Genomic DNA, 213674 nt, shown 5'->3' on the forward strand with positions numbered 1-213674 from the left:
AAACATATACCATGAGCATCAATCAACAGAAATCAAAAACCAATCATTTTATTTCACAGATTCATTACAACATTGTAATGAATTGTTGTTGTTGTTGATCCTACTCTCCCTGCAGCCATCCCCACCAACCAGCTGCATCAAATAATATTTCATTTACTCCAACTTTAAATTATTATCGTCATGAAAACGATTAACCAACCCGTTTTCCATCTAAACGATGGAATCACTGCTACACATTTATACTGGTTTCAACAATATGGTGTAATTCAATTCAAAGGCTTCTTAAAGCACAATGAATTATCAACCATTATACGGGAAGTACAACAGGTACAGGATCATTTATTACAAAACAATATCCAGAAAGTAAATGGTATACCTCTAAAATTTGGAACAGATGTAGATGGCAGTCCGCTGATTCAGCGTATTGCCTTTGCTTCTCATTATAGCAATACTTTAAAAGACTTGTTGAAAGACCAGCGCCTGCAAAGCTTACTTTCATTATTAGGGCCTTATACCGGGAGGATCGGAGACAATGAAAAAGACGGCCTGGTTGTTAATCACTATGTCAACAGCTCCGATAGTCAGTTCAAACAATTGGGCTGGCATACAGACAGCCCACGGGATTTATTCCTTGGTTCACGCATCTTACCAATGCTTAATGTAGGTATCCATCTCGATAATTGCCCTAAAGAAAATGGGGGCTTACGAGTATTAGCCGGAACACATAAGCAAAGCCTTTTACAATTATTTTTTAGAAAGAAATATTTTATTGACAACGATCCCGACAAAAATGAAATAGGCTTTGATATCGAAGCAGGAGACCTCACAGTGCATGATGGCAGGTTATGGCACCGTGTTCAACAATCGCCATATGTAGGAGAACAAAGCCGTCGCAGGGTGATGTATATTCCAATCATCACCGGAGCCTATCAGCCCAAAACTGCAAACAGCCCAACTCCTTTCTATCACAAGCTTGCAAGTCTTAAACAATATTTATACGGAGGCAAACCTCAATGGACTAATGCTAAATCCGCAATCGTAAAATCTTAAATCAATTTTATTATGTCAGTTGCCTTAGTTACAGGTGCAGCCAAAGGAATAGGCAAAGCCATTGCCGCTGTTTTAGCAGAAAAAAAATATCAGTTATTGCTGATAGATATTGACAAAGATAATCTCGAAAAAACAGCGAACGAACTAGCTGCAAAACATCAGATCGAGGTAGCTATACTTCATCAGGATTTGTCTGCACCCGGAGCTTTATCAAAAATTCAGGCATGGACCAATCCGTACCACGACCAGTTGACAGTGGTCGTAAATAACGCAGGATATGGAATAAACGGAGCGTTCGAACATCTCACATTAGAAGAACAGTTTAATATAATTGATGTAAATGTAAAAGCCCAGGTTGGACTATCCTATATTTACATCCCCGTATTACGCAAATTTCCTAAAGCTTACCTGCTAAACCTTGCGAGTACAACAGCTTATCAAACAGTTCCATATCTGAATATTTATGCGTCTACAAAAGCTTTTGCACTCTCTTTTACCAGAGGGCTCAGATATGAGTTGAGAAACTCCAATATCTCTGTTAGTGCATTAAGTCCGGGTAGCACTGATACAGATTTTGTAAACAGGGCAAGAATGGGGCAACGCACCCGAAGAATTGCAGACAGATTTAACATGACTCCGGAAAAAGTAGCTCAGATAGCAATTGATGGATTGTTTAAAGGAAAAGCTGAAATAGTACCGGGGTTCACCAATAAGCTCAATGCATGGCTTCCAAAGTTCTTTCCTAAGCTATTTGTAGAAAAGATCGCCGCAGGCATATACGAGCCCAAACCTATTTCAGGAACAGCATTTGCGCTGCCTTCCTAAAAAAGATGCTAACTGGAATATATATCGGAACATCGGGGTGGAGTTATCCCCACTGGCGGAAAATCTTCTACCCCGATGACCTGAAACCTACTGAATATCTTTCCTGGTATGCAAAAACATTTAAGGTCACAGAAATCAATACCAGCTTCTATCATTTACCTGCCGCTAAAACAGTTAAAACCTGGACGGAGACAGTTCCTAATGGTTTCCGTTTCTGCCCCAAAATCAGCAGATATATTACGCATATGAAACGGTTGCTGGAACCGGAATCTACCCTCCCGAAATTCTTTGATGTATTTGATCAGATTCAGAAAAAATTAGGTCCTGTTCTGATCCAGTTACCCCCTAACATGCATTTCGATAAAGACAGGCTGGAAAATTTCCTGGCAACCCTAACAGGTACCTACAAAGGGTATAAGTTTGCACTAGAAGCCAGGCACGACAGCTGGATGAACGATGCAGCTACAAACATCCTGAAACGTTATAAAATAGCCTGGGTTATCTCTTATTCAGGCAATCGATGGCCTGGTGCTGAAATTGTAACTGCCAGGCATGTATATATCAGATATCATGGACCCGATGGGAGTTTTGGCACCGGGTATACAAGTCAGCAATTAAATAGCTTTGCCGAAAAAATTAAGAAATGGAAACAGCAAGGTCATCAGATCTGGGCATTCTTCAATAATGATGGACATGGTTATGCTGTAAAAAATGCCAGCAGCCTAATTTCATTACTCAAATAGCTGCTGTTCTGCAGTATAATATGTTGTTCGTCCTTTTTGTGAACTTGTTTCAATAGCAGCGCCTGTTGGACTTTCCTTCAGCTTCTTATTATGTACCAACATAAAATCGCGTACTTCTCCGTTGATTATATCGGGCTCACTTTTCAAAATATTTTTTTCTGCTTTTGTAAGCACATCATGAATCGATTTATAGAGCTTTTTTACAGCGGCCGCAGGAATTTTATTGCAGATCGAGAAGGGGCTGATGCGGGCATCCCATAATATATCATCTGCATAAGCATTGCCTATGCCCTGTACATTATCCTGATCCAGGAGAAACTGTTTTATAGTAACCCGTTTTTTAGAAAGTAAATCCTTTAGATAGATTTCTGAGAACGCTTTATCGAAAGCATCCGGAGCCGTCTTATTTTCTGGATCCAACATAATATGAGCGGCGCTTTGCCAGTCTGTTAATACCAGACCAGTACCACCATCAAACAATAAGGTAGCAATAGGATACTTTTCGGTATTGTGGTCTTTAAAGAAATATAGCTTTCCATGCAACATCAGGTGCATACCCAATACATGCCCATTGCCAAATTTGAATTGCAGTGTTTTCCCAACACGATCAATACTTTCCAAAGGCTGCCCAACCAGTGCTTTTTGCAATGTAGCGGCTGGAGTTGTGAGTTTTCGGGTATTTTCTACCGTAATTGATTGTAGCTTTTTGTGATGCAGCTTCTTCAATAGATTGGTCCGGTACGCTTCTAAATCTGGTAGCTCAGGCATAATATTTATGATTAGTTAAAAAACAAATAATTAACATCTTTTCTAACTATAATAGCAATGCCATAGTTTGATAAATTTACTACTATACTTGGTTACAGTGGCTATTACATTATTCCATAAATATATTCCTTTTATTAATATCCCAATTTGTGGAAAAATGTAGATATAATCTTTTTTCAGGTATGTGAACAAGTCGTTAAAACTAAGGCTGAAGCGGCCTCCAACAAGCATTTCAAAGCATGTTATAACATAAAACACGTTATATTTACAATCTGTGCCTTTTTTATTAAACCTAAAAATACGGTGTGTGAGTATGAGAGTGAAGAAAACGATTTTAAAACCGTTAGTATTAATTATTACAACTTGCCTTTTTGCATTTTTAGTTACATCCTTAACGTCAACAGAACAGTCAACCGCCGCAATTCGGCCAACTGGTGATGTTGTTAAAACAGATTCATCGGAAATTGAAGTAAGTTTATACGACAACATGCGCCTGGATTCAGCCGGATTGTCGAAGGAGGCTTTTGACCGGGCAATGGTTGGTTATAACCGCTTGAAGGAGCAGGGTAAACTTAAAAATCCGGATGTAGTATCCATTATCGATTTTTCATTGCCTAGTACAAAGAAGCGTTTATTTGTAATTGACTTAAAGAACAAGTTGTTATTGTTTAACACATTAGTTTCTCATGGAAGAAACAGTGGCAAAGAGATGGCGAATGCTTTCTCCAATGCTATGAACAGCTTTAAGAGCAGTTTAGGATTCTATACAACAGCCAATACCTATAATGGTGAACATGGCCTGTCTCTTCGCCTGATTGGTGAAGAAGCTGGTATCAATGATAATGCACTGGCAAGGGGTATAGTAATTCACAGTGCCAGTTATGTAAATGAAGCACTGGGCAAAATTCAGGGGTATATAGGTCGCAGCCTCGGCTGTCCTGCTATTCCGGAAAATATTCATCGTAAGGTGATTCAGAAAATCAGCAACGGTTCCTGTTTATTTTTATACAGCCCGGATAAAAATTATGCATCAAGCACTAAATTTTATTCAGAGCCGCAAAGAATTTAACTTATTGAAAGAGCGAAGATGATCTTCGCTCTTTTTTTATAGCTTACTCAGAAACCTGGTATCATGGTCGTATACATCATCTGCAAAATGTAGGGCCCCATCCTGCATCCATGCTGTATAGTAGGTAATAATTACCGGAACCGGATGTTTTACCGGTACAAAACGCTGCCTTCCGCTCTTCATGGCAGCATCTATTTTATCATCTGTCCATTCAGGCGCATCATCCAATACATATTTAGCCATATCTACCGGGTCTTTCAGCCTGATACACCCATGGCTATACGCCCGGTTATCGCGCTGAAACAGGCTTTTATCGGGCGTATCATGAAAATAGATATTATAGCTGTTAGGAAACAGGAATTTTACCCTACCTAAAGCATTGCGAGCACCGGGCCTTTGCCTGATTACCGGTAGTCCGCCTGCATGGCCAGTTATTTCCATATTTCTGGAAGCCAGATATCCATGATTTCGACTCATTGCAGGCAGTATTTCCTTCCTTACAATACTCCGTGGAATATTCCAGTAAGGACTAAAAACTACCTGGTTTAGGAAACCTGCAAACATAGTAGTGCTATGCCCTTCTTTTCCCACAACAATTGGCATATCGAACAGCTTTCTGGACCCCTCGCTGGCATGTAATGTAAACGCGGGGATATTCACCAGAATCATCCGGCCTTCCGGTGTTGGGGGCATCCATTTCATACGTTCCATATTCACTAATATCTGGGCCAGCCGCTTATCTGCAGGTACATTCATCTGTCGGATCACCGAATCGTTGATCACTCCATTCTGCGACATACCATGCGTTTCGCGGAAATTATTCACGGCATTCTCCAGTTCTTCATTGAATAAGGCAGTGCTGTCGTTTTGTTGTAATTCTCCTGTCATCTGTAATCTGTTTTTGATAGCAGGAATTTCGGGAGATGATTGCCCTTTGCGGAGTGATTTAACAGAAGAAACTGTTTTCCAGCCACCATTCTTAACGTACTGCATATACGCTCTTAATGGCTCCTTCATAGGAGCAACTGCCGGAAACTCTTCATTACTTACCAGCAACATAGAATCTGCCAGTACCATAACCGGATACTTTTGGGCAGGAATCATATGCTCCAACTGTTCAATACTTCCGTTGGTTACTTTAAAATGATTAATTAAGCGGAGAGTTAACTGTAATTCCGTATTCATCATAGCCTGGTTATTCTCTGTAACCTGCATGTCGTCATCATCTACCAGGGCATCTATTTGCCGGTCCAGGGTTTTGTTGCTGCTGCTGTCTTTACTATAGGTATACAGACTTCTAAAAGCAGCCACCTGTTCCACGGCTCCCAAACTATCGAGCCATGCATATTCATAGTTTCGGGCATTATAGAAGCTCCACATCCTGTCTGTGGTTTCAGGGTCTAAATGCTGCTCGCTTATGAATTTAGCAATCCTGGCACTGTCCAGGAATAAATTGTTATAGGCATTTTCCTTAGTGATACTGGTATTACGGGGGGTAATCTCTACCTTACGAACTTCAGTAACAACGGGATCTGCTGCAGGGCTTGGCGGGGCATCACAGGCCAACAATCCTGTGAGCGCAAACAATAGTAATCTCCTCATATTAAACTAACTATCAAATAAAAAGCCGACGGGGCAACCATATGTTTATAGGGCTATTTTAAGGTACAGACGTTGCTGTGAAGATACAATGCGGGCATATTACTCAACATCTTTATTGGCATAAAAAAAGCTATCTCTACATTGTAGAGACAGCCCTTGCATATTACCGTTGTGAATGATAACCTAATCTTTCAGGTTAAGTGCTTTTTTCACTTCATTATAGTCTTTCCAGTTAATAGCGCTACGAGCTGCTACTCCACCAGGAACGATTACATAACGATATTGGAAATAGATATCTGTCTGATTATTTCCAACATAATATGAACTGGCATCTACATTTGCAAAAATACCTATAACACCTTTAGCTGCTATGTTTCCAATATATACCGAATCTGCTACATATGGAAGGGGAGCAATTACCGGATTAGAAGCAGTACCGAAATTCATATATACATGAACGCTACCTGAGGTCAGAATGTCTGCTGTGAGTTTAGGTGCAGAAATATACCCTTCATATTCTCCAGACCAAACGGAATCTTTACCATTTTTTATAAAGGTAGAATCGAACAGTACGTTTTGCCATGTTGAATAAATAACATTGGCAGTACCCGGATCTCCTTTGGGGCCTGCTGCACCGGCAGAACCTGCTGGTCCCTGAGCTCCCGCTGGGCCTGCTGGCCCCTGAGCCCCATCTTTTGAACAGGCAGCCAAGGCAAAAACAAATGAAAAAACAAGGAGTGTAGGGAGGTGACGGCAGATAAATTTCATATTAAAGAAGATTTTGGTAGTTAAGTAATCTGATTTATTGAAAGTAATGATTAGATATTGGGCTCACTTCTGCAATAATTTCAATATACAAAATATGAAATATTAACAAAAATAAAAAAGCTATTGTTTTAATAACAATAGCTTTTTTTATATAAAATAACTAAGATTCCTAACTTCTTGCCATCAACGGATCGCTAACACTTTCTTTTCCAGTTTCAACTCTACCGGCAAAGCGCTGAGAAAATAATGCACTGCCGTTAACAGTTACAGCGAAATCGTACCAACCATGCCTGGCCGACCAATCCAATACCATTGTAGCTGTGGCATTAGGTGCAATAGTTTTGGTTAGTTCGGAATTCTTGTAACCCAGGTCTTTCACCTTAACCGTCACTTGTTTGGCAGATTGATTGGAAATCTTCAATTCAATACTTCCGGTAAGTTTATCACTCCGTGTTAAGGAAGGTTGATAACCGCACACGATTGCAACCTGAGGATCTTTTTCATCGCCTATAAACTCTCTGTAAAAACCATTCGGCCCATAAGCTCTGAGATGATAATGTCCATCGCCAAACTCCTGCAGCTGCCAGGAATCCTTCAATTTATCTCCTGCTTTTACAGCATAAGACCATGCACGTAAAGTTTCTGTTTGCCCGTTTTCCTGGCGATAGTTACCTGGTGCATATACGTTGAATGGTGATCCGGCTGCCTTCTTTCCAAATACCTTGTTTCCTGCACTAAACTGAATATCGAACGATTTTTTATCGGCACTCAGCTTTCCGTTTACATACAATTCGTATGGCAATGCATTGGCAACACGGGTGCCAGGCTCCTGCTTAGGCATCCATTCTGCATTTTCGGGATGTTGATTAATCTCTGCAATTTCGGCTGGTGAAAGAGATTTAAAGCCGTCCGGCAGCTTTTTGAACTTCGCATTGTAAATGCTTTCGATCACCTCATTTCTTCCCAAAAATGGTAAATCAATCTTCTCTCCATTAAAAGGACGGAAAACTGAAGACAGGTCACCACAGACAGTTCTGCGCCAGTTAGTGATATTTGTTTCTTTAATTGGTTTTCCTGTTTTATGCTGCAGGAAATGCTCCATGAATTGCAGGATAGAAGTATGGTCAAAAACCTGTGAGTTGACATATCCACCTCTGCTCCACGGAGAAGCAATTAATAACGGTACCCGGTATCCCAAACCGATAGAACTTTCACGGATATCTCTACTGCTTATATACTTTTTGGAAATTTCCTCTTCTTTCGTTTCATACTCCTCTTGTGTATTGATTCCTGCCGATACTTTACCTGTACCCGGGCGGTGAGGTATTACAAATGGAGGCACGTGATCGAAATATCCATCATTTTCATCATAGCAAAGGATAAATATTGTTTTCTTCCAGACTTCTTCTTTCCTGGTAAGAATATCCAATACTTCAGATACATACCAGGCGCCATACCAAGGCGAACCAGGGTGGTCGGAAAACTCGGCTGGTGCTACTAACCAGGAAACTGTTGGTAACTGGCCTTCATTAACATCTGTTCTGAATTGGTGGAAAATATCGCCCTTGGGTATCTGAATTGTACGGTCGGTATCTCCATCTTTATATGATAAAGTTTCCAGTTCGTGGTAATCCGGATCTTTTTCGTTGGTTGTAAAGGCTTTATTGTGCAGGTTTTGTGAGCGTTTGGAAAGCTTGGCAAAGTTAGCTGCAGTAAATTGTTCCAGGTCTCTTTTGCAGGTAACTAATTCATCTTTAGCAGATTGTAATTTCTTTTGAAGTTTGGTGGCTTCTTCACCGCTTACCGATTTCACCTGGGTTTCCAGGGCTGCAATTTCACCTGGCAGTTCCTTTATTTTTCGGTTGAGGAATAATTTATAGCCTTTAGAGAACTTTACATTGAAGGCCGAAAACCATTCAATAGGGTTATCTGTAAAATTGGCCAGCCAACCATCTTTGTCTCCTTCCAATTCGGTGATACTAAGCTCATTCTGATATATTTTCCAGGAGATGTTATTGTCTTCCAGTCGTTCCGGGAAGGTTGTCCAGCTAGCTTCCTTATCATAATCTACATCTGAGTTCCAGACATTTGCTTTCTTTTCATCACGAATGGTACCGGTCCACAGATATAACCTGTTGGGGGTAGTACCGGTAAGGGATGAACAGAAATTCTGGTCACAAACTGTAAATGCGTCGGCCATTGAATAATAGAAAGGAATATCCTGACGGTCGTAATATCCCAGGGTAAGGGGCATTGGAGCCCAATCCTTGTTTCCAGATTGTTTTACCAGTAACCATTGATCATATCTTCCATTATTGCGGGCATCTACCTGGTTGGTCCATGAATGCGGCAAGCTGCTCATCCAGGTAGCTTTTGTTTCTTTTATGTTTAAGCGGAATGGGGCAAACGTTTCGCCCCTGGCGTTACTTTGTAACCAAACCAGGTTTTTATTGGCTAATTGGATAGCCCGAGGATCGTTATATCCTCTGACACCCCGAAGGGTTCCATAGCAATGGTCGAACGACCGGTTTTCCTGCATCAGGACTACAATATGTTCTGCATCCAGGTACGTACTTCCAGGTTGGGGATCGATAGCCATTGCGCGTTGAATAGAAGCGGGCAATGCACTAAATACGCCGGCAGCACCAGATAATAAGGCTGCCTTTTTTAAAAACTCTCTTCTGTTATCCATTATTTTGATGTTGATTGTTCACGATCAGTTTAGAACTTTCTGTTGGCGAAAGCAATTCGATAGAATGAAAAATAATAAAAAACAATTGCTATACATAAATACTTGTGATGAATGGACCGTTATATTATTGTTATCAGCCATTTTTAGCTCAAGTAGTATAAACAAAAAAGCCTCCTGCATTTAGCAGAAGGCCCGTTGTATATATTGAGAAATGGTAAGGCTTATTGTGCAGACGGAATCAACACAATTTTAATTCTTACGGTAGTAGGAGGAGGCGCGGAGGCCACTCCGTTAATTCCTTTGATTTGTACAAAAACATTTGCATTGTCGTGCAATACATTGTAGGATTGATTTGCAAAAACCTGTGGTAGCATTTCAAATTCCTGCGGTGTTGCATTGGAGTTTGCCTGAAATCTTGCCATTGAAACGATCACTCCATCCAACTGATTTACATTATTCAGTTCAGGTACGCTAACAGCAAAATTGTAGGTCTGATCTATGCTACTGTACACCCAATCACTGGTTTTTGCATCAACAAGGATTGTTTGATTGGGGATCACAACTTCATTGTAAGTTTTCTTACACGACGGGGTTATAAACCCTACTAGTAAGAGTAGTGGAAGGTAAAGCCATGTTTTCATATTAAGACTCTTTTGTAAGCAATTACCAAATACAATGCCATTTAAATCTTTACGGCTACTCCACCACTAACTCCTACGTATAATGCACGGAAACGATCATGTTTATACGTTTCAGACCATAAATAGTGTTTGCGTAAATCTATCCCCAATCCGTTCTCGGTAAATAACCAATTGAAAGTTGGACCACCAAATATTTCAATTCTCTTACCTACATGCACAGACGGAAAAACATTCAGTGAAATCCGGTTGTAATAATCGCCCTTGAATGATGTCATCATAGTGCTTAATGCTTCTACCCTCAAACGTGCTACTGGTAAAGAAAATACATTGGCTCCAACCCCGGCTTGCAATGCATATAGGCTTTCGCTTTCCTTTACATTATATCCTGCTCCCAGTATTCCGTATAAGTAACGGCCACCCGATTTAAAGGCAGCAATCACTGTAGCTGTTTCATCAATGCTTACACTAATTTGTCGTTCTCCCCCCTTCACAATGTTGATTATTCCAATCGGGTAATCACTACTATCAGCAATATTGATGAATCCTGCCACCTGCACTCCTTTTACCTTATGTGCCTTGTTTATAAACCCTGCTACCTGTACACTTGCTTCATCAGCATTATTACAAAATCCTGCGATCTGTACATTTGCTTTAGAACCTGAATTCAGAAAACCAGCTGCCTGAACAGTACTATTTAGTTTTGCTACGTTCATGAAACCAGCAACCTGAGAACCATAAACTTCTTTCTTTACAAAGTTTGCAAAACCTGCAACCTGAATACCCCGGAAGCTAACGCTCGAATTCATAAATCCGGCCACCATAGCTCCATCGCCATGTGATTTAACCTGGTTCATAAACCCGGCTACCGTTGCGCTATGCCAGGTAGTGCCTATATGATTTGAAAAACCGGCCACCTGCACACCGGTGCCTACTTGTTTGATTACATTACTTACCCCTGCAATAGCTACTGCTGTAGTAGATTTGGAGACACCTGCAATAGCAAAAACAGATACTCTGTCTGTTTGATTCGCTGCATTTTTCCCATATACACTTAAGGGATAGACCAATCCTAAATTAATTGGATGCGCACTGGAATCCTGCGCCTGTAGTTTACTAACCGTTGTGAATAACAATAGTAATAAATAAGATACTCTCATGTCGTGTCGCTTTTTCTTATAGTATTACGACACCTATCTAATTCATTACCCCTACTAAGAATTTTAAAAGAGTGTTATTCCGGCTTGCCAGCCAAACCAGCTACTAACCTTATCGCCTAAACGAATATTAGGGTATCCCGATTTATATTGCCAATTGCTTTCATCAGCAGGCAAACTCAAAATAAAAGCCGGACCGGCAAACAAGCCCAGCTTTTTAGACCATTGCCAGCGAAAGGATGGTCGCAGAGATATAAGATGAGCAGGGGATTTGCTTCCTACCTGAAATAAGGTATTGTAAATAAGCTCCGTATTTAGTGTCCATTGATTTTTTAATAAAAGCTCATTTCCGATACCATAGCCGGCAGAAATTAAAGGCTGGCTTTTCGTATTAATACCACCAGTAAGAATGCTATAGGCAGTTCGATTACCACTCTTCCATGCAATATTGAAAGGAAGAATATCTGTACTAAATAAATCAACTTTCTTATACCCTTTTCTAACAATACTTAACAATCCCAAACTAATACCTTCAGAGGTATCAGCAATATTAAAAATCCCAATCTGAACACCTTTTAGCCGATGAGCAAAATTGTACAATCCGATCTGAGCGCCATTTACATTATTTTTCCCAATGTTTGCCAATCCACTGATTTGTGTTCCGGATACATTGCCATCAGCAATATTAACGGCCCCACTAACTTGTGCACCAAGTATATTGCCTTTTGCAAGGTTAAAGGCACCACTAACCTGGGCACCGGATACATCAACCGGCCCGGTGGTAAAAACGCCTGCTACCTGCATTCCATTTACCGAACCTTTTACAATACCGAAAGCGCCGCTTAACTGTACTCCGTTCGTATTTCCATAAATCGTACTTGCTACCCCGGTTACCTGAACCCCTTTCATACTTCCCCGAATGATATCACTAAATCCTGCTACCTGTACTCCTGTTAATGAATCTCCTACATTGTTATGAAAACCACCAACCTGTACTCCATTTACCTTACCTCCTACCACATTGATAAAGCCGGAAACCTGTACATCTTTCACATCATTCTTCACCATATTGAAGAGTGTACCTACTTCCACTCCATCAACTCCAGCGGCGTACCCTCCGATCATATTAAAGCTAAACTTATTCACTACCTGTCCGCTCATTTTACCATGGGTTCCTAACCCCGGAGTTAATGAAAGCTGATAAGGCTTATCTGTCAGGAAACCGCCTATGTTGAGGGTCGTAAGCTTCTGGCGGGAGGAAATAAAAACTTTTGCAAACCAGTTCTTTTCAAGATTATGCTTTCCTGTAACATCCACAACTTTAAGCTGATAGGTAACCGGGGCTATTGTTAATTCCAGTTCCTGATCCTTACCTGCAGGCAATAGCAGGGAGGTATCGGCATAGAGGTCTCTACTAACACTAATGGCTGCGGCAGGATATTTATCCTTTAGCCGCAGCCTGAAGTAGCCTTCGTTGTTTGTTATGGTAGAAATAAGTTGCTGTCGTTCGTACACACTTACATTCGCGAGCCGGGTTCCGGTACTTCGATCTTTCACAATCCCCGTTACCAGATAATAATTCTGACCAATCGACTTTCGGAGTATCACTATATAGTTCCCCGATTCCTTAAATACATAATCACTTCCCAATAGCTGCTCTAATATTTGTTTAACAGGTATATTCTTTGCTGTTATACCTACTACACTATCCTGTGGTAATATTGAACTTAGATATGAAAAGAAGAAATTGCCCTGTTTGGAAATAATATTTAATGCCTGTGATAATTTTTCCTGCTTTATTGTAACAGTAATAGGTTTATTCAATATGCTCTGCGCCCGTACGTTGATGGTTATAATACAGATACATAAACATATAAATAGCGGCTTAGGTAATAACATAATAATTATTTCAACAAAATTTGAGAGTTGGTTTTTGTTACTTCGATCTGATAAGTAAGTCCTATTACTCTCAATGTTTCATCAAGTGATTTGGTAGAAAATGTAGAATTGATTTCAATATCTCTTTTAGTTGAATCCGCAATAATGATATTCGTACCATAAACCTCATTCATTAACTCTACTAATTGCCAGAGTGGAGTATTATTACAAACGAAAGATTGAGTACGGTAGTAGTTATAAAGTTCATCTGTGCTCGATTGTTTCTGAATAGATTGTCTGGCATCGATGATGGCCCTTTCATTTTGTTTAAGCTGTAGCACTTCATTACCTCTGCTTACTTCTACAGCTCCTGATTCTACAATCACTGAAGTGGTGTTGTTATGATTTTTTACATTGAAAGATGTGCCCAATACCTTAATTGTGATATCATTTACTTTAATGATAAAAGGTTTATTCACATCTTTAGCCACATCAAAAAATGCTTCTCCCGTTAATGCAACTTCTCTTACATTTTTTGCACTTGCATAAGTTAGTTTTGAATCTTTGTTTAAAGTGATACTTGAACCATCGGGTAATGTACTGTTTACGGCGAGCTGTGAAGCAGAGATCACAGTTTTTTGATCGCGTAACAGCAACCAAAGGGTACCAGCACCAAGTAATACAACGATGATAGCTGCAATTCTCAGTAGAGGAGCAAAGCCATTTTGTTTTGCAGGGGTTATTGGAATAATCTTCGCAGTATTATCATCGGCACCCACTCTTTTTTGAAATCGTTTCCATGCTTCATTTTCATCCACAGTACTGGTAGCAGCCAGTTGCCGGCTTTCTTTCCAGATCAGTTGAAAATGCTCATAATAACGGCGATTTTCATCTTTTTCCCTGAGCCATGCTTCCACTTGTGTATTTTCTGCTGATGTGGTAGTATTCAATAAATACTTAACCAACAAATCGTCATTCATATATTCAGATTGTTTCACTTATTAGCTTATTACAGGTGAATCAAAATTAATAGTAGAGGTAAAAAATCAACCAATTGAAGTCGCAATAACTTCAAAGCCTTTCCCATCTGGTTTTCTACTGTTTTAACTGAGATATTAAGTTTATCGGCAATTTCCTGGTATCGTAGCTCTTCGAACCTGCTGAGCTGAAAAACTGTTCTGCATTTTTCGGGCAGGGCTTGCAGGGCGGCATCCAGTTTTTGCTGTAACTCACTCATAATCACTTTACCGGAAGCTTGCCCGGTTTGATAATGATGTGTCATAGCATGTTTAGTATGCTCCTGGTGTGCTTGTTTTACTTTTTGATGGCGCAAATAGTTGATGCACTCATGATAAACAGACCTGTAGAGATATCCTGAAATACTTTCTTTTATCTTGATTTTATCGGCCTTCTCCCATAGCTTACAGAATACCTGTTGCACCATTTCTTCGGCCATTATATCGTCTTTCAACAAGGTACAGGCATACGCGTGCATGCCTTTAAAGTGTGTCTTAAAGGTTTGTTCAAAGGTTTGCGTCGCGGTTTCCTGCACTGCTGTGGCGGTGGCATTCATAAATTCCATTCCTGGGGGTTGATATCTTATGTCAAATATAATAGCTTCTGCCAAGGGAAAATATTTCTTTTACGACACCTTAAGGAAAGTTTACCCCTACGTCGTGTAAAATATTTTTGAAAAAGCCGCGTTTTAACACTTTAACATTACATTATATAAGTCTTAAAAAATATTTCACATTTCGACCATTAATATTGTTTTATAAAACATACCAATGAAATATTTCTATTTGTTAGGCCTAAGTTCTGTACTCACCTTTTCCAGTGCTGTAGCACAAAGCAAAACTGGTTATATCAACTTTCAGGAACTTATCATGCAGATGCCTGAAACCAAAGTGGCGAATGATAGTTTAAACGTAATGGAATTAAGACTCAATAATGATTTGCAGGGATTAGTGAAGGAGTATACCAAAAAAATGCAGGAGTTAGACAGCTTGGGCAGCAAAATGCATAATGAGGTATTACTGGAAGTTAAAACAAAAGAAATACGAAGTGCGCAGGAAAACATTCAACATTATAGAGAGCAAGCCAGTCAAACCCTGGCAGATAGAGAGAAAGTATTATTAGCACCTATAATGGATAAAGCCAAAAAGACATTAAAAGCAGTAGCTAACGAGAAAGGCTACACGCTTGTGATTGATAACTCCAAAGAAGCGGTTTTAGTATCCGCAGAATCTGATGATTTGATGCCGGCAGTGAAATTGAAAATGGGTCTGAAGTAGAAAGGGCGTCGTTTTTACATTTGAACTATTTAGTTATTTAGTTATTTGTCGGCTCATTTTCACTTCTTCCGCCATTCTAATGATTTGATTATTGGTGCCGGCAAATAATTAAATAACTAAATATCAAATGTTTCAAACTATATATGCAGTCCGTGCGCCAGCAATGATTTCCATTGCGGATGATTTCGCACAAAGTCAGCAACTTTTTTGCTGGTTGGTACCATTCTGATGTTTTGTGCAGAAATTTCCTGCATCACTTTTTCCAGCATTGCCGGCAAAATACCTTGCTTTTCCAAAGCTGGCGACATTTCAGCCCCAGTCAGAAAAATACGGGTACCATTTCTTTCATAAATTACCTGAGCCAACTGTCCTGAAATCGTAGCTTCAAAACGTCTGGCTTCCTTGTTGTCAATAATTTCAAAATCCTTCATGATCGTTATTTTACACTGCTCTTTTTAAATTGTAGTGGCTGTCAGAGAAGTCATACTTCTACCTAAAAGGAGGGAGATAAGATAGCTCTAATTGGTATTAAAATACCCTAAAATAGCTTGACACAAGTGCAAATATACGAAAATAACAGCAGAAAACCAGATCTAGATTAGATTCAAAAATTATCAATATTTAAAGTAGCTGGCTAATAACCCTTTAACAGGAAGCTTAACCCTGAAAGTACTACCACTTAATGGATATTTTGCAATCAGTTCTTCATTCATATGCTCCCTTGCAGTAGTGATCAATAGCTCATCCAGATCATTGCCCCCAAATACACAATTAGAAACATGCGGTGCCGGTACTTCTACCTTTGCCAGTAACTGGCCGGTAACAGGATTCCAGCAATAAACTCCAAAACCACCCCAATGGGCAATCCATAGGTTTCCATCACTATCTGCTGTCATTCCATCAGGCCATCCATAACCTTCAGGTATCTCAACGGCAATCCGGGAGAAAGTTATATTTCCGGTTTCATTATCATATTCGAATTCCTGTACCTTACGGGTATCTGTGTCAATATAATACATCAATTTACCAATCCATACCAGTCCATTTGAAATAGTTACTCCCTGTAATTTATGCTCAGGAGCAGATTTCCCATCGATACAATAAAGATTGCCAGTTCCGGAATCGGCTGGCATCTGCATAGTACCAATCCATAACCGGCCGGCCGGATCGCATTTACCATCATTACACCTAACATTAATACGTGTATCCAATACCGTAACATCTTCTCCCAACCCATCTTCAGGAGAGAAGAAAGCCACTCCATGATGCGTACCAACAAGCAATTGCTTTCCACCCACTACTGGTACAAGCATGGTAACATACCTGTTTGCTTCATAACTGTATAATTGCCCTGCCAGGTCTTTACTATAAATTTTTTGGCCCAGAATATCCACCCACCACCAGCTTTTTCTTTCTTCCCACCAAAATGCACCTTCTCCTAATTCTGATGTCAACGTGGCTAATATAGTTGCTTGATAATGTTTCATATCCTGCAAAGATAATTTTGCTGGTTGAAATTGTATATTGCAGTGATCACTCATTACTGAATATGAATCAAATCCCATCCGAACACCAGGAACAAACTGAACTAAATAGTTCACAACTCCAAAACTTTAAATCATACGCCAGTCAACCCCTGTTTTCACTTCACTGGGAATTAAAGGTTATCTTATATCTGGGCGTTTTATTACTAAGTAGTGGCTTAGGAATCCTGATTTATGAGAACTTAGACAGTATCAGCCACCAGGCTATTCTGGCCGCTATGGCTCTTGTAACTGCAGGTTGCTTTGTTTATTGTTATAAACAGGCCTCCCCTTTCTCCTGGCAGCGGGTTGAATCACCGAGTCCGTTTTTCGATTATTTGTTGCTGCTGGGCTGCCTGACATTTATTTCGTTTATAGGCTACCTGCAATTTGCCTACAATGTATTCGGAACAAAATACGGGTTAGCTACAGCCATTCCACTGATCGTTCTGTTTTTTACAGCTTATTATTTCGATCATTTAGGTGTACTCTCACTGGCAATAACCAATCTTGCCGCCTGGATGGGGCTAACAGTTACTCCTTTAAAAATCCTCAGCTCCAACGATTTTAGCAGCGACAGAATTGTTTATACAGGGATGGTACTGGGAATATTGTTGCTGGCACTGGCAATAATTTCTGAAAGGAAACAACTAAAAGCACATTTTGCTTTTACCTATAGAAACTTTGGAGTAAATATCTTTTATATTGCCTGTCTGGCGGCCATTATAGAACGTTATAACAGCTCACTGCTATGGGCAGTAGTGATTACCCTGTTTTTCGTGTATTTATGGAAACTATCGCATAAAATACAGTCGCTTTACTTCCTTGTGATATCAATCATTTATGAGTATATAGCATTGGTTGCTTTATTCCTCATTTATGTAACTCAAGTAATCAAAGATTTTGCCTTTATAGTCTTCTGGTTATTTGCATCAGCCGTAGCCGTAATCATATTCCTAATTTACCTGAGCAAAAAGTTTAAAAATGATCGCTTACAATAAAGAATCCCTGGATCACCTGGCGGTTAGAGAAACTGCCGCCAATGCGTTGCATCAGGGGTATATAGACCAATCGACCTACGATAGCATTCTCACAGCCAACCCGGTTGATTTTTATACGCCAGGGTTATTTGCCCGTATTGGCATTTATGTTTTAACATGGATGGCACTATTATTTGGGGTGGGATTTATTTCCCTGATTTTATTCTCACATGATTTTAAAGAAGAAATATTATATCCATTTGCATTTTTAGTAGGAGCCGGTTGTATTTTTCTTTTAGAAATGCTGATAAGAGAGAAGAGGATATACAGAGCCGGGATTGATGATGCCTTATTACTTGCTGGTGCAGGCGCCATCATTCTGAGTATGTATTTTTTATATAAGCATGATGATATTTACCTGGCGATTGTTACCTGCTTAGTTACTATAGCTGCCACTATCAGATATGCCGACAAATTGATGGTCGCCGCTGCTTATACATCCTTCCTGGCAATTATCTTTTTATTGCTGGAATCCAGATTCCTGGCCATTCTGCCATTTATTATCATGGGCATTTCATTAGTAGCATATTTTATTTGTAAAAGAAATGCAGAAAAATTTTCGTTCAGGCATTATCGTGATTGTTTTCAGCTAACTACAATTCTGGCTTTAGCCAGTTTTTATGCGGCAGGAAATTATTATGTAATTCAAACCTTATCTCCATCCGGAGTTCCAATTCCATGGCTGTTCTGGGGTTTTACTGTAATAGTGCCAATACTCTTTATTTACTTAGGGATAAAGAAAAAGGATGTTATTTTATTGAGGAGCGGATTAATTTATATTGCCATTGCTATACTTACTATCAGGTATTTTTATTCGGTGATGCCGTTAGCTACAGCAATGATTATTTCAGGTGCTGTACTGATTGCATTGGCGTGGGCCCTTATACGTTATTTGCATAAACCCAAACATGGGTTTACTTATGAAGCAGTTGCACAACCTTCGTTGGCCGATAAACTAAATATCAGTGGATTAATTATTGCCCAAACATTTGGTGGAGGGGCAAATCAACAAGATAGTGGCGTACAGTTTGGAGGTGGTAGCGGAGGCGGAGGCGGAGCATCTGGAGAGTATTAATGATTTTGAGAGAGGATGTTCCAAAAGCATCCTCTTTTTTGTTCCTTTATCAGCACTATAAACGAAAAAAGGCAGCCTCTACACTGTAAAGACTGCCTCTTATTTATTTGAGCGGAAGACCGGGCTCGAACCGGCCACCCCGACCTTGGCAAGGTCGTGCTCTACCAAATGAGCTACTTCCGCAGGGAATTAAGAACTTTTAAAAAATGAGCGGAAGACCGGGCTCGAACCGGCCACCCCGACCTTGGCAAGGTCGTGCTCTACCAAATGAGCTACTTCCGCAGGGAATTAAGAACTTTTAAAAAATGAGCGGAAGACCGGGCTCGAACCGGCCACCCCGACCTTGGCAAGGTCGTGCTCTACCAAATGAGCTACTTCCGCAGGGAATTAAGAACTTTTAAAAAATGAGCGGAAGACCGGGCTCGAACCGGCCACCCCGACCTTGGCAAGGTCGTGCTCTACCAAATGAGCTACTTCCGCAGGGAATTAAGAACTTTTAAAAATGAGCGGAAGACCGGGCTCGAACCGGCCACCCCAACCTTGGCAAGGTTGTGCTCTACCAAATGAGCTACTTCCGCTTATAATATTTTGATTTTAAGAACTTCCCAACTTATTGACAATCTTTCGATTGTGTTGCCTACAGGCGTTTTTGTTGGGATTGCAAAGATAGGGAACGGACTGAAAACACAAAATTCTTTTTAAAACTTTTCAAAAATATTTTTCAGTCAATCTACCAAAACACAGTACTATTAAGGATTTCAAAGATAGGACTTTGTAATAATTTCTATTTATAAGCTACGTTAACCTCCTGTTTTGCTGGCTTTTTTGCCTTTTTCTTCTTGTTCCACCAAACATAAAAACCTGTAATTGGCAGAGAGGTACAGATTAAACTAACAATAAAAGCAATAATTTTTCCCGGTAATCCACCAATTGCACCCACATGAATATCGTAATTCATGTCTATCAGTTTCTCACCTCTGTTTTTATGGCTATCATTTCTTCTACCTAATAAAGCACCGTTATACCGATCGAATTGTAATTCATCTGTTCCATAATAGACTTCCTTGCCGTAATATCCCGTAATCCTGTTCACCCCTGTTGGCGCAGTAGTAGGATAAACGGCTATTCGTTGTGCATCTACCAGAATAGTTTTAGATTTTGCGTATGCGACATCCAGTGGATTTGCCTCATTATCAGTACTTTCAATAGGTTTGGATTCAGTAACAGGCACTACCGGGGCCTGAGTTGTACCAGAAGCAGCAACATAAACGGTTGCCTGAAACCATTTAAATGCCCAAACCATACCTGTTAGGGCAATTACCAGGGCAATAAGTAAGCTATAAAAGCCCAATACGTTATGCAGATCGTAATTTACCCGTTTGAAACTGGCTTTCCATTTAATCTTAAAACTTTGCTCCCGGGTGGTTTTATTCCACTTTTTAGGCCACCACATTATGAGTCCGGTTATCAGCAAGATCACAAAGATGAAAGTACTCCAGCCTACAATAGGCTGACCATAAGCAGTATTCAATAACAGGCTCCAGTGAAGATATTTTACGATTGAGAAGAAGTTATGCTTATAATCGATATACCCTGTTACAGCTCCGGTATAAGGGTTAATTAATACAGATTCGTAGTGTTCAACAGTTCCAAAATAGGTAAGGGCAGTATCATTTCCCTTATAGCTCATAAACTCCCAGGCTTTATCAGGAGCGGGATACGTAGTAATATAAAAAACAGGTTTTTCTGGGCCTAAAGCAGCTTGAGCAGCTTGTTGCAACTTACTCAGTGGCAAAACAGCCTTACTTTCCGGGGTAACATACAGGCTCTTACGGTAGTAAACATCATTTATTTCCTTTTGGAATACGAATAAACAACCCGTAAGACTTATTATAATTACAATAAGTCCTGATGCTAATCCTAACCAGAGGTGGGTTTTATCCACAATTAGCCGGAAGAGCGATTTACCTTTCTTTTTCTGAACAAGATCCTTTTTATTATACATGGCCCGAGCACTAAATAGCCATCAAATTTCTTATATAACAACAAAAAGGGGGAATCGGATCAGGAAAATCATTTACGCGATAGGGAAATAAAAAACCTCCTGCCGGTAAACCGGAGGAGGCTGGATAATTATGTTGAGTAAAAACTTACTTGTATTTAGGATTATACAGTGTGCTTTCTGGTACTTTTACGTCAGGTTTGCCTTGATATCTGTGTTTGTAAAGATTATAGCAACCACCTAACATGAAAGTTACGATACAAAACAATTGCACATAAAACATCCAGCGAGAGCGGGAAACCTTATCTAAGGTGATATCTTTAGTATTTTCTACTGTATTCTGTTCCATAATCAGTTTATTTCCGGTGCAAACCTACACAATATTTTGAAATTTTAGAATTTTTCATGCCTTGATTTCAATTGTTTAAGGATGAAAAATATTTATGTCGAAGGAAATAATAGCGCCAGATCATAATTCCATGGAATACTCCGGTCATTTTCATCAATTTCACTTCCGGCAAATGATCATTTCGTACATAGGTTTTACGCCAGCGGTAATAGTCTTTATACGCCCTGTAAATAGCTGCTGTATCTTTAGGTTTCCCGGCCACCAGGCTTTTAACTCCGGCTAAAATATCGAGAAAGAAACGCTGTACCAATACAATCCACCGGTCTTCGCTATGCAGATTTTTCCAGAGCATCATCAGGTTATTCCTGAAATTCAGGTAAAGTTTGCGGGGATTTCCTTGCGGCAAACTCCCTCCTCCAACGTGGTATACTACAGAATCCGGGCAGTAACAGATACGGTATCCGGCTCTTTTAAGGCGCCAGCAGAGGTCAACTTCCTCCATATGAGCAAAGAAGTTGCTATCGAATCCGCCTACTTCATGGAAACCGGAAGATTTAATAAATAAGGCAGCACCGGTAGCCCAGAAGATATCCTGTACATCATCATATTGCCCATGATCTTTTTCAACAGTGTACAATATTCTTCCCCGGCAGAAGGTATATCCTAAAATATCCATCCAGCCGCCGGCAGCACCAGCATATTCAAATTCATCCCGTTGTTTGTAAGCCCTGAGTTTAGGTTGACAAGCCACAATCTTTGGGTCTTGCTGCATTAGGCTTATTACAGGTTCTATCCATCCGGGTTCTACTTCCACGTCCTGATTGAGCAGCACATAAGTATCTGCCTCCACGTGTTGAAGGGCATCGTTATACCCACCTGCAAAACCATCGTTGGTTGGATTTCTGACAATCCTGATCTGGGGGTAATGTTGTTCTACAAAAGCTACGCTGTCGTCTGTTGAGGCATTGTCTGCCAATACTATCTGCAAGTTGGGATAGGTAGATCCGCATACAGAAGGCAGAAACTTTTCCAGGAAGGATTTTCCATTCCAATTTAAGATAACAACTGCTACTGATGGCAATACGGGCAACTGAAATTACGTTTATGCGTGAACAATTCAATTAGAGATGCAAATATGCAACAAAGGATGTTAATATTATGCAACTATTACAGAATCAGAAAAGCATAATATCGCTTATATTACATGTATGTTTAAACAGTATATCGGATGGAGATTTGTATTGGCAACGATTGCCGTACTAATCATTGGCACAACTATATGGTTTGTCAGTAATCTATCCAGGAAGATTCAGGAGGAAGAGAGGAAGAAGGTGGCCACCTGGGTGGAGGCAAACCGGGAGCTGTTACAAACAGATTCAGATGTCAACCTAAATCTGGCGGTGGATATTGTTACCAACAATACAACCATTCCACTTATTCTGACAGATGAAGCAGGCAAAATACTTGATAGCAGAAATCTGGATAGTACCCGTATAGCACGGGAACCTCATTATCTGGAAGAGCAGCTTAAGACCTTCAAAAAGCAGCATCCCCCCTTTATAATGGAGGTAGATGCCCGGCAAAATCTCTACAACTATATTTATTATGGTGATTCACTGATCCTGCGTCAGATCAGGTATTATCCTTACATCCAGTTAATAGTGGTAGCCCTGTTTATTGGGTTGGTATTATTTGCCTTGTCGAGCACCAACAGGGCTACTCAAAACCAGGTATGGGTAGGCTTGGCAAAAGAAACGGCACACCAGCTGGGAACTCCTTTATCGTCAATGGAGGCCTGGTTGGAGATACTGAAAGACAATGAGTCTAATGCAACAATAGTAAGTGAACTTTCCAAGGATGTAGACCGACTAAAGCTGATTACAGAACGTTTTTCAAAAATTGGTAGTGTACCTCAACTGGAAGAAGTGGATATAGTGGCCCAGGTCAATAATATGGTGGCTTATATACGTAAAAGAGCCCCTCAAAAGGTTACTATAACCTCTACTTGCAAGGAAGAAGAGCTTACAGCAATGATATCCCCACCGTTGTTCGACTGGGTGGTTGAAAATCTTCTCAAGAATGCGCTGGATGCAATGGAAGGGAAGGGAAAAATAGAGGTAAGTATCGAGAATCACCCTACTTATGTGACAATAGATATAGCGGATACCGGGAAAGGAATTCCGAAAATGAACTTCGAAAAAGTATTTAAACCAGGGTTCAGTACGAAAAAAAGAGGATGGGGATTAGGATTATCCCTGGCCCGGCGAATTATCGAAGAATATCATCGCGGGCGCTTATATGTAAAGTCGTCTGAGCTTAATAAAGGCACTGTTTTTCGGATTTTGTTAAGAAAATAGATAAATAAATTTGCTTATTTTAAAAAAGCGCTTATTTTTGCACCCCATTCTACCAGATGCGAAGATGGCGAAATTGGTAGACGCGCTACTTTGAGGTGGTAGTGCCTGAAAGGGCTTGGGAGTTCGAATCTCCTTCTTCGCACAACAGAAAGACTTGCAATACTGCAAGTCTTTTTTGTTTATATACAGGATAATTTTTTTTAGATATTTAAAATTTGATTTAGTTAATACTTCTACCTCTTTATATTCCCCCTTGCTCACAATATGTTTAAAGGATAACCGAGCAATTAATTTTCAATTTCATTAATAATTTCTGATCAAACTCTCCTAAATAGGAATGTGTTTTAATATACAGATCCGAATCGTTCTGTAATAACTATACCGTCGACAAAAAATTTTCATCGAAAAGTTAAACGACGATATTATTAAAGTACTGGAAAGTTAGAAAGACCGGCAATACAGGCCTTTCTTACATTTAGGTAAATGTTTTACTCTATAATTCTTCCTTTCAATTAAAGAATAAAATCTTTATTTATTGTTCAAATAAAAGACCTGCAAGAATACAGGTCTTGTTTAAATTGATCCAAATGTTTAACTCAAAAATTCTTCCTTTCAATTAAGAAAGAAAATATTTATTCATTGTCCAAATAAAAGACCTGCAGGAATACAGGTCTTGTTTGCATTCATCCAAATGTTTAACTCGAAAATTCTTCTCTTCAATTAAATAAGAAAATCTTTATTCATTGTTCTAATAAAAGACCTGCAGGAATACAGGTCTTGTTTAAATTCATCCAAATGTTTAACTCGAAAACTCTTCACTTCAATTAAGAAAGAAAATCTTTATTCATTGTTCTAATAAAAGACCTGCAGGAATACAGGTCTTGTTTAAATTCATCCAAATGTTTAACTCGAAAACTCTTCACTTCAATTAAGAAAGAAAATCTTTATTCATTGTTCTAATAAAAGACCTGCAGGAATACAGGTCTTGTTTAAATTCATCCAAATGTTTAACTCGAAAACTCTTCACTTCAATTAAGAAAGAAAATCTTTATTCATTGTTCTAATAAAAGACCTGCAGGAATACAGGTCTTGTTTAAATTCATCCAAATGTTTAACTCGAAAATTCTTCTTTTCAATTAAGAAAGAAAATCTTTATTCATTGTTCTAATAAAAGACCTGCAGGAATACAGGTCTTGTTTACATTCATCCAAATGTTTAACTCGAAAACTCTTCTTTTCAATTAAATAAGAAAATCTTTATTCATTGTTCTAATAAAAGACCTGCAGGAATACAGGTCTTGTTTAAATTCATCCATTGGCTCTTCTTAGTAACTAAGAAGAAAATCTTTATTCAAAGGAAAGTTCCCACAGGAATACAACTCTTATTTATATCCACCTATTGGTTCTTCCTATTAACTAAGAAGAAAATCTTTATTCATTATTCAAAGGAAAGGCCGCACAGGAATACAACTCTTGTTTATATCCTTTAAATAAAAAAATGGGGAATACTAGTCCTTAATTTTTATCTCAATGATTAATCTTTATAATCTTCCTATTAACTAAGAAGTAAGCCTTCATTTATTTTTCAAATGAAAGTCCTGCAAGAATACAGGTCTTGTTTAAATTTGTCCATTGGTTCTTCTTCCTAACCTGAAGAAGAAAGCCATTTTTCTTAAACTAAAATAGAAGACTTGTAAGAATACAGGTCTTAATGCTTAACCCTAAATTTCACTATATGAACATTAGAAAAAAATTACTCATTGGTATCTGTACTTTGAGACCTGAAGTTTTTCAGGAGTACTGATTTATTGCCTGGCTGCCTCCATATCCTGCCTCTAATCCATCTGCTCACAATAGCATAATGTGGAGATATCGACATCAGAACAATTGATTCTGATTTTCTCAAATCTCTCTCCATATCGTTCTTTAAAAAAAGCAATAAGGGTATGGAGGTACTCTAATGCTTTCTTTAAGTGACTACTATGAATACAATATGCAATTGAAGAAGTACTATTTGCATTTCGTTCATTTACAAGATATCTGCTTCTACGAGATAAGCGTTGTAACTTTTTGTAAGCAAATAAAACGTGACCAGGAATAGATGCTTCAACTTCAGGCTGGTTCAGGATTGTCATCACATCATAATGCGTTCTAATTTGTAATTCATGTAATGACAGATGTGCGTTAACTAAGTGTACAGCGACATAATAACAGGTTGTTACTTCCCAATCATAATACTGATTTGTACGGTTGTTTACAAACTCTAAAAACTTCAGGTTCTTCCTTGACTGATGTATATGATCACTGTATTCTGGCATAAACATCAATTTTGAATATTTGAACCGAATATGATAAAATCCTTGGGAAATCTGATATTGTCCCTCTCTTCAAAATACATCGACGAAAAATGGCAATCCAAGCCATAATACTTTTTAGCGGCTTGAGTTTCCAATCTGATCAACTGATCAACAACTTCATCAGCATCATCAATGGTTATTATCCAAACCTCAACATCTACATGCCTGGTACAAAAACCTAACTCAATGTCGAGCTTTTCATCAACCAATAAACAAATAAAATCAAATATCATTTTTTGAACAAAGTACTTATGGCTGTTTAAACAATCCATAAACGCCCGCTCCTCCTCCAACGCCGATTCTATCCGCTCATAATGATAAATCCGATCTCTTATCTCTTCTAATTTAGACCTGGTTAAACTTCGGATAGTGTTACCAGTAATAAATTCTTCAAACCAAAAATCAAGCAACATTTTGTTATCATTCTCAATTATCATATTCACAATTTTTGTGGGTTAACTAACGATTACAAAAATAATTCAACCGCTCTTTACTTCCTCATTCATTTTTTTCTTGAGAATGAACGAATCATTTAACAATTATCTAATCTTCTCTTAATGCTGCTCTAACAATTTACCTGCACCTTAGTATTGTCGCAGAACCCCCAAATACTATTGTTTGTATCCACCTATGAAGAGGAAGCCTGGTGCTTCCTTTTTTATTACCTCATCCAAAACCTTATCTTTACACCACATTAATATACATTATGGGTACATCAATTACCTGTCCGGGTTGCAGACACCAGTTTGTCATGGAGGATGCATTTGCCGCCGATATTGAAAAAGACATGCGCTCCAAAATGGAGGGTGAATGGAAAAAGAGACTAAAAACCTTACAGGAAGAAAAAGACACCTTACTTTCTGAAAAGAATCGTATACAACAGGAACGCCTCCAGTTAGATGCCCAACGTCTGCATCAGGAGGAAGAAGTAACAAAGCGCCTTCAATCTGAAAAGAAACAAATGCGCGAAACAATGGAAGAAGAACTCCGGAAATCCATTGCTGCCGATCTAAATAGCCAGATCGCCATTCTCCAGGAAACAAACCTGGAACAAGCCAATAAACTCAAAGACGCCAGACAACAGGAATTAGAGTTCCTCAGAAAAGAACAGGCCCTGAAAGATAAAGAACAGGAACTTGAAATTTCCGTTCAAAAACAAGTGCTGCAAGCAAGAGAAGAATTAAGCGAGAAAATCAGGCTGGAAGAAGGAGAACGCAACCGGATTAAAGACACTGAACATCAGTTGCGCCTGCGTGAACTGGAAAAACAACTCGAAGATCAGCGCAAGTTAGCTGAAGAAATGAAACGCAAAGCCGAACAAGGCTCCATGCAACTGCAAGGCGAAGCCCAGGAATTAATCCTCGAGGAAATACTCCGCAGCCACTTTCCTTTCGATGAAGTAATCCCCGTTGGTAAAGGCATTAAAGGTGCCGACTGTGTTCAACATATCAGAAATCAGTATGGCCAGGATTGTGGGAAAATCATCTACGAAAGTAAACGCACCAAGGAATTTACCAAAGACTGGGTAGAAAAACTAAAAGCTGATATGCGTGCACAGGGCATCGATGTAGCTATCCTCGTTACCCAAACCATGCCGAGGGATATGGAAAGATTTGGTGAGAAAGAAGGCGTGTGGATCTGCACCTTTGCTGAAGTAAAATCCCTAGCTTATGTATTGCGCGATGGAATCATTAAAATTTCAACCAAGCTACGCAGCCAGGAAAACAAAGGAGATAAAATGCATATGCTCTATGAATACCTGACCAGCGGCGAGTTTGCAGAGCAATGGAAAGCCATCAGAGAAGGTTTTATGGCAATGAAATTATCTATTCAACGCGAACGCGATGCTATGGAAAAACTTTGGAAAGCCCGCGAAAAACAACTGGAAAAAGTATTGCTCAATACCGCTCACATCAAAGGCTCTATTGAAGGGATTGCCGGCAACGATTCGGTAGATCTGCAACTATTGGAAGATGCCGCAGACGAACTCTTAGACTAGACTCATGCGTAGCCGGATTAGTCTGGCTACGCATGCATATTATTAGTCCATTTATGACCCGATTAACGTATGTTTTATAAAATTTGTTTGTTAATAACTGTAACTCCGTACGCTATACTACTTTAAGATTTCATTAACACTACTATGGTAAACTTAATGTAACAATCACCTATCTAATACGTTAAAGAAGTAATAAAAATTCACCAAAACATTTGTAAGGAACCCAATCTTTTTTGAGTTCATGATCACCAACCTTTGAGGTCGTAACTATAATTTTTAATTAATACGATAGGATATGAAAAGAACATTGTTTTTACTCAGTGCCGTTGCCGTTGTGGTAACGATGGTTTCGTTTAGCAGTTGCCGTAAGGACCCATTAGATAATATGAGCAATGAAGAGTCCAGGATTTACATAACGAACCACGATAAGGCTGCCAATTTTTCCTCTTATTCCACCTTTAGCATTGTAGATTCGGTTGTAGTACTTTCCAATAGAAGCGACAGTGCTGTAAAGGCGCTTACAGATTACGACAAGAAGCTGATTGCTTCCGTATCTGCTGCCATGCAGGGAAGAGGTTATACATTGGTTAATAAATCTGCCAAACCCGATCTGGCGATAAACCTTACACGTATAGATAATTCCTATTCTTCCGTTTCCTGGAACCCAGGTTGGTGGGGTGGCTGGGGCTATTGGGATCCTGGATACTGGGGATTTCCTGGCGGCGGATGGTACTGGCCTCCATACTATACCGTATACCGCGTGAATGAACGTCAGGTAGCCATAGACTTATTTGATCTGAAAAATGCCACCAGTAACAAACAGCAAATCACAGCCATCTGGAATTCACTCTGGCGTGGTACAGGCGTGTGGAATATCGATAATATCGATAGCATGGTTCAGGCCTCATTTGATCAATCGCCTTACCTCAAGAAATAATTTTTGTTCGAACTTTTAAATGACAGGAAGATGAAAAAGATTAGAATCTGGATGTTAATATTCGCAGGTTGTTTTGCCACCAAGGCGGTATCTGCACAGTTTCGACCACCATTATCCGTGGATGCAAACTACTCAATTACACAACCGCTCGGCTCCTTAAAAGACTATACGAATAAAACCAGTTTCCGTGGTTGGGGAGCAGGTATTCAATATATGCTAAATGATCAATGGGCAGTAGGTGTACGTTCCGGATACCAGGATTTTTATGAACGCATTCCCAGGGCCGTTTATCATGATCCCCAACAGGGTGATATATCAGCTGTACAAACACGTACCCTGCAGGTAGTTCCAATTCAGGCCACTGTTAGCTATTCGTTTCTTAAACAAGACAAACCCGTTATTCCATATGCCATGGTAGGCATCGGTACAGCTCAGATGAAATATGAAAAATACTGGGGAGAATTTGTTGAAGAAGATAATAGCTGGCGCTTTTTATTGAGCCCTGAAGTTGGGATCAACGTACCTTTTGGGAAAGCCTCTCCATTAATGTTTAATGCAAATGTCAGATACAATTATGCACCATACAATGTGGGAGATATTACCAGCTTTAATACGATACAGGGAAACATAGGATTAAAGCTTCACCTTAATTAATTTCTCCGTATTCTATAAAAAACAAAGGTCGGCATCCGCTTAATCGGTGCCGGCCTTTCTTATTCTTCCATATATTGTTTAAAGTTATTGCTAAAAGCTTCTTTAATCAATCCATCTCCATCCTTATAAATATACATTGCTGCCAACCCATATTCAGGATGTTGTTCTACAAACTGAATTCCTTTCTTCACCCCCATCAGGATTAAGGGATTATCAAATGCATCGGCTGTAAAACAATCTGCAGCGATTACTGTAACGCTGATAATATTGTTATGTAATGCTATACCAGTCTGAGGATTGATGGTATGAGCGAATCTGGTTTTGCCCTGGTCGAAAAACCTGCGGTAATTTCCACTGGTAGCAATACCCTTGTCTGGCAGCCTTACTAAACCCTGTATCGGCTCGTAGGTAGTATCGCCAGGTGAGGGCCTTTCAATTCCTATACTCCAGGTTTTGTGCTGTACATTATAACCCTTAGCACATAATTCTCCCCCTACATCAACCAAATAATTTTCTATTCCCAGTTGGCCAAGATAACGACCTAATACATCAACAGTATACCCCTGCGCAATGCCATTACAATCGATCCTCACATTCTTCTTAGTTGTAACCAGTTTATTGCCCGTTATTTTAAGATAACGGGAACCTGTATGCGCCAAAGCATAATTGATACTATCTTTTGGTGGTATTCCCTTAAACGTTGGCTTATGAACACCAAATCCCCATAAATACACTAACGGTTCTACTGTAATATCAAACAACCCTTTCGTTGCTCTGTTGGCAAATAAGGCTTTTTCTACTACTATTTTCATATGCTCATCCATTTCTATTTCACCGCTATTATTGAAGCGGTTAATAGCAGAACCCGGAAGGTAGAGCGATAAAGATTCGTCTATTACATTGAAAATTGAATCAATGGAATGTTGAATATTTGTAGTATCGGCAGATAAATATTTGATAATATAATAAGTGCCTTGTGCTTTCCCTTCATAAGCCATCAACTTACTTTTAGGTTGCTGTGCATAAGTTGTCAGGCTCAATAATAGTAAGCCACTTAAGAGTATTTTTTTCATTCACTAACGTCGTTAAACCAATTTATTTAAATGCATCCAATCCGGTTACATCCATACCCGTTATTAACAGATGTATTTCATGTGTACCTTCATAGGTCATCACACTTTCCAGATTCATCATGTGGCGCATAACCGGAAATTCACCTGTGATTCCCATACCTCCTAATATTGTTCTGGCATTTCTTGCAATATTAGCTGCTATTTCACAGGAATTTCTTTTGGCCATAGATATTTGAGCAGGAGTCGCTTTTCCTTCATTTTTCAGCACTCCAAGGCGCCAATTTAATAATTGTGCCTTAGTTATTTCAGTAATCATTTCAGCTAATTTCTTCTGGGTAAGCTGAAAACCACCAATCGGACGATCGAATTGTATTCTTTCCTTGGAATACCGCAATGCTGTATCGTAACAATCCATTGCCGCTCCAATCACTCCCCAGGCTATGCCATAGCGGGCAGAAGACAGGCAGCTCAACGGCCCCTTCAATCCTTTCGCAAGTGGTAATATATTTTCTTTAGGCACCTTAACGTTATCAAATACTAATTCTCCGGTTGCACTGGCCCGAAGGCTCCATTTACCTTTAGTTTCCGGTGTAGTGAAACCTTCCATTCCTCTTTCTACAATCAATCCTCTTATTATTCCTTCCTCATCCTTTGCCCAAACAACGGCAATATCTGCAAAAGGGGCATTAGAGATCCACATCTTGGCCCCGTTGAGAATTACATGATCACCTGCATCTTTAAAATGGGTGATCATCCCAGCCGGATTAGAACCATGATCGGGCTCAGTAAGTCCAAAGCACCCCATCATTTCTCCTGTTGCCAGCTTAGGCAAATATTTTTTCTTCTGTGCTTCACTACCAAACGAATAAATTGGAAACATTACCAATGATCCCTGAACGGAAGCGGTTGAACGAATTCCACTATCTCCCCTTTCCAATTCCTGCATCATTAATCCATAAGCAATATGATCCATTCCTCCACCGCCATACTCAGCCGGAATAGTAGGACCAAAACATCCCAGTTCGCCCAGCCCTTTCAAAATATGTGACGGGAATGCAGCACGTTGACAATAATCTTCAATAATTGGGGAGATTTCTTTTTTAACCCATTGACGTACGGAATTGCGTACCATCAGGTGTTCTTCGTTTAATAAATCATCTACAGCGAAATAATCAGGTGATTGAAACAGATCTTGTTGCATGGAATTTCGGGTTTAGTACTCAATATAAGAAATTAGCGAATATGCACCATAATTAACGAGATGATCAATTTGGATGATTAAACTTTTACGTAACTTCCCCCTACCAAAATTCGAGAGCAATGGCAAGTAAAATAATTCCTGCCTTGATGCTATTGGGATTTGTAATAATTGTTATGTTTACTTTTCACACTACCCCAATCAAATCAATAGCTTCAAGCATAGGCTCCGGCACTTTCAGTTCTATTTCTCCTACCCTCAGATTAAAACAATACTGGATGGTATTTTTCAAAAAAGGACCTGCATACCAAAACGGACGATCGGATAGTTTACAACAGGCGCATATCAGAAACATTGAACAACTGGTGAAAGTTGGCAAATTAGTAGTTGCCGGACCTTTCACGGATGATGGAGAATTAAGAGGGATTTTTATTATGGACTGTAAGGATAGTACAGAAGTTATTTCACTTGTAAGTAAGGATCCTGCTGTTATTATGGGTAAATTAACTTTTGAAATCAAACCCTGGTTAACCAATGGTATAGGGCAGTAGCTCGCGTTGCTCGCTTGTTTCTCGCAGAGAGGCATAAGAAGCAAAGAGGCATAAGGATTGAAGCGAATATTTTTAAGAATTGCTGATAAGTTCCAATCATTAACAGGAATTTATCAGTAGTCCTTAAAAATATTCGCTTCAATCCTTATGCCTCTTTGCTTCTTATGCCTCTCTGCGAGAAACAAGCGAGCTACGCGAGCTATACTACAGCCGTAGCCATCTTACGCAAATAGATAGCCATTTCCTGTTGATATGTTAATGCTACATTTCGTGCATCAATAGCAAAATCTTCTCCGTTGCCGGCATAGATTATAGCTCTGCTGGCATTCACCAGTAAGCCACAATCCTTATTCATAGCCTGTGTTGAAATATCTTCAAGGCTGCCACCCTGAGCACCTACTCCTGGAACCAGGAAGAAATGATCAGGTACAAGTTTACGTATATGCCCTAACTGTGAAGATTGTGTTGCACCAACAACAAACATCATATTTTCAGGAGTACCCCATTGTACACCGGCTTTCAATACCTTTTCGAAAAGAAATTCATTTCCGGTTTCAAGCAGTTGAAAGTCCTTACTTCCTTCGTTTGATGTCAGCCCTAACATAATTGCCCATTTTTCCGGGAATTGCAGAAAAGGCTCAACACTGTCTTTACCCATATAAGGTGCAACAGTTACAGAGTCGAATTTATACGTTTCAAAAAACGTTTTGGCATACTGTGTAGAAGTATTGCCAATATCTCCTCTCTTTGCGTCCGCAATTGTGAAAATACCGGAAGGGATATATTCAACTGTTCGTTGTAAACTTTCCCAGCCTCTTATTCCCATGCATTCATAAAATGCAGTATTGATCTTATATGCAACACAAAGATCTTTTGTGGCATCAATGATTGCTTTGTTAAAAGCAAATACCGGGTCGGCGTGTGAAAGCAGGTGCTTTGGAATCTTCTGTATATCTGTATCTAAACCTACACACAGATATGACTGTTTTTCCTTAATAAGATTCACCAGTTCCTGTCGATTCATAGTCGGTTAATTTGGGGCGCAAAGTTAAGCAAAACTTAAGCATTGACGCTACTTTAAACATATTATGATTACCTGTAATTAATATTCGATCTTTATATATCTAATGCCAGCTGCTATTTTCAGCAATTTTTGACTCTTTATTATGAGGATATAATTAAAGATATTTCATTTTATTATTGGGAGCATCAATCCTAAAAAATAATTTATTGTTGCTTGTCAGTTTTTCTTGCTTCCATTTCTGCCGCAACTTTTAATGCATTCTCATCTCCCGATTTCTTTAAGTGTGATATAACACTATTATAATCAGTGGTATTTTTATTCTGACTAAGTTTATACGTGGCATTTACTTCCTCTACTTCAATTTCAAAGCCTACTATCGCTTTTACATTATTCTGTAAAGTTTTATCATCTATATCTGTAATATGCACAGGCTTTTCTGATGCCGCTTCATATTTTTCCATCAGTGTCCTTAAACCATTAATTACTTCCTCATCTTCCAAAATTCTTATAGCTCCATGTATATGAACCGCCATATAATTCCAGGTAGGAATTTTAGATTTTTCGTACCAGGAGGAAGAAATATAAGAATGCGCACCCGAAAAAATCGCCAGTGCCTTTGCCCGGCTAAAATAATTCCATTGAGGATTCACTTTTGCAATATGCCCTTCCAATACAAATTTACCAGGTGTTTTTTCTTTCAATGTCATTGGTAAATGGGTAGCATGCGGTACTCCTGATTCATCGGTATTAATCAGGATACCAAATCCATTCTCCCTAATAAAATTGGAAATAACCTGCCAATCAGTTTCTTGTGCAAATTTTGGAATATACATAGGGATTTGGGTTAATTATGAAGTAAGTTGGTTACAGGAGAAATAGGAGGCCAACTCCTAAGCTGGCCTCCTATTGTATTAAACTATAATATCTACAATCTTGGTAGGTGCAACGTTAGCATTACGCATGGCAATGCTCCTTGCTGCCGCTCCGGCCATATCCAGGAATGCTTTGCGTGTAATTTTCTCTTCGCCCAACATAACTGGAACTCCGGAGTCTCCACCTTCCCGGATGCTTTGTACTAATGGAATCTGACCCAGGAATGGAATTTCCATTTCTTCTGCCAACTGTTTTCCACCATCTTTACCGAAGATATAATACTTATTCTCAGGTAATTCTGCTGGTGTAAAATAAGCCATATTCTCAACTAAGCCCAGAATTGGTACATTGATAGTTTGACCCATAAACATAGCAATACCCTTTTTAGTATCCGCTAATGCTACATCCTGAGGAGTTGTTACAATTACAGCACCCGTAACCGGCACCGTTTGTACCAATGTCAGGTGAATATCACCGGTTCCCGGAGGCATATCTATAACCAGGTAATCCAAATCGCCCCAATATACATCGGTCAGAAACTGACGCAATGCGCTGCTGGCCATTGGTCCACGCCACACTACAGCATCCCGCTCGTCGATCAGCAACCCGATAGACATTACCTTGATACCGTATTTCTCCATTGGCTGGATCATTCCTTTACCGTTTACATCAACCATTAACGGTCTTTCTCCTCTGAGGCCAAACATAATAGGAACAGACGGGCCATAAATATCAGCATCCATTAATCCCACTTTTGCACCATCCCGACCTAATGCCAGGGCAAGATTTGCTGCAACAGTAGATTTTCCGACTCCTCCCTTCCCGGAAGCTACTACAATGATATTTTTAACCTTCGATAACACTCCTTCGCTACCAGTACGTTTTGTATTAACATTTGCCGTCATGACAACTTCAACTTCCGCCTCTTTACTTACCAGCATGTGAATTGCATTAATACAGGCATTGCGGATCATATCTTTCAGCGGACAAGCCGGAGTGGTGAGTACAACTGTAAATTTCACCTTATTACCGTCGATCTCTATATCTTTCACCATGTTCAGCGTAACCAGATCTTTCCCCAAATCTGGCTCTTCTACGTTGCTCAGGGCCTTTAAAACCTGCTCTTTCGTGATCATAAATTGTTGTTAATTTTGAATCCAGGAAGCAAAGTTAACCCAATTGCCAGTTAATTTTAAATTTCTCTGTGAGGAGAGCCACAACATAGAACACCTTTAATTTTTTTTATATCTTAGGGCCAGCATGCAGCACAAACGATCCTTTATACTGTCACTTTTAATCGGATTCCTATTTCTACCTTTCCTACTGAAAGCGCAAATAGCGGAATTTCGTGATAGTGTTATTCAGATCCAGGGTATTACAATGACTGCGGACAGCCTGAGAGCTGTTCCGGGTGTAAGTATTATGGTAAAAGGCCAGGGCCGTGGAACTATTTCCAACAGATCCGGTATTTTCTCTATCGTAGTTTTAAAAGGAGATACGCTATCTTTTACGGCTATAGGTTTCAAACATAAGAACTATCGCGTACCTCTTGATCTGAAAGGGAATACATTTTCCATGATCCAGTTGATGGTAGAAGATACTACCTACCTCCCGGTTACGGTGATCAAACCTTATCCTTCCAAAGAAGAATTTGAACGGGCATTTGCCAATATGGAAATCCCGGATGATGCATACGAAGTAGCCAGAAAAAATACAAACAACGCTCATCTCAGAGCCCTTGCACGTTATCTGCCAATTGATGGCCGGGAAGGTGTAAATATGTTCCTAAATAAACAGGCCCAAAGCATATACTACGCCGGTCAGCCACCTCCACAAAACATCTTCAATCCTTTTGCCTGGGCACAATTCATACAGGCCTGGAAACGAGGCGACTTTAAGAAAAAAGACGACGCCACCTTCTAGTTTTATCCAATACCAGCCGTTTCATGCACTTAAATCAGTAGCTTTGATACCGGCTTAAAAATCATTACACCATGCAAAAAATTGCGGTAATTGGTGCTGGTACCATGGGAAATGGTATTGCACACGTATTTGCACAGCACGGATATGCTGTAAACCTTATTGATGTTTCCGCTGCCGCTCTCGAAAAGGCTTTACAAACTATCGGTAAAAACCTCGACAGACAAGTAAGCAAAGGCAGTATCACCGAAGCTGTTAAAACTGATACCCTAAAGAATATCACTACCCATACAGATCTTGATCTGGGTGTTAAAACTGTAGATCTGGTTGTAGAAGCTGCAACTGAAAACGTGAACCTGAAACTTAAAATATTCCAGGATCTCGATTTACATGCTCCTGCCAACGCAATTCTGGCTACTAATACTTCTTCAATTTCTATCACTAAAATTGCTGCCGCCACCAAACGCCCTTCACAGGTTATAGGTATGCACTTCATGAACCCTGTACCAGTAATGAAGTTGGTGGAAATCATCAATGGTTATGCTACAGATCAAAAAGTAACAGATGCCATTGTTGAGTTATCCAGGAAACTCGAAAAAGTTCCTTGTGTGGTGAACGATTATCCAGGCTTTATTGCCAATCGCATTCTCATGCCAATGATCAATGAAGCAATTATCTCTTTATTTGAGGGGGTTGCAGGCGTCGAGGAAATTGATACTGTAATGAAATTGGGTATGGCACATCCAATGGGGCCTTTACAATTAGCCGATTTCATTGGACTGGATGTTTGTCTTTCCATTCTTCAGGTATTGCACGAGGGATTTGGTAATCCTAAATATGCTCCATGTCCGTTACTTGTAAACATGGTAACCGCAGGCTATCTTGGAGTTAAGAGCGGTGAAGGATTTTATAAATATACCGCTGGCAGTAAGGATCTTGTTGTTAGCAGTAGGTTTGTTGCTCGCTAAGAAGCGTAAGTATTTTTTAAGTGGCAAAGGGATAGCAGCGAATATTATTAAGAATTATTGATGGTTTCTATTTATATTGAAGCCTATCGAAAGTTCTTAAAAAAATCGCTGCTATCCCTTTGCCACTTAAAAAATACTTAAGCCCCTTTGCGAGCAACCCCAATCTCCAATCCGTAAATATCTTTCAGCTTTATCATACATAGCTCCTCGCTGGCTTTAGGAATTCCTATAACCATTTCACAAAAAAGCTGTAGCTCCTGTGATACCACTGTACAATTAAACTGTTTTACTACCGTCATTACTTCGTTCATAATCGTATAATCAAAGCTTAAGCGATAGTTTGATTCTATGTTTTTTTGAATAACCGGCACCAGTTGCAATACCATAGAAGCACTGAGTTTATAGGCATTGATCAATCCCGGAACCCCTAGTAAGGTGCCACCAAAATATCTTACAACTACAATCAATACATCTGTTAACTGCTTACTATCTATTTGCCCCAATATTGGTTTGCCTGCCGAGCCCGAAGGTTCTCCATCGTCGTTGGCTCTGAATTGAAGTCCATCTGTTCCTAATCTGTAGGCATAACAATGGTGAGTGGCTTTGGGATGTTCTTTTTTTACTTCTCCCAAACAATTCTTTACTTCTTCAACATTTTTTACCGGGAATACAAAAGCAAGAAATTTGCTACCTCTGTCTTTAAACTCTGCTACTGCTGTTTTATCAATTGTAAAATAAACCTCCATCTAAAAAATTTAGGATCATCAGCTTATTGCTGATGATGATAAAAATCGATACGATCTGTATGTACCTGCATTGTGCTGTACAATTTTGCTCCGGTTAAAATCGGAGCAGCAAGGCCATGCGGCAGTGTAACCGTACCAGTTATAATTCGTGATTCATCCCACAATCCGGATGAAATAAACTGTTGCAAAATATAGCTGCCTCCCTCTACCAGTATACTTTGTATTTGACGCTCATAAAGTTTATGAAGCAATTGCGTGAGAAAAGGCTCCTGAAAATCAAGTTTCATTGTTTCTGTAAGCCCGCTGGTGTCCGCATCTTCAGCCGTAATAAAAATGGTAGGAACAGTACCATCCCAGAGGTGATAATGCTTGGGAATTTTCAATACCCTGTCGATCACCAGTCTGATTGGGTCTTTACCGGTCCATAACCTATTAGTTAACCTGGGATTATCCAGAATAGCAGTACGGGTGCCCACTAAAATACCCATTTCCTCACTTCTCCATTTATGCACCAATCTGTCGGTGTAACTATTTGATATTTTAACAGGAGCACCATCCTGGCCTGCAATGAGGCCATTGGTTGATTGCGCCCATTTCAGAATAATATAAGGGCGTTTTTTTTCATGAAATGTAAAGAAGCGGCGATTGATTTCCCTGCATTCTTTCTCCAGTATGCCTGTATGAACCTTAATTCCCGCTTTTTCAAGTTTCTCTATTCCTTTACCAGCAACGGCTGAGAAGGAATCCACACATCCTATCACTACTTCCTTGATACCCTGAGCAACGATAAGATCTGCACAAGGAGGTGTTTTACCATGATGTGCGCAGGGTTCCAGGCTAACATACATGGTAGCTAAGGGAATCAATGTTTTATCGTTTTCCGATACACTATGAACACAATTTACCTCAGCGTGGGCCTGGCCATATTGTTGGTGATAACCCTCGCCTATAATACGCCCCTGGTGTACCAGTACTGCACCGACCATAGGATTGGGAGCTACAGCTCCTGCTCCCATTGCGGCCAGCTCCAGACAACGGTGCATAAAAATTTCGTTGATAGTAGTATTCATAATCGGTTCCTAAATAATAACTTTGCAAAAGTATCGTTTTTAACACTGGAAAATGCGATTACCCCAATTCGCAATTTCCTGATTTACATTCCTTAAACTTAAAATATTGACAATACAAACCGCCTTTACCTATCTAACTGGCGCTATCAGTGATTTATACGAAGAGAGAGAAGCAGTTAATATAGCTCATATTGTCATGGAATCATTGACGGGAATGAGCAAATTGGATCGTATGGTAAATAAGACTCAAATATTGACCACAGATCAGAACCAGCGCCTAAAATCTGCCATAGAAGCCCTTTTACGTAAAGAACCAGTACAATACATTATAGGTAGTACCTGGTTTTATGGGATGGAATTTATTGTTAATAACCAGGTGCTGATACCACGACCCGAAACCGAAGAATTGGTTGAATGGATCGTACAGGATTCGGGAAGCCGGCATCAACTTAAGATACTGGATATAGGTACTGGTAGCGGGGCTATACCTCTGGCATTGAAAAAAATGCTGCCCGATGCAGTGGTTTCAGCGATTGATGTGAGTAAAGGTGCATTGGAAGTAGCCGTAAAGAACGCTGAAAAATTGAAATTAAATGTTCATTTTATGGAAATGGATGCTTTGAACCCTACTGCCATGGCCATGTTACCAAATCTCGACGTCATTGTAAGCAATCCTCCATATATCACGCAGAGTGAAAAAACAGGCATGCAGCAACAGGTACTTTCTTACGAACCTTCCCTGGCGCTTTTTGTTCCGGATACCGATCCATTGCTATTTTACAGGCACATTGCCCAGTTGGCCCAACAGAAACTGAATGCAAACGGTGCTTTGTATTTTGAGATAAATGAAGCCCTGGGTAAGGAAGTAGTGGCATTACTGGAGAGCCTTGATTTTCAGAACATTATACTAAAGCAGGATATGTTCGGAAAAGACAGGATGGTAAAAGGGGTTATTAGTTAAATAAAAAAGCAGCAGGAATACCTGCTGCCTATATTTAATTATAACGTTTGATATTACTTTCTGGCAGTGGCCAGTACTACTTTGGCCCCAATTTCTCTGGCAACTTCCATAACACTCACTACATCTTCTACCGGAACGCTTTTTTCGGCATTGATTACGATAGTAGGATCTACTTTTTCATTGGCAACAGAAGGAGCCAATGCCTGTTTGAGGTTATCGAAAGGTATTTTATTAGTGCCTACAAAAAACTCGCGCTTTTCGTTTATACTTACCACCACTGTTTGTTTAGCTTTAGTATTGCTCGTTGCTTTAGGGAGCATCAGCTTAATAACATTAGGATTGGCCAGCGTAGAAACAATCAGAAAGAACAACAGCAAAATGAAGAGGATATCATTCAGTGCTGAGTTATGCATTTCCACATTTTTCCTATTTCGACTTCGTAGATTCATAGCTGGATTGTTTAACGGGTTGGTTCCTGCAAAATATCAATAAACTCTGACGATGCTGTTTCCATCTTATTCACCACCTTATCTATCTGGGCATTCAGATAACTATAGCCAATAAACGCCACAATACCGATAATCAGACCAGTAGCTGAAGTGACCATTTTTACATAAATACCGCCAGCAATTGTACCCAGCGTAATATCTGAAGTGATGGAGATATTAAAAAAGGTTTGAATCATACCTGCGATGGTACCCAAAAACCCGAACATAGGGGCAATACCCGCAATGATAGAGAGGATAACAAGATTTTTCTCCATTCGGTAAACTTCCAGTTTACCAACATTCTCCATTGATTTTTCAATATTTTCAATAGGCTTGCCAATACGTTGAATACCTTTTTCAATCATTCGTGCAATGGGGCCATAAGTATTTTTGGCTAAAGAGCGGGCAGACTGGATATTACCAGAGGTAATCTGATCCCGGATCATTGCCATAAAGTTATCAGGTAACTTACCGGCTTTAGAGATGGTAATGGCTCTTTCTACAAATACGTATACTGCTATTAACGAAAGGACTCCCAGAGGAATCATTAACACCCCACCATTCTTGAGCATGTCTATCAGGTGAATTTGCTGAGGAGGTGAAGCTACTATTCCTTGCGCTACAGTGTCGGCCTTCGGAAGTAATAAAGAGTCTTGTATTTGAGTAATAAAACCTAACAACATGAACTATATTTTAACGGGTGCATAAGTAGAATACTAATAAAACGCTTAAAGTAGTAAAATATTTGTTGATTTTGGAATTTATGGATTGATGGAAAGGTAGGCTGATCAACGTTCTGTAATATTCAACAGCGGCATTGATCCACCCACTTTCCTTCTCTCTTTGTTGGTTCCTAACCTATATTTTGCTATTGTTGGCTCTTCTCCTCCCAAACTTGTGCCAAGTATACAATTGTTTGCACTGCTTTTTGCATATCCTGTATACTTACATACTCATGTTTGCCATGCAAGGCCATTTCACCGGTAAAAATATTCGGACATGGCAATCCCATAAATGATAGACGCGAACCATCTGTTCCCCCTCTAATGCTCATTTTTAATGGTTGCAAACCCGCTCTCTTTATAGCTTCTGCGGCGTATGCCGTAACTTCAGGATGATTTACCAGCACTTCTTTCATATTCCGATATTGAGAAGTGACCTTCAAGGTAGCACGGGCACCAGGATGTTGAGCCGTTACTTTATCCATAATATTTCGGAGGAAACTTTCGTGCGATTCGAGACTACTGGTTTCAAAATCACGGATAATAAAATCAATTTCCGCTTTCTCTACAGTACCCTGCATTCTGACAGGATGAATAAATCCTTCCCTGTCTTCAGTTGTTTCGGGCGACATGCTATCTTTTGGCAACGCATCTACGATGGCAGAAGCCACCTTTATTGCACTTACCAGCTTATCTTTAGCAGAACCCGGATGAGCGCTTACTCCGTAAACAGTGATTTTAGCTCCATCGGCCGAAAAGTTCTCATCTTCCAATGATCCGGCTTCTCCCCCATCCATTGTATATCCAAAGCTTGCTCCCAGTTTCTGAATATTTACTTTATCGACCCCTCTTCCGATTTCTTCATCCGGAGTAAACAGAATTCTGATTGCGCCATGCTTAATTTCAGGATGCTGCATCAGATAATTTGCTGCATCCATAATTTCAGCTACCCCGGCTTTATCATCTGCTCCCAGCAAGGTAGTACCGCTGGCAGTGATAATATCATCACCTTTTTTCTCTAATAAATATGGATGCTCTTTCGGGCTTATAATAATCGTTTCATCATCTGGCAACACAATATCTCCTCCGTCATAACTCCGATGAACAATAGGTTTAACACCTGTACCACTTGAATCTGAAGAAGTATCTACGTGAGAACAAAAACAAATAACAGGAACATTTTTGCTGGTATTCGAAGGAATAGTAGCATAAACATATCCGTGTTCGTCGAGCTCCGCATCTTCTATACCCATTTCCTTCAGTTCTTTTACCAGCAAACGGGAAAGGTCTTTCTGTTTCTCTGTGCTGGGAAATGTAGTACTGAGGGGATCAGACTGCGTGTCTATCTTAGCATAACGCATAAAGCGTTCATCAACTGTATAAGCGTATTTAGTAAACATATTGCAAACCTAAGGAAAAACACATTATGGCCTTTCCGTGAATTTTTCCGTTTCTGAGGAGATAAACAGGAGTTAAATAGAATAAATTCCTTTAATATTCATCAATTTAGAATAAAAAACCAAATTTATATCCATTAACATAACAAACAAATTAAAATTATAGGTTTGCTTCGAATAAACAACTTCATTAATCAGGTTTTGGAACGACTGAATGCAATGATTACTACCCATAGCAATTATAATGAGTGATTTTGGAGAGATGTGCGATACATAACTGCGCATCTGCTCCAAAATTCCTACATTTACGCATGCCATGTCATGAAACCATAACTTGTCCTCGCTGTCAAAGCCTGTTCGAATGTCGGGTAGGCACCATTCTACGGTGTCAGTGCCAGGAGGTTGTATTGTCGGAAGAAGAATTAGAGTACATCCGTCAGGAGTTTAGTGGTTGTTTATGTGCAGATTGTTTACGCGAGTTGAAGACTGCTTTTAAGAAGTCTGACTCCTCATCAAAATAAAGTTATGGCTTACGAACAACAGATTGCAGATTCAGTGACAAGGATCTTTAAAGCCGTATTTCCAAGTACGGTGAATCACTATGATACATTATTTGGCGGTACTGCCATGGCACTTATGGACGAAGTAGCCTTTATTACAGCTACCAGGTTTACCAGAATGAGAACAGTAACTGTATCATCAGACCGGATCGATTTTAAAATGCCAATTCCTCATGGCACAATTGTAGAATTAGTGGGAGAAGTGATTCATGTAGGTACAACAAGTTTAAAGGTAGAAGTAAATGTTTATGTTGAACAGATGTATGAAAAGCTTCGTGAAAAGGCAATCAGCGGAACATTTACCTTTGTTGCGATAGATGAACATAAGAAGCCGACAAAGATAGAAATTCAATAAAAATTAAAATGGGCTAACCGGATTGGTTAGCCCATTTTAATTTTTATACTAGTTAGATTTAGCCTTTAATTCCTGCACTTCCTTTCTCAATTCTTTATTCTGCTCATTTAACTCGATCATATAGAGTGTGAGTTCTTCTACTTTCTTAAGTAGCCTTGCATTCATTTCTCCAACATCAATTCCATGGTTATCGACTTCAGCTGCAGAAGGCATATCAGGGAGATGCTTATGATGTTGAATAAAACCAGATACAGATTCCAGGCTAGGCAGCTTATAATCTGAATTAAAGACATAATCTGGCCAGGACGCGTAGTTTTTTACAGTAACTCTCGAAAATATGGCATTTCCGTTAACTGCAAATTTGTAACCTTTAGTGTCTGTCGTGTTTATTCCTACATTACCCTCTTCTGTAATACGCATACGTTCAGATGGATTACCACTGGTGGTACCCGTTGTCATGAAACGAAGGGCAGATGGATGCGCCGCACCTTCTGTCCATGCTGCACTACTTACAGCTTCAATTTGGGCTCCGGTATAATAGTTAGTGGTACCTGGTGCGTTACCGCCGAAAACTACACCCCCAAGTCGAAGGTTGGCAGCTGAAGGAATTCCACTATTGTACAAACGAATAAATCCACCACTATTAACAGATAATGCAGAAGTACTCTGAACACCAATTCCGGAACCACCTACAGTAGTATAAATGTGAAATGGGAAATAAGGAGTAGCAGTACCTACCCCTACTAGCCCTCCATATGCATTTATTAAAGTATTGTTTCCAACCCGGTTAATATGGAGTGGCTTGCTGTTAAATGATTGTATGTAACTATAGTTGGGATCAGCGCCCATCGTGAGTGAAACGCCACTTTGATTAATATTTACCGCATAAGTCGCCGATGAGCTAGGGATTAAAGTAGTTGAATCAATAATGTGTAGAATGTTCGTTGGCACAGGTGCAGCATAACCAAGTCCAATCTTTTGAAACTTTTCGATCTGGGCATTAACAAATTGGGAAAACAAACAAGCTAAAGCTAGTACAGGAATAATTTTTTTCATATTTAGTTATTTAAGTGAATGAAAATAGCTAAATATCTTAAAACTTAAAATGGGCTAACCGGATTGGTTAGCCCATTTTAAGTTTTATTGAACAACAGGAATTAGTTGATTTCAACCAGTTCCAGATCAAAAATCAGATCTTCACCTGCCAAAGCATGGTTAGCATCCAAAGTAATAGTAGCGTCGTTAACACCAACTACTTTTACCTGGAATACCTGACCTTGCGGATTGCTCATCTGAAGCTCATCACCGATCTGTGGATTCAGATCCGGAGGCATGTTATCTTTAGGAAATTCGATGATCATTTCTTCGCTCTTTGGACCGTATGCCTGATCAACAGGGATATGAATGGTTTTCTTGTCACCAACTTTCATGTCAAGCACCCCATTCTCGAAACCTTTGATAACCATACCGGCGCCTACCTGAAATTCCAGCGGAGCTCTACCCTCAGAAGAATCGAAGGTAGTACCGTTTGTTAAACGGCCATGGTAATGCACCTTTACTGTATCCCCGTTTTTAACAGTTTGCATAAAATAAGTTGTTTAATGTTAATAATGAGCGCAAGATACAAAAAGCTGATATAATCGACTTTTTTTTGGTATATATTACTGTTATCTTAACGCCATGAACCGTATATTCCTATTTTGCCTCATCCTGGTTGGATGCTATTTAAATTCCTCCGCGCAATATGCGGACCATGTTTTACCTGGTGCCACACAAACAGTTCGATATCTGCCCTTATTAAAGAACAAAAGGGTTGCCCTTATGGTGAATCAAACCTCCACTATCGACAATACACATCTGGTAGATACCTTGTTGAAACTCAAGATAAAAATCTCGAAAATTTTTAGTCCTGAGCATGGCTTTCGCGGTAACGCCGGCCATGGCGAAACTGTAGCAAATAGTGTAGACTCTGCAACAGGAATCCCAATTGTTTCATTATATGGACAACATCGCAAAGCCACCACAGCTGATCTGAAGGATGTAGATATTATTATTTTCGACGTCCAGGACGTTGGCGCCAGATTCTATACTTACATTTCCTCACTGCAGGAACTCATGGAATCGGCCGCTGAGAACAAGAAAACACTCCTGATCCTCGACAGACCTAATCCAAATGGTGATTATATCGATGGTCCAATACTGGATACCGCTTACCGTTCCTTCATTGGCATGCAACCAATACCTGTTGTTCATGGTATGACTATCGGCGAATATGCCCGCATGCTAAACGGAGAAAAGTGGCTGGCTAAAGGCTTACGCTGCGATATTAAAGTAATTCCCTGCGAAAACTATAGCCACCAAACCTATTATAAGCTGCCCATAAAGCCATCGCCTAATTTACCTAATATGGCTGCAGTAAATCTTTACCCTTCATTATGCTTTTTTGAAGGAACCGCACTAAGCCTGGGCCGCGGAACCGATAAACCATTTCAAGTTTATGGGTCACCGTTATTCCCGAAACAAGACTTTTCCTTTACCCCTCGTGCCAGCACTCTAAACCCAACACCTGTACTAAAAGATCAGGTATGCTATGGTTTTGATTTAAGTCATGCTCCCGAAACTGTGCCTTACAAAGGACGAAAACTGGAACTGAAATGGCTGATCAGCGCATATCACCTATTCCCGAATAAAGACAAATTCTTTACTCCATTTTTCACCAAACTGGCGGGAAATAAAATCTTGCAACAACAAATAGAAAAAGGCTTGTCAGAAGCTGAAATCAGAAAAAGCTGGGAACCAGGACTAGCAAAATTTAAAGTAATCAGAGCGAAATACTTATTGTATTAATTAATTTGATACATCTATTAAAAAAACAGACCTGATCAGGTCTGTTTTTTTACATTATAAGTTACCCTACATTTTAAATAATCATTGCTTTAATACAACTAATGCTGATGTCTGTTATTCAGATCTCCTTATTTTTCAGCAATATTTATTGCCTGATCATAATAGTAAATCGCAGTACTATGTTTGCGTAGCTTTATATAAATAAAACCAATAAGGAAGTGAGTCAATTTCAGTGCGCCTACTGAAGTTTAAAAAGTACGCTGCTTAAATAAAACAGGATTCGGTTTTAGGAACATTGGCCGGCAATTCCTTACAGGAAATAAGTAAATTGCGGCCATGAATAAGAATCTTCGTATTGTTTTTATGGGAACTCCGGATTTTGCTGTGGCTTCCCTCGATATATTGGTACAAAATGGCTTTAATATCGTTGGCGTTATTACAGCACCTGATAAGCCTGCTGGCCGTGGCTTACAATTGCAGGAAAGTGCAGTAAAACGATATGCAGTAAGCAAAGGTTTAACAGTGCTTCAGCCAGAGAAACTGAAAAACCCCGAATTTCTGGAAACTCTCAGCGCATTAAAGGCAGATCTACAGGTGGTGGTTGCTTTTCGTATGTTGCCTGAAGTTGTTTGGAATATGCCTCCTGAAGGAACTATAAATGTGCATGCTTCTCTTCTGCCCAACTATCGTGGCGCCGCCCCTATTAACTGGGCCGTTATTAACGGTGAAAAAGAATCAGGGGTCACTACTTTCAAGCTACAGCATGAAATTGATACCGGAGACGTTTTGTTTAGCCAGACAGTAAAAATTAGTGATAATGAAACAGCAGGCGAACTCCATGATGCATTAATGCAAACCGGCGCTGAGCTATTACTCAAAACTGTAAACGCAATAGCTGCAGGCAATGCAAAAGGTACTCCACAGGCCGATATTCCGGCAGCTGATATCAAACATGCTCCAAAGATATTTAAAGAAACCTGCCAGATAAACTGGCAACAACCTTTGGATACTGTTTATAACCTTATCCGGGGCCTTAGTCCGTATCCTACTGCTTTTACTACATTTCAGGGCAAAAGCATGAAAATCTTCTCCGGACATAAAGAACAGGTAACACCAACGGTTGCACCCGGCGAGTTTCTGACAGATGAAAAAACGTATATCAAAATAGCTGCCTCTGATGGTTATTTATTTCTGGATGAAATTCAGCTCGAAGGAAAAAAGAAAATGGATATTGTTAGCTTCCTCAGAGGTTATAGATTTACAAACTAGTATTGGTTATAAAAGAAAAACGGATGTCTCAATATTGAGACATCCGTTTTTTTATGTTGATGATTTTTTTTAATTCTCGTAGCTCAACTCGCAATAGAATTTCGTTTCATTGCTACCCAATGCTTCCATTGCAGCATCGCTCAGTTTAATAATCAAACCTGCATTAGGTTTGATCTGAGGAATTACATCCAACACCTTTGCGTAAATAGATTTTCCATTCAGTGGGTTGGTCACTTTAATGATAGTACCTCTTGGAGCAGTATTATGAAGAGCATAATATTTATTTACAGCATTGCTCTTAAACCAGGTGCCAGGACCTTTCTCAGTAGCAGCTTTCTTACCATTACTGGTTTGCTCCATGTAGAGTTGTTCAAAGTCCTTATTGCTGGCAGCAGGAACTGGTGCCGGAGGTGCAACCACTACGGAAGATGCAGGTTCCGACTCTGTAGCCGGTTGTGGTTTAGATTCTGACTTACTGGGAACATCATCCAGATTTCCATCTCCGTACGGATCAGTGGTGATCCTTTCCTGCACTACTTTCTTTTCCTTTGGAGCATCTACCTTCGCCACCACAGGTTCTTCTTTATCAGGAGGTGCACCAGCAGCTTTCAGATAACCGATGATGATATAAGTATCTTTCTTCAGACCATCGCCCGACAAATTATTCCAGCTACGGATATTGTCGATCGCCACTTTATTGTAATTGACACTTACTCTGTACAATGTTTCTTTATCGGAAACTTTATGGTAAACTGGCTTACCGGCAGCACCATTTTTCTGTGAGAAATTAGCAGTGGTGAGAGGAATATTTACCTGCTTCCCTAACTGTAATCCCTGATCCATAGAGACATTATTTACAGTAGCAATTTCTTTTGGTGGTACTCCATAAGCCCTGCTCAAACTATAAAAATTCTCTCCTTTCTTTACAGTGTGTGTGATGTAAAGTGAAGGAGAAGTTCCCTGCACTTCCAGAACATCCTGTGCCTGCACTGCCACTGCACTGAAACCCAACAAGACGATTGATAGAATCGGTTTAATCATACAAACTTATTTATAATTGATATGCTGCATTCGGGCAACGAATATATGTGTTAAAATTGACAAATTTATCTATAAAAGCAAACGAAGAATCAGAGTTTTTGTTGTTTTAGCACTTGAAAAACAACTGTTCACAGATCGGCTGAAATATCGGATAGCGTTTTATTTCAGCTTCTTTCCGGGAACCAACTATATCCCTGTAATTTCTTTCAGAATGCGTAACTCCTTTGGGTAATAATTATTTATCCTGTTAGGCAAAAACTTAGCCCATCCCAGATTCATTCCTTCATAAGCAACCAATCCCCAACCCTTTACATCTGTAATAATTCCCGGATCTTCCTTCCGTAAATATTGTAATGCCGGCATTTTGGGCAAAGTCACTACTGGCACCTGCTCAGATATCAATAAACTCATCGCCAGCTGATGATCAGGAATCAATTCTTTTGCACCCAGCTGTCCGGCCTTTACTCCTGCTTTGCGGATATACAAGGCTTGTTGCAATACAGGCAAAATCTCCGCTACAACAGGCGACAGAACTAATACATCTTCCTGATGCAGGAAGTACTCATATGCCGCAGGTTTATTTATCCAGGGCGATAACAAACTAGTTTGTTTGGAAGACAACTGTAATTGTTTCTGCTTTTGTTTCGGTTCCTTGAATGCTTTTTCGGCACTTCTTTTCCGCAGACAAGCCAAAAACAGGCCTTCACCTTTGAGCCTGTCGGGATAAAATCTATATCCCTGAAAATTTCGTTTACTCGTTTCCGTTAGAACAATATTCCATTCCTCATGCCATGGTAGCTGCACATTCTCGAGTTCAAAATGATCAGCCAACCAATTCAGAATTACCTCATCTTCCGCCGCAGAAAAGGAACAGGTAGAGTAGATCAGTACACCATCTTCTTTTAATGCAGGTAATACATCCGCCAGAATTCTCTGCTGCCGCTGACTACAAAGTTCCACATTATCTAACGACCATTCAGGAATCAATTCAGGATCCCGGCGAAATAAGCCAGATCCTGAACAGGGTGCATCAACCACAATCAGATCAAAATATCCGGGTAATGCCGAAAAATCTCTCGGATCGTTGTTACTTACAATCGTATTGGCAGCGCCCCATTTCGTTAGGTTATCTGCCAATAGAGCAGCTCTGGATTTGATGACTTCATTAGATACCAAAACACTTTCTTCATTGAGCAAGGATTGCAACAAAGTAGATTTTCCTCCCGGTGCGGCACATAGGTCCAGTACCTTCAGGGAACTATTAAGATCAACCGAATGCCTTACAGCATATTCGAGAAACATGGAAGATGCTTCCTGCACGTAATAGGCGCCGGCGTGAAAATATGGATCGAAAGTAAAGGAAGGACGTTCGGGTAAATAATATCCCTGACTGCTCCAGGGCACTTTACTGGTACCTGTGGCTGATAAGGCAGTCAGCACTTTTTCTTCCTGCACAGTAGTTTTAATCTTATTGGGATTGAGCCGCAGGGAAGTAATTTTCCCGGCAGCAGCATGCACCTGCTCGAAGGTTTGACGGTTAAAACCAGGTAATCCTTCTAAAGAAGTTAATAAAGCAGTTGGTAAATGACTTGGCAAAATATTTTTTCTGCAAAAATAAGGAATCTAGACCTCCTTTATAGAGGCTGTAAGATCTTGAAGCACCTTTTTTGCATCTCCGAAAAGCATAGAGGTTTTAGGCTGAAAGAAAAGCTCGTTCTCGATTCCTGCATATCCCGGTTTCATGCTTCGCTTGTTAACGATTACGGCTTTAGCATTTTCTACCTCCAGAATGGGCATTCCGTAAATCGGGCTGGCCGGATTTGTTTTGGCGGCTGGATTTACCACATCGTTGGCGCCCAGTATCAGCACAGCATCGGCGGTAGCTAATTCATTATTGGCATCTTCCATTTCCAGGAGTTTTTCATAAGGCACATCTGCTTCTGCCAACAATACATTCATATGGCCAGGCATTCTTCCGGCAACTGGGTGAATGGCATATTTTACGGTTACTCCCCTGTCTTCCAACAACTTTTCCAATTCGTGTACCGCGTGTTGCGCCTGTGCTACTGCTAATCCATAACCCGGAACAATGATCACTTTATTGGCATAAGCCAGTACCACGGCGGTATCGGCCAGACTGATTTCCTTGTAATGTCCTTGTTCTCCGGTTGACCCGCCGGCGGTGGAAGAGCCTCCGAAAGAGCCAATCAATACATTTTTCAGGGAGCGGTTCATGGCTTTACACATCAGAATCGTAAGAATGGTACCGGCAGAACCTACCAGAATACCACCTGTGAGCATTACAGGGTTATTGTAAAGGAATCCGCCGCAAGCCGCCGCAACTCCCGTAAAGGAATTTAAAAGGGAAATCACCACTGGCATGTCGGCTCCGCCGATTGGCAGTACAAATAATACTCCGTATATAATAGAAAGCAGGCAAACAGAATAAAAAAGGATGGTTGGGGAAATTCCGGTAAATAGTAGAACAGATAAGATTACAATCAATCCTAGAACAAACAGATTAACGATATGCTGTCCGTTAAATGCGAAATCTTTTATTTTACCTGCAAGCTTGCCGTATGCAATGATACTACCGGCACAGGACACAGCTCCGATAATAAGGCTTAGAAGCATAATTACTACCATGCCATCCATTGCAGAATGATGCGAAAATTCGACTATTGAAATAAGGGCAGCACAGGCGCCTCCCATGCCGTTAAACAAGCTAACCATTTCGGGCATAGCTGTCATTTTCACTTTTTTAGCCGCCAGTACCCCTATTACAGTACCGATAACCAGGGCTGTGAAGATCCATCCATAGTTGTGAAGTGGCTGATCGTCGACCCTATAAAGAAAGATAGTTCCCAGGATTGCCGCCAACATTCCGCCGGCTGCAACTAAATTCCCGTTTCGTGCAGTGCCAGGGCGACTTAACATTTTCAGTCCTAATATAAACGTAACGGAGCCTATCAAATAAATGATTGATAAAACGCTGGAACCTATCATATGTAATACTTTATACTATTTCTTTTTGCCTTTGAACATTTCCAGCATACGGTCGGTAACTACAAAACCACCTACTACATTCACCGTTCCTAACATGACCGCCAGAAAGCCGATAAACAGCGCTAAATAATTTTCAGGATCGGCTTTGCCCATAACGATAATTGCCCCGATGATCACAACTCCGTGAATTGCGTTGGCGCCGCTCATCAGGGGAGTATGTAAGACAGAAGGCACACGTGAAATAACTTCTACACCGAGGAATACCGAAAGAATTACTATATATATTAATTCGATATGCTGATTAATAAATGCAAGGATGTATTCCATATCTTGAACATTTTACAAAGCTGAATTAAGCAGGTTGCAGCATACTTTTAATACGTTCATTTACTATTTGTCCGTCGTGGGTAATGCAGGCTCCTTTTACAATATCGTCTTCAAAATTCAGATGAAGGTTTCCTTCTTTATTTAAGATCAGTTTAAGAAAATTGAAGACGTTTTTAGCATATAACTTACTGGCATCTGCAGGCATGGAGGCTGGCAGATTTGAATCCCCGATAATTGTTACACCCTTGAAGGATACGGTTTCATTATTTCGGGTCAGGGAGGTGTTACCACCGGTTCCTGCAGCCAGATCGATGATGACTGATCCTGCCCTCATTTTTTCAATCATTTCAGTAGGAACCAGTATAGGAGCTGGTTTCCCTGGAATTTGGGCAGTAGTGATAACAATATCTGCTTTTATGATGCTTTCGGCTATGCGTTGTTGCTGTAATTGTTTGTAGTTTTCGCTTTGTTCTACGGCGTACCCACCTGCCTGGGAAGCATCGGCTGCTCCGGCAACTTCAACGAATTTTGCTCCGAGGCTCATTACCTCTTCCTTTACTGCAGGTCTGGTATCGAATACTTCTACTACTGCTCCTAACCTTCTGGCGGTGGCAATAGCCTGTAATCCGGCTACTCCGGCTCCTAATATCAGAATCTTGGCGGGAGCAATACTTCCGGCTGCCGTCATCAACATAGGGAAATAACGAGAATAGGTATACGCTGCCAGTAGTACCGCCTTATAGCCGGCAATACTGGCCTGGGAGCTAAGCACATCCATACTTTGCGCTCTGGTAGTACGTGGCACAGCATCCAGGCTGAATGTAGTCAGCTTGCTTGTAGCCCATTGTTCTACCTCGTTGATATGATATAATGGCTGGAAAACTCCTATGAGTATTTTACCTTTCAGTGCGGATAACTGGTCTGTTGCAGGGGGTTGTAAGGTAAAAATAATATCTGCACGGGAAAGAATTTCTGACTGGGAAGTAATTACTGCCCCAGCTTCTACATAGGCGTCATCGTTATAAAAGGCTTTTGCACCGGCATCCTGCTCCACCAACACGGTAACCGACATCTGCTGCAGTTGCTTTACTACTTCAGGAGTTAACGACACCCTGGTTTCGCCATTTTTTTCTTTCAAAATTCCTGCGATCATCTGGTGGATATTTAATCTGGAATTTAAAGAAAAAATGAAAGCAACGCGTCAATTTCAATTGCTATTTTTTTCTTAACTGCGCCGCAAATGTTTTTCCGTATTGCAATAAAGCAGGAATAGCAACACCTTGCAGGTAATTTCCACTAATAAAGATTCCCGGATATTTTTTCTCAAACTGATCAACTGCCGTCCTAACTTCTCCGAATCCTACATTTAATTGCGGAATTGCCTTATCCCAGCGGCGGAAATATTTCAGTGTAGGCGCCGCTGTTATTTTCAATAATTGTGAAACCTCTTCAATAATCTTATTCTGAAGGGCTTCTGCACCCATCTGGTCCAGCAATTGCTCCTGTCTTGCTCCTCCCGTAAAAATTGTAAACAAAACTTTTCCTTCGGGTGCCTTTTCAGGGAAGATGGCACTGTTGCAGATAGCTCCCAGAAAATGCAGGTTTTCTGCATTTGGAACCAGGAATCCAAATCCTTCCACTGGTTGTGGTATTGCGCTGGCTTCAAAACCCACATGCAGCACACCCATTTTAGGATAATGTATGGCGCTTAACTGCTTTGACAATTGTGCATCCAACGACTTAACAACATTAGCTGTTATATATGCTGGTGTTGTAAAAACAACCTGACTTGCTTTAATGGTAGTCGGATTTCCCTGCTCCAGTACCTGCACGTCATAACCTTCAGCACCTTTGCTGATAGCAGTTACCTCGGAATTCAACCGCACGGGAGTCGATAACCGGGATGCCATTCTATCTGTCAGGATTTGATTACCTCCTTTAAAGCTGATAATCTTACGGCCACCCATTGCCCCTTTATTTTTCATCAGGCCTTTAGTCACACTACCATAGGTTTCCTCCCATTTTGGCAAAGCTGGTAATACTTCTTTTATGCTCAATTTATCAGGATTGCCGGCATAAATCCCCGACAATACCGGATCAAATACATAATCTGCAATTTCTTTATTAAACCGGCGGCTTACAAATGTCGTAACTGTTTCTTCAGAGATTCCCGGCAGTGGCTTTCTGAACCGCTCTGTGAAAAGTCGCCATTTACTTTGTCGACTTAAATATGGAGAAGAAATAATTTTAAACGGATGAGGAGAAACAGCGTGCAATTGTCCATTTCTCACTAAAAATCTATTCTTACTTGCAGCTGAAGCCTGTAAAAGATATTCCGACAAACCCAATTCATCAAAGAATTGCAAGACTTCCGGTGAAGCTGCAATAGTATTGGCTCCTGCATCCATTTCAAATCCCTGATCATGGTAGGAGGTCATTACTCCTCCTGCCCGGGAAGATGCTTCCAGCAATAAATAGGGAATATTTTGCTGCTGTAGGTGATAAGCAATACTGAGTCCGGATATTCCGGCTCCTATAATCAAAATGGGTTGTTCGGACATGACGAAAAAAATTTGGCTATTGTTCTGCTATAATTTGCTGGCAATATTTCACTATGGCTTTTACCCAAAGCGGATGAATATTAAGGCAAGGGATCATGGTAAACGATTCACCACCATTGGAGATGAAAGTATGTTTTCCTTCAACAGCTATTTCTTCCAGTGTTTCCAGGCAATCGGAGACAAAAGCAGGACAAACTACCAGCAACTTTTTCTTTCCTTCGGAGGGTAAAGTCTCCAAAACGCCTGCTGTATAAGGTTTTATCCATTCTTCCCTGCCTAAGCGCGACTGAAATGAGATTCCCCATTTTTCGCGAGGCAATTTCAGTTGCTGAGCTACCAATTCTGCTGTAATTGTTACCTGATGGCGATAACAGAATTTGTGCGCTGGTGAAGCCACATGACAGCAGTCGTTAACTTTCAGACAATGAGCTCCGGTTGTATCTCCTTTGAAAATATGCCGCTCAGGTACGCCATGATAGCTAAACAGCACATAGTCATAGTCTTGCTGGAGATAAGGGCGCATACTTTCTGCTAAAGCGTTGATATACTCCGGTTCGTCGTAGAAAGGAGGAATGATAGAAAGTTTGAATTTATATTTTTTCTTTTTGTAGACTTCTTCGGCATATATAGCTGCCGTTTCGTAAGACGACATTGCATAATGCGGATATAATGGCAGAAGAACAACTTCTTTCAGGTTGGGATTTTCCTTGAGCAAATTGTTGTAAGCCTCTTCCGGGCTTGGATTTCCATAGCGCATAGCCACTTGCACAGGTATTTCCATATCATTTTGTACTGCCATTTGTAATTGTTTGGTCAGTACAATGAGTGGCGATCCTTCTTTCCACCAAATGGAGGAGTAAGCCTCTGCTGATTTAGCTGCACGGCGTGGAACAATTATGCCTTCGATAAGTATCTTACGAAAAAGCCAGGGATAATCAATTACCCGTTTATCCATCAGAAACTCTATCAGATAACGCTTTACATCAGGTACCGCTGTTGAATCGGGCGATCCTAAGTTCATTAAAACTATTCCTACGTCAGATTTAGCTGCCATTTTTTATAAATTGCAGCAAAAGTAAAGAATAAAAATTTAGGAGTAAACACCCAACAGTAGTGAATAAATGTCATCTTATTGTAAAGACAAAAACTGATAAAAATCATTTTTTTCTCTTATCAATTACCAGTTGCAGAAATGACACACTAATGACAGCCTAATACCGTTTGTTTGTAGCGTATAAAAGTACTTTTGCAACCGGAAGCTTATATAAGAACATGCAGGTCAGTCACTCAAAAGAAATAGCAAATTTTCATATTGTTGGAATCAACTATAAGAAAACCGACGCTGCTATCAGAGGGTTATTTGCGATCAATCCTACGCAATATCAACAACTTCTGGAAAGAGCAAAAACAGAAAGTCTGGATGATCTATTCGTTCTTTCTACTTGCAACAGAACAGAAGTTTATGGATTCGCACCAACCCCGGATCAGCTGATCGAATTGCTATCTAAAGAAACAATCGGCGAAAAAAGCCAACTAGAAGAAATAGCTTATATCAAATCCGGAGAGGAGGCTATTAAACATCTATACCAGGTGGGAACAGGCCTTGATTCTCAAATTCTCGGTGATTATGAAATCATCGGGCAGATTCGTAGTGCCAGCAAATTTGCAAAAACCCAGAATAGTTTAGGTGGTTTCCTGGAAAGGCTTGTAAATAGCGTATCTCAGGTTTCCAAACTAATCAAAACTGAAACTGGCCTTAGTAAAGGCACTGTTTCTGTTGCATTTGCCACCGTGCGAATGATTGAAAAAGTTTGTCCGGATATCAGGAATAAAAAAATAGTATTGGTTGGTGTAGGAAAAATAGGCCGCAATACTATCAAAAATATGATTGAATATCTTGGCGTCAAACAAATTACGCTGATCAATCGTACACTCCAGGTAGCCGCTGATTTTGCAGAGGAAAATGGCTTAAAATATGCTCCTTATGAGCAATTGAGCGAAGAACTGGCAACTGCTGATGTGATAATGGTAGCATCAAATGCTCCACACCCTACGGTATTGCCTTCTCATTTTACGACAGAAGCACCCAAAATGATCATCGACCTGTCTATTCCTTTCAATGTTGATCCTGCGGTTCGCGAATTACCAAATATTACCATGGTAAATGTTGATGAACTATCTAAAGTACAGGATGAAACCTTGCAAAACAGATTAGGCGAAGTTCCAAAAGCATTAGCCATTATTGAGGAACATATGGAAGAATTCCTCTACTGGTATAAAATGCGCAAACACGCTGTAGTACTGAAAGCCGTGAAAGATAAACTGCAGGAAATTCATACCCGCGAAATTCAGCAGCAAAGAATCGGCGAACATTATAAATTAGAAGATATTGAACTGGTATCTTCCCGCATCATTCAAAAAATGATCAACCTCATGGCTGGTAAAGTGAGAAAAGAAGCCGATAAGAGCGACCAATACATAGCCATGATCAACGATATTTTCGAGACAGGAGTTAATCAGGAATAATAAAAATGGATAAAGTTATCAGGATAGGTACTAGAGAAAGTCAACTTGCCCTGTGGCAGGCACATCAGGTCAATAACCTGCTGGTTGCTCAAGGCTATCGTACTGAATTAGTGCCCATCAAAAGCGAAGGTGATATAGATCTTGTTACCCCTCTTTATGAAATTGGAGTACAAGGTATTTTTACTAAAAGCCTGGATCTTGCATTATTAAATAACCGTATTGATATTGCCGTACACTCTTTTAAGGATGTACCCACCCAATTACCACTGCAGCTAAAACAGGCAGCAGTACTGGAAAGGGGCCCGGTAAAAGATTTACTGGTTTATAAAACCAATACCGATTTCCTGGAACAACCTGATTACATTGCTGCAATTGCAACAAGTAGTGTTCGCAGAAAAGCTCAATGGTTGCGCAAATATCCATCTCACCAGATCTTTAATCTGAGAGGAAATGTAAATACCCGTCTTCAGAAGTTAGCGGATGAAAACTGGGATGGTGCCATATTTGCAGCTGCCGGACTGGAAAGGATTCATGTGCGCCCGGCCACTTCCATAGAATTAGACTGGATGCTGCCCGCTCCTGCACAGGGTGCAGTTGTAGCTGTTTGCAGAGAAGATGATACTTTCTGCCTCGAAGCATGTGCGGCTTTTAACCATGCCCCAACTGCTCTGGCAACATATATAGAACGCGATTTTCTACGCACTTTAATGGGAGGTTGTACTACTCCTATCAGTGCCTATGCATATATAGAAAATAATATCGTTCATTTCGAAGGTGAACTTTGTAGCCTCGACGGAACAAAATTCTTTCAAGCTTCCCGCCAGGCTTCTGCAGACCAGGCAACGGATTTGGGCAGAGATGCCGCCCAGGAAATACTGGCAAAAGGTGGTGCGGAAGTCGTAGCACAAATTAGAAATGTCAAATCATAAATACCGCATATTATGTACCAGGCCACTTGCTGATCAACTCATTAAAGTTGCTGATGCAAAAGGTTTGATGATCGATGTAAAGCATTTTATTCAGATAAAACCGCTCATCAATCAACGTTTACTGGGTGCAGAAAATATGGCTACGGTATTTGCTCCGGGGGCCATACAGGTATTCACCAGCGCACATGCGGTAACTACACTGGAACACTGCTATCTCAATCAGGAAGATACTCACTATGTAATAGAGAATGCTCAAATTTGCTGCATTTCAGGAAATACCAGAAACCAGGCAGAAAGAGTATTCAAAAATGCAACAATTCTGGCCGATGCAGCTTACGGAAAAGATCTCGCTAAAGCTATTATTGCATTACCAGATATAAAAGCAGTAAATTTCTTTTGTGGAAATCAACGCAGAAACGAACTCCCGGATACTCTCACGCAGGCAGGTATCACTATCAATGAATTTGTGATTTACGAAAATATACCTACACCTGAAGTTTCCGATATTACTTATGATGGAATCTTATTCTTTAGCCCTAGTGCCGTAAAAAGCTTCTTTTCTGCTAACAGAATCCCATCTTCTACTGTTTGCTTCGCTATTGGTACAACAACCGCTGAAGCATTGCAAACATTTACTGATAACAAAATCATTTCCAGCACCGATACCAGTGAAGAAAGTATGGTGCACACAGCTATATTTTATTTTAACAACATTAACTGTTACGAATGAGCGCATTGAAGAACGACTTACTGCTTAAAGCCCTGAAAGGTGAAACTGTAGAACGCACTCCCGTGTGGATGATGCGTCAGGCTGGCCGTTATTTGCCCGATTATATTAAACTGCGTGACAAATACTCTTTCTTTGAGCGCTGCGAAAATCCGGAATTAGCAACCGAAATAACAGTAATGCCTGTTGATCAGGTTGGTGTGGATGCTGCTATTATCTTCTCTGATATTCTGGTAGTTCCTCAGGCTATGGGATTGGAAGTTCAACTCGTGGAAAAAGTAGGACCTCTTCTTCCTAATCCTATTAAAACAGCTGCTGATCTGCAACGTGTTTGCGTACCTGATGTTCAGGAACGTTTGCACTATGTATTTGATGCACTGAAATTAACCAAACAAACTTTAGCTGGCCGCGTACCACTTATTGGTTTCGCTGGTGCGCCATGGACTATCCTCTGCTATATGGTGCAAGGTAAAGGCTCTAAAACTTTTGATGAAGCAAAAGCCTTTTGCTACCAACAACCAGCAGTAGCACATCAGCTTCTGCAAATGATCACCGATACAACCATCGCTTATCTGAAAGCACAGGTTGCAGCAGGTGCCGATACCGTCCAAATCTTCGACTCCTGGGGCGGATTACTGAGTCCACAAGACTTCGAAGTCTTCTCCCTCCACTACATCAGACAGATCGTTGCAGTAATGAAAGACATTTGCCCTACCATCATATTTGCCAAAGGTGCCTGGTTTGCACTGGAGGATATGGCCGCAACCGGGGCTCATGGCCTGGGGATCGACTGGTGCATTAAACCGGATCTTGCCCGCCAGTTTGCCGGCGAAAATATTGCATTGCAAGGAAATTTCGATCCGGCTAAGTTGCTGGCTCCTATTCCTGAAATTGAGAAATCAGTAAAAGAAATGCTGAAAGGCTTTGGCCGTCAGCGTTATATTGCTAACCTGGGTCATGGTATTTTACCTAATGTACCGGTAGCTCATGCCAAAGCATTTGTAGAAACTGTAAAAGCACACGGTTAAGCATCATGATTATTAAAGATTCGTTCATATCATTTATTCACGGATTACAGGATGAAATCTGTGCAGCTTTTGAAAAGATTGATGGTAAAGCAACCTTTCGTGAAGACCTGTGGCAGCGCCCAGGCGGCGGTGGGGGTAAAACCCGTACCATCGGCGATGGGAATGTTTTTGAAAAAGGTGGCGTGAGTACTTCCGTAGTACACGGACTACTTCCTGAAGCAATGGCACAACAATTTGGAGTGACCAACAGCCAGTTTATGGCTTGTGGCATTTCATTGGTGATGCACCCGGTAAATCCTTTCGTGCCTACCGTACATGCCAACTTCCGTTATTTCGAACTGTATAACGAAGATGGTTCACTGAAAGATAGCTGGTTTGGTGGCGGAGCTGATCTGACCCCCTACTATCTCGAAGAGGCTGACGGACAACATTTTCATCAGATGTTTAAAGATGCCTGCGATCCTTTTGGTGCAGACCTTTATCCAAAATATAAACAACAATGCGATGAATATTTTGTAAACAGACATCGCAACAACGAAGCAAGAGGTATTGGTGGTATTTTTTATGACTACCTGCGCCCAAATGCTGATAAAGCTCCTGAAACACTGTTTGCATTCTCAAAAGCCAATGGAGATGCATTCCTCAAAGCATATCTTCCTATCGTAGAAAAAACCATGAACCTCCAATATAACGATCAACATCGCGACTGGCAGGCATACAGACGAGGCAGATACGTGGAGTTTAATCTGATTCACGACAGAGGAACTTTATTTGGGTTGAAAACCAATGGCCGTACAGAATCTATCTTAATGAGTTTACCTCCGGTAGCACGATGGGAATATGATTTCCACCCTGAACAAGGAAGCCCCGAAGCTAAGATGGTGGAGTTTTTAGTACCTCGTAACTGGATTAAATAAGCTGACAAATTCAATATAAAAGCAAAAATTTTTATACAGATGATCAGAAGAAACAGAATATTAAGAGTATCTCCCGCCATTCGTGCAATGGTTGCGGAAACAATATTAACGCCAAGTGATTTTATTGCACCGTTATTTGTAACCGAAGGAGAAAATGTGAAGGAAGAGATCAGCTCAATGCCAGGATATTTCAGATATTCATTAGATCTTACTATTAAAGAAGCAAAAGAGCTCTGGGGCCTGGGCATTAAAAGTGTATTGCTTTTTGTTAAAGCACCAGACAGTGTAAAGGATAATAAAGGCACTGAAGCCTATAACCCTGATGGCTTGATGCAAAGAGCTATCCGCGGTATCAAAAATGCCATTCCTGAAATGGTGGTAATGACCGATGTAGCTTTAGATCCTTACTCTTCATATGGCCATGATGGTATTGTGGAAGGTACTGAAATCGTTAATGACCCTACAGTTGAAGTACTGGCTAAAATGAGCTTAAGCCATGCACAAGCCGGTGCCGATTTTGTTGCACCTAGCGATATGATGGATGGCCGTATTCTGGCAATCAGAAATATATTGGAAGAAAATGGTTTCGATAAAACAGGCATTATGGCCTACAGCGCTAAATATGCTTCCTGCTTTTACGGACCATTCAGAGATGCATTGGATTCGGCTCCGGGATTTGGTGATAAGAAAACCTATCAGATGGATTATGCCAACTCACGTGAAGCTATCAAGGAAACATTGATGGATGTTGAAGAAGGAGCAGATATTGTAATGGTTAAACCAGCAATGGCTTACTTAGATATCATGCGTATTCTGAAAGACCGTGTAACCGTACCAGTTAGCGCATATCATGTAAGCGGAGAATATGCTATGATTAAAGCTGCAGCAGAAAGAGGATGGCTGGATGAAAATAAGGCAATTATCGAAAGCCTTACCAGCATCAAGCGTGCAGGTGCCGACCTGATCGCTACTTACTTTGCAAAAGATGCAGTAAAATTGCTAAATAAATAAAAGTTATCATTCTCAAAACAAACCAGGATGTACAGCAAAAGTGAAATGTTATTCGGGAAAGCTAAACAGGTAATTCCCGGCGGCGTAAACTCTCCCGTACGCGCGTTCAAAAGTGTTGGCGGTGTGCCCGTTTTCATGGAAAGGGCCAAAGGCGCTTATATGTACGATGTAGACGGAAACAAGTATATCGATTATATCAACTCCTGGGGACCAATGATTCTTGGTCATGCATACGAACCTGTTGTGAAAGCAATTCAGGAATATGCTACTTACTCTACTTCTTTCGGCGCTCCTACTGAACTGGAAATAAAAATTGCTGAGCTCATTGTTGGCATGGTGCCCAACATTGATATGATTCGTATGGTGAATTCCGGTACTGAAGCCTGCATGACAGCAATCAGACTAGCCAGAGGATACTCAGGACGCAATAAATTCATCAAATTTGAAGGTTGCTACCACGGACATGCTGATGCATTCCTGGTTAGTGCCGGTAGTGGTGTTGCCACGCTGGGAATTCAATCTGTTCCTGGTGTAACTGCCTCTGTTGCAGAAGATACTTTAACTGCTCCGTATAATAACTTACCAGCTGTGGAACAACTGATAGCCGAACATCCTGATGAAATCGCAGCTATCATCGTTGAACCTATTGCCGGTAACATGGGTTGTATTCTGCCTCAGCCAGGATTTCTGGAAGGACTCAGACAACTCTGTGATGCTAATAATATCCTGCTCATTTTTGATGAAGTGATGACCGGATTCAGATTAGCACGCGGAGGCGCTCAGGAATTATTAGGCATCAGAGCCGACCTGGTTACATTTGGTAAAATCATTGGCGCTGGAATGCCAGTAGGTGCAGTTGCAGGACCAAAAGCCATTATGGAACATCTTGCACCAGCAGGTAAAGTATATCAGGCTGGTACCTTAAGCGGTAATCCTATTGCAATGATTTCAGGCTACACATTACTGCAGACGCTCAATGATAATCCTGTTATTTATCAACAACTTCAGGAAAAATCTGAATACCTGGTAAACGGACTCAAAGAAGCGTTTGGTGCCGCAGGCGTTGTACACAGCATCAACCACATTGGTTCTATGCTGAGCGCACATTTTGCAGAATATCCTATCGTAGATTTTACATCTGCGTCAGGTGCTAACAACGAGTTATTTAAGCGCTTCTTCCATGCAATGCTGGAACGTGGTGTATATTTACCACCATCGGCCTTCGAAAGCTGGTTTATGAGCAATGCGCTTACTACCGAAGACCTCGATGCTACAATTGCTGCTGCTAAAGCTGCAATGCAGGCTATTAAATAGTTAACATTTCAATCCTTGTGCAGAGTGGAAAGGGCTAACCAGATTTATTTCCGGTTAGCCCTTTATTATTTTACTTAGCTCGCGTTGCTCGCTTGTTTCTCGCAAAGGAGCATAAGAAGCAAGAGGCATAAGGATCGAAGCGGATATTTTTTAGAATAGTTGTTTTGTTGAGTTATTGAATTGATGTTTGGTGGATTATAAATTGATAACCCCATTTTTTACTTCTTGGGTGTTACCATTTTCTTTTCTGAATTACCGTTCACAACAAAGCAATTTTGTACTTAACAAAAAATATTAATTTTGTTGACTGATGAATTTGAAGGTTTCAAATATTAGACGTCGAATAATGGTAACAATGCTATTGTTCCTCCAGTTAATGGCAGGGATGATACCTACTTTTGCCGCTCATCGTCAGTTAACCCTTCATCATAACCAGTTAAGAGTTCAGGCAACGGAAGACAGGCTGCAAAACCTGCTTAACAGCATTCCAATTCATCTCGAAGCAGACGATGATGGAATAGACACCTGGCACCTTACCAAAAACAGGCGCAAAACCCGTTATTACATCTCTGCTAATGCTCCACAGGTAAGTACACCTACCAGAATTGTATATCTGGATACTAACCTTTCGGCCAATAGCATCTATCATCCTGTTGATAAAACAGGAGAATATCAAAAACAAAAATCATTTCTCCCCGCATATTATTCCTTTCTCTTCAGGTTTAAACCCTTTTGATTCTGTTTAATATTTATTAATCCTATTTCTTTTAAAACAAAACTGATATTCTCTTCAAAAAAGGGAGTATTAAAGTATTTGTATTCACTATTTCCGTGAGTGCACGGATCAATAATGCAATAAATATGAATCAATATACCGGGATCATTGTATCGCTGGCTGCTCTATTCATGGCTGGTTGTGCCGCCAAAGGAGAAAATACAAACGAAGAAGATCTTAAAGTACTGCCAGTTACCACTTTAGTAACTACCGACACCTCCCTGGATCGTAGTTATGTTGCCGATATTCAGGCTATTCAGAATGTTGAAATACGTGCCAGAGTTAATGGCTTTTTAGATAAGATTTATGTAGATGAAGGACAGATTGTAACAAAAGGACAATTACTATTTGGTATCAGTGATGCCGAATATAAAGCGGAATTAACCAGAGCCAAGGCAGTACTTACAAGTTTGATTGCCGAAAGCAGATCAACAGCCCTGGAAGCTGAAAGAGTAAAACTGTTGGTTGATAAAAAAGTAATTGTCGCATCCGAACTGGAAGTTGTAAATGCCAAATTAGCCGCTGCTGAAGCAAAAATTGAAGAGGCCCGCTCTGCCGTTGCAAATGCAGAAATGCATCTTTCATTCACCAGTGTACGCGCCCCTTTCGATGGAATTATAGATAGAATTCCGCTGAAGAAAGGTAGTCTTATTTCTGAAGGATCTTTATTGACAAGCGTTTCAGACACACGTGAGATCTATGCATATTTTAATGTTTCTGAAACAGAATACCTTCAATACAATAAATCAGTTTCAAAATCACCTCAAAACCAGCAGGTAGCATTGGTATTGGCCGATGGCAGCGACTATGTACATTCAGGCCATATCGAAACAGTGGAGGCCGAGTTTGAAGAAAACACCGGTTCCATCGCTTTCAGAGCTAAATTTCCTAACCCATCGGGCTTACTGAAACATAATGCCAGCGGGAAAGTAAAACTAACCACAGACGTTGACAGCGCTGTTATCATTCCACAAAAAGCTGTATTTGAAATGCAGGACAAAAACTATGTTTTTGTAGTGGATGCCTCCAACAAAGTGAAGATGAAAAACTTTGTACCACAGGCCAGATTTGCACATTTCTATATCGTGCAATCAGGACTTCAGCCTGGAGAACGCATCGTTTGTGAAGGGGTCCGTAATATTCGTGACGGCCTGCAAATAACGCCACGAAAGGTACCTATGGATAGTTTACTTAGCTTATAAACCGAGGAAAAATGTTTGAAATATTTATAAAAAGGCCAGTGCTATCACTGGTCATATCCCTCATTATTACATTGGTAGGGTTACTGGCACTCGTGTCTTTACCCGTCACCCAATTTCCCGACATTGTACCTCCGTCTGTTACCGTAACAGCAAAATATACCGGAGCCAATGCCGAAGTATCTGCAAAAGCAGTATCCACTCCCCTCGAAAGAGCTATTAACGGAGTACCGGGAATGACCTATATGTCGTCCGTTTCCAGTAACGATGGTATCACCGTTATTCAAGTATTCTTTCAGGTAGGAACAGATCCCGACCAGGCAGCCGTAAACGTGCAAAACCGCGTTGCTACCATCATAGATGAATTGCCAGAAGAAGTTATTAAGGTGGGGGTTACAACAGAAAAGGAAGTTAACAGTATGCTGTTGTACCTGAATATCATGAGCGAAGACACTACGCTGAATGAACAATTCATTTACAACTTTGCAGACATCAATGTACTTCAGGAACTAAAACGTATAGATGGCGTTGGTCGTGCCGAAATCATGGGTGCAAAAGAATATGCTATGCGCGTTTGGTTAAAACCCGACCGTATGCTTGCCTATAACGTTTCTGCCGATGATGTAATTAACGCCATACGCAAACAAAACATTGAAGCAGCTCCGGGAAAAACAGGTGAGAGCTCCGACAAAGATCCCAGAATGCTGCAATATGTTCTCAGATATACCGGTAAATTCTTTGAACCCGAACAATATGAAAAAATTATTTTAAAAGCCTCCCAGGATGGAGCCGTACTACACTTAAAAGATGTTGCCACCGTTGAATTTGGCTCCCTAACCTATAGCATGGTATCAAAAACAGATGGTAAGCCTTCTGCCTCCATCATGCTAAAACAAAGGCCCGGATCAAATGCCCGTGAGGTGATCAGCAATGTAAAATCCAAGATGGAAGAAATGAAAAAAACTTCCTTCCCTCCAGGAATGACCTATAACTTCAATTATGATGTAAGTCGCTTCCTCGACGCATCTATTCATGAAGTGGTACGCACCCTGTTTGAAGCATTCCTTCTGGTATTTATTGTTGTATTTATTTTCCTGCAGGATTTCAGATCTACCCTCATTCCTGCTTTAGCCGTACCAGTAGCATTGATTGGAACATTAGCCTTTATGCAGATGATGGGCTTCTCCATTAACCTGCTAACCCTGTTTGCGCTGGTACTGGCAATTGGTATTGTGGTAGATAATGCTATCGTAGTGGTGGAGGCCGTCCATGTAAAAATGAGTGAAGAACACCTCTCTCCTATGGATGCAACACTTGCAGCCATGAAGGAGATTAGTGGCGCACTCGTAGCAATTACACTGGTTATGTCGGCCGTGTTTATTCCGGTGGCTTTCCTTTCGGGGCCTGTAGGAGTATTCTACAGGCAATTCTCTCTAACACTTGCTATTTCAATTGTAATATCTGGTATTAATGCAGTAACGTTAACGCCTGCACTTTGTGCTATTATGTTGAAGAATACACATGGTACAGAGAAGAAAGGATTATTGCAACGCTTCTTCAAAGGATTTAATAAAGGATATTCCAAAACTGAAAATAAATATGCACAATTCATTCGTGCTATCGCCGGAAGACGTGTAATTACACTTGCCTGCCTGGTATTTTTCTTTATGGCAACCTGGGGAGTGAATGCGATTCTTCCTTCAGGATTTATTCCAACAGAGGATCAGGGAATGATTTATGTAAACGTTACCACACCACCAGGTGCAACTGTTGAACGTACAGAAGCCATTTTAGATGAAGTTGAAAAAATCGCGTCGGCTCTGAAAGAAGTAGAATCTGTTTCCACACTCGCCGGCTATAGTCTTGTGAATGAAGTAGCTGGTGCATCATACGGTATGGGAATGATTAACCTGCAACCATGGGAAGATCGTAAGGCTACTGTTGCAGAAATGATCCGGATTCTTCAGAAAAAAACAGCTGATATTGCAGATGCCAGCATCGAATTTTTCCCACCACCTACCGTACCCGGATTCGGTAACTCCAGCGGTTTTGAACTACGGGTACTGGATAAAAGCGGAAGTGGGGATATTGAACAAACAGCTAAGATTACAGAGCAGTTTATTGAATCACTAAAAAAACGACCTGAAATCAGCAGTGCATTTACTTCATTCGATGCTTCCTTCCCGCAATATCTGATCCATGTAGATCAGGCTATGGCTGCCAAGAAGGGAGTGAGCATTGAAAATGCAATGAATAACCTGCAAACCCTGATGGGTAGCTTTTATGCCTCCAACTTTATTCGCTTTGGTCAGATGTATAAAGTAATGGTACAAGCCGACCCACACTACAGAGCTAAGCCGGAAGACTTACTTAAACTGCACGTGAAAAACGACAGAAATGAGATGGTTTCATATGCCGATTTTGTGAAGCTCGAACGCGTTTATGGTCCTGAACAGCTTACCCGATACAATATGTATACCGCCGCCATGATTAATGGTGATGCGAAAGCAGGATATAGTAGCAGTCAGGCTATTGCGGCAGTACAGGAAGTAGCGGAAAAAGAATTACCAAGAGGATTTAGTTATGAGTGGAGCGGTATGACACGTGAACAGATTTTATCAGGAAATCAGGCGGTCTGGATCTTCCTCATTGTATTGGTATTCGTGTATCTGTTACTGGCCGCGCAATACGAAAGCTTCCTGTTACCATTACCGGTATTACTTTCACTGCCAGCAGGTATTTTTGGCGCTTTCCTTTCTTTGAAACTATTAGGATTGGAGAATAACATTTATGCACAGGTAGCATTGGTTATGTTGATTGGGTTACTTGGTAAAAATGCGATTCTGATAGTTGAATTTGCGATTCTGAAAAACAAGCACGGAGCAAGTGTAATGGAAGCAGCTATCGAAGGTGCAGTATCCAGGCTACGCCCGATTCTTATGACTTCCTTTGCGTTTATTGCAGGTCTTATTCCACTATGTATTGCATCCGGTGCCGGTGCTATGGGTAACCGTTCTATTGGTACCGCAGCCGCCGGAGGAATGCTTATTGGAACATTATTCGGGGTGCTGGTGATACCAGGACTTTATGTACTATTTGCTTCCATGATTCGTAAAAAGCCTGTTACACTCAAAACATACACTAATGAATAAACATCTTAATAAATATATACTTATAGGCTGTATCTCCCTCATTGCAGGGGGATGCAGCATTCCCAAACATACAGTTATGCCCGAGCGTGTAGCTGTTCCTGTTAGTGCAGATACCATTTCACTGAATCATATTGCTGCAATTTTTCAGGATGAAAAACTTCGGGCACTTATTGATACAGCATTAAAAAATAACTATGACCTGTTGGCAGCATCACAACGTGTGAGTATTGCACAAGCCAATTTAATGCAGGCAAAAAATGCCTGGCTCCCTACATTGAATGTTGCACTAACAGCCGGAGTAGATAAATATGCCGATTATACGCTAAACGGAGTTGGGAATTTCGACACAAACCTTTCTCCAAATATTAGTAAAGATCAACGTATTCCGGGCCCTACACCAGAATATTTTGCCGGCTTAAGAAGCAGCTGGGAAATAGATCTGTGGGGAAAACTGAAAGGAAAGCGGCAAGCCGCCTACTCGAGATTTCTTTCCAGTATGGAAGGTCGGCGATTACTAACTACTCAAATTGTTGCAGGCGTAGCAGGATTGTATTATGAATTGATAGCTTTAGATAATGAAGCCACAATCATCGAACGAAATATCCAATTGCAGGAAGCTGCACTTGCCACCGTTAGAATTCAGAAAGAAGCCGGAAGAGCTACCGAACTGGCGGTGCAACAATTCAATGCACAATTGTTAAGTACAAAAGCCCTGGCGTATGGAGTGAAGCAGGAAGTGGCTTTACTGGAAAATCAACTGAATGTAATACTTGGTCGTTTTCCACAACCTGTTAGCAGAACTTCCTTTAAAGATTTAGGGGCAATTCCTGAGCTAACCAGTAAAGGAATTCCCGTTCAGTTGTTACTAAATCGGCCAGATATTCACCAGGCAGAACTGGAATTATCAGCTACTAAGGCCGATGTAAAAGCAGCGAGGGCTTCATTCTTTCCGGCATTGTCTATTACACCGTATGCCGGATTCAATGCCTTCAAAGCAGGATTATTATTTCAATCACCCGCTTCTATAGCCTGGGGAGTAGCTGGTAATCTCGTAGCTCCGGTTTTTAATCAGAAACAATTGAAAGCTCAGTATAATATTACTAACGCCAATGCATATACTGCATTCTATAATTATCAGCAATCTATAATTAATGGTTACCAGGAAGTGGCCACAGCGGTGAATAAACTGGAGAATCAGCAACAAACCTATCTGCTGAAATCAGAGGAAGTAAGAATATTACAGGAAGCTATTTCAACTGCTAATATTTTGTTCACAACCGGTTATGCCAATTACCTGGAAATAATTACAGCACAGAAAAGTGCTTTGGAAGCAGAACTGGCTTTAGTGACAACAAAGAGGGGTACCTATCAGGGATTGGTTTCACTTTACAGGGCGTTGGGAGGGAGTTAACTCGCTTTGCTCGTTTGTTTCACACAGAGGCGCAGAGATTAATATTAAGGCGCAAAGGATTTTTTTAAGATAATAAAGATTAAAGCGAGTATTATTAAGGAATTTCATATGATTTTCCTTAATAATACTCGCTTTAATCTTTATGCTACTTAATATTAATCTCTGCGCCTCTGTGTGAAACAGCGAGCAACGCGAGCTATTTACGTTTGGTATGTTCAAATAACCATGGCATTAATCCTGGTTCTACGAATACGTTATCCCAGCTATTGTGGCCTACGCCAGGGTATTCGGTATATTTATATTCAACTCCCAGTGATTTCAGTTTGGTATCATAAGCCCTGGAAGCATCTACCGGTACTACTTTATCATCTCCTCCATGGAAGATCCAAACGGGAACTTTTTTTGCAAAGCGATCGGCAGCAGCAACATCGCCAGCTCCGCAGATTGGGAAGGCAGCAGCAAAAAGATCAGGGAATTTAGAGATCATATAGAATGTACCCATACCGCCTAGTGAGAGTCCACCGATGTAAACTTTCTTGGTATTGATTTTCTTACTATGTAACAAGCTATCCAATAATCCGCTTAACAGAGCAGTAGGTTTGGTAGGTGGTTCTTCTGCGCTAATAGCGAAGTTGATAACTTTACCTTCATTATCCCGGATAAGTTTCATTGGTGCCCAGGTAGCTTCCGAAGGGCATTGCGGAAAAATGACAATTGCAGGATAATTCTGGCGGATGTTATCTCTCAGAAACATATCACCACCATGCAGCAACTGAGCATTATTATCGGAGCCTCTTTCACCAGCACCATGCAGGAAAACTATTAATGGATATTTTTTATTGGCATCATAATTTTGAGGCAATAACATTCTATAACGTAAAGTATCACCTTTACGAATAAACGTTTTATACTCATATTGCGACAAATCCTGGCTCATAGCTGATAGTCCGGCCAATAAAAAGCAAGAGAATAATAAAAATTTCAAGTAATTCATAACGGGGTGTTTTCACCCAATATACTACCCGAAAGTTAGTATTTCAATGTAAAGTGTTGCTTTACTTTAAAATCTTTTCTAAAAAATACAAGGCCAATGAAAAAGAGGTCGATCGTATAGGTGACCTGAGGATGTTGCTGAATAGTATGCCAGGCTTCTTCCATATCCGGTGTCCAGTGGATATCATCGAAGATCAGTACGGAGTATTCATCGACATATTGGAGGCATTGAAGAAAGTAGGAAACAGTAGGCTCTTTACGGTGGTTTCCATCAATATACACCCAATCGGCCAATTGAATTTGTTTTAATACTTCTGGCAGAACGGTATCGAAATTTCCGGTGACCTGGGTTATATTATGAATATTGAGAGCCTGGAAGTTTTTTGCTGCACGTGCGGCAATATTGGGGCAGCCTTCAATGGTTGTTACCTGCGCCTGGGGGGCAGCTTTGGCCATGTAGGCAGTAGACAAACCCATTGAAGTACCCAGTTCCAAAATTCTTTTTGGTTGTAAGTATTGTATCAGCCGGAAAAAGAGTTGCCCAAACTTTGGCTGTTTTGCCGCATATCGGGTAATATCCTTCACTTTACGCTCATTGCCGGCCGACACAATAGATCCTGCACCTAAGTCGGTGACAATCAGGGTTTCATCACTTTTCAGTAATTGCTGGCGCAGTTGTTCAATTTCTTTAAATGCGGGATATTGTTTTTTATCACGCAATACCTCTTCTATGAGAGAAAAGACAAAAGGAGAATGAACATCATGTCTGTTACCTGCTGTAAAATAATACTTTAGGTATTTACCAGCTAATTGATACTGTTGTGCTAAACCCACGGACTATTTAATTTTGATAGATTTTGTTTTTATTTAAACCCCACATATGCAGGCGATGTTGCAAAGATACTCTTAACACTCCCAAACCATAGATGGCGCTCCTTTTAAAATTGATGCTGGATGCTTCATCGAAATATTTGGTTGGGCAGGTAACTTCGGCAATTTCATATCCCTTCATGAAAATCTGGCTAACCATTTCATTATCAAACACAAAGTCGTCATTATCAGCCATATAGTTAATATTTTTCAACACTTCAGCCGAAAAAACACGGTAACCGGTATGATATTCACTCAGTTTCTGGCCAATCAGCACATTCTGGGTGAATGTCAGGAAACGGTTAAAAAAGTATTTATAAAGTGGCATTCCACCCTTTAAAGCACCTTTTCCCAGAATTCTTGATCCAAAAACTACGGGATATACATCATTTGCAATAATACTACACATTGCTGTAATTAGCTTCGGAGTATATTGATAATCAGGATGTAACATTACAACAATATCGGCTCCCAATTCAAGGGCTTTATTGTAACATGACTTTTGGTTGCCTCCATATCCTTTGTTATTATCATGTCTGATAAGGTGACGAATTCCAAGTTTTCTTCCAACTTCTAAGGTTTCATCTTTACTTGCATCGTCTACTAATACTACTTCATCAACGATATCGAAAGGGATCTCCCGGAAAGTTCTTTCCAGCGTCAGAGCTGCGTTGTAGGCCGGTAATACAACCACAATCTTTTTGTTATTAAGCATTGAAAGTGGATTAATTTGGCAGCAAAGGTAGCTTTCCAGTTTAAATTTAAAAATATATCCGTTGAAAGCATTTTACAAACCACCTATCATGATTTAATTTTAACTGTTATTAATTATTTATCTTTGCGTCACGATGTTTTTGGCATCATATTTTCTTAATATTTTGTTAACAAAACAGAAAAACGACATGTTTATAAACCTACCAACGGAGATGAGGCATGGTTATGGCTTTAACAAGAAAGCCTATCAATCATTACCGTTAGTAAACATCGCTAAAAAAATGTTGTCAGCTAGTTGGATGAAAAAAGTTGTATCTACCTCATTAGTTCTATTATTTACTATCCTCGCCGCCCGGGCCCAAGATCCTGAATTGAAAAACACAACAGCACCTGTTGTTAAAACACAGGATACTACTATCAAAAAACTGATAGAAGAAGTACAGCGGATCACAGATAATGATAAACAGAACTCTAATGCTATTCAGGCCTTATTACAAGGTAAAGAGATCGATAATATAACTAAGTACGAGCTGATTAAAACCAACATTATTAATGCCAGCGAAACTTACTACTTGTTAAACAAGAAAATCATCGACTTAAAATCCCGTACTACAACCAACAACCTGGATGTATTCATCACCTCTTTGAATAACCCGGAAAGTAAAGCACTGGGATTTTCATTGAGCGATCGCATTGTGGAATTGGTTGAAAAAATCATTCTTAAAAACAAAGGCGAAAAAGGAGAGAAAAACGGAAAGATTGTTGAATCTACAAAATCGATCATCAACAGTCCTATCTTCCAAAGCTTTACTTCTTTGACACCACCATTGGCTATTGCCAATTCGGTAATGAATTTTCTGCACAGTGTGAGTGTAAACAACAAACAGATCAATCAAAAATCCTTACAGGAATTTGAGAAAGAACTGAATAAATACGTTGTGTACTACACCGCATTAAATGATGCGAATCAGAAATTTGAATACGGCCTGAATTTCAATAAGGATCAGTTGAGCCTCTTACAGGATAACCTGTTTGATCACCTTTCCTTTACTGCAACTTCATTGAAATTTCCTGCTCCACAAAGAGGAAATCAGACTTTAAGTCAAACCATGAACGACTACTTCTTCAACTTTACTAAAGAAAAAGTAGTTGATTATTTCAACCAACTTGAAGCAAAATACTCTAAAGGTGGAAAGAGAGTTGATTATGAATCCTTATTACGTGAAAATTCTTCACTGAAAGAGGTGAACAATCAACTGGAAGATCTGGTGCTTCAAACCAAGCGTTTTGAGAACCTTTACAACGAGTATTTCACCTTGCTGGACTCTTACTACACCAAAGTGAATAACTCTCTTAAAATCGCTCAGGACAATGGATTGGCAGATAAAAGTATCATCGATACAAAACAAGCCGAATTCCGCAACCTGAAAACAGAAGCGGTTGCAGAAATACAAGCATCCATCAATATCAAGGAACTTTATAATAATACAGAGAAGATTAAATATCGTTATCGTATATTCTAAATCTAATAACTTATTATAAAAGAGGTGGAATCAGGTTGTTATAAAAAACCTAATTCCACCTCTTTCTATTTGAAAAGGCGGTGGCAATAGATTTTATTTATACCTTTGCTGAGACCAATTAATGTGAGATGACCACTGTTCAATTAGAGTATATCGTTGCAGTAGATACCTACAGAAGTTTTGTAGTTGCGGCTGAAAAGTGTTTTGTGACCCAGCCAACATTGAGCATGCAAATACAGAAGCTAGAAGATGAATTAGGTATAAAGCTGTTCGACAGAAGTAAGTTGCCGGTTGTTCCTACAGAAATAGGGGTGGCAGTTGTAGCTCAGGCACGTATCATCCTTAAGGAAAATGCCCGCATTAAGGAAATTATTGCAGACCAGAAGAAAGAGGTACAGGGAAATCTGAAAGTTGGTATCATTCCTACTCTCGCACCATATTTACTACCAAGAATCCTGACCGGATTCATGAAAAAATATCCAAAAGTAAAGCTGGAAGTCTGGGAATTTCCCACCGAACAGATTATGCAGCAATTGAAACAGGAATTGCTGGATTGTGGTTTACTGGCTACTCCCCTTCATAATCCCCATCTGGAAGAACATCCGCTCTTTTATGAATCGTTTGTAGTATATACCTCTAAAACCAATCCACTTTATGAGAAGAAGGTGGTAAAAGCAGAGGAACTTGAAATAAAAGATGTATGGTTACTCAATGAAGGCCATTGTATGCGCAATCAGGTACTTAATATCTGTAAGGATAAATTTACAATGGGAGATAACAGAAACCTCGAATACAATACTGGTAGCGTAGAAACGCTTAAAAGAATGGTAGATCTGAATGAAGGATATACTATTCTGCCTGAATTATCTTTACAAGACCTGAGTCCTAAACAACTTAATATGGTGCGCTACTTCAGGGCACCAGAGCCGGTAAGGGAGATTAGCCTGGTAACACACAGGCACTTTATTAAGCAGGCCTTAATTGAGGCTTTTAGTAAGGAAATACTCTTACACGTACCTGAAAAAATGAGAGCTCAGAAGAATAAGAAAGTAATTGAAATTCTGGCTGAGTAGCTCGCGATGCTCGCTTGTTTCTCGCAGAGAAGCATAAGAAGCAAAGAGGCATAAGAATTAAAGCGAATGTTTTTAAGAATTGCTGAAAAGTTTTTATTATAAATAGAAACCAATCATACGTTCTTAAAAACATTCGCTTTAATTATTATGCCTCTTAATATTAATCTCTGCTTCTCTGCGAGAAACAAGCGAGCATCGCGAGCTTTACGCTTTACCGGCAGGTTTGTAATATTTCATTGCCTCAGGCATTAATTTTTGCAGCTCAGCAATTCTGGTTGCATCGCTAGGGTGAGTGCTGAGGAACTCCGGAGGTTTCTGACCAGTGCTCATACTTGCCATACGCTGCCAGAAAGGCACTGCTTCCTGTGGATTGTAGCCTGCCATGGCCATAAAAATAAGACCCAGGTGATCGGCTTCCAACTCATCTTTACGGGAATAAGCCAGTAAAGCAACATTGCTACCAACACCAAAAGCCTGATTAAATATGTTAACAGCAGTAGGATTTTTGTTAAGTGCCACAGCACCAGCCATCTGAATACCTTGTGCTACTAAGCCCTGGCTCATACGTTCGTTACCGTGACGGGCAATTGCGTGTGCAATTTCATGGCCCATAACTGTTGCCAATGCAGTTTCATTCTGGGTTACAGGCAAAATACCGGTATATACCACCACTTTACCACCAGGCATACACCAGGCGTTTACTTCCTTGCTGTCTACCAGGTTAAATTCCCAGTTGTAGCTGGCAATTTCTTTTCCCATTCCATTATCATTCATGTATTTGGTAACGGCAGCGGCAATACGTTGGCCAACTCTTTTAACCATCTCTGCATCTTTACTGGATGCCTGAGCAACTACCTTATTTTCAGAAAGAAAGCTCTGGTATTGCGTTAAAGCCATGGATTGCATGGTGCTTTCAGGAACCAGATTCAGTTGGCTACGACCAGTTATAGGTACACGGGAGCAAGCAGCCAAACCAACTCCTGCAGCAAAGAATAATAAATACTTTTTCATGGGAAAATCAAATTTATAAGTAGCGATAAAACGCCAAAAAGCACGAAGCAAAAAGCATGCACATTTTTGTGGCTATGGCTTTTTACTTCGTGCTTTTTGCGATATCTATAACTTAATGTTTATCTTTTTTGTTTTTGAATAACGGTACTTTGCTTTCTACCCCTTTCAACAAACGGCCAATATTCTTTTGATGTGTTAATACCACCATTAATGCTACAGCAATTGCGAATATCCGATAGAAGATCTCAGGCTCATTAAAAATAAACAAAATCAACACAGGGAATGCAATACTTGCAATAATTGAGCTGAGAGAAACATATCTTGTAAGGAATAAAATCATCAGAAAAACTCCTACACAACAAAGTGCTACCAATGGCTGAATGGCCAGCACTAATCCAAATAATGTTGCAATGCCTTTACCTCCTCTGAAATTTGCCCAGATAGGAAAAATATGTCCAACAACGGCAACCAGACCTAATCCGATTTGCAGATTCACTAATTGAGTAAGATGTTCCGGATCGGTATAATAAGGAAGTAAATACGATAATCTAACAGCCAATACGCCTTTAAGCATATCAACTGCCATTACAAAAGTGCCAGCTTTAGGACCCAATACCCTGAAAGTATTGGTGGCGCCTGCATTACCACTACCATACTCCCTGATATCCAAACCAAACACCCCTTTACTTACCCATACAGCTGTAGGAACTGAACCTATAAAATAGGCCCCAATAAGCAATAAAACTTCTATCATTACAACAAGTTAGAACGCTAAGATAACAAATTCTATGTTAAAATATATAGAATATTGGAATTGACAGTAACACAAAAGTTGGATAATCAATAGCTTTCATATTCAACTTTACAGTATTACGATTATTTTGTTTCAAATTGAAGAGCTAACCAATTGTCTTTCTCTATTTTATGAGTCAATTGTAGCCCAACTGCTGCGGCAGCTTCTGTAATCTGAGGCTCGTCGGTTGTTAGAATGCCACTTAACAATAATTGCCCATTTTCTGCAAGAATTCGCTTCATTTCTCCCATAAACTGTAATAAAATATTACAATTTATGTTTGCCAAAATGATATCATAGGTTGAAGAAATATCAGTGAGCGTATCTGCCTGCCAAACCTTGGTTTTAGTCATGCCATTGGCTTCGATATTCTCCCTGGTATTGTTTACCGCCCATTCATCGTAATCAATTGCATCAATTACAGATGCACCCATCATTTCAGCAAGAATAGCCAGTATACCCGTTCCCGTGCCAAAATCAAAAACCCGCTTTCCTTTTACAGGCAAGGTTTCCATTAGTCTGATCATCGAAGAGGTAGTAGCATGGTGGCCAGTACCAAAAGCCATCTTAGGTGTGATTACAATTTCATAATCAGGCTTTGGATTAAATGCATCATGAAATTCGGCTCTGATCCCACAGAAATCGTCTACCAATACTGGTTGAAAATTGCTCTCCCAAACTGCGTTCCAGTTCACAGGCTGAATAATCTCTTTCGTATAGGTGATACCGTGAGGAGCCAATATATCGTTTAATGCTTCTTCCTGTAAATCGTCTGCTGGTATATAAGCAATCAGTTTTTGCTCCTGCTCTTCGAACCCTTCAAATCCAATCTCTGATAATTGTGCAATCAACAGGTCGGTGAGTGTATCATTTACCTGTATTGTAATGGCGATGTGTGACATATGCGGCAAATATATAGAATTGCTATTACAGCAGTGCAAAGGATTTCAAAATGATATTAATATGAAAATATTATATTTGAATAATAATTAATACACAAAACCTATGAAAACACTGCTCCTAGCTTTAACCATTGCAGTAACAAGTGTATCTGCTCATGCGCAGATTATTAAAATGAAACCTGTTTTAGAACCAATTGCCGATTCAATTATTTATCAGACTGAGAATGTGATGCTGGTATTTGATCGAAAGGAGTTAGCCGACTATATGAATAATATGGATACTGTGCTGAAGAACGGCAAGTTTGATAATAGGATCATCGGTAGTGTGCAGCTTTCACGGCTCGACAGAAATGAAATGGCCAACCATTTTCTGAAAGCTTATTGTTACCTGGAAGATTCAACGAATAAAGACTTCAGTTATAGCACCGGCAGAATGAATATGTTATGGGCAGAAGATGGAGGTATAGAGCTTCCTTATGTAGAAATACTACTGCCGGATTTACTGGCTGATGGCAGGGTTAGAATAACTGAAAGAAGCAGCAAGGCCTATCAGGCCTCCTATCGTATGATAGCAGAACCTGTAAATGGTACTAACTTCAGAACTTATCGTTTGAATAATGGTAAGGAAGTTTTCCGGGAAAGTACCTATAGAGCGGAGCAATTGACGAGGAGGTAATTGCTCGCAAAGAAGGTAAGTTTTTTGGAGAGGCAAAGGGATTAATAATATTTTCATTTGTCATTTATAAACAAGGAAGGTTAGTTTTTTGGAGAGGCAAAGGGATTAATAATATTTTCAAGTTTGTCTTATATAAACAAGGAAGGTTAGTTTTTTGGAGAGGCAAAGGGATTAATAATATTTTCAAGTTTGTCTTATATAAACAAGGAAGGTATGTTTTGGGAGAGGCAAAGGGATTAATAATATTTTCAAGTTTGTCTTATATAAACAAGGAAGGTTAGTTTTTTGGAGAGGCAAAGGGATTAATAATATTTTCAAGTTTGTCTTATATAAACAAGGAAGGTATGTTTTGGGAGAGGCAAAGGGAAAAACTTATGCCCCTCCAAAAAACTTACCTTCTTTGCGTGAAAAAGGGCTGACCAATTGGCCAGCCCCCGTTTTATTTTAATTCCAGTTATCCGGTTACTCATCGAAAGTTGGTTCCATTGGCTTTTCGTTCGAGTTGTCGCTATTTCTGTTGAAATCACGTCTTTCGCCACGGAAACCATCACCACCACCACGTCTGTCGTCTCTTGGTCCACGTCTGTCATCTCTTGGGCCGCGTCTGTCATCTCTTGGTCCACGATCCCCGCGATCACCACGATCTGGTCTTTCTTCTCTTTCTACGTATCCTTCTGGTTTAGGCATTAACACTTTACGGCTCAGTTTAAACTTACCGGTTTTAGGGTCAGTACCTGTTAATTTTACTTTTACTTTTTCGCCTTCAGAAAGCACTCCTTCCATTGTATCCAGGCGTTTCCAGGATACTTCAGAGATGTGGAGTAAGCCTTGTTTGCCTGGCATGAATTCTACGAATGCACCATAAGGCATGATGGATTTAACGATAGATTCATAGACTTCTCCTACTTCAGGAACAGCTATAATACCTTTCACCCATGCTAAAGCTCTTTCCAGGCCATCTTTCTGTGCGGAGAAGATGCTTACTTCGCCGGTTTCACCAACTTCTTCGATGTTGATAGTAGTACCGGTTTCGCGTTGAATTTCCTGAATGATTTTACCACCTGGTCCGATCACTGCACCGATAAATTCGCGGTCGATGATCAGTTTTTCCATGCGAGGAGCATGTGGTTTAGGTTCTGGACGGGCAGCAGGAACTGCATCGTACATGGCATTGATGATGTGTAAACGACCATTTTTAGCCTGAGCTAAAGCGGCGCGCATTACATCCATGCTTAAACCATCAACCTTAATATCCATTTGGATACCGCAAACACCGTCGCGGGTACCAGTTACTTTAAAGTCCATATCCCCCAGGTGATCTTCATCGCCCAGGATGTCGGTCAATACAGCCCATTTGCCATCAGCAGAACGGGAGATCAGACCCATTGCCACACCGGAAACGTGTTTAGGCAGTGGAACCCCGGCATCCATTAATGCGAGAGATCCGGCACAAACGGTAGCCATAGAGGAAGAACCGTTAGATTCCAGAATATCGGATACAACTCTTACGGTGTAAGGATATTCAGATCCTGGCATCATTTGTTTCAGGGAACGCATAGCAAGGTTACCGTGTCCTACTTCTCTACGTCCGGGGCCTCTCATCATTTTCACCTCACCGGTAGAGAATGGAGGGAAGTTATAATGGAGGATGAATTTAGTATAGTTAGATGTTGCAGCGCTTTCGATCAGCAACTCATCTTCAGGAGTACCGAGTGTTACGGTGGTTAAAGACTGAGTTTCACCACGGGTAAACAAGGCAGAGCCGTGAGGAGACGGTAAAATGTCGGTTTCCATGGCGAGAGGGCGTACCTGATCTAAGCTACGACCATCGAGACGAACGGATTCGTCGAGGATCATATTACGGATCACATCTTTTTCGAGATCGTGCAGGTAACCTTTCACCAATGGTTGATCTTCTTCTGGTAATTCGCCCAGATGAGTAACCAGTTCTGTACCGATTGCAGCAAAAGCATCGCTTCTATCGTGTTTAGACAGAGCGCCTTTAGCAACCTGGTAAATTTTATCTTTAGCGAAAGCAGAAATTTTAGCTTTCAGTTCGTCGTTTTGATAAGGGAGAGTGAACTCACGTTTAGCGGTAATGCCTTTGAGGTCGCGGAGTTCTTCCTGAGCTTTCACCTGCACACGAATCGCAGCGTGAGCTGCCTCGATAGCCTGGATCAGATCCTCTTCCTGGCATTCTTTACTTTCACCTTCCACCATCATGATGTTCTTTTCAGTAGCACCAATGATGAAGTCCATATCCGCAGTTGCTAAATCGGTACGATTAGGGTTGATTACATATTTACCACCAATGCGGGCAACGCGCACTTCGGAAATGATTTCCTGAATTGGAACGTCAGAAACTGCGAGAGCAGCAGAAGCAGCAAGACAAGCCAGGGCATCAGGCATTACTTCCGGATCGGAAGAGATGAGAGAAACCAAAACTTGAACTTCGCATAAATAGTTATCGGGGAACAGGGGGCGTAGTGCTCGGTCGATCAATCTTGAAATCAGTACCTCGTAATCGGATAAGCGGCCTTCGCGTTTGAAGAAAGATCCAGGGATACGGCCGGCGGAAGCAAATTTTTCCTGATAGTCAACTGTGAGGGGGAAGAAAGACTGTCCTGGTTTGGGTTCTTTGGCAGCTACCACTGTAGCCAGCAATATTGCATTCCCTAAACGTACCGTAACGGCACCATCGGCCTGGCGGGCCAATTTGCCGGTTTCGATAGTCACCATACGACCGTCTCCTATATCGAATGTCACTGAAATAGGTGTCAGATTCATAATAAAGTGAGGATTAAGAATAACATTCTTCTAAGACAAAGAAGAATAATAAAAGGTATACATACAAAAAAACTATTCCCAACATATAAGTTGGGAATAGCGCTATAATTAAGTCGTGGTTATTTCCTGATACCTAACTTCTCAATAAGAGCACGGTAGCCTGTGAGGTTAGTTCTAGATAAATAAGAAAGTAAACGCTTTCTCTGACCAACCATTTTCATAAGACCACGGTGAGTAGAAAAATCTTTTTTGTTTGCTTTCAGGTGACCAGAAATGCTGTTGATACGCTCAGTCAGCAGCGCTATTTGTGCTTCTACAGAGCCTGTATTTTTTTCGCTTCCACCAAATTCCTTAAAAATATTGGCTTTCTTTTCAACAGTTAAGTAAGACATCTTTAATAATAATAAGTAATATAATGTTTTTTGTCGCTATTTTTCCAGGTGCAAAGGTAATTTAAAAAATAGGAAATACCAATTAACCTGTAAGAATAATAAATAGCTAACAATTTAATATGTTAATTTCTATTTTTCAACTCTTATGAAGAGAAGTTCAAAGCAGCATTATCTGTAACATGCCCATTTTCTGTACGCAGTACCCTTGATGGGAATTTCTGCAGTACAATGTAATCATGAGTCGCCATCACAATTGCAGTACCTTCCCGGCAAATACGGAACAACAACTGCATAATACCATCTGAGGTTTCCGGATCCAGGTTTCCTGTCGGCTCATCTGCCAGGATCAGACGGGGTGAATTTAGCATTGCACGGGCAATATCTACCCGCTGCTGCTCACCTCCCGATAACTCGTATGGCATCTTAAACCCTTTGGTTCCCAACCCTACCTTATCTAATACATCCGTGATTTTATTCTCCATCTCCTTAGGGTCCTGCCAGCCAGTTGCCCTTAAGGCAAACTTTAAATTATCGTGTACATTACGATCTGTCAGCAATTGAAAATCCTGGAAAACTACTCCCAGATTCCTACGCAAATACGGTACCTTCTTCCAGTCCATCTTCTTCAAATCAAAACCTACCACCTGCCCCGAACCTTCTGTTAAGGGCAAATCTCCATAAAGCGTCTTTAACAAACTGGATTTACCAGTTCCCGTTTTGCCAATCAAATACACAAACTCTCCCTTGTTTACCGTAATGTTTACTTCCGATAAAATCAAAGAATTCCCCTGATATATACTGGCATTAGTTAATTGGATGATAGGTTGTTCAGGCGTCATGTCCTTTCTTTTTTACAATCTGTTGCGAACAAAAATAACTAATTAAAAAATAACTCATTGTGATAATCTCAATCATCAACCTATAAATTAATCAACTAAAAAAATAGTTGTTAAACTAAATATTTAGTTATACTTTTAAATCAGAAACTAAAAACATGAAACAACTTACCAAAGCCGAAGAACAAATCATGCAGGCACTATGGGAAACAGGCCCCGCTTTCGTGAAAGACATTATAGATATAATGCCTGAACCCAAGCCACACTATAATACCGTTTCCACCCTCATTAAAATCCTCATGGAAAAAGGATTTGTTGATTTTAAAGCCTTTGGAAAATCTCATCAGTATTTTCCCATCATTTCTAAAGATGCTTACAGCCACAAAACAGTCAACAACCTCGTTAAAGGATACTTTGAAGGGTCGTTCAGTAACCTGGTTTCCTTCTTCGTAAAGGAAAAAGAGCTAAGTGTAAATGAACTGGAAGAACTGGTAAAAAAAATCAAGGACGCTCAAAATAAATAGACTATGACTCCTGTTGCTATCTATCTGGCCAAACTATTCCTCTGCTCCGGAATATTATACGGGTATTATCATATTGCCCTCCGTAATAACAAGTTTCACCATTGGAACAGGTTTTATCTTATTGGTATCACTGTATTGTCTATCATCCTTCCACTTATTAATATACCAATAACCGGAAAAAGTGAACAGTCCCAGTTGCTTTACTATACCGCCAATATGTTTACAGCAACAGGTACTCCAACTATCCACCCTGCTCCTTCCGCCATTAATCTGAGCAGTATTTTATTAGCTATTTATATAATCGTTGCCTTTATACTATTAACAAGATTAATATTTTCCTTATCAAAGCTACTTCGGCTGGTTAAGAGAAGTAAGATCTTTGATATCCCTCCATATCATCTTGTTGAGAATGAAATTATCAGAACTCCGTTCTCTTTCTTTTCCTACATTTTCTGGGATACAACTCCAATTGATAGTCTTAAAGGGCAACAAATTCTTCGTCATGAATTAGTACATATTCAGGAAAAACACAGCAGTGATAAGCTTTTCATGGAAATTATCACTTCCATCGGCTGGCTTAATCCCTTCTTTTTTCTGATCAAAAGAGAATTGATATTAATCCATGAATTCCTGGCAGATAAAAAAGCAGCCGGAAAAGAAGTAGGTAGCTATGCCGAAACCATTCTACAGGCAGCCTTTCAAACCAACCAATTTAAAATCACAAATAACTTCTTTCAATCACCTATCAAACGCAGAATCCTTATGCTCACAAGATTCCACCACCCAAGATTCAGCTACATGCGCAGAATTCTTGTACTGCCGCTTAGCGCCTTTATTTTTTGCTCCCTGGCATTTGTAGTAGATAATCGTTCTACTCATCAGGAACCAACCATAGAGATTTCAACACCCGTTTCTACTCCGGCTCCTGTTAGAACAGCAATTGCAGCGCCGGCACCAATTAAAACAAGCAAGCCTTACCAGGAAGAAGTTCATACCAAGGTAGACGAACTACCTACTTTTAAAGGCGGCGAGACAGCCTTAATGAACTACTTATCTAAAAACGTAAGGTATCCAAGAGAGGCTCAGGAAAAGAATCAGCAGGGTACAGTATTCATCCAGTTTAATGTAGGTAAAGATGGTAGCTTATCAAATATTAAATCAACTGGTAATAATCCTAGTACCAGCCTTACAGCAGAAGCTATACGCGTTATTAAAGCCATGCCAAACTGGGAACCCGCTAAAATCAAGCATCAGCCGGTATTAGCTCAAATGACTCTCCCAATCAGGTTTACATTACAGGAAGATTCATCACCTGCCAAAGAGAAACACAATGAACTCTTTACAATAGTAACCAATCCACCTCAATATCCTGGTGGAGAAGCAGCATTGGCAAAATTCTTAAGCAAGCATATCAAATTTCCTAAAGCAGCCCAGGATGCAAAAGTATCAGCTACTGTGTTTATTGATTTCATTATTGATACAGAAGGAAATATTTCAGATGTTAAACCCACTGGGGTAGTAAAGGGATATGGATTAGAAGAAGAAGCGATCAGGGTAATAAAAGAAATGCCTAAATGGATCCCTGGCAAACAGAACGACCGTGTAGTGAATGTAGCCTATTCATTGCCGATCCGTTTCAATGCTGTATTATAATAACAAGCTAAATAGATAAACAAAGGGCGGGATCTCCCGCCCTTTATTGTAATTACTTATATTCAAAAGTTCCGGCAGGAGCTTTTACAGTTACCTGCTTTTCAGCCGCTGCTTCCACTCTACCAATAATCTGTGCATCGATATTAAAGCTCTTGGAGATATTGATGATTTCTTCTGCAATTTCAGCAGGTACATATAACTCCATCCTATGACCCATGTTAAATACCTGGTACATTTCTTTCCATGGTGTACCTGATTGCTCCTGAATCAGCGTAAACAAAGGAGGAACAGGGAAAAGGTTATCCTTGATTACATGCAGTTTCTCGATAAAATGCAGGACTTTCGTTTGTGCGCCACCGCTACAATGCACCATACCATGAATCTGAGGGCGGAACTGTTCCAGCACTTTTTTAATTACCGGAGCATAGGTACGGGTTGGAGATAAAACCAACTTTCCTGCATCTACCTGTCCAAATCCCGGGATATCGATCTTATCGGTCAATGATTTTTTACCGCTAAAGATTAATTCATACGGAATATTAGGATCGAAGCTTTCCGGATATTTCTCAGCGATAGCTTTGCTAAACACATCATGTCTGGCACTGGTAAGGCCATTGCTACCCATACCGCCGTTATAGGAACTTTCGTAGGTAGCCTGCCCATAGGAAGCCAAACCTACTACAACATCCCCCGCCTGAATGCGATCGTTGGAGATAACGTCACTGCGTTTCATACGGCAGGTAACAGTAGAATCGACGATGATTGTTCTTACCAGGTCGCCTACATCTGCAGTTTCACCGCCGGTAGAGTAAATACTGATACCGTGGCTGCGAAGCTCGGCCAGGATTTCTTCTGTACCGTTGATAATCGCTGCGATCACCTCCCCTGGCAATAATTGCTTATTACGCCCGATGGTAGATGATAATAGGATATTATCAGTAGCGCCTACACACAGTAGGTCGTCCATGTTCATAATAATGGCGTCCTGTGCGATTCCTTTCCAAACGCTGAGGTCGCCTGTTTCTTTCCAATAAACATAAGCCAGCGACGATTTAGTGCCGGCACCGTCGGCATGCATAATATTGCACCATTGTTCATCACCGCCCAAAATATCGGGAACGATTTTACAGAATGCTTTAGGGAAAAGCCCTTTATCAATATTCTTTATGGCATTATGCACATCTTCTTTACCTGCAGAAACACCGCGTTTGGCGTAAATATTATTATCCACTGGGAATGAAATATAAATATGTAAATAAAAAAATAACTGAATTCCGATGTTCTTCAGGCTGCAAAAGTAACAGATTCCGTGCAGATTGGTTAGATTTGCACGGCGTTTTTGTTAGTTATTGAATTATATGCAGGTTCACAGGGACTTAGATCAATTACCAGAATTTCATAATGCCGTTATTACAATCGGCACTTTTGACGGAGTACATGCTGGTCACCGTTTCATTATAGAGCAGCTTCAGCAGGCTGCCAGGCAATGCGGTGGCGAGACTGTGATTATTACCTTCGACCCGCATCCCCGGGAGGTTTTACAACCCAAACCCAATAATATCCGGTTACTAACAACCCTTCCCGAGAAAATTGCCCTTTTGAAGCAAGCAGGTATCAACCACCTGGTGGTTGTTCCATTCACCAAGGCATTTTCGGAGATGCCAGCCATCAGCTACCTGGAAGACTTCCTTATAAAACGTTTCCGCCCCCATACTATTATTATTGGCTATGACCACCGTTTTGGCCATAACCGGGAAGGTGGATTGGAACTCCTGGAAAAAGAACAACAACAATACGGGTTTCAGCTGATTGAAATCCCTAAACAAATCGTTCATGACCTTACAGTTAGTTCCACCAAAATCAGGAACAGCCTTCATGAAGGAAGCGTGAAACTTGCCAATGAACTATTGGGATATACCTATTTTCTGAGCGGAACCGTTACCCATGGCGACAAAATGGGCAGACAACTTGGCTACCCTACCGCTAATCTGCAACTTACCGATGATAGAAAACTTATTCCGGCCGAAGGAATCTATGCCGTGCTGGCCTCCATTAATGGTGGTACGCCTTTACCAGCAGTAATGAGCATAGGCAACCGTCCTACCTTCAATGGAACAGACCTGCGACTCGAAGTACATATCTTCAATTTCAATGAAGACATCTATGATCAGGAAGTAAACGTTTCATTTATCGATTATATCCGTCCGAACAAAAAATTTGATGCGATAGATGCATTGATCCAGCAAATGGATAAAGATTCGGCAGAAGCTAAAAGGATCATATCGGAGATGTGACTTTTAAAATAAATTTGTATTTATTTTTTACTTGCTTTAGCTTTGTACCTCTCTCACTTTACTTTTAATAAAGTACCTTAATCGTATTCGCATTGTTTGTTTTTTATTACTGAATAATTTTAACCACTATGACTAGAGTAATCATAATAAGTCCTGAAAATAAAAAAGCAATAGCATTTTTAGAGAAAATAAGAGCTCATAAGCAAGAGCTTAAAAAGAAAATGCGGGAAAGCCCTTTACTCCAAAATCTTCGTAATAAGGTTTCAAATAAATAATAAGATAAGGCCCCAAATATTGATTGAAAAATGATTATTCCTTACGAGGTTAAAGAAGACTTCATTGAGGGTCAGTATATCTTTGCTTTTAGTTCAATACATTGTGAATACTATGTTTATTTCGAGCCTCTGAAGACACTGTTAGAGGATGGTGTTTCTGTTTTGTATTATTTAGAGCAAAATGGATACTTTTTTGGATTCGCATCTTACGATGAGGAAGAATATGTTTTGAAAAAAAAGGAAAGACCATTCGAAATAGATAAAAGAATAGCTACAACAATATGTAATATCATAAGAACATTCTTTAAGAGATTCAGCACTGTTGTATTGATATATTACTGTGATCCTATTGACAATAAACAAGCGTCAAGACATCGCCTATTTAAAAAATGGGATGAAATTTATTGTAGTGATTTAATTGCATATCGAATTGATACAATGCTTAGAGTAGAGGATGATATGCATTTTCTTGGATGTTTTGCTTTTTGTTCGGAAGGTGAAACAGATATTGTTAAGGAACAATTTTTTAAATTTGCAGAATTAAAAGTTCCAGAGGATAAACGCTCGCAAAAAGTCTGAGAAATTACATTTACTACCAATAGTATCTAAATAAAATATTTCCTCTTCTCAAATCTTTTCCCCCAACAACTCCAACTCTTCTCTTTTAAATGCGGCCTTCTTTAATCTGTATGCGAGATAATAAAAGAGAATACAGAGCACAGAACAAACAATCCCCGCTGGGATTGGAATTGATTGTTCTTTTTCATCCATTACCAATGGCCCGTAAATGAAATGATGGAAGCCCAATATTCCATACAACAGAGCAATTGTTCCAACCAATATGAATAATGTGGAAGTGGCAATTTTAAAAGCTCCACGCTTTGCTCCTGGAATCTCAAAAAACTTTTTTCCTGTATTCAACATTCTTATGCCTAATCTGGCAAAGCAAAAAAGACTAATAAATGATACTGATAAAAAACCTACCATGGCAAGTGATCCAGCAAAATTATATCCTGGTAAAAATACAATCTTCCAGAATGAATCTTTACTAAAAAAGAGCAAAAAATCCACAACCCAATAGGCCGACATTAAAGTGATAATAAAACAGGCAACAGCCCAGATCCGATTGGTTAAAGTATTTTCTTTCATAATAATAATCAAACTAACTCTCCCAGGAATTCAGACTTTTGCTTTTTAAAAGCTGACCCTCTTAATTTATAAGCAAGAAAAAACAGGTAAAAACACAAAGAAATTAATAATAGTGAAACAAAGAAATCTGTCTGCCAATTTTCACTGAAAGTATACTCTCCATTTATATGAAAACTATGGTCATAAATAATCAGTACCCCCGACATCAAAATCAACAGACCTAAAAGCATCAGTAAAATGGAGCCTGAAATTTTGAGCGGCCCTCTTTTTGCCTGAGGATATTCAAAGTACTTTCTTTCGGTATCTAACATTCTAATACCCAGCCTACCAAATCCAAAAGTTCCAATAGAAGTAATGGCTAACTGTCCTAATGTAATAATTTCTCCATATGAACGCACGTTTAGATTATTTATATAATACCATACTGAATAAAATACGTTTACATAAAAAGTAAAGTACATCATAAATAGAATTGCAATACCGAAAAAAAATATTGCTTTAGCAAGTTGGGATAAACTTCGTTTACTCATAATATGGAACTGATTTGGTTTTAAGGTTAGATGGTTTCTCCCAGGAATTCATTCTTCTCATTTATAAAAGCCGATTTTCTCAACCTATAAGCCAGGTAAAAAAAGAGAGTGCTCATACAAAGGAATAATAAAGAATAAAAGGAATCTACACTTAAATTCTTATTACCCTTTATTAAGGGTAATACAATATATTCATCAATAACCCAGATACTTAATAAAAGCCCTGTTGTGCCAAAGATTACAAATAGAATAGAACCGGCAATTTTAAGTGGACCACGATTTGCATCAGGTAATTCAAAGAATTTCTTCCTTGTATTAAGCATTCTTATTCCCAGTCTGGCAAACCCAAAGAAGCCAATAAAGGTTATAGTTAAATAATTTAGTCTACCAGTTATTACTGCTAAATCTGAAGTTCGGAATTCAGATCTTTGATAATATAGGACTGAGAAAAAAATCAAATAATGAATAAAGTAATAAGCTGAGATGGAGGCTAATATGAAACTAATTATTATCCAGATATTGCGGGAAAGACTTCTAATTTTCATAGGATAATTATTGTAGTTTTTAGATGGTTTCACCAAGAAAATCTGTTTCTTCTTTTATAAATGCAGATTTCTTTAACCTGTATGCAGGCCAGTGTACCAATACTCCTATTATTATAAAAAGGGCGAATATTACAATTGTCCAAATTTTATGTGATGTAATTTGCCTGGTCATCGATATTAAATTATTTCCCCAAGAAATTCCACATCCTCTGTCTTAAATAAAGACTTCTTCCATTTCTGTGCCAACCAAACTATTACAGCTCCTACGCCAATAAGTACAACAAAGAGTGTAATTCTTATTGCATTTGCTTCATAGTCAGAGTAAACTTTATATATCACAGCTATACTAAAGCATACTAACAGTGTGCCTATCGTAGTCAGAAAAATTGATGCAAGCAATTTCGCCGGGCCATAAGTAACACTGGGAAAAGCAAAGAATTTCTTTCCGGAACCAAGCATTCTGATACCTGCCCGGATGAAGCTAAAAAGTGCAACCAATACACCAGGGATTATTATAGCAGAACCCATAATACTTTGCTGTCGTGCTACCGCACTAAATCTGTCCTCAAGAATCTTTTGAGATACTTCTTCAGGACCAAGAGTCATATAAAAAAATGTTTCTATGAACAAATAGGCCATAAAAGCACAAAACAGGGCTGAGATAAAACATATGATAGCCCAGAGAGGATAAGATTTCTTTTGCATAAGTATTAAAATAATTTACCCAAAAACGAGATTCGTTTTTTATTAAAATCAGACTACTGACAAAAAACAGATTGACATCCAGCTATTATCAAAAATCTTTTTATTGATTCTCATAATTGGCTCATATAGTTTCTCCCATAAACTCTGTTGTTGTTATACTTTTCAATGCCGATCTTCTTAATATAAATGCCAGTCGAGCTGCCATTAATGAAAAGCCAAACATCACCAATAAAATACCAGCTATCGTTATTGTTCCTGCCTGTTCAAGTAGTTTCCTATCTATTCCAAATACTGTCAACCCTCCAATTATAATAACAAATAAAAAAATCCCCGCAATGCAGGAAACCAATATAGATGCTGCTAATTGCAGAGGAGCATATTTTGCAGTTGGAGTTTCAAAAAATTTCCGCCTGGTATTCAGCATTCTTATACCTAGCCTTGTGAATCCGAAAAGTACAAATGAGTTTAATAATAAAGGGGCAATTGTTTGTATAAAAATTTTGCCAAAAGCAGTTGCTACTGGCATTGCAGAATTGCTTTCGTCTGATAATGTGATCAGGTGATAAACAATTGAACACAGCATCCAGGCTGCAATACAGAAACTAACGATGGCCCAGGCTGCGTGGGATTTGTTCATACTTTTCATAGGTAATAAATCTATCATTTAGTTATTCAATGCCGCTCTTTTCTGCCTTGAGTTTAACCATAAAACAACCAGGGCTAATGCCAAGCAAAAAATAAGAGGTCAGATAATTTCTCCCAAAAATTCTGTTGTTGGTTTTTCAAAAGCACTGGCTCTTCTTTTGTAAGCTAACCAAAGTTGGGCTCCTCCGACTAGCGTAATAAAGACTGTTCTAACAAGAATTTCTATCACTTTAGGTGAACTACCTGGTGTTAAAAAAATTGACTTAATGGCCGAATATATTCCTGTCAGTAACAGTAAGGTGCCTGTCATAGAAAGGATAATAGACAGGAATAATTTAAAAACACCATTCTTAGCTCCCGGCATTTCAAAAAACTTATACCGGGTATTTAGCATTCTGATTCCTAACCGTGCAAAACTGAAGCTACCAATCAAACATCCCAAGATCATTCCCCATATCGGTAAGTTAAATAGTTCCTCCGAATTGACTGGTAGGCTATCCTCTACTACTTTCTCGGCTGCTACGAATCCAAGGGCAACAAGAAAGAGGGTGAATGCGCAGGCTATCAGCAGGAAAATAATTGCCAGCAGAATATGGGATACTTTTCTTGTATTCATAGATAGTCGGGAAATTAGGGTATTATCGTTAATTCATAATCTTATACATTAACTCTTTAAGCAGTTCACCATCTTCTACACCACTGTCGTTAATTCCTATGCTTCTCAAATTATATTGATGTAATAATAAGATAGCTTTTTCTGTGCCTTCTGGTCCATACTGCCGGGCAGCCTGCATATAATCCTTTACAAAGAAGGGATGCACACCTAAAGCGGAGGCCACTTCCTTTTCGTTGCCTTTAACACTGTAGATCAGGTTTACTTTGGCAAAGAAATTATACAGAGCTGGCAGTGTCATTTGTATTGGAGCTGCCTTAGGGTTAGCAGCAAAGTAAGAAATTATCTTATAAACTTTAGTAGTATCTCGTAGTCCTACTGCATTCTGTAGTTCAAAAACATTGTATTCTTTGCTGATGCCTACATACTTTTCGATGTCTCCTTCATCAATTTTCTTTTGGGCGGGCAGATTTACCAGCAACTTATCGATTTCGTTGGCGATTCGGGAAAGGTCGTTACCTATATGGTCTACCAGGAGGATAGCAGCCTTTTGGGTAATAGCCAATCCCTGGCTGCTTACATAAGCTTCGGCCCAGTTAGGGAGTTGATTATCATATAGTTTCTTGGTAGAGAGAAGTACTCCTTTTTCTTTTATGAGTTTGGCCAGCTTACTTCTTCCATCAATTTTCCCCTGTTTATGGGCTACAACGAAAATGGTAGAAGAAAGGGGGTTATCGATATAGGTTTCAAGCTTAAGGAGATCGCGCATGGCCTGTGCTTCTTTCAGTACTACCACTTGTTTTTCGGCAAACATGGGATATCTGCGGCAAGCGTTGATAACGGTTGTCCAGTCGGTATCTTTGCCGTACAGGACGGTCAGATTGAAACCACGTTCTGCTTCGGGGAGCAGTTGGTGTTCTGCATACGCTGTTACCTGGTCTATAAAGAAATCTTCTTCTCCTTCCAGCCAGTATAATGATTTAAATTTCTGCTGTTTCCAATCTTTAATAATATCCTGATAATCCATGTAGCTTATTTAACTATAACAATATCTTGCTCTTGTAAGATAGGTAACTGTTTGAATTTCATTAGCAACTGAGCTACTGCCACTACATCTTTCTGGCAATAGGTTACGATTCGCTGTAAATCTTTTTCTTCCCAATATACCTTACCTACCATGCTGCCATCTATATCATCTTTAGGGGTGGCGATACCCATTACTGCAGTGAGCAATTTCAGGGAGATATAGTATCTGTTATCGCCAAACCGCCATAGATGGAGGGTATCCAGCATTGGCACTTCCCAGGGTTTAAAACCGTGAAGTTGTAAAGGTTGGGGCAAAGATAAATTATGAATTACAGAACGCCTGCAAATAAATGGAATATCGAATTCCCTGATATTATGGCCGGCAAACTGGAATCGCTGATGTTTTGAATGGAATTTATTGATAAGCTCCAGAAACTCTTTCAGCAGTTCTTTTTCATCATCTCCATAAAAAGATTTCAATCGAAGCTGATAACGATTGTTATCTACACTAAAGAAACCTACTGATATGCAAACGATTTTTCCGAATTCGGCATATATCCCAGCCTTGTCAAACCACGCTGTTTCATCGTTTCCTGAAACTGGCAAAGTTTTTGCGTTTTTGTCACGCCAGAGCTGCTGCATATCGTCCGAACAAAGTTCCAGTGTTGGTGTAGCCGGAGTTGTTTCTATGTCCAACAATAATAATTGATCTAACGCAATATTTGGAAGCACGATTGAATGACGTTTTTATGCTATTATAAAATAAGAATATTATAAGTACTTTTGAATAACAATTTTTAACCATATAACAACTAAACATAAAACTCACAACTATGACGGAGAACACTTTTAACACACCTGCACCGGGATCACCCGGACCAGAAAAACCGCGTAGCCGGAATGGGCTAATTTACGGCATTTTGATCGCAGCATTAGCAGGTACCTGGATATATATGTTGTATGACAAGAATAAATCCAGCGAGCAAATCACTCAAAAAAATGTTCAGATAGATTCTATCGCTTCCTCACGCGATGCCCTACAACAAGAGTATAACGCAGCCAACGCCCGTTTGGATGATTTGATTTCTCAAAATACCAGAATGGACAGTCTTGTTAAAACCAAAGACAAGGAAATTCAGGATATGAAAGCCAGAATCTCCAGTATTCTGAGCAACAAAAATGCAACTCAGGCACAACTGGCAGAAGCCCGCAGATTGATTGAACAACTGAAGACGAATATCGAAGGGTATCAACAAACAATTGAAAGACTGGAAGGAGAAAAGATTGTATTGGCGGGAGAAAGGGATATAGCCAGAAAAGAGCGTGATTCAGTGGGTGTTGTAAAGGATAGTCTGGGTAAGAAGGTAGACCTGGCGTCTGTACTTCATGCATCCAACATTCATCTGATGCCTATAAAGGTAAAACATAATGGCAAAGAGGTTGAAACTACCAAAGCAAAACGTGCAGATATGATGCGTGTAACATTCGACCTGGATGACAATCGTGTAGCTCCAACAGGTGATAAAGAAATTTATGTTGCGATTTCTGCTCCTGATGGAACTCCTCTGGCTGTAGAAGCATTGGGCTCAGGACGTTTCACTTTGGAAGATGGTACAGAAAAACTCTATACTGCCAAGAAAACAGTTCCTTATGTTACTGGTCAGAAAGTTCCTGTAACAATGGATTGGAAACAAAATTCAGACTTCAAACCAGGTGATTATTCAGTTGAAATTTATCACAATGGTTATAAAATCGGACAGGGTAATGTAACCTTGAAGAAAGGTGGTTTATTCTAATTCAGAGAGTAACTAACATTAGTAATATAACGAAGGGGGGTAAAGACTAGTCTTTGCCCCCCTTCGTTTTTTCATGCATTTTATGTGGAATTATGGCTTGAAAGAGGCGATAGGCAAGGTTTTCTTGATGTTTTTTTCGCGATTATGATTTGTTAATGATTAGTTATTGATAAAAATATATATATAAAAATAAAATTAAATTAACGTTCTTTGCTACCACAAATGATAGCCGGAGGCCACAGAGTACCCAGACCAATACTGAAAAGAAATAGAATGTGACAACAAAGTCAATTTTGGCATTTAACCCGTTAAGAAAATGAATCATATGAAGGTAGTATTGTAAGCTACTATTATCATTTTTTGACCGGATTAACAGCACGCGATTTTATTACTGTCTTGTTCTAAAGTGTACCTTCTGTTATTCCAGGATCTGATATGAAGCCCAATTAAAACTGAAGCATGGAAGACTTGAACAAAATTGTGTACGTTGTTGATGATGATGAGATATTTCATTTCATTATCACAAAGATGCTAAGACAGCAAAGCGACCACCTGACAGTCACCTCTTTCCTTTGTGCAGAAGAGGCATTGGAGAAGTTATCCAGTGACCCGCAGCCCCAATTGCCAGCGCTAATTATTCTTGATATGAATATGCAGCGAATGAATGGATGGGATTTTATTGAAGCCTATCGCGGGCTTAAAACCTCTTTAAAAAATACGATTCCAATAATCATGTGTTCGTCCTCTGTGGATGTTCGGGATATACAGAAAGTGCAACAAATTCCGGAACTCATGGGCTACATTACAAAGCCTCTGGATAAGAATAAGCTCAAGGTAATCGAGGAATATCTATAATACTTCAACTCTTTATTAAACTAAAAAAGCAGAGGGTGTACCAAATTGGATACACCCTCTGCTTTTCTTGTAATACCTGAATATATTATGCTGGTACTGCAGTACCGTACATTTCTTCTCTAAGTGCTTTCACTCTCTCATCTGCCAGGTACTCGTCGAATGTCATCATTCTATCGATGATACCCTTAGGAGTAATTTCGATGATACGATTAGCTACTGATTGCATGAAGGTATGGTCATGTGTTGTAAACAGTACGATACCTTTATAATTGATCATGCTTTCGTTGAAAGACTGAATAGATTCCAGATCGAGGTGGTTGGTAGGTTCGTCGAGGATCAGAACATTCGGATCCTGTAACATCATACGGCTGATCATACAGCGTACTTTCTCACCCCCACTCAATACAGCAGTTTTCTTCATGATCTCATCTCCACCGAAGAGCATCTTGCCTAAAAATCCGCGCAGGAATGGCTCATCTACATCGGTAACGTGAGAAGGAACATACTGACGTAACCAATCTAACAGGTTAAGATTTTTATCTGTAAAGAAAGCAGCATTATCGTTTGGCAGATAGGCGCTGGTTACAGTGGTACCCCATTCAATTTTGCCACTATCTGCCTGTGCTTCGTTGTTAATTACTTCAAAGAAGGTAGTTAATGCCAAATGGTCTTTAGACAGGAATGCGATTTTATCACCTTTATTTACAGAAAAAGTTACATCTGTAAACAGTTTACGACCTTCTATTGATTTTTCGAGCTTTTCAACATTCAGGATCTGGTTACCAACTTCACGTTGTTGTTTGAAGATGATACCTGGATACTTACGGTTTGAAGGCTGAATATCTTCGATAACCAATTTTTCCAATGCTTTCTTACGGGAAGTAGCTTGTTTACTTTTGGAAGCGTTAGCACTAAAGCGGGCGATGAAGTCCATCAGGTCTTTACGCTTATCTTCCATCTTCTTGTTCTTATCGGCGATCTGGCGGGCCATCAATTGAGAAGACTCGTACCAGAAGGAATAGTTACCTGAGAAGATCTGGATTTTTGCACGGTCAACGTCTGCAACGTGCGTACAAACAGCATCCAAAAAGTGACGGTCGTGGGATACAACGATAACGATGTTTTCGTAATCGGCCAGGAAGTTTTCTAGCCAGCCAATAGTTTCCACATCCAGGTCATTCGTCGGCTCATCCAACAGGAGGATATCGGGGTTTCCGAAGAGCGCCTGTGCCAATAACACACGCACTTTTAAGCTACCGGCAATATCTTTCATTAATACGCCATGAATCTCTTCTTTTACGCCCAAATCACCCAATAGTACACCAGCATCGCTTTCGGCAGTATAACCACCCATCTCACCATATTCACCTTCCAACTCACCGGCACGGATTCCATCTTCCTCAGTAAAATCTTCTTTGGCATAGATAGCATCTCTTTCGTTAGCTATTTCCCAAAGTTTTTTATTTCCCATCAATACGGCATTCAGTACCGTAACTTCATCAAATTCAAAGTGGTTTTGCTTCAGCACGCTCATACGCTCACCTGGAGTGATCTCAACCGTACCTTTATTTGGTTCAATTTCGCCAGATAATATCTTCAGGAATGTTGACTTTCCCGCTCCATTAGCCCCAATTACGCCATAACAGTTTCCTTTGGTGAAATTGAGGTTTACTTCGTCAAACAATACTCTCTTACCAAAAGAGAGCGTTACGTTTTTAACACTGATCATGCTTACTGTGTAAATTTTGAAGGGGCAAAGGTACTGATTTTGTGCCGGCTTTCCAAGACAGACAACGAAGAGATAATAATGCGCCGTATTTATCAAATTAAAAAAATTACATTTACATAAATCAATATAAATATGGATTTTAAACAGCTAATTATCTCTACTGATTACCTTCTTAGCATTAAAACCCCCAGAGAAGAAATTATTGCGGTTCAGGAACTTGAAGGATATCGGTGTAAGGATATTCAAACGGTAATAGACCAGCTTTCCCGTCCTACCTTTGGTAAGGCTACCGGACAGGCCCCGGTTCCGGTTGGAGCTTCTATTGTTGCAGGAATGTCATTAATCTTAGGACTTATATTAATGGCAAACGACAAGGTATTACCAGGCTTTGCAATTATGGGTGCCGGAATAGGCAGGCTTGTTTTTAAATTTAATCAATCCAAAAAAATATTTGAAGAAGAAGAAGGATTAATAGCCCGAAATAATGCAATGGAAGAACTGGCACAACAATTAGCCTCTTCCAATCAAACAACAACTGCCTAAAATTTGTAAATGATTTCGTGCGTATCTTTAGCACATAAATCAACTTTCCTACATGACTGCGTATAACCAGATATTTGAAAATAACAGGCAATGGGTAGCCGCCAAAACGCGCACTGACGCTGAGTTTTTTGAGAAAATGGCCGACTCTCAACAACCCGCATATTTATATATCGGCTGTAGCGATAGTCGTGTTCCTACCAACGAAATCATGGGCCTTGAAGCAGGTGAAGTTTTCGTTCATCGCAACATCGCCAATCTGGTTCCAAATACCGACCTCAATGTAATGGCCGTTATCAATTATGCAGTAGTTCACCTCGAAGTAAAGCATATCGTTGTTTGTGGCCACTATAACTGCGGGGGAGTAAAAGCTGCCATGCAGGCAAAAGACCTCGGCATCCTGAATCCATGGCTTCGTAATATACGCGATGTATATCGCCTGCATATGGACGAGCTCAATGAGATTAAAGAGGAACACGACCGATACAACCGCCTGGTTGAACTGAATGTACAGGAACAATGCATCAACGTTATTAAAACAGCTGTCGTACAAAAATCGTACGTGGCTAAGGGTTATCCTACCGTACACGGATGGGTATACGACCTTAATAATGGTTTACTTAAAGATCTGCAGATCGACTTTGAAGGCGTATTGCACGAAATTCAAAAAATTTATGACCTCACAGGTTCAGGCCTGATGCAAAAAGACAATGAATAATGGGTCCTATTGGTGTTTTCGATTCCGGCTATGGCGGATTAACTGTGTTAAAGGAAATCGTTGCTGAATTACCGCAGTACGATTACATTTATATGGGCGACAATGCAAGAGCTCCTTATGGTAACAGGGGGTTCGATACCATTCATACGTTTACGTTAGAGTGTGTAGAAAAACTCTTCGCTATGGGTTGCCCGCTGGTAATCCTTGCCTGCAACACCGCTTCTGCCAAAGCATTGAGAACCATCCAGCAAAAAGATCTACCAAGAATAGCCCCGGATAACCGGGTATTGGGAGTTATACGACCTACCTCCGAAATGGTAGGAACCATTACTCAAACCGGTGAAATCGGCATCCTGGCTACCAATGGTACTGTATCTTCCGAATCATATCCATTGGAAATTCACAAATTCTTTCCTCAACTCAATGTTCACCAATTAGCCTGCCCAATGTGGGTGCCACTAATTGAAAACAATGAACACGAAAGTGAAGGAGCCGACTATTTTGTGAAAGAATACCTGGATAAGATACTTTCCATGTCCGATAATCTTGATACCCTGGTATTAGGCTGTACTCATTATCCTCTATTATTGAAAAAGATAAAACAGTTTTTACCCGGAGGTATTACTGTATTATCTCAAGGGAAAATTGTAGCCCATAGCCTGAAAGATTATCTAAAAAGACATCCGGAAATGGAAAGCAGATTAAGTAAAAATCAACAGCAACAATTTTATACTACTGATGATCCAAACATCTTTGATAAAATGGCTGAGATCTTTTATGGTAAATCGGTTAGCTCGGAAAAAGCTATTACTACCTAACAAAAAAGTCAGGTAGCCATTATCTGACTACCTGACTTCTAAATACCAGCAAGGCTGGCCAATAGCTTAATCTATATTAAGTACGGTTTCAATCCGTTTTAACATCTCTTCATTTCCCGGATATCCTGTAAACTGCTGTTTTAGCACTCCATTCTTATCAAATATCAGGTAAGTGGGTATAGCCTCAAAGTTGAAGCTTTCCAACAAATTCTTCCACTCTTCTGTAGTCAGGTAATACTGATGTCCTCCAATGCCTTCTATATGCTTTTCCCATAATTTCTTAGGTGATGTGGGATTAGTTATATAAATAAATTCAGCGCCTCTATCGGTAAGTTGTTTTTTAAAATCTCTGGAATCCTTAATGGCCTGAATACAAGGTACACACCATGTTGCCCAAAAATCAACAATAACAGTTTTTCCTTTATAACTGGAAATAATAGCCTTCATTAACTCTTCAGGAGATACATCAGGAGTTTTGTTAATTACTATTGGTTCCTTTAACATTGCCAGCTTCATTATTTCCTGGTTTCTTCCAAGAAGAATTTTCTCCAAATCTCCATTCTTATAATAACTTTTAATGTTATTAACCTGTTTTACTGTCAATGGTTTTAGTTCAAGCTCGAATTGCATGCCATATGCATTACCTACAAGCATATCATAAAACAAGCCCTGATCCAACCCGGTTAGATCTCCCAAAATATTTTTTACTTTCACTAGCCATTCACGAATGGGAGTATCCTGAATTCGAGGGATATTCAATGTACTATTGTTTAGTAATTCCTGTGTAAACACAGGATATGAAAAGCAATACAGATACATTGAATTATTTAGGTCGAGATTTTTAAGAAACGAATAATCCTTCCTGACTGGTGTCTTTATCTCTGAACTATCCGGAGCTTTATGATTATTTGTATTTCGATAATTCAGTACCATTTCATTATGGTAATCGAATACATGAATGTAGTACACTGCCAGTGAGTAGTCTTTGAAAATTAGTTCCTTCATTTTTTCAGAAATAAAGGGTGGCTTGTCCAGAACAGTACGTTTCCGCTGCAAAACACTATTTGCATGATCTATAAAACCGCTAAATTCCTTATTATATAATGGTTCTATAGGCTTATTCGATCTCTCCATTATCAAATCCTCAAATCTTTTCTGACTCTGGAGAAGTTCTTCATCAGTAAACCCTGAATTAAAGTCAGTCTTCACGCTATTAATTATCCTATCATCACCATAACTCAATGAAATTGTATTTTGTCGTCCGTTTTTTACCACAACGCTAACCTGATTATCTATATCGATATCTGTACTAACGGCACATCTGCTTAGATTTGTTTCTGTGTTTATCTTCAATTGAAATTGTCCACTGGTATCAAGAAGTGTTTTATATAACCTGACTTCACCAGTAAATGGATGTGGTACTTTCAAAAACAGCCATACACTATCTTTTGTAATACTTTCCGGAATTGTTACTTTACCGCTTAGTTGAGCTGTACCGAATTCCATAACAGGTTTGGCAAATTGGGCGGAAGTGGTCAACGGCCCAAGAAATAATATAACGACATAGGTAAGTCTTAGCGTAAATGATAGCATAATGTGGGTTGATTATAACAGGAATACTACTATCTTATGTAAAAGTTAACTACAATATCCAGTACCAAAAAAATGGGCAAGTTAAACCCTGCCCATTCTATATTTCATGTAATTTTATCTCTCTTCCAATTTCAATAAAAAAGAATATTGCAAAGCCACATCTTCCAACATTTTAAAACGCCCGGAAGCCCCACCATGCCCAGCATCCATATTGGTATGGAGCAGTAATAAGTTATGATCGGTTTTCATTTCTCTCAATTTAGCTACCCATTTTGCAGGCTCCCAATATTGTACCTGAGAATCGTGAAGCCCTGTGGTGACCAGCATATTCGGATAATTTGTATGCTGTACATTGTCATAAGGGCTATAAGATTTCATATAATCATATGCATCCTTATTCTTAGGGTTTCCCCATTCATCAAATTCGCCGGTAGTAAGTGGAATGCTTTCATCAAGCATGGTAGTCACTACATCTACAAATGGTACTCCTGCAATTACACCATGAAACAGTGTTGGTTTCATATTTACAACAGCACCCATTAACAAGCCACCGGCACTTCCACCCATTGCATAAATATGTGCGGAATCGGTATATTTTTCTTTGATAAGATATTCGGCTACATTAATAAAATCGGTGAAGGTATTTTTCTTTTTAAGCAACTTTCCATCTTCATACCATTGTCTTCCCATCTCTTGTCCGCCTCTGATATGAGCTATTGCATAAGCAAAACCTCTGTCCAGTAAACTAATGCGGTTAGAATTGAACTGCGCATCTATGCTAAATCCATAAGACCCGTATCCATACAGCAATAGCGGACGTTTTCCATTTTTCTCAAAAGTCTTTTTATAGACAATTGAAACCGGAATTTTAGTTCCGTCCGTTGCGGTAGCAAATAAGCGTTCGGTTACATAATCTTTAGGATCGTATCCCCCCAACACTTCCTGCTGACGTTTCAACTCTGTGCTACCTGTTTCCATGTTATAATCGTAAACAGAGTTCGGAGTGATAAGAGAAGTATAATTGTATCTCAGCTCCTTACTATCCATTTCAGGATTTGTTCCAACAGAAACAGTGTATGCAGCTTCTGAGAATGGAATGTATTTATCCTGGTGTTTCTTTTCATCAATAACTCTTAGTTGAGTAAGGCCATTCTTTCTTTCTTCAAGCACCATAAACTCTTTGAAGATCTCCATACCTTCCAGCAAAACATCTTTTCTATTAGGAATTATTTCCTTCCAGCTTTGTCTGTCTGTTTTCGTCAGCGGTGCCTGCATCAATCTAAAATTCAATGCATCCCAGTTGGTAACAATATAGAATTTATCATCCCGATGATCGACATAATACAGCATATCTTTAACCCTTGGCTGAAAAACCTTAAATTCATCAGCAGGTTTATTGGCATCCAGGATAAGTGCTTCAGCAGACAAGGTACTTTCGCTGTTAATAACGATATATTGCCCGGATTTTGTTCTTTTGATCTCTACTGCATATGCTTCATTGTTCTCCTTAAACATCTCCTTTTCTACGGGCTTTCCGAGTTCATGTCGCATAATGCGATTAGCCCTTAGCGTTGTAGTATCTTTCTGAACATAAAACAACGTTTTGTTATCATTGGCCCATGCACTACCTGGAGTAGCATCTGCAATAGCATCGGGCAACAATTCATTTGTTTCAAGGTTCTTAATTCTGATAGTATAGCGCCTCCGGCTCACCGTATCTATAGCATATGCCAGCAACTTAGTATCCGGACTAACATTGAGTCCGTCTACATTACAATAGGCATGCCCAGCAGCCAGCTCATTAACATTCAGGATCACCTGTTCGGCAGCTTCCAGACTACCCTTTTTTCTGCAGTAGACCGGGTATTCTTTCCCTTCTTCGTAACGGGTATAATAATAGTATCCGTTTTTCAGGTAAGGAACACTCATATCGGTTTCCTTAATGCGCGATTTCATCTCATCGTATAACTGCGTACGCAATTTCTTCTGAGGCGCCATTATGGTATCGAGATAGGCATTTTCGGCCTTCAGATAGTCAATTACCTTTGGATTTTCACGATCATTTAACCAATAGTAATTATCGATCCGGGTATCGCCATGGATTGTTAATTCCTTTGGAATTTTTTCGGCTATTGGGGGTTGAATATTCTCTTCGCTCATACTGTGTTTCTTTTCATTACACGACAATAATACTGTCGTTCCCATAAGCAACAAAAAATTACCCTGGAAGTTCTTAAACATAGGAGATAGATTTAAATAAGTTGGGGTAAATGTAATCATTTAAATCACTTGCATTTTTACCGGATCCCAATTAACAATTTTCTTGCTGAAATAGCTTTCATTAGCTAAAAGTGCCGGCCCAGCTGCTCTCAAGCCAAAAACTGCATCTTCAATAACTGGTTTGCCAGTGCGCATGGATTCAAAGAAATTGGTGAAATGTTCCAGTCTGTCGTCATACCCTTTTGGAGCAGCATAATTGTTGGAATACTGGCTTCCATTTCTTGTGCTTTCCGGGTATTTAGCGTTATAATCCTGTACAAATTTAGCTTGTTGCGCTGTTGGGAAAGTGCGGAAAGTATCCCATCCGCCATATCCTGGTGCTTGTGGTAATTTGTGCTTAATTACTTTAAAATCATTCCATCCAAGTTCTATCACTCCTTCAGTTCCTATAAACCGGGTATATTCACCACCTCCGCTTCCATCGGCAAAATTGACTCTTAAAGTCATCTGAAAAGCCGGATGAATTTGTGTTTCAGGATAATTAAAGATAGCGACCACAGTGTCGGGCACATCACGTCCATCTTTCCACTGTACCAGGTTTCCACTTGCGTAGATCGATTCAGGCCCCAGAGAACCAGTAATAAAATGTAGCCCGGTGATCAGATGCACGAATAAATCGCCCGGAATACCGGTACCATAAGCCTGATAATTTCTCCATCTGAAGAAGCGAACCGGGTCGAAAGGTATTTTGGCGGTATCTTTCAGGAAGGTATCAAAATCGATAGTTGATGGGGACGCATCCGGGGGAATGGAATATTGCCAGGCACCCAGGGCACTATGACGGTCCATCCTGGCCTCCACTACGTTTAGTTGTCCGATTTCCCCGGCCAGGTAACGTTTACGGGCTTCAGCCAAGGCTACACTGCTCACACGCTGGCTGCCTACCTGGAATACGGCCTTAGTACGTTTCTGGGCTTCAATCACTTTATGACCTTCTGCAATCTGCTGAACCATTGGTTTCTCACAGTAAACAGCCTTACCTGCTTCCATGGCATCAATAGCAATGGTATCGTGCCAGTGGTCCGGAGTTGCAATGATTACTGCATCTATATCTTTACGTTTCAGCAGTTCTCTATAATCGCGGGTTGTATATATTTTAGGGCCAAATACCTCTTTAGATCTGATCAGATGGCCATCGTATAAATCGGCTACCCCAACCAGTTCCACACCCGGAACTTTCAATGCTGTTTCCACATCACCAAATCCCATGATTCCCATACCTATACCGGCTATTCTGATTTTGTCGTTAGGGGAAACCCTTTTTGCCGGCTGTAATATTTCGGTTTGTTCTTTATCGTTAGCTAACGCGGAAAGCTGACTAATCCCTAATAAGGCAGCAGTACTACCTATATTTTTTATAAATTTTCTACGAGATCCTGACATATAATTTCAGTTTAAGGTTGACATAGCCCCACATAATACAAAAAATAATGGAAGCTCGCAAGCGAGCGTTTTCTCGCAGAGAAGCATAAGAAGCAAAGAGGCATAAGGATCGAAGCGAATGTTATTAAGAACTACTGACTGGTTTCTATTATAATTGAAACCTAACGGAAGTCCTTAAAAACATTCGCTTCGATCCTTATGCCTCTTTGCTTCTTATGCTTCTCTGCGAGAAACAATCGAGCAACGCTCGCTATTATTTTTCCGAGGAGAAACCTGCACCAATAAACTGTCTGTTCAGACGAGCAATATTTGTGAGGGAGATTTCTTTTGGACATTCAGCTTCGCAGGCACCAGTGTTGGTACAGCTACCGAAACCTTCTTTATCCATTTGAGCAACCATGTTAAGTGCGCGGCTATCTTTTTCAGGATGGCCCTGAGGTAATAAGGCCAGCTGAGAAACTTTAGCAGAAACGAATAACATTGCGGAAGAGTTTTTACAAGCAGCAACACAGGCACCACAACCGATACAGGCAGCAGCAGCGAATGCTAAGTCAGCTTTATGTTTATCTACCGGGATGTTATTTGCATCCTGAGCGTTACCAGTGTTAATAGAGATATATCCACCAGCTTCGATGATACGATCAAAAGCAGAGCGATCTACCACCAGGTCTTTCACTACCGGGAAAGCACCAGCTCTCCATGGCTCAACAGTGATAGTATCTCCGTCTTTGAATGCGCGCATATGCAACTGGCAGGTAGTAGTACCAGCCCAAGGACCGTGCGCACGGCCATTGATATGCATAGAGCATGCACCGCAAATTCCTTCGCGGCAGTCGTGATCGAAAGCGATTGGTTCTTTTCCTTCACTGATCAGTCCTTCATTTACCACATCAAACATTTCGAGGAAAGACATTTCAGAAGAAATGTTTTTAGCCGGAATAGTTTCGAATCCACCCTGATCATTTTTGTTTTTCTGCCTCCACACTTTTAATGTGAGGTTCATATTATAATGTTCCATAGTTCCTGGACAATTATTTGATTTTATAAACCTGGTGAGTTGTTAGCAACTTACCAATTACCTTATTTATAGCTACGTTGAGTTGGTTTTACGTATTCGAATACCAGTGGCTCTTTGTGTAATACATAGTCGCTTGGGCCTTTGTATTCCCATGCAGCTACATAGCTGAAGTTTTCATCATCACGTTTTGCTTCACCATCATCAGTTTGAGATTCTTCTCTGAAGTGGCCACCACAAGATTCGCGACGATTCAGCGCATCTACACACATTAATTCGCCCAGTTCCAGGAAATCGGCTACACGCACAACTTTTTCCAGTTCAGGGTTCAATTCATTAGCAACACCCGGAACGCGAACATCTTTATAAAAGTCGGCTCTCAAAGCTTTGATTTCTTCGATAGCTTCTTTCAATCCTTGTTCGTTGCGAGCCATACCACATTTTTCCCACATGATCTTACCCAGTTTCTTATGGAAATAGTCTACAGACTTAGCTCCTTTGATATTCAGGAATTGGGAGAGCATATCTTTCACTTTCTGTTCTGCGGCTACGAAGGCAGGATGATCTGTTGGGATAGCTTTGGTGCGGATTTCATCAGCAAGGTAATTACCGATGGTGTAAGGAATAACGAAATAGCCATCGCCTAATCCCTGCATCAGTGCAGAAGCACCTAATCTGTTAGCTCCGTGATCAGAGAAGTTAGCTTCTCCCAGAGAGTACAGACCCTGAACGGTAGTTTGCAGTTCATAGTCTACCCACAGTCCACCCATGGTGTAGTGAACAGCAGGATAAATACGCATTGGAGTTTCGTATGGGTCTTCTCCGGTAATTTTAGCATACATATCGAAGAGGTTACCATATTTTTCTACCACTACTTCCTTACCCATTTTAATGATCTCGTCTTTAGATACGTTGTGCATCTGACGTTTACCGGCTTCGATATTACCATAACGTTCGAAGGCAGCAGCGAAGTCGAGATATACAGCTTGTTTGGAAGTACCTACACCGTAACCGGCATCGCATCTTTCTTTAGCAGCACGGGAAGCCACGTCACGAGGTACGAGGTTACCGAAGGCAGGGTATCTTCTTTCCAGGTAATAATCTCTTTCATCTTCAGGGATATCGCTGGCTTTGCGGTTATCATCTTTTTTCTTAGGCACCCAGATACGACCATCGTTACGCAGGGATTCTGACATGAGGGTCAGTTTCGACTGGTGATCTCCGGAAACCGGGATACAGGTCGGGTGAATTTGGGTGAAGCAAGGGTTTGCGAAGTAAGCACCATTTTGGGTAGCTTTCCAGGCAGCGGTAACGTTGGAACCCATTGCGTTGGTAGACAGATAGAATACGTTTCCGTATCCGCCGCTACAGATGAGGACAGCGTGTCCGAAGTGGCGTTCCAATTCGCCGGAGATAAGGTTACGAGCGATAATACCACGTGCTTTACCATCGATTTTCACGATATCCAGCATTTCGTGGCGACTATACATAGTTACATTACCCAGGGCTACCTGACGCTCAAGAGCGGAGTAAGCACCGAGGAGGAGCTGTTGACCGGTTTGACCAGCAGCGTAGAAAGTACGTTGTACCTGAGTACCACCGAAAGAACGGTTGCTCAGTAATCCACCATATTCGCGGGCAAAAGGAACACCTTGAGCAACGCATTGGTCGATAATATTTCCACTTACAGAAGCGAGGCGGTAAACGTTTGCTTCCCGAGCGCGGTAGTCACCACCTTTAACTGTATCGTAGAAGAGACGGTAAACAGAGTCACCATCGTTTTGATAATTTTTAGCAGCGTTGATACCTCCCTGAGCAGCGATACTGTGCGCACGGCGAGGGCTGTCCTGAAAGCAGAATGCTTTAACCTTGTATCCTAATTCACCAAGTGAAGCAGCTGCAGAAGCACCTGCCAGACCTGTTCCTATTATGATCACTTCCAGGTTACGCTTATTGGCTGGATTTACCAGTTTACAATGTCCTTTATATTCTTCCCATTGTGATTCTATTGGGCCATGAGGAATTTTTGCATCCAACATATATTCTTACTTTACAGAATTATTGAAAAAAAATGAAAACCGGAATGATAGCAAATCCAATAGGAATAGCTATACCGAAGATCCAAACACCGATGAAGTTGATCAAACCATTGTATTTCTTATGGTTTAATCCAAAAGTCTGACAAGCACTTTTGAAACCATGGATCAGGTGAAAGGATAATGCGATCATAGAAATCACATAAATGATCACTACCCAGCCATGTTGAAATGCATCGTAAGTTACTGCATAAAGGTCTTTCAACGGTTGTGCCATGCCTTCGTAAGTCTGCGTTGGCATATCACCGTAGTGGAATTTCGCCCAGAATTGTGCAAGGTGAATCACGATGAAAATGAAAAGGATGCTTCCCATAATAGCCATCTGACGGCTAAACCATGAAGAAGTCTGATTACCCGGATTAACGGCATATTTAACCGGACGGGCAGCTCTGTTACTAAAAGTGAGCTGAATTGCAACGAAAGCATGCAATAAGATCACAATTTTCAGTCCCCAGGCGATGAACTGAATAAGGCCATTATGGCCCATAAATGCTGCATAAGCATTAAATGCTTCCCCTCTGTCGTTTTTCAACAATTGTAAGTTACCAACAAGGTGCACTAACACGAAACTACAAAGAAACAAGCCGGTAGCACCTACCAATAACTTCTTACCGATAGAGGTATTAAAGAACTGTGACCACTTCATAAGTAAAATTCTAAGCTTCCAGTATATTAAAGATGATTTGAAATGTCGGGCAAATTTAAAGCAGGAAAAATAAAAACCAAATGATATTTATCAGGTTTTATTATACATGAGATTAAAAACACTCACATTATTTGTTGATAATCATAGTTTTAAAACGGAATATCTTTCATTTCATACTGAAAATTTAATATTATTCGAGGCGTTTCAGCATAATATTATCGATCATATTAAACAGATGTAATGGCTGATATGTTCGCCATTTTTCATCTTCCAGCAAATGAATGTAATAATCGAGTTTAGCACGCCTGAATTCATCTGCAGTTTGTATAGGCATATTCAGGGCTACAATCCATCCCCCATCATCCTTAATATCTTCCCACCATTCTTCATAGTAGTCAACATCGTCTGAATGAAAGTTCATCACATTTTCTGCAAGAAGAATGAATTTATTGATACCCTGGGCAATCAGAATGTCTATGATATTTCGTTTCATAGTCATGATATCATTATCAATAGCATCATTCCATTCGCCCAACAGCTCTATAATTACGAAATTGAACTGATAGTCTGTAAAGAGGATTTTCATATACAGGTTGCGGGAACCAAATTCATCCCACTGGGGATGGATATAGTAGTTGTAAACCGAGTTTGAATATTCAAACTCGCTATACTCGCGACCATAGAAAGGAGAGTATTCATCTTCCTCCGCTGTATATAAATGCCGCCAATTGTAATATGGTTCTATATCATGCATATACCTAATACAAAGGTCTGGTTAAATCATTTTTTAGCAAAATCGGCAACTGCTTTTTTTACGCTGCCGGATTTTAATAACATTTCCTGGGCCTGCGCATAATCAGTCAGAGACAATTGCTCCATCAGCATTTTCACCCCTCTATCTACCAATTTCTCATTACTTAACTGCATATTTACCATTTTATTATCCTCTACCCTCCCCAACTGGATCATTACCGAAGTGCTGATCATATTCAATACCAATTTTTGAGCAGTACCACTTTTTAAACGGGTACTTCCTGTCACAAATTCTGGTCCTACCACTACCTCAACCGGAAAATCTGCTGCAGCAGATAACGGAGTATCGGGGTTACAGCTTATGCTACCGGTGATGATACCACGACTACGGCATTCATTCAGTGCAGCAATGACATATGGAGTGGTACCACTGGCTGCAATGCCAATTACCACATCCTTATCTGTAATATTAAATGATTGTAAATCTTCCCATCCCTGGCTACGGCTATCTTCAGCAAATTCCACCGCCTGACGGATAGCAGTATCCCCACCGGCAATTAATCCAACTACCAGCCCTTGGGGTACACCGAAGGTAGGAGGACATTCAGAAGCGTCTACTACCCCTAATCTGCCACTGGTTCCTGCCCCCATGTAAAATAATCTTCCGCCAGCCAGCATTTTATCGGCAACGGCGCCTACCAGTTTTTCAATCTGTGGAATTGCTTTCTCTACTGCCAACGGAACTGTCTGATCTTCCTTATTCATATTTACCAACAACTCATGGATACTCATCTTTTCCAGATGGCGGTAATGGGAAGGCTGTTCCGTTACTTTAACAAATGACATACTATATCTCTTAATAATGATTAACGATGGTATTCTATCAATCCGGAAATTGGGCTACGCAGGATCCGGCCCAGCGACAATTCATACAAATCACAAAGTTCTGTAATAATGTCCTTAAAGGTAAAGGCAACACCCCCAGTAAAATGCAGGGTGCTGGTCCAGCTTTCCCTGTATTTGTAGATATGATTAAAGAAAAAGTCGTTAAGGCTGTCTTCCAGGATATTTTCCACCATAAAATGACCTCGGTTTTCGGACAAAAAGGTAGTAAACTGAGCTAAATATCGGTTTGCTAAGGGTTTACGATATACATTTTCCAGTATTTCGTCTTTATTTGTCCGATACTTATACTCAAATTTATCGTGAAGCTCTGCATCGAAACTATTGTATAGATAATATTGCAACACTTTGCGGCCCAGATAAGCGCCGCTGCCCTCATCTCCTAAAATATATCCCAGTCCGGGATTATTTTTTACAATATCGGTTCCATCGTAGTAGCAGGAATTAGAACCCGTACCCAGAATATTGGCCACTCCGGCCGTTCTGCCACAGAGTGCGCGGGCTGCTCCCATAAGATCGTGGTGTACATCCACGTGCGAATCTGGCCATACAGCCTGAATAGCGGCGGTAACCAGGTTCAGATTTTTGGCCTGGGCCAGGCCCGTACCATAAAAATAAACCTCGGCAACAGTCAGTCCCACCGGCAATTGCGGAACTAATTCTGTTTCTAAAATAGCCTTGATCTGTTCTTCAGATTGAAAATAAGGACTAACCCCTTGTGTTTTCAGGATAATAGGTTCTCCATTGCCCAACAGCCCCCACTCGGTTTTAGTAGACCCACTATCTGCTACCAGCTTTATTCCAGCGCTCATACCCGGTTAATTGTGTAATTAAAAGATGATTTATGCTATTTTTGCCACAATTTAAACAAAAGGGGCCCACAAAAGCAAACCTCTTAGTTTAAGAGATGATGATACATGTATGTAGCTGATTGCCGACCGCCAGTTGCACTACAACATGATATATAGATTGGTTATATAAATTAGCGGGATAATAATCTGAATATGTCTAACAGGAAACTGAATGTTTTTCTTCCACTTCTACTTGCAGTAGTGTTGGCACTGGGAATGTTTTTGGGCCATAAAATGCCTGGTTCAGGGAATAATGGTGCTACTGTATTTTTTACTAAACCCGCCAGAGGCCCTCTACAGGAGGTAATGGACCTCATCAAGGCAAAATACGTTGACACTCTCAATACCGATAAATTACAACAGGAAGCCATTGAAGGGCTGCTCTCCAAGCTCGATCCACATTCTATTTATATTACCCCGGAAGAATTGCAGCGGGTAAATGAAGATATGGATGGAAATTTTGAAGGAATAGGGGTTGAATTCAATATTACTAACGATACTGTAAATGTGGTAAGTGTATTGAGTGGTGGCCCATCCGAAACTGCCGGGGTGCAAACCGGAGATAAGATCATCCAGGTAAATGACTCATTGGTAGCCGGAAATAGTATCACGGCTGAGAAAATTCGCAGATTATTACGCGGTCCGGCAGGTTCTGTTGTAAATACAAAGATTTTGCGCCAGCAGAAAATGATAACCATTCCTATTAAACGTGGTGTTATTCCATTATATAGTGTTGACGCTGCCTACATGGCAACGCCAACTGTTGGTTATATTAAGATCAGCCGCTTTTCTGCAACTACCTACGATGAGTTCATGAAAGCCATGCGTAAGCTTACCCAGGCAGGGATGAAGGAACTGATTATAGACCTCAGGCAAAATCCGGGTGGCTACCTCGATGCTGCAGTTAGAGTGGCCGACGAACTACTGGATGAAAATAAACTGATCGTTTATACAAAAGGAAAAGATTTTCCGAGAACCGATTACAAAACCAAGCGTCCTGGATTATTTGAGAGAGGCCCATTAGCCATTCTTACAGATGAAGGCTCAGCTTCTGCAAGTGAAATTCTTGCCGGTGCCATTCAGGATTGGGATAGAGGTACTATCATTGGCAGACGCACCTTTGGTAAAGGGTTAGTTCAGGAACAATACGATCTTGATAATGGTGGAGCACTTCGCCTTACGGTTGCCCGCTACTATGTTCCTTCCGGCAGAAGTATCCAGAAACCTTATGGTAAAGGGCACGACGATTATAATGAAGATATTATGGAGCGCCTGCATCATGGCGAATTAGTAAATAAAGACAGTATCCGCATTAACGATACTATTCCTTATAAAACAGCTGCCGGACGCCGTGTTTATGGCGGTGGTGGTATTACTCCCGACTTCTTCATTCCTTTCGACACAGCCAGGTTTACTCCTACGCTAACGGCGATCTATACACGCAATACCTTCAGTAACTTTGTATATCAGTATTATACAAACAACCGTGCAAAATTTTCTGCCTATAAAACTGTTGGTGATTTTGTGAAAGACTTCCAGCTTTCAAATGAGGTAATGAATGAATTTAAAGTATTTGCGAAGAAAGATAGTGTACCAGGCTTGGATCACCTTACTCCTAAAGATGAAAGCGAAATCCGCAACAGATTGAAGGCTGTGATGGCCCGCCAGCTGTTCAGAACCGAAGGGTTTTATGAAACCATTAACCAGGAAGATCCAATGGTTAAAAAGGCGCTGGAAGTAGTTACTGAAGAAGCTAAGAAAGAGCAATAATTTAAAATATTAATCAAACAAAATAGGGTGTCTCTACAACGTAAAGACACCCTTTTCATTTTTATCAGTTATCAGCTTTAATAAAGCACTTTCAACTCCGTACGTCTGTTTTGCTGGTGTTGTTTTTCAGTACAATTAACTCCATCCAAACATCCGTTAGTAATAGCTTCCTTAGCCATATTACGGTAGTAAAGTCTGGTTGGTGCAATCCCCTTATCATCCAGGAAATTGATTACGGAATAACAACGCATAGTAGAAAGATCCTTATTGTAATCTTCTGTTCCACGGCTATCGGTATATGAAACAACCAGGAGCTTCCAATCCGGATGTCTTTGCATTATACCGGCAACATAATCTAAAATTCTGCGAGACTCGGTGAGTAATTCAGTACTATTGAAGTTATAAAAGAACTGAAGTTTTTCCAATTCAGCTTTATCCTTTTCTTCTTCAGGAGTTAAGATACGTTTAACAGTAGTTTTACCGGAATTCCTATCTCCGCCACCATTGGTACCATCACCAGTTCCATTACCAATTCCTTTTCCATTTCCGTTACCTGTTCCATTACCCTTACCGTTTCCATTTCCTTCACCATTACCATTTCCTTCACCATTACCATTTCCACCGTTAATTCCTGTTCCACTTCCTGCACCTTTTCCATTGCCGGTGTTACTTCCATCTCCATCATTCCAACCATCTACCTCATCAGAATCAGGTCTGTTAAGGCGTTCAAAAAAGTGAGCGTCTTTAAATGAATAGATATCATCGGCACCACTTCCACCCTGGCGGTTAGATGACAGGAACCCTTCATAGCCATTACGTTTCATAATAAGACCAATGTCATCTCCACCCGTATTATAAGGAGCCTTCAGATTTACCGGAGTTTGCCAGGAAGCCCTGCTACCAATAGCTCTGAACATATCATATCCTCCCATCCCAGGATGACCTTTACTGGAGAAATAAAGTGCCCCGTCTTCATTGATTGTAGGGAAAGCTTCGTCGCCAACAGTATTCAACACTGGTCCGGCGTTTAATGGAGTTCCCCAGGTTCCGTCGGCCTGTTTTTCGCTATACCAGATATCAGCATTACCTTGTCCACCAGGTCTGTTAGATACGAAATACATCACACTACCATTTTCGGCCAGAACAGGATAACTGGAAGAATAGCCTTCGAGATTAACATTAGCTAATAACGCAGGTGATTTCCAGCTTCCGTTTTCTTTTACAGCCTGGTAGATGTATAAACGTCTTACTCCGCTTATAGGGCCCTTCTTACTATCGGGTAATACTTTGTCTTGTTCATTGATCGTAACATACAAAGTATCTCCTTCTTTATTCATACATAATGGGCCAATATGATATTTGAATTTACCTAATAATTGTGGGAATAGCTCTTCCAATAATACATTGGAATCACCAACAGTATATTGTTTAAAAATATAAGGCTTATAATAAGGTTGCAAAGTACGTCGGTCATCGACCGGATGATTTTCTCTTGTTCCATTCATCTGCATCTTGCGATAGCCATTGGAAATAATCAATAAGCCTTCTTTAACAACTCCGGAGATTATTTCAGAGTTCTCAGTATTCAGTTCACGGATTGGCTCAATTGGAACATTAACTTTTCTTTTTTTCCAGATAATTGCTTTTTCACAACCACGTATAGCCAGATCCTTTAGTTTCATACTATCAGCTACCGGACTGGTAAAAAGGGTATATTGAGATTTAGCTTCTTCGTATTGTTCGAGGTTTCTTAATGTTTCTCCATACTCAAAAAAGGCAGAGGGCGGACAATCCGGTAAAGCAATAATTGTTTTATACCAATTACTTGCCTGATCAAACAGTCCAATTTGCTTGTAGCAGTCGGCCAGTTTCAAAAGTTGAGCTGTTTTCGCCTGTTTCTTATTTACTTTAGCTAAACGTTCGTATAATGCGGCGGCAGTAGCATATTCCTGCCTGCCATATGCTTCCTCGGCCATAACTAATACACCTCTTTGCTCCTGAGCAATCAGTGTTAAAGGTAAACAGGAAGAAAACAGTAGGATAAATACTTTTCCTGTAAATTTCTTACCGAAATAAAGATAATATCGTTTCAAGATTGTTTTTTTTAGGTTACCAATTAGAAATACCGAGGATTACTAACATTATATCTTTTAGACGGGAATAATACCCCTATTGAAATTTCGTGTGATCCTGCCTGATAGTTTGCCATTCTGTTTACATTCAAGTCATAGCTGTATCCGATACGGTAACGATCGAAGTAATATTCAAGAATAACGCTGGCAGCATTTACCTGCTGAAGTCTTGGATCGAGGTTTGATTTGTTCCATAATTTCATACTGCTGCGATATGAACCTCCAACCCATAATCTTTCATCAATCAGCAAAAACGCATTCAGGTCAATACTGGAAGGGCCTTTAAAATCTTCTTTCCACATTATTGAAGGTTTAAGCTTCAGGTTATCGGAAAGGTTAAGAACAGTTCCGGCGGTCAGGTAGGTATGTTGAGTTTTGCGAATTGTTTGATATGAATTTCCTCTCCAGGAAAAGCGGCTACCGTCGGTATACAAGGAAAACAGATCCATAACCGATACTCCTAAATAGAAGCTGGGAGTATAGTAATATACTCCAAAGCGGGCATCAGGTATCCACCTGGCAATTTTGCCGGTAGGAATGGCTTCGTCGTTGTTGTCGACATATTTCAGAGCAGTGCCATCGATAGAGTACTGAGTAACGCCAGCACCAATACCGAAGCATAAACGACGGGTATCTTCATCGTCTAAAGGAATACGGTAGGCATAAGAACCGTACAATGACATAGAGCTCTGAGGGCCAGTCTGATCGAACAATAATTGAACACCAAGCCCAACTCTGTTGTCGCTTGCCTTTGTAAGTCCGTCTATTGAAATACCACCAGTTTTTGGAGAACCGGGGAATCCTGCCCATTGGTGACGATACATGGCATTCATGTATAAATCGCCCTTATACCCGGCATAGGCAGGGTTCACAGACAAGCCATTAAATACATATTGGCTGAACTGAATATTTTGTTGTGCTTTTAATTGCAGCCCTAAAGTCAGCAATATGGCGGTGAACCAGGTTTTCAAGTTGCTTTGCATCGAATAATGCTTTAGTTAACACCTATATTATAGCAGGTCTCTATAGAGACCTGCTACTATCTTCTATCTTAATAATTGAATCCAACCCTTATAGTGAGTAACCCCTTGCGGTTTTCTTACTTCCAGGATATAGTAATAAGTACCTTCATTCAGTTGTGATCCATCCCAATTGTTGCGATAATCTTTAGATTGATAAACCATACTACCCCAACGGTTATAGATGTAGATCGATGATCCAGGATATTTTTCTAGTCCACCTATGATAAAGCGTTCATTCTTACCATCACCATTTGGAGTGAATACATTCGGGAAGGTAAGATCAGCGCCTTCTACTTTCGTAGTAACAACAGCGGTGTTATTGGTATTATCAATTTCTGGCTCGTTAGCTATTACAGTGGCAGTGTTTACGATATCACCACCTTCTATGATCCTGCAGGTTATCTTCAGCTCTTGTTCTTCACCAGCAGCCAGACTAGCGATAGTCCAGATAATTTTACCGGTAGAAGCTTCTTTGGTTACCTGACCCGCAGTAACAGTTGTTGCTTTAGGAACTTCCAGGTTTGGAGGTAGTATATCTTCCACTACTACATTAGTGAATGTTGCAGTTCCTACACTCTTCACTTTAATGCTATAAGTGATATCCTGACCCATACGATAAATACCTGTTGGAGGCTGAATTACCGATTTCGTAATTGTAAGGTCACCACTAATATTACTTGCACCTATCACAGTACCTGTCTGGCCATTACATCCAGGGGCAGAAGGATCGCACCCGCCGGTAGATTTGGTTTGTTTTCCATCAGTTACCTGAGCTGTATTAGTGATAGATGTAACTCCGGCTAGCGAAGCTGGTGTTTTAACTATCAGATTTACATTTGTAGTAGCACCTGGCATCAGGTTATTGATAGTGAAATCAACAACGTTACCATTCAGTGTACCACCACTTACATAAATAGTATTTGCCGGAACTGGATCAGAAATTGAGATTTGAGTAAGTGGTACATTTCCAGTATTACGAACAAAGATGGTGTATGTTAATTGTTCATTTGGATGAACAACACCTGTATTGTTACCAGCAGGTAATGCAACAGTTTTCCATGTATCGAAGCTTTCAATATCATTATCTGCGATACTAACAGTTGCTGTTTTATTTATACCAGGTACAAAGTTCCACCTACCACCAATACCACTTGTTACTGTAGCTATAACAGTGCGTGTACCATCCTGGATCATATTATCGATAATCTCTACCGGAATGATTACACTATTAGTATTAGCCAGGATTGTTGCAGTACCGGTAAGTGCTTTGTAATCGATGCCTGATTGCGCAGTACCAGTTACAGTATACTGTACTGTGATCGGAACAGCAGATGTAATATTAGCAGGTAGAGAAATTGTAAACTCGCCGTTAGTTGACGGTTCCGCTGCATTTGGTTTAGATGCTGTAATATTCAGAACAAGATTTGCCGCCGAATTGTCATCATCCGCAATTGTTACAGTAGCAGAAGCTTTTGTATTATTGACAGTGAAATTACCAATGCTGGAAGTTGTACCTCCTGTTAGCGTCAGAATCACGGTTTCATCACCTTCTATAATCTGATCATCCAATACAGTTACCGGAATAATTACATTCTCGTCTTTAGCCTTAATTGTAGCAGAAGAAGATATTGTATAGTCTGTTCCGTTAATAGCCGTACCTGTAATGGTATAGTTAACAGTAATATCTTCCGCTGCTGAAATACCAGCTGGTAAGCTTACCATGAACGAACCATTAGTAGAAGGTTCCGCGGCATCAGCAACTTTGGATACTCCCAACATCATATTGGTTGCAGTATTATCATCGTCAGCGATGGTAACAGTTGCTACTTTATTAATTGGATCGGCAGTGAAGTTGCCAAACTTAACAGATGTACCACCGGTTAATGTTAGCGTCACTGTTTCATCTCCTTCAATGATCTTATCATCCAACACTATCACCGGAATAACAACAGAAGGCGAACCTGCCTGAATTGTAGCAGAAGCACTGATAGTATAATCGTCTCCATTCGTAGCAGTTCCGCTCAGTGTATAGTTAACAACCACATCATCTGTTAAACTGATTCCGGTTGGCAGACTGATAGTAAATGAACCGTTAGTTCCTGGTTCAGCTGCATCCGCTGGTTTAACTACTGTCAGTACTTTGTTTGCAGCTACGTTATCGTCATCCGCAATCTCAACTACTGCATTTCCATTAGTAGCGCTGGCTGCGAAATTGCCTAATACAGTACCAGAAGCACTGGTTATAGTAGCAATAACCGTTTCTGTTTCCTCAATAATCTGATCATCAATTACGGTTACTGTTACAGTTGCATTTGGCTGCCCAGGCTGGATAGTAACTGTACCGCTGAGAGTTTGATAATCGGTGCCTGCGATAGCAGTACCAGTAACATTATAGTTCACAGTTATTGCCTCTGAAGCTGTAATACCAACTGGCAGGCTAAAGATGAATGAACCATTTGTATTAGGTTCGGCAGCATCGCTACCTTTAGTTACACTAATTACCTTGTTTATTGCAGTGTTTTCATCATCTGTGATGATTAGTGTAGCGCTGGTGGCTGCGGGATCCGGAGTGAATGTAAATTTAGCAGAAGTACCACCGGTTAATGTCAGGATCACTGTTTCATCACCTTCAATGATCTTATCATCGAGTACGGTTACCGGAATGAGTACCTTTTCCTGACCCGCTTTAATTACAGCGGTAGAAGCTATAGTGTAATCTGTTCCGTTAATAGCAGTACCTGTGATGGTATAGTTTACCGTAACATCTTCAGACACTGTAATACCAGTTGGTAAGGCTACCTCGAACGAGCCATTTGTAGATGGTTCAGCAGCATCGGCCTTTTTAATAATACTTAGCTTTTTGTTAGTTGCGGTATTATCATCATCTGATATAGTAACTGTTGCAGCTCCATTAGTAAGATCAGCAGTGAAGTTGCCAAAGTTGTTAGACTTTCCTCCAGTTAATGTTAGTATAACTGTTTCATCACCTTCGATGATCTGATCGTCTAACACTACTACAGGAACTACTACACCCGACTGTCCGGCTTTTATTGTTGCAGTAGCGCTGATAGTATAATCATCTCCCTTATCGGCAGTTCCACTTAGCTTATAATTAATTACAACATCATCTGTTAACGTTTTACCAGCAGGAAGACTGATGGTAAACGAACCATTAGTACCAGGCTCGGCAGCATCTGTAGTTTTAACTACACTCAATACTCTGTTTGCAGCAATGTTATCATCATCTGTGATTAATACTACTGCGCTACCATTAGTACTGCTGGCAGCGAAGTTGCCAATGCCAGTACCTGAAGCAGCAGTGATAGAAGCAGAAACAGTTTCTGTTTCTTCTAAAATCTGGTCATCTATTACGGTTACCGGTACTACAATTCGCGGTTGACCAGCCGGAATTACTACAGAACCGCTAAGCGTCTGATAATCGGCACCAGGGGTAGCAGTACCACCAATACTATAATTTATTGTTATTGGAGATGATGCAATAAGGCCTGATGGCAAACTAAAGATGAATGAACCATTCACATCAGGTTCGCCTGCATCACTTCCTTTAGTAACACTGATTATTCTATTTGCTACTGTATTTTCATCGTCTACAATAACTACTGTAGCATTTGAGGCGGTAGGAGAAGGAGCAAATGTAAACTTAGAAGTAGAACCACCTGTTAAAGTAACAATCACTGTTTCATTCTCTTCTATAATATTATCATCTAATACTTCAACTGGTAAATCGACATCTGTTCTACCAGCCGGGATAATTATTGATCCTGTCAGCTCCTGATAATCTATTCCATTTTCAGCAGTTCCTGCAACAGTGTATTGTACAGTTATATCTTCTGAAGCTGTAATACCGGCAGGGAGGCTGATTCTGAAAGTACCATTATCGGCAGGTTCTGCAGCATCCTTAATTTTCTTAATGCTTAATAATTTATTATTTGAATCATTAGCATCATCGTCTGCAATAGTTACCGTAGCAGTATTTTTAGCTGGGTTGATTGTAAAGCCGGTGAAGTGGATGGCTGAAGCATTATTTAATGTCAGAACCACTGTTTCATCATCTTCAATGATTTTATCATCAAGTACATGAACCGGTACAACAACTTTATTCTTACCAGCCAGGATAGTTGCACTTGCGCTGATAGTATAATCCTCACCATTTACAGCAGTACCGGTTATGGTATAGTTTATTGTGATGTCGTCTACTGAGGTTACATTACCTGGTAAACTTATAGTAAACTCTCCATCCTGATTCGGTTCGGCAGCATCTTTAGTTTTCTCGATGCTGATTACCTTATTTGTAGTGATATCATCATCATCTGCAATGGTTACAGTAGCAGTATGTAAAACTGCATCGGCGGCATAATTAAATTTGCCATCAGCGCCATTATTGATTGTTAAAACTACTGTTTCAGGTAATTCGATAATATCATCATTTATTACGGTTACAGGAACAGGAACCGCATTTTGTCCATGAGGTATTGTTACTGTACCATTTAATAACTGATAATCCACACCATTGGTAGCAGTACCAGTGATGGTATAGTTTACGGTGATATCGCGAGAAGAATAAACATCTTCTGGTAAGGATACATTAAATGCTCCATGCGTAGATGGTTCGCTGGCATTTGCTGTACGGGTTACCAGAATCACCTGGTTGGTGGAATTATTATCATCGTCGGCAATGGTAAGAGTAGCTGTGAAATTAGCAGCATCTACAGCAAAGATTCCAACAGCAGAATTGGTACCGCCTGCCAGTGACATTATTACAGTTTCATCTCCCTCAATAATCTTATCGTCTATAACAACAACAGATACGTCTGTATATTCTTTACCAGCTTTAATAACAGCCGTATTGCTGATCGAATAATCTGTATTGATAGTAGCAGTACCTGTAATGTTATAGCTCACAGTAATATCTTCTGAAGCAGTGATACCGGCAGGTAAGCTAATCCTGAAGGCGCCATTTACATTCGGCTCAGCGGCATCAGCGATTTTAGAAACACTAAGTTTTTTATTTGATATAGTGTTATCATCGTCCGTGATATTAACAGTACCTGTATTGGCAGAAGCATCTGCAGTATAGATGAAGTTATCATCTTTACCACCGAGAAGTTGCATTATTACAGTTTCCGTAGGTTCAATGATCTTATCGTCTATTACATTTACAGGTATATCCACATACTTAGCCAATGCAGGTAGTGTTATCACCGATACAGTATAATCTTCATTTCTGGTGGCAGTTCCGCTTAATGTATACTGGAGTATAATGTCTTTAGCTGAGCTGTAGTTGCCAGGTAATGAAATTCTGAAGCTACCATTAGTATTAGGTTCAGCTCCATTAGTAGTTTGATCAATTCTCAACACCAGGTTTGATGGATCATCGTCGTCATCATCTGCGATGGTGAGAGATGCTGTATTGGTACCGCCGAAGGTCCAGCTGGCAGAAGTTCCACCTGTCAGCGTTACCTGAACCAGTTCATCCCCTTCAATAATATCATCATTAATCACCGGTACATCGAGGTAGACGGAGTTTTTATTAGCTGGTATATCGATGGTTCCAGTTAATGTTTGGTAATCTATTCCATTTTCTGCTGTTCCATTAACTGTGTACGTAACAGTAATCTTTTCGGCAGAAGTAACATTCTCAGGTAAACTAATTTTGAAGCGGCCATCTGTAGATGGTTCGGCAGCATCAGCATCTTTTGTAATAGTTAAATGTCTGTTGGCGTCTGTATTATCATCATCTGCAATAGTTACTTTAGCAGTAGCATTACCAGCGGATACACCATAGATATGAGAAGGGTTACCATCTGTTCCACCGGTTAGCGTTTGTATTACAGTTTCATCCCCTTCGATAATCTTATCATCCAACACTTTTACTGGCAAAATCACGAATTCTCTACCATGTGGGATAGTGGCAGTACCAGCGATATTGTAATCTTCTGTAATGGTTGCAGTACCGGTAATGTTATAGGTAACATTAATATCGGTACTGGCAGTATAACCAGCAGGCAAACTGATTTTGAAGCTACCATTTGTAGATGGTTCAGCAGCATCAGCAGCTTTGAAGGTAGACAACTCCATATTTGCAGAAATATTATCATCATCCGTAATATTCATAGAAGCTGAATTCACAACATCAGCAGGGAATATAAAGGCATTGGCACCATTTACCCCACTACCGGAAATAACTGTGAAAACTAGATATTCTGTTCCTTCAATGATTTTATCATCCAGAACTGTTACCGGTACATCTACAGAAGAAGCGCCTGTTGGAATAATAACAGTACCCGGAATAGTATAATCTACGCCCGATTCAGCCACACCACTAAGTGTATACCCTACTGTTATTGGGAAGGAGGCAGTACCGCCAGTAAGTGAAACTTTGAAATTACCATTAGTTGACGGTTCAGCGGCATCCTTGGTTTTGGTTACGGTAATAGGAGTACTGCTCGCAGCATTGGCATCAACAATCGTTACACTCGCACTTCCTTTACCAGGAGCAATATTAAAGGTATAAGTATCAGAGCTGGCCGCAATCAATGACATGATCGCATCTTCAGGTCCTTCAACGATACCATCATCCATCGCGTCTATATCAACCAAAACAAAATTATCACCAGGCCTGATTATCGCTATACCGCTTAATGTAGCATAATCCAATGTATTCTGTGCAATACCACCCATATCGTATTGAATAGTTATAGCTTCTGAAGCAGTAACATTTGGCGGCAGAGAAATCTTAAATTGTCCGTGTACTCCCCCCTCAATTGCATCTGATACTTTTGTTACAAGTACTACATCGCTGTTAGCGGTGAAATCATCATCTGCAATATATACAGTGGCTACTGAAGCAGTTGGAGCTGATGTATAAGCTGCCAGTGTTGAAGTACCGCCTGTAATATTCATTACCACTTTTTCAATAGGTTCTATTATCTGATCGTCGATAACGTTTACAGGTACAATAACACTGTTACTGTTTGCTTGTAGAATAATATCACCAGTGATGGCCGTGTAATCTTCATCCGGAGTAGCTGTGCTGCTACCATCTATGGTATAGGTTACCTTAATAGGCAACGAAGAAGTATAACCAGCAGGCAAACTGATCTTGAAGCTTCCGTTTGTTGATGGTTCTGCAGCATCGGCAATTTTTACAATGCTTAATACTCTGTTTACAGCTGTGTTATCATCATCCAGGATATTTAGAGAAGCAGCAGTATTCGTTGAAGTAAAATTGAAATTAGGTGAAACTCCATTTACCGCGGTAATTGTAACAGTTTCAGTTCCTTCTATTATTTGATCATCAAGCACCTCAATAGGAAGTCTGACCTGGTTGTCGCCAGCCAGCATTACAATGGTTCCTGTCAGCAATTTATAATCTTCACCATTGGTAGCAGTACCCCCTATAGTATAGGTAATAGTAACTGGTTCTGAAACATAGTGACCGTTTTTAGTATAAAGGCTGAATAGTCCATTGATAGCAGGTTCCGATCCATTATTCATTTTAAGAACGCCTATTATTCTGTTTGCAGCAACATTATCATCATCCGTAATATTAACTGTTGCGTTATCCTGAGCCGCATTTACTGTAAATGCACCAAATGAAGCAGTACTTCCCGAATTAAGTGTAGCGATCACTGTTTCTGTAAGTTCAAGAATCTTATCATCTTTTACAGTAACATTTACCGGAACAGAATTGCTACCAGCAGGGATTTTAACAGTTCCGGATAATGTTTGATAATCTGTACCATTGATTGCAGTACCAGTAACGGTAAAGGTAACAGTTACATCTTCCACAACAGTTACATCTTTAGGTAAGCTGATAGTGAAAGCTCCATTAGTAGAAGGTTCGGCAGCATCGGTAGTTTTTACGATGCTAATTGTTTTGTTAATAGCTATATCATCATCATCTGCAATGTTCACAGTCGCAATAGCCTTAGCCGGATTAGGGATAAATGGACTAAAACCGGCAGCAGTACCACCTGTAAGTGTGACGATAACCGTTTCAATACCCTCTATGATCTTGTCATCTAACACAGGAACAGTGATGGTGGTACTTGATGCACCGGCTTTAATCAGGGCGCTTCCACTAAGTGCGGTGTAGTCTGCACCACTAGTAGCAGTTCCACTGACCGTATAGTTAACCGTAATATCCTTAGTATAAGTAATTCCGATAGGTAGACTCACGGTAAATAAGCCATTAGTTATTGGTTCAGCAGCATCAGTAGTTTTTTCGATGCTTAGCATAGAATTGCCAGCTACATTATCATCATCCAGGATATTTGCAGTAGCAGTGTTTTCAACCGGATCTACAGCGAATGTGAAGTTGGCAGATGCGCCACCAGTAAGTGTAAGCACAACCGTTTCAGTGCCTTCCACAATCTGATCGTCTTTCACCAGTAATGGAATATTTACACTGTTCTTGTTTGCAGGAATAACTACAGAACCAGACAGCAGTTCATAATCATCCCCATTAGTTGCAGTACCTCCAATAGTATAATTTACAGTTATTGCTTCAGCAGCTGTGATATCTGCAGGCAGGCTAATTTTGAAATTACCATTAGTAGAAGGTTCAGCTGCATCGGCTGTTTTAGTAATATGTAATACTTTATTTGCTGCAGTATTATCATTATCAGCGATAATAACAGTAGCAGTTTTCTTAGTTGCAGAAGTAGTGAAATTACCCAGATTAGCGGTTGTTCCATTGCTGAGTGTAACAATTACGGTTTCATCACCTTCAATGATAAAGTCATCTTTTACATCAACCGGTAATTTCACGGTTTTCTGACCAGCCTGTAAAATCACTGTACCGGTTAAATTCATATAATCATCATCTGCAGTTGCAGTGCCAGTAACCACATAATTGATAAGTACATCTTCAGCAACTGTAATACCAGTTGGCAGGCTAATAGTGAAGCTGCCATTAGTAGATGGTTCGGCCGCATCAGCTGTTTTATCGATGCTTAATACTTTATTAGCAGCAATATTATCGTCATCTGCGATATTCACAGTTGTTGCAGCAGTACCAGTGAATGTAAAGTGAGCAGAGGTACCTCCGTTTAATGTAGCAATAACAGTTTCAGTAGGCTCAATAATTTCATCATCGATAACATTCACGATCACTGTAACACCCGGATCACCAGCCTTGATCACAGCCTTTCCTGTTAAGGCAGTATAATCTTTATCCGGAGTGGCGGTACCAGTTACAGTATAGTTTATTGTGATATCCTCAGCTGAGGTGATACCGGTTGGAAGATTAATTTCGAAGCTACCATTTGTGGATGGCTCGGCTGCATCAGCAATTTTATTGATTGTAAGTTGTGTATTTGTTGATGTATTATCATCATCTGCAATGGTAGCTGTAGCACTACCATTGGTGGTGCTGGCCTGGAATACGCCGTAGGTAGTAGCAGTACCACCAGTTATATTAACAATTACTGTTTCATTGCCTTCAATGATTTTATCATCAATTACATTTAACGGTAATGGCACTTTATTAGCGCCTGTTGGTATAGTTACGGTACCTGTTAATGTTTGATAATCGGTACCATTAGTAGCAGTACCCCCAACAGTATAGCTAACCGTAACAGGCTGCGTTAGCGTAACATTTGCAGGCAAGCTGATTTCAAATTCACCATTCGTACCAGGTTCGGCTGCATCCGCAGTTTTCTTAATGCTGAGTACTTTATTACTATCTACGTTATCATCATCTTTAATAACAACAGTAGCAGGAGTTGGATCCGCAGTAAATGCCCCGAAAGTAGTGGTAGTACCACCGGTAGGAGTAATAATTACAGTTTCATCTCCTTCAATAATATCATCATCAAGTACTTTAACATCTATATCTATTCCATTTGAATTAGCAGGAATAGTTGCAGTACCAGTTAATTTCTCGTAATCTACCTCATTGGTTGCACTACCGGATATGGTATATTGAACGATGATCGGTTCTGTTGCCGTTACATCAGTTGGTAATTGTAATCTAAACGTTCCATTAACATTTGGCTCTGCACCATCATTTATTTTTACTGCGCTGATAACTTTGTTGGTAGCAATATTATCATCATCATTAATGGTAAGTGAAACAGGCGTTGTAGTTACAGTAAACGTAAAATTATTACTAATTGCATTGGTTAGAGTGATGATTACAGTTTCAGGACCTTCAATAATCTTATCATCAAGTACTTCAACCGGGAGGATAACTTTATCTGCACCGGCAGGTAACTCAATTGTGCCAGTAAGTGTTTTATAATCTACACCATTGGTAGCAGTACCAGATATAGTATAGCTGATAGTAACTGGTTCTGCTATTGTATAAGTATTATCCTTTAGTGAAATACCGAATTTCCCAGCAGAGTTAGGCTCGGACCCATTATTCATTTTAATGGCAGTGAAAATCATTTTTGCTGCCGTGTTATCATCATCCTTAATTGTTACTGTAGCCGCTTTAGCTGCATCCAATGTGAACGTGCCCAAAGCGCCGGCATTAGTACCAGTAAGCGTAACAATCACCGTTTCATCGCCCTCAATAATCTTATCGTCGAGCACCTCAACAGGTAATGAAACCACTGTAGAACCGGCAGGTAGGATTACTGTACCAGTAAGAGTTTTATAATCAGTTCCATTAATTGCAGTACCTGTCACTGCATAGTTTATAGTAATAGGAGTAGCCGCTTTGTAATTACCTGGTAACCCTATTTCGAATGCCCCATTGGTAGAAGGTTCTGCAGCGTCAGCAGTTTTCGTTATATGAATAACCTGGTTTGCAGGAAGATTGTCGTCATCAGCAATAGTAACTGTTGCAGTTTTATTTGCAGGGTCTGAAGTGAAACTAAATTTAGCAGAGGTTCCATTAACCAGCGTAGCTATCACCGTTTCATCCCCTTCAATAATCTTATCGTCCAGTACATTAACATCTAAATCCACAGATCCGACACCAGCAGGTATTACTATACTACCATTTAACTGATCATAGTCAGTTCCATTAGTTGCAGTACCTACAATTGTATAATTCACAGTTACCGGCTCTGAAACTGTAATACCAGCAGGCAGATTGATTTTGAATCTGCCATTTACATTTGGTTCCTTTGCATCCTTATCCTTGGAAATACTTAATACCTTATTAGTTGTTGTATTATCATCATCTGCAATAGTAACAGTAGCTGTCTTATTTGTATTATCAGCAGTGAAGCTACCCAGAACAGGAGCTGTACCACCATTCACTGTGAAGATCACAGTTTCATCCCCTTCAATGATCTTATCATCTTTAACCAATACATCTACATTAATACTAGTCTGACCAGCAGGAATAACGATTGCCCCTGTAATAGCCTGGTAGTCGTCGGTTGGGGTAGCGGTACCTGTAATAGTATAATTAACTGTTACCGGGTAAGCAGAAGCATAATTGCCTGGTAGACTCACTTTGAAACTTCCGTTTGTTGATGGTTCTGCAGCATCGGCAACTTTAGTTACGCTAATAACTTTGGTAGCAGCTGTGTTATCATCATCTGCAATTGTTAAGGTAGTGGACTTAGCTGCGGCTAAGTTGAAGGTGAAGCTGGATGAAGTTCCGGCAGTAAGTGTAAGAATAATATCTTCTGGTCCTTCAATCAGTTGATCATCTTTTACGAGAACCGGTACAATAACTTCATTAACATCGTGAGGAAGTACCACTGTTCCGGTTAATGTAGTATAATCATCTCCGTTAGTTGCAGTACCTGCAATGCTATAAGTAATTGTAATATCCTGACTGCTGGTAACGTTTGCCGGCAATGAGATTTTGAAAGCACCATCAGTAGATGGTTCGGCCGGATCTGTTACTTTACTGATACTTAGAATTGCTTTGCTAAGATCATTGTCAGTTATATTGAGTGTTGATTCCTGTTGTGTACTGCTCAGGTTATAGAAATTACCACTTGTTGCGCCCGTAGCTGCAGTAAGATGCAGGATAACCGTTTCAGTAGGTTCAATGATCTCATCATCTACTACTTCAATTGGTATTAGTACCTGGCTTTGACCGGCCTGCAAAGTTGCCTGTCCGCTTATTGTATGGTAATCTACTCCATTAACAGCAGTACCAGCAATTGTATAGTCAATTACTACATCTTCTGATGCGGTGGTATTACCTGGTAGTTTTACAACAAACTGTCCGTCCTGTGTTCCTTCAGCACCATCCTGAACTTTCTCTATTAAGAATACCTGGTTGGCAGTAACCACTCCACCAAATACATCAAAATTCTGAACATTTTCAAAATCAACGTAATTAACACCATTCAGGATACCAGAAGCAACTGGTGTTAATACTTCTATATTATTAAGGTCTGCATTTGTGATATCAGCAATTGTAGCAGCTATTCCGGTATTATGACGGAACCATTTCCATTTCTGGTTAGCGGTAACATTACGGGTTCCTGATAAGTAAGTACCAGTAGCTGTTTTTTCTGCATCACTATAGAGTAAACGCAATTTAACCCCTCCATTAACGGTGAGAGGAGCGCCGGTATATTTAATATGCAACAGGCGCTGCATAATCTGAATACCATAATCGGTATTGCTATTAGCACCGAGACTGGCCATGCTTTGGCTTACATCGGAGATAGAGCCACTGAAATCAGTTACATTAACAGTGTTACCATTTAGGTTAATAGCTGCAAGATATTTAGTTGCGTCTGTAGGATCTTTGAAATAAATCCATTCACCATCTCTACATAGAGAAGTTACAGTAGCGGTTTGGCCGGCAGTAACCAGTGAAGCAACTTTAACCGGTTGTTTTGTAGCTAAAGTAAAAATTGCTCCTTCAGGGATGTTGCTGATATTTTTGAAAGACACCTTTTTAGTAGTAGCATCGTAAGCGAAAGGTTTTACTTCCGTAATATTTCCGGTAGTAAAATCTCCATCGCCGTCGTTATCTATTAATAAGGAATAATCGCTGGTATCTATACCTGATTGGGTTACGCCCGTTAAATCGAAAGCGAAAGCCAATTGATTGGAAGCCGGATCGAAGTTGTTGTATGAAACTCTCCATTGCTGAGAAAGGCGTTCACTCAAACACAGTCCATTAGGCAGGTTATTCGTGATGGTGGTCATATCATTGCTCCTACTAGCCCAGAACATATAGCTCTTATTCTTGTCGAACGTCGCACTATTAGCTATGTTATTAGCTGCAATATTTTCCAGTCCTATTGCCAATATACTACCAGAATGAATACTACGGGATTGTTTCTGGTTTAAGGCCTCCGACTCATCATACCCCAGCGCTGCAACGTTAACTTTATACTGGCCATTTGTGGCAGCATTCCAGATTACAGCTCCGTCTGTACCAAGGTAGTTGCCCGGAGAAGTCTGATCTAAAGTATAACCATACTTTACACCAAGATAAGATTCTACCTGGCGCATTTCGGTATCGTTGAGTACAAATGGATATACAATTATATCCCCCAATGTACCATCCCATCTTTCACTACCGGATAGAAAACTTCCGATTCTTGCACCAGCTGCAGTTCCCGTACTCCAATTCAATTTTTTTACAGCAGTCAGCAATTTTGTTTTGCTGAATATTTTGGCAGAATCTAACCCAGAAGCACCTGCATAAGTACCAACCAGGATGTCCGGAGTATTTACTTTCCAGAACCCATTGGAAATTACATCATCATTAATACCCACATAATAACCATTTCCATTGGTGGTAATGCTTGCAAGCCCCTGTCCATTACTATTATTATTAGTTCCCCATGATAAAATATATCTGTTAGCAAGAGTTTTGATTTTTCCAAACCCAAACAGAGTTCTTGGATTTTTATCAATAGGTAATTGGTCAATATCCCGAAGCAGGTATTGCGAACCATTAAATAAAACCTGCGGGTTGAAGTTCACATTATCTGTAGCATTGTTGACATAAAATGGTTGATTTGCCGCAGTGGTCATTGTAGCCTTAACAGCAGGAGTGATATAATCGCTCCAGGCGCTAATTGGTGCACCATCTGCGTTGGTACTGGTACCATAATCCGGGCGCACCCACATTGCAGTTCCACCAACTCCACCTGGGGCTTTAACAGAACCGCCAAAAGTGAAATACTGAACAGCACTGAAGCTCACATTGGCTGCATAATATTTTACGCCCTGTAATGTGATAGAAGTTAATGATACAAATTGATCGGTACCATCAAAAGTCTCATCATTACTAATAATCAGGTATGGATCAGCCGTATTCCCAAACGCACCGGCCGGAATTGCCAAGTGCACGCTTTCATTCATGTTGGCAGTTTTCTGAACCTTCCAGACCCTTTCCATGCGGAAGCCGACCTGGGTTTGGCCAGGTACAGCAAACCTGAAATTGAAGGGAGCATTATTATCGCTCCACATCATATAGGCTTTATCGTTAGGGAAGTTGCCAATATTATCGATGTTGGTATTTTGAATAGTACTTAATCCGATTACTACTTGCCCACCAGCATTCACACTTCTGGATTGCTTTTGAATTAATCCCTGAACATCATCACGTCCTATACCTGCGATATTTGATTTGTAGGCTGTACTGGCGGCTGCATTCCATATAATTGTAGTTCCATCAGCGGCTACATAATTGATAGGAGCACGTTGATCCTGTGTAACACCGTATTTGATTGAGAGATAAGAATTGACTCTACCCATTTCAGCATCGGTAAGCTGGCGGTCATAGATCAATACTTCAGGAATGGCTCCATTCCATTGAGAGTTGTCATCGCTACTCCCAACTATTACTCCATTACCAATATTGATATGTTGTTTAGCATCCAGGGTAGTACTCTCTTTATAACCATCTACCCAGGAAAAAATATTATCAGCGGCAGTTGCACTGGCATTGGTACTACCTATAGAAAATATCTGAGGTTGTTTATTACTTGCACCTGCGCTACCATTATTATAAACTATAGCATTACCAGTTGTCCAGACAGCCGGTGAACCATCACCCATAAATGGCCCCCAACCATTATCAGTAGCATTTTGCTTTATTAAATATAAAACCGGATGATTTCCTCCAGCTCCGGTTGCTAGTAACCCGGCTGCTACTGCCCCTCCTGGAACATTACTTGGTCTTTTATCTACTCCTACTCCAATAAATTGAAATCCAGAGGTATTTGGAAATAATCTTGCACGGTTTCTTAATATGGTATCAGGAGTTTCTGTTCCTTTATAGGCAATAGTGGGATTGAAATTGACTAATTGATCTGCCGTCTTACTATAAAATGTTGGCTGATTTGCTACACTGGGGGTACTAACATCATAAGGATTTGCAGAACTATTCTTCCAAATTGGAACTTTAACTCCATCACCTGAAAGTATTCCATCATTTGCCTTCATCCATAACTTCAGGTTGGTAGCTACTCCTCCAGGAGCTACAACCTGAGTAGCAAATGTGAAGTAGGCACCATTAGGTAAATCACTACTATTAATAGTGATAGTATTTCCTTCAAATGGAATAACCCTTGTAATATTGGCGGCAGCAAATGCAGGATCGGAGTTACTGATCAATAAGCAATTCGAAGTTCCTCCGATGATAGTCTTTAAAGTAATAGTCTGATCAGCCCAATTTGTTTTCTGCGCCTGCCAAACACGCGCTATTCTTTTTGTTGCAGCGTTGGTTAATGGGCTTGTTGCTGCAATATTATAATTGGTGGCATCCAGGTTATTATCTGCAAATACAAAGAAAGACCTATCATTAGTAATGCTATAGGAATTGGCTGCATTACTGGTAGCTACCTGATTACCCAATGCGAGTGTAACTAATCCATTGTCGACACTTAATGATTGCTTTTGCTCAAGAGCAGACAAATCATCACGACCTATGCCAGTAACTCTGTTACTATAAGTAGCATTGTAAGTCCAGAATTTGGAGCCATCACTAGCCAGATAATCGCTTGCGTTTAGAGTAACACCATACTTCAACGCCAGATATGATTCGATTTTTTGCTGATCTGTGGAAGTTAATGTAGAAATGTCTTTATACAGGATGAGCTCTGGAACATTCCCTTTTAAATAAGAAGTGGAACCTGGAACACAACCTATATTAAAAGCATTGCTACCAGTATTTTTGGTATAAGAGTAAGGTCCGGCGTTATTATTTATAAGAACGTTCCTATCGCGACCGACAGCAATATTCGCAGTTGTTTTTTTGAATGACCAGATATGATTTCTATTCGCAGTTCCTCCCCAGGCGGCAAATGCACGTAGCGTAAAAGGCGCATCAAAATATACATTACCGTTAGACCATGGAAGATGCACCAATATTTTATTACTGGCATCCTGTGTTTCCTGACTAAAGAGTGAATTATCTCCAGTACCACTTGATACAGCAGCCGTAAATACAGCCATGCTTTCTAACTGCATGTTTCCAAACACCGATGTAGCAGCATCCACCACATTTCCCTTTCCAAAAAAGGTTGAGCCATTAAATACTGCAGTAGGATTAAAATTCGCTCCGGCAGCATTAACTGTTGGCCTTGAAGCCACCACAGGCTGCGGAATATTAATCCCGGAGCCGCTAAAGTCATTCCATTGTGCGGCTGTTAGCCCCTGATCTCCACGATACCAGGCAGCAAGGCCGGTGGTAACGCCTCCTGGCCCTCGGGTTACAGCTTTAACCGCAAACGGCTTAATAAAATCTCGGTTGGCAATTTTGAAAGAGGAATCTCTACCTGCAGCTGCCTGAACGGTAGTATAACCGAAAGAAGACAATAACATGATTGTCCACAATCCGATATACCTGGTTTTCATTCCAAGATCAGCGATGGTAGAAAAAGCAGCGTGACGTCTACGCTTCATTAGGGTAATCACTGGCATAATAGTTAGTTTTGGGCAAAAATGCACTGATCCACCCATGACAAATGGTGGATCTGTAGCATACCAACCCAGATACGGGATATGGTCTCTCTAAAAAAGTTGTGTCCTAAGAATAGTTAAAAGGGTCGAAAACTACATTACAATAGCCGGTAGTACTTTACAGTGGTCGATTTTGTATTTTTAGTAGCATAGGCGTGCACAGAGTTTTCATAGTTATTTAAATCAATCACACTCAATCAGAAAAACATCGAATAAATTCTCAACACAAACTAACATTATGCGCACGACATAGATTATAGTACTACTTCGAACTTTTTGTAATAATTATACTACAGCTAATTTTATTACCTTTAAATAACTAGTACCCTTACCCTGAATTTTTATGAAGATCAACCAAACGTTTGAGAAGCACTTAAGGGATGTTTATTATCTAAGAGAAGAAATAGAAAAGCAGGATGTTCACCAATTACTTGACAAATTTGCTCAGTTGGGAAATGTTATGCCATCCACTGCTCCAATCTACTTCCTGATCGATTATACTAAATCGAAGTATTTGGTAATGACTAATTCTACCATGGAGGTTACCAATCGCGATCCCAGAGAGTTTTTAGAAGGGGGCATTCCAATGCTGAAAAGTATCTATCACCAGGATGATTTCAAAATTTATAATGAAAAAGTCTTCCCGGAAAACCTTCGTTTCCTTGAATCACAGCCTCAATCAACCCACCAGGACTTTATTTTCACCTATAATTTCAGAATTCAACATAAAAACAAAAGCATGGTTCCTATCCTTCAACGAAGCTCTTATCTTACTTCTGAAGAAACAGGAAAACCATTATATAGTCTCGGAATGGTAATAGATATATCGTTCCTCAAAAAAGACAGATCTATCTATCATTCTATTGAAAGAAGCAGTTTAGCAACTAAGGAATTACTGGAAGAACATTATTATTACCCCTACTTCGAAGATAGCCTGCTATCGGCACAGGAAAGCCGGATATTGGCTTATATGGCGGAAGGAATGAGTAGTAAGCAAATTGCCTGGAAACTGAAAATCGCTGAAAATACAGTTGCTAATCACAGAAAGAATATGCTAAAGAAGACCAACACCAAGAATGTAGCCGAACTTATAGCAATGGCTTGCCGTAACGGCTTTATCTGAAAATAAGTGCTTGGTCTCTATTTTGTTTCCAATTATGATAAAAGCAAAGGGCATCTCAAAATGAGATGCCCTTTGCATAAACAAATTATTTAAATCTATTGACTTTTGCGTTGCATTTTAGGTAAAGACTGAACTATCAGGTCGTTCATTACATTTACAGCTTCATCGAGGTAAATGTCTTTTGTTCTTGCCTTGATCCAATCTTTATTTCTGGCGATCTTAGTAGTATCGTTACCAAGTTTATCCAGGTCTGTTTTGATATTAACAATGCTAAGTTCCTTCACCTTATCATTAACTGCATCGTATTTTTTCAAAGCAGCGGTATTGGTTTTTTGTTCTGTTTTGTAGGTCTGAATATTTAAAGAATAGCTTTCTTGTTTTTCGAGTTTCTTCAGGGTACTCAGATTTTCGTTCAGCAGTTTAAATGCCGGGCTTACAGCCATTCTTTTCTCACTGCTTTTTTTCAGTGATTCTGCATTTACAGGATTATACCACGGAGTGAAGGCAGCTTTAGGAATTTCGTCCCAAGCCAGGGCATCAGAATCTTTACGCTCTCCTACTTCATAGTAAGGATCTGGTAATACTACATCAGATGCAACACCTTTCAGTTGGGTAGAACCACCATTTGCACGGTAGAATTTCTGTTGGGTCAGTTTCAATGCTCCCAGGCTGCTACCATCTTTTGCCGGATAGAAATCATCCAGGTTGAAGAGGCGTTGAACAGTACCTTTACCAAAGGTCTGAGGACTACCGATAATGACAGCACGTTTATAATCCTGCATAGCTGCAGCCATAATTTCGGAGGCAGATGCACTATATTCATTTACCATAATGGCCAAAGGACCATCGTATTGTACGTTTTTATCCCTGTCGCGCAATACAACGGCATCACCACCTCTTGAACGTACCTGAACGATCGGGCCTTCAGGGATGAAGAGGCCGGCCATTTGAACTACGTCTTGCAGAGAACCTCCACCATTGAAGCGTAAATCGAGGATGATACCTTCTACTTTTTCAGCTTTCAGTTTAGCTACTTCTTTGGCAACGTCATCGGCACTCCTGGCTCCGTTACGATCATTGAAATCGGCGTAGAACTCAGGTAAGTAAATGTACCCGATTTTATGCTGGCCGTTGATGATAGCTGATTTAGCGAAAGTTTCTTCAGTTACGATTTCATCTCTTACGATGGTAATATCTTTGGTAGTACCGTCTACACTTTTCACGGTAAGCGTAACAGGCGTACCTTTCTTACCACGAATCAGTTTCACAGCATCTTCAACAGGGTAGCCAGTGATATCTACAGGTTCGCCAGTTCCCTGGGCAACTTTCTGAATGACATCATTTACTTTAAGCTGTCCTTGTTTCCAGCTTGGGCTACCGGTTACGATGCTTACAACTTTGATTTTATCACCTTCTTCCTTGAGTTGGGCACCAATACCGAAGAATTTACCAGCCATTTGCTCTTCAAATGCTCTTTTCTCATCTGGTGGGAAATAATCGGTATGTGGGTCCATCGTTGTGGTGATCGCATTAACATATAGATTGAAGCGGTCGTTATCGTTTTGTCTGTTTTTTAGTCTTTCGAAATAACGATCATAGAGTTGTTTTACTTTCTGGCGGGCTTCAGCTTCCAGTTCAGCATCTGTTTTTACTTTAGCAGAAGCAGAATCTTTAGCTTTATCCTTATCTCTTTGTTCCTGAAGGTCGGTCAACTTTTCGAGTGTACGATATTTCAGCACTTTGCGCCATGCTTCTTTACGTGCAGCTTCGTTGGCTGGGTAGTCGACTTTATCAGGATCTAACACTACTGTTTCATCGACAGTAAAATCGAAAGGTTTGGAAAGAATTTCAGGGTAGATGTTTGCAGCTTCGGCAACTCTTTGTTTAATCAGTGTATTGATGCTACGAAAACAGTCTACCGGTGCACCCATTAACTCATCATCGATATGGGAGGAAAGAGGTTCTAATTTAGTAATATCGGATTTCAAGAAAAATTTCTTCTCGGAATCGAGGTTACGTAGGTATTTATTAAAAACTTCTTTGGAAAATTTATCGTCGATAGGTTTGGGTTGGTAATGACCTTCTTTCAGCATCTGCCCTACAAGGTTCATGATTACCTCGTAGCGGGCAGGGGGGTCGTCTTTATGTCCCTGTTTACTGAATGCCAACACTCCTGCAGAAATGCTAATCAGGAGGACGGGTATAATCACTTTCAGTCTCATATGTATCTCAATTGTACTTAAACGTTATCAAATCAAATATAAAATAAAAACTACCGTTGGTTGAGATTATTATTTCCTTTTAACAAAAAATTGGGCCAAACGGAAGCTGGGCTGGTTAAATAACGAAAAAAGTCTCATAAATGTTGGCGAAATCGATTTCGGAACGGGTATAAAGGTGATAAAATTTTTCTGTGTTCTTTGTACCTTCGACCTAAAAATAAGAGGTTGGACACAACGGCGCCGAAAAGGAATGATCCTTATGCATCTTTACGTTTTCAGGAATTCAATTTTTATCTGATAATCCGATTTGCCTTCGTATTTGCCCTGGCTATGCAATTTGCCATCATTGAGTGGAAGGTATACGAGCTGTCGAAAGACCCATTTTCACTGGGGCTCATAGGCTTAGCAGAAGTTATACCGGCAGTATTGCTGGCCCCATTTGCCGGTCATCTGGTAGATAAGAGAGAAAAGAGGGGAATGTTGCTAAAATGTGTAATTGCTTACGTTTTTATAAGTACGGGGTTATTTATTCTAACCTGGGATAAGGCGGTGGCAGGAATTTCCACAGCCTGGGTATTAAAGCTCATCTATTTGCTGGTATTTTTGGGAGGAATCGTCAGAGCCTTTACCAGCCCATCCACATTCAGTTTACTATCATTATTGGTTCCCAGGGAATTATATGCCAATGCCTCTACCTGGAGTAGTTCTGCCTGGCAGATAGGGGGAGTACTGGGCCCAGCCCTGGGTGGATTACTGATCCACGCAATTGGCGTTCACTGGTCTATGCTGGTAGTGGTTTTCGTATTTTTTGCGCCCTTATATAGTCTGATCAGGATAAAACCTAAGCCTATCTTCTATAAATCGCAGGGAGAAAGTTTCTTTGATGGGTTAACAAAAGGGATGCGCTTTGTCTGGAATACCAAAGTAGTACTTGGAGCGATGGCTTTGGATATGTTTGCTGTATTGTTTGGAGGAGCGGTAGCTATGCTGCCTGCCTTCGCTACAGATATATTGCATGTAGGTTCATTAGGTTATGGATTTCTAAGATCAGCACCGGCAGTAGGTGCATTGCTGACCATGTTTATTCTGGCTCACCGGCCTTTGGTAAATAAGCCTGGAATTAAGCTGCTGGCAGCGGTTTTTGGTTTTGGGTTGACGATTATAGTATTTGGATTATCTACAAGTTTTTATCTGTCGATGTTTGTGCTGTTGCTCAGCGGAGCATTGGATGGAGTGAGTGTAATAATCAGGCAGACCATTCTGCAGTTAAAAACACCGGACGATATGAGGGGAAGAGTAGCAAGTGTAAGCTCCATGTTTGTGGGTTCATCAAACGAGCTGGGAGCTTTTGAAAGCGGGTTTATGGCCAGGGCGATAGGTCTGGTTCCATCAGTAGTATTTGGAGGTTGTGTAACACTGGGAGTTGTTATTACTACCTATATCATATCTCCTGCCATGAGGAAATTAGATTTAAAGCCCTGATTATTAGCCAGGGCTTTAAAGAATTTATAGATCCATTTTGGCTTTGATCTTTTCAAGTACATAGAAAACGGCCGGACAAATAGTGCTATTTTCATATGTGATTTTAGGTCTTTTAAAGAAATCATAACTATCGGTATACGGGTAATTGCCGCAATCTCCGGGCCTTACATCGTATATACTACAATAATTGTCTGAACCCAGGAAAGGGCAGGGAGTAAATTTGACTACATAATCTTCGTCACTGTCGACCCGCAGGTAAGTTTCGATGAATTCGCCTTCTTTCATGCCCAGGTATTTCGCGATACGGCGAATATCGGGTGCTTTAAAGCGTGGGCTTATAGATTTGCAGCAATTTCCACATTGCAGGCAGTCGATCTGTTCGAAGGCTTCCTCATGAAGTGCCGGCAAAAGTTTTTCAACTCCTTTTCCACGGCGGGTTTGAAGTTTGGTTAAGAACTGTTTGTTCTCTTTCTGTTTATCACGGGCTTTTTGCTGCCAGTCTTCCAATATTTTACTCATTTGCTGCAAAGATAGGAAATTCGGTATTGGACAAAAGTATGACATAAACGTAGTTTAAATATCTGCTATTTATCACTGTTTTTGCTTGCTGCTATTGATTGTTTGGCAGTTGCATAAAATCTGCATAGCTTTGCGCATTCTTTTCAAACTACCTGCTTACATCATGAATCTTTTTGATATTCAACAGAATGAGTTCGTGCACCGTCATATAGGACCGAACGAAGGCGAAACCAGCCAGATGTTGGAAACTATCGGTATTTCAGATTTAGACCAACTAATCTCCAAAACAGTTCCTGGTGCCATCCGCATGCAAACACCGCTGGCTATACCGGCAGCGATGAGTGAGAGTGATTATCTCCGTCACTTAAAAGATATATCACTAAAAAACAAAGTATACAGAACTTATATTGGTCAGGGGTATTTCGACACAATTACGCCTAGTGTGATTCTGCGTAATGTATTCGAGAACCCGGGATGGTATACTCAGTATACTCCTTATCAGGCAGAAATTTCACAAGGTCGTTTGGAGAGCTTATTGAACTACCAAACGATGGTGAGTGATCTGACCGGCTTACCTATTGCCAATGCTTCATTACTGGATGAAGCTACAGCTGCCGCTGAAGCGATGACCATGTTCTTCAATGCACTGAATAAAGACCACGATCACGTAAGCAGGCCTAAATTCTTTGTAGACGAGAACGTATATCCGCAAACGTTAGACGTTATCCAAACCCGTGCAACACCGCTTCATATCGAAGTTGTAGTGGGTGACTATAAAAAAGCTGCATTTAATGAAAGCTATTTCGGTGCTCTTGTTCAATATCCGAACAGCCTGGGTAGTGTAGATGATTACCGTACTTTCATTGAGCAGGTACATGCAGTTGGTGCATACGTTGGTATGGCTACAGATCTGCTGGCGCTAACCTTGCTTACCACTCCAGGTGAAATGAATGCTGATGCAGCATTTGGATCGGCACAACGTTTCGGGGTTCCATTAGGTTTTGGTGGCCCTCACGCAGCATTCTTTGCTGTAAAAGATGAGTTCAAACGTTCAATACCTGGCCGTATCATCGGAGTAAGTATTGATGCACAAGGAGGAAGAGCATTGCGTATGGCTCTCCAAACCCGCGAACAACACATCAAACGCGAAAAAGCAACTTCAAATATCTGTACAGCGCAGGCATTGTTAGCTAATATGGCTGCTATGTATGCTGTATATCATGGTCCTCAGGGGCTGAAAAACATTGCTACCCGCGTAGCATTGCTGGCAGCAACTATCGGACAAAAACTGAAGGCAAAAGGTATTAAACTCGCTGCCGACAACTATTTCGATACAATAGTAGTTGAAGGTAAAGCTGATATTAAAGATGCAGCTGAAGCAATGGGAATTAACTTCCGTTACTTAGCAAATGGTAATGTTGGTATTTCTATCGATGAAACCACCACACTTACCGACATCAATGATATTCTGCATTTATTCGAAGCAGGAACAACAGATGCAGCAGCAGTATCAGCTGGTGCTACCGCTATTCCTGCCGACTTGCAACGTACTTCTCCTTATTTACAACACCCTGTTTTCAATAGTCATCATAGCGAATCGCTGATGATGCGTTATCTGAAATCGCTGGAAAATAAAGACCTGTCTCTGAATACCTCAATGATTTCACTTGGTTCCTGCACCATGAAACTGAATGCAGCTACTGAGATGATTCCTTTGAGCTGGGCACATTGGAGCAAAATGCATCCATTTGCACCTGTAAATCAGGCTGGTGGCTATCTTCAAATGATCGATGAACTGGGTGAATACCTGAGCCGCATTACAGGATTTGATTCCTGCAGCCTGCAACCTAACAGTGGTGCGCAAGGTGAATATGCCGGTCTGTTGGTGATCCGCGAATTCCATAAGAGCAGAAATGAAGGTCACCGTAACGTAATGCTGATTCCTATCAGCGCACACGGTACTAACCCTGCATCAGCTGTAATGGCCGGATTTAAAGTAGTGGTAGTAAAAGCACTGGAAAACGGGTATATAGATGTAGAAGATCTGAAAGCTAAGGCAGCTACCTATAGCAAAGACCTTGCAGGTATCATGATCACCTACCCTTCTACCTACGGTGTTTACGAAGAAAGCGTGAAAGAAATCTGTGATGTGATTCACCAACACGGTGGACAGGTTTACATGGATGGAGCCAATATGAATGCACAGGTAGGTTTAACAGCACCAGGCTTAATCGGCGCTGATGTTTGTCACCTGAACCTGCATAAAACCTTTGCTATTCCTCACGGGGGTGGCGGACCTGGCATGGGGCCAATTTGTGTTGCCAAACACTTAACTCCGTTCCTTCCTGGTCACGTAAGCCAGAATGGTGGTAAACCAGCCAACGCGGTTTCTGCAGCACCATTTGGTTCTGCAAGCATCCTGCTGATTTCATACGCATATATCCGTATGCTTGGCTCCAATGGCGTAAAACAAGCATCTGAATATGCAATCCTGAATGCCAACTACATGAAGGCAAGACTGGAAAAAGCATATGATATTCTTTACACGGGGGTTAACGGAACCTGTGCGCATGAGTTTATCGTAGATCTTCGTCCATTTAAAGCATCGGCTGGAATTGAGGCGGAAGATGTAGCTAAGCGTCTGATGGATTATGGATTCCATGCACCAACAATGAGCTTCCCTGTTGCCGGTACTATCATGATTGAGCCAACAGAGAGTGAGGATAAAGGAGAACTGGATCGTTTCTGCGATGCACTGTTATCTATCCGCGAAGAAATCCGCTCTATAGAACAAGGGAATATCGACAAACAAAATAACGTACTTAAAAATGCACCGCATACTCAGCATGTGATTACAGCAAATGAATGGCCTTATCAATATAGCCGTCAGGAAGCTGCATTCCCGCTCGATTATGTGAAAGCTAATAAGTTCTGGCCTTCTGTAAGCCGTATCAACAATACATTTGGCGACAGAAACCTGATTTGCACCTGCGAACCAGTTAGTGCATATGAAGAAACAGTAGCTTAAGTACTGAAATTATAAGAAAACGCCTGTATCGGATTCCGGTACAGGCGTTTTTATTTGATATGGGAAAAGATTATTGTTTTAATGTTGGTGCCAGCACATCCAGGTTTCCATCAATTGGATCAGTAATTTGCAGTCTTAAGATATGAGCAACTAAGGGATAAACATTTACGTTTTCGAAAGTTGCGATACGTGTATTTTGTTTAAAAGCCGGACCCCAGGCCATAAAGATGGCATTCATATCAGTAAGGTTATTATCATAGCCATGATGGCCAGGATATGTTTTCTTACCAGGCGCTCCAAAAATATAATTGGCTTCTGCCAGCAGAATTATGTCACCGATACGGTTATGAACATCTTCCTGCCCATAATGCCATCTAAGGGGTGTTTCATTCTTTAGATAAGCGGTGTAATGATTTTCGTGTTGCTTCAGGAACTCGTAAGCAGCTTTGATTTCTTTCTCATTTTTACCATAAAGCATAATCTTTTCGGCACCGGGTGCTGTTGTTAAAGGTTCCAGGAGTGGAGAAGCAGGTAATTGAACAGTGTGAGCAGTATCTGCCTGCATCATACCATGATCGGCCACTATAATAAAATTAACGGGGAGGTTTAGTTTATTTACCTCGTCTACCATTTTGCCAATACTTTGATCTACGAACTGAACTGCCTTTCTAACACTATCGGAATTGGGGCCGAAGCTGTGCCCCATATGATCTACCTCCGGGAAATAGAAAGAGATAAAATGAGGGCGTTGGGCTTCGGGTAAAGATAGCCAGTCGACCACCTGTTGAATGCGTTTATCGATACCAATTTTCTCCTGGTATCTGTAATAGTAGGTTGGTCTGACATGCTGTATAGCGCTTTCTGAGCCTACCCAATAGAAGCTGGCGCTGATCATTTTCTGGTTTTCAGCCAATACCCAAAGCGGAGTACCAAAATACCAGCTACCATCTTCAACAGCTTTTTTATCAGCTACTTTATAGGTCTCTTTACGCTTGCGATCATAGAACTGATTATCTACCAGCCCATGGTGGGAAGGATATAATCCGGTAACGATGGAATAATGATTTGGGAAAGTAAGCGTAGGGAAGGAAGGTTGCATTGCAGTAGCTCTAACACCGTTACCAGAGAGTTTTAGCAGGTTTTCTGCCTGATATTTCTCTGCATAATCGTATCTGAATCCATCTATTGAGATTAGGATAACATACGGTTTGGTTTGTTGCAGAGCATCGTTTGATCTTCCATTTACGATGTATTGGGTAGTGTCCTGAGCCTTAGCAATGCAGCAGGAAAGCAGGATAATTAATCCTATTAAATTAAATCGTTTCACAAGCAGATTTTTTAGATCAGGGGTTATAACAATGGAACTATTTAGGGTTGCAAATTAGTTAACAATTCAGGTCGAAAGCCACATGATAAAATTAATTATGCATCAATATATGTAAAATATAATAATATCTTAACCTAAATATTGCCGAAAATGATAAAAAGTAATGAAAGAAAGATCAAAGAGATATTTTTTACATATATATTATTAATTAATTGATTGTTTTTCTATATATTAGCTCAACCGAAAAACCTTTTCTAACATTACTAACTATGTCTGATTACACCTTTATCACGACTGAAGAAAACTTTTTGCTTCAGGAAGCCTTAAAAAAAAACAAACAACAATTAGCAAAATTTGGATTAATAGGTGCTGCTGTTACGTTGGTTGTTGCCACAATTCCTCAGGTTTATCTTTATAGACATAATTCCATGGGAGATGCTGATACTTCTATGTTATCCTACAAAAATCTGTGGTTTTGGATCTGGTTACTCTCCTTTGTTCTTGCACTGATATTTTCATTAATTAAGTTAACGGACATACGATATTGGGCTATAAAGAAGGACTTGACAGCTTTGCAAAAAGGAACTTTGGAAGCGCCGATGGAAGCTGTATATGTAGAAAATAACGATTCCCAGACGAATATTATGGTATTGCAGGATCAGAAAAAACGCCTGTACTATTGGATGGCCGGAGTTTTGGACGGATATAAAGCCGGGCAGTCTGTAAAAATAACATATGCTCGATATTCACGTGTAATAATCAGTATTAATAAATTATAGCTTTAACATTTATATAATATATTTATTTTTGTCAGCAGTCTTATTTTGGACTGCTGACTTTTTTATATCATGTTTTAAAACCTATGATGTTAAACCAGACAACTACTACCCACCCGATTTTAAAGTCTTGCCTGGTGTCTTATGAAAAAAAATCTATATAAACCATCAATCATGTTCAATTTGAAAAGTTCGACTGTTTTAAAATGTGCCGTAGTAGCACTGTTTGCCCTCGCGTCCTGTAGTAAAAACGAAGACACTACCGTTCCGGAAACTAAAGCTCCTGATACCCTGTACCAGGTACAGGCTATTTACTGGGGTGATAATATTGTTTATGATTCCTTCGTGTATAAGGAAAATAAACTTACTGAAGCCTGGTTCTATGATGAAGACGAGAAGGCATACATGCAGAAGAGTATTTATACTTACAATGCAGATGGATTTCTTACAAAATCGCTGAACTATGCTAAATACCGTAGCAACGATATGTATTTAAGATCTGTTGACAGCATAGCTTGGAGCGATTCCAAACTGGTTGATTACAGCTATTCTTTCGAAGAGAATAAAACTAATATCATTGGAAGAGACACTACTGTAATAAGTTTGGATGCCAGTAAGCGTATGACTTTAATTGGTACAAAAGATACAATTCGCTACTCCGATTATAAGCAAGTGGATTATCTGGAATACGCATTTACCGGAAATAATATAACCACCCATACAAATAAGTATTATAGTGCTCCAAATAACTCTAATATTCCGGGTAACGAATATACAACCGTAACTACTTTGGAATTTGGTGATTTAATCAATCCATTACAGGAAGTATTGATCAAAAATCCTATTTTGGCAATGGACCTGGATGATGAATTACCTGGAGTTTTCCTGAGCGGTAACAATGTCAAAAAAATTACTGAAACCTATCGTGGAGAAACATCAGTATATACTGCGACAAGCCAGGCCTTACCTGGTACCAAGGTTTTGTCCAAATACCTTTTCACCTTCGGAGAAAAAAATCTTACCTGCGGTTATAAGATTAATAAGATCGTAAAATAATAACCTAATAATTAAAAAATCCAGGAGGTATTGCGCTTCCTGGATTTTTTCTTTTTACTAACTTCCACGTATATCCCAAATATCTATATTCTACAAATTTGGTCAATTTAAAAAGTACTACAATTTTGAAATGTGCAATAGTAGCACTATTGGCACTTGCAGCATGTGGTAAAAAATCTGATATCCCCGCACCGGAAATTAAAGCAGATACTGTGTATCGCATAGAGGGCATTTACTATGATGATATTTTGACAGACTCTTTTGTTTATAAGGGAGACTTACTTACCGAAGCATGGTTTTATGGAGAAAATGGCTATACAGAAATGAGCCAATACACTTATAACGATGCTGGATTTATTATTAAATCAGTGAATTTCGAGAGGTTCAATAATACCATGAAGCTATATTCCAGCGACAGTCTCGTTTGGAGTGCTTCAACAATAACACAATATTCTAAATTTTCGGATGCTAATACAATTCTAATGGATACACCTGTAATCTCCATTGATGCCAATAAACGAATTGGATTAATCAGGACAAAAGATACAATTCGGTATCCTCAATTCAGGCAACTTTATTATACTGAATATACATTTACAGGTAACAATATGACTACCAATGTGTCCAAATATTACAGAGATTACTATATAGAGAATCACCCTAGTTCGTTTTACGACCAGGTAATTACATTTGAATATGGCAATTTAATTAATCCGCTCCGTATGACGTTAATTAATAATCCACTTCTGTCTTTTAGAGAGGAGAAATCACTTATTAGTGTCAATAATCCAACAAAACTAATCCAATCCTTTGCGGATAAATTCAATGAACACTTAGCTAATTATAACATTACATCTGAAGCCTTACCTAATACCCAAATAATGTATAAATCAACCTATAAGGAGATTAATTCAGATGCAAGCTGGGTAATGAAATTCAAAATAAAAACGATTATTAAATAAAGTATTGTTACACATAATTATTGATGCTATCCATTGTTAAGATGTAGGTGGATACTTAGGAATTTGTGATTAGTTGTTGGCGTAATTCTCATAAACGTAAGTTGGTCGGAACAGACAAAGTACTGTGAAGTGAAATGGTATCAATGGTATATTGACTTCAATTTGAGGGATCAGCTTCTTTTATCGTTACCAGGGTGGGGGTAAGCCCAATGTTATTAAGTTAAGGAAATAGATTTCACGAATACTTGATATCTAATTGTTGGATTTACCTTCCGTGGCCATTGGCAGGGCGGGGGCAAGCCCCGCCCCTACAGGGTTTCATCGAATTACAGGTTCGATATTGTAGAATTATTTCTTTCCAGAATTGATTTTAATATGAAATTTAACTACCAGAAAAAAACATTATTTCGATGAAACCTTGTAGGGGCGGGGCTTGCCCCCGCCCTGCCAATGGTAAAGGATGTTTGTCCACCATTATAGAACCTATAAGAAATAGAAATCAATTCATTATAAAATATATTCAACTCCCTTAACTTAAAAGCATTTGGGCTTCCCCTCCTTATCTGCGATTAAAAAAGTCTGCTTCAATAAAACTTTATAAATCACCATACGCTATTCTTATTTCTTAAGTTTAATTAATTTGCACCTACAACAATCATACAAACCATGACCCTCGCACAATTCCAGGAGTATTGCCTTGCTCTACCAGGTGTTACGGAAGAATTTCCATTTGGAGAAGAAACCCTGGTATACAAAGTATGTGGAAAAGTTTTTGCCCTTAGCGGTATAGAAGATTTTGAATCGATTAACCTGAAATGTGATCCTGAAACTGCAATAGAATTGCGGGAGAGATATGATGGTGTTGAACCAGGCTACCATATGAATAAAAAACACTGGAATACAGTGAATGTGCATGCCGGTATTCCTAACAAACTACTACTGCAGTGGATAAGGGATTCTTACGATCTGGTAGTTGCCGGCCTGCCAAAGAAAGAGCGGGAAAAATTAGGCCAATAACCACTCTACACAGTTTACAAGGGGGAATGTATTTTTTTTGAGTACATTAGCCACCATCAAAATCTAAAATTACTTGTTTATGAGAAAATGGCTGTTATTGGCCTGCTCTATTCTGCTGACTTTACCAGTAGTAACAAAGGCTGTAAACCAAGACTCTCTTTGGTTGTACGAGAATTACACCAAAAAAGAAGTTTATATCCCTATGCGTGATGGTGTAAAATTATTTACATCTATCTATCTCCCTAAAAACAAATCAGAAAAACATCCCATTCTGATGACCCGTACTCCTTATTCCTGTGCCCCGTATGGCGAAAATGTGTATAAGGCCTGGTATCGTAATCATTATATGAACTACCTGAAAGAAGGTTATATCATGGTTACCCAGGATGTAAGAGGCACCTGGATGAGTGAAGGAAAGTTTGTAAACGTACGTCCTTTCAACCCAAATAAAGGGAAAAAAGATATAGATGAAGCCAGCGATACTTATGATACTATCGACTGGATGGTTAAAAACCTGGATGGCAATAATGGCAATGTGGGTGTTTTCGGGATTTCTTATCCGGGCTTCTACAGCAGCATGGCTGCCCTCAGTAACCACCCTGCATTAAAAGCAGTGAGCCCTCAGGCGCCGGTTACCGATTGGTTTATGGGCGATGACTTCCACCATAACGGGGCTTTCCTTATTTCGGATGCTTTTTCTTTCTATACAGGATTCGATCATCCGCATCCGAAACCAACAACTGTTGGACCTAAAGGTATCTCCTATTATACCCGCGATAATTACAAATATTACCTGGAAACCGGTGCGCTGCCTAACTTCTCCAAGATTATTGGCGACAGCGTTACCTTCTGGCAGGATATGTATAACCACCCAACCTACGATAGCTGGTGGCAGGCACGTAATATCCGTAACTTCCTCACCAACATTAAACCAGCTGTGCTTGTTGTCGGTGGTGTGTTTGATGCCGAAGACTGCTTCGGTGCCTGGAATACCTATCAGGCAATCGAAACTAAAAGTCCGGCTACCAACAATAGAATCGTAATGGGCCCCTGGTACCATGGTCAATGGGCCTCCAATGATGGTACTCACCTGGGTAATGTAAAATTCGGCAGCAATACTTCTACTTACTATGCAAACAATATTGAGATTCCTTTCTTCAATTATTATTTAAAAGGGAAAGGCACTCCTCCTGCAATTGCTGAAGCTACCATCTTCTTTACAGGAGAAAATCAATGGAAAGAATTACCAAAATGGCCTCCTGCAAATATGGAACCTACTCCAATTTATTTACAGGAAAACAGCAAGCTATCTTTCAATAAGCCTACTACCAGCAATAGTTTTGCTGAATATGTAAGTGACCCGGCCAAACCTGTTCCTTACACCAGTGATGTACATTTTAGCAGAACAATCAATTACATGACAGACGACCAGCGCTTTGCGGCACGCAGACCTGATGTAGCTGTATTTGAAAGTGAAGTACTGGATAATGATGTTACCCTGGCCGGCCCGATTGTAGCTGATCTGATCGCTAGTACCAGCACAACAGATGCCGATTTCATCGTGAAAGTAATAGATGTATTCCCGAATGATTTCAAATATGAGGAAGATGCACCGAGTGAACATAGAAGAGTACCTTCTGCAACTTACCCAATGGGTGGTTATCAAATGCTGGTACGTGGAGAAGTAATGAGAGGTAAATTCCGCAATAGCTTTGAAAAGCCTGAAGCTTTTATTCCTGACCAACCTTCAGAAGTGAAATTTACTATGCCTGATGTGGCGCATACCTTTAAGAAAGGCCACCGCATTATGATTCAGGTACAAAGCAGCTGGTTTCCACTGGTAGACAGAAACCCGCAGCAGTTCCTGGATATCTACAAGGCCACAGATAAAGACTTTATTAAAGCTAATATCCGTATTTATCATGATGCTTCATACCCATCAAGTGTAATACTGCCCATCAGCAAAAATTAAGATAATTACATATGTGGCAGGAGGGAATTATTTTCTGTTCTGCCACATATACCTTCCACCTCCACCCCATTCTACCCAATCGGCTACAAAGCCGTCTACAGTTTTTAACCCTATCTGTACAAAACCATATCTGCCAAACTTATACCTGACGGCTACGCGGGCAAAGAACAGGCTTTTTTCATTATCTTTTCTGATGACATGCAACCCCGGATCAAGTATCACTGCAAACTTCTGGATATGCAGCATGTATCCAAGATGCAAGCCCATCAACATTTTATCGCTCATCTTTACAGTTCCGTATTTCTTTTCGTAAACATAGCCTAAAGACCCATCGTAGAATCCATCTACTCCTCCGCCAATACTACTCTTATGAGAGATGCGGTAGTAGTAGTCAAACACCAGGGATGAAGTAAAATAAGTAGCCTGGATTCCTTCATCTTTCGGCAATTGCACCATTCCTACGGCACCATATAAACTGATTTCCTGTGTATGTTTCACCGGTGGAATTGGCATTGGAATATAAGTAGGGCGGCGAGGCACCTCAAAGGTGCTGTCGATCTGTTGCCGGACTATTGATCGGATGGTGTTATAATGATAACGTATACCTATATGTGGTCCGGCCATGTTGAGACCCAGGTTGGGCATATGCATACGCCCATTGGAATAGTGGGTCAGATCCAGACCGTAAATCAGATCCAGAGAGGGCGACAAACGACGAATACCCGAAAATGTCAGATTAAAGTAGACATCTGTTTTGGAGCTTATTGCATCATTTGTAGGATTAGTAGTAGCGTTGTAAGTTTTCAGATCATAGGTGATTCCCAATGAGACTCCTATTTCGAAATGGTTTTTGGGTCTGCGATGCACAGGGGCAAAGAAGAAGCCATATAAACCATTCGGCTTACCCAGAACGGAGGGATTTCCTATATCACCGGTATAAAACCCAATACCATAGCTGGGGTAATTGAAAACCCGCTGCCAGGTTTGCCGGCCGGTCGACATCCAGCCCATTCGTACTTCCAATGCCTTATAACCATTATCGAGTGCATTTTTCAGTTCATCTCCTTCATAGAGATGTACCCCGGCATGAAGCTTTAACTCCAGGAATTTATGTCTACCCAGATTGGGATTACTTTTTGCTTTGAGCCACAGATCTGTAGTATCCTGTGCAGCTACTCTCAAGCCGATTGATAACAGTAGTAAAATCCGATAGCATTTATTCATATAGATTAATGGGCCTAATACATTGCTAAACATCTTGAGGGCATGAAAGTTCAGATTTTGGGAAGCTGGATTTCGAAAACTAATATTAATTAACTTGCATTCAACTTTAAAAGCCCTTAACAAACTATTATGTATAAAAAATACCTGCTAATTGGTGTGCTGGGATGTTTCTCCATTCAAGGTTTCAGTCAAGCCAAACCTGCTGTTAAAAAACCGGTCGCTAAACCAGCGGTCAAAACAACATCGGTATTAAAAAATCAGGTCGACTCAGTAAGTTATGGTTTAGGTGTAAATATAGCTGAGAACCTGAAAGCGCAGAACCTTCAGAATGTAAACACAACAGTGTTGGCTAAAGCTATTCAGGATGCGTTAAAGAATCAGCCATTAGTAATGTCAAAAGATTTATGTGATATGAGTATTAGTAGTTATCTGCAACAATTAAAAGCAGAAAAATCTTCAAAAAACAAGGAAGCAGGGATGAAATTTCTTGCTGAAAATGCAACTAAACCCGGTGTTGTAACCTTACCTGATGGTTTACAATACCTGATTTTAGATGAAGGTACTGGTCCAAAACCTACTATCGATGATAAAGTAAGAACCCACTATCATGGTACTTTAATTGATGGTACTGTATTCGATAGTTCTGTAGAGAGAGGCCAACCTATCTCTTTCCCGGTTAGCGGTGTAATTAAAGGCTGGACAGAAGCATTGCAATTAATGCCTGTTGGTTCGAAATGGCGTTTATTCATTCCATCAGAACTTGCATATGGCGATCGTGGTGCAGGTCCAAAAATTGGTCCGGGCAGCACTTTGATCTTCGATGTAACATTACTTGCAATAGAATAATAGCTCGCAAGCTCGTTTTTTCTCGCAGAGAAGCATAAGAAGCAAAGAGGCATAAGGATCGAAGCGAATGTTTTTAAGGACTTCCGTTAGGTTTCAATTATAATAGAAACCAGTCAGTAGTTCTTAATAATATTCGCTTCGATCCTTATGCCTCTTTGCTTCTTATGCTTCTCTGCGAGAAAACGCTCGCTTGCGAGCTATTTAAAAACTCTTGGACGGCGTTGTTCCAGGAGCATGAAATCGGCCAGCACCATTGCGGTTACTGCTTCCAAAACAACGGGTACACGTAATGCAATACATAGATCGTGACGGCCCTTCACGCTGAAGGTTTCCACTTCACCGCTCTTTATATTGAGTGTTTGTTGCTCTTTAGGAGTACTGGAAGTAGGCTTCACCGCAATACGGAATACCAACTGGTTTCCATTGGTTATACCACCTACAACCCCACCAGCATGATTAGTGGCTGTTTTACCAGTTTTATCGAGGATTGGGTCGTTATGTTCCAGACCTTTCATTTTAGCAGCGGCAAAGCCGGTTCCGAATTCAATTCCTTTAACAGCAGGAATGGAAAATACAGCATGAGCCAGATTAGACTCAAGTGAATCGAAGAAAGGTTCTCCCAAACCAATTGGCAATCCATCAACCGTACATTCTACCAGTCCACCTACCGAATCTTTTGCTGCAATAGCCGCTTCCAGTCCGGCTTCCGGGTCAGGATTCCCTCCTACTTCCTTAATAAAGGCTGATACCTTTACAGATTCACCAAGGATCTTTTTAGCAATAACACCTGCAGCCACCAGGTTGAGGGTAAGGCGGCCACTGAAATGTCCACCACCGCGGTAATCTTCGAATCCACCGAATTTTTCGGTAGCAACGAAATCGGCATGTCCCGGGCGGGGAAATTCTCTCAGTTTTTCATAATCGGTGCTTCTGGTATTGTTATTCTCGAAGAGAATAGTAACGGGAGCTCCGGTAGTATGATCGTTGAAAACGCCTGATTTAAGGAAAGGCAAATCTTCTTCTTTACGAGGTGTGGTACCTCTGGAACCACCTTTGCGGCGTTCGAGGTCTTCCAGGAAATCCTCCTGTTTTAACGGAATACCGGCAGGTATACCATCTATATTTACACCAACACTGGCGCCATGTGATTCTCCAAAAACTGTAACCCTGAATAGTCTACCAAAACTGTTCACGCACAAAATGATTTAAAGTGAAAAATATTAAACATTCACCGCTATCTTACCACCTAACAACTCCAGGTGATCAAAAAATTCGGGATAGGATTTATTTATAGCTTCAGCATTTTCAATAACTACTGGTCCATCAGCTGTTAAAGCAGCAACTGCACAGGCCATTGCAATACGGTGATCGTTATGGGAATGTACATTGGCACCCTTAATACCAGTTCCGCCATGCACCAACATCAGATCGCCCTGTAGTTCGATTTTAATGCCCATTTTACCAAATTCTTCCTGTAAGGTTATTCCTCTGTCGCTTTCTTTATGGGCGAGCCTGCTTACTCCCGTAATGCGGGTAATACCTTTACAGTTAGCAGCTAATGCTACGAGTGGAGGGAAGAGATCCGGACAATCGGTAGCATCAAATTCAAAGCTGGTAAGTGGAGCTTTCTCTATATTTACAGTAAATACCCCTTCCAGCATTCCGGCACCAGCTTTCTTTAGAGCCTCCAGTATTGCTTTATCTGATTGGGCAGAAGCAGTATTCAGGTGTTGTACTTCGGCTTTACCAGCAACAGCAGCAGCAACCAGCAGAAACGCCGCACCGCTCCAATCGCCTTCCACCGTATATTCGCCAGCTTTATAGGCCTGTTTCTTTCCGAAATAAAAAGTTTCAAAGTTCTTTTCTTCAACCTGTACACCAAAGTGCGACATAAGTTGGAGGGTTAAAGCAATGTAAGGTTTGCTTTTCAGATCCTGCACGGTAATCGTTACATCTTCAGCAGCAGCACCATAGGCCATCAGCAATCCGGTAAGAAATTGGGAGCTTAAAGAGCCATCGATGGTAATATTTTTAGGCTTTAAAGGGCCCTGAATGTGTAGAGGAAGCTTACCTTCATTGGTAGTACATTTTACATCCAGCAGAGGAAGTACTTCTTCAAAGAAGTTCATAGGGCGGGTAGTGAGACTACCATGACCCTCAATAGTGATAGGGAGTTCAGACAATGCAGCGATAGGAGTAAACATTCTGATCCCCAGGCCAGATTCGCCGCAGTTAATTTCATCATAAAAAGGCTTCACGCCATTGCTGGTGATTTCGAAATGATCGAATTCACGTTTGATTTTAGCGCCCAGATTTTCTGCTACTTCCAAAGCTGCCAGGCAGTCGTTGCTCAGGCCCGGATTACGGATAATAGTAGTGCCATGAGACAGCAAAGCCGCAGCAACAGCGCGTTGCATCGCACTTTTAGAAGGATTGGCCGTAACAGTGCCGGTAATAACGGCTGGTGATACAGTAACTTGCATATGTAAATTTCGTCTGCCTTTAAGTTGATGAGTAAATGTTTATAGTTCCTGTAGCATCTGTTTTAACTCAGTAATAGGAATAGGCATAGTAGTAGCTTTGCCTATTTCTTCCAACAGCACAAAATGGATTACATCTTTTTCTCTTTTCTTATCTAATTTGAAGATATTGAAAACAGCCGTTTTATCGGAAGTAAATGCAACAGGAAGTTGATAATCGCTGATCAGTTTGATCAGGCGTATGGTAGATGCATTAGGTAAGTTGAGCAATTTTTCCGAGAATCTGGTAGCGGCAACCATTCCAATAGCAACAGCCTTACCGTGTGCAATATGTTCCAGTTTTTCGACTGCATGGCCAAGTGTATGGCCAAAGTTCAGCCAGCGGCGAGGACCTGTTTCCAGTTCATCTTCCAACACTACTTTTGTTTTTGCAGCAACAGATTTCTCTACCAGGTATTGCAATACGCTTACATCACGGGATAATGCTTTTTCGATATTGGCTTCCAGATAATCAAATAATGCAGCATCCATAATGCAGGCATATTTAATAATCTCAGCAAACCCGTTATGCCATTCTTCTGCAGGCATGGATAACGGTAAAGTATAATCGAAAAGAAGGAAGGAAGGTTGGCGAATTATTCCCAGGAGGTTTTTCTGCGCACCATGACTTACGCCATTCTTTCCACCGATGGAAGCATCTACCTGAGCCAGCAAAGTAGTAGGAACAAAGCCAAAGGGAATACCTCTCATATAGATGCTGGCAGCAAAGCCGGCAACATCTGTAAGCATACCGCCTCCGATACCAACCAGTGTTGTTTTACGATCTGCTTCAAAAGCGATCAGGCCATCAATAATCTTTTCAACAGTAGCGAAATTCTTTTCATCTTCACCGGCTTTTACAACTATCTTTTTCCAATCGTGAAGCAGATGTCCATGATGTCGTTCTACGTTTTCATCAATCACAATTACCGTTCTGGTACGTTCTACATGATTGCCTAAGTTTGATAATTGTTCGCCTAAAAAATAGGTAGTTTCCTGTTGTTGAAATTGATGTATTTGTTTGACCATGATGCTTTAAGCTATTCGGAAAAAATTGAGAAAAATTACCAGCAGCCGGCGGTACAGCAACCTGTTGCTGCTGGTAAAAGCAGATAAAAACTACTTATTATCTTCGTTCATCACTTTGTTCTGACGGTTGATAGATTCCAGATGCACAGCATCGAAATATTTCAGGATAAATTCTTTGGTCAGACCCAGTTTTTCACCTTTAGCGATGTTGCGTTCCAGGATTTCGTTCCAACGGTTAGTTTGCAAGATAGTGATGTTGTTTTCTTTCTTGTACATACCAATCTTTTCAGCAATCTTCATACGATTACCAAGCAACAGCATAATTTCATCATCTACCTGGTTGATTTGCGAACGCAGTTTTTCCAGTGCAGTGTTGAAATCATTTTTATCACTATGTTCTCTTCTCCATACGATACCATCTAACAATCCTGCTAATTTTTCAGGAGTGATTTGTTGTTTGGCATCGCTCCATGCGTTGTCCGGATCTACGTGTGTTTCGAGCATCAGACCATCGTAATCCAGGTCGATCGCTTCCTGAGAAACTTCCTGCAGAATATCGCGGCGGCCGGAGATATGGCTAGGATCGCAGATCATAGGCAATTCAGGCATACGGCGTTTCAGTTCAATAGCCAGGTGCCACATTGGAGCATTACGGTATTGAGTATTGCCATAGCTGGAGAAACCACGGTGAATAAGACCTACTTTAGAGATACCAGCTTTTTGAATTCTTTCAACCGCACCAATCCAGAGTTCCAGATCAGGATTGATAGGATTCTTAATTAAAATAGTAGTATCCACACCTTTCAGTGCATCAGCAACTTCCTGAACAGAGAAAGGGTTTACAGTAGTACGGGCACCAACCCAGAGGATATCTACACCGAAGTGTAAAGCATCTTCCACTTGTTTTGCAGTTGCCACTTCTACTGCCAGCGGTAAACCGGTGAGCTCACGGGCTTTTTGTAACCACGCTAAACCCTTAGTACCGATACCTTCGAAAGAACCCGGGCGGGTACGAGGTTTCCAGATACCAGCGCGTAAAACATCTACTTTACCGGTTTTTTGTAATGCAAGGGCAGTTGCCAACACTTGTTCTTCAGTTTCAGCGCTGCAAGGACCTGAGATGATCAACGGCTTTTTATCAGAAGACGGATCGGAGAATTTGGTTTTGGATAAAATTTGTTCCATTGTCTGTACCATAGTATTGAAGTTAAGGAGATTATTAGAATTTGAGTTATTTAAGAATCTTTCTGATTTTATTTGATTTCTGAATCAGCTTGTAGAAGGTATCGTAATCTTCTTCTTCCAAAAGCGTTTTCATTTGTTGAAGCTGACTGATATGTTCTTCTAAAACATCCAGCACATTATTCCGATTGTGTTTAAAGATCGGCACCCACATATCAGGGGAGCTTTTGGCCAGTCGCACGGTTGATTCGAAACCACCGCTTGCCAGTTCGAAGATCCTGCCGGATTCCTTCTCTTTCTTTAACACGGTTAAAGCCAGTGCAAAAGAGGTGATATGAGAGATATGTGATACATAGGCAGTATGCAGATCATGTTCCTGGCCGTTCATGTAAACGGTTTTCATCTGCAGGCTATCTACCATATTCTCTACCATTTCCAGCGCATCTTCATCACTGTTTTTCACATCACAAAGCACCATTGTTTTGTTAGTGAATAAATTTCTTACAGCAGCATCAGGGCCGGAATACTCGGTGCCGGCCATCGGGTGAGCCGCCACAAATCGACCTCTGTTTGGATGACCGGCAACGAGTTGTAATATTTTTTCTTTAGTTGAGCCTACATCCATAATAACCTGTCCTGGTTTCACTTTATCCATAATAGCAGGTAAAGTTTTCAACAGGGCATCTACAGGGATTGCGATGATGATTAAGTCGGAGCGTTCCATTGCCTGATCGAGCGAAACAGCTTCGTCGATAATATGCAGGTCGAGCGCCCGTTGCAGGTGTGCAGCATCCAGATCAACCCCTAAGATCTTCTCTGCTACACTCTTTTCTTTGAGGGTAATAGCGAGAGACCCACCAATTAAACCTGTTCCGATTATAGTAGCAATCATTTTACACTGGTTTTAATGCGTTGAATAGCTTCTGCAAAAACAGCAGCATCCTGACACAAACTTATTCTGATATATCCGTTACCGTTACTACCGAAGATACCACCCGGAGTAATGAATACACGGGCTTTTTGTAGCACTTCATCAGCCAGCAGGTATCCGTTTTCTATATTGGCTGGTATTTTAGCCCACACGAACATTCCAACCTGATCGGTGCTGTACTGGCATTCTAACAGGTCCAGTAATTCGAACACTTTAGAACGTCTTGCCCTATAAACAGCATTTAATTCATCATACCATTCCTTACCCAGCTCAAGTGCTTTAACAGCGGCCATCTGCATGGGCTGAAACATACCTGAATCCATATTGCTTTTGAAGCGTAATACTTCATTGATACGGTCAGCATCGCCAACCAGCATTCCGATACGCCAGCCGGCCATATTGGATGATTTGCTCAGGGAATTGAGTTCAAGTACAACGTCTTTAGCTCCTTCCACCTGTAACAGACTTTCGGGCTGATCGTTCAGGATAAAGCTATAAGGATTATCATGGCAAATCAGGATCTGATGTTGCTTTGCGAATGCAATCAATTTCTTTGCGAATTCCTTATTCACTTTTGCACCGGTAGGCATATGCGGATAGTTGACCCACATCAGTTTCACCTTTGACAAATCTTTCTGAGCCAGTTCATCGAGGTTAGGTAACCAATCATTTTCTGCAGTCAGGTCGTAATCTACCACGGTAGCACCGCTGAGGCTAACAGCAGAGCGATAGGTAGGATAACCCGGATTAGGGATCAGTGCTTCATCACCTTCCTGCAGGTAGGTCATGCAGATGTGCATGATACCTTCTTTAGATCCGATGAGAGGCAGCACTTCAGTATCGGGGTTGAGCGTCACCTGATAGTAGCGCTGATACCAGTCGGCCATTGCTTTTCTGAGAGCAGGGATACCTTTATAGCCCTGGTAAGCGTGTGTATTAGGCAATGCTGCATTTTCGTGCAAAGCCTCAACAACAGAGGGGTGAGGAGGAAGGTCGGGGCTTCCGATACCCAGGTTTATTACCTTGGTACCATTCTTATTCATTTCCTCAATTTCTCTGAGTTTTTTACTGAAGTAATATTCTTCTGTTCCTTGTAACCTTTTAGCAACCTGTATCTGCATACAAATTATGATTAGTGAGTTTTACCTTTTTTATAGATTCCTAAAACTTTCAGATGATCAGTTAAAGGAGTAATTTTCTCAAGTGCTTTCTTAAAAGCAGCAGTATTATCGAATTCCATGTCGGCATGGAAGTAATAATTCCATTCTTTAGCCGGAATAGGAAAGGATTGAATTTTAGATAGATTGATACCGGAAGCGGCAATTTCAGTCAGTACTTTAGCGAGGCTACCTCTGTCGTGTGTTGTTTGGAAATAAACGGAGGCTTTGTTGGCATCTTCCGGAGTAGCGGCAGGGGTACGGGAAATGGCGAGGAATCTGGTGTAATTATTTTTGTTGGTATGGATATTAGGAGCGATGATATCGAGTTCAAAAATTTCGGCGGCCAGTTTACCAGCGATAGCGGCAGTACTTTTGAGTTTCTTTTGTCTGACGTGTTTAGCGCTCAGAGCGGTATCTTCAGTTTCCACGAGTTTGATATGCGGATGTTTCTCGAGGAAGTCCATACATTGGAGTAAAGCCATTGGATGAGAATGAACCTCTCTGATATCTTCCAGAGATTGGCCGGGTAATACCATCAGATGCTGGTTGATCTGGAGGTAAATTTCGCCGGTGATATGGAGTCCTGAATTTTTGATCAGGCTGTAGTTAGGTAAGATGCTGCCGGCGATAGAGTTTTCGATAGCCATGATACCTGCATCCACATCGGGTTGTTGTTTTACTTTTCTAACCAGTTCGGCGAAGGAGGCGCAGCATTCTATGTCGGTATTTTTACCGAAAAAGCCCTGAGCAGCAACCTGGTGAAAACATCCTTCAAACCCTTGTATGGCAATTTTCATGAGTAATGTAATTAATTTTATTTATTTATAGTTGCTGTAGCAACTAGCTTATAGAAACAAAAAGGGCCCCGATCTGGGACCCTTTTGCTTTTACTTTATATGTAAGTATATTATTGCAAACGAGTCCCCTGCTTCTTCGCATAAAAGAAGTAAGAGAAGTAATAAAAAAAGTAATTAGAATAATTTGCCATTAACATACCTGATAATTTAGATCATTAAAAAAGGCCTTCCGATTTCGGAAGGCCTTTTTGTAGTTTCTTTTATTTTATACAAACGACCTTCCTATTTCTGGTACCAGAAATAATAAAAGCCAAAAAAACCAAAAGTCGTTTGCGTAATCATATGCTTGTTTGATATAGAACAAAAGTACGGCACGATTTTAATTATGCAAGGGGGTCAATAAAAAAATACATAATTTTAAATCAGAAGGGTATTTTATTGAAAATTATTCAATAAAACTATAAACAGATAGTTTTTGGGGATAAAAAAAGCCGGCTCTAGTAAAAGAGACGGCTTTCTATAATTTTTCTAATCGAAAGATTAGTGGTGAGCAGCAGTAGTATCAGCTGGTTTAGCAGTAGTATCAACTTTAGCTAAAGAATCAGCTGGAGGAGCAACTTGTTGGGTAGCGCTATCGATTGGAGTAGATGAAACTGCAGTTGAATCACCACCTTCAGATTTACCACCACCGCAAGCTACTGCGAAAAGACCGAAAGAAAGAGCAAAGAAACCAATTTTAATTACGTTCTTCATGATACAATTATTTAGTTGTTTTTTGAATGATTTAACCTTTATACCTGAAACACTTAAAAGGTAACCCATACTTTTAAAAAATTTTTTTTCGGTACTTTGGGTTACCAAATGCCTAATAACCGTATTAATAGTGAAGCAGCATCAAGACATAACAAAAGACAGGGAATTACTGCTTGGATTGGCAAAAGGAGAGGATAAGTCGTTGGAAATCATTTACTCCGAAAATTTTCCGGTTGTATTAAGAATGATTCTCCAGCATAATGGCTCCGAAGATGACGCCAAAGATATTTTCCAGGAAGCAATTATCATATTGTACGAAAAGGTACAAAATGATGACTTTTCATTAAGCAGCCGGTTAAAAACATTTCTTTATTCTGTTTGCCGCCATCTGTGGTTGAAAAAAGCGCAGCGCAACTATAATATGTATAGTTTGTCTCAGGACCTGGAGGAGATTATTCCGGCAACAGAGGAAGTAGAAGCTCATCAAGCCAAAGACCAGGAATTCCGAATAATGGAAAGTGCCCTTCAAAATATGGGGCAACCTTGTCAGACGATTCTGGAAGATTATTACCTGCATAAGAAATCCATGCAGGAAATAGCGGAGAAGTTTGGATATACCAACGCCGAAAATGCCAAGAATCAAAAATATAAATGTCTGATGCGCCTGAAGAAGCTTTTTTTTGATAAATACAAAACATTATAAGCAGCAGCAGCCATGAAAGATGATATGATCTTATTGCATGAAATTGAGCGTTACCTGGAGGGGGAAATGAGCGAGGCGGAACGGATTGCTTTCGATGAACTGCGTCGTACCAACCCAATTATAGATCAGCAGGTTGCAGAACATCAACTGCTGTTACAACAGCTTGAACAATTTGGAAATAGGAAGAATCTGCAGGCCAAAATGGATGCAATTCATAATAATCTGGATATTCCACAACTCCGTAATCAGGCTCAGGCCGAAAATCAACTGGCAAAACGTTTGACTATCAGACGTCGTACCATTACCAACCTGGCCGCAGCTGCCTGCATAGCCCTGGTAACTTCATTGTCTACCATCGCTGTTATGCAGCACGAAGCTAAAAAGAAATCTACTGCTCAATACGAAGATGTAAGACGCGTACTGAATAACATACAACGTTCCCAAAATGTACTGATCAATGATTTTAACAATAAAAGACGTGCACCTGCCAATCCGGGTACCTATGGTGGTACTGGCTTCGCTGTAAGCGGTAACGGTTATATTGTTACTAATTGTCATGTAGTTGCAGGGGCCGATTCAGTATATGTACTAAATAATAAAGGTGAAGCATACAAAGCTGTTAGTGTTTTTGAAGATATTTCCAGTGATCTGGCTATCTTAAAAATAGCTGACTCTTCTTTTAAAGGCCAACCCCTGCCCTATTCTCTCAAATCACAGAACCTGAAGTTAGGTGAAGAAGTATTCACCCTGGGCTTTCCTCGTGATGAAGTAGTTTATGGCAAAGGATATATAAGCGCAAAAACCGGCTTTAATGGCGATACCACGGCTTACCAGGTATCTATCCCTGTAAATCCCGGAAATAGCGGTGCTCCATTGTTAGATAGTAAGGGAGAAGTTGTAGGTATCGTAACCGGCAAACAAACTACTTCCGATGGTATTGCTTTCGCTGTTAAATCAGCCCATTTAAAGCATTTACTGGACGAAATGCCAAAAGATAAACAAGTACGTAAAGATTTGTCTCACAAAAACCATCTTGAAGGTTTAAACCGGGTAGATCAGATAAAGAAGCTGGAAGAGTTTGTTTATATGATTAAAGTTTACAATTAAGACGAGTTAGTGATGCAGGTAAGTGAATAAAGGCAACTCTAAGCAAGACATATATTAAGTGTAAAAGGGCTGATCGTTTGATCAGCCCTTTTTATTTGGAATGAAGATTTCATGATTTAAAGATCTCTAATTGTTGGATTTATTTTTTGTGGCTGTAGGCAGGGCGGGGGCAAGCCCCGCCCCTACAGGGTTTCATCAATATTATATTTCCTTCTGGCAGGCAAATTTCATGTTAAAGTCAATCATTTAATTTCAATTCTATTAAGAATTGAATCTACAATATAGAAATCAACATTCGGTGAAATCCTGTAGGGGCGGGGCTTGCCCCCGCCCAGTCTACGGTAAAGGATGTTTGTCCACAATATAAAATATCTTCAACTTCCTTAACTTAATAGCATTAGGCTTGCCCAGCCCAGCTTACAGCAAATGGAATTTCATGAACCATAAGAAACCTATTTCTTCAACCAGGCTTTATACTTATCTGTAATCCAATATAACAATTCATTATTTTGGAGTGCCCGCATAGTATTATAATCAGGATAATTGTCTCTCATAAACAATTGTAATGAATCGCCATTCAAACCTGTTACCCGGCTTACTAACAATGGAGTAAAACGAGAGTCAATAAACTTCTCTTTTTCCATCTTCTCATAATTTTCCTTGAATTGTCTTTTTTGGCGTTCGCCTTTAGAGAATCGGGTAATTGGACTAAACACGATACCTGCGCCTTGAGGTGTATTACCACCTGCTAAGGGTTTATTAGGCAAATCGAGCAAATATCCATACCACTCACGACGGGCTAATGAGTCTTGCTGATATGGAGTAAGCTGAGAAGTAACCTCTACCTGTTTTAGAAATCTACCTTCAGGTTTCATTATCACATTGGTAGTTTGAGTGCCTGAAGCCTGGTTAATGATAACGGTATCTGGTAAATATCCAACGAATGTAATTACAATCCGATCATTTCTATCTCCCAAAATCTTATAAAAACCGCCCTGATCTGAAGATGCGCGTTTTCCTGAATTTAGATTAATGATACTGGCATAGGGTAATACAAGTTTATTGCTGTCTGAAATTACACCGGTTAAAGTAACCTGGGCAACAGCCAGCTTAGCAAATGTCATACAGAATATACCAACCAGAAAAATGGATCGAATAAAAGCCTTCATAAAGATGAGTAAGTTTAACTGCTAAACCAATCTATAAGTTACAACATATCAGTACAAACATTGTTTATATACTGATTAAGCACAAAGTAAAGCATTTGGACTGTTGTGAAAAAACAAAAAAATCCCCTTGTTTTTAACAAGAGGATTTTGATATATAAAATTTCAGGTTAGACGCGACTAAGCAGATTTTAACAGGCTGATAATTTCATCTCTGGTTTTACCCAATTTCTGCTGTAGTTTACCTATCAGCTTATCTTCCTGCCCTTCTTCAAACAAAAGGTCATCATCTGTAAGGTCGGCATATTTCTTTTTGAGAGCACCTTTTAACTCATTCCATTTTCCTTTAATTGATAAGGTATCCATAATTTAAGGTTTTATGGGTGAAACAATTAAGGGAGGAAAAGCCAAAGACTATGCCATGCCAGCTGTGATTTTTATCAAGGTATCAAAAACCCGGCTTTCATTGACCGCCAACTTTACCAGTCCGATCCCATTATTAAAGGCATCAGGAGCGCCACTCAGGTTTTCTACGGCCATGCTCATACGATGTGGTGGTATATAGATTTGTAGAATAGGATAATGATTACCCGGATAGAAACTTATGTTGATATTTTTCTTCGGATCGTAGATATTGGCCAGCGGCTGGCTTTTCGATTGATCAAGGATAAATGAGTTATCAAGCTCAATACCCTTGAGTTGTTTGCCATTCACAAAGTCGGTATACGGAAGCAATTTGCCGGTTGGCAACAGCTCCTCATTAAACTCCACTATTTCCTTTGAGGCAAATGTTAATACCCATTCATCAACAGGTGTACCTGTGGTAAAATATGGGTGCCACCCATCTACTACTGGTATAGCAGAGTTGCTTTTATTAACAATAACAGTACTTACTTTTAATTCGTTGTTGGGATATAACGTAAAAGCTGCCAGACATTCAAAGGCAAATGGATACCCCGAATCGGTAGCAGGATCATATTTGTACACTAAAGACACTGTAGCATGTTCGTTGCTGGCTTCCTGATGAGAAATAGTAAAAGGAAGATCATATAATAGTCCGTGGATTGCCTTACCCGGATTCAGGTTTTTCTGGATTTGATAAGATTTACCCTCCCAGGTGTATGTAGCATCCTTCATACGGCAGGCATATGGACTTAGCTTTACGCTTTTAAAGCTGCTTTTTAAATTGTCTTTTAAATCCTGAAGATCTTTATAACTGTCGATAAGGTTTAGAGTTTCTGCTCCCTGTCTGATTTTAAAAGCATGTAGCAATGCCCCAAAAGCAGGGATTACTTCAACCTGTGTACCGTTTTCCATATCGAGGAGCTCAATAATATCAAAGCCGTTCTCCTGACGTGAATGGATGCTAAATTTCATTGTCCGATTTTTTTGAGGTGGAAAAGTATAAAAAGTTTCACGCAAAGGAGGTAAGTTTTTTGAAGAAACATAAGATTGTTAATATAGAATAAGGATTAGTAATCTAAATTACTAATCCTTATGTTTCTTCAAAAAACTTACCTTCTTTGCGAGCAACTATATTAGATATTAGCGTTGATCAGATTCTCCAGCCATTCTTGTTTACCGCTGATTTGTTTAGGTTCTCCATTTTCAGCAGCGAAATTGCGGAGGTCTTCCAACGTTAGTTTACCAGTTTCAAAATCATGACCTTTACCACTGTCGAAAGAAGCGTAACGATCTTTACGGAATTGTTTGTAAGGTGTGTTGTTCAGCACTTTTTCCGCAACGATGGCAGCTCTTGCAAAAGTATCGATACCGCCGATATGAGCATGGAAGATATCTTCGAGGTCGGTAGAGTTACGACGGGTTTTAGCGTCGAAGTTTACTCCACCACCAGCTAAACCACCGGCATCAAGGATTACCAACATACTTTCGATAAGGTCGTTCAGGTTAGTTGGGAATTGATCGGTATCCCAACCATTCTGAGCATCACCACGGTTTGCATCGATGCTGCCTAACATGCCAGCATCAGCAGCTACCTGGAGTTCGTGTTGGAAAGTATGTCCGGCCAGGGTAGCGTGGTTTACTTCGATGTTTAGTTTAAAATCCTTATCCAGGCCAAAGTGGCGCAGGAAGCCGATTACAGTAGCAGAATCGTAGTCGTATTGATGTTTCGTAGGCTCGCAAGGTTTAGGTTCTATGAAGAAAGTACCTTTAAACCCTTGTTTGCGGGCATAATCACGAGCTATAGTGAGGAAACGGGCCAGGTGTTCCTGTTCGCGTTTCATATCGGTGTTCAACAAAGTCATATAACCTTCACGGCCACCCCAGAACACATAGTTTTCACCACCCAGTGCAATAGTTGCATCCAGAGAGTTTTTAACCTGTGCACCAGCATAGGCTACAGCAGCAAAATCCGGATTAGTGGAAGCACCGTTCATATAACGAGGGTTACTGAATACATTGGCAGTTCCCCACAGTAATTTAACGCCACTTGCTTTTTGCTTTTCTTTAGCATAGGCAACTATTTGTTGCATACGGCCTTCATATTCAGCAAGGTTAGCACCTTCATCTACCAGGTCAATATCATGGAAGCAATAGTATGGCAATCCCATTTTGGTAATGAATTCGAAAGCCGCATCCATTTTATCTTTAGCGCTTTGAACGGCATCTGATGCAGTAAGCCATGGGAAATGTTTGGTACCAGGGCCGAATGGATCGCCACCGGTTCCGCAGAAGGTATGCCAGTAAGACACAGCAAATCTGAACAGTTCTTTCATTGATTTACCAGCAATAATGCGATTCTCGTCATACCACTTATAGGCTAGTGGATTGTCTGACTGGGGGCCTTCAAATTTTATCTCGCCAATCCCTTTAAAATACTCTTTGTTACCTAATGTAATACTCATAACTAATGTGGGTTTAAAATGCTTTATACTAATCTGTTTCCGCTATTGGAGTAATTTACGAAGAGTTGTTACCCAATTCGCATAAATCTCCTGATATTGTTGATGGACGGATGCATCAGGTTCTATGACTGATAGGCATTCCATTCCATTGAACGCTTCGGTTTCATTTACATAACCGGCACCGATTGCGGCACCTCTGGCAGCACCCTGCGCCCCGTCGGTATTGTAAAGTTCAATTACCACATTAGCCGTATTGGCAAAAGCCTGGCGGAATAATGGGCTCAGGAACATATTGGCATTACCTGCTCTTACGCGTTTGATGTTGAGGTTCATTTGTGTCATGATATCCATACCGTAGTTCAGTCCGAATACGATTCCTTCCTGAACGGCTCTCATCATGAATGCGCGGTTATGTCTGTTGAAATCGAGGTTCTTAACGGTGGCACCCGGAGTTTTATTTTCCAGGATACGTTCGGCTCCATTACCGAAAGGGAATACCTGTAAGCCATTTGCACCGATTGGGGAAGTGGCGGCCAAGTCGTTCATTTCGGGATAGCTAATATCGCCAACCATGTTTTTCAACCAGCTATTTGCAATACCAGTTCCGTTTAAGCACATGAGCACACCATTTCTCGTATGTGCAGCATCGTTATTAACGTGAACAAAAGTATTTACACGACTTTGCGGGTCGAAATCATTTTTGTCATGCACCGCATATACTACACCAGAGGTACCCGCAGTGGTGGCGGCTTCCCCGGGTTGTAATACATTCAGGGAAAATGCGTTGTTTGGCTGATCACCGGCTCTGTAAGTAACCGGGGTTCCTGGCGCCAGGTTTAACGTTGCAGCAGCTGCAGCTGTTAAAGTGCCCTGGTGGCCAAAAGTAGGAACGATAGCCGACAACAGCTTTTCATCAATATCGTAATACTTTAATAATTCTTTATCTACTTCCTTTTTATTGAAATTCCAGAAAGTACCTTCCGATAAACCGGAAACAGTTGTACAAGCTTCTCCCGTAAGTTTCATGGCTATATAGTCGCCAGGGAGCATTATTTTATGAATTTTCTCATAAATGGCCGGTTCATTTTCCCTGATCCAGCGGAGCTTTGAAGCGGTGAAATTTCCAGGAGAATTTAGCAGGTTGCTTAAGCAATACTCTTCTCCCAACTTCTTAAACGCTGTATTCCCAATACCAACGGCACGGCTATCGCACCAGATAATGGATGGGCGAAGTACTTGCTGGTCTTTATCCACACAAACCAGACCATGCATCTGGTAAGCGATTCCGATTCCTTTGATCTGAGTAGGATCAACAGGATAACGTTTCAACAACAGTGCGGTTGCATTTACTACCTCTTTCCACCAGTTTTCTGGTTGTTGTTCGGCCCAATCGGCATGTGGCACCTCTATGGCCATCTCTTTTTCGGGAGAAGTAGCAGAAGCTACTCCAACACCGGTTTCGGCATTAAGCAATGCTGCCTTAACAGAGGATGAACCAATATCATAACCTATAAAGTACATATAACGTGAAAAATTAGCAATCTAAAATTGGCACCGGATATTTCGTTGCCTTAAGATAAAGCAAGAAAATATCCGGTTGCCAAACTTACAAATAAATCAATCTACTACCAGAAAACAGTATATAAAGCAATCAGGATTCCTGTGATCAGCAATGCGCCAACAGTGAAACCAAGATTGGGTTTAAACATACCGGCATCGATAGCCAGACCTTTAGGATTGTTAACACTTGCTTTATCTGATACGGAAATGATTACCATTCCCAGTACACAAATCACAAACACAATACCCATACGATCTATAAACGGAATTTCATACAATTTGCTATCACCGTTAAGCGCGCTGAATCCGATCTGAGACAATGGCTGAAGATCTACCCAATTCGGCAGAAATTTCAGCGCAAATGACATCAGCAAACCTCCGATCATCGCAAACATAGCTGCACTGGAGGTAGTACGTTTCCAGAAGAAGCCCAGCGCAAACATGGCAAATACACCAGGAGATACAAAGCCGGTATATTCCTGAATGAACTGGAAACCACCTTTTTTGTCGATACCCAGGAAGTTGGAGATCACAATTGCAATTACCATTGTGATAACTACGACTGCACGACCTACTCCTACGATCTTTTTCTCGTCGGCATCTTTATTATAGATTTTCTTATAGATATCTAAAGAGAAAATAGTAGAAATACTATTTGCTTTACCGGCCAAAGAGGCCACTACGGCAGCGGTAAGAGCTGCAAAAGCTAGTCCTTTCAGTCCTGCCGGTAAAAGATTCAGTAATACCGGGTAAGCATTATCAGGATTTAGCGCATCTCCTTTGGTCATCGCTCTACCAAAATCATCGAAATTATTTGAATACAGTACATAAGCTGCAATACCAGGTAATACAACGATGATAGGCATCAGGAGTTTCAGGAAACCAGCAAACAGTAATCCACTGCGCGCAGTTTTTAAGTCGGCACCCAAAGCACGTTGAGTAATGTATTGGTTACATCCCCAATAGTTCAGGTTTACGATCCACATCCCACCGATCAATACACTCAATCCGGGTAAATCGAGATAATGAGGATTGTCTTTCTTTAAGATCATGTGGAAATGATCACCTGCATGTTCTGTCATTAAAGAGAAACCTTTAAGAACTCCCGTGGTACCGAAATGGGAAGATACCAGTTCAAGTGCCAGGTAAGTGGTAGCTAAGCCACCCAGAATCAGGAAGAATACCTGAATAACATCTGTATATCCAATAACCTTCATACCTCCCAATGTGATGAGGATAGCAAAAAATGCCAGCATAATCATACAGAGATAGAAGTCGAGCCCGGAAATAGTAGATACCGCCAGTGCTCCCAGGAAGAGGATAGAAGTTAGATTTACCACAACATACAGGAGTAACCAGAAAACGGCCATGATAGTGGCTACTGTTTGGTTATACCTGCGCTCCAGGAACTGGGGCATTGTATAAATCTTGTTTTTCAGATAGATGGGCAGAAAAAATACAGCAACAACAATGAGAGTAGCAGCAGCCATCCATTCGTAGGTAGAAATAGCCAGACCCATGCTAAATCCGCTTCCCGACATTCCGATAAACTGCTCAGCAGAGATATTGGAAGCAATCAAAGAAGCACCGATAGCCCACCAGGTAAGGGAACCTTCCGCCAGGAAAAAGTCTTTCGAATCAGTTGTCGCCTTTTTCTTCTTGTGATAGATATAGTAACCATAACCGGCTACTATTACAAAGTATACCAGGAATACCAGGTAATCTAAGATGTGTAAGGATTTTGTTTGCATAACGTTCAAACGTGGTTATAAAAATTTTGGCGGATCAATATACGAATAAATGTAAAAAATACGCTTTCAAAGGAATAATTTAGATCTTAATGGCATCGGTAATCCAGCGGATCAAAACTATATATTTAAATAACATATCATAATCTATTAATTAAAATAGAAACAAATAGTACCCTTTTAATAGACAAAAGGTACCTATACAGTCATAAAAAATCTATTTTAGTAGTTGCCGTTAGCCCTGTGTGCGGAGGTTAGTGGGTATCTACCAAATGCCTTATCGTGGAAATAAAAAATAAATATATGGCACAGAATTGCACCATGCAAGTATTTGGAAAAAATTAACTGTTAAACGTCATGCCGGCAATCATTTCTCCCACCTTTGACCCGATGGCTACTCCCATTCCGCCCATTCTAACACCAACGATTACATTATCGGAATAGTGGTGAATAAGTGGTTGTTTGGTTTCACCAAAAGCCATTATGCCCGTCCACCTGTCGGCAATTGAAAAATTACGGCCCGGGAGAATTACTGTTTGTAGCAGGTGGTTTAACTCTTGTTGAATACGGTCGTTAAATCTGAATTCAGTGGAAGTTTCCCCTTCAAAATCCAATTGCCGCCCTCCTCCAAAAAGCACCCGGCCATCTATTTCCCTGAAGTAATAATACCCTTCCTCCATATGAAATACTCCTTTAAAAGGCAGATCAGGAATAGGATCAGTAATCAAAACTTGACCTCTTCCCGGCACAAGTGGTTCACTTGGGAGCAATTTTCGGGTAAATGCATTAGTACAAACCAGTACTTTCTTAGCAGAAAAAACAATTTCCTCTCTCATCAGGGCATCGTGAACAGCTACGCCTACACTGGTATTATAATCATTAATTTCAGTTACCTCACAACCTGTTTTAATCTCAATACCATTTCTAAGAGCCAGGTTAATCAGCGCCTTCATCATCTTGCCGGTATGAAGTTCACCTTCAAAATTATTGCTGATTAAGGCACTCACAGCTGGTTTATGAAACCCGAAAGAATCTATCAGGTAATCTACCCTGGTAAAGGCAGGCTGTCCGTCGAAAAGCTCATTTAATAATACGTTGACGGCCGATAACTGTTCCAGTGCTCCTTCCTCTTTTGTACCTATTAATTCGAAGCTACCATTTTCCTTATAGCCAATATTTTCATCACCTAATCGGCTTCTTAGTAACTGAAGCCCGGTTCTCCTTAAGTTTACCAGCTCCACAACCTGGGCAGGAGGCATTGTTTTCAAGTCTGCCAGGATTTCTGTGAGGCTACCAATACAGGCAAAACCAGCATTCTTTGTGCTGGCACCGGTAGGCAACATCCCTCTTTCCAAAACCAGTACACTACTTTGAGGTGCAAGGGTCTTCAAACTTAAAGCAGCAGATAACCCAACAATTCCGCTCCCTATAATGATATAATCGTAGTGTAAAAAGCTCGACTTCTCCCAATAACTGAGCATAAGTTAAAATTAAACTGATCCTACAGAGCCACCGTCAACTCTGAATATTGCGCCTGTAATAAATGATGCTTTTTCAGAAGCCAGGAAAGCAACGAGACTACCTACTTCCTCCGGAGTTCCGGGTCTGCCCAATACCTGATATGGTCTGTTCTCTTTCAGAAATGCTTTGGCAGCTTCCCGAAGCGATATTCCTTTCTCTTTGGCAATTCCTTCGAGCATATCATCTACCAAAGGGGTTTTAATAAAAGCCGGAGAAACAGTATTTACAAGGATATTATCCTTTCCATAGTTTTCGGCTAATGTTTTGGAATAGCTATTCAGGGCGGCTTTAGTAGCGTTGTAATGCCCCATATTCGGATCGGGTTGCTCACCATTTTCAGATGAGATATTGATAATTCTACCCCCACCCTGCTTTTTCAAATGAGGAATCACCATGCTTGTAAGAGCTACCAGTCCGAAGAAATTCACGTCAAAGATATTCCGCCACTGTTGCAGGGATATGGTTTCCAATGGACCGAAAGCATCGATCCCGCCGGCATTGTTGACCAGGATATCGATATGTCCATAACGGCTAATTGTTTCATGCACCAGCGCTTCCAGATCACTTTCCTTGGTCATATCGGCAGCAATAGCTGTTACTTCAACTTCGTGTAGTCGTAAGGTTGCCGCGGTATCTTCCAGTTCATCGATATTGCGTGCAGAAATAACCACTTTTGCGCCTTCCTTTGCCAATGCTTCAGCAATGCCTCTTCCGATGCCTTTACTGCCACCGGTTACGATAGCTACCTTATTTGTGAGATTTAGTTCCATGGTTTCAAGAATTACGGTTTAAGGTAGGAATTTTCTGCAGGGTAACAAACAGGCAGATGGATGAACTTCTTAATAATGGTTTACAAAAATGTCAATTATTAATAAATTTGTCAACTAAAAAATGTTATATTTATATTATAAATATTGAAATAAGGATGGAGATAAAAGAAGTATTTGCAGAACGCTTAAAATCGGCTCGCCTAATGAATGGTTATTCCTTACAGAAATTGGCGGATGCTATGGGAAACAGGTTAACCCGCCAGGCATTACATCGCTACGAGAAAGGAGAAGTTATTCCTGATGCAGAAAAGATTAATGCATTAAGCAAAGCTTTGAATGTGAGTGCAGATTATTTTTTCAGAACTACCAAAGTTGAGCTAAGCGATATTGAATATAGGAAACTAAACAAGATGCCACAAAAAGAAGTGGCTGTTATCCATGAAAAAACCAGGGAATATCTTTCCCGGTTTTTGGAATTGGAGGAAATTTTGGGGGTGGATGGCAAATTTAATAACCCATTGGCTGCAACCCCTGTTACATCATCATATACAGAGGTTAATAAGGCAGCAACCCTTCTAAGAGAAAAATGGGGATTGGGTAAAGTTTCAATTTGCAATGTTGTTGAGTTGCTGGAAGACAAAAATATAAAAGTTCTCAAACTGGCTATAGATGAAAATATAGATGGCCTTCAAACCTATGTAAATGGTTCTATTCCTGTTATTGCATATAATACAAAAAAGGGTGCGAAGTCCGACAGAATAAGATTTACATTACTTCATGAGTTAGCACATCTTTTGTTAAAATTTGATAAAACAGGTAAACAGAAGGAAATCTTATGCCATCAATTTGCGGGAGCTATGCTGCTACCCGATGAAACCATTAAAGCTGAATTAGGTTCTCATCGCAATAAACTTAGTATTCTGGAACTGGGAAATATTAAACAGCAATATGGAATTTCTATACAGGCGATAATAATGAGGGCCAATGATTGTGGAATTATTAATGATCATTATACCAAACAGTTTTTCTTTTTTTTAAAACAAATGAATTGGAAAATTGATGAACCTATAGAATATGAAGGCATTGAAGAAAGTAGTCGTTTTGAGCAATTACTGTTCAGAGCTTTAGTAGAAGGGCAAATATCAATATCTAAAGCGGCAGCTTTATGTAATCAATCCTTAGCGGAATTTAAAAAAATGTATGGCCCTTTGATCTAAATTCAAAAAGTTAACCCACCATATCTGTTCGAGAATGAAAATCAAAATTGCTATTACGGATGCTTGCATCTTTATAGATCTTTTTGATCTAAATCTGATTACACCGTTTTTCAATCTTGAAATTGAAATTCATACAACCTCTGCTGTATATTTTGAGCTGTATTCGGAACAGTAAAATATTTTGAAAGCCTATCAAAAAACAGACAGGCTTTCAATTCATATTCTTAGTGAGCAAGACTTTCTTGAAATTCATTCAACATCCTATCCTAAATCGTTATCTGAAACAGACAAATCTGTACTATTTGTTGCAAACAAACTAAATGCTTCTATCTTAAGTAGTGATAAAGTAGTTCGTAATTATGCAAAAATAATAATATTGAATATCATGGAATGATCTGGATCTTTGATAAAATGGTAGAAGCAAACTTCCTATCAGGAAGGGATGCGACTCAGAAACTAAATCAACTTATTGCAACAAACTTCACATTTCGTAACAATCAGCAACTACTAGAAGAAATTCAAAAACGATTAGAATATTGGTATAAATCACATCTAATTACACCAGATAACTAAACAGATTATCGTCTCTATTGATCTCAGTAAATTGAAAATTATATTTTTTAAGGTTATTGATCAGCTTATGGTAATCTTCTCTGTACTTTAATTCAATCCCTACCAGCGCGGGTCCTATCTCTTTATTATGTTTCTGCATATATTCGAACCTGGTGATATCATCGTTAGGTCCGAGTATATGATTTACAAATTCTTTCAGAGCGCCTGGTCGTTGTGCAAATCGTACAATAAAGTAATGTTTTAAGCCTTCGTAGAGTAAAGAGCGTTCTTTGATCTCCTGCATTCTGTCGATATCATTATTGCTACCACTTACAACGCAAACAACTTTTTTACCCTTAATCTGTTCGGCATAATCGTCGAGCACGGCTATTGATAAAGCGCCAGCAGGTTCTACGACAATAGCATCTTCATTATATAATCTGAGTATTGTTGAACATACCCTGCCTTCAGGTACTAAATGCATTGCATGCAGTACTTCCTTACAGATCTGAAAATTGAGTTTACCTACTGTTTTAACAGCTGCGCCATCTACAAAGCGTTCTATTTCCGAGAGGGTAACGGGTTCGCCAACTTCCAGGGCTTTTGTCATAGAAGGAGCACCTTCGGGTTCCACTCCAATAATTTTTGTATTAGGGCTATAGGTCTGAAAATAGGTACCTACCCCTGATGCCAGTCCCCCGCCTCCTACCGGAACGAATATATAGTCGATTCCTGGCAGGTCTTCCAGTATTTCTACGGCCACAGTACCTTGTCCTTCGATGATTTTTTCATTATCGAAAGGAGGGATGAAGGTCATGTTATTAGCTTGGGTAAAAGTTTGCGCTTCAGCGGCACAATCATCGAAAGTATCGCCAACAAGGCGAATTTCGATATTGCTTCCGCCAAACATATTAACCTGATTAACTTTTTGCTTTGGTGTGATAACCGGCATGAATACAACGCCTTTGATATTCAGAGCTTTGCAGGCATAAGCGAAGCCCTGGGCATGATTACCGGCACTGGCACAGGTAACACCTTTGGCCAGTACATCGGTAGATAAACTGCTGATAAGATTATAGGCTCCACGGAGTTTATAGGAGCGAACAATCTGCATATCTTCTCTTTTCAGATATACTTGGCAATTATACCTTCTGGAGAGGTTTGCATTATATGTTAATGGGGTTCGGTTTACGACGGGTTTCAATTTGACCGCCGCATCGAGTATATTCAAAGAATTGACACCGTTCTTCACTTGAGACATAACATCAATTTAAAAAACAAATGGCCATTCTATTCCGAATTACCGAAAAGATTGACAGGAGCATTTACTAATACAGCACTAAAGCTAATACTAATAAATCCTCTAGCCAATAATTTCAATAATTCGGAAATGAATAGCCATTGTAACTATTACTGTTAAATTAATTAAGCGTTAGGGCGCAGTTTACGTACTGCAGCACCAGCTTGCCACATTTCGCTTTCGCGAAGTTCTTTCAGTTCTTCGTTCAGCTTTTCGCGATAGTCGGCAGTGCTGTTTGAAGAGATAGAACGAGCAGCTTCATGACCTGCAGCAACACTTGCATACAATTCATCAAATACTGGTTGGGTAGCAGTTTTAAATTTCTTCCACCAGTCTAAAGCTCCGCGTTGAGCAGTAGTAGAGCAGTTTGCATACATCCAGTCCATACCATTTTCTGCAACCAGTGGCATGAGAGACTGAGTAAGTTCTTCTACTGTTTCGTTGAAAGCTTCGGAAGGAGAGTGACCATTTTTACGCAGGGTTTCGTACTGAGCTGCGAAGATACCCTGGATACAGCCCATCAGAGAACCGCGTTCGCCGGTTAAGTCGGAGAATACTTCTTTCTTGAAATCTGTTTCGAACAGGTAACCAGAACCAACACCAATACCTAAAGCTACTACGCGTTCTTTAGCGCGGCCAGTTGCATCCTGGAAGATAGCAAAGCTAGAGTTCAGACCCTGACCAGCCAGGAACAGACGACGCAGAGAGGTACCAGAACCTTTAGGGGCAACCAGAATCACATCTACATCAGCAGGCGGAATAATACCAGTTTGTTCTTTATAAGTAATACCAAAACCGTGAGAGAAGTACAATGCCTTACCTGGAGTGAGGTGTTGTTTCAGTGTAGGCCATAAAGTAATCTGACCAGCATCTGATAACAGGAATTGAATAATGGTACCTTTTTGTGCAGCTTCTTCGATGTCGAATAATGTTTCACCAGGAACCCAGCCATCAGCTACTGCTTTATCCCAGGTTTTAGAATTTTTACGTTGTCCAACGATTACATTAAAGCCGTTGTCTTTCAAGTTCAGTGCCTGACCAGGGCCTTGTACCCCGTATCCAATAACCGCAATCACTTCGTTTTTCAGCACTTCCCTAGCTTTTTCCATAGGGAATTCTTCTCTGGTTACTACTTGCTCGAGTACTCCTCCAAAATTGATGGTTGCCATGTGTTGATTTTTTTGCTTTAGCTGCAAACAACCCTGTTAGCAGCGCGCGTGATTTGAATGAATAATGATTTATAATTTTCTTAGCTGATAGCAGCTTCTTTCTTTTGCAGATCTTTAAGATGTTCGTGGAATCGGCGGCTCCATTTAATGATAGCCACTCTTCCACTCTTTGTATACTCGATGAGTCCATATGGCTCGAGTACTTTGGTGAAATCTAACAGCTCCTGCTGATGACCGGTCTTTTCTATTACAAAATATTCAGAAGTAATAGTAAGAATCCTTGCCTGGTTTTCGCGGATCACTCGTTCAATATCTCCCTGCTCCAACGATTTAGTAGATATCTTATACAAAGCGAGCTCCTGATATACTACTTCATCTTCATCATGCACAAAGGCACGGTGAATTTCTATCAGTCTTTCTATTTGTCCGACTACTTTTTCCAGCTTTTCACGTGTAGACATCACCGTTATTACGAATTTATATACACCAGGTATTTCTGTTTCAGCAGTAGTAAGACTGGTGATATTAATTCCTCTACGGGTAAAAATGATGGTGATACGGTTGGTAATACCTATACGATCTTCCGTATATACCGTAACTGTATATTCTTTTTGCATATACCTCTGTTGTGAATTTCAAAATGATCAATAAAGATTCTACTCTAAGCGAATGGTCGACAGCGGAGCCCCGGCAGGAACCATTGGGAATACGTTGTCTTCTTTTTCTACCACTACTTCGAGTACATAAGCTCCGTCGTGTGCCAGCATTGCATCAATTGCTGCAGAGAGGTTATCACGTTCGGTAACTTTTTGCCCTGGGATGAAGAATCCTTTAGCAATTTGAATAAAGTCTGGATTGACCATTTCGGTAGATGAATAGCGCTTGTCGAAGAACAGTTGTTGCCATTGTCTTACCATTCCCAGGAAGTTATTATTCAGGATTACGATCTTCACTCCGATCTGAGACTGATAGATAGTACCCAATTCCTGTAAAGTCATCTGGAAACAGCCATCACCGATAACGCCTACTACAGTTTTATCCTGAGCACCTACTTTAGCACCCATAGCGGCAGGAAGGCAGAAGCCCATAGTTCCCATACCACCGGAAGTGATGTTGGTATTTGGATTTTTGAAACGGTAGTAACGGGAAGCCACCATTTGGTGCTGACCTACGTCTGTTACCAGAATAGCTTCGCGATTGGTTTTTTCGGAGATGAGGCGAACAACTTCAGCCATTTTCAGCTCCTGTTGTTTTGGATAGAGTTCTTTCTCCTGAACTTTTTCGTATTCCTTCTTTTCGGCTTTTCTGAATTCTTCCAGCCAGGCTTCATGACGGGCATTATTTACCAGTGGAAGTAATTCGCGTAAAGCTTCTTTGGCATCGGCATGAACCGGAACGTCGGCACGAATGATTTTATGGATTTCGGCAGCATCGATTTCGATGTGAATAACTTTGGCATTAGGCACATAGCAGCTAACGTCGCCGGTTACACGATCATCGAAGCGCATACCCACTGCAATAATTACATCGGCATCGCCGGTTAGCAGGTTAGGCGCATAGTTACCATGCATACCCAGTAAACCTACATACAGCGGGTGATCTACCGGTACGGAAGATAATCCCAGCAGTGTAGAACCGATTGGAATTTCAGCTTTCTCTGCCAGGTTAATCAATTCCTTTTCAGCACCTGAGAGCAGTACACCGTGTCCGCACAGGATGAAAGGTTTCTTTGCCTGGTTGATCAGTGCAGCAGCTTCGGCTACGGCAGATTTATTGAGTTCAGGCAGCGGTTGATAGCTGCGGATATATTCGCATTTTTTATGCTCATATTCGAATTCACCAAATTGCGCATTCTTGGTAATATCTACCAATACAGGGCCTGGGCGGCCGGTACGGGCGATATAGAATGCTTTTGCGATGGCAGCCGGAATATCTTCCGCGCGGGTTACCTGAATATTCCATTTAGTAATTGGCATGGTAATGCCGATTACATCTGTTTCCTGGAAGGCATCAGTACCTAAAAGAGCAGCAGCCACCTGACCGGTGATACATACAATCGGAGTACTATCCATGTAGGCATCCGCTAATCCGGTTACGAGATTGGTAGCACCCGGGCCGGAAGTTGCGAAAGCAACACCTACCTTGCCAGAACTACGGGCAAAGCCCTGAGCGGCGTGAGTGGCACCTTGTTCGTGCCTTACAAGTATATGGTGAACCTGATCTTGAAAATCGTAAAGTGCGTCGTAGATAGGCATAATAGCCCCACCAGGGTAGCCAAAGATAGTGTCTACACCTTCTGCTATCAGAGAGCGGATCACGGCTTCAGAACCTGTGATAGTTGGCTTGGCAGTTAACTGCTTATCAGTAATCTCAGGCTTCATCTGTAACACATCCTTCTGTTGCATTTTTAACAAGTTTTGCGTACTTAAATAAGATTCCATTAGATGCTTTCAATGCAGGTTGTGTCCAGGCGGCACGGCGTGCTGCCAGTTCTTCATCACTTAATTCTACATTGATGAAATTTTTGGTTGCATCTATTTCAATAATATCATTTTCTTTTACCAGGGCTATATTACCACCTTCAAAAGCTTCGGGAGTAATATGACCCACTACAAAGCCATGTGTTCCACCAGAGAAGCGGCCATCAGTAATCAAAGCAACACTTTTACCCAAACCGACACCCATAATCGCACTCGTAGGTTTCAACATCTCTGGCATGCCGGGAGCTCCTTTAGGGCCCACCTGGCGAATGACGACAACATCTCCTTCCTTCACTTTGCCTGAAGTGATTCCTGCGATCAGTTCATATTCTCCTTCAAAGATCCTTGCAGGGCCTCTGAATCGCTCGCCTTCCTTACCGGTGATCTTAGCAACAGCACCGCCGGTAGCCAGGTTTCCGTAAAGAATCTGAATATGACCTGTTTGTTTAATTGGTTGTTCGAGCGGCACAATGATGTCTTGTGATTCGAAATCCAGATCCGGAACTGATTCCAGATTTTCTGCAAGCGTTTTTCCTGTAACAGTTATGCAATCGCCATGCAGAAACCCTTTCTTTAACAGATACTTCATCACCAAAGGCACACCACCAATATTGTGCAGATCTTCCATCAGGTATTTACCACTTGGTTTCAGGTCTGCGATCAATGGAGTTTTATCGCTCACGCGTTGGAAATCATCGATAGTGAGATTCATTCCAACAGATTTTGCGATAGCAATGAAATGCAGTACAGCATTGGTACTTCCACCCATTGCTATGATTACCGTTAAAGCATTTTCAAATGCTTCCCTGGTCATAATATCACTTGGTTTGATATCTCTTGCCAACAGCAATTTGATATACTCACCAGCAGCAACACACTCGTCTCTTTTATCCTGACTCAATGCAGGGTTAGAAGAGCTATAAGGTAAGCTCATACCCAGTGCTTCGATAGCTGAAGACATAGTGTTGGCAGTGTACATACCACCGCAAGCACCGGCACCCGGACAAGCATTTTGTACAATACCTTTAAAGTCGCCCTCATCGAGCTTTCCAGCCATTCTCTGACCCAAAGCTTCAAAAGCAGAAACGATGTTCAGATCCTGACCTTTATATTTGCCCGGAGCGGTAGAACCGCCATAAACCATGATAGCAGGGCGGTTTAAACGACCCATAGCCATGAGGGAACCAGGCATATTTTTATCACAACCCGGAATAGCAATTACTCCGTCATAATATTGTGCTGCAACAACTGTTTCAATAGAATCAGCAATCAGATCACGGCTTACGAGAGAGAAGCGCATACCCGGAGTTCCGTTGGTCATACCATCACTTACTCCGATAGTATTGAAAATCAGGCCTACAAGATCATTTGCCCAAACACCTTTCTTTACTTCCTGAGCTAAATCGTTGAGGTGCATATTGCAAGGATTACCATCATAACCCATACTAACAATACCAACCTGCGCCTTATTCAAATCTGCTTCTGTTAAGCCGAGAGCATATAACTGAGCCTGTGTGGCAGGCTGAGTAGGATCTTGAGTGATCGTTTTGCTGTATTTGTTTAATTCCATTGCTTTATAATTATCAGGTTACCCTGTTTTACAATAACCCTATTTTAAAACTTCTGCACAAAATACCCGGTAGCGGCTTTAAATTCAAACCAAATATTTACTCATTAGCCGGTATTCAAATCTGTGCTTTTATCGATAAAACCCTTTACCAGAGGGAATACTTACCAACCCGATTTACAACATTCAAGGGTCAAAAGCTGCTGAGATAATTCTGAAATTCCTTTAAAATTATCATGAAAAACAGCCATTAAATCGCATTGTATTCTCACGGTGGCGGCTATACTAATTCTGAGGATCTTTCTACTACCCTGTTTTTGTAAGCCTGTTGCAACCTGTAGCCAACAGAACGCTCCCAGGTCTTAGGAAATTCATACTCATCCAGTGATTTCATTCCGGCAACTTCTGCTGCTGTACCACATAAAAATGCAGCATCAGCACTCTTCAAGTCATTGATAGTGAATTTCTTTTCTTCTAATGGAATATTTAATTCATTACATAATTCTATAAGAGTGGCCCGGGTAATACCAGGGAGTATATGACCCAATGGAGGCGTATATACTTTACCATCCTTTTCATAGAAGATGTTGGCGCCGGAAGCCTCGGCAACAAAGCCATTGATATCCAGCAATAAAGCTTCATCAAATCCTTTTTCTTTGGCTTCCTGCGTAGCGAGTATAGAGTTGATATACAAGCCGGAAGATTTTGATTCGATCATAAAAGCCTTAGGATTAGGGCGTTCGAAAGAGGAAGTCATAACCCTGAGCAGATCTTCACCTAAATAGGCCCCCCAGCCCCAGGCGGCAATCAGGATAGAGGAAGTTTCAGCAGGTTTTAGTGTCATTAAAGGAGGGCAAAACACCAGAGGTCTTATATATGCTTCATCCATACCGTTCATTTCCAATACTTTGTAACAAGCATCTATTAGTTCCTTGTTATCAAATTTGTAAGGGATATGAATTAATTCGCAGGAGCGTTTTAGTCGCTCAAAATGTTCATGGGCTTTGAATATGCGGACATCACCACTAACGGTTTTGTATGCACGAATACCTTCAAAAGCGGCATAGCCGTAGTGGAGTGACTGGCCATACAGATCTGTGGAAGCAGAGGAGGCTTTGGTAAACTCACCATCGAGGTAGATGATGGTTTGGTGGTTGTAGTAGCTGTTCATAAATGACGAATTAAGGCAAAAAAAAAGCCTTCCTCGTTGCGGAGGAAGGCTGTATATCAGGTTATTGTATGTACGTTAGCTATCCTCCATATTGGTTTCCAATAATGACAATAATAATAATCACGACGATAGCGAGGACTCCGTTGAGCCTTGCTATGATCTGATTAATATTATTTGCATTATTACCTTTCATTGGAGGTAGATGTGTTTTTACAAAAGTAAAGCTTAGAATTTAAGAAGCAAATTTTTTTTCTTTTATGAAAGAAGTGACTGTGTATTAAAGTTCAGTAGTATTCATTATTATATTAAAATGCAAAGAGGCCAGCTCATTAACTGAGATGGCCTCTTTAGTAGTTCGCCGAAGCGATAAAATGATTTCATTTCATTTACTGTTCACTTTCTAAAAATGATTTCATTTATTGTTCACTTGTTGCGCTGATCAGCAGACATTTATCGATGATAAGTTGCAGTTCAGGTTCTTTTTCGATTAGTCGTTGCAGTAATACCAATTGGTTTTTAGCACGATCGAAGTTGTGGTTTGGATACTTGATTGGGTAGTAAACATCCCCGTTCAGGTAATCTGAAAGGAATCTGATTCCTTGCATGTAGATCATAAACTTTCCTGCGAAGAACAATTGTTGCTTTTCAACATTTGTCAGTGAATTTCCGATTTCGCCGAGGTAACCTTGCATGAGGGCTTCGTAATATTCTGCCCGGATGACGATTTTGCTGAAATCATTTTCTTCTTCAGAGACGGGGCAAACATAAGTTCTGATCATGTCGCCCAAATCAGAGATCATTTTTCCCGGCATTAGAGTATCCAGGTCGCAAACACAAATACCTTCAAAAGTATCCTTGTTGAGTAATACATTATTGATTTTGGTATCATGATGCATTAACCGGTCTCTGAATTCGTGATTTGTTTTCAGTTGTTCGTACGTTACGGCGATGTCGGAGAATTGCAGGAATTCTTCAATCATCTTTTCTGCTGCAGACTTCCTGTCATCTTTTGCATTTCTTATAGCATCCTGGAAGGTGCTGTAACGCAAGGTCAGATTGTGGAAGTTTGGAATAGAAGCTTTAAACGGTTTCAGATCGATGCCCGAAAGGTAATTGGCTAAGCGGCCGAATTGTCTGGCAGCTTCGAAAGCCTGCTTTGGGTTATCTGCCTGATCTACCGTAATGGAATCCGCAATGAAGGGAATCAATCGCCAGTATTCGTTGTTGATTACAAAGAGCTCTTCCCCGTTAACCGTGGGGATTGGCGTAATGAACAGATAGCCGGGATGATGTACTGCCAAATAATCTGCTGCCATCCTTTGATTTGCAGCGATGATTGTTGGTTCCTTGAATACGTTTACATTGATTTTTTGAAGAACGTATTTGCTGCTGTCCTGCTTCTTTTCTAGCAAAAAGGTGTTGTTGATGTGTCCTGATCCAAATTTTCGGACATTTAATCCTTCAGGCTCCAAACCGAAAGCCTGAAGGATCTTTTCATTTGGCTTTATTTCCATAAATTGTCTGGATATTCTCCATTCGCAACCAGCTGGTTTAAGCTGGCCTGCACGCCCGGTGCATCTTCTTTGTAGGTAACACCAAACCATTTGGAACTGGTTGGAATTACCTTTACCAGGCCTTTATCGCGACGGATAAACTCATCTGCAACGATAGGAATAAAGAACTCAGATTTTGGATTGCTGATATTCTTATCCAAAAATTCGTTGAACAAATCCTGGCTCAGTTGGAAAACACTTGGATCGAAGGCCCAGAAGTTCATAGATACCGGCGTATTTGCATCCAAAGGATGTTTGCCACCATCTGCATCTTCATAAACTATCTGATCGTTTTCCTTATATATTTTAGTTCTTTCGTTAATAGCTGCAAGATTACCTGCTGCATTCACTTCACAAACCCCACGGGATACAGAGCCATGTTCGCTGATAGTCTTACCTAACTCGTAACCAATTACGCTGTAAACATCCGGTTTGCATCCGTTTTTCAGGAATTCTGCTGCTTTTACAAAAGCATCGGTTCCATAGAAATCATCTGCATTAATTACCGCAAATGGTTCGTTAATGGCATTTTTAGCACAAAGGATCGCATGTGCAGTTCCCCAAGGCTTAGTTCTTTCAGCCGGGATCTGATGATCTCCTATATAAGCATCCATCTCCTGGAATACATAATCCGTTTCAACACGTCCTTTCAGTTTAGGCTCAAATATTTCTTTGAACTCAGCTGCAAAGTTTTCACGAATAATAAATACAATTTTTCCAAATCCGGCGTTGATTGCATCATAAATTGAGTAATCAATAATAGTTTCACCACTGGGGCCAAATTTCTGGATTTGTTTTAAACTGCCATATCGACTGGCCATACCGGCCGCTAGAATCAATAAAGTCGGTTGCATTTTTCTGATATTAGTTTTATAATGATCAACTATTTTCCCAAAAATATCGGCGCCTAATTTAAACATTAAATACTGTTTTCTCAGCTTCTTTTTATGTTATATCTCTGTTTTTATCGCCATTTGATGAGATTTACAGTATACTTATATATATCAAATCCTTTCCAATACTGCCTTTAGGTAACATATATTACCTTCGCAAAAAATATATGTTTTTTATCGATTCGCATGACAGACCTTTCTAATATTACCTTAGACACACTGAAAGCCGGTTGGATTTCCCCTCATCTTCATGCGGCGGTATTAAGACTCGACAAACTACATCCCGAGGTTTCCGGCAACAAATGGTTTAAATTAAAATATAATATATCTATCGCCCGGGAAAACAACAAGGGCATCCTTACTTTTGGAGGGGCCTACTCCAATCATATTGCCGCTACAGCCATGGCCTGCAAACTTGCCAATATTCCCTGCATTGGTATTATCAGAGGGGAAGAATTGGAGCAAAATCTCAATCATACCCTTAAACTGGCGAAGGATAATGGCATGCAGCTTAGGTTTACCGACAGAAACAGCTATAGAAACAAAACTTCCTTTGCCACCCAATATCCTGATTATTTAATAGTTCCTGAGGGAGGGCACAACGCTGCAGGAGCCAAAGGGTGTGAAGAAATTCTGACGATCCACCCCACAAATGATTATTCACATATCCTCTGTGCCGCCGGTACTGGTACTACCCTGGCCGGATTAATAAATAGCGCAGCTCCACATCAGAAAGTAATAGGCATACCTGTGCTAAAGGGTGCAACATTTCTTGAACAGGAGGTGGCAGCGTTATTATCTCCCGATCACAGGGCTGAATGGGAGCTGTTATATCAGTTTCACGGAGGAGGATATGGCAAAAGTTCCAGGGAACTCATAAATTTTATGAATTCTTTATATCAGGAAACTTTGCTCCCTACCGACATAATTTATACAGGAAAAATGTTGATGGCTTTTCATCAATTATCGCTACAGTCGTGGTTTCCAGCAGGCAGCCGGGTTTTAATGATCCATACCGGAGGCTTGCAGGGCAATCTTTCTTTAGCTCCAAACGTTCTGTTGTTCTAAAAACAGTTCATTATATTTAAACCGTAGTGTATTTTTGCCAACTTAAAGAGCCTTTTCGATTTTCAGTATGAAGCAGCTAGTGCGTATAACTTTTGTTATCGGGATATTATTATTGAGCACATTTGTAGGAAAAGCACAAGTTCAGGAGTATACACCTCCTGTTTTACCAAACTTTGATGCTACCATTAAAACTGGTAAAATCCAGCTCGACTGGATTTCAGGATTTACGCAGGTTAAGGAAATAGGCATTCAGCGGTCGCTGGATAGTGTCTTAAACTTTAACACAATTGGATATGCCAGTTATCCAACTCAAACCAGAAATGCATATCTGGATAACCGTCCATTACCCGGTACCAACTACTATCGTCTCTTTATTCTGTTTACCAACGGTACCTTCATGTATAGCAAAACGGTGTTAGCTGTATCTGACAGTACTATTCGTGCCGATCAGAAACTACAATATGCCGATATTAAAGATGCAGTAAAGGGATTAAAAGGTAAAGAAGTAGAAAATAAAGAACCAGAAAGAGTTGTATGGCATCCTTCAAACTACATATATACAACCGGTGATGGAAATGTGAGCATCAAATTACCCGATGCCGCACAGAAAAATTATTCAGTGAAGTTTTTTGAATCAAATGGAACCTTCCTGTTTGAGATAGAGCATGTAAAAAGTCCAAGCCTGGTACTGGAAAAAGCCATTTTCCTGCATGCAGGGTGGTTCAATTTTGAGATCTACGATGGTCCTATTCTCAAGGAAAAATGGAGCCTCTTTATTCCGTTGAATTATAAGATGTAATTTTTATATAAAAAGAAAAACGCGAAGGTTATCACAATAACCTTCGCGTTTTTCTTTTTATATACCTGATTTACAGGATGATGTTTGCCTCAAATATCTCAGCAAAATTCTTTCTCAGCTTCTCCTTAACCTCATTAATATCTATCTCTCTTCCAAGTTCATGACTCAATGATGCTACCTTTTTGTCCTGAATTCCGCAAGGCACGATTTTGTTAAAATAGTCCATACTGGTATTCACATTCAGCGCAAAACCGTGCATGGTTACCCAACGGCTGCATCTAACCCCCATTGCACAGATTTTCCTTGCTTTAGCCTTGTCATGAGGTTCCAGCCATACACCAGTTTCTCCGGCCGAACGATCGCCCTTTAGTCCATATTCCGCGATAGTGCGGATAATTACTTCCTCAAGATTTCTCAGGTATTTACCTATATCTGTATAAAATTTCTCCAGGTCCAGAATTGGATAACCGACTATCTGACCAGGACCATGAAAAGTGATATCTCCGCCTCTATTGGTTGGTACAAAACCAATTCCCTGCTCTTTCAGCGCCTCCTGAGAAACCAGGAGGTTTTCCATATGTCCGCTTTTTCCTAAAGTATATACCGGTGGGTGTTCACAAAAAAGAAGGTAATTAGTAGTATCGACAGGGATTTGTCCTGCAGCCGCAGATTTTAACCCTACATTCTGTTTCAGTAGCTTTTCCTGATAATCCCAGGCTTCCTGATAGTCTATAGTTCCAAGATCACTAAAAAGGATCTCTTGTCTAATCTTTTCCATAATCGCCCCCAAAGTTAGGTAGTTTCTCGCAGAGGCGCTAAGTTTGTTTAAGAGGCATAAGTTTTTAGTTTTAAAGAAAATCTGTTGAGCCTCTTGAATACAATCCAATTGGAAGCCCTTAATAAAATCCGCTACAATCCTTTTGTTACTTAATATTAGTCTTAGCCTCTCTACGAGCAAAAAAGCGAGCCTGCAAGCCCGGAAAAACTTATCTAAGATTCGCTGTTGAGCCTCTTGAAAACAATCCAATTGGAAGCCCTTAATAAAATCCGCTACAATCCTTTTGTTACTTAATATTAGTCTTAGCCTCTCTGCGAGCAAAAAAGCGAGCCTGCGAGCCCGGAAAAACTTATCTAAGATTCGCTGTTGAGCCTCTTGAATACAATCCAATTGGAAGCCCTTAATAAAATCCGCTACAATCCTTTTGTTACTTAATATTAGTCTTAGCTTCTCTGCGAGCAAAAAAGCGAGCCTGCGAGCCCGGAAAAACTTATTTTTGCGAAAAATATAGCGAATGTCTGAAGAATTGCTGGAATTGGAAGATGAGCTGGAAAATGGGGAAGGAAGTGAGGAATTATATGAAAAGATCAATATGGTGGTCGATAAAGGCCAGGAACCCATTCGGATCGATAAATTCCTTACTGCCCGTATTGAAGGCGCTACCCGCAATAAAATACAACAAGCATTAGATGGTGAATTGGTATTGGTGAATGACAAACCTGTCAAATCCAATTACAAAATCAGGCCATTAGACAGAATTGTCGTGTTTTCCAATAAGAGCCCGGAAAACACGGATATTATTCCGCAGGAACTCCCGCTCAACATAGTATACGAGGATGACGATATCCTGATAATCGATAAACCAGCCGGATTAGTTGTACATCCTGGTTCAGGAAACCGCGATGGCACCCTGGTTAATGGACTTGCCTGGTACCTGGGTGATAAAACCCAGTCTGTTGAACCCGAACTGCCAAGATTTGGATTGGTACACCGTATAGATAAAAATACAAGTGGACTTCTGGTAATCGCCAAAACAGATAAGGCAATGAGCGATCTTGCCAAACAATTCTTCGATCATACCGTGCACCGCCGGTATATAGCCTTAGTATGGGGCGATTTTGAAGAAGATGAAGGAACCGTTATTGCCCATGTAGGACGCCATCAGCGCCTTCGCAAAATCATGGATGCTTACCCGGATGGAGAGTATGGAAAAGAAGCTATCACTCACTACAGAGTATTGGAACGATATAATTATGTAAGTCTGATTGAGTGCCGCCTCGAAACAGGAAGAACCCATCAGATCCGTGTACATATGCAACACATAGGTCATTCTCTCTTCAATGATGAAACCTACGGAGGTAGCAGAATCGTTAAAGGCACTGTGTATACCAAATACAAACAGTTTGTTGATAACTGTTTTGAAATTATGCCACGACACGCTCTGCACGCACAACAATTAGGTTTTATACACCCACGCACCAGAAAACAAATGTACTTCGAAAGCCCAATGCCGGCCGATTTCACAGGAGTGCTGGAAAAGTGGAAAAGATATATTTCTGCACGTCCGCTTACCGATAACGACTAGCAGAATACGGATGGGAAATAAAGAAAAATATTTCCCATCCTAATTTATTAGAAATAATAAACATATTTGAATTATCTTAGCGGACATTACCATGTCATTACATGAGAAGCCAGATAGTTCGTGTTCCTCCATATTGGTCTATACTACCAGCGTTACTGGTATACTGCCTATTCTTCTGTCCTATAGCCGCCAAAGCTCAAGGCAACAATCCATTTAGTGTGTCGTCGACCTGTGTTAATGACACTACTTTCTTTTCCATTAATCAGCCTATGGGCATTGATTCGGTTAAATGGTTTTTCGGAGATCCCAATTCCGGAGCAAAAAATTCTTCAAAATCAATTTCTCCCTATCATATATATACTAATATTGGTACCTATAATGATACGCTGGTGGCATGGCGACAAGGAATTCCGGATACCACTATTCAGCCGATTGTAATTGTAATGATCCCCTTTTTTGATCTGGGGCCCCAGGACGTTACATTATGTGAAGGCAGTACAATGACATTAACCGCACCACTTATCCCGGGTGCCGAATACCTGTGGCAGGATGGTTCTACCAGCAACACAATACTTGTAGATACTTCTGCTACCTATAAAGTGAAAATAAATGGTTGTCCAAATCCTGATTCTGTCAACGTATTTTATACTCCCATTCCGAAAGTAGACTTAGGAAAAGATCTGATTTTATGCACCAATGAGAATATAATGCTGGATGCCACAGCTCAGAACTGTACCTACTTATGGAATACAGGAAATACAGAACCCACACAAAACGTAACCACCAGTGGCACCTACCATGTAGATATATTTCCTAAGGGATGTGCGCCGATGTCGGACGACATCACCATTACATTTACCGGTCCACCGTATCCATTTTCATTGGGCCCGGACACCTTATTATGTCCTGGTGAAACTATTCGTATTGCCCCTGTTGTAAACGGAGCCAGCAAATGGGAATGGAGTACCGGAGCTACAAGCCCCTCAGTTACTATCAGTAATACTACGAATCTCTGGGCGTTGGTGGAGATAAACGGTATTTGTAGTGTAGTAGACACCATTTTCATCAACTATAACAGACTTAAAAAATTAGATCTGGGTAGGGATACTACCATTTGTAAGGGCAATTTTCTTGTATTAACAGCCGATTTCGGTAATGGAACCTACAAATGGCAGGATGGTTCAGATCAGGCAACCTATTACGTAACCAAACCAGGTTATTATTATGTAGATGCCAAAATAGGACGTTGCGAATCGACCGATAGTATAGCTGTTTATTTTGAAGATACCTTAAGGGTAAACCTGGGGCCAGACACGCTATTATGTCTGGGAGAAGTATACAGGTTAAAAGCACAGGGAGCAATGGGAGGAATCTATAAATGGCAGGATAGCACCAGTACCAGTATGTATACCGTTACACAACCGGGAATATATGCCATGGTAGCGTATAACAGCTGTGGAAAGAGTGTAGATTCTGTTGTAGTACGCTATAAAGATTGTGCTTGTCAGGTATATTTACCAAATGCCTTTACCCCGAATGGAGACGGGAAAAATGATTATTTCCGGCCCATATACCGATGTCCGATCTACGATTATGTATTAAGTATATATAACCGCTGGGGAGAGCGGGTATTTTACACTACCGATCCACAGGTAGGGTGGACGGGCAAAGTAAACGGACTAACAGCAGCCCTCAACACATATGTATGGATCCTGGATTATAAGGAATATAATACCAAGTTACCAGTGCATAAAACGGGAACAGTTACAATAATTTACTGAGCCGCAGTGAAGTTGCTGAACTTAGCTGAAAACACAGCTGTTTCCCGTTTCTTGAACGGAACATCCCAGGTACCGTTGTAGGTAACCAAAGCAGGAATAAGTAAACCGTTGAACTTAGTCATTTGTACATTCATCTTCACATTGAAATCGAACAGCATTGTTTTATAAGACAAAGCATATTTACGCCCAACGATTTCGAAATTATCTTTATTGAACCAGGTGATTAATTCATCGATCACAACATCTGCCCTGTCGATACGGTTGAGGTCTGGTTTTGCTTTTGCAGTAAATACATAACATGGAGTACCATCAACATAATTCTCTGAACTGATAGAGAAATTATAAAAGCGCATTACATCAGAATCGAAGATTGCGACTTTAGCTCCCACTACTGGTACCCCTCTAACAGGCTTACCTGGGTTGAAGATAAGTTGTTTGAGCTGTGATTTATGTCTTGCCATTGAGCCGCCGGAGGATTCCGGATTTTCGCCGCGGGCATCAACGCACACAGTTCCCTTTGTAAAAAAGAGATTGGCGTATAACTCAGCTGTATAGTAATTATAGTTGCCTTTTCTGGTATAAAAGTCACCTGTTACCTGTTCGTTCATCACCTGCATGGATCTGCAACGGCCGGTAACGGTTTGTTTGGTTTGATTATAGAGAGAAGCCTGGCTGCTTCCATCTTTTGCGAGGATTTTGATATCGTTGACGGCGTCAAATCCTACGATATGTAGATTTTTAAATGCGCGGTAAAAAGTGGTATCGTCCTCTACCCTTTTAATGAAGCTATTAACGTCGAAGCCTACACGTTTTGCGGCAACAACCACCTCATCGAGGTTAACGGTCATGCCCCTGTAGTGGGCGGTATCCTGAGCTGTTGATTGGAGGTAACAGCCAATAATTATCAGTGTGCAGATGATTCCTTTCAATGAGTTAATCATGCTGCAATTTAAGGGATTCTAAGTTTCTCTCAAAGATGCAGTGTTGCTGAAACATTGTTCAGCGATCAATATAAAAAAGAAGGGCGGGATCAGGCCCGCCCTTTGTGAGATTAGATTTTAGAGAATGGTCAACCAGGTATTTTTCCTGCAACATACATCTGCTCCATGGTTGGTGAAGCGGCACCGCCTTTCTTCTCAAGTGTTACAGCAAACATTTGAGCTTTGCCGGTGACTTTCATTTTCTGGAGTAGATTAACAGTATCACCCATTTCGAACACACCCATATCAACAGGTTTACCATCTACGATAGCCCACAGTTGATATTGCTGATCTGCTTTAGGTTCTGGGAGATTATTAACCTTGAGGTAAACCTGCTGGCTTTCCTTGTTCCAGAAGACGGTAGCGAGTGCAGTTGGGAATGCTTTAGTACCAGGCATAGAAACCTTAAATACTTTAGGATCCTGTATTACGTTCATAGACTCCTGCATTTGTTCTAAGCGTGTTTTGTAAAGATTGCTTTTCGACAAAATGGAGTTTTGAGAAAGGAGTAAAGACTCATATTTGTCTTTATACCCTTTAAATTCTTTGTATCTGTTGAAGAACACAAAGTTCAGCAACAGACTGCCTAGCAGTAAAACTGCTGCGATGGAGGCGATCCATTTCCAGGTTGGGCGTTTTGATGATTGCATGTAAACAACTTTAGTTGGTTGCAGGTCATTGTCGGTTTCTGACAGTACTTGCTGCAAGTTGGGTGTATTGTTAAGGTTTGAGAAAATGCGGTTTTTGACATCAGCGGAGGGGTTGATACTTTGCATGTTAACGTAGGCTTCCATACTCCGGCGATAGGCTTCAACTTCGGCAGCAACTTCCGGGAATTGAGCTATAGCTGCATTCAGTTCCCGAACTTGTTGTTCGGAAGCCACGCCAGCCATATAAAGCTCGATGATCCCGGATGATATGAAGTCTTGTGAATTCACTTTTATAAATTGGTTGAATTAATGATTGTTCTTAATTGTTGAATTGCATTTCTCATTCTGGTTTTAACAGTTCCCAATGGCACATCCATTATTCTTGCAATTTCCTCCTGGGTACATCCCTTGTAATAGGCCAGGTCTATTAACTGTCGTTGTTCTTTAGTTAGTCTTTCCAACACCTGAGAAAATCCTAGTTGGTCATTTATTGGCAGAACCGGTGTTGTTTCCTTGAGGGCATGCAAATCATCGGTATTATAAATTGTTTTTTGTTCTTGTTTGAAGGATTTAGATCTGAGAAGATCAATAGCGGTATTTCTGGCAACGTTGAGCATCCAGGTAAAGAGCCGGCCTTTTTGTTCGTTGTATGTATCGGCATTTCTCCAGATTTTAAGAAACACTTCCTGCAAAACATCATTGGCAGCAGCATTATCGTTTAATACTTTGCTGATCACTCCGAATAATGCGGGTGAGTAGAGATCATATATATAACTGAAGAGTTTCTCGTCACGTGCCAGTAGGCCATGAACGAGTTCAGTTTCGGTATATGTAACTGAAGATTCCAAATTAATTCTTGTAGAATTATTAACAGTTAGGTAAATGACAAACACACAGGCATGATGAGGTTAATCATGCGCATTCAGGATTACAAATACTCAATTTGTTGTGTGGTCTTTATGGTTGTTAACCTGGGGTATTGGGATAAAGCAATTTACATTTTTTCTTTATACTAAAAGAAATTATTGTGTTCGATGTCCGCTCATAATTATTTCTTCTTTAGCAGGAGGAGTGGTAGAACCTACTGTTTGTAAAGAAATGATAAAACTATCTGCATTTTTTATTTCTTTCATTTGTTGCCAAACCTTGGTCATATTAGCTCCGGTATTAAAAACACCGGCATCTTTAAAGGTTGAATTATGGATGGCCCATAAATGAAATTGTTTCCCATTTGGAGGTAACGGCATTAACTGTGCAAGTAAAAGCACGGCGTTGCTATGGTTATTCCACCCAATATCGATAGAACTACCCTCATAGTTGCTGGTACCTTCTAAATGAGTCAGTTTAAAATCAGGATCCTTTAAGCTGCTATTGGTATTGTTTGATGGGCTTTGATAAGCTGTTTGATTTTGTTGTTCTTTTTGTTCATCCAATTTTTCACGGGTAGCGATCAGCTCTTTATATCTGCCTTCATAATCATTTGAAGCATTAAAGAAAAAGAAGTTTAGCAAAACACTTCCCACCAGTACAATAATAATAGCAGCTGTAGCATACTTCCATTTCAGATCGGAAGAGGATTTGGATGCTGGTTTATGTATTATTGGTTTAGGTTTGATGGTATGATGATTGGAAGAAGGTAATTTATATTGTTGTTGACTGGTAGGATCAGAAAGGGAAGGTTTTGGTTGCAATTCCATAGAATTACCAGCAGCAGCTTCTTCTTCGTGAATGATGGCCAGTATTTTCTCTTTAATGACTGAGGGAGGAGTGATGGCGTAGAGTTGCACAAAGCGTTCCTTTTCCTGCTGCAAAGCACGAACTGCAGCACGGATATCGGGGTATTGCAAGGCAGCTATCTCTACTTCGATCTGCTCCTCTTCCGGGAGCATTCCAAATACGTAGCTTTCAAGAATGCCGGATGATATGTAATGTTGTACATCCACTAGTGAGGATTACACTTGTTTTAACAGCGTTCTTAATTGAATAATAGCATTGCGCATACGGGTTTTCACGGTGCCCAATGGTATTTCAAGGGACCTGGCTATTTCTTCCTGGGTATGCCCCTTGAAATATGCCATGTCAATAATAATTCGTTGATCCTTTTGCAAGCGCTCAATCACTTTAGATAGGCCCAGATGATCGACTGAAAGATGAACAGCTAGTTGAGGTTCGTACATCAGGGAAGCACTGTTTACATCAGTAACTTTCTGTTCTAATTTGTGATTTTTGGAACGGAGACTGTCTATTGCTGTATTCCGCGTGATATTGAGCATCCAGGTAAATAGCCGACCTTTAGAGGGGTCGTATCTGTCGATATTCCGCCAGATCTTTACGAATACTTCCTGTAGTACATCACCAGCGGCAGCTTCCTCTCCCAATACTTTCAGGGCAACACCATATAAAGCCGGGGAATAATGATCATACAGGTAGGTGAATACTTTTTCATCCCTGGTCGAAAGACCCTGAACCAATTCAACTTCAGTGTATGTTAAGGTTGCGCCCAAATTTGAGGATATGGATGTTAGCTTTAGCTTTGCAATACCAAAATAAAAGGTTTTCTTTACATTACAAAATTATTTCCTATTTGGGGAAGGTCATCTTGTAATCAACCCGAATCTTACCTTTAGTAATATCATCGAGTTTACTTTTCAGCATTCTCCTTTTTAATGGCTTTAAATAATCGATGAATAATTTACCATCGATATGGTCATATTCATGCAAAATTACTCTGGCAGTTACTCCTCTGAAAGTTTTTTCCTGTGGTTGAAAGTTCTCATCAACATATTTCAGTGTAACGGTTTCTGCCCTGTCTACATCTTCGCGGATTTTAGGAATACTTAAACAGCCTTCATTATAAGACCATTCCTTACCACCTGTTTCTACGATATGAGCATTGATAAAAACTTCCTTTACTCCTTCATCGCCAGGATATTCATCTTTCTCATCTTCTTCAAGATTATCGATGATTTGCTTGCTGTCTACAACAAACAAACGGATAGATTTATTGATCTGAGGTGCGGCAATACCTACACCATTGGAACCATACATTGTTTGCCACATATTGGCAATTAACTCTTTCAATCCAGGGTATTCGGGCGTTATATCTTCAGCTACACTCCTTAAAACCGGGTGCCCGTAAGCAACTATTGGCAAAATCATGTTCAAAATCTTATTTGATCTGCAAAGATAGACAATTTGAAAATAAGGCAAGTCATCAGATTTAGAGAAGCCTTAATTTATATGTGGTTTAAAATCAGATATTATGAATTATACTGAAGATATTCCTGTAATATAATGGTTGCGCTGATTTCATCTACCAGTCCTTTATTCTGACGATCCTTCTTCTTAAGTCCGCTATCAATCATGGTTTGGAAAGCCAGTTTACTGGTAAACCTTTCATCCATTTTAATAACCGGAATATCAGGGAAGTTTTTGCCCAGAATACGGATAGCTTCCTTTACCAGGGCGGTAGCGTCGGTAGCCTGGCCATCAAGGCCTTTGGGTTCTCCTATCACTATCTTCTCCACTACTTCTGAAGCAAAATATTTCTTGAGATAAGGAATGAGTTCATGCGTAGGAACTGTGGTTAATCCACTTGCAATTAATTTCATAGGGTCCGTAACTGCAAGACCAGTACGCTTTTTCCCATAATCTATTGCCAAAATGCGGCCCATAAAAATCTATCTAAAAAATCAGGAAAAAATCAACATATCAGCAATTGCAAAAACAGCAAATACTACACTCGCAATACCATTAGTGGTCATAAACATGATATTGATCCTGCTAAGATCATCTGGTTTTACCAACAGATGTTGTGAAATAAGCATTGCAACAAACACAATAGCGCCAATCCAGTAAATCCAGTGAAAATGTCCTAAAAGGCCAATTGTGATGACTAATGCAGCTGCAATAACATGCAAAAATTCAGAGAAACGTAAAGCACCGGATAATCCCAGCCAGGCCGGAATAGAATTCAACTGTTGTGATTTGTCGAAATCTTCATCCTGTAATGAGTATATAATATCGAACCCTGAAACCCAGCATAATACAAGGCAGGAAACCAATACCGGCAATACTGCAAATTCGCCTGTTACAGCCAGATAAGCGCCAATCGGGGCAAGTGACAACCCTACTCCAAGCACCATATGGCAAAGTGCAGTAAATCGTTTGGTATAGCTATATCCCAATACAACAGCCAATGCAACTGGTGATAAGAAAAAGCAGATCCTGTTTATAAACCAGGTAGTAGCGATAAAGAGCAGTACATTGGCAATTATAAAGTAACCTGCATTTTTGCTGGAGATAATCCCGGCAGGGATCTCTCTTTTAGCGGTACGGGGGTTTAATTTATCTATATCCACATCTAACCAACGGTTAAAGGCCATTGCAGCACTTCGGGCAAAGATCATACACAGGACAACCAGTCCGAAAGTGAGCCAGGAGAAACTACCTTCTCCCTTTGTTACAGCCATGAAAAAGCCAATCAACGCAAATGGCATTGCGAAAATGGTATGGCTGAATTTTACAAGTGATAAATACTTATTAACCGTTGAAATCATATTTTAGTCCTTTAAGCCTCTTAGTTTTACAAAGATATCCCAAACTACAATACCAGTGGTCACCGAAATGTTCAGAGAATGTTTCATACCCAGCTGAGGAATTTCAATACAGCCATCTACCAATTGCATTACCGCAGCATCTACCCCAGTTACCTCATTACCAAAAACCAGTGCCAGCGGCTTATCGGCAGGTGGCTGGTAAATATCCAGCTTCTGGCTGTTTACTGCCTGCTCAATGGCCATTACATGATAACCGGCTTTTTTTAATTCTTCAACTGCGCTTACAGTAGTATCAAAGTATTGCCAATCAACCGTTTCTGTAGCACCCAATGCCGTTTTATTAATATCCCTGTGCGGAGGCACCGGAGTATACCCGCATAAAATAATGCCCTGAACAAGAAAGGCATCGGCAGTTCTGAACACCGATCCCACATTGTGCATGCTACGTATATTATCCAATACCAATACAATTGGCGTCTTATCTGCGGCTTTGAATTCTTCGACCGTTTTACGGCCAAGTTCATCCATACTTAATTTTCTCATCTGGCTGCAAAGATAATAGGATGAGCTGAGTTTTATATATTTGCGGAATGGCAAAAAGTAAATCGGAAGAAACTCCGCTTATGCTCCAACATAAGGCGATTAAAGACAGGTACCCAGATGCTGTATTATTGTTCCGCGTTGGCGATTTTTACGAAACATTCAATGAAGATGCAGTTATTGCTGCCCGGGTGCTGGGAATTGTGCTAACCAAAAGAGCGAATGGATCTGCATCGTATGTAGATCTCGCCGGATTTCCTCACCATGCTTTAGATACCTATCTTCATAAACTGGTAAAAGCAGGGCACAGAGTGGCTGTATGCGACCAATTGGAAGATCCTAAAACTGTAAAGGGAATAGTAAAACGTGGAGTTACTGAAATGGTAACACCAGGTGTTGCCATTAACGATAAGCTACTCGAAAATGCCAGCAACAACTTCTTAGGTGCCATTCACTTTGGCACCGATACCACCGGTGTTTCCTTCCTGGATATTTCCACCGGAGAATTCTTCGTTGCAGAAGGCAATATGGAATATGTGGATAAACTCCTGCAAAGCTTTAAGCCTGCAGAAGTAGTATTTGCTAAACCTCATCAGAAACACTTCAAAGCTACCTTTGGCAATCGTTTCTATACCTACACCATGGATGAGTGGATTTTTACCACCACCTATGCAGAAGAAACACTGCTAAAACATTTTCAAACCCACTCCCTTAAAGGATATGGAGTAGAAGGACTACCGGCAGCCATCATAGCAGCAGGAGCCACACTACATTACCTTAAAGATACTGAGCACCCTAACCTTCAGCATATCACCAGGATTCAACGAATCAATCAGGAAGATTTTCTGTGGATGGACCGCTTTACCATCCGGAACCTGGAACTACTCAACAGCAGCGTTGAAAACGGTCATACACTGCTAAAAGTGCTCGATAATACTGTTACCCCTATGGGTGGCAGATTACTGAAACGCTGGATGGCCTTCCCTTTAAGAAATATTGATGCCATCAACGAACGATTGGATACTGTTGAATATTTCATAAAGGAAACCGGTCTTACCCATGAATTGGTGCATTTACTTAAACAATGCGGCGATCTGGAAAGATTAGTTTCTAAAATTCCGCTTCGTAAGATCAATCCGCGTGAAGTGGTGCAGCTGGCCCGTTCCCTGCAACAGGTGGAAGCAATAAAGAAAGCCCTTGCAGGCACCAACAGCAACTACTTGCTACGATTAAACGAAAAACTGAATCCATGTACTCCGATCCTGGATCGTATCCTGAAAGAAGTAGTAGAGAATCCACCGGTTTTGGTAGCCAAGGGAGGCGTTATTCAGGATGGTGTGGATGCCGACCTTGATGAGCTACGCAATATTGCCACCAAAGGAAAAGACTATCTGCTCCAGATTCAGCAAAAAGAATCGGAAGCAACGGGTATCCCTTCTCTGAAAATAGCTTTCAATAACGTTTTCGGATATTACCTGGAAGTAACCAATACCCATAAGAATAAAGTTCCTGAAGGTTGGATCAGAAAACAAACCTTAGCTAATGCCGAAAGATATATTACTCCTGAGCTGAAAGAATATGAAGAGAAAATAACCGGAGCTGAAGATAAAATACAGGTTATTGAAACCAGATTGTTTGAAGAGCTGGTACAAGCTCTGCAGGAATATATTCAGCCTGTTCAGCAGGATGCACAGGTATTGGCAAGAATCGACTGCCTGTTGTGTTTTGCCTATAATGCTACTCAATATAAATATCGTCGTCCTGTTATCAATGATGGTTTTGATCTGGTGATTAAAGAAGGCAGGCATCCTGTCATTGAGCGGGGATTATTGCCAGGAGAGAGTTATGTATCCAACGACTTACTCCTCGATAAAACGGAGCAGCAGATAATTATTCTTACGGGTCCGAATATGAGTGGTAAGTCTGCCCTTCTGAGGCAAACAGCGCTTATTACGTTAATGGCCCATATGGGTAGCTTTGTACCGGCCACCAGCGCTGAGATTGGGCTTACAGACAAGATCTTTACCCGTGTAGGCGCCTCCGATAACCTGAGTGGTGGGGAATCTACTTTCATGGTGGAAATGAATGAAACTGCCAGTATTATCAACAGTATTACTCCACGTAGCCTGGTGATTTTAGATGAGATTGGAAGGGGTACCAGTACCTATGATGGTATTTCCATTGCCTGGAGTATTGTTGAGTACCTGCACGACATGACGGAGCACAGGCCTAAAACGCTGTTTGCTACGCACTATCATGAGCTTAATGAATTAGAGAATACGCATGGCAGAGTAAAGAACTTCCATATAACCAATATGGAGTCCGGCAATAAAATTATTTTCCTGCGTAAACTGGCACCAGGTGGCAGCAGACATAGTTTTGGTATTCACGTAGCTCGTATGGCAGGTATGCCACCGGAACTGATCAACAGAGCTAATGAAGTGCTGGCCCAATTGGAAGAAAAACATATTGAAGCACCGTTGCAGGAAAATGTTAAACGTATAAGTACTCCCAGCCAGCAATTGCAGCTGAATATTTTTGATGCGCATACAGATACTTTCCAACAGATCAGATCAAAGCTCGAACATATAGATATCAACAGGCTTACGCCGGTTGAGGCACTGCTTAAGCTGAGCGAGATTAAGACGATTCTGGGGTAGCTCGCGTTGCTCGCGGATATTGCTCGCAGAGAGGCATAAGATTAATATTAAGTTGTTTAAGATTTATTTAAGATAAAAAGGATCGAAGCGGATACTTTTAAGAATTACTATAAGGTTCAAGAAAACCAATTTTAGTTCTTAAAAGTATCCGCTTCGATCCTTTTTATCTTAATATTAATCTTACGCCTCTCTGCGAGCAATATCCGCGAGCAACGCGAGCTACCCTCTTTTCGAGGAATCGCGGACCACCAGTTCGGGTTCCAGTACAATTTGAGTGAGTGGAGTACCCGGGCGGTTCAGTTCTTTCATGAGAATATCTACAATATTTTCACCTATAGCCTGTAAAGGTTGTGATACACAGGTGATAGACGGACTATGCAGTCGGAAGAGGTCATGATCATCAAATCCGACAACTCCTATTTCCTTGCCTATTTTCCAGTTAAGCGCGCGAATACTTTCAATACCAGAAATACCGAGGTAGTTGGTAGCGAAGAAAACGGCGTCTATATCTTTTACTGAGAGTAGGAATGATTTGATTTCCTGAATGAAATTTTCTCTGTCGAGATCGAAGGGTAAGCGTTTGACCAGTGATTTATTAAAAGGGATTTTATGGTCTTTCAGTGCGGCCGTAAACCCGTTTAATCTGTCTTTCATCTGTGTTTGATCAGATGCGATGGTAACGATAGCTATTTTTTTATATCCCTGTTCGATCAGGTGAGTAGTTGCATCGTAAGCCCCTTTGAAGTTATCCAACACTACGTAATGACTTTCGAGATGCGGGAAGTAGCGGTCCATCAGTACGATGGGTTTACCGGCTTCACCGAGCAGTTCTATTTCTTTATCGAGGTTTTTGGTTGGAGTGATGATATAGCCGTCGACCTGCCGGTATTTTAATACTTCGAGGAGGCCTTTGGCTTTATCGGTATTATCTTCGGTGCTTCCGTAGAGTACTTTATAGTGATGTTTATCTGCTTCGTCTTCCACTACTTTAGCGAGGGTTGCGAAGAAGTTGTTGGCGATATCTTCGACGATAAGGCCGATTGTTTTGGTTTTACCGGTTCTTAAACCGCGTGCCAATTGGTTTGGCTTGTATTTTAAGCGCTCAGCAATTTTGATGATGCGCTTACTTACTTGCTCACTGATTCGTTTTTCTTTTGCTTTTCCATTTAATACAAAAGAGACAGTAGTCGGAGATACTCCGGCCTGTTTTGCAATATCTTTAATTGAGATCCCTTTCATAAGAAAATGCTACATCGATTTAGCCCGGCCTAAATTACAAAATGAAGTTGAAAATTACGTTGTTGGCGGAATTATTCCAAAATCCTTTAATTAATTGTCGTTTATCACATTTAAAGGGGATTTTAGGTATATTGATATTTTTTTAACCAATTTTTAATAAATTGGCGACTATCATAGGACAAATCTCAATACATACCACCTGCCGACGAAGAGGTTACTCGTGCCAATAAACGGATATGGTAATAAAGTATAGGACTGTCAGTAATTGGAGCTTAAATTAATACATGAATGAAACCCATCCTGATTAAAGTGGGAGCTTTTGCGGATAACCAGATCACCATTATAGAGAGGTGTGATCCTTATTTCAATACCCCTTTTCATTTTCATCCCGAGTGTGAACTGGTATATGTAACGGAAAGCAATGGAAAAAGAATTGTAGGCGATAGCATAGAGAGTTTTGAGGAAGGCGATATGGTTTTTCTCGGGCCCAATATTCCACACGTTTGGTATAATGAAGAGGAGTATTATAAAAATGATGATAGTCTAAAAGCCAGATCTGTAGTTATTTATTTCCCTAAAGACATTTTTGGGGATAAATTTTATGGTTTACCTGAAACAAAGGCGCTTAGCGAACTTTTTCACCGTGCCCAACGAGGCATGAAAATAACCGGTGCTACTCATGCCTATTTGAAGGAAGAGATTATGTCGCTCCCTAAAAAGGAGGGATTGGACCGAATCATTTCTTTATTGTCGATCTTAAAAGTGCTTTCGGAGACACGTGACTGTTATTATCTTGCCAGCACGGGCTATTCGCATGCCTTTAATATAAAAGACAATCATAAGATTGATGAAGTGTTTAAATACGTAATGAACAATTTCTCAAAGGAAATATCCTTACAGGATGTAGCAAGTATTACCAATTTATCGCCACAATCGTTTTGCCGGTTTTTTAAAAATCGAACTAAAAAGTCTTTTGTCCAATTTCTCAATGAAGTAAGAATAGGTCATGCCTGTAAAAGGTTGACGGAAGAAGACTGGTCGATTGCCGAAATTGCCTATTCATGCGGATTTAAAAATCTCTCAAATTTTAACCGCTTCTTTAAAGAAATCGTAGGAAAAACTCCAAAAGAATATAAAAATGAATTGAGATTGAAAGAAGCATAAAAAATCAACTTATCCGGTTATTGATTTATTTTAAAAAGTCGTAACCGGATAATAAAATATCGAAATTTTCTTCTTACATTCATTTCAGTAATTATCAACCAAAAAACGCTTAATTACTTCTGTAATTCGATGTACAGCAGTCATTCCGATAACCAATTAGTATCGCTGCTTAAAAGCGATGATATTGCTGCCTTCAATGCCATCTACGACCGGTACAGCAAGATGCTGTTTATTTTTATCCATAGTAAACTGGATTCCACGGAGATGAGTAAAGATGTGCTGCAGGAGATTTTTATTTCGGTTTGGGAGAAACGTCAGACCCTTATACTGAAAGAATCTCTCAAGGCCTATTTATATCAGGCCGCCCGACATAAGATTATAGACATCTACCGGAAAAACACAACTTACCGTAAATATTTACTTCAACTGATAGAGCATTTCGATGAGCAACCTCACTCGATCACTGAAACAGTTGATACTAAAGCTCGTACACAGGACTTGTTTGAAGCCATCAATCATCTGCCCGAGCGGATGAAAGAAATTTTTATGCTTAGCCGCGTAGAACACCTGACGGTTGAACAAATTTCTACTCATCTTGGCTTATCGCAACAAACAGTTAAGAACCAGATTACCAAAGCTTTAAAAATATTACGATCGAATTATGCCCAACACTAAGCTTATCTAGTTAGTAAGCCAACAAAAAATTCCAGGTTGTTAATAGTACCTGGTACACTTTTTTACGACATCTTATCAATTAAACGCCAGAATAGGTGGACACAGAACAGATAAAAATATTGCTGGAGCGCTATAATCAGGGGAATTGTTCACCAGAGGAGGCAGCTATTGTAGACCAATGGTTTGATAATATCAGTAAACATCAAACCACTAAGCTACATGAGAAGACCTTGGATAATGAACTGACCAACTTAAAGCTGGCCATTAATCAACATATTGCCCCTGCTGCTCAAAAGGCTAAAGTCAGAACACTACGCTACTGGTGGTATGCCGCAGCAGCCGTAGCTATTGGCGCCATTGGCATTGTGTATATGAACCAGCATAGTAAATCTGCCGGTACCACTACTACTATTATTGCAGATAATGCAACAGGTACCAAACGCGTTGTGAAAGATGGATTTGTAGAACTAACCGTTGCAAAAGCGCATACCGAACAAGTGACCCTGGAAGATGGCAGCACCGTTACCCTTAACGCAAACAGTAAACTACGATACCCTGAACATTTTGATAACAGAAGCCGCACAATTTATCTGGAAGAAGGAGAAGCATTCTTTGATGTAGCAACAGATCAAAGCCGGCAGTTTACCGTTCTCGCAGATAATATTTCAACTACAGCATTAGGTACCTCCTTTAATATCCGAGCCTATTCACGTGAAAATAAGGTAACCGTTGCCTTGATCAGCGGTAAAGTAAAAGTAGATCAGCTCAACAAACAAAATTCACTTATCCTATTACCCAGCGAACAAATCAGCTATGATCGTTTATCCCTTAATCTTGTAAAAACTGTGGTAGTAAAACCAACAGAGATTACAGCATGGAAACAAGGTTACCTGATCTTCAAAGATGCCCCTTACAATGAGGTGGTAACCGGCCTGGAAAACCGTTTTGGCGTTACTGTTGTCAATAACAGCGATACCAGAGAATGGAATTACAACGGCTCATTTAAAAATGAATCAATCAAAGATGTAATGGACGTTATTTGCCAGATCAAATCACTTTCGTATACCATTAAAAACGATACAGTCTATTTGCAAAATAAAAACTAGTCAATATGCGGTTAAAGCCATGCCCCATGAAATGGTTTGTATCCGTGGGGCTAATGCTGACGCTACTGCTGGCGGGGAGCCTGAACACAACGACTAGTGCTATCACGCAAACACCCGATTCACCAATAGTAGTCGTCACAATCCAGGTTAAAAATAAAAACCTGGAAGATGTAATCTCAGAAATTTCGGCAAAAACAGGGCTAAGCTTTCATTACGACAAATCAGATATTAACCTGAAGAAAAAAATAACGTTAAACTGTATTAAAACACCCATAGAAGATGTATTAACGTTAATATCCGAACAGTCAGGATTAAAGTTTACCCGCCACGACAACAAAATCATAATAGGCACAGCAAGTGTTGCTTCTATCTCACAAACTGTTGACCTATTAAATCATGTATCACTGGAAAGAGAAATCAGAGGATACGTACGCGATAATAAAGGCACGCCGATTCCAGGAGTTACAATACTTATCAAACACACAAATAAAGGAACCCAATCGAATGCAGATGCGGCCTTCTCCCTGAAGGCCAGCACCGGTGACATCCTTGTTTTCAGTGCCATCGGATTTATTACCCGTGAAATACAGGTAGGAATCGATAATGAACTGAATATTAAACTACAGGAAAATATTAAAGCATTGAACGAACTGGTAGTTACTGCCCTGGGTATTCAGAAGAAAGCCCGGGAACTCCCCTATGCTACCCAACAGCTGGATGGAGATGATCTCCAACTCGTAAAAGATGCCAATATCATGAACTCACTGGCCGGCAAAACTGCCGGTGCAACCATTACCCGCAGCGCTTCCGGCCTCGGTGGCTCTGTAAGGGTTATACTTCGTGGTAATAAATCTACCCGCGAAAATCAACCTCTCTATATCGTAGATGGTATTCCGTACGTTAATAACTCCCCTTCCCAACCATCTGATGTATGGGGCCAATCGCACAACATCATCGGAGCAGGAGGAAGAGACGGAGGTGATGGTATCTCCAATATCAATCCCGATGATATTGAAAGTATCAGCATCATGAAAGGTGCGTCTGCCGCCGCTTTATATGGTAGCCAGGCTGCCAACGGAGTTATACTCATCACTACCAAAAAAGGGAAACCGGGCAGAAGTAAAATCGACGTATCATCAGATTTTACTCAGGAACACCCCAGTCTCCTGCCTAAACTTCAATACAGGTACGGACAAACAGAAGCTCCGGGTTTAGATAAAGTAGGCATACCACAACCCGGCTCATTAGGCAGCTGGGGCCAACCGGTAAATGTACCCGACCATGTTAAAAATTTCTATCATAACGGTAATACCTATCTGAATTCAATCGCTTTCAGCGGTGGAAATGAAATAGCTCAAAGCTATTTCTCCTACGCCAATACCAACAGCAATGGAATATTACCCACCAGTAAATTCAACAGGCATACCGTAAACGTCCGGGAAACATTAAAACTCCTGAACGATAAACTGGTGATGGATGCCAATGCAACCTTTACTGCCCAAACTACCATAAATAGATTATCGTCGGGCCTTTATTACAGCCCTATTTCCGGTTTGTATACATTTCCAAGGGGGCAGGACTTCGAATACTACAAAACCAATTTCGAATACTTCGATTCCGATAGAAATCTCTACCTCCAAAACTGGTGGAATATCAGGAACGATAAAAGATGGATAGGCCAGGATGATCAGCAAAATCCGATGTGGGCTTTACTTAGAAACAGAAGACTGGATTCGCGCTACCGTGGCCTGGCAACCTTGTCGCTAACCTATCAGCTTACCGACTGGCTTAGCGTTAAAGGGCGGGCCAACTTCGATAAATCACTGGATCAATACGAACTGGAAGCATATGCCGGCACACAGGTAGTATTAGCCGGCACTAATGGCAGGTATACCCTGGAAAAAGAATTCAATACACAGCTGTATGCAGACCTGATGCTGAATGCCAGTCATCAGCTCAATAGCTGGTTACATCTGGCAGGTAATATTGGCGCCAGTATTACGGATACCAAAGCGCACGAGAGAACATTTAATGGTTCTAATCCAAATGCCGATCCGGGTTTAATTTATCCTAACAAATTTTCTGTCACCAACATTCTCAACACTGCAATGGATGCACAACATAGTGTGGATCAAAAACAATTGCAGGCATTATTCGGTAATGTGCAGGCCGGATTCAAAAACTTCCTATACCTCGATCTTACAGGACGCAACGACTGGTCGAGCACCTTCGCTTATACCAACACCCTGAAAAAAGGATATTTCTATTACTCAGCAGGGTTGTCGGCCATCTGGAATCAGCTTTGGAAATTACCAACAGCTATTGATATGCTACGCACACGCGTTTCCTATGCCAAAGTAGGAAACGATATTGCCAGCTATTCTTCCCACCCCTCCCCTTTTACCTTACAAACTATAGCCGGGGTAACAAGAGTAGTGCTGAATCAGAAAATACTCTATCCCGGTATGAGACTGGAACCAGAAGATAACAGATCTTTTGAGGCAGGAATAGAAACCCATTTGCTTAAAAACCGCCTGGCTTTAGATGTGACTTACTATAAAAACAATAATTACAAACAATACATGGAGGTACCGGCTCCATTAGGTAATAAGAATACTACCTACTATCTGAATATGGGTAATATACAGAACCAGGGTTGGGAAGCCACTTTAACGGTAACCCCTGTACGAAATATGGCGGTATCGTGGATCAGTACTATCAATTTTGCTACCAATAAAAACAAAGTTATTTCCTTATCCAATTCAAGCATTGTAGCAGCAGATACCAGTAATATGTTTGTGCTCACAGACTTTGGAGTGAATATGTTTGGTTCCTTTATTATGGAAGGCGGATCATGGGGAGATATTTACTCTAACAAGGAATTGGTTCAAAACAGCAAAGGAGAATACATTGTTGATGGAACCGGACATCTGCAAACCAGGAATGCATTTAAAAAAGTAGGTAACCCTAATCCTGATTTTACTATAGGATGGAATAATTCATTTGATTATAAAAATATCAATCTTAGTTTTTTAATTGATGGAAGATTTGGCGGTAAAGTAATGAGTGTTACCCAGGCAGTACTGGACTGGTATGGAGTTAGCGAAGAAAGTGCCAGGGCCAGGGATAACGGAGGAGTGTTAATTCCGGCAGTTATGGCAAATGGCACTCCGTACAATGGCAAAGTAGATGCACAAACTTATTATACTACCATTGGTGGCAGGGCAGGTATTGGGGAAATGTATATGTATGATGCTACTAATATTCGTTTGAGAGAATTAAGTCTTAGCTATAGAATTCCATTAAAATGGAAATGGATGAGAAATATGCGGGTTGGAGTTATTGGGAAGAATTTATGTTTCTTCAGAATACATGCACCATTTGATCCGGAAGTATCTATGGGCACAGGAAATGGATTACAGGGCGTGGATGTATTCGGATTGCCACCGGTTAGAAGTATTGGAATTAACCTGCGTTTAGGCATTTAAAAATACTGATATGAAGAGAAGGAACGTTATCACCATATTTGCCTTATTGGTTATAGTGCTAACAAGTGCTTGCACGAAGAGATTTGCCGACATCAATAAGAACCCGTACGACTTTGATGAAGATGAATTAACCGCAGATTACAGATTATTGGGAGAACCATTATCGCAGGCCTTATTAAATCTGCTTATCTATAATGATCCACCTACCGCGCAGCTTCAACAGAATCTGAATGCCGATATTTTCAGTGGTTACATGATGAGCCCTACTCCCTTTGAAGGAAACATCAACAACACCAATTACGGACTACTTTACTACTGGAATAATAAACCCTGGTTAATTGCATATAGCAATGTGATGAAGAACTGTGATTTTACACAGATGAAATCCAAAGATTCGTATTCCGATTTTTATGCATGGGCACAGATAATAAAAGTAGAAGCCATGCATAGGGTGAGTGATATTTACGGACCTATTATTTACACAAAGTATGGAAAGTTGAATGACGAGATGGGAATTGATTATGATGATCAGAAAACAGCTTATTATGCATTTTTTGATGATCTGAGAGAAGCTATTGATACTTTAACCAGGTATGTGAATAATAATAGTTTATCTAAATTCACTGCCTTCGATCTGGTATATAGAGGGGATTACAGACAGTGGGTTAAATTCGCCAATACTCTGCGTTTAAGACTGGCTATACGAATTTCGGGGATAGACAAACCCAAAGCCAAAGCAGAAGGAGAAGCAGCATTAAAACATCCTTTTGGTTTGTTGATGGAACCGGAGGATAATTTTGCGGTAAACATTACGCCGGTTACGCATCCGTTAAATATAATGTGTTATACCTGGGCCGATCTGAGAATGAGCGCTCCTATGGAATCGATACTTACAGGATATGAAGATCCGCGGCTTTCGAGTTATTTTCTACCAACAGAAGCAGGCACTTATATCTATCATGGAATTCGTAATGGAATTAAAATTTCTGCGAAGGAAGAATATAGCGGGTTTTCATCTCTCACCAGATTAAGCAGTAATATTTTATTCATGACAGCCGCAGAAGCATGGTTTTTAAAAGCAGAAGCAGCATTACTGGGATGGGAGAATGCAGGAATACCCAAAGAGGATTATGAGCGTGGAATACGCAGTTCTTTTAAGCAATACAATTTACCCAATATAGGATCATATTTGGTAAACAGTACAAGCAAACCTAATCCGTATGTTGATCCACAAAACCAGGATAACAATGTGAAGCCAGGTGACCCCAATCTTAGTACCATTACCATAGCCTGGGATGAATCGGATACACCGGAACGTAAACTGGAAAGAATTATTACACAGAAATGGATTGCAATGTTTCCGGAAGGACAGGAAGCATGGAGTGAATTCAGAAGAACAGGTTATCCTAAATTATTTCCGGTGGTAATTAATAATAGTAACAATACCATTTCAACCAATAAATTCATCCGACGCCTGCCTATGCCTCAGATAGAGGAAATAACCAACCCCAAGGCACTTGAGAGAGCAAGAAAAATGCTGAATGGACCCGATACCGGTGGCACACCACTGTGGTGGGATATCAGGTAAAAATATCTTCCGAAAAAAAATTTAATATTTTTTTCACTTTCGATAGTACTACTTAAATAATCGTACGACTTCTTTCCTGGTAGCGCGATTGATATGTCTGTTATGCACGGCCTGTAATCTTATCGTTACAATAAATAATTTCATGTAAGGAAAACAAAAAATACCATTAACATTTAACGAACCCGAATTTAAAAACATTGCAATAGCGATGCGGGTATTCTATGCCTTAAACATTACATAAAACCCATAAAAAATTACCTCCAAAGGATGGCGTAAGCTATGCTAATGGAAAAATATTGCTAAAAACATTATGATCATCAACATAAAAAAAATTAAAACAATCCCATTTATTAACCAAAAACAGGCAAGTATGAAAAAAAACCTACGCCTTATGAAAGTGTGTGCTGTGACAGGTCTTGCGCTCACTTCCATATTAGCAGATAACGCGTATGTGAAGGCTGCCGGCTATAGTTATACGCCCGCAACTTCATTCCGTAGTATTTTACAGGAGAAGGAAATCAGCGGTACTGTAAAAGATTCAAAAGGTGCTGCATTACCTGGAGTTTCTGTACAAATTAAAGGTACTACAAAAGGTGCTAAAACCGATGGCAACGGGCAATATCAACTTAATGCCAAACAAGGAGATATCCTGATTTTTAGCTCTGTAGGATTCGACTCAAAAGAGGTAGCAGTTGGCAGCAGTGCAAGCCTCAACATACAACTAACAGAAAGTGTAAGAGGTTTGAATGAATTGGTTGTAACAGCATTGGGTGTGAAAAAACCAGCCAAGTCATTAACATATTCTACACAACGTTTGGGCAGTGAGGAACTTACTACTGTTAAAGATGCAAACGTAATGAACTCTCTGAATGGTAAAGCCGCCGGTCTTACTATCAACAGAAGTACTTCTGGTGTTGGTGGTTCTGTAAAGGTTGTATTACGTGGTAATAAATCTGCACAGGGTTCTAACCAGCCACTTTATGTAATAGATGGTATACCAATGACCAACTATTCGACTCAGCAACCCAACAGTACCTGGGGTGGTAATGGTACTATCGATTTTATGCCGGGTCGTGACGGTGGTGATGGTATCTCCAACCTCAACCCAGACGATATCGAAAGTGTATCAGTATTAAGAGGTGCATCTGCATCTGCACTATATGGTAGCCAGGCTGCCAACGGTGTAATCATGATCACTACTAAAAAAGGTAAATCCGGTACTTCCAAAGTAGAATTCTCCAGTGGTTATACCATGGATAAAGTTACTTACACTCCCAAGTTCCAGAATTCATACGGAACAAGTAAAGATGCTGCCACACAAAGCTGGGGCGACGCTATCAGCGGAGCTAATGACTATACCAAAGATTTCTTTAAAACAGGAAATACCTGGATCAACTCCGTTAACTTCTCCGGAGGCAATGATAAAGCACAAACCTTTATCTCCTATGCCAACACTCACTCTAACGGTGTAATGCCAGGTAACAAACTAAACAGACATAACGTTACCTTCCGTGAAACAGCTAAGTTCTTCAACGATAAACTGACCATGGATGGTAACCTCAGTGTTATTTCACAGAACATTGATAACGGTGTTGTGAGCGGTTTGTACTTCAATCCTTTAACTGGTCTTTATTTATTCCCAAGAGGAGCAGATCTGTTGAAATATAAAAATCAATATGGCCTCTTCGACCAGACCAGACAAATTGAATTACAGAACTGGCCTTTCAACGAAGACGTTCAACAAAATCCATGGTGGGTCGTAAACAGAAATACCAGCCAGGCAAAACGTAACAGAACATTAGGTAGCATCACTGCTAAATATGATATCACCGATTGGTTATACTTACAGGCTCGTGGAAACATGGATCGTACCAACGACAAATACGACGGCCAAATGTATGCAGGTACAAACGGCGTACTTGCAGGACCTAACGGAAGATACATTACCAGCGATCTTACTACCACCCAATATTATGGCGACGTGATGCTGAACTTAAACAAAACATTCAACAACATTAAATTGAATGCATTGGTTGGTAGCAGTATCAATGATGTTCGTACAGAAGGGATGACCGCAGATTCCTATAACGGAGATTTATATGTTGCCAACTTCTTTACGTTGCAAAATATGACAACAGGAAGTGCAATTACCACAGTTCCTAATAACCATAGCCAGTTACAAGCAGTATTTGCCAATGCAAACCTCTCGTATAAAGACATGGTATACCTGGATCTCTCCGGCCGTAACGACTGGTCATCCAATCTTTCCTATACTCCAAACTTCTCTTACTTCTACCCTGCAGTTGGTTTGTCGTTCTTACTGCATCAGATGTTTAACCTGCCATCAGCAATCAATTACGCCAAAGTGCGTGGTTCCTATGCCGTAGTAGGTAACTCTGTGCCTCCATATGTAACTAACCCCAGAAGCAGACTTGGTACAGTTGGTGGAACATTTGCATTTAACACAATTGCACCATTCGACAAACTGAAACCAGAAAAAACCAAATCACTGGAAATTGGTACAGAATGGCGTTTCCTGCAAGACAGACTTACTTTCGATTTCACATACTATAAGACAAATACAATTAACCAATACTTCCAGATTGCAGTACCGCCAGGCACAGGTTACAGCTTCCGCTATATCAATGCCGGTAACATTCAGAACACTGGTCTGGAAATTATGTTAGGTTTCAATGTGATCAAAACTTCCAACTTTAAGTGGACAACCAACTTAAACTATTCTCATAACAAGAATACAGTATTGGAATTGGCCGAAAACATTGATCAGTTCATCCTTACCCCAACCAACTCTAACACCTTCGCATCTATTATCGCTAAAGGCGGTTCATACGGCGATATCTTCGCTAAAGCCCTGGTACGTGATGCCAGCGGCAGAATCAAAATTGGTGACGATGGTAAGCCACAGGTAACTTCAGATGTGGTATTCGCAGGTAATCCTAATCCAAAATGGCAAGGTGGATGGAGCAATACTTTCAACTACAAAGATTTCACTCTGGGCTTCCTGGTTGATGGAAAATTTGGTGGCAAAGTATTGTCAATGACTGAAGCAGTAATGGATAAATACGGAGTATCAGCAAGAACCGGTGAAGCACGTAAGAACGGAGGAGTGGTAATTAACGGTATCACTGATGATAATAAAGAAGTAAACAAAATAGACGCAGCAACCTGGTACGGAGTATTAGGAGGCCGTGACGGTGTAAGTGGCGAATATCTCTATGATGCAACAACCGTAAGATTGCGCGAGCTGTCATTAGGCTATTCTATTCCTTCTAAAGCTCTGGGCAAAGGAGTAGTTAAGAGTCTTCGTCTTTCTCTCATTGGTAGAAACCTTTGGTATATCTCTAAAAAAGCACCATTCGATCCGGAATTGGCAATGTCGACCGGCAACGGTTTATCAGGTGTTGATGTATTTGGCTTACCAGCTACCCGCAGCTATGGTCTGAGCCTGAATGTTGGTTTCTAATGATGTCTTTACCTTAAAATCAAAGCAGATGAAAAAGATCAAAATAAAACTATATAAACCACTTGCAGGCCTGGCCCTGTTGGGAATGTTAGGCACGCAATCTTGTACTAAAAACTTCGAGAAATATAATTCAGATAATACAGGATTAAGTGATGAAGCCTTAAAGCCCGACTTTAACTTTATCGGAGGATTTTTTCCACAGATCCAATCTTCCATCTATTTTAACTTCAACAACACAACAGGAGATTTTCAGTTACAGCAAAACCTGATGGGGGATGTATACTCCGGTTATTTATGCCCGCCGAATAACTTCCGTGGTAACATCAATAACATGACATACAGCCTGGTGGATGGCTGGAATGCGAGTGCCTTTAACCTGGCATACAACAACGTAATGGCTCCTATTTTCGAAATCAAACGCAGAGGCGCCGAAACCATTGCACCAGAGTTCTGGGCCATAGCACTGATCCTCAAAGTAGAAGCTATGCACCGCGTTACAGATATCTACGGACCTATTCCTTATAGCTCCTACGGTTCTGGTGGTACTACCTCGGCTTACGATTCTCAGGAAGCAGTGTATACCCAATTCTTTAAAGAACTGGAATCTGCAAGAAAAACCCTGAGCGATTATGTTGCTGCTCACCCGGGTGTTTCTCTCTTCAGTAAGTTTGACATGGTTTACGGAGGTGATTATAAACAATGGATCAAATTTGCCAACTCTTTACGTTTACGTTTGGCTATGCGCATTTACAGAGCAGATCCGGCTAAATCAAAAACTGAAGCTGAAGCAGCAATGAACCCTAATAACGGTGGATTACTTGAAACCAACAAAGACAATGTTCAGGTATCAGGATTTGGTCTGAAGCACCCGCTTTACACCATTATTACAGCCTGGACCGACAATGCCATGAATGCTTCTATGGAATCTATTCTGGTAGGTTACAATGATCCTCGATTACCAAAGTACTTCGATCACTCTACCAAATACCCTGGTACCTATAAAGGTATTCGTATCGGTAGTCTGGTGACTGCAAAACCTGGATATTCCGGTTATTCAATTCCAGCGAATACAGAAACCAAAACTTTCCGTAACAATACCCCGATTCAGCTTATGACTTCAGCAGAAATCTATTTCCTGCGTGCAGAAGCTGCGTTAAGAGGATATGCGAATGCTGGTGGAACAGTACAGGAACTTTATGAAAAAGGAGTATCCACCTCTTTAAACCAATGGGATGCTACTACCGCTGCCATCAGTGCTTACCTGGCAGATAATACCAGTAAGCCTATTGCATACGTAGATCCTCAGAATGCAAATAATAACAGCCCGGCTCTTTGTACCATCACTATTAAGTGGGATGACGGAGATGCGTTCGATAAAAAGCTGGAAAGGATAATCACCCAGAAATGGATTTCAGGATTTCCTGAAGGCCAGGAAGCATGGTCTGAGTTCCGCAGAACCGGATATCCTAAGTTGTTTCCTGTAGTGAACAACTATAGCAACAATACTATTGATAGCAAGATCCAAATCAGGAGAATACCATTCCCATCAACCGAGTATACTTCTAATAAAGCAGAAGTTGAAAAAGCGGTGCTGATGCTGGATGGACAGAAGGACTTAGGTGGTACCCGCCTATGGTGGGATAGACCATGAAAACGCACTTATTTTGAATCGCGTGCATAAAAAAAGCCGGTCCTGTTGAGGGCCGGCATTTATAACCAGGTTGATTCAAAGTTATTCATAATAGATTTCATTAACAATAAAGGTCACATTCAGAGCCGTTGATAATCGTATCAACGGAGTTTCCAAGAACAAATGGTATAATGTAGGAATAAATGTTGGGGGGCTTCATACGTGAAGCTCCCTATTTTATTGCTGCAGTATTTTTGTAAAAAAAAGAGAGCAGGTCTTTGACCTCAGTGAGTATATTTTCCTGCATGCTTTTATCTCCAGGTAGTATTACTCCTTTTTCATCTATATACCTGATAAGGGCATAATTATCTAAATAAAACCTGGTTTCTTCTCTCTTACTATTCTTTAAACTGAATTGTTTGTCGTATAACGGAACAGTATAGCTATACCTGATAATGTATACGAAAACAGGCATACCATTATCGAAGTAGTAATGTACCAGTTCCTGCCCCATTTCTCCATATGTTTTATCGATAATCAGGCGAAGCGAGTCGTTAGACCAATAAGCTGTATAGTCTCCACCTTCGGTACTTATACCTTCAGGGTGTTCTACTTCTTTATGCTTATAAGCAGGGAGATGAGCATTGGTATAAGTGACTTTATCTCTAATGGCTTTAATCTGGGCATTTGGGGAGCCCTGTGCTAATAGTAGGGGGAAGAGGAAAAAGATCATGGCTTTATGTATTTTCTTTGTTCCAAGATTAATGGAATGTACGAAGAAAATCTTGTTTTCATCATCCTTATGCTATTTTACTACCCCGCCATTAATATTCCATAAAGCACCCAATTTCCTGCGGCATTCTTTTTAAAAGAAAAATTGAGTGCAGATTCACTTTCCAATTCACCATCTTCGTTGAATGAACGGACTTCCAAAATTATATTGTCATCAGATTTAATAATCCTGTTTTTATGGAAGAAGTCTTCGAAGTATTTTTTCTTACATAATGCATTAAGCTTTTGTTTCAAGACTTTAGCATTTTTGATAGCAGGATCGCTGTATTCGAAATCGACATTGAGATTAAACGGAAAATCGCAATACTTTACCAATTCATCAATATTCTTTTTTCTGAGTTGTTCTATAATAAAATTCCGATCAGGGGATTTACTGCAGCCAAAGAGCAGACAGGAAAAAATAAGGAGGAGAATTTGTTTCATAGTAGTGAGATATATTTATTCTAAAAAGGAGATAACCTCTTCAATAGAGTTTTGGTCATCAATTGAAGGTATAAGTTCTTCTAATTCGTCTTTCAACTCCCAGTATTCGGGATAAGATGAAATATGTTGTTTAATAATATTTTTGAAATCGGGAAGCTCAATTTTTCTAACGTATGTTAATTGAGGCACTACTTTTTTCATTCTTTGGAAATGCTTCAAACATTGAAGAAATGAAGCATTATGAATGCTTAGAATTCCTTTTAGTTCAAAAACACTTCCGGCTGAATCGTACAAAGTACCATCTTCATAGTATGAAAGTCCTGAAGGAGAAACAAGGCCAAATTCAAGTTTATTGCAAAAAACATAAATAGGAGAATCGTTGGCCTTTAAAATAATAAGGGGAAAAATTAAATCCATAACATTATAATCATTCTTAAATAGAGAAATCATAAATAAAATCATTCAAAGAATCGATATCCTCCTACTCCCATATCGTTGGGTCGATTCGTTTGACTATCTTGCCCAGTAGCTTTGACTGGTTTGTTGTAAGTTGTTTAATCTGCCTGTTATCCCTAACAAATTTATCTATCCGTTTCCTGGCTACCTCCTTTTCCATAGAGACTTCCATACTTAATGCATAAATAAGGAACTTCTCGAGGTGATTGCTTTTATTAGTATCACAAAACCATAACAGTAATCCTAAATTTTCATAGAAAACTTCACCAACGATATCCTGTATTGCTTCTGAAAGATATCCATCGCTCTTCCCTGAAATAATATCCAAAACCCGAAGTGCCGAAGTGTCGTTGTTTTTAATAATATAAGTCTTCAATGAATCCAATACCTGTAATACACAACTATCTTCACCCTTAATCAACTGTTCTGAGTTTTTTGAAAGAAGCTGATAATTTGATTTTGGAGCCTTTGCAACTTTACAGATAGATTGTCCACAAAGGGATGTGGTCAAGAAAAAGCTAAAAATCAGTAAAGCGGCTTTCATAGATTAATGATGGGAGTATAATTTAAAACTTAACATCAATACAATTCCTAAAATGATATTCATCAAAATACATCCCTTAACAAATGCCCGGCGAATATTAAATTTGAGACCTAATTCACTTTCAATTAGTTTGGCATGAAGGGCTATGTAGTAATAGACAATATTAACAACTACAACATATATAAGAATGAGTGGTAACAAGAAAAATAGATTTACAAAATGCTTGCTCCATCTCATTAGTAAGACAATGAGAAATAAAATCATCAGGCCAGTTGAACCCAGTAATACATTAAACAGGAACCATTGACGATTGAACGGTAGTGTAAAATTCTTTGTGTAAGTATGTATTCAACTGTATCGAGTTAATACCACCAGCAGGTGGAGTGAAGTGAG

At 40.4% G+C, this 213674-nt stretch carries 177 protein-coding genes and 6 tRNA genes; 69 read left to right on the forward strand and 114 right to left on the reverse strand.

All coding sequences use genetic code 11. The annotated features are described in order from the left end of the window. The first annotated feature begins 180 nt into the window (after positions 1-180). Genes DVR12_RS21545 through DVR12_RS21555 form a run of 3 tightly spaced genes read left to right on the forward strand, consistent with a single transcriptional unit; the run spans position 181 to position 2618 of the window. Positions 181-1050, forward strand: coding sequence for a phytanoyl-CoA dioxygenase family protein (locus DVR12_RS21545; protein ID WP_116977878.1), 870 nt, complete (start codon positions 181-183; stop codon positions 1048-1050). Positions 1051-1062: 12 nt separating this feature from the next. Next, the gene (locus DVR12_RS21550; RefSeq protein ID WP_116977879.1) at positions 1063-1875 is read left to right on the forward strand and encodes an SDR family NAD(P)-dependent oxidoreductase; all 813 of its coding nucleotides are present in this window, start codon (positions 1063-1065) and stop codon (positions 1873-1875) included. 5 nt (positions 1876-1880) lie between these two features. After that, a complete protein-coding gene (locus DVR12_RS21555; RefSeq protein ID WP_116977880.1) occupies positions 1881-2618 on the forward strand; it encodes a DUF72 domain-containing protein in 738 nt (245 codons plus the stop codon). Here the strand turns inward: DVR12_RS21555 and DVR12_RS21560 are convergent. Further along, positions 2607-3386: a DNA-formamidopyrimidine glycosylase family protein gene (locus DVR12_RS21560; RefSeq protein WP_116977881.1), complete on the reverse strand. Its 780-nt coding sequence runs from the start codon at positions 3384-3386 to the stop codon at positions 2607-2609. The genes DVR12_RS21555 and DVR12_RS21560 overlap by 12 nt on opposite strands. A gap of 313 nt (positions 3387-3699) precedes the next feature. On the opposite strand from DVR12_RS21560, the gene DVR12_RS21570 reads away from it, so the two are divergent. Then, positions 3700-4455 (forward strand): murein L,D-transpeptidase catalytic domain family protein, encoded by a 756-nt coding sequence (locus tag DVR12_RS21570; protein ID WP_116977883.1) that lies wholly within the window; start codon positions 3700-3702, stop codon positions 4453-4455. A 36-nt stretch (positions 4456-4491) separates the two neighbouring features. Here the strand turns inward: DVR12_RS21570 and DVR12_RS21575 are convergent, their stop codons facing one another. The 8 genes from DVR12_RS21575 to DVR12_RS21610 form a co-directional block, all read right to left on the reverse strand. Then, positions 4492-6057: a L,D-transpeptidase family protein gene (locus tag DVR12_RS21575; RefSeq protein WP_116977884.1), complete on the reverse strand. Its 1566-nt coding sequence runs from the start codon at positions 6055-6057 to the stop codon at positions 4492-4494. Positions 6058-6240: 183 nt separating this feature from the next. Beyond that, positions 6241-6825, reverse strand: coding sequence for a hypothetical protein (locus tag DVR12_RS21580; protein WP_116977885.1), 585 nt, complete (start codon positions 6823-6825; stop codon positions 6241-6243). A 169-nt stretch (positions 6826-6994) separates the two neighbouring features. Next, positions 6995-9517, reverse strand: a complete 2523-nt coding sequence (locus DVR12_RS21585; protein WP_116977886.1) for a phosphocholine-specific phospholipase C — start codon at positions 9515-9517, stop codon at positions 6995-6997. Between the two features lie 221 nt (positions 9518-9738). Next, positions 9739-10158, reverse strand: coding sequence for a hypothetical protein (locus DVR12_RS21590; protein ID WP_116977887.1), 420 nt, complete (start codon positions 10156-10158; stop codon positions 9739-9741). A 41-nt stretch (positions 10159-10199) separates the two neighbouring features. After that, a complete protein-coding gene (locus tag DVR12_RS21595; protein ID WP_116977888.1) occupies positions 10200-11315 on the reverse strand; it encodes a hypothetical protein in 1116 nt (371 codons plus the stop codon). A gap of 63 nt (positions 11316-11378) precedes the next feature. Further along, entirely contained in the window at positions 11379-13211 is a 1833-nt protein-coding gene (locus tag DVR12_RS21600) for an STN domain-containing protein (protein WP_116977889.1), read from the reverse strand. A 5-nt stretch (positions 13212-13216) separates the two neighbouring features. After that, positions 13217-14170 (reverse strand): FecR family protein, encoded by a 954-nt coding sequence (locus tag DVR12_RS21605; protein ID WP_116977890.1) that lies wholly within the window; start codon positions 14168-14170, stop codon positions 13217-13219. A 29-nt stretch (positions 14171-14199) separates the two neighbouring features. Then, on the reverse strand, positions 14200-14772 hold the full coding sequence (locus DVR12_RS21610) for an RNA polymerase sigma-70 factor (RefSeq protein ID WP_116977891.1): 573 nt from the start codon (positions 14770-14772) through the stop codon (positions 14200-14202). A gap of 205 nt (positions 14773-14977) precedes the next feature. On the opposite strand from DVR12_RS21610, the gene DVR12_RS21615 reads away from it, so the two are divergent. Beyond that, positions 14978-15484 carry an OmpH family outer membrane protein gene (locus tag DVR12_RS21615; RefSeq protein WP_116977892.1) on the forward strand — a complete coding sequence of 169 codons (507 nt, stop codon included), beginning with the start codon at positions 14978-14980 and terminating at the stop codon, positions 15482-15484. 137 nt (positions 15485-15621) lie between these two features. On the opposite strand, the gene DVR12_RS21620 is transcribed toward DVR12_RS21615, so the two are convergent. Together DVR12_RS21620 and DVR12_RS21625 are read right to left on the reverse strand one after the other, a co-directional pair. After that, positions 15622-15915 (reverse strand): GNAT family N-acetyltransferase, encoded by a 294-nt coding sequence (locus tag DVR12_RS21620; RefSeq protein WP_116977893.1) that lies wholly within the window; start codon positions 15913-15915, stop codon positions 15622-15624. Positions 15916-16098: 183 nt separating this feature from the next. Continuing rightward, complete coding sequence (locus DVR12_RS21625) at positions 16099-16971, reverse strand: SMP-30/gluconolactonase/LRE family protein (RefSeq protein ID WP_158563334.1); 873 nt, start codon at positions 16969-16971, stop codon at positions 16099-16101. A gap of 62 nt (positions 16972-17033) precedes the next feature. On the opposite strand from DVR12_RS21625, the gene DVR12_RS21630 reads away from it, so the two are divergent. Together DVR12_RS21630 and DVR12_RS21635 are read left to right on the forward strand one after the other, a co-directional pair. Then, entirely contained in the window at positions 17034-18008 is a 975-nt protein-coding gene (locus tag DVR12_RS21630) for a DUF2157 domain-containing protein (RefSeq protein ID WP_116977895.1), read from the forward strand. Beyond that, entirely contained in the window at positions 17992-19122 is a 1131-nt protein-coding gene (locus DVR12_RS21635) for a hypothetical protein (protein WP_116977896.1), read from the forward strand. Before DVR12_RS21630 ends, DVR12_RS21635 begins: the two co-directional genes overlap by 17 nt. A gap of 110 nt (positions 19123-19232) precedes the next feature. On the opposite strand, the gene DVR12_RS21640 is transcribed toward DVR12_RS21635, so the two are convergent. The 8 genes from DVR12_RS21640 to DVR12_RS21675 all read right to left on the reverse strand — a co-directional run bounded on the left by DVR12_RS21640 (position 19233) and on the right by DVR12_RS21675 (position 22563). Next, positions 19233-19305, reverse strand: a tRNA-Gly gene (locus DVR12_RS21640). A 26-nt stretch (positions 19306-19331) separates the two neighbouring features. Further along, positions 19332-19404: transfer RNA gene (locus DVR12_RS21645), tRNA-Gly, on the reverse strand. Between the two features lie 26 nt (positions 19405-19430). Then, positions 19431-19503 (reverse strand) — tRNA-Gly (locus tag DVR12_RS21650). A gap of 26 nt (positions 19504-19529) precedes the next feature. Further along, a tRNA-Gly gene (locus DVR12_RS21655) sits at positions 19530-19602 on the reverse strand. Between the two features lie 25 nt (positions 19603-19627). Then, positions 19628-19700: transfer RNA gene (locus DVR12_RS21660), tRNA-Gly, on the reverse strand. Between the two features lie 206 nt (positions 19701-19906). After that, positions 19907-21127 (reverse strand): PepSY-associated TM helix domain-containing protein, encoded by a 1221-nt coding sequence (locus DVR12_RS21665; RefSeq protein WP_116977897.1) that lies wholly within the window; start codon positions 21125-21127, stop codon positions 19907-19909. Positions 21128-21272: 145 nt separating this feature from the next. Continuing rightward, positions 21273-21473, reverse strand: a complete 201-nt coding sequence (locus DVR12_RS21670) for a hypothetical protein (protein WP_116977898.1) — start codon at positions 21471-21473, stop codon at positions 21273-21275. A gap of 67 nt (positions 21474-21540) precedes the next feature. After that, complete coding sequence (locus tag DVR12_RS21675; RefSeq protein WP_116977899.1) at positions 21541-22563, reverse strand: glycosyltransferase family 2 protein; 1023 nt, start codon at positions 22561-22563, stop codon at positions 21541-21543. A gap of 118 nt (positions 22564-22681) precedes the next feature. Here DVR12_RS21675 and DVR12_RS21680 point away from each other — a divergent pair, with 118 nt between their 5' ends. Both DVR12_RS21680 and DVR12_RS21685 read left to right on the forward strand, forming a co-directional pair. After that, positions 22682-23830, forward strand: coding sequence for a sensor histidine kinase (locus tag DVR12_RS21680; RefSeq protein WP_116977900.1), 1149 nt, complete (start codon positions 22682-22684; stop codon positions 23828-23830). A 58-nt stretch (positions 23831-23888) separates the two neighbouring features. Next, positions 23889-23972, forward strand: a tRNA-Leu gene (locus tag DVR12_RS21685). A 1692-nt stretch (positions 23973-25664) separates the two neighbouring features. Here the strand turns inward: DVR12_RS21685 and DVR12_RS21690 are convergent. Together DVR12_RS21690 and DVR12_RS21695 are read right to left on the reverse strand one after the other, a co-directional pair. After that, complete coding sequence (locus DVR12_RS21690; RefSeq protein WP_147323511.1) at positions 25665-26147, reverse strand: hypothetical protein; 483 nt, start codon at positions 26145-26147, stop codon at positions 25665-25667. A gap of 5 nt (positions 26148-26152) precedes the next feature. Further along, positions 26153-26623: a hypothetical protein gene (locus tag DVR12_RS21695; protein ID WP_116977902.1), complete on the reverse strand. Its 471-nt coding sequence runs from the start codon at positions 26621-26623 to the stop codon at positions 26153-26155. Positions 26624-26892: 269 nt separating this feature from the next. On the opposite strand from DVR12_RS21695, the gene DVR12_RS21700 reads away from it, so the two are divergent. From DVR12_RS21700 to DVR12_RS21710, 3 genes are all read left to right on the forward strand, one after another. Continuing rightward, positions 26893-28185 carry a DUF2130 domain-containing protein gene (locus DVR12_RS21700; RefSeq protein ID WP_116977903.1) on the forward strand — a complete coding sequence of 431 codons (1293 nt, stop codon included), beginning with the start codon at positions 26893-26895 and terminating at the stop codon, positions 28183-28185. Between the two features lie 295 nt (positions 28186-28480). Next, positions 28481-29122: a DUF4136 domain-containing protein gene (locus DVR12_RS21705; RefSeq protein ID WP_116977904.1), complete on the forward strand. Its 642-nt coding sequence runs from the start codon at positions 28481-28483 to the stop codon at positions 29120-29122. A 30-nt stretch (positions 29123-29152) separates the two neighbouring features. After that, positions 29153-29776, forward strand: a complete 624-nt coding sequence (locus tag DVR12_RS21710) for an outer membrane beta-barrel protein (protein WP_116977905.1) — start codon at positions 29153-29155, stop codon at positions 29774-29776. A 59-nt stretch (positions 29777-29835) separates the two neighbouring features. On the opposite strand, the gene DVR12_RS21715 is transcribed toward DVR12_RS21710, so the two are convergent. Together DVR12_RS21715 and DVR12_RS21720 are read right to left on the reverse strand one after the other, a co-directional pair. Next, positions 29836-30849: an FAD:protein FMN transferase gene (locus DVR12_RS21715; protein WP_116977906.1), complete on the reverse strand. Its 1014-nt coding sequence runs from the start codon at positions 30847-30849 to the stop codon at positions 29836-29838. Positions 30850-30871: 22 nt separating this feature from the next. Further along, positions 30872-32050 carry an acyl-CoA dehydrogenase family protein gene (locus DVR12_RS21720; protein ID WP_116977907.1) on the reverse strand — a complete coding sequence of 393 codons (1179 nt, stop codon included), beginning with the start codon at positions 32048-32050 and terminating at the stop codon, positions 30872-30874. A gap of 119 nt (positions 32051-32169) precedes the next feature. Here DVR12_RS21720 and DVR12_RS21725 point away from each other — a divergent pair, with 119 nt between their 5' ends. Next, positions 32170-32598, forward strand: a complete 429-nt coding sequence (locus DVR12_RS21725; RefSeq protein ID WP_116977908.1) for a YciI family protein — start codon at positions 32170-32172, stop codon at positions 32596-32598. Positions 32599-32797: 199 nt separating this feature from the next. Here DVR12_RS21725 and pyrF read toward each other — a convergent pair whose 3' ends face one another. The 3 genes from pyrF to DVR12_RS21740 all read right to left on the reverse strand — a co-directional run bounded on the left by pyrF (position 32798) and on the right by DVR12_RS21740 (position 35631). Beyond that, complete coding sequence (gene pyrF / locus DVR12_RS21730; protein WP_116977909.1) at positions 32798-33622, reverse strand: orotidine-5'-phosphate decarboxylase; 825 nt, start codon at positions 33620-33622, stop codon at positions 32798-32800. 203 nt (positions 33623-33825) lie between these two features. Then, complete coding sequence (locus DVR12_RS21735; RefSeq protein ID WP_116977910.1) at positions 33826-34455, reverse strand: FMN-binding negative transcriptional regulator; 630 nt, start codon at positions 34453-34455, stop codon at positions 33826-33828. Between the two features lie 78 nt (positions 34456-34533). Then, the gene (locus tag DVR12_RS21740; protein WP_116977911.1) at positions 34534-35631 is read right to left on the reverse strand and encodes an Mrp/NBP35 family ATP-binding protein; all 1098 of its coding nucleotides are present in this window, start codon (positions 35629-35631) and stop codon (positions 34534-34536) included. Between the two features lie 124 nt (positions 35632-35755). On the opposite strand from DVR12_RS21740, the gene DVR12_RS21745 reads away from it, so the two are divergent. Then, positions 35756-36418 carry a carboxypeptidase-like regulatory domain-containing protein gene (locus DVR12_RS21745; RefSeq protein ID WP_116977912.1) on the forward strand — a complete coding sequence of 221 codons (663 nt, stop codon included), beginning with the start codon at positions 35756-35758 and terminating at the stop codon, positions 36416-36418. Positions 36419-36489: 71 nt separating this feature from the next. Next, positions 36490-37383: a 3-hydroxybutyryl-CoA dehydrogenase gene (locus DVR12_RS21750; protein ID WP_116977913.1), complete on the forward strand. Its 894-nt coding sequence runs from the start codon at positions 36490-36492 to the stop codon at positions 37381-37383. 137 nt (positions 37384-37520) lie between these two features. On the opposite strand, the gene DVR12_RS21755 is transcribed toward DVR12_RS21750, so the two are convergent. Both DVR12_RS21755 and ribD read right to left on the reverse strand, forming a co-directional pair. Further along, on the reverse strand, positions 37521-38129 hold the full coding sequence (locus DVR12_RS21755; RefSeq protein ID WP_116977914.1) for an IMPACT family protein: 609 nt from the start codon (positions 38127-38129) through the stop codon (positions 37521-37523). Between the two features lie 23 nt (positions 38130-38152). After that, a complete protein-coding gene (gene ribD / locus DVR12_RS21760) occupies positions 38153-39199 on the reverse strand; it encodes a bifunctional diaminohydroxyphosphoribosylaminopyrimidine deaminase/5-amino-6-(5-phosphoribosylamino)uracil reductase RibD (protein WP_116977915.1) in 1047 nt (348 codons plus the stop codon). Positions 39200-39305: 106 nt separating this feature from the next. Between ribD and prmC the strand changes: the two genes are divergently transcribed. After that, positions 39306-40160, forward strand: coding sequence for a peptide chain release factor N(5)-glutamine methyltransferase (gene prmC / locus DVR12_RS21765; RefSeq protein ID WP_199417171.1), 855 nt, complete (start codon positions 39306-39308; stop codon positions 40158-40160). A 53-nt stretch (positions 40161-40213) separates the two neighbouring features. Here the strand turns inward: prmC and DVR12_RS21770 are convergent, their stop codons facing one another. The 3 genes from DVR12_RS21770 to pepT all read right to left on the reverse strand — a co-directional run bounded on the left by DVR12_RS21770 (position 40214) and on the right by pepT (position 42770). Continuing rightward, complete coding sequence (locus DVR12_RS21770) at positions 40214-40609, reverse strand: ExbD/TolR family protein (RefSeq protein ID WP_116977917.1); 396 nt, start codon at positions 40607-40609, stop codon at positions 40214-40216. Between the two features lie 11 nt (positions 40610-40620). Then, the gene (locus DVR12_RS21775; RefSeq protein ID WP_116977918.1) at positions 40621-41331 is read right to left on the reverse strand and encodes a MotA/TolQ/ExbB proton channel family protein; all 711 of its coding nucleotides are present in this window, start codon (positions 41329-41331) and stop codon (positions 40621-40623) included. Between the two features lie 185 nt (positions 41332-41516). Then, the gene (pepT, locus tag DVR12_RS21780) at positions 41517-42770 is read right to left on the reverse strand and encodes a peptidase T (protein WP_116977919.1); all 1254 of its coding nucleotides are present in this window, start codon (positions 42768-42770) and stop codon (positions 41517-41519) included. 308 nt (positions 42771-43078) lie between these two features. On the opposite strand from pepT, the gene DVR12_RS21785 reads away from it, so the two are divergent. Further along, positions 43079-43288 carry a cysteine-rich CWC family protein gene (locus DVR12_RS21785; protein WP_116977920.1) on the forward strand — a complete coding sequence of 70 codons (210 nt, stop codon included), beginning with the start codon at positions 43079-43081 and terminating at the stop codon, positions 43286-43288. 4 nt (positions 43289-43292) lie between these two features. After that, positions 43293-43682 (forward strand): acyl-CoA thioesterase, encoded by a 390-nt coding sequence (locus tag DVR12_RS21790; protein WP_116977921.1) that lies wholly within the window; start codon positions 43293-43295, stop codon positions 43680-43682. A gap of 48 nt (positions 43683-43730) precedes the next feature. Here DVR12_RS21790 and DVR12_RS21795 read toward each other — a convergent pair whose 3' ends face one another. Then, positions 43731-44738, reverse strand: a complete 1008-nt coding sequence (locus tag DVR12_RS21795) for a hypothetical protein (protein WP_116977922.1) — start codon at positions 44736-44738, stop codon at positions 43731-43733. Between the two features lie 101 nt (positions 44739-44839). Next, positions 44840-45268, reverse strand: a complete 429-nt coding sequence (locus DVR12_RS21800; RefSeq protein WP_116977923.1) for an FKBP-type peptidyl-prolyl cis-trans isomerase — start codon at positions 45266-45268, stop codon at positions 44840-44842. A 235-nt stretch (positions 45269-45503) separates the two neighbouring features. Here DVR12_RS21800 and DVR12_RS21805 point away from each other — a divergent pair, with 235 nt between their 5' ends. Further along, on the forward strand, positions 45504-46529 hold the full coding sequence (locus tag DVR12_RS21805; RefSeq protein ID WP_233522439.1) for an exo-beta-N-acetylmuramidase NamZ family protein: 1026 nt from the start codon (positions 45504-45506) through the stop codon (positions 46527-46529). A 336-nt stretch (positions 46530-46865) separates the two neighbouring features. Beyond that, positions 46866-47798: a methionyl-tRNA formyltransferase gene (gene fmt, locus DVR12_RS21810; RefSeq protein WP_233522440.1), complete on the forward strand. Its 933-nt coding sequence runs from the start codon at positions 46866-46868 to the stop codon at positions 47796-47798. Between the two features lie 69 nt (positions 47799-47867). Here the strand turns inward: fmt and DVR12_RS21815 are convergent, their stop codons facing one another. From DVR12_RS21815 to hemH, 7 genes are all read right to left on the reverse strand, one after another. Then, on the reverse strand, positions 47868-48839 hold the full coding sequence (locus tag DVR12_RS21815; protein ID WP_116977925.1) for a DPBB and LysM peptidoglycan-binding domain-containing protein: 972 nt from the start codon (positions 48837-48839) through the stop codon (positions 47868-47870). Between the two features lie 186 nt (positions 48840-49025). Further along, positions 49026-50435 (reverse strand): methyltransferase RsmF C-terminal domain-like protein, encoded by a 1410-nt coding sequence (locus tag DVR12_RS21820; protein WP_116977926.1) that lies wholly within the window; start codon positions 50433-50435, stop codon positions 49026-49028. A gap of 27 nt (positions 50436-50462) precedes the next feature. Next, a complete protein-coding gene (locus DVR12_RS21825; RefSeq protein ID WP_199417172.1) occupies positions 50463-51845 on the reverse strand; it encodes an NAD(P)(+) transhydrogenase (Re/Si-specific) subunit beta in 1383 nt (460 codons plus the stop codon). A gap of 15 nt (positions 51846-51860) precedes the next feature. After that, positions 51861-52172, reverse strand: a complete 312-nt coding sequence (locus tag DVR12_RS21830; RefSeq protein ID WP_116977927.1) for an NAD(P) transhydrogenase subunit alpha — start codon at positions 52170-52172, stop codon at positions 51861-51863. A 25-nt stretch (positions 52173-52197) separates the two neighbouring features. Beyond that, entirely contained in the window at positions 52198-53325 is a 1128-nt protein-coding gene (locus DVR12_RS21835; protein ID WP_116977928.1) for a Re/Si-specific NAD(P)(+) transhydrogenase subunit alpha, read from the reverse strand. Positions 53326-53386: 61 nt separating this feature from the next. Beyond that, the gene (hemG, locus tag DVR12_RS21840) at positions 53387-54733 is read right to left on the reverse strand and encodes a protoporphyrinogen oxidase (protein ID WP_116977929.1); all 1347 of its coding nucleotides are present in this window, start codon (positions 54731-54733) and stop codon (positions 53387-53389) included. A 16-nt stretch (positions 54734-54749) separates the two neighbouring features. Next, a complete protein-coding gene (hemH, locus tag DVR12_RS21845) occupies positions 54750-55787 on the reverse strand; it encodes a ferrochelatase (protein ID WP_116977930.1) in 1038 nt (345 codons plus the stop codon). Between the two features lie 218 nt (positions 55788-56005). Here hemH and hemA point away from each other — a divergent pair, with 218 nt between their 5' ends. The 11 genes from hemA to DVR12_RS21900 all read left to right on the forward strand — a co-directional run bounded on the left by hemA (position 56006) and on the right by DVR12_RS21900 (position 69722). After that, a complete protein-coding gene (gene hemA / locus DVR12_RS21850; RefSeq protein WP_116977931.1) occupies positions 56006-57259 on the forward strand; it encodes a glutamyl-tRNA reductase in 1254 nt (417 codons plus the stop codon). A gap of 5 nt (positions 57260-57264) precedes the next feature. Continuing rightward, on the forward strand, positions 57265-58188 hold the full coding sequence (gene hemC, locus DVR12_RS21855) for a hydroxymethylbilane synthase (protein ID WP_116977932.1): 924 nt from the start codon (positions 57265-57267) through the stop codon (positions 58186-58188). Beyond that, the gene (locus DVR12_RS21860; protein WP_116977933.1) at positions 58175-58918 is read left to right on the forward strand and encodes a uroporphyrinogen-III synthase; all 744 of its coding nucleotides are present in this window, start codon (positions 58175-58177) and stop codon (positions 58916-58918) included. The genes hemC and DVR12_RS21860 overlap by 14 nt, the downstream gene beginning before the upstream one ends. Beyond that, a complete protein-coding gene (hemE, locus tag DVR12_RS21865; protein ID WP_116977934.1) occupies positions 58915-59943 on the forward strand; it encodes a uroporphyrinogen decarboxylase in 1029 nt (342 codons plus the stop codon). The genes DVR12_RS21860 and hemE overlap by 4 nt, the downstream gene beginning before the upstream one ends. A 5-nt stretch (positions 59944-59948) precedes the next feature. Further along, positions 59949-60860 carry an oxygen-dependent coproporphyrinogen oxidase gene (gene hemF, locus DVR12_RS21870; protein WP_116977935.1) on the forward strand — a complete coding sequence of 304 codons (912 nt, stop codon included), beginning with the start codon at positions 59949-59951 and terminating at the stop codon, positions 60858-60860. Between the two features lie 39 nt (positions 60861-60899). Beyond that, on the forward strand, positions 60900-61871 hold the full coding sequence (gene hemB, locus DVR12_RS21875; RefSeq protein ID WP_262511928.1) for a porphobilinogen synthase: 972 nt from the start codon (positions 60900-60902) through the stop codon (positions 61869-61871). 27 nt (positions 61872-61898) lie between these two features. After that, positions 61899-63185: a glutamate-1-semialdehyde 2,1-aminomutase gene (hemL, locus tag DVR12_RS21880; RefSeq protein ID WP_116977937.1), complete on the forward strand. Its 1287-nt coding sequence runs from the start codon at positions 61899-61901 to the stop codon at positions 63183-63185. Between the two features lie 355 nt (positions 63186-63540). Then, positions 63541-63921 carry a hypothetical protein gene (locus tag DVR12_RS21885; RefSeq protein ID WP_147323512.1) on the forward strand — a complete coding sequence of 127 codons (381 nt, stop codon included), beginning with the start codon at positions 63541-63543 and terminating at the stop codon, positions 63919-63921. 125 nt (positions 63922-64046) lie between these two features. Next, positions 64047-65162 carry an efflux RND transporter periplasmic adaptor subunit gene (locus tag DVR12_RS21890; RefSeq protein ID WP_116977939.1) on the forward strand — a complete coding sequence of 372 codons (1116 nt, stop codon included), beginning with the start codon at positions 64047-64049 and terminating at the stop codon, positions 65160-65162. 11 nt (positions 65163-65173) lie between these two features. After that, entirely contained in the window at positions 65174-68311 is a 3138-nt protein-coding gene (locus DVR12_RS21895; RefSeq protein ID WP_116977940.1) for an efflux RND transporter permease subunit, read from the forward strand. Beyond that, positions 68304-69722, forward strand: coding sequence for a TolC family protein (locus DVR12_RS21900; RefSeq protein ID WP_116977941.1), 1419 nt, complete (start codon positions 68304-68306; stop codon positions 69720-69722). The genes DVR12_RS21895 and DVR12_RS21900 overlap by 8 nt, the downstream gene beginning before the upstream one ends. 196 nt (positions 69723-69918) lie before the next feature. On the opposite strand, the gene DVR12_RS21905 is transcribed toward DVR12_RS21900, so the two are convergent. Genes DVR12_RS21905 through DVR12_RS21915 form a run of 3 tightly spaced genes read right to left on the reverse strand, consistent with a single transcriptional unit; the run spans position 69919 to position 72300 of the window. Continuing rightward, the gene (locus tag DVR12_RS21905) at positions 69919-70716 is read right to left on the reverse strand and encodes a carboxylesterase family protein (RefSeq protein ID WP_199417173.1); all 798 of its coding nucleotides are present in this window, start codon (positions 70714-70716) and stop codon (positions 69919-69921) included. Positions 70717-70751: 35 nt separating this feature from the next. Continuing rightward, on the reverse strand, positions 70752-71549 hold the full coding sequence (locus tag DVR12_RS21910) for an O-methyltransferase (protein WP_116977942.1): 798 nt from the start codon (positions 71547-71549) through the stop codon (positions 70752-70754). A gap of 7 nt (positions 71550-71556) precedes the next feature. Then, a complete protein-coding gene (locus tag DVR12_RS21915; protein ID WP_116977943.1) occupies positions 71557-72300 on the reverse strand; it encodes a glycosyltransferase family 2 protein in 744 nt (247 codons plus the stop codon). Positions 72301-72487: 187 nt separating this feature from the next. Between DVR12_RS21915 and DVR12_RS21920 the strand changes: the two genes are divergently transcribed. Both DVR12_RS21920 and DVR12_RS21925 read left to right on the forward strand, forming a co-directional pair. Then, entirely contained in the window at positions 72488-73822 is a 1335-nt protein-coding gene (locus tag DVR12_RS21920) for a hypothetical protein (RefSeq protein ID WP_147323513.1), read from the forward strand. Between the two features lie 128 nt (positions 73823-73950). Continuing rightward, positions 73951-74895 carry a hydrogen peroxide-inducible genes activator gene (locus tag DVR12_RS21925; RefSeq protein WP_116977945.1) on the forward strand — a complete coding sequence of 315 codons (945 nt, stop codon included), beginning with the start codon at positions 73951-73953 and terminating at the stop codon, positions 74893-74895. A gap of 204 nt (positions 74896-75099) precedes the next feature. Here DVR12_RS21925 and DVR12_RS21930 read toward each other — a convergent pair whose 3' ends face one another. From DVR12_RS21930 to prmA, 3 genes are all read right to left on the reverse strand, one after another. Continuing rightward, the gene (locus DVR12_RS21930) at positions 75100-75906 is read right to left on the reverse strand and encodes a M48 family metallopeptidase (RefSeq protein ID WP_116977946.1); all 807 of its coding nucleotides are present in this window, start codon (positions 75904-75906) and stop codon (positions 75100-75102) included. Between the two features lie 112 nt (positions 75907-76018). After that, entirely contained in the window at positions 76019-76660 is a 642-nt protein-coding gene (plsY, locus tag DVR12_RS21935) for a glycerol-3-phosphate 1-O-acyltransferase PlsY (protein ID WP_116977947.1), read from the reverse strand. A gap of 122 nt (positions 76661-76782) precedes the next feature. Further along, positions 76783-77601 carry a 50S ribosomal protein L11 methyltransferase gene (prmA, locus tag DVR12_RS21940; protein WP_116977948.1) on the reverse strand — a complete coding sequence of 273 codons (819 nt, stop codon included), beginning with the start codon at positions 77599-77601 and terminating at the stop codon, positions 76783-76785. Positions 77602-77704: 103 nt separating this feature from the next. Here prmA and DVR12_RS21945 point away from each other — a divergent pair, with 103 nt between their 5' ends. Then, positions 77705-78277, forward strand: coding sequence for a hypothetical protein (locus DVR12_RS21945; protein ID WP_116977949.1), 573 nt, complete (start codon positions 77705-77707; stop codon positions 78275-78277). Positions 78278-78739: 462 nt separating this feature from the next. Here DVR12_RS21945 and DVR12_RS21950 read toward each other — a convergent pair whose 3' ends face one another. From DVR12_RS21950 to DVR12_RS21960, 3 genes are all read right to left on the reverse strand, one after another. Further along, on the reverse strand, positions 78740-81064 hold the full coding sequence (locus DVR12_RS21950; protein WP_116977950.1) for a polyribonucleotide nucleotidyltransferase: 2325 nt from the start codon (positions 81062-81064) through the stop codon (positions 78740-78742). A 119-nt stretch (positions 81065-81183) separates the two neighbouring features. After that, positions 81184-81456: a 30S ribosomal protein S15 gene (gene rpsO, locus DVR12_RS21955; RefSeq protein ID WP_116977951.1), complete on the reverse strand. Its 273-nt coding sequence runs from the start codon at positions 81454-81456 to the stop codon at positions 81184-81186. A gap of 143 nt (positions 81457-81599) precedes the next feature. Further along, on the reverse strand, positions 81600-82295 hold the full coding sequence (locus DVR12_RS21960; protein WP_116977952.1) for a cell division ATP-binding protein FtsE: 696 nt from the start codon (positions 82293-82295) through the stop codon (positions 81600-81602). A gap of 155 nt (positions 82296-82450) precedes the next feature. On the opposite strand from DVR12_RS21960, the gene DVR12_RS21965 reads away from it, so the two are divergent. Then, entirely contained in the window at positions 82451-82816 is a 366-nt protein-coding gene (locus DVR12_RS21965; RefSeq protein WP_116977953.1) for a BlaI/MecI/CopY family transcriptional regulator, read from the forward strand. A gap of 3 nt (positions 82817-82819) precedes the next feature. Beyond that, on the forward strand, positions 82820-84469 hold the full coding sequence (locus DVR12_RS21970; protein ID WP_116977954.1) for a M56 family metallopeptidase: 1650 nt from the start codon (positions 82820-82822) through the stop codon (positions 84467-84469). 52 nt (positions 84470-84521) lie between these two features. On the opposite strand, the gene DVR12_RS21975 is transcribed toward DVR12_RS21970, so the two are convergent. Beyond that, positions 84522-85700 (reverse strand): AIR synthase related protein, encoded by a 1179-nt coding sequence (locus DVR12_RS21975; RefSeq protein ID WP_116977955.1) that lies wholly within the window; start codon positions 85698-85700, stop codon positions 84522-84524. Positions 85701-85827: 127 nt separating this feature from the next. Between DVR12_RS21975 and DVR12_RS21980 the strand changes: the two genes are divergently transcribed. From DVR12_RS21980 to DVR12_RS21985, 3 genes are all read left to right on the forward strand, one after another. Then, positions 85828-86763 carry a bifunctional riboflavin kinase/FAD synthetase gene (locus tag DVR12_RS21980; RefSeq protein WP_116977956.1) on the forward strand — a complete coding sequence of 312 codons (936 nt, stop codon included), beginning with the start codon at positions 85828-85830 and terminating at the stop codon, positions 86761-86763. 128 nt (positions 86764-86891) lie between these two features. After that, positions 86892-87038 carry a hypothetical protein gene (locus tag DVR12_RS27650; protein ID WP_158563335.1) on the forward strand — a complete coding sequence of 49 codons (147 nt, stop codon included), beginning with the start codon at positions 86892-86894 and terminating at the stop codon, positions 87036-87038. A 30-nt stretch (positions 87039-87068) separates the two neighbouring features. After that, entirely contained in the window at positions 87069-87617 is a 549-nt protein-coding gene (locus DVR12_RS21985) for a DUF6169 family protein (protein ID WP_116977957.1), read from the forward strand. A 48-nt stretch (positions 87618-87665) separates the two neighbouring features. Here DVR12_RS21985 and DVR12_RS21990 read toward each other — a convergent pair whose 3' ends face one another. The 8 genes from DVR12_RS21990 to DVR12_RS22025 all read right to left on the reverse strand — a co-directional run bounded on the left by DVR12_RS21990 (position 87666) and on the right by DVR12_RS22025 (position 92983). Then, a complete protein-coding gene (locus tag DVR12_RS21990) occupies positions 87666-88187 on the reverse strand; it encodes a hypothetical protein (protein WP_147323514.1) in 522 nt (173 codons plus the stop codon). Positions 88188-88195: 8 nt separating this feature from the next. Then, positions 88196-88717 (reverse strand): hypothetical protein, encoded by a 522-nt coding sequence (locus DVR12_RS21995; protein WP_116977959.1) that lies wholly within the window; start codon positions 88715-88717, stop codon positions 88196-88198. Between the two features lie 26 nt (positions 88718-88743). Beyond that, a complete protein-coding gene (locus DVR12_RS27505; protein ID WP_147323515.1) occupies positions 88744-89040 on the reverse strand; it encodes a hypothetical protein in 297 nt (98 codons plus the stop codon). Between the two features lie 399 nt (positions 89041-89439). Then, positions 89440-89967 carry a hypothetical protein gene (locus DVR12_RS22005; RefSeq protein ID WP_116977961.1) on the reverse strand — a complete coding sequence of 176 codons (528 nt, stop codon included), beginning with the start codon at positions 89965-89967 and terminating at the stop codon, positions 89440-89442. 121 nt (positions 89968-90088) lie between these two features. Beyond that, the gene (locus DVR12_RS22010) at positions 90089-90604 is read right to left on the reverse strand and encodes a hypothetical protein (RefSeq protein ID WP_147323516.1); all 516 of its coding nucleotides are present in this window, start codon (positions 90602-90604) and stop codon (positions 90089-90091) included. Positions 90605-90712: 108 nt separating this feature from the next. Next, on the reverse strand, positions 90713-91228 hold the full coding sequence (locus DVR12_RS22015; protein ID WP_116977963.1) for a hypothetical protein: 516 nt from the start codon (positions 91226-91228) through the stop codon (positions 90713-90715). Positions 91229-91256: 28 nt separating this feature from the next. Then, positions 91257-92252: a DNA polymerase III subunit delta gene (gene holA / locus DVR12_RS22020; RefSeq protein WP_116977964.1), complete on the reverse strand. Its 996-nt coding sequence runs from the start codon at positions 92250-92252 to the stop codon at positions 91257-91259. Between the two features lie 5 nt (positions 92253-92257). Then, positions 92258-92983, reverse strand: a complete 726-nt coding sequence (locus tag DVR12_RS22025) for a ribonuclease H-like domain-containing protein (protein WP_116977965.1) — start codon at positions 92981-92983, stop codon at positions 92258-92260. Between the two features lie 101 nt (positions 92984-93084). Between DVR12_RS22025 and DVR12_RS22030 the strand changes: the two genes are divergently transcribed. Further along, positions 93085-94047 carry a hypothetical protein gene (locus DVR12_RS22030; RefSeq protein WP_116977966.1) on the forward strand — a complete coding sequence of 321 codons (963 nt, stop codon included), beginning with the start codon at positions 93085-93087 and terminating at the stop codon, positions 94045-94047. Positions 94048-94506: 459 nt separating this feature from the next. Continuing rightward, a complete protein-coding gene (locus tag DVR12_RS22035) occupies positions 94507-94902 on the forward strand; it encodes a response regulator (RefSeq protein WP_116977967.1) in 396 nt (131 codons plus the stop codon). An 85-nt stretch (positions 94903-94987) separates the two neighbouring features. Here the strand turns inward: DVR12_RS22035 and DVR12_RS22040 are convergent, their stop codons facing one another. Next, on the reverse strand, positions 94988-96631 hold the full coding sequence (locus tag DVR12_RS22040) for an ABC-F family ATP-binding cassette domain-containing protein (RefSeq protein ID WP_116977968.1): 1644 nt from the start codon (positions 96629-96631) through the stop codon (positions 94988-94990). Between the two features lie 132 nt (positions 96632-96763). On the opposite strand from DVR12_RS22040, the gene DVR12_RS22045 reads away from it, so the two are divergent. Genes DVR12_RS22045 through murI form a run of 3 tightly spaced genes read left to right on the forward strand, consistent with a single transcriptional unit; the run spans position 96764 to position 98707 of the window. Then, complete coding sequence (locus tag DVR12_RS22045) at positions 96764-97174, forward strand: hypothetical protein (RefSeq protein WP_116977969.1); 411 nt, start codon at positions 96764-96766, stop codon at positions 97172-97174. A gap of 52 nt (positions 97175-97226) precedes the next feature. Further along, the gene (locus tag DVR12_RS22050) at positions 97227-97889 is read left to right on the forward strand and encodes a carbonic anhydrase (protein ID WP_116977970.1); all 663 of its coding nucleotides are present in this window, start codon (positions 97227-97229) and stop codon (positions 97887-97889) included. Further along, complete coding sequence (murI, locus tag DVR12_RS22055) at positions 97889-98707, forward strand: glutamate racemase (protein ID WP_116977971.1); 819 nt, start codon at positions 97889-97891, stop codon at positions 98705-98707. The genes DVR12_RS22050 and murI overlap by 1 nt, the downstream gene beginning before the upstream one ends. A gap of 66 nt (positions 98708-98773) precedes the next feature. On the opposite strand, the gene DVR12_RS22060 is transcribed toward murI, so the two are convergent. From DVR12_RS22060 to DVR12_RS22100, 9 genes are all read right to left on the reverse strand, one after another. Continuing rightward, positions 98774-100300 (reverse strand): TlpA family protein disulfide reductase, encoded by a 1527-nt coding sequence (locus DVR12_RS22060; protein ID WP_116977972.1) that lies wholly within the window; start codon positions 100298-100300, stop codon positions 98774-98776. Between the two features lie 114 nt (positions 100301-100414). Next, complete coding sequence (locus tag DVR12_RS22065) at positions 100415-102541, reverse strand: S9 family peptidase (protein ID WP_116978051.1); 2127 nt, start codon at positions 102539-102541, stop codon at positions 100415-100417. Between the two features lie 39 nt (positions 102542-102580). Further along, positions 102581-103963, reverse strand: coding sequence for a Gfo/Idh/MocA family protein (locus DVR12_RS22070; RefSeq protein WP_116977973.1), 1383 nt, complete (start codon positions 103961-103963; stop codon positions 102581-102583). Positions 103964-104216: 253 nt separating this feature from the next. Then, the gene (locus DVR12_RS22075; RefSeq protein WP_116977974.1) at positions 104217-104981 is read right to left on the reverse strand and encodes a succinate dehydrogenase/fumarate reductase iron-sulfur subunit; all 765 of its coding nucleotides are present in this window, start codon (positions 104979-104981) and stop codon (positions 104217-104219) included. A 62-nt stretch (positions 104982-105043) separates the two neighbouring features. After that, positions 105044-107017, reverse strand: a complete 1974-nt coding sequence (locus tag DVR12_RS22080) for a fumarate reductase/succinate dehydrogenase flavoprotein subunit (RefSeq protein WP_116977975.1) — start codon at positions 107015-107017, stop codon at positions 105044-105046. A gap of 19 nt (positions 107018-107036) precedes the next feature. Next, entirely contained in the window at positions 107037-107720 is a 684-nt protein-coding gene (locus DVR12_RS22085; protein ID WP_116977976.1) for a succinate dehydrogenase cytochrome b subunit, read from the reverse strand. 190 nt (positions 107721-107910) lie between these two features. Continuing rightward, on the reverse strand, positions 107911-108474 hold the full coding sequence (locus tag DVR12_RS22090; protein ID WP_116977977.1) for a hypothetical protein: 564 nt from the start codon (positions 108472-108474) through the stop codon (positions 107911-107913). A gap of 26 nt (positions 108475-108500) precedes the next feature. Then, the gene (gene murQ, locus DVR12_RS22095; protein WP_116977978.1) at positions 108501-109319 is read right to left on the reverse strand and encodes an N-acetylmuramic acid 6-phosphate etherase; all 819 of its coding nucleotides are present in this window, start codon (positions 109317-109319) and stop codon (positions 108501-108503) included. 20 nt (positions 109320-109339) lie between these two features. Then, complete coding sequence (locus tag DVR12_RS22100; protein ID WP_116977979.1) at positions 109340-110188, reverse strand: BadF/BadG/BcrA/BcrD ATPase family protein; 849 nt, start codon at positions 110186-110188, stop codon at positions 109340-109342. A 192-nt stretch (positions 110189-110380) separates the two neighbouring features. Between DVR12_RS22100 and DVR12_RS22105 the strand changes: the two genes are divergently transcribed. After that, entirely contained in the window at positions 110381-111997 is a 1617-nt protein-coding gene (locus DVR12_RS22105) for a S41 family peptidase (protein WP_233522441.1), read from the forward strand. Between the two features lie 77 nt (positions 111998-112074). On the opposite strand, the gene DVR12_RS22110 is transcribed toward DVR12_RS22105, so the two are convergent. The 3 genes from DVR12_RS22110 to DVR12_RS22120 form a co-directional block, all read right to left on the reverse strand. Further along, the gene (locus DVR12_RS22110) at positions 112075-114090 is read right to left on the reverse strand and encodes an OmpA family protein (protein ID WP_116977981.1); all 2016 of its coding nucleotides are present in this window, start codon (positions 114088-114090) and stop codon (positions 112075-112077) included. Between the two features lie 23 nt (positions 114091-114113). Further along, on the reverse strand, positions 114114-115112 hold the full coding sequence (locus tag DVR12_RS22115) for a PorP/SprF family type IX secretion system membrane protein (RefSeq protein ID WP_116977982.1): 999 nt from the start codon (positions 115110-115112) through the stop codon (positions 114114-114116). A gap of 63 nt (positions 115113-115175) precedes the next feature. Next, the gene (locus DVR12_RS22120) at positions 115176-131984 is read right to left on the reverse strand and encodes a Calx-beta domain-containing protein (protein ID WP_158563336.1); all 16809 of its coding nucleotides are present in this window, start codon (positions 131982-131984) and stop codon (positions 115176-115178) included. A 382-nt stretch (positions 131985-132366) separates the two neighbouring features. Here DVR12_RS22120 and DVR12_RS22125 point away from each other — a divergent pair, with 382 nt between their 5' ends. Beyond that, on the forward strand, positions 132367-133146 hold the full coding sequence (locus DVR12_RS22125; RefSeq protein ID WP_116977984.1) for a response regulator transcription factor: 780 nt from the start codon (positions 132367-132369) through the stop codon (positions 133144-133146). A 95-nt stretch (positions 133147-133241) separates the two neighbouring features. Here the strand turns inward: DVR12_RS22125 and DVR12_RS22130 are convergent, their stop codons facing one another. Beyond that, a complete protein-coding gene (locus DVR12_RS22130; RefSeq protein WP_116977985.1) occupies positions 133242-135368 on the reverse strand; it encodes a carboxy terminal-processing peptidase in 2127 nt (708 codons plus the stop codon). Positions 135369-135593: 225 nt separating this feature from the next. Between DVR12_RS22130 and DVR12_RS22135 the strand changes: the two genes are divergently transcribed. Then, complete coding sequence (locus DVR12_RS22135; RefSeq protein ID WP_116977986.1) at positions 135594-136850, forward strand: MFS transporter; 1257 nt, start codon at positions 135594-135596, stop codon at positions 136848-136850. Between the two features lie 24 nt (positions 136851-136874). On the opposite strand, the gene DVR12_RS22140 is transcribed toward DVR12_RS22135, so the two are convergent. Further along, a complete protein-coding gene (locus tag DVR12_RS22140) occupies positions 136875-137369 on the reverse strand; it encodes a YkgJ family cysteine cluster protein (protein ID WP_116977987.1) in 495 nt (164 codons plus the stop codon). Between the two features lie 163 nt (positions 137370-137532). Between DVR12_RS22140 and gcvP the strand changes: the two genes are divergently transcribed. Further along, entirely contained in the window at positions 137533-140397 is a 2865-nt protein-coding gene (gcvP, locus tag DVR12_RS22145) for an aminomethyl-transferring glycine dehydrogenase (RefSeq protein WP_116977988.1), read from the forward strand. 70 nt (positions 140398-140467) lie between these two features. On the opposite strand, the gene DVR12_RS22150 is transcribed toward gcvP, so the two are convergent. After that, positions 140468-141724, reverse strand: a complete 1257-nt coding sequence (locus DVR12_RS22150; protein ID WP_116977989.1) for an alkaline phosphatase family protein — start codon at positions 141722-141724, stop codon at positions 140468-140470. A gap of 269 nt (positions 141725-141993) precedes the next feature. Here DVR12_RS22150 and DVR12_RS22155 point away from each other — a divergent pair, with 269 nt between their 5' ends. The 5 genes from DVR12_RS22155 (at position 141994) to DVR12_RS22180 (ending at position 147507) form a co-directional block, all read left to right on the forward strand. Then, the gene (locus DVR12_RS22155) at positions 141994-142503 is read left to right on the forward strand and encodes a hypothetical protein (protein WP_116977990.1); all 510 of its coding nucleotides are present in this window, start codon (positions 141994-141996) and stop codon (positions 142501-142503) included. A gap of 171 nt (positions 142504-142674) precedes the next feature. Then, entirely contained in the window at positions 142675-143556 is an 882-nt protein-coding gene (locus tag DVR12_RS22160) for a hypothetical protein (protein ID WP_116977991.1), read from the forward strand. A gap of 125 nt (positions 143557-143681) precedes the next feature. After that, positions 143682-144518, forward strand: a complete 837-nt coding sequence (locus DVR12_RS22170; RefSeq protein ID WP_147323517.1) for a hypothetical protein — start codon at positions 143682-143684, stop codon at positions 144516-144518. 666 nt (positions 144519-145184) lie between these two features. Next, the gene (locus tag DVR12_RS22175; protein WP_116977994.1) at positions 145185-145535 is read left to right on the forward strand and encodes an MmcQ/YjbR family DNA-binding protein; all 351 of its coding nucleotides are present in this window, start codon (positions 145185-145187) and stop codon (positions 145533-145535) included. A gap of 79 nt (positions 145536-145614) precedes the next feature. Then, a complete protein-coding gene (locus DVR12_RS22180) occupies positions 145615-147507 on the forward strand; it encodes a CocE/NonD family hydrolase (RefSeq protein WP_116977995.1) in 1893 nt (630 codons plus the stop codon). A gap of 27 nt (positions 147508-147534) precedes the next feature. On the opposite strand, the gene DVR12_RS22185 is transcribed toward DVR12_RS22180, so the two are convergent. Further along, the gene (locus tag DVR12_RS22185; protein WP_158563337.1) at positions 147535-148731 is read right to left on the reverse strand and encodes an acyloxyacyl hydrolase; all 1197 of its coding nucleotides are present in this window, start codon (positions 148729-148731) and stop codon (positions 147535-147537) included. 129 nt (positions 148732-148860) lie between these two features. On the opposite strand from DVR12_RS22185, the gene DVR12_RS28035 reads away from it, so the two are divergent. Beyond that, the gene (locus tag DVR12_RS28035) at positions 148861-149577 is read left to right on the forward strand and encodes an FKBP-type peptidyl-prolyl cis-trans isomerase (protein ID WP_116977997.1); all 717 of its coding nucleotides are present in this window, start codon (positions 148861-148863) and stop codon (positions 149575-149577) included. A gap of 197 nt (positions 149578-149774) precedes the next feature. Here the strand turns inward: DVR12_RS28035 and DVR12_RS22195 are convergent, their stop codons facing one another. The 8 genes from DVR12_RS22195 to DVR12_RS22230 all read right to left on the reverse strand — a co-directional run bounded on the left by DVR12_RS22195 (position 149775) and on the right by DVR12_RS22230 (position 157948). Then, on the reverse strand, positions 149775-150770 hold the full coding sequence (locus DVR12_RS22195; protein WP_116977998.1) for a chorismate synthase: 996 nt from the start codon (positions 150768-150770) through the stop codon (positions 149775-149777). A gap of 27 nt (positions 150771-150797) precedes the next feature. Beyond that, positions 150798-152060 carry a 3-phosphoshikimate 1-carboxyvinyltransferase gene (gene aroA / locus DVR12_RS22200; RefSeq protein WP_116977999.1) on the reverse strand — a complete coding sequence of 421 codons (1263 nt, stop codon included), beginning with the start codon at positions 152058-152060 and terminating at the stop codon, positions 150798-150800. Between the two features lie 39 nt (positions 152061-152099). Then, positions 152100-153125 (reverse strand): 3-dehydroquinate synthase, encoded by a 1026-nt coding sequence (gene aroB, locus DVR12_RS22205; RefSeq protein WP_116978000.1) that lies wholly within the window; start codon positions 153123-153125, stop codon positions 152100-152102. Positions 153126-153215: 90 nt separating this feature from the next. Further along, positions 153216-154322: a chorismate mutase gene (locus tag DVR12_RS22210; protein WP_233522442.1), complete on the reverse strand. Its 1107-nt coding sequence runs from the start codon at positions 154320-154322 to the stop codon at positions 153216-153218. Between the two features lie 34 nt (positions 154323-154356). Next, positions 154357-155199 (reverse strand): prephenate dehydrogenase, encoded by an 843-nt coding sequence (locus DVR12_RS22215; RefSeq protein ID WP_116978001.1) that lies wholly within the window; start codon positions 155197-155199, stop codon positions 154357-154359. Next, on the reverse strand, positions 155196-156359 hold the full coding sequence (locus DVR12_RS22220; RefSeq protein ID WP_116978002.1) for a pyridoxal phosphate-dependent aminotransferase: 1164 nt from the start codon (positions 156357-156359) through the stop codon (positions 155196-155198). The genes DVR12_RS22215 and DVR12_RS22220 overlap by 4 nt, the downstream gene beginning before the upstream one ends. 11 nt (positions 156360-156370) lie before the next feature. Further along, the gene (locus tag DVR12_RS22225; RefSeq protein ID WP_116978003.1) at positions 156371-157195 is read right to left on the reverse strand and encodes a prephenate dehydratase; all 825 of its coding nucleotides are present in this window, start codon (positions 157193-157195) and stop codon (positions 156371-156373) included. A gap of 540 nt (positions 157196-157735) precedes the next feature. Next, the gene (locus DVR12_RS22230; protein ID WP_147323518.1) at positions 157736-157948 is read right to left on the reverse strand and encodes a hypothetical protein; all 213 of its coding nucleotides are present in this window, start codon (positions 157946-157948) and stop codon (positions 157736-157738) included. Between the two features lie 130 nt (positions 157949-158078). Here DVR12_RS22230 and DVR12_RS22235 point away from each other — a divergent pair, with 130 nt between their 5' ends. Together DVR12_RS22235 and DVR12_RS22240 are read left to right on the forward strand one after the other, a co-directional pair. Then, positions 158079-158651: an RNA polymerase sigma factor gene (locus tag DVR12_RS22235; RefSeq protein ID WP_116978005.1), complete on the forward strand. Its 573-nt coding sequence runs from the start codon at positions 158079-158081 to the stop codon at positions 158649-158651. A gap of 12 nt (positions 158652-158663) precedes the next feature. Next, positions 158664-159758 (forward strand): S1C family serine protease, encoded by a 1095-nt coding sequence (locus DVR12_RS22240; RefSeq protein WP_116978006.1) that lies wholly within the window; start codon positions 158664-158666, stop codon positions 159756-159758. Between the two features lie 452 nt (positions 159759-160210). Here the strand turns inward: DVR12_RS22240 and DVR12_RS22245 are convergent, their stop codons facing one another. The 8 genes from DVR12_RS22245 to DVR12_RS22280 all read right to left on the reverse strand — a co-directional run bounded on the left by DVR12_RS22245 (position 160211) and on the right by DVR12_RS22280 (position 169390). After that, entirely contained in the window at positions 160211-160927 is a 717-nt protein-coding gene (locus DVR12_RS22245; protein ID WP_116978007.1) for a carboxypeptidase-like regulatory domain-containing protein, read from the reverse strand. Between the two features lie 177 nt (positions 160928-161104). Beyond that, positions 161105-161290, reverse strand: a complete 186-nt coding sequence (locus DVR12_RS22250; protein ID WP_116978008.1) for a CsbD family protein — start codon at positions 161288-161290, stop codon at positions 161105-161107. Between the two features lie 48 nt (positions 161291-161338). After that, entirely contained in the window at positions 161339-162301 is a 963-nt protein-coding gene (locus DVR12_RS22255) for an aldose 1-epimerase (protein ID WP_116978009.1), read from the reverse strand. A 161-nt stretch (positions 162302-162462) separates the two neighbouring features. Beyond that, complete coding sequence (gene xylA / locus DVR12_RS22260) at positions 162463-163791, reverse strand: xylose isomerase (protein ID WP_116978010.1); 1329 nt, start codon at positions 163789-163791, stop codon at positions 162463-162465. 42 nt (positions 163792-163833) lie between these two features. Next, entirely contained in the window at positions 163834-165312 is a 1479-nt protein-coding gene (locus tag DVR12_RS22265) for a xylulokinase (RefSeq protein ID WP_116978011.1), read from the reverse strand. Between the two features lie 104 nt (positions 165313-165416). Continuing rightward, complete coding sequence (locus DVR12_RS22270) at positions 165417-167102, reverse strand: sodium/sugar symporter (protein WP_116978012.1); 1686 nt, start codon at positions 167100-167102, stop codon at positions 165417-165419. A 338-nt stretch (positions 167103-167440) separates the two neighbouring features. Continuing rightward, positions 167441-168580, reverse strand: a complete 1140-nt coding sequence (locus DVR12_RS22275) for an NAD(P)/FAD-dependent oxidoreductase (RefSeq protein WP_116978013.1) — start codon at positions 168578-168580, stop codon at positions 167441-167443. A 9-nt stretch (positions 168581-168589) separates the two neighbouring features. After that, a complete protein-coding gene (locus DVR12_RS22280; RefSeq protein WP_116978014.1) occupies positions 168590-169390 on the reverse strand; it encodes an SDR family NAD(P)-dependent oxidoreductase in 801 nt (266 codons plus the stop codon). 56 nt (positions 169391-169446) lie between these two features. Between DVR12_RS22280 and DVR12_RS22285 the strand changes: the two genes are divergently transcribed. After that, on the forward strand, positions 169447-170607 hold the full coding sequence (locus DVR12_RS22285; protein WP_199417175.1) for a helix-turn-helix domain-containing protein: 1161 nt from the start codon (positions 169447-169449) through the stop codon (positions 170605-170607). 556 nt (positions 170608-171163) lie between these two features. Here DVR12_RS22285 and ilvA read toward each other — a convergent pair. The 8 genes from ilvA to DVR12_RS22335 form a co-directional block, all read right to left on the reverse strand. Then, positions 171164-172420, reverse strand: coding sequence for a threonine ammonia-lyase IlvA (ilvA, locus tag DVR12_RS22295; RefSeq protein WP_116978015.1), 1257 nt, complete (start codon positions 172418-172420; stop codon positions 171164-171166). A gap of 164 nt (positions 172421-172584) precedes the next feature. Further along, complete coding sequence (gene ilvC / locus DVR12_RS22300; RefSeq protein ID WP_116978016.1) at positions 172585-173628, reverse strand: ketol-acid reductoisomerase; 1044 nt, start codon at positions 173626-173628, stop codon at positions 172585-172587. Positions 173629-173708: 80 nt separating this feature from the next. Then, positions 173709-174245: an acetolactate synthase small subunit gene (gene ilvN / locus DVR12_RS22305; protein ID WP_116978017.1), complete on the reverse strand. Its 537-nt coding sequence runs from the start codon at positions 174243-174245 to the stop codon at positions 173709-173711. A gap of 39 nt (positions 174246-174284) precedes the next feature. Then, complete coding sequence (gene ilvB / locus DVR12_RS22310; RefSeq protein ID WP_317126775.1) at positions 174285-176033, reverse strand: biosynthetic-type acetolactate synthase large subunit; 1749 nt, start codon at positions 176031-176033, stop codon at positions 174285-174287. Continuing rightward, entirely contained in the window at positions 175999-177678 is a 1680-nt protein-coding gene (gene ilvD / locus DVR12_RS22315; protein ID WP_116978018.1) for a dihydroxy-acid dehydratase, read from the reverse strand. Before ilvD ends, ilvB begins: the two co-directional genes overlap by 35 nt. A 277-nt stretch (positions 177679-177955) precedes the next feature. Beyond that, positions 177956-178846 carry a branched-chain amino acid transaminase gene (locus tag DVR12_RS22325; protein ID WP_116978020.1) on the reverse strand — a complete coding sequence of 297 codons (891 nt, stop codon included), beginning with the start codon at positions 178844-178846 and terminating at the stop codon, positions 177956-177958. Between the two features lie 416 nt (positions 178847-179262). Next, entirely contained in the window at positions 179263-180360 is a 1098-nt protein-coding gene (locus DVR12_RS22330) for a phosphotransferase enzyme family protein (RefSeq protein ID WP_158563338.1), read from the reverse strand. Then, positions 180351-181319 (reverse strand): sugar phosphate nucleotidyltransferase, encoded by a 969-nt coding sequence (locus DVR12_RS22335; protein ID WP_233522443.1) that lies wholly within the window; start codon positions 181317-181319, stop codon positions 180351-180353. Before DVR12_RS22335 ends, DVR12_RS22330 begins: the two co-directional genes overlap by 10 nt. Positions 181320-181478: 159 nt before the next feature. Here DVR12_RS22335 and DVR12_RS22340 point away from each other — a divergent pair, with 159 nt between their 5' ends. After that, positions 181479-182360: a 1-aminocyclopropane-1-carboxylate deaminase/D-cysteine desulfhydrase gene (locus tag DVR12_RS22340; protein WP_116978022.1), complete on the forward strand. Its 882-nt coding sequence runs from the start codon at positions 181479-181481 to the stop codon at positions 182358-182360. 67 nt (positions 182361-182427) lie between these two features. Continuing rightward, positions 182428-183159, forward strand: coding sequence for a hypothetical protein (locus tag DVR12_RS22345; RefSeq protein WP_116978023.1), 732 nt, complete (start codon positions 182428-182430; stop codon positions 183157-183159). Between the two features lie 70 nt (positions 183160-183229). Here the strand turns inward: DVR12_RS22345 and lipB are convergent, their stop codons facing one another. Then, a complete protein-coding gene (gene lipB, locus DVR12_RS22350; RefSeq protein WP_233522444.1) occupies positions 183230-183937 on the reverse strand; it encodes a lipoyl(octanoyl) transferase LipB in 708 nt (235 codons plus the stop codon). 514 nt (positions 183938-184451) lie between these two features. On the opposite strand from lipB, the gene DVR12_RS22355 reads away from it, so the two are divergent. Then, complete coding sequence (locus DVR12_RS22355) at positions 184452-185522, forward strand: RluA family pseudouridine synthase (RefSeq protein WP_116978024.1); 1071 nt, start codon at positions 184452-184454, stop codon at positions 185520-185522. A 101-nt stretch (positions 185523-185623) separates the two neighbouring features. After that, complete coding sequence (locus DVR12_RS22360) at positions 185624-187303, forward strand: gliding motility-associated C-terminal domain-containing protein (protein WP_116978025.1); 1680 nt, start codon at positions 185624-185626, stop codon at positions 187301-187303. Here DVR12_RS22360 and DVR12_RS22365 read toward each other — a convergent pair. The 9 genes from DVR12_RS22365 to DVR12_RS22405 all read right to left on the reverse strand — a co-directional run bounded on the left by DVR12_RS22365 (position 187297) and on the right by DVR12_RS22405 (position 194035). After that, complete coding sequence (locus DVR12_RS22365) at positions 187297-188244, reverse strand: LolA-like protein (RefSeq protein WP_116978026.1); 948 nt, start codon at positions 188242-188244, stop codon at positions 187297-187299. The two genes, DVR12_RS22360 and DVR12_RS22365, sit on opposite strands and share 7 nt — an antisense overlap. 128 nt (positions 188245-188372) lie before the next feature. Beyond that, the gene (locus DVR12_RS22370; RefSeq protein ID WP_116978027.1) at positions 188373-189221 is read right to left on the reverse strand and encodes an anti-sigma factor; all 849 of its coding nucleotides are present in this window, start codon (positions 189219-189221) and stop codon (positions 188373-188375) included. 2 nt (positions 189222-189223) lie between these two features. Further along, positions 189224-189781 carry an RNA polymerase sigma factor gene (locus tag DVR12_RS22375; RefSeq protein ID WP_116978057.1) on the reverse strand — a complete coding sequence of 186 codons (558 nt, stop codon included), beginning with the start codon at positions 189779-189781 and terminating at the stop codon, positions 189224-189226. A 174-nt stretch (positions 189782-189955) separates the two neighbouring features. Beyond that, complete coding sequence (locus DVR12_RS22380; RefSeq protein WP_116978028.1) at positions 189956-190876, reverse strand: anti-sigma factor domain-containing protein; 921 nt, start codon at positions 190874-190876, stop codon at positions 189956-189958. A 9-nt stretch (positions 190877-190885) separates the two neighbouring features. Beyond that, positions 190886-191437: an RNA polymerase sigma factor gene (locus DVR12_RS22385; RefSeq protein WP_116978029.1), complete on the reverse strand. Its 552-nt coding sequence runs from the start codon at positions 191435-191437 to the stop codon at positions 190886-190888. A gap of 76 nt (positions 191438-191513) precedes the next feature. Beyond that, entirely contained in the window at positions 191514-192092 is a 579-nt protein-coding gene (def, locus tag DVR12_RS22390) for a peptide deformylase (RefSeq protein ID WP_116978030.1), read from the reverse strand. 101 nt (positions 192093-192193) lie between these two features. After that, complete coding sequence (gene ruvX / locus DVR12_RS22395; RefSeq protein WP_116978031.1) at positions 192194-192607, reverse strand: Holliday junction resolvase RuvX; 414 nt, start codon at positions 192605-192607, stop codon at positions 192194-192196. A gap of 18 nt (positions 192608-192625) precedes the next feature. Then, entirely contained in the window at positions 192626-193492 is an 867-nt protein-coding gene (locus DVR12_RS22400; protein WP_116978032.1) for a UbiA-like polyprenyltransferase, read from the reverse strand. Between the two features lie 3 nt (positions 193493-193495). Continuing rightward, the gene (locus DVR12_RS22405; RefSeq protein ID WP_317126776.1) at positions 193496-194035 is read right to left on the reverse strand and encodes an RNA methyltransferase; all 540 of its coding nucleotides are present in this window, start codon (positions 194033-194035) and stop codon (positions 193496-193498) included. Positions 194036-194082: 47 nt separating this feature from the next. Between DVR12_RS22405 and mutS the strand changes: the two genes are divergently transcribed. After that, a complete protein-coding gene (gene mutS / locus DVR12_RS22410) occupies positions 194083-196692 on the forward strand; it encodes a DNA mismatch repair protein MutS (RefSeq protein ID WP_116978033.1) in 2610 nt (869 codons plus the stop codon). Between the two features lie 219 nt (positions 196693-196911). Here mutS and DVR12_RS22415 read toward each other — a convergent pair whose 3' ends face one another. After that, positions 196912-197931 carry a LacI family DNA-binding transcriptional regulator gene (locus DVR12_RS22415; RefSeq protein WP_116978034.1) on the reverse strand — a complete coding sequence of 340 codons (1020 nt, stop codon included), beginning with the start codon at positions 197929-197931 and terminating at the stop codon, positions 196912-196914. A 288-nt stretch (positions 197932-198219) separates the two neighbouring features. Between DVR12_RS22415 and DVR12_RS22420 the strand changes: the two genes are divergently transcribed. From DVR12_RS22420 to DVR12_RS22450, 7 genes are all read left to right on the forward strand, one after another. Then, positions 198220-199095: an AraC family transcriptional regulator gene (locus DVR12_RS22420; RefSeq protein WP_116978035.1), complete on the forward strand. Its 876-nt coding sequence runs from the start codon at positions 198220-198222 to the stop codon at positions 199093-199095. Positions 199096-199224: 129 nt separating this feature from the next. Then, positions 199225-199770: an RNA polymerase sigma factor gene (locus DVR12_RS22425; protein WP_116978036.1), complete on the forward strand. Its 546-nt coding sequence runs from the start codon at positions 199225-199227 to the stop codon at positions 199768-199770. Between the two features lie 95 nt (positions 199771-199865). Continuing rightward, positions 199866-200876: a FecR family protein gene (locus tag DVR12_RS22430; protein WP_116978037.1), complete on the forward strand. Its 1011-nt coding sequence runs from the start codon at positions 199866-199868 to the stop codon at positions 200874-200876. Between the two features lie 26 nt (positions 200877-200902). After that, on the forward strand, positions 200903-204364 hold the full coding sequence (locus DVR12_RS22435; RefSeq protein ID WP_158563339.1) for a SusC/RagA family TonB-linked outer membrane protein: 3462 nt from the start codon (positions 200903-200905) through the stop codon (positions 204362-204364). Positions 204365-204374: 10 nt separating this feature from the next. Then, the gene (locus DVR12_RS22440; protein WP_116978039.1) at positions 204375-205952 is read left to right on the forward strand and encodes a SusD/RagB family nutrient-binding outer membrane lipoprotein; all 1578 of its coding nucleotides are present in this window, start codon (positions 204375-204377) and stop codon (positions 205950-205952) included. A 370-nt stretch (positions 205953-206322) separates the two neighbouring features. Continuing rightward, entirely contained in the window at positions 206323-209436 is a 3114-nt protein-coding gene (locus tag DVR12_RS22445; protein WP_158563340.1) for a SusC/RagA family TonB-linked outer membrane protein, read from the forward strand. A gap of 28 nt (positions 209437-209464) precedes the next feature. Next, complete coding sequence (locus DVR12_RS22450) at positions 209465-211087, forward strand: RagB/SusD family nutrient uptake outer membrane protein (protein WP_116978041.1); 1623 nt, start codon at positions 209465-209467, stop codon at positions 211085-211087. A 211-nt stretch (positions 211088-211298) separates the two neighbouring features. On the opposite strand, the gene DVR12_RS22455 is transcribed toward DVR12_RS22450, so the two are convergent. The 4 genes from DVR12_RS22455 to DVR12_RS22470 form a co-directional block, all read right to left on the reverse strand. Then, positions 211299-211799 carry a hypothetical protein gene (locus DVR12_RS22455; RefSeq protein WP_116978042.1) on the reverse strand — a complete coding sequence of 167 codons (501 nt, stop codon included), beginning with the start codon at positions 211797-211799 and terminating at the stop codon, positions 211299-211301. A gap of 80 nt (positions 211800-211879) precedes the next feature. Continuing rightward, positions 211880-212281 carry a hypothetical protein gene (locus DVR12_RS22460; protein WP_116978043.1) on the reverse strand — a complete coding sequence of 134 codons (402 nt, stop codon included), beginning with the start codon at positions 212279-212281 and terminating at the stop codon, positions 211880-211882. Positions 212282-212296: 15 nt separating this feature from the next. Continuing rightward, positions 212297-212731, reverse strand: coding sequence for a hypothetical protein (locus DVR12_RS22465; RefSeq protein WP_147323519.1), 435 nt, complete (start codon positions 212729-212731; stop codon positions 212297-212299). Positions 212732-212762: 31 nt separating this feature from the next. Further along, positions 212763-213158 (reverse strand): hypothetical protein, encoded by a 396-nt coding sequence (locus DVR12_RS22470; RefSeq protein ID WP_147323520.1) that lies wholly within the window; start codon positions 213156-213158, stop codon positions 212763-212765. Between the last annotated feature and the right edge of the window lie 516 nt (positions 213159-213674).

This window comes from Chitinophaga silvatica (assembly GCF_003419895.1).
Classification (GTDB): Bacteria; Bacteroidota; Bacteroidia; order Chitinophagales; family Chitinophagaceae; genus Chitinophaga; species Chitinophaga silvatica.

Coding starts and splice junctions, on each gene's coding strand:
- hemC (WP_116977932.1), top strand. CDS start 57,265: ATGGATAAAGTTATCAGGATAGGTACTAGAGAAAGTCAACTTGCCCTG.
- DVR12_RS22155 (WP_116977990.1), top strand. CDS start 141,994: ATGTCTGATTACACCTTTATCACGACTGAAGAAAACTTTTTGCTTCAG.
- DVR12_RS22220 (WP_116978002.1), bottom strand. CDS start 156,359: ATGCAGATACAGGTTGCTAAAAGGTTACAAGGAACAGAAGAATATTAC.
- DVR12_RS21920 (WP_147323513.1), top strand. CDS start 72,488: ATGTTTATAAACCTACCAACGGAGATGAGGCATGGTTATGGCTTTAAC.
- DVR12_RS21895 (WP_116977940.1), top strand. CDS start 65,174: ATGTTTGAAATATTTATAAAAAGGCCAGTGCTATCACTGGTCATATCC.
- DVR12_RS21580 (WP_116977885.1), bottom strand. CDS start 6,825: ATGAAATTTATCTGCCGTCACCTCCCTACACTCCTTGTTTTTTCATTT.
- DVR12_RS22255 (WP_116978009.1), bottom strand. CDS start 162,301: ATGAAATTTAGCATCCATTCACGTCAGGAGAACGGCTTTGATATTATT.
- DVR12_RS21915 (WP_116977943.1), bottom strand. CDS start 72,300: ATGCTTAATAACAAAAAGATTGTGGTTGTATTACCGGCCTACAACGCA.
- DVR12_RS22105 (WP_233522441.1), top strand. CDS start 110,381: ATGTCTAACAGGAAACTGAATGTTTTTCTTCCACTTCTACTTGCAGTA.
- aroB (WP_116978000.1), bottom strand. CDS start 153,125: ATGGTCAAACAAATACATCAATTTCAACAACAGGAAACTACCTATTTT.
- DVR12_RS22275 (WP_116978013.1), bottom strand. CDS start 168,580: ATGCTCAGTTATTGGGAGAAGTCGAGCTTTTTACACTACGATTATATC.
- DVR12_RS22210 (WP_233522442.1), bottom strand. CDS start 154,322: ATGGTACAGACAATGGAACAAATTTTATCCAAAACCAAATTCTCCGAT.
- DVR12_RS22340 (WP_116978022.1), top strand. CDS start 181,479: ATGACAGACCTTTCTAATATTACCTTAGACACACTGAAAGCCGGTTGG.
- DVR12_RS21550 (WP_116977879.1), top strand. CDS start 1,063: ATGTCAGTTGCCTTAGTTACAGGTGCAGCCAAAGGAATAGGCAAAGCC.
- DVR12_RS21755 (WP_116977914.1), bottom strand. CDS start 38,129: ATGGAGGTTTATTTTACAATTGATAAAACAGCAGTAGCAGAGTTTAAA.
- DVR12_RS22425 (WP_116978036.1), top strand. CDS start 199,225: ATGTACAGCAGTCATTCCGATAACCAATTAGTATCGCTGCTTAAAAGC.
- DVR12_RS21745 (WP_116977912.1), top strand. CDS start 35,756: ATGCAGCACAAACGATCCTTTATACTGTCACTTTTAATCGGATTCCTA.
- DVR12_RS21785 (WP_116977920.1), top strand. CDS start 43,079: ATGCCATGTCATGAAACCATAACTTGTCCTCGCTGTCAAAGCCTGTTC.
- DVR12_RS21960 (WP_116977952.1), bottom strand. CDS start 82,295: ATGACGCCTGAACAACCTATCATCCAATTAACTAATGCCAGTATATAT.
- DVR12_RS22445 (WP_158563340.1), top strand. CDS start 206,323: ATGAAAAAAAACCTACGCCTTATGAAAGTGTGTGCTGTGACAGGTCTT.
- DVR12_RS21825 (WP_199417172.1), bottom strand. CDS start 51,845: ATGATAGGTTCCAGCGTTTTATCAATCATTTATTTGATAGGCTCCGTT.
- DVR12_RS21585 (WP_116977886.1), bottom strand. CDS start 9,517: ATGGATAACAGAAGAGAGTTTTTAAAAAAGGCAGCCTTATTATCTGGT.
- DVR12_RS22085 (WP_116977976.1), bottom strand. CDS start 107,720: ATGAAGTGGTCACAGTTCTTTAATACCTCTATCGGTAAGAAGTTATTG.
- DVR12_RS21835 (WP_116977928.1), bottom strand. CDS start 53,325: ATGATCGCAGGAATTTTGAAAGAAAAAAATGGCGAAACCAGGGTGTCG.
- DVR12_RS21590 (WP_116977887.1), bottom strand. CDS start 10,158: ATGAAAACATGGCTTTACCTTCCACTACTCTTACTAGTAGGGTTTATA.
- DVR12_RS21615 (WP_116977892.1), top strand. CDS start 14,978: ATGAAATATTTCTATTTGTTAGGCCTAAGTTCTGTACTCACCTTTTCC.
- DVR12_RS22045 (WP_116977969.1), top strand. CDS start 96,764: ATGGATTTTAAACAGCTAATTATCTCTACTGATTACCTTCTTAGCATT.
- DVR12_RS22345 (WP_116978023.1), top strand. CDS start 182,428: ATGAAGCAGCTAGTGCGTATAACTTTTGTTATCGGGATATTATTATTG.
- gcvP (WP_116977988.1), top strand. CDS start 137,533: ATGAATCTTTTTGATATTCAACAGAATGAGTTCGTGCACCGTCATATA.
- DVR12_RS22010 (WP_147323516.1), bottom strand. CDS start 90,604: ATGAACAAATCCCACGCAGCCTGGGCCATCGTTAGTTTCTGTATTGCA.
- DVR12_RS21775 (WP_116977918.1), bottom strand. CDS start 41,331: ATGTTGTTAGGTTTTATTACTCAAATACAAGACTCTTTATTACTTCCG.
- DVR12_RS21740 (WP_116977911.1), bottom strand. CDS start 35,631: ATGATCACGAAAGAGCAGGTTTTAAAGGCCCTGAGCAACGTAGAAGAG.
- DVR12_RS22265 (WP_116978011.1), bottom strand. CDS start 165,312: ATGTACTTTATAGGTTATGATATTGGTTCATCCTCTGTTAAGGCAGCA.
- DVR12_RS21905 (WP_199417173.1), bottom strand. CDS start 70,716: ATGAATTACTTGAAATTTTTATTATTCTCTTGCTTTTTATTGGCCGGA.
- DVR12_RS21545 (WP_116977878.1), top strand. CDS start 181: ATGAAAACGATTAACCAACCCGTTTTCCATCTAAACGATGGAATCACT.
- DVR12_RS22035 (WP_116977967.1), top strand. CDS start 94,507: ATGGAAGACTTGAACAAAATTGTGTACGTTGTTGATGATGATGAGATA.
- DVR12_RS21635 (WP_116977896.1), top strand. CDS start 17,992: ATGATCGCTTACAATAAAGAATCCCTGGATCACCTGGCGGTTAGAGAA.
- DVR12_RS21630 (WP_116977895.1), top strand. CDS start 17,034: ATGAATCAAATCCCATCCGAACACCAGGAACAAACTGAACTAAATAGT.
- DVR12_RS22460 (WP_116978043.1), bottom strand. CDS start 212,281: ATGAAACAAATTCTCCTCCTTATTTTTTCCTGTCTGCTCTTTGGCTGC.
- DVR12_RS22175 (WP_116977994.1), top strand. CDS start 145,185: ATGACCCTCGCACAATTCCAGGAGTATTGCCTTGCTCTACCAGGTGTT.
- DVR12_RS21980 (WP_116977956.1), top strand. CDS start 85,828: ATGCAGGTTCACAGGGACTTAGATCAATTACCAGAATTTCATAATGCC.
- DVR12_RS21990 (WP_147323514.1), bottom strand. CDS start 88,187: ATGAAAGAAAATACTTTAACCAATCGGATCTGGGCTGTTGCCTGTTTT.
- DVR12_RS21555 (WP_116977880.1), top strand. CDS start 1,881: ATGCTAACTGGAATATATATCGGAACATCGGGGTGGAGTTATCCCCAC.
- DVR12_RS21560 (WP_116977881.1), bottom strand. CDS start 3,386: ATGCCTGAGCTACCAGATTTAGAAGCGTACCGGACCAATCTATTGAAG.
- DVR12_RS21970 (WP_116977954.1), top strand. CDS start 82,820: ATGACTCCTGTTGCTATCTATCTGGCCAAACTATTCCTCTGCTCCGGA.
- DVR12_RS21625 (WP_158563334.1), bottom strand. CDS start 16,971: ATGAAACATTATCAAGCAACTATATTAGCCACGTTGACATCAGAATTA.
- rpsO (WP_116977951.1), bottom strand. CDS start 81,456: ATGTCTTACTTAACTGTTGAAAAGAAAGCCAATATTTTTAAGGAATTT.
- hemE (WP_116977934.1), top strand. CDS start 58,915: ATGAGCGCATTGAAGAACGACTTACTGCTTAAAGCCCTGAAAGGTGAA.
- DVR12_RS22440 (WP_116978039.1), top strand. CDS start 204,375: ATGAAGAGAAGGAACGTTATCACCATATTTGCCTTATTGGTTATAGTG.
- DVR12_RS21705 (WP_116977904.1), top strand. CDS start 28,481: ATGAAAAGAACATTGTTTTTACTCAGTGCCGTTGCCGTTGTGGTAACG.
- pepT (WP_116977919.1), bottom strand. CDS start 42,770: ATGTTTACTAAATACGCTTATACAGTTGATGAACGCTTTATGCGTTAT.
- DVR12_RS22415 (WP_116978034.1), bottom strand. CDS start 197,931: ATGAAAGGGATCTCAATTAAAGATATTGCAAAACAGGCCGGAGTATCT.
- DVR12_RS22015 (WP_116977963.1), bottom strand. CDS start 91,228: ATGAATACAAGAAAAGTATCCCATATTCTGCTGGCAATTATTTTCCTG.
- DVR12_RS21700 (WP_116977903.1), top strand. CDS start 26,893: ATGGGTACATCAATTACCTGTCCGGGTTGCAGACACCAGTTTGTCATG.
- ilvD (WP_116978018.1), bottom strand. CDS start 177,678: ATGGAATTAAACAAATACAGCAAAACGATCACTCAAGATCCTACTCAG.
- DVR12_RS22455 (WP_116978042.1), bottom strand. CDS start 211,799: ATGATCTTTTTCCTCTTCCCCCTACTATTAGCACAGGGCTCCCCAAAT.
- DVR12_RS22225 (WP_116978003.1), bottom strand. CDS start 157,195: ATGAAAATTGCCATACAAGGGTTTGAAGGATGTTTTCACCAGGTTGCT.
- DVR12_RS22405 (WP_317126776.1), bottom strand. CDS start 194,035: ATGAGAAAATTAAGTATGGATGAACTTGGCCGTAAAACGGTCGAAGAA.
- DVR12_RS22140 (WP_116977987.1), bottom strand. CDS start 137,369: ATGAGTAAAATATTGGAAGACTGGCAGCAAAAAGCCCGTGATAAACAG.
- DVR12_RS22465 (WP_147323519.1), bottom strand. CDS start 212,731: ATGATTTCTCTATTTAAGAATGATTATAATGTTATGGATTTAATTTTT.
- DVR12_RS22080 (WP_116977975.1), bottom strand. CDS start 107,017: ATGTTGGATGCAAAAATTCCTCATGGCCCAATAGAATCACAATGGGAA.
- lipB (WP_233522444.1), bottom strand. CDS start 183,937: ATGGAAAAGATTAGACAAGAGATCCTTTTTAGTGATCTTGGAACTATA.
- DVR12_RS22100 (WP_116977979.1), bottom strand. CDS start 110,188: ATGAGCGCTGGAATAAAGCTGGTAGCAGATAGTGGGTCTACTAAAACC.
- DVR12_RS22070 (WP_116977973.1), bottom strand. CDS start 103,963: ATGTCAGGATCTCGTAGAAAATTTATAAAAAATATAGGTAGTACTGCT.
- DVR12_RS21985 (WP_116977957.1), top strand. CDS start 87,069: ATGATTATTCCTTACGAGGTTAAAGAAGACTTCATTGAGGGTCAGTAT.
- ilvB (WP_317126775.1), bottom strand. CDS start 176,033: ATGCAACAGAAGGATGTGTTACAGATGAAGCCTGAGATTACTGATAAG.
- DVR12_RS22360 (WP_116978025.1), top strand. CDS start 185,624: ATGAGAAGCCAGATAGTTCGTGTTCCTCCATATTGGTCTATACTACCA.
- DVR12_RS22130 (WP_116977985.1), bottom strand. CDS start 135,368: ATGAGACTGAAAGTGATTATACCCGTCCTCCTGATTAGCATTTCTGCA.
- DVR12_RS22030 (WP_116977966.1), top strand. CDS start 93,085: ATGACGGAGAACACTTTTAACACACCTGCACCGGGATCACCCGGACCA.
- DVR12_RS22120 (WP_158563336.1), bottom strand. CDS start 131,984: ATGCCAGTGATTACCCTAATGAAGCGTAGACGTCACGCTGCTTTTTCT.
- def (WP_116978030.1), bottom strand. CDS start 192,092: ATGATTTTGCCAATAGTTGCTTACGGGCACCCGGTTTTAAGGAGTGTA.
- hemB (WP_262511928.1), top strand. CDS start 60,900: ATGATCAGAAGAAACAGAATATTAAGAGTATCTCCCGCCATTCGTGCA.
- hemF (WP_116977935.1), top strand. CDS start 59,949: ATGATTATTAAAGATTCGTTCATATCATTTATTCACGGATTACAGGAT.
- DVR12_RS22215 (WP_116978001.1), bottom strand. CDS start 155,199: ATGATTGCTACTATAATCGGAACAGGTTTAATTGGTGGGTCTCTCGCT.
- DVR12_RS22450 (WP_116978041.1), top strand. CDS start 209,465: ATGAAAAAGATCAAAATAAAACTATATAAACCACTTGCAGGCCTGGCC.
- DVR12_RS22185 (WP_158563337.1), bottom strand. CDS start 148,731: ATGAATAAATGCTATCGGATTTTACTACTGTTATCAATCGGCTTGAGA.
- ilvA (WP_116978015.1), bottom strand. CDS start 172,420: ATGTCTCAAGTGAAGAACGGTGTCAATTCTTTGAATATACTCGATGCG.
- DVR12_RS22280 (WP_116978014.1), bottom strand. CDS start 169,390: ATGGAACTAAATCTCACAAATAAGGTAGCTATCGTAACCGGTGGCAGT.
- aroA (WP_116977999.1), bottom strand. CDS start 152,060: ATGCAAGTTACTGTATCACCAGCCGTTATTACCGGCACTGTTACGGCC.
- hemG (WP_116977929.1), bottom strand. CDS start 54,733: ATGTCCGAACAACCCATTTTGATTATAGGAGCCGGAATATCCGGACTC.
- DVR12_RS22325 (WP_116978020.1), bottom strand. CDS start 178,846: ATGAACAGCTACTACAACCACCAAACCATCATCTACCTCGATGGTGAG.
- DVR12_RS21665 (WP_116977897.1), bottom strand. CDS start 21,127: ATGTATAATAAAAAGGATCTTGTTCAGAAAAAGAAAGGTAAATCGCTC.
- DVR12_RS21790 (WP_116977921.1), top strand. CDS start 43,293: ATGGCTTACGAACAACAGATTGCAGATTCAGTGACAAGGATCTTTAAA.
- ribD (WP_116977915.1), bottom strand. CDS start 39,199: ATGAATACTACTATCAACGAAATTTTTATGCACCGTTGTCTGGAGCTG.
- DVR12_RS22115 (WP_116977982.1), bottom strand. CDS start 115,112: ATGCAAAGCAACTTGAAAACCTGGTTCACCGCCATATTGCTGACTTTA.
- DVR12_RS27650 (WP_158563335.1), top strand. CDS start 86,892: ATGACTAGAGTAATCATAATAAGTCCTGAAAATAAAAAAGCAATAGCA.
- DVR12_RS22040 (WP_116977968.1), bottom strand. CDS start 96,631: ATGATCAGTGTTAAAAACGTAACGCTCTCTTTTGGTAAGAGAGTATTG.
- hemH (WP_116977930.1), bottom strand. CDS start 55,787: ATGGCAGCTAAATCTGACGTAGGAATAGTTTTAATGAACTTAGGATCG.
- DVR12_RS21950 (WP_116977950.1), bottom strand. CDS start 81,064: ATGAATCTGACACCTATTTCAGTGACATTCGATATAGGAGACGGTCGT.
- ruvX (WP_116978031.1), bottom strand. CDS start 192,607: ATGGGCCGCATTTTGGCAATAGATTATGGGAAAAAGCGTACTGGTCTT.
- DVR12_RS21605 (WP_116977890.1), bottom strand. CDS start 14,170: ATGAATGACGATTTGTTGGTTAAGTATTTATTGAATACTACCACATCA.
- DVR12_RS22125 (WP_116977984.1), top strand. CDS start 132,367: ATGAAGATCAACCAAACGTTTGAGAAGCACTTAAGGGATGTTTATTAT.
- xylA (WP_116978010.1), bottom strand. CDS start 163,791: ATGAGTATTACATTAGGTAACAAAGAGTATTTTAAAGGGATTGGCGAG.
- DVR12_RS21815 (WP_116977925.1), bottom strand. CDS start 48,839: ATGATTAAACCGATTCTATCAATCGTCTTGTTGGGTTTCAGTGCAGTG.
- DVR12_RS21720 (WP_116977907.1), bottom strand. CDS start 32,050: ATGCAACAAGATCTGTTTCAATCACCTGATTATTTCGCTGTAGATGAT.
- DVR12_RS21800 (WP_116977923.1), bottom strand. CDS start 45,268: ATGCAAACTGTTAAAAACGGGGATACAGTAAAGGTGCATTACCATGGC.
- DVR12_RS21695 (WP_116977902.1), bottom strand. CDS start 26,623: ATGATAATTGAGAATGATAACAAAATGTTGCTTGATTTTTGGTTTGAA.
- DVR12_RS21715 (WP_116977906.1), bottom strand. CDS start 30,849: ATGAAAAAAATACTCTTAAGTGGCTTACTATTATTGAGCCTGACAACT.
- DVR12_RS21735 (WP_116977910.1), bottom strand. CDS start 34,455: ATGTATATTCCAAAATTTGCACAAGAAACTGATTGGCAGGTTATTTCC.
- DVR12_RS22330 (WP_158563338.1), bottom strand. CDS start 180,360: ATGGAAATAAAGCCAAATGAAAAGATCCTTCAGGCTTTCGGTTTGGAG.
- DVR12_RS21595 (WP_116977888.1), bottom strand. CDS start 11,315: ATGAGAGTATCTTATTTATTACTATTGTTATTCACAACGGTTAGTAAA.
- DVR12_RS21680 (WP_116977900.1), top strand. CDS start 22,682: ATGTTTAAACAGTATATCGGATGGAGATTTGTATTGGCAACGATTGCC.
- murI (WP_116977971.1), top strand. CDS start 97,889: ATGGGTCCTATTGGTGTTTTCGATTCCGGCTATGGCGGATTAACTGTG.
- DVR12_RS21770 (WP_116977917.1), bottom strand. CDS start 40,609: ATGAATCTACGAAGTCGAAATAGGAAAAATGTGGAAATGCATAACTCA.
- DVR12_RS22060 (WP_116977972.1), bottom strand. CDS start 100,300: ATGCTATCATTTACGCTAAGACTTACCTATGTCGTTATATTATTTCTT.
- fmt (WP_233522440.1), top strand. CDS start 46,866: ATGAATAAGAATCTTCGTATTGTTTTTATGGGAACTCCGGATTTTGCT.
- hemA (WP_116977931.1), top strand. CDS start 56,006: ATGCAGGTCAGTCACTCAAAAGAAATAGCAAATTTTCATATTGTTGGA.
- DVR12_RS21805 (WP_233522439.1), top strand. CDS start 45,504: ATGGTGAATCAAACCTCCACTATCGACAATACACATCTGGTAGATACC.
- DVR12_RS22065 (WP_116978051.1), bottom strand. CDS start 102,541: ATGTTTAAGAACTTCCAGGGTAATTTTTTGTTGCTTATGGGAACGACA.
- DVR12_RS22270 (WP_116978012.1), bottom strand. CDS start 167,102: ATGCAAACAAAATCCTTACACATCTTAGATTACCTGGTATTCCTGGTA.
- DVR12_RS22180 (WP_116977995.1), top strand. CDS start 145,615: ATGAGAAAATGGCTGTTATTGGCCTGCTCTATTCTGCTGACTTTACCA.
- DVR12_RS21885 (WP_147323512.1), top strand. CDS start 63,541: ATGCTATTGTTCCTCCAGTTAATGGCAGGGATGATACCTACTTTTGCC.
- DVR12_RS21930 (WP_116977946.1), bottom strand. CDS start 75,906: ATGAAAAAGTATTTATTATTCTTTGCTGCAGGAGTTGGTTTGGCTGCT.
- DVR12_RS21795 (WP_116977922.1), bottom strand. CDS start 44,738: ATGAAAAAAATTATTCCTGTACTAGCTTTAGCTTGTTTGTTTTCCCAA.
- DVR12_RS22400 (WP_116978032.1), bottom strand. CDS start 193,492: ATGATTTCAACGGTTAATAAGTATTTATCACTTGTAAAATTCAGCCAT.
- prmA (WP_116977948.1), bottom strand. CDS start 77,601: ATGTCACACATCGCCATTACAATACAGGTAAATGATACACTCACCGAC.
- DVR12_RS27505 (WP_147323515.1), bottom strand. CDS start 89,040: ATGCTTAATACAAGGAAGAAATTCTTTGAATTACCTGATGCAAATCGT.
- DVR12_RS21750 (WP_116977913.1), top strand. CDS start 36,490: ATGCAAAAAATTGCGGTAATTGGTGCTGGTACCATGGGAAATGGTATT.
- mutS (WP_116978033.1), top strand. CDS start 194,083: ATGGCAAAAAGTAAATCGGAAGAAACTCCGCTTATGCTCCAACATAAG.
- DVR12_RS22285 (WP_199417175.1), top strand. CDS start 169,447: ATGGATGAACTTCTTAATAATGGTTTACAAAAATGTCAATTATTAATA.
- DVR12_RS22435 (WP_158563339.1), top strand. CDS start 200,903: ATGAAATGGTTTGTATCCGTGGGGCTAATGCTGACGCTACTGCTGGCG.
- DVR12_RS22160 (WP_116977991.1), top strand. CDS start 142,675: ATGTTCAATTTGAAAAGTTCGACTGTTTTAAAATGTGCCGTAGTAGCA.
- DVR12_RS21860 (WP_116977933.1), top strand. CDS start 58,175: ATGTCAAATCATAAATACCGCATATTATGTACCAGGCCACTTGCTGAT.
- DVR12_RS21995 (WP_116977959.1), bottom strand. CDS start 88,717: ATGAGTAAACGAAGTTTATCCCAACTTGCTAAAGCAATATTTTTTTTC.
- DVR12_RS21725 (WP_116977908.1), top strand. CDS start 32,170: ATGGCAAGTAAAATAATTCCTGCCTTGATGCTATTGGGATTTGTAATA.
- DVR12_RS22245 (WP_116978007.1), bottom strand. CDS start 160,927: ATGAAGGCTTTTATTCGATCCATTTTTCTGGTTGGTATATTCTGTATG.
- DVR12_RS21570 (WP_116977883.1), top strand. CDS start 3,700: ATGAGAGTGAAGAAAACGATTTTAAAACCGTTAGTATTAATTATTACA.
- DVR12_RS22090 (WP_116977977.1), bottom strand. CDS start 108,474: ATGCATGATATAGAACCATATTACAATTGGCGGCATTTATATACAGCG.
- DVR12_RS22420 (WP_116978035.1), top strand. CDS start 198,220: ATGAAACCCATCCTGATTAAAGTGGGAGCTTTTGCGGATAACCAGATC.
- DVR12_RS22335 (WP_233522443.1), bottom strand. CDS start 181,319: ATGTTTAAATTAGGCGCCGATATTTTTGGGAAAATAGTTGATCATTAT.
- DVR12_RS22050 (WP_116977970.1), top strand. CDS start 97,227: ATGACTGCGTATAACCAGATATTTGAAAATAACAGGCAATGGGTAGCC.
- DVR12_RS22075 (WP_116977974.1), bottom strand. CDS start 104,981: ATGGAACATTATAATATGAACCTCACATTAAAAGTGTGGAGGCAGAAA.
- ilvC (WP_116978016.1), bottom strand. CDS start 173,628: ATGGCAACCATCAATTTTGGAGGAGTACTCGAGCAAGTAGTAACCAGA.
- DVR12_RS21945 (WP_116977949.1), top strand. CDS start 77,705: ATGAAAACACTGCTCCTAGCTTTAACCATTGCAGTAACAAGTGTATCT.
- DVR12_RS21670 (WP_116977898.1), bottom strand. CDS start 21,473: ATGGAACAGAATACAGTAGAAAATACTAAAGATATCACCTTAGATAAG.
- DVR12_RS28035 (WP_116977997.1), top strand. CDS start 148,861: ATGTATAAAAAATACCTGCTAATTGGTGTGCTGGGATGTTTCTCCATT.
- DVR12_RS21610 (WP_116977891.1), bottom strand. CDS start 14,772: ATGGAATTTATGAATGCCACCGCCACAGCAGTGCAGGAAACCGCGACG.
- plsY (WP_116977947.1), bottom strand. CDS start 76,660: ATGATAGAAGTTTTATTGCTTATTGGGGCCTATTTTATAGGTTCAGTT.
- DVR12_RS22005 (WP_116977961.1), bottom strand. CDS start 89,967: ATGCAAAAGAAATCTTATCCTCTCTGGGCTATCATATGTTTTATCTCA.
- DVR12_RS22250 (WP_116978008.1), bottom strand. CDS start 161,290: ATGGATACCTTATCAATTAAAGGAAAATGGAATGAGTTAAAAGGTGCT.
- DVR12_RS21600 (WP_116977889.1), bottom strand. CDS start 13,211: ATGTTATTACCTAAGCCGCTATTTATATGTTTATGTATCTGTATTATA.
- DVR12_RS22355 (WP_116978024.1), top strand. CDS start 184,452: ATGTCTGAAGAATTGCTGGAATTGGAAGATGAGCTGGAAAATGGGGAA.
- holA (WP_116977964.1), bottom strand. CDS start 92,252: ATGGATTATCAGGATATTATTAAAGATTGGAAACAGCAGAAATTTAAA.
- DVR12_RS21890 (WP_116977939.1), top strand. CDS start 64,047: ATGAATCAATATACCGGGATCATTGTATCGCTGGCTGCTCTATTCATG.
- DVR12_RS21710 (WP_116977905.1), top strand. CDS start 29,153: ATGAAAAAGATTAGAATCTGGATGTTAATATTCGCAGGTTGTTTTGCC.
- DVR12_RS21830 (WP_116977927.1), bottom strand. CDS start 52,172: ATGGAATACATCCTTGCATTTATTAATCAGCATATCGAATTAATATAT.
- DVR12_RS21620 (WP_116977893.1), bottom strand. CDS start 15,915: ATGAAGGATTTTGAAATTATTGACAACAAGGAAGCCAGACGTTTTGAA.
- DVR12_RS22230 (WP_147323518.1), bottom strand. CDS start 157,948: ATGAAGAACGTAATTAAAATTGGTTTCTTTGCTCTTTCTTTCGGTCTT.
- DVR12_RS21925 (WP_116977945.1), top strand. CDS start 73,951: ATGACCACTGTTCAATTAGAGTATATCGTTGCAGTAGATACCTACAGA.
- pyrF (WP_116977909.1), bottom strand. CDS start 33,622: ATGAATCGACAGGAACTGGTGAATCTTATTAAGGAAAAACAGTCATAT.
- DVR12_RS21965 (WP_116977953.1), top strand. CDS start 82,451: ATGAAACAACTTACCAAAGCCGAAGAACAAATCATGCAGGCACTATGG.
- ilvN (WP_116978017.1), bottom strand. CDS start 174,245: ATGCAAAAAGAATATACAGTTACGGTATATACGGAAGATCGTATAGGT.
- murQ (WP_116977978.1), bottom strand. CDS start 109,319: ATGTCATTTGTTAAAGTAACGGAACAGCCTTCCCATTACCGCCATCTG.
- DVR12_RS22365 (WP_116978026.1), bottom strand. CDS start 188,244: ATGATTAACTCATTGAAAGGAATCATCTGCACACTGATAATTATTGGC.
- hemL (WP_116977937.1), top strand. CDS start 61,899: ATGTACAGCAAAAGTGAAATGTTATTCGGGAAAGCTAAACAGGTAATT.
- DVR12_RS22240 (WP_116978006.1), top strand. CDS start 158,664: ATGAAAGATGATATGATCTTATTGCATGAAATTGAGCGTTACCTGGAG.
- DVR12_RS21575 (WP_116977884.1), bottom strand. CDS start 6,057: ATGAGGAGATTACTATTGTTTGCGCTCACAGGATTGTTGGCCTGTGAT.
- DVR12_RS21900 (WP_116977941.1), top strand. CDS start 68,304: ATGAATAAACATCTTAATAAATATATACTTATAGGCTGTATCTCCCTC.
- DVR12_RS21690 (WP_147323511.1), bottom strand. CDS start 26,147: ATGCCAGAATACAGTGATCATATACATCAGTCAAGGAAGAACCTGAAG.